The 173518-nt window shown below is 53.7% G+C and carries 145 protein-coding genes, 2 pseudogenes and 1 riboswitch; of the genes and pseudogenes, 79 read left to right on the forward strand and 68 right to left on the reverse strand.

Annotated features, from left to right (window positions below; translation table 11 throughout):
* Positions 1-129 precede the first annotated feature (129 nt).
* The 7 genes from rbsR to kup form a co-directional block, all read right to left on the reverse strand.
* The gene (gene rbsR, locus Dpoa2040_RS09400) at positions 130-1137 is read right to left on the reverse strand and encodes a ribose operon transcriptional repressor RbsR (RefSeq protein WP_201765201.1); all 1008 of its coding nucleotides are present in this window, start codon (positions 1135-1137) and stop codon (positions 130-132) included.
* Between the two features lie 3 nt (positions 1138-1140).
* Positions 1141-2067 (reverse strand): ribokinase, encoded by a 927-nt coding sequence (gene rbsK / locus Dpoa2040_RS09405; protein ID WP_168641082.1) that lies wholly within the window; start codon positions 2065-2067, stop codon positions 1141-1143.
* 81 nt (positions 2068-2148) lie between these two features.
* On the reverse strand, positions 2149-3039 hold the full coding sequence (gene rbsB, locus Dpoa2040_RS09410; protein WP_042867506.1) for a ribose ABC transporter substrate-binding protein RbsB: 891 nt from the start codon (positions 3037-3039) through the stop codon (positions 2149-2151).
* A 26-nt stretch (positions 3040-3065) separates the two neighbouring features.
* Positions 3066-4034 (reverse strand): ribose ABC transporter permease, encoded by a 969-nt coding sequence (gene rbsC / locus Dpoa2040_RS09415; protein WP_168641083.1) that lies wholly within the window; start codon positions 4032-4034, stop codon positions 3066-3068.
* A 7-nt stretch (positions 4035-4041) separates the two neighbouring features.
* Positions 4042-5547, reverse strand: a complete 1506-nt coding sequence (gene rbsA / locus Dpoa2040_RS09420) for a ribose ABC transporter ATP-binding protein RbsA (protein WP_168641084.1) — start codon at positions 5545-5547, stop codon at positions 4042-4044.
* A gap of 7 nt (positions 5548-5554) precedes the next feature.
* Positions 5555-5974 carry a D-ribose pyranase gene (gene rbsD, locus Dpoa2040_RS09425; protein WP_042867503.1) on the reverse strand — a complete coding sequence of 140 codons (420 nt, stop codon included), beginning with the start codon at positions 5972-5974 and terminating at the stop codon, positions 5555-5557.
* 196 nt (positions 5975-6170) lie between these two features.
* A complete protein-coding gene (gene kup / locus Dpoa2040_RS09430; protein ID WP_042867501.1) occupies positions 6171-8039 on the reverse strand; it encodes a low affinity potassium transporter Kup in 1869 nt (622 codons plus the stop codon).
* Between the two features lie 279 nt (positions 8040-8318).
* Between kup and ravA the strand changes: the two genes are divergently transcribed.
* The 15 genes from ravA to Dpoa2040_RS09505 all read left to right on the forward strand — a co-directional run bounded on the left by ravA (position 8319) and on the right by Dpoa2040_RS09505 (position 22912).
* Positions 8319-9815 (forward strand): ATPase RavA, encoded by a 1497-nt coding sequence (gene ravA, locus Dpoa2040_RS09435; RefSeq protein WP_168641085.1) that lies wholly within the window; start codon positions 8319-8321, stop codon positions 9813-9815.
* A gap of 5 nt (positions 9816-9820) precedes the next feature.
* On the forward strand, positions 9821-11296 hold the full coding sequence (gene viaA / locus Dpoa2040_RS09440) for an ATPase RavA stimulator ViaA (protein WP_168641086.1): 1476 nt from the start codon (positions 9821-9823) through the stop codon (positions 11294-11296).
* 117 nt (positions 11297-11413) lie between these two features.
* Complete coding sequence (asnC, locus tag Dpoa2040_RS09445; RefSeq protein WP_042867494.1) at positions 11414-11878, forward strand: transcriptional regulator AsnC; 465 nt, start codon at positions 11414-11416, stop codon at positions 11876-11878.
* A gap of 91 nt (positions 11879-11969) precedes the next feature.
* Entirely contained in the window at positions 11970-12413 is a 444-nt protein-coding gene (gene mioC, locus Dpoa2040_RS09450) for an FMN-binding protein MioC (protein ID WP_042867492.1), read from the forward strand.
* A gap of 378 nt (positions 12414-12791) precedes the next feature.
* Positions 12792-14681, forward strand: coding sequence for a tRNA uridine-5-carboxymethylaminomethyl(34) synthesis enzyme MnmG (mnmG, locus tag Dpoa2040_RS09455; protein ID WP_042873701.1), 1890 nt, complete (start codon positions 12792-12794; stop codon positions 14679-14681).
* A gap of 76 nt (positions 14682-14757) precedes the next feature.
* A complete protein-coding gene (gene rsmG, locus Dpoa2040_RS09460) occupies positions 14758-15378 on the forward strand; it encodes a 16S rRNA (guanine(527)-N(7))-methyltransferase RsmG (RefSeq protein WP_168641087.1) in 621 nt (206 codons plus the stop codon).
* A 620-nt stretch (positions 15379-15998) separates the two neighbouring features.
* Positions 15999-16382: a F0F1 ATP synthase subunit I gene (atpI, locus tag Dpoa2040_RS09465; protein WP_042873698.1), complete on the forward strand. Its 384-nt coding sequence runs from the start codon at positions 15999-16001 to the stop codon at positions 16380-16382.
* A gap of 22 nt (positions 16383-16404) precedes the next feature.
* Complete coding sequence (gene atpB, locus Dpoa2040_RS09470) at positions 16405-17196, forward strand: F0F1 ATP synthase subunit A (protein ID WP_042873697.1); 792 nt, start codon at positions 16405-16407, stop codon at positions 17194-17196.
* A gap of 48 nt (positions 17197-17244) precedes the next feature.
* Entirely contained in the window at positions 17245-17484 is a 240-nt protein-coding gene (atpE, locus tag Dpoa2040_RS09475) for a F0F1 ATP synthase subunit C (protein ID WP_004093904.1), read from the forward strand.
* A 64-nt stretch (positions 17485-17548) separates the two neighbouring features.
* Positions 17549-18019: a F0F1 ATP synthase subunit B gene (gene atpF / locus Dpoa2040_RS09480; RefSeq protein WP_015848477.1), complete on the forward strand. Its 471-nt coding sequence runs from the start codon at positions 17549-17551 to the stop codon at positions 18017-18019.
* Between the two features lie 14 nt (positions 18020-18033).
* Complete coding sequence (atpH, locus tag Dpoa2040_RS09485) at positions 18034-18567, forward strand: F0F1 ATP synthase subunit delta (protein ID WP_042873695.1); 534 nt, start codon at positions 18034-18036, stop codon at positions 18565-18567.
* Positions 18568-18579: 12 nt separating this feature from the next.
* A complete protein-coding gene (gene atpA / locus Dpoa2040_RS09490) occupies positions 18580-20121 on the forward strand; it encodes a F0F1 ATP synthase subunit alpha (protein WP_016941653.1) in 1542 nt (513 codons plus the stop codon).
* A 53-nt stretch (positions 20122-20174) separates the two neighbouring features.
* Entirely contained in the window at positions 20175-21038 is an 864-nt protein-coding gene (atpG, locus tag Dpoa2040_RS09495) for a F0F1 ATP synthase subunit gamma (protein WP_012886751.1), read from the forward strand.
* A 48-nt stretch (positions 21039-21086) separates the two neighbouring features.
* Positions 21087-22469, forward strand: coding sequence for a F0F1 ATP synthase subunit beta (atpD, locus tag Dpoa2040_RS09500; RefSeq protein WP_168641088.1), 1383 nt, complete (start codon positions 21087-21089; stop codon positions 22467-22469).
* A 29-nt stretch (positions 22470-22498) separates the two neighbouring features.
* A complete protein-coding gene (locus tag Dpoa2040_RS09505; protein ID WP_164837122.1) occupies positions 22499-22912 on the forward strand; it encodes a F0F1 ATP synthase subunit epsilon in 414 nt (137 codons plus the stop codon).
* Between the two features lie 86 nt (positions 22913-22998).
* Here Dpoa2040_RS09505 and pelX read toward each other — a convergent pair whose 3' ends face one another.
* The gene (gene pelX, locus Dpoa2040_RS09510) at positions 22999-25203 is read right to left on the reverse strand and encodes a pectate disaccharide-lyase PelX (protein WP_168641089.1); all 2205 of its coding nucleotides are present in this window, start codon (positions 25201-25203) and stop codon (positions 22999-23001) included.
* Between the two features lie 391 nt (positions 25204-25594).
* Here pelX and glmU point away from each other — a divergent pair, with 391 nt between their 5' ends.
* The 3 genes from glmU (at position 25595) to rnz (ending at position 30277) form a co-directional block, all read left to right on the forward strand.
* A complete protein-coding gene (glmU, locus tag Dpoa2040_RS09515; RefSeq protein WP_168641090.1) occupies positions 25595-26980 on the forward strand; it encodes a bifunctional UDP-N-acetylglucosamine diphosphorylase/glucosamine-1-phosphate N-acetyltransferase GlmU in 1386 nt (461 codons plus the stop codon).
* 233 nt (positions 26981-27213) lie between these two features.
* Positions 27214-29049: a glutamine--fructose-6-phosphate transaminase (isomerizing) gene (glmS, locus tag Dpoa2040_RS09520; protein ID WP_168641091.1), complete on the forward strand. Its 1836-nt coding sequence runs from the start codon at positions 27214-27216 to the stop codon at positions 29047-29049.
* Positions 29050-29362: 313 nt separating this feature from the next.
* A complete protein-coding gene (gene rnz / locus Dpoa2040_RS09525; RefSeq protein ID WP_168641092.1) occupies positions 29363-30277 on the forward strand; it encodes a ribonuclease Z in 915 nt (304 codons plus the stop codon).
* Positions 30278-30344: 67 nt separating this feature from the next.
* Here rnz and Dpoa2040_RS09530 read toward each other — a convergent pair whose 3' ends face one another.
* A complete protein-coding gene (locus Dpoa2040_RS09530; protein WP_168641093.1) occupies positions 30345-31187 on the reverse strand; it encodes a 23S rRNA (adenine(2030)-N(6))-methyltransferase RlmJ in 843 nt (280 codons plus the stop codon).
* Positions 31188-31407: 220 nt separating this feature from the next.
* On the opposite strand from Dpoa2040_RS09530, the gene prlC reads away from it, so the two are divergent.
* From prlC to Dpoa2040_RS09545, 3 genes are all read left to right on the forward strand, one after another.
* The gene (prlC, locus tag Dpoa2040_RS09535) at positions 31408-33450 is read left to right on the forward strand and encodes an oligopeptidase A (protein ID WP_168641094.1); all 2043 of its coding nucleotides are present in this window, start codon (positions 31408-31410) and stop codon (positions 33448-33450) included.
* A complete protein-coding gene (gene rsmJ / locus Dpoa2040_RS09540; protein WP_168641095.1) occupies positions 33447-34199 on the forward strand; it encodes a 16S rRNA (guanine(1516)-N(2))-methyltransferase RsmJ in 753 nt (250 codons plus the stop codon). Before prlC ends, rsmJ begins: the two co-directional genes overlap by 4 nt.
* 187 nt (positions 34200-34386) lie before the next feature.
* The gene (locus Dpoa2040_RS09545) at positions 34387-35571 is read left to right on the forward strand and encodes an MFS transporter (RefSeq protein ID WP_168641096.1); all 1185 of its coding nucleotides are present in this window, start codon (positions 34387-34389) and stop codon (positions 35569-35571) included.
* 74 nt (positions 35572-35645) lie between these two features.
* Here Dpoa2040_RS09545 and gyrB read toward each other — a convergent pair whose 3' ends face one another.
* From gyrB to dnaA, 4 genes are all read right to left on the reverse strand, one after another.
* Entirely contained in the window at positions 35646-38057 is a 2412-nt protein-coding gene (gyrB, locus tag Dpoa2040_RS09550) for a DNA topoisomerase (ATP-hydrolyzing) subunit B (protein WP_168641097.1), read from the reverse strand.
* Positions 38058-38074: 17 nt separating this feature from the next.
* Complete coding sequence (gene recF / locus Dpoa2040_RS09555) at positions 38075-39160, reverse strand: DNA replication/repair protein RecF (RefSeq protein WP_016941621.1); 1086 nt, start codon at positions 39158-39160, stop codon at positions 38075-38077.
* 139 nt (positions 39161-39299) lie between these two features.
* Positions 39300-40400, reverse strand: a complete 1101-nt coding sequence (dnaN, locus tag Dpoa2040_RS09560) for a DNA polymerase III subunit beta (RefSeq protein ID WP_033568156.1) — start codon at positions 40398-40400, stop codon at positions 39300-39302.
* Between the two features lie 4 nt (positions 40401-40404).
* Positions 40405-41793: a chromosomal replication initiator protein DnaA gene (gene dnaA, locus Dpoa2040_RS09565; RefSeq protein ID WP_371810617.1), complete on the reverse strand. Its 1389-nt coding sequence runs from the start codon at positions 41791-41793 to the stop codon at positions 40405-40407.
* Positions 41794-42472: 679 nt separating this feature from the next.
* Here dnaA and rpmH point away from each other — a divergent pair.
* The 11 genes from rpmH (at position 42473) to Dpoa2040_RS09620 (ending at position 56371) form a co-directional block, all read left to right on the forward strand.
* Positions 42473-42613, forward strand: a complete 141-nt coding sequence (gene rpmH, locus Dpoa2040_RS09570; protein WP_000831330.1) for a 50S ribosomal protein L34 — start codon at positions 42473-42475, stop codon at positions 42611-42613.
* 18 nt (positions 42614-42631) lie between these two features.
* Positions 42632-42991 (forward strand): ribonuclease P protein component, encoded by a 360-nt coding sequence (gene rnpA, locus Dpoa2040_RS09575; protein WP_012886808.1) that lies wholly within the window; start codon positions 42632-42634, stop codon positions 42989-42991.
* Positions 42955-43212: a membrane protein insertion efficiency factor YidD gene (gene yidD / locus Dpoa2040_RS09580; protein ID WP_012886807.1), complete on the forward strand. Its 258-nt coding sequence runs from the start codon at positions 42955-42957 to the stop codon at positions 43210-43212. Before rnpA ends, yidD begins: the two co-directional genes overlap by 37 nt.
* 2 nt (positions 43213-43214) lie before the next feature.
* Positions 43215-44846, forward strand: coding sequence for a membrane protein insertase YidC (gene yidC / locus Dpoa2040_RS09585; RefSeq protein WP_168641099.1), 1632 nt, complete (start codon positions 43215-43217; stop codon positions 44844-44846).
* Between the two features lie 106 nt (positions 44847-44952).
* Entirely contained in the window at positions 44953-46317 is a 1365-nt protein-coding gene (gene mnmE, locus Dpoa2040_RS09590) for a tRNA uridine-5-carboxymethylaminomethyl(34) synthesis GTPase MnmE (protein ID WP_168641100.1), read from the forward strand.
* 153 nt (positions 46318-46470) lie between these two features.
* Positions 46471-49269 (forward strand): DEAD/DEAH box helicase family protein, encoded by a 2799-nt coding sequence (locus Dpoa2040_RS09595; protein WP_168641101.1) that lies wholly within the window; start codon positions 46471-46473, stop codon positions 49267-49269.
* Positions 49270-49300: 31 nt separating this feature from the next.
* Positions 49301-50170: a DNA damage-inducible protein D gene (gene dinD / locus Dpoa2040_RS09600; protein WP_102802651.1), complete on the forward strand. Its 870-nt coding sequence runs from the start codon at positions 49301-49303 to the stop codon at positions 50168-50170.
* A gap of 17 nt (positions 50171-50187) precedes the next feature.
* Complete coding sequence (locus Dpoa2040_RS09605) at positions 50188-51900, forward strand: type I restriction-modification system subunit M (protein WP_168641102.1); 1713 nt, start codon at positions 50188-50190, stop codon at positions 51898-51900.
* A complete protein-coding gene (locus Dpoa2040_RS09610; protein ID WP_168641103.1) occupies positions 51897-53528 on the forward strand; it encodes a restriction endonuclease subunit S in 1632 nt (543 codons plus the stop codon). Before Dpoa2040_RS09605 ends, Dpoa2040_RS09610 begins: the two co-directional genes overlap by 4 nt.
* Positions 53525-55303 (forward strand): restriction system-associated AAA family ATPase, encoded by a 1779-nt coding sequence (locus tag Dpoa2040_RS09615; RefSeq protein WP_168641104.1) that lies wholly within the window; start codon positions 53525-53527, stop codon positions 55301-55303. Before Dpoa2040_RS09610 ends, Dpoa2040_RS09615 begins: the two co-directional genes overlap by 4 nt.
* 42 nt (positions 55304-55345) lie before the next feature.
* Positions 55346-56371: an HNH endonuclease gene (locus Dpoa2040_RS09620; protein WP_168641105.1), complete on the forward strand. Its 1026-nt coding sequence runs from the start codon at positions 55346-55348 to the stop codon at positions 56369-56371.
* A 47-nt stretch (positions 56372-56418) separates the two neighbouring features.
* On the opposite strand, the pseudogene Dpoa2040_RS09625 reads toward Dpoa2040_RS09620, so the two are convergent.
* A pseudogene (locus Dpoa2040_RS09625) lies at positions 56419-56544 on the reverse strand (IS630 family transposase); the annotation flags it as partial.
* 189 nt (positions 56545-56733) lie between these two features.
* Here Dpoa2040_RS09625 and hppD point away from each other — a divergent pair.
* Entirely contained in the window at positions 56734-57819 is a 1086-nt protein-coding gene (gene hppD, locus Dpoa2040_RS09630; protein ID WP_168641163.1) for a 4-hydroxyphenylpyruvate dioxygenase, read from the forward strand.
* Between the two features lie 224 nt (positions 57820-58043).
* On the opposite strand, the gene Dpoa2040_RS09635 is transcribed toward hppD, so the two are convergent.
* The 8 genes from Dpoa2040_RS09635 to arnB form a co-directional block, all read right to left on the reverse strand.
* Positions 58044-58523 carry a GNAT family N-acetyltransferase gene (locus tag Dpoa2040_RS09635; RefSeq protein ID WP_042873669.1) on the reverse strand — a complete coding sequence of 160 codons (480 nt, stop codon included), beginning with the start codon at positions 58521-58523 and terminating at the stop codon, positions 58044-58046.
* Positions 58524-58618: 95 nt separating this feature from the next.
* Entirely contained in the window at positions 58619-59017 is a 399-nt protein-coding gene (gene arnF / locus Dpoa2040_RS09640; protein ID WP_042873667.1) for a 4-amino-4-deoxy-L-arabinose-phosphoundecaprenol flippase subunit ArnF, read from the reverse strand.
* Positions 59014-59355, reverse strand: coding sequence for a 4-amino-4-deoxy-L-arabinose-phosphoundecaprenol flippase subunit ArnE (arnE, locus tag Dpoa2040_RS09645; protein ID WP_050569523.1), 342 nt, complete (start codon positions 59353-59355; stop codon positions 59014-59016). The genes arnF and arnE overlap by 4 nt, the downstream gene beginning before the upstream one ends.
* Complete coding sequence (gene arnT / locus Dpoa2040_RS09650) at positions 59352-61004, reverse strand: lipid IV(A) 4-amino-4-deoxy-L-arabinosyltransferase (RefSeq protein ID WP_168641106.1); 1653 nt, start codon at positions 61002-61004, stop codon at positions 59352-59354. Before arnT ends, arnE begins: the two co-directional genes overlap by 4 nt.
* The gene (gene arnD / locus Dpoa2040_RS09655; protein ID WP_042873664.1) at positions 61004-61903 is read right to left on the reverse strand and encodes a 4-deoxy-4-formamido-L-arabinose-phosphoundecaprenol deformylase; all 900 of its coding nucleotides are present in this window, start codon (positions 61901-61903) and stop codon (positions 61004-61006) included. Before arnD ends, arnT begins: the two co-directional genes overlap by 1 nt.
* Positions 61900-63891, reverse strand: a complete 1992-nt coding sequence (gene arnA, locus Dpoa2040_RS09660) for a bifunctional UDP-4-amino-4-deoxy-L-arabinose formyltransferase/UDP-glucuronic acid oxidase ArnA (protein ID WP_168641107.1) — start codon at positions 63889-63891, stop codon at positions 61900-61902. Before arnA ends, arnD begins: the two co-directional genes overlap by 4 nt.
* Positions 63888-64871 carry an undecaprenyl-phosphate 4-deoxy-4-formamido-L-arabinose transferase gene (gene arnC / locus Dpoa2040_RS09665; protein WP_042873660.1) on the reverse strand — a complete coding sequence of 328 codons (984 nt, stop codon included), beginning with the start codon at positions 64869-64871 and terminating at the stop codon, positions 63888-63890. Before arnC ends, arnA begins: the two co-directional genes overlap by 4 nt.
* A complete protein-coding gene (gene arnB, locus Dpoa2040_RS09670; protein ID WP_168641108.1) occupies positions 64871-66013 on the reverse strand; it encodes a UDP-4-amino-4-deoxy-L-arabinose aminotransferase in 1143 nt (380 codons plus the stop codon). Before arnB ends, arnC begins: the two co-directional genes overlap by 1 nt.
* 1701 nt (positions 66014-67714) lie before the next feature.
* Here arnB and aegA point away from each other — a divergent pair.
* From aegA to Dpoa2040_RS09685, 3 genes are all read left to right on the forward strand, one after another.
* Entirely contained in the window at positions 67715-69706 is a 1992-nt protein-coding gene (gene aegA, locus Dpoa2040_RS09675; RefSeq protein WP_168641109.1) for a formate-dependent uric acid utilization protein AegA, read from the forward strand.
* 14 nt (positions 69707-69720) lie between these two features.
* Positions 69721-70254: a 4Fe-4S dicluster domain-containing protein gene (locus Dpoa2040_RS09680; RefSeq protein ID WP_168641110.1), complete on the forward strand. Its 534-nt coding sequence runs from the start codon at positions 69721-69723 to the stop codon at positions 70252-70254.
* A 289-nt stretch (positions 70255-70543) separates the two neighbouring features.
* Entirely contained in the window at positions 70544-71284 is a 741-nt protein-coding gene (locus Dpoa2040_RS09685; RefSeq protein WP_146411688.1) for a 4'-phosphopantetheinyl transferase superfamily protein, read from the forward strand.
* 68 nt (positions 71285-71352) lie between these two features.
* Here Dpoa2040_RS09685 and Dpoa2040_RS09690 read toward each other — a convergent pair whose 3' ends face one another.
* A complete protein-coding gene (locus Dpoa2040_RS09690; RefSeq protein WP_168641111.1) occupies positions 71353-72690 on the reverse strand; it encodes an NCS2 family permease in 1338 nt (445 codons plus the stop codon).
* Positions 72691-72962: 272 nt separating this feature from the next.
* Here Dpoa2040_RS09690 and yieH point away from each other — a divergent pair, with 272 nt between their 5' ends.
* Positions 72963-73634: a 6-phosphogluconate phosphatase gene (gene yieH, locus Dpoa2040_RS09695; protein WP_168641112.1), complete on the forward strand. Its 672-nt coding sequence runs from the start codon at positions 72963-72965 to the stop codon at positions 73632-73634.
* A gap of 4 nt (positions 73635-73638) precedes the next feature.
* On the opposite strand, the gene Dpoa2040_RS09700 is transcribed toward yieH, so the two are convergent.
* The 8 genes from Dpoa2040_RS09700 to pstS all read right to left on the reverse strand — a co-directional run bounded on the left by Dpoa2040_RS09700 (position 73639) and on the right by pstS (position 80950).
* Positions 73639-74397, reverse strand: a complete 759-nt coding sequence (locus tag Dpoa2040_RS09700; RefSeq protein ID WP_042873648.1) for an amino acid ABC transporter permease — start codon at positions 74395-74397, stop codon at positions 73639-73641.
* Between the two features lies 1 nt (position 74398).
* Positions 74399-75145 (reverse strand): amino acid ABC transporter permease, encoded by a 747-nt coding sequence (locus tag Dpoa2040_RS09705; protein WP_050569522.1) that lies wholly within the window; start codon positions 75143-75145, stop codon positions 74399-74401.
* Positions 75146-75246: 101 nt separating this feature from the next.
* Positions 75247-76083, reverse strand: a complete 837-nt coding sequence (locus Dpoa2040_RS09710) for an ABC transporter substrate-binding protein (RefSeq protein ID WP_168641113.1) — start codon at positions 76081-76083, stop codon at positions 75247-75249.
* Between the two features lie 237 nt (positions 76084-76320).
* Entirely contained in the window at positions 76321-77052 is a 732-nt protein-coding gene (gene phoU / locus Dpoa2040_RS09715) for a phosphate signaling complex protein PhoU (RefSeq protein WP_042873645.1), read from the reverse strand.
* Positions 77053-77065: 13 nt separating this feature from the next.
* Positions 77066-77842: a phosphate ABC transporter ATP-binding protein PstB gene (gene pstB / locus Dpoa2040_RS09720; protein WP_042873643.1), complete on the reverse strand. Its 777-nt coding sequence runs from the start codon at positions 77840-77842 to the stop codon at positions 77066-77068.
* A 67-nt stretch (positions 77843-77909) separates the two neighbouring features.
* Positions 77910-78797 (reverse strand): phosphate ABC transporter permease PstA, encoded by an 888-nt coding sequence (pstA, locus tag Dpoa2040_RS09725; RefSeq protein WP_042873642.1) that lies wholly within the window; start codon positions 78795-78797, stop codon positions 77910-77912.
* Positions 78797-79777 carry a phosphate ABC transporter permease PstC gene (pstC, locus tag Dpoa2040_RS09730; RefSeq protein ID WP_168641114.1) on the reverse strand — a complete coding sequence of 327 codons (981 nt, stop codon included), beginning with the start codon at positions 79775-79777 and terminating at the stop codon, positions 78797-78799. Before pstC ends, pstA begins: the two co-directional genes overlap by 1 nt.
* Before the next feature lie 132 nt (positions 79778-79909).
* Positions 79910-80950, reverse strand: a complete 1041-nt coding sequence (gene pstS / locus Dpoa2040_RS09735; RefSeq protein WP_168641115.1) for a phosphate ABC transporter substrate-binding protein PstS — start codon at positions 80948-80950, stop codon at positions 79910-79912.
* 629 nt (positions 80951-81579) lie between these two features.
* On the opposite strand from pstS, the gene gorA reads away from it, so the two are divergent.
* Positions 81580-82932, forward strand: a complete 1353-nt coding sequence (gorA, locus tag Dpoa2040_RS09740; RefSeq protein ID WP_168641116.1) for a glutathione-disulfide reductase — start codon at positions 81580-81582, stop codon at positions 82930-82932.
* Between the two features lie 147 nt (positions 82933-83079).
* Here gorA and glyS read toward each other — a convergent pair whose 3' ends face one another.
* From glyS to Dpoa2040_RS09755, 3 genes are all read right to left on the reverse strand, one after another.
* Positions 83080-85149 (reverse strand): glycine--tRNA ligase subunit beta, encoded by a 2070-nt coding sequence (gene glyS, locus Dpoa2040_RS09745; RefSeq protein WP_042873638.1) that lies wholly within the window; start codon positions 85147-85149, stop codon positions 83080-83082.
* A gap of 9 nt (positions 85150-85158) precedes the next feature.
* Positions 85159-86073, reverse strand: coding sequence for a glycine--tRNA ligase subunit alpha (gene glyQ / locus Dpoa2040_RS09750; RefSeq protein WP_012882795.1), 915 nt, complete (start codon positions 86071-86073; stop codon positions 85159-85161).
* A gap of 148 nt (positions 86074-86221) precedes the next feature.
* Complete coding sequence (locus Dpoa2040_RS09755) at positions 86222-87028, reverse strand: sulfite exporter TauE/SafE family protein (RefSeq protein WP_042873636.1); 807 nt, start codon at positions 87026-87028, stop codon at positions 86222-86224.
* 191 nt (positions 87029-87219) lie between these two features.
* Between Dpoa2040_RS09755 and Dpoa2040_RS09760 the strand changes: the two genes are divergently transcribed.
* The 3 genes from Dpoa2040_RS09760 (at position 87220) to ghrB (ending at position 89516) form a co-directional block, all read left to right on the forward strand.
* Positions 87220-87783: a DNA-3-methyladenine glycosylase I gene (locus tag Dpoa2040_RS09760; protein ID WP_168641117.1), complete on the forward strand. Its 564-nt coding sequence runs from the start codon at positions 87220-87222 to the stop codon at positions 87781-87783.
* Complete coding sequence (locus Dpoa2040_RS09765) at positions 87780-88235, forward strand: N-acetyltransferase (protein WP_168641118.1); 456 nt, start codon at positions 87780-87782, stop codon at positions 88233-88235. The genes Dpoa2040_RS09760 and Dpoa2040_RS09765 overlap by 4 nt, the downstream gene beginning before the upstream one ends.
* Before the next feature lie 318 nt (positions 88236-88553).
* Positions 88554-89516, forward strand: coding sequence for a glyoxylate/hydroxypyruvate reductase GhrB (gene ghrB, locus Dpoa2040_RS09770; protein WP_168641119.1), 963 nt, complete (start codon positions 88554-88556; stop codon positions 89514-89516).
* 66 nt (positions 89517-89582) lie between these two features.
* Here ghrB and Dpoa2040_RS09775 read toward each other — a convergent pair whose 3' ends face one another.
* Entirely contained in the window at positions 89583-90791 is a 1209-nt protein-coding gene (locus Dpoa2040_RS09775; RefSeq protein ID WP_168641120.1) for an aldose 1-epimerase family protein, read from the reverse strand.
* A 407-nt stretch (positions 90792-91198) separates the two neighbouring features.
* Between Dpoa2040_RS09775 and Dpoa2040_RS09780 the strand changes: the two genes are divergently transcribed.
* Positions 91199-92455, forward strand: a complete 1257-nt coding sequence (locus Dpoa2040_RS09780; RefSeq protein ID WP_168641121.1) for a valine--pyruvate transaminase — start codon at positions 91199-91201, stop codon at positions 92453-92455.
* Between the two features lie 148 nt (positions 92456-92603).
* Here Dpoa2040_RS09780 and Dpoa2040_RS09785 read toward each other — a convergent pair whose 3' ends face one another.
* Both Dpoa2040_RS09785 and Dpoa2040_RS09790 read right to left on the reverse strand, forming a co-directional pair.
* Positions 92604-92855 carry a DUF1471 domain-containing protein gene (locus tag Dpoa2040_RS09785; RefSeq protein WP_042873625.1) on the reverse strand — a complete coding sequence of 84 codons (252 nt, stop codon included), beginning with the start codon at positions 92853-92855 and terminating at the stop codon, positions 92604-92606.
* Between the two features lie 129 nt (positions 92856-92984).
* Complete coding sequence (locus Dpoa2040_RS09790) at positions 92985-93239, reverse strand: hypothetical protein (RefSeq protein ID WP_168641081.1); 255 nt, start codon at positions 93237-93239, stop codon at positions 92985-92987.
* On the opposite strand from Dpoa2040_RS09790, the gene Dpoa2040_RS09795 reads away from it, so the two are divergent.
* The 7 genes from Dpoa2040_RS09795 to Dpoa2040_RS09825 all read left to right on the forward strand — a co-directional run bounded on the left by Dpoa2040_RS09795 (position 93185) and on the right by Dpoa2040_RS09825 (position 101016).
* Complete coding sequence (locus Dpoa2040_RS09795; RefSeq protein ID WP_168641122.1) at positions 93185-94828, forward strand: TIGR04028 family ABC transporter substrate-binding protein; 1644 nt, start codon at positions 93185-93187, stop codon at positions 94826-94828. The two genes, Dpoa2040_RS09790 and Dpoa2040_RS09795, sit on opposite strands and share 55 nt — an antisense overlap.
* A gap of 27 nt (positions 94829-94855) precedes the next feature.
* A complete protein-coding gene (locus Dpoa2040_RS09800; RefSeq protein ID WP_168641123.1) occupies positions 94856-95797 on the forward strand; it encodes an ABC transporter permease in 942 nt (313 codons plus the stop codon).
* 1 nt (position 95798) lies between these two features.
* Positions 95799-96659 (forward strand): ABC transporter permease, encoded by an 861-nt coding sequence (locus Dpoa2040_RS09805; RefSeq protein WP_168641124.1) that lies wholly within the window; start codon positions 95799-95801, stop codon positions 96657-96659.
* Complete coding sequence (locus Dpoa2040_RS09810; protein ID WP_042873616.1) at positions 96656-98299, forward strand: ABC transporter ATP-binding protein; 1644 nt, start codon at positions 96656-96658, stop codon at positions 98297-98299. Before Dpoa2040_RS09805 ends, Dpoa2040_RS09810 begins: the two co-directional genes overlap by 4 nt.
* A gap of 27 nt (positions 98300-98326) precedes the next feature.
* Complete coding sequence (locus tag Dpoa2040_RS09815; protein ID WP_168641125.1) at positions 98327-99367, forward strand: putative FMN-dependent luciferase-like monooxygenase; 1041 nt, start codon at positions 98327-98329, stop codon at positions 99365-99367.
* Complete coding sequence (locus Dpoa2040_RS09820; RefSeq protein WP_168641126.1) at positions 99364-100488, forward strand: alkylhydroperoxidase domain protein; 1125 nt, start codon at positions 99364-99366, stop codon at positions 100486-100488. The genes Dpoa2040_RS09815 and Dpoa2040_RS09820 overlap by 4 nt, the downstream gene beginning before the upstream one ends.
* A 207-nt stretch (positions 100489-100695) precedes the next feature.
* On the forward strand, positions 100696-101016 hold the full coding sequence (locus Dpoa2040_RS09825) for an NIPSNAP family protein (RefSeq protein WP_016941601.1): 321 nt from the start codon (positions 100696-100698) through the stop codon (positions 101014-101016).
* Between the two features lie 97 nt (positions 101017-101113).
* Here Dpoa2040_RS09825 and glk read toward each other — a convergent pair whose 3' ends face one another.
* From glk to Dpoa2040_RS09845, 4 genes are all read right to left on the reverse strand, one after another.
* Complete coding sequence (gene glk, locus Dpoa2040_RS09830; RefSeq protein WP_168641127.1) at positions 101114-102082, reverse strand: glucokinase; 969 nt, start codon at positions 102080-102082, stop codon at positions 101114-101116.
* Positions 102083-102359: 277 nt separating this feature from the next.
* Positions 102360-102500: a DUF3861 domain-containing protein gene (locus Dpoa2040_RS18370; RefSeq protein WP_227983102.1), complete on the reverse strand. Its 141-nt coding sequence runs from the start codon at positions 102498-102500 to the stop codon at positions 102360-102362.
* A 135-nt stretch (positions 102501-102635) separates the two neighbouring features.
* Positions 102636-103088, reverse strand: a complete 453-nt coding sequence (locus Dpoa2040_RS09840) for a GNAT family N-acetyltransferase (protein ID WP_168641128.1) — start codon at positions 103086-103088, stop codon at positions 102636-102638.
* Between the two features lie 4 nt (positions 103089-103092).
* The gene (locus Dpoa2040_RS09845) at positions 103093-103236 is read right to left on the reverse strand and encodes a hypothetical protein (RefSeq protein ID WP_155683844.1); all 144 of its coding nucleotides are present in this window, start codon (positions 103234-103236) and stop codon (positions 103093-103095) included.
* Positions 103237-103295: 59 nt separating this feature from the next.
* Here Dpoa2040_RS09845 and Dpoa2040_RS09850 point away from each other — a divergent pair, with 59 nt between their 5' ends.
* Positions 103296-104417 carry an aminotransferase class V-fold PLP-dependent enzyme gene (locus Dpoa2040_RS09850; RefSeq protein ID WP_168641129.1) on the forward strand — a complete coding sequence of 374 codons (1122 nt, stop codon included), beginning with the start codon at positions 103296-103298 and terminating at the stop codon, positions 104415-104417.
* A gap of 72 nt (positions 104418-104489) precedes the next feature.
* Here the strand turns inward: Dpoa2040_RS09850 and Dpoa2040_RS09855 are convergent, their stop codons facing one another.
* The gene (locus Dpoa2040_RS09855) at positions 104490-104606 is read right to left on the reverse strand and encodes a hypothetical protein (RefSeq protein ID WP_371810632.1); all 117 of its coding nucleotides are present in this window, start codon (positions 104604-104606) and stop codon (positions 104490-104492) included.
* A gap of 137 nt (positions 104607-104743) precedes the next feature.
* Between Dpoa2040_RS09855 and Dpoa2040_RS09860 the strand changes: the two genes are divergently transcribed.
* Positions 104744-105391, forward strand: coding sequence for a YitT family protein (locus tag Dpoa2040_RS09860; RefSeq protein ID WP_168641130.1), 648 nt, complete (start codon positions 104744-104746; stop codon positions 105389-105391).
* Positions 105392-105441: 50 nt separating this feature from the next.
* Here the strand turns inward: Dpoa2040_RS09860 and Dpoa2040_RS09865 are convergent, their stop codons facing one another.
* The 10 genes from Dpoa2040_RS09865 to Dpoa2040_RS09910 all read right to left on the reverse strand — a co-directional run bounded on the left by Dpoa2040_RS09865 (position 105442) and on the right by Dpoa2040_RS09910 (position 117845).
* Positions 105442-106614, reverse strand: coding sequence for an SGNH/GDSL hydrolase family protein (locus tag Dpoa2040_RS09865; RefSeq protein WP_168641131.1), 1173 nt, complete (start codon positions 106612-106614; stop codon positions 105442-105444).
* 25 nt (positions 106615-106639) lie between these two features.
* On the reverse strand, positions 106640-107539 hold the full coding sequence (locus tag Dpoa2040_RS09870; protein WP_246867278.1) for an SGNH family hydrolase: 900 nt from the start codon (positions 107537-107539) through the stop codon (positions 106640-106642).
* 175 nt (positions 107540-107714) lie between these two features.
* On the reverse strand, positions 107715-109118 hold the full coding sequence (locus tag Dpoa2040_RS09875; protein WP_042874128.1) for an MBOAT family protein: 1404 nt from the start codon (positions 109116-109118) through the stop codon (positions 107715-107717).
* Between the two features lie 524 nt (positions 109119-109642).
* A complete protein-coding gene (locus tag Dpoa2040_RS09880) occupies positions 109643-109966 on the reverse strand; it encodes a hypothetical protein (protein WP_168641133.1) in 324 nt (107 codons plus the stop codon).
* A 119-nt stretch (positions 109967-110085) separates the two neighbouring features.
* Positions 110086-113679: an urea carboxylase gene (uca, locus tag Dpoa2040_RS09885; RefSeq protein WP_168641134.1), complete on the reverse strand. Its 3594-nt coding sequence runs from the start codon at positions 113677-113679 to the stop codon at positions 110086-110088.
* Between the two features lie 100 nt (positions 113680-113779).
* Positions 113780-114415 (reverse strand): urea amidolyase associated protein UAAP2, encoded by a 636-nt coding sequence (locus Dpoa2040_RS09890; protein WP_168641135.1) that lies wholly within the window; start codon positions 114413-114415, stop codon positions 113780-113782.
* Positions 114416-114417: 2 nt separating this feature from the next.
* On the reverse strand, positions 114418-115137 hold the full coding sequence (locus tag Dpoa2040_RS09895) for an urea amidolyase associated protein UAAP1 (RefSeq protein WP_042873594.1): 720 nt from the start codon (positions 115135-115137) through the stop codon (positions 114418-114420).
* 17 nt (positions 115138-115154) lie between these two features.
* Entirely contained in the window at positions 115155-115934 is a 780-nt protein-coding gene (locus Dpoa2040_RS09900) for an ABC transporter ATP-binding protein (protein ID WP_146411664.1), read from the reverse strand.
* A 27-nt stretch (positions 115935-115961) separates the two neighbouring features.
* Positions 115962-116774, reverse strand: coding sequence for an ABC transporter permease (locus Dpoa2040_RS09905; RefSeq protein WP_168641136.1), 813 nt, complete (start codon positions 116772-116774; stop codon positions 115962-115964).
* Between the two features lie 15 nt (positions 116775-116789).
* Positions 116790-117845, reverse strand: coding sequence for a putative urea ABC transporter substrate-binding protein (locus Dpoa2040_RS09910; RefSeq protein ID WP_168641137.1), 1056 nt, complete (start codon positions 117843-117845; stop codon positions 116790-116792).
* 71 nt (positions 117846-117916) lie between these two features.
* A riboswitch (guanidine-I (ykkC/yxkD leader) is annotated at positions 117917-118012 on the reverse strand.
* Between the two features lie 550 nt (positions 118013-118562).
* On the opposite strand from Dpoa2040_RS09910, the gene Dpoa2040_RS09915 reads away from it, so the two are divergent.
* The 4 genes from Dpoa2040_RS09915 to Dpoa2040_RS09930 all read left to right on the forward strand — a co-directional run bounded on the left by Dpoa2040_RS09915 (position 118563) and on the right by Dpoa2040_RS09930 (position 123593).
* The gene (locus tag Dpoa2040_RS09915) at positions 118563-119273 is read left to right on the forward strand and encodes a DUF3053 domain-containing protein (protein WP_042873582.1); all 711 of its coding nucleotides are present in this window, start codon (positions 118563-118565) and stop codon (positions 119271-119273) included.
* Positions 119274-119762: 489 nt separating this feature from the next.
* On the forward strand, positions 119763-121670 hold the full coding sequence (locus tag Dpoa2040_RS09920; RefSeq protein ID WP_168641138.1) for a PTS mannitol transporter subunit IICBA: 1908 nt from the start codon (positions 119763-119765) through the stop codon (positions 121668-121670).
* An 81-nt stretch (positions 121671-121751) separates the two neighbouring features.
* Positions 121752-122900 carry a mannitol-1-phosphate 5-dehydrogenase gene (locus Dpoa2040_RS09925; RefSeq protein ID WP_168641164.1) on the forward strand — a complete coding sequence of 383 codons (1149 nt, stop codon included), beginning with the start codon at positions 121752-121754 and terminating at the stop codon, positions 122898-122900.
* Between the two features lie 78 nt (positions 122901-122978).
* On the forward strand, positions 122979-123593 hold the full coding sequence (locus Dpoa2040_RS09930; protein WP_128569797.1) for an MltR family transcriptional regulator: 615 nt from the start codon (positions 122979-122981) through the stop codon (positions 123591-123593).
* Between the two features lie 111 nt (positions 123594-123704).
* On the opposite strand, the gene Dpoa2040_RS09935 is transcribed toward Dpoa2040_RS09930, so the two are convergent.
* The 3 genes from Dpoa2040_RS09935 to fdhD form a co-directional block, all read right to left on the reverse strand.
* Entirely contained in the window at positions 123705-125585 is a 1881-nt protein-coding gene (locus Dpoa2040_RS09935) for a methyl-accepting chemotaxis protein (RefSeq protein ID WP_168641139.1), read from the reverse strand.
* Positions 125586-126022: 437 nt separating this feature from the next.
* Positions 126023-126649, reverse strand: coding sequence for a superoxide dismutase [Mn] (gene sodA / locus Dpoa2040_RS09940; protein ID WP_168641140.1), 627 nt, complete (start codon positions 126647-126649; stop codon positions 126023-126025).
* A 254-nt stretch (positions 126650-126903) separates the two neighbouring features.
* Positions 126904-127719 carry a formate dehydrogenase accessory sulfurtransferase FdhD gene (gene fdhD / locus Dpoa2040_RS09945; RefSeq protein WP_168641141.1) on the reverse strand — a complete coding sequence of 272 codons (816 nt, stop codon included), beginning with the start codon at positions 127717-127719 and terminating at the stop codon, positions 126904-126906.
* A gap of 363 nt (positions 127720-128082) precedes the next feature.
* On the opposite strand from fdhD, the gene Dpoa2040_RS09950 reads away from it, so the two are divergent.
* Positions 128083-129621, forward strand: a complete 1539-nt coding sequence (locus Dpoa2040_RS09950) for an aldehyde dehydrogenase family protein (protein WP_168641142.1) — start codon at positions 128083-128085, stop codon at positions 129619-129621.
* A 102-nt stretch (positions 129622-129723) separates the two neighbouring features.
* Here Dpoa2040_RS09950 and xylB read toward each other — a convergent pair whose 3' ends face one another.
* Together xylB and xylA are read right to left on the reverse strand one after the other, a co-directional pair.
* Complete coding sequence (gene xylB, locus Dpoa2040_RS09955; RefSeq protein WP_168641143.1) at positions 129724-131184, reverse strand: xylulokinase; 1461 nt, start codon at positions 131182-131184, stop codon at positions 129724-129726.
* A 152-nt stretch (positions 131185-131336) separates the two neighbouring features.
* Entirely contained in the window at positions 131337-132656 is a 1320-nt protein-coding gene (gene xylA, locus Dpoa2040_RS09960; RefSeq protein WP_168641144.1) for a xylose isomerase, read from the reverse strand.
* Positions 132657-133022: 366 nt separating this feature from the next.
* Between xylA and xylF the strand changes: the two genes are divergently transcribed.
* The 4 genes from xylF (at position 133023) to xylR (ending at position 138218) form a co-directional block, all read left to right on the forward strand.
* Complete coding sequence (xylF, locus tag Dpoa2040_RS09965; protein ID WP_146411659.1) at positions 133023-134018, forward strand: D-xylose ABC transporter substrate-binding protein; 996 nt, start codon at positions 133023-133025, stop codon at positions 134016-134018.
* A gap of 75 nt (positions 134019-134093) precedes the next feature.
* Positions 134094-135635, forward strand: a complete 1542-nt coding sequence (locus Dpoa2040_RS09970) for a xylose ABC transporter ATP-binding protein (protein ID WP_168641145.1) — start codon at positions 134094-134096, stop codon at positions 135633-135635.
* A 4-nt stretch (positions 135636-135639) separates the two neighbouring features.
* The gene (gene xylH / locus Dpoa2040_RS09975) at positions 135640-136797 is read left to right on the forward strand and encodes a xylose ABC transporter permease XylH (RefSeq protein WP_246867280.1); all 1158 of its coding nucleotides are present in this window, start codon (positions 135640-135642) and stop codon (positions 136795-136797) included.
* A 191-nt stretch (positions 136798-136988) separates the two neighbouring features.
* Complete coding sequence (xylR, locus tag Dpoa2040_RS09980; RefSeq protein ID WP_168641147.1) at positions 136989-138218, forward strand: D-xylose utilization transcriptional activator XylR; 1230 nt, start codon at positions 136989-136991, stop codon at positions 138216-138218.
* Positions 138219-138314: 96 nt separating this feature from the next.
* Here the strand turns inward: xylR and Dpoa2040_RS09985 are convergent, their stop codons facing one another.
* Entirely contained in the window at positions 138315-138593 is a 279-nt protein-coding gene (locus tag Dpoa2040_RS09985; protein ID WP_042873554.1) for a metal/formaldehyde-sensitive transcriptional repressor, read from the reverse strand.
* Positions 138594-138692: 99 nt separating this feature from the next.
* On the opposite strand from Dpoa2040_RS09985, the gene Dpoa2040_RS09990 reads away from it, so the two are divergent.
* The gene (locus tag Dpoa2040_RS09990; RefSeq protein ID WP_168641148.1) at positions 138693-139523 is read left to right on the forward strand and encodes a nickel/cobalt efflux protein RcnA; all 831 of its coding nucleotides are present in this window, start codon (positions 138693-138695) and stop codon (positions 139521-139523) included.
* Between the two features lie 314 nt (positions 139524-139837).
* Positions 139838-141187, forward strand: coding sequence for an argininosuccinate synthase (gene argG, locus Dpoa2040_RS09995; RefSeq protein WP_042873547.1), 1350 nt, complete (start codon positions 139838-139840; stop codon positions 141185-141187).
* Positions 141188-141284: 97 nt separating this feature from the next.
* On the opposite strand, the gene Dpoa2040_RS10000 is transcribed toward argG, so the two are convergent.
* The gene (locus Dpoa2040_RS10000) at positions 141285-141785 is read right to left on the reverse strand and encodes a MarR family winged helix-turn-helix transcriptional regulator (RefSeq protein WP_042873545.1); all 501 of its coding nucleotides are present in this window, start codon (positions 141783-141785) and stop codon (positions 141285-141287) included.
* Positions 141786-142145: 360 nt separating this feature from the next.
* Here Dpoa2040_RS10000 and Dpoa2040_RS10005 point away from each other — a divergent pair, with 360 nt between their 5' ends.
* From Dpoa2040_RS10005 to Dpoa2040_RS10025, 5 genes are all read left to right on the forward strand, one after another.
* On the forward strand, positions 142146-143003 hold the full coding sequence (locus tag Dpoa2040_RS10005) for a carboxylate/amino acid/amine transporter (protein WP_168641149.1): 858 nt from the start codon (positions 142146-142148) through the stop codon (positions 143001-143003).
* A 568-nt stretch (positions 143004-143571) separates the two neighbouring features.
* Entirely contained in the window at positions 143572-144522 is a 951-nt protein-coding gene (locus tag Dpoa2040_RS10010; RefSeq protein ID WP_168641150.1) for a pseudouridine-5'-phosphate glycosidase, read from the forward strand.
* Positions 144523-144533: 11 nt separating this feature from the next.
* Positions 144534-145226, forward strand: coding sequence for an HAD family hydrolase (locus Dpoa2040_RS10015; protein ID WP_168641151.1), 693 nt, complete (start codon positions 144534-144536; stop codon positions 145224-145226).
* A 153-nt stretch (positions 145227-145379) separates the two neighbouring features.
* Entirely contained in the window at positions 145380-149837 is a 4458-nt protein-coding gene (locus Dpoa2040_RS10020) for an amino acid adenylation domain-containing protein (protein ID WP_168641152.1), read from the forward strand.
* Between the two features lie 334 nt (positions 149838-150171).
* Entirely contained in the window at positions 150172-150783 is a 612-nt protein-coding gene (locus Dpoa2040_RS10025; RefSeq protein ID WP_042873537.1) for a hypothetical protein, read from the forward strand.
* 275 nt (positions 150784-151058) lie between these two features.
* Here the strand turns inward: Dpoa2040_RS10025 and vfmE are convergent, their stop codons facing one another.
* Entirely contained in the window at positions 151059-151622 is a 564-nt protein-coding gene (gene vfmE, locus Dpoa2040_RS10030; protein WP_042873534.1) for an AraC family transcriptional regulator VfmE, read from the reverse strand.
* A gap of 602 nt (positions 151623-152224) precedes the next feature.
* Between vfmE and vfmH the strand changes: the two genes are divergently transcribed.
* The 3 genes from vfmH to Dpoa2040_RS10045 are packed head-to-tail and all read left to right on the forward strand — an operon-like array spanning position 152225 to position 155637.
* Entirely contained in the window at positions 152225-153631 is a 1407-nt protein-coding gene (vfmH, locus tag Dpoa2040_RS10035; RefSeq protein ID WP_042873532.1) for a two-component system response regulator VfmH, read from the forward strand.
* On the forward strand, positions 153624-154943 hold the full coding sequence (locus tag Dpoa2040_RS10040; protein ID WP_168641153.1) for a PAS domain-containing sensor histidine kinase: 1320 nt from the start codon (positions 153624-153626) through the stop codon (positions 154941-154943). The genes vfmH and Dpoa2040_RS10040 overlap by 8 nt, the downstream gene beginning before the upstream one ends.
* The gene (locus Dpoa2040_RS10045) at positions 154912-155637 is read left to right on the forward strand and encodes a 4'-phosphopantetheinyl transferase superfamily protein (RefSeq protein WP_371810630.1); all 726 of its coding nucleotides are present in this window, start codon (positions 154912-154914) and stop codon (positions 155635-155637) included. The genes Dpoa2040_RS10040 and Dpoa2040_RS10045 overlap by 32 nt, the downstream gene beginning before the upstream one ends.
* A 117-nt stretch (positions 155638-155754) precedes the next feature.
* Here the strand turns inward: Dpoa2040_RS10045 and Dpoa2040_RS18470 are convergent, their stop codons facing one another.
* The 4 genes from Dpoa2040_RS18470 to Dpoa2040_RS18375 form a co-directional block, all read right to left on the reverse strand.
* On the reverse strand, positions 155755-155877 hold the full coding sequence (locus Dpoa2040_RS18470) for a hypothetical protein (RefSeq protein ID WP_256376379.1): 123 nt from the start codon (positions 155875-155877) through the stop codon (positions 155755-155757).
* A gap of 394 nt (positions 155878-156271) precedes the next feature.
* Positions 156272-157129: a hypothetical protein gene (locus tag Dpoa2040_RS10050; protein ID WP_371810631.1), complete on the reverse strand. Its 858-nt coding sequence runs from the start codon at positions 157127-157129 to the stop codon at positions 156272-156274.
* Positions 157130-157883: 754 nt separating this feature from the next.
* Positions 157884-159017 (reverse strand): acyl-CoA dehydrogenase, encoded by a 1134-nt coding sequence (locus tag Dpoa2040_RS10055; protein WP_168641155.1) that lies wholly within the window; start codon positions 159015-159017, stop codon positions 157884-157886.
* Positions 159014-159244 (reverse strand): hypothetical protein, encoded by a 231-nt coding sequence (locus tag Dpoa2040_RS18375; protein WP_246867279.1) that lies wholly within the window; start codon positions 159242-159244, stop codon positions 159014-159016. The genes Dpoa2040_RS10055 and Dpoa2040_RS18375 overlap by 4 nt, the downstream gene beginning before the upstream one ends.
* Positions 159245-160183: 939 nt before the next feature.
* On the opposite strand from Dpoa2040_RS18375, the gene Dpoa2040_RS10065 reads away from it, so the two are divergent.
* Positions 160184-160936: a LuxR family transcriptional regulator gene (locus tag Dpoa2040_RS10065; protein ID WP_168641156.1), complete on the forward strand. Its 753-nt coding sequence runs from the start codon at positions 160184-160186 to the stop codon at positions 160934-160936.
* Here Dpoa2040_RS10065 and Dpoa2040_RS10070 read toward each other — a convergent pair.
* Positions 160902-161540, reverse strand: a complete 639-nt coding sequence (locus Dpoa2040_RS10070) for an acyl-homoserine-lactone synthase (protein WP_042874125.1) — start codon at positions 161538-161540, stop codon at positions 160902-160904. The genes Dpoa2040_RS10065 and Dpoa2040_RS10070 overlap by 35 nt on opposite strands.
* A gap of 510 nt (positions 161541-162050) precedes the next feature.
* On the opposite strand from Dpoa2040_RS10070, the gene Dpoa2040_RS10075 reads away from it, so the two are divergent.
* Positions 162051-162296 (forward strand): YdgH/BhsA/McbA-like domain containing protein, encoded by a 246-nt coding sequence (locus tag Dpoa2040_RS10075; RefSeq protein WP_042873519.1) that lies wholly within the window; start codon positions 162051-162053, stop codon positions 162294-162296.
* A gap of 384 nt (positions 162297-162680) precedes the next feature.
* Here the strand turns inward: Dpoa2040_RS10075 and Dpoa2040_RS10080 are convergent, their stop codons facing one another.
* From Dpoa2040_RS10080 to Dpoa2040_RS10090, 3 genes are all read right to left on the reverse strand, one after another.
* The gene (locus Dpoa2040_RS10080; protein WP_168641157.1) at positions 162681-163544 is read right to left on the reverse strand and encodes a YicC/YloC family endoribonuclease; all 864 of its coding nucleotides are present in this window, start codon (positions 163542-163544) and stop codon (positions 162681-162683) included.
* A gap of 139 nt (positions 163545-163683) precedes the next feature.
* Positions 163684-164592, reverse strand: a complete 909-nt coding sequence (locus Dpoa2040_RS10085; protein ID WP_042873518.1) for a LysR family transcriptional regulator — start codon at positions 164590-164592, stop codon at positions 163684-163686.
* 128 nt (positions 164593-164720) lie between these two features.
* Positions 164721-165803, reverse strand: a complete 1083-nt coding sequence (locus tag Dpoa2040_RS10090; protein ID WP_042873516.1) for a dipeptidase — start codon at positions 165801-165803, stop codon at positions 164721-164723.
* A 200-nt stretch (positions 165804-166003) separates the two neighbouring features.
* On the opposite strand from Dpoa2040_RS10090, the gene Dpoa2040_RS10095 reads away from it, so the two are divergent.
* From Dpoa2040_RS10095 to Dpoa2040_RS10125, 7 genes and pseudogenes are all read left to right on the forward strand, one after another.
* Positions 166004-167599 (forward strand): ABC transporter substrate-binding protein, encoded by a 1596-nt coding sequence (locus tag Dpoa2040_RS10095; RefSeq protein WP_168641158.1) that lies wholly within the window; start codon positions 166004-166006, stop codon positions 167597-167599.
* Positions 167599-168609 (forward strand): annotated as a pseudogene (locus Dpoa2040_RS10100) (ABC transporter permease). Before Dpoa2040_RS10095 ends, Dpoa2040_RS10100 begins: the two are co-directional and overlap by 1 nt.
* Complete coding sequence (nikC, locus tag Dpoa2040_RS10105; protein WP_168641159.1) at positions 168606-169508, forward strand: nickel transporter permease; 903 nt, start codon at positions 168606-168608, stop codon at positions 169506-169508. Before Dpoa2040_RS10100 ends, nikC begins: the two are co-directional and overlap by 4 nt.
* Positions 169509-170339, forward strand: a complete 831-nt coding sequence (locus tag Dpoa2040_RS10110) for an ABC transporter ATP-binding protein (protein WP_168641160.1) — start codon at positions 169509-169511, stop codon at positions 170337-170339. It begins immediately after the preceding gene.
* A 28-nt stretch (positions 170340-170367) separates the two neighbouring features.
* A complete protein-coding gene (locus Dpoa2040_RS10115) occupies positions 170368-171108 on the forward strand; it encodes an ABC transporter ATP-binding protein (RefSeq protein ID WP_042873507.1) in 741 nt (246 codons plus the stop codon).
* Positions 171105-172616: a serine hydrolase gene (locus tag Dpoa2040_RS10120; protein WP_168641161.1), complete on the forward strand. Its 1512-nt coding sequence runs from the start codon at positions 171105-171107 to the stop codon at positions 172614-172616. The genes Dpoa2040_RS10115 and Dpoa2040_RS10120 overlap by 4 nt, the downstream gene beginning before the upstream one ends.
* A gap of 267 nt (positions 172617-172883) precedes the next feature.
* A complete protein-coding gene (locus Dpoa2040_RS10125; RefSeq protein ID WP_168641162.1) occupies positions 172884-173354 on the forward strand; it encodes a hypothetical protein in 471 nt (156 codons plus the stop codon).
* The last annotated feature ends 164 nt before the right edge of the window (positions 173355-173518 follow it).

The following is a 173518-nucleotide window of genomic DNA, read 5'->3' on the forward strand; positions in this document are numbered from 1 at the left end:
CTGACCTGACAAGCGATAAATACAAAAAAAACATCAACCGGGTATTTTTCAACCAAAAAGACGGCTAATCAGTCAACCTGACGTTTTTTAGTACCATTAATGCACCGGACAATAAAGAAAAACGTCCAGTCACGCATTTATTTTACCGACTGAATTCCGAACGATCAGCTCCGGAGTCAACACCAGTACATTATGTTCCGCATCTGGGTGTTCCAGCCGGTGAAGCAGGGTATCAATCGCCAGTTCGCCCAATTCACCTTTAGGCTGATGAATTGTCGTTAATGGTGGAGACAGGTAACGCGCCAGTTCGATATCGTCATAACCAACAACGGCCATATCGTCTGGTATGGATAACCCAGCCTCGTACAAAGCACGATAGACCCCTACTGCCATAGCATCATTACTGGTAAACACAGCATCAGGACGCTCCGGCAACGCCAGTAATTGCTGCATGGCGCGAAAACCGGCTTCAAACTCGAAATCGCCAACCACCTCATAGCCTGGAAGAATAGACAACCCTGACCGATGCATCGCTTTACGATAGCCTTCCAGACGATTATGTGCGGTGGTTTTATCCTGTGGACCAGCGATACAAGCGATTTTGCGGTAACCCTGAGAAATCAGGTAGTGAGTAGCCATCTCGCCACCTTGCAGCGAATTATCTTTGATGACATCGCTATTACCTTCAAAAGGCGCCCAATCCATCATTACAACAGGAATAGAAGGGTAGCGGCGAATAATATCGGGTGAAGGCATGTGGCTTTCAGTACACATCAGCAACAACCCATCCACCCGTTTTTGCAGCAATGTTTCCAGACTGCGACTCAAGCGATGGTGATCACCTTCGGTATTACACAGAATCAGGCTGTAGCCTCTTTCGTAACAACAGCGTTCTACACCGCGTACAACTTCAGCATAAAACGGGTTGCTACTTGCCGTCAGCAACATACCGATGGTTCGAGTCTGGTTGATTTTAAGGCTACGCGCCAGAGCAGACGGCGCGTAGTTCAGCTGCTCAACCGCTTTCATTACCCGGTCACGAATCGCATCGCTGACATAGCGGTTATCGTTGATGACATGAGAAACCGTTGATGTGGATACCCCGGCCAGACGGGCCACGTCTTTCATCGTCGACAAGGATCACTCCTGTGTATTCAGGAAGGCATCTATCTCTTCACGCCAGGGAACCGAAGGCTGGGCACCATGCCGAGTCACTGCGATAGCTGCCGCTGCATGAGCGAATTTAACTGCGGCCTCCATGGGACGCGCCTCCAGCAAAGCCGTGACCAGCGCACCATTAAATGTATCGCCGGCAGCGATGGTATCGACCGCTTTTACGCGGAAACCGGGAATACGTTGCCCTTTGCCCTGTTCGCTCAACCAGACGCCACGACTCCCCAGCGTAATCAGTACGGTCGAGATTCCCTTATCATGTAGTACCTGTGCGGCCCGTTGCGCATCATCTTCGGTTTCGACCGTCACACCGGTTAGGGTATGAGCCTCAGTTTCATTCGGCGTGATCATATCCACCAGCGACAATAATTCATCAGGCAGTAAACAGGCTGGTGCCGGATTGAGGATAACTTTAGTACCACTGTCATGCGCCAGACGAGCAGCAGCCATCACCGTTTCCAGCGGTGATTCCAACTGCATCAACAACGCGGATGCGTCAACAATTTTCTGCTGATAACGATGCAGGTAATCAGGCGTCACAGCCGCATTGGCTCCCGCATGAATACCAATCATGTTTTCTGCTTCACCGTTAACGAAAATTAGCGCCACACCGGTAGTCTGGTCGGGAATCGCTTCGACAGCAGAAACATCGATTCGATCTCGGATCAATTGCTGACGAATACGCTCGCCGATATCATCCGCCCCAACACAAGCGATAAACTCGATATCAGCACCACTTCGCCCGGCAGCCACCGCCTGGTTGGCGCCTTTGCCGCCAAATGCCACACCATACTGTTTACCGATCACTGTTTCACCTGGGCGGGGAAACTGAGTCAGATTCAAAATATGGTCCGCATTGATACTTCCCAAGACTACCAGCTTGCCTGATTTCATTACCATGAACCCCGATGTTAATTACGCGCCACCCTGATGGATGGCGCAGTACTGCGCGTGCGGTATTACGCTTTGATGATGTTATTGTTTGGTAACCAGTTTCAGGTCAACAGGGATGACAGGCTGTACTTTTTCGCCTTTCAGAACCTTGTCAGCGGTTTCAACGCCGATAATACCGATCTGTTCAGGACGCTGGGCCACAGTAGCCGCCATTTTGCCGCTTTCTACCGCTTTCACGCCGTCAGCAGTGCCGTCAAATCCAACCACAAGGACATCGTCACGACCGGCTGTCTGCAGGGCACGCAGAGCACCCAGCGCCATTTCGTCGTTTTGAGCGAATACCGCTTTGACGTCAGCATGAGCAGTCAGCAGGTTCTGCATCACATTCAGACCTTTAGTACGGTCAAAATCAGCAGGCTGGCTCGCCAGCATGTTAAATTTATTTTTCTCGGCAGATTTCATGAAACCGGCGCCACGTTCACGGGCGGCAGACGTACCCGCCAGACCTTCCAGTTGGATCACTTTAGCGCCCTCACCCAGCTTTTTAGCGATGAAGTCGCCAGCAACCTTACCGCCGAAGGCGTTGTCGGATGCGACATGGCTAACGACTTCGCCGCTGGCAGCAACACGGTCCAGAGTGATAACCGGAATTTTAGCCTGATTAGCCAGTTTCACCGCATTGCCTACCGCGTTGGAGTCAGCCGGGTTGATCAACAGCAGCTTGGTACCGCGAACCGTCAGATCCTGCACATTAGAAAGTTCTTTAGCCGGGTTATTCTGGGAATCAAGCACGACCAGGTCATAGCCCAGTTTGTTCGCTTCTTTCTGCGCACCATCTTTGAGCGACACAAAGAACGGGTTATTCAGCGTGGAAACAACAAGAGCAATGGTATCCTTCGCCATCGCATTGGCACTGACAGTGGCACTCAACGCGACAGCGGAAACCAGAGTAGCAATCTTCTTCAAATTCATATTTCAATTCCTGTGTGAATGAAAAGTTATTTACTGCCTTTGTTATCTACCAAAACCGCCAACAAAATAACCACTGCCTTGACGATCATCTGGTAGTAAGAAGAAACACCTAATAGGTTAAGCCCATTATTCAGAAACCCCAAAATCAAGGCGCCGATTAATGTTCCCACCACGCGTCCTTTACCACCTGACAAACTTGTGCCACCCAGCACCACCGCCGCAATGGCATCCAGCTCATAACCTGTCCCTGCCGTGGGTTGTGCTGAGGACAGGCGAGCCACTTCGATAATTCCCGCCAATGCCGACAACAAACCACACAATGAATAAACCACCACTTTCACTCGATCAACGTTGATACCGGAAAGACGAGTTGCCGCTTCATTGCCTCCCAGCGCATAGATATAGCGACCAATGCGGGTATGGTGCAGCATGTACCAGGTTGCCAGAAATACCACCGCCATGATCCAGATTGGCGTAGGGATGCCCAGCGGTCGCCCAATGCCAAACCACCCTAATGCATCCGCCGCATCGGAAAAACCGGTATTGATCGGGCTACCGTTGGTATACACCATGGTCACGCCGCGTAGCAGCAGCATCACCACCAGCGTAGCAATAAACGCTTGCACCCGCCCTTTGGCAATCACGATGCCGGTACCGGCACCAATAGCCGCACCCAGTGCCAGCGAGGCGAAGACTGCCACCAGCGCATTGATCTCCAACCCGACGATGGAAGCCGCTATGGCGCCGGTTAGCGCCAGCAATGACCCTACAGACAAATCGATGCCGGACGTGAGGATCACCAGCGTCATTCCCACCGCCATGATGGCGTTCACCGAAGTCTGTTGCAGGATATTGAACAGGTTATTCAGGGTAAAAAAGTTGGGACTCATTGAAGACACCACAGCGATAAGAATCAGCAGGGCGATCAATGATTTTTGCTCCATCAGCCACTCTTTGCTGAACCAGCGCTTTGCTGTGATAGTTTGAGAACTCATGTCTGATTTACTCCTGCTTTACGCCGTATTGCTTACCAACGGCCGCAGCCATCAGTATTTCCTGTGTAGCCTGTTCAATCGGGAACTCGCCGCTTAGGCGTCCTTCGTGCATCACGATGATACGATCGCTCATCCCAAGCACTTCAGGCATTTCCGACGACACCAGAATGATGCTTAATCCTTCCTGCTTGAACTGGTTAATTAACTGATAGATTTCTTTTTTGGCACCCACATCCACACCGCGGGTCGGCTCATCCAGAATCAGCACCTTGGGACGTGTCATCAACCCGCGGGCGATTGCCACTTTCTGCTGATTACCACCAGATAACAACCCTATCGGCTGGGACATGGACGGCGTGCGAACATTGAACATGCGGATGAAATCACTCACCGCCTGTTGTTCATCGCTGTGCCGCAACGACCCCGCAGCATTGCTGAAATAGCGCAGTGCGGTCAGGGACATGTTTTCCTTCACCGACATGCCGAGCACCAGCCCGTCTCGCTTACGGTCTTCGGAGATATAGACAATCCCACTGGCAAGCCCATCTTGCGGACTGCGAGTCACCACATCGTTACCGTCCAGACTCACGCTGCCGTGGGTACGAGGTAATGCGCCATAAAGCACTTTCATCAATTCAGTGCGGCCAGCGCCCATTAACCCAGCGACTCCAAGAATCTCGCCCTTACGCAAGGTGAAACTGACGTTTTCCACCCCCGGCCCAGACAGTTCGCTGACTTGCAAACGTACTTCACCGGGCGCTTGATTAAGACGGGGATACTGATCTTCCAGCTTGCGTCCTACCATCATTTCAATCAGCGAATCTTCCTGTAATTCACTTACCGGGCGTTCGCCGATGAACTGGCCGTCACGGAAAACCGTCACATCATCGCAAATTTCAAAAATTTCTTTCAGTCGGTGGGAAATATAGACAATACCGCAGCCCTGAGACTGCAATTCTTTGATAACGTTAAACAATGATGCAGTTTCGGTATCCGTCAATGCATCAGTGGGTTCATCCATAATGATGACCCTGGATTCAAAACTGAGTACCTTGGCGATCTCAACCATCTGCTGATCGCCAATTGACAATTCCCCCACCAGACGGCGGCTGTCATAACGAAGGTTCAACCGCTTGAGTAGTTTATCCGCCTCGGCATACATCCGTTTCCAGTCGATACGCCCTAAGCGGTTGGTAAATTCGCGGCCAAGAAAAATATTTTCCGCAATAGTCAGTTGAGGAATCAGGTTAAGTTCCTGATGGATGATGCCGATTCCCGCTTCCTGAGAAGCTTTGGGACCGCTGAAATCCACCTCTTTCCCCAAAAAATGGATACTGCCGGCATCTTTGCGATAAATCCCCGTCAGTACCTTCATCATGGTGGATTTGCCGGCGCCGTTTTCTCCCACCAGCGCCATCACCTTGCCCGGATAAACATTTAATACCGCACCAGACAGTGCTTTAACGCCGGGAAAGGTTTTCGTGATGCCTTGCAATTGCAGTAAAGGTTGCATCGCTACCTCAGAAGGTGACGCCAGCACAGAGGATCACATTCGCATAGGGAGAGCATTCTCCAGTACGAATAATGGCCCGGCTCCTGCCACTTTGCTTTTTGAAATCTTCGTGGCTGACGTAATGCAGTGAAATGGTATTTCCCTGGTGTTGTTCAAGTTGTGCTAATTGTTTCAGTAATGCGTCATGGAGTAGCGTATTTTTTTCAATAATTTCCTGAGCCAGGATCGCGGCTTCAACCTGCATTTCCGCCGTCACCACATCCAGCACCTGCAAAAAGCCAGGCACATTATGGGTCAAGGCTAAATCGATACGGGTTGTGGTTTCCGGAATCGGCAAACCGGCATCCGCAATCACAATCTGATCGGTATGTCCCAATTGGGAAATCACCGATGAGATATCGGAATTAAGTAACACGCCTTTTTTCATTTTTATTTACCCTGAGAGCGAAACGTTTCGCTTGTACAATAAGTGTAGAAAAAGAACCAGAGAAGGCAACGACTATCTTATGAAAATGTGATCATTATCGAAACGTTTCGTTGAAATGATAACACTTAGGTGATAAGCAAAAAGCGGGTGAGTTCCTGCACAATCTCACCCGCGTAATCTTCGTTAACATCAGGCGTCAGATTTCTACCTGAATACCCAGTTCGATCAATCGGTTTGGTGGAATTTCGAATTGGTCTGCCGCACGCAGCGCATTGCGGCTCAGCATCATGAACAATTTGCCGCGAATACGCAGATACCAGGCACGATTGCCCATCATCAGCGATTCGTTAGACAGGAAGAACGTGGTTTCCATCATCTGGCAGGTCAGCCCGTCTTGCCAGCACCGGTGAAATACCTCTTCCACATTAGGTGTTTCGCGCCAGCCATAACTGGCGACAACGCGCCAGAAAGTCGGAGAAAGCTGCTCCACTGAAACGCGCCGGGCGTTATGTACATAAGGCGCGTCTTCCGTTCTCATGGTCAGCAGTACTACTCGTTCATGTAATACTTTGTTGTGCTTGAGATTATGTAGCAACGCAAATGGAATCACATGGGTAGCACGCGAAAGATAAACTGCCGTACCTGTCACACGCACCGGAGGATTCTTCTCCAGTGAAGTGATCATCGCATCCAGCGAATTACCATGCTCGTGGATACGCCGCAGCAGCCGGAAACGCTCGCTCTTCCAGGTGGTCATGATGGTGAACATCACCATCCCCAGCGCCAGCGGCAACCAGCCGCCGGAAATAATCTTCACCACGTTGGCCAGGAACATCGGCAAATCGATAGCAAGCAACGCGACCAGCAGCAACCAGACCAGATAGCGATACCAGTGCCAGTTTTTCAATGCCACCGTACAAGACAAAATGCTGGTAAGCACCATAGTCCCGGTTACCGCAATACCGTAAGCGGCGGCCAAATTACTGGAATGCTCAAAGCTGACAATGACGATAACTACCGCCACATACAACAACCAGTTAATCACCGGAATATAAATCTGCCCGGACTCCATATCTGAGGTATGCACGATACGCATTGGCGGCAAGTACCCCAAACGCACCGCCTGACGGGTCAGTGAAAATACGCCGGAAATCACCGCCTGAGACGCGATGATAGTGGCAAGCGTAGCCAACACCAGCAGTGGAATCAGCGCCCAATCCGGCGCCAGCAGGAAGAATGGGTTTTTAATCGCTTCCGGATCTTTGAGCAGCAATGCTCCCTGACCGAAGTAATTGAGCACCAGCGACGGCAACACCGCAGAAAACCAGGCGATACGAATAGGCAGTTTGCCAAAATGCCCCATGTCGGCATACAGCGCTTCCACCCCAGTGATTGCCAGCACCACTGCACCCAGCGCAAAGAAAGACACCGCTTTGTACTGCATGAAGAAGTTAATGGCCCATTTGGGATTCATCGCCTGCAGCACCTCAGGATTGGCAATAATGCTACGAGCGCCCAGCACGCCAAGCGATAAAAACCATAACATCATAATAGGCGCAAACAGGCTACCAACCCGACCGGTACCATGCTTCTGAATCATGAATAGCAGTGTCAATACCACAATTGAGATGGGGACAATGTAGGTATCCAGCGATGGTGCGATAATATCCAGCCCTTCAATCGCCGACATCACTGAAATCGCCGGGGTGATCACCACTTCACCATAGAAGAAGCTGCCGCCGATTAATCCCATTATCACCACCAGGGCAGTAACCCTATCGGTGGTGTTACGTCCGGCCAGTGACATCAACGTCAGGATACCACCTTCACCGGCGTTATCAGCGCGCATGACGTAGCTCAGATACTTAAGAGACACGACCAGCACCAGCAGCCAGAATATCAGGGAGAGAAAGCCAAAGACGGAATCGGGTTCAACCCCAAAGCCAAATTGTCCGGAAAGACACTCCCTGAGTGTATAAAGCGGGCTGGTGCCAATGTCACCATACACCACCCCGATGGCAGCCAGCGTAACCGCTGGAAGTGAACGTTTATGTTCTGAATTCATAAACCTTGTCTTCTGTTATCAATTCATTAACAAATCGGGCCTTATTCTGGTTGGAGTAGCCCTAAAACGCACAGTATGCACAAATAACGTTAAAAGCCCATTTTTTAATACTACCTTCATTCCGATTTAGTGCAGGTGTCTTATGTTGGTTGACACTAATAGTGGTGAAAATAATTAATGTATAGCTAATCAAGAAAACGTAATCTTCCCGGAGTTTTTACACACTTAGCTTTTGCACACTTCCCGACGACGGCGATTTACAGCAACGACGGACTTATTATGATACAACCCACAGCGCTGGCAGACCGTATCTCTCGCCTGAGCCATGCTCTCGAACACGGTCTTTATGAACGGCAACATGCCATCCGACTCTGCCTGCTGGCGGCGCTCAGCGGTGAGAGCGTTTTCTTGCTAGGCCCACCGGGAATCGCCAAGAGTCTGATTGCTCGCCGTCTGAAATACGCGTTCAGACATGCGCGCGCTTTTGAATACCTGATGACCCGCTTTTCAACGCCGGAAGAGGTCTTTGGTCCACTATCTATTCAGGCGCTGAAAGACGAAGGTCGTTACCAGCGCCTGACGACTGGCTACCTACCGGAAGCTGAAATTGTATTTCTCGATGAGATCTGGAAAGCCGGTCCAGCTATCCTCAATACTCTGCTGACAGCCATCAATGAGCGGCGTTTTCGCAACGGCAACAGCGAAGAACCTATCCCGATGCGACTGCTGGTCACCGCTTCCAACGAACTGCCGGAAGCCGATAGCAGTCTGGAAGCGTTGTATGATCGTATGCTGATTCGCTTGTGGCTCGACCGGGTGCAGGATAAGCACAATTTCCGCGCCATGCTCACTGCGTCTCCTGCTGAGCAGGACAACCTGATAAGCCCGGCATTAAGCGTCAGCGACGAAGAATACCAACAGTGGCAGTCTCAAATCGATCACATACCGCTACCGGAAAATTGCTTCGAGCTGATTTATCAGTTGCGCCAGCGCCTGGATACACATGAAGGCTCGTTATACGTTTCTGATCGCCGCTGGAAAAAATCCATCCGCCTGTTACAGGCCAGCGCCTTTTTCAGCGGACGAGAAGCGATTACCCCAGTTGATCTGATCCTACTTAAGGACTGCTTGTGGCATGACCTTGTCTCTCATGACCTGGTTGAGCAGCAATTACAGCAGTTGATGAGCGAACAAGCCTATCAACAACGCACGCTCTTATTCCGGTTGCAGCAATTGAATGTGAAACGCCAGCAATACCAGCAACAACAGAGTGAGCAACAGGCTTTCAAAGTCGAACGTCAGGTTACGTTTTTCGGTCGAAAACCGCATTACACACTGCCTGAAAGTCCAGCCACTGCCGAAATAACGCTAATACTGCAAAAACCATTGCTGCTTAACGATTACACCGTGACACACGTGGTGCTCGAACGCGAAGCACTGGCAGGCTGGCTGCAAAAAGGCGGCGAAATACGCGGCAAACTCAACGGCGTCGGCTTTAGTCAACATCTGGATATGGAAGTGGATGAGCGCCAGAACCTGCTCATCTGCGATATCAGCTTGCAAAGCACGGTATTATCTCTGCCCGGCGTCATAAAAGGCGAATTACCGGAAGAGATACTTAAAGAATATGAAACGCTAAAAATTCAGTTACGTGAACAACGTAGACTGTTTGAGCGCCACCAGCCTTGTTTGTTTGTGCCCAAAGAATGGCTCGCCAGGATTGAAGAAAGCCTACAGCAAGTCGATGAACAAATAGAACAGTCACAACGGGAGTAACGATCATGCTGACGCTGGAATCCCTGGAAATGCTGTTGTCTATCGACGAAAACGAGCTGCTGGATGATGTGGTTGTTACCCTCATGGCGGCGCCTCAGTTGGTGATGTTCTTCGACAAATACCCGCGCCTGAAAAACGCCATTATGCGCGATTTACCAGAGTGGAAAGAAAACCTTCGGCAACGGCTGCGCAATACCCAGGCTCCTCCTGAGCTGGAAAAAGAGTTCACTTGCTATCAGCAAACCCAGTTGGTCAGCGATAACACGTTTCAGTCCAGCCTGCCAGAGATTATGTCCACCCTGCATAATGTGGATTCGCCTTTTCTAAGCCAGGCGGAAAAACTGCTCCATCCATCATCACATTCGTCAAAGCATCGTATCAGCAGCAGCCAATATAGCTTGTTTATGCAGCGCTGGCGCTTCAGCCTGACGTTACAGACTATGAATCTGCATCAGCAAATCATGGAGCAAGAGCGGGAACAGTTGCTGGACGAGATCCAAAAGCGCCTGACAATAAGCGGCGCGCTTGAACCCATTCTGGCCGATAACGATACCGCCGCGGGAAGGCTGTGGGATCTCAGTGCCAGCAAACGGATGAAACAACCGCTCCACGCGTTACTGGAAACGGGCGCTTTTTTACAAAAACAGCCGGAATTGCAGCACCTGGCAGAACGTTTGGGCCGCAGTCGTGAGACCAAATCGGTAATCAGTCATGATGCGCCCAAGGAAGCGTTTCAGATCATGGTACGCGAACCTGCGTTTGCGCCGGAACAGGTCAGCGGCATTCATCAAAGTGACGATATTCTGCGGTTGCTGCCTACAGAGCTTTCTACCATCGGCATCAGTGAGCTGGAGTTTGAGTTTTACCGCCGTTTATCGGAACACCGGTTACTGACTTACCGGCTGCAAGGGGAGAACTGGCGTGAAAAAACACTCGAACGGCCAGTCGCTCATCAGCATAACGAGCAACAACCACGCGGGCCGTTTATCGTTTGTGTGGATACGTCAGGTTCAATGGGGGGATTTAACGAACGCTGTGCTAAAGCCTTCTGTCTGGCACTGATGCGGATTGCGCTGGCAGATAACCGTCGCTGTTATATTATGCTGTTTTCCACGGGTATCGTCAGCTACGACCTTACTTCAGAAAACGGCCTGGAAGACGCTATTCGTTTTCTCAGTCAGACCTTCCGGGGCGGCACCGATCTTGGTAGTTGCTTGTCCGCACTACTTGAAAAAATGGATAGCGCATCCTGGCAAGATGCCGATGCCGTCATTATTTCAGACTTTATCGCCCAGCGTTTGCCAGACGAACTGGTCAGCGAAGTCAAACGCCGCCAGCACCGGTTGCAGCATCGTTTCCATGCAGTCGCTATGTCGGCTCATGGCAAGCCTGGCATTCTGCGTATTTTCGATCATATCTGGCGTTTTGATACCGGGATTAAAAGCCGCCTGCTGCGTCACTTTCAGCATGAAAGAGCGTGAAAATCCAAACCATCAACTCTTCTTATATCGCTTCCCTGAACAACCTGCCGGTTTAGCCGTTGATTCATCCGGCAATAATCAGTAAAACGCTTCAGACAGTCTTTACGGAGCATCACTATGGCAGCAGACACCTACACAATGGATGAACTTGATCGCGGTATCCTCAATGCGCTGATGGAGAATGCCCGCGCTCCTTACGCCGAACTGGCCAAACAGTTTACGGTTAGCCCCGGCACAATCCATGTCCGGGTGGAAAAGATGAAACAGGCAGGAATCATTGTAGGAACGCGGCTGGACGTAAACCCCAAACAGTTGGGCTATGACGTCTGCTGTTTCATCGGCATCATTCTGAAAAGCGCCAAGGACTATCCGTCTGCGTTGGAGAAGCTCAACAATCTGGAGGAAGTGGTAGAAGCCTACTACACCACCGGGCACTACAGCATCTTCATCAAGGTAATGTGTCGTTCTATCGACGCACTGCAACATGTACTTATCAACAAGATTCAGACAATTGATGAAATTCAGTCCACTGAAACTTTGATCTCCCTGCAAAACCCGATTATGCGCACTATTGTGCCCTGAAGCTTTTTTACTATCCCCCTATTATCCACAGGTAGATCCCACCAAGATCACAGCGTACAATGTGCCGTCATTCAATCGGGCGGGATCACGCATGTCAGACATTACCCTCATCAGCGGCAGCACGCTTGGTAGCGCCGAGTACGTTACCGAACATCTGGAATCGTTGCTGCAACAGGATGATTTCACCACCACGCTACTGCATGGCCCGGAACTCGATGAGGTTTCGCCTGAAAATGTGTGGCTGGTAGTCACCTCTACCCATGGTGCGGGCGATCTGCCAGATAACCTGCAACCATTTTATGACGATCTGCAAGCGAAACGGCCTGATTTGTCTGCAATTCGTTATGGTGCGATCGGGATCGGCAGCAGCGAATATGACACCTTCTGTGGTGCGATTGTTAAACTGGATCAGCTATTACAGGAGCTGGGGGCACATCGGATCGGCGATATGCTGAAGATCGACATTACCCAGCATGACATTCCGGAAGATCCGGCTGAGGTCTGGCTGGGATCATGGATAAAATTACTCAAATAATATTATTTTTTTACCAGCGCCTGTGGATAACTAGTTTGAAATGCCGGGTAAAACCCGTAGTTATCCAGATAACAACCGCAGATGCTTTTTTGTGCTGTGCATAATTACCCTTTCAGATCCCAGCTAATACAGACTGGGATCACCGATCATTCACAGCTAATGATCGACAATAACCTATTGATCTTATTTTATGATCCCGGCTTATCCACAACACATCAGGATCCTAATAAGAGATCTAATAAAGAGATCTTTAAATAAAAAAGATCTTTCTTTAACTACCCGACGATCCAACAGACTTGGTCGGCGGCACAAACTTAAGTAGAATCCCCCACCCCAGGGCAAGTAACGATCATTCGCAACCACGCGAGGTGTAGCACCATGTTTTATCCGGATCCTTTTGACGTCATCGTGATCGGTGGCGGCCATGCAGGCACTGAAGCCGCTATGGCAGCTGCTCGCATGGGACGTCAAACCCTTTTACTGACGCACAACATTGATACGCTGGGGCAAATGTCCTGTAACCCAGCAATCGGCGGTATTGGGAAAGGTCATCTGGTAAAAGAGATCGATGCGATGGGTGGTCTGATGGCGCGCGCCATCGACAGCGGCGGCATTCAGTTTAGGATACTAAACTCCAGTAAGGGTCCAGCGGTACGCGCCACGCGAGCACAGGCAGATAGAGTGCTTTACCGTCAGGCAGTGCGCACCGCATTGGAGAATCAACCCAATCTGACACTCTTCCAACAGGCAGTAGAGGATCTGATTGTAGAAAATGATCGTGTGGTCGGTGCCGTTACCCAAATGGGGCTTAAATTCCGTGCTAAAGCGGTGGTGCTAACGGTTGGTACCTTCCTGGATGGTAAGATCCATATTGGGCTGGATAACTACAGTGGTGGGCGAGCTGGTGATCCGCCTTCGATAGCATTGTCACACCGTTTGCGCGAACTGCCGCTCCGCGTCGGGCGTTTGAAAACCGGTACGCCACCGCGCATTGACGCCCGCACCATCGATTTCAGTGTACTGACGCCACAACATGGCGACGACCCTATGCCGGTCTTTTCCTTCCTGGGGAAGGCCAGCGAACATCCGGCACAGATGCCGTGTTACATCACTCACACCAATGAACATACTCACGATGTCATTCGTAGCAATCTGGATCGTAGCCCGATGTACGCCGGTGTTATCGAAGGGATTGGGCCACGTTACTGCCCCTCTATCGAAGACAAAGTGATGCGGTTTGCTGATCGCAATGCGCACCAAATTTTCCTTGAACCGGAAGGGCTGACCAGCAACGAAATCTACCCGAACGGTATCTCCACCAGTCTGCCGTTCGACGTGCAGTGGCAAATCGTTCGTTCAATGGACGGTATGCAAAACGCGCGTATCGTTCGCCCCGGTTATGCCATCGAGTATGACTATTTCGATCCGCGCGACTTGAAACCGACGTTGGAAAGTAAGTTCATCCAGAATCTGTTTTTTGCTGGCCAAATCAACGGTACCACCGGTTACGAAGAAGCTGCTGCACAGGGGATGTTGGCGGGGCTGAATGCCGCTCGTCTGGCGTTTGAGCAGGAAGGTTGGACACCACGCCGTGATCAAGCCTACATCGGCGTGCTGGTGGATGATCTCTGTACGCTGGGGACGAAAGAACCTTACCGTATGTTTACTTCTCGTGCCGAATACCGTCTGATGCTGCGTGAGGATAATGCCGACTTGCGTTTGACCGAAATTGGTCGTGCGTTGGGCATGGTTGATGATGAGCGCTGGGCGCGCTTTAACGAGAAGCTGGAGAATATCGAGAAAGAGCGCCAACGCTTGCGCGATGTGCTGGTTCATCCACACACTGAAGGTGTTGAACAGATTAACAGCCTATTGAAATCGCCGCTATCGCGTGAAGCCAATGGTGAGGATCTGTTAAGACGCCCGGAAATGGATTATGCGCAACTGACCGGATTACCGATGTTCGCGCCAGCCTTGAGTGACGCACAGGCTGCCGAGCAGGTGGAAATCCAGGTTAAATACGAAGGTTATATTGCTCGTCAGCAGGATGAGATCGAAAAGCAACTGCGTAACGAGAACACGCAACTACCGGCGGATCTGGATTACCGGCAGGTCAGCGGCCTGTCGAACGAGGTGATCGCCAAACTCAATGATCACAAACCGGGGTCTATTGGTCAGGCTTCTCGTATTTCCGGCATCACACCGGCGGCCATCTCAATTCTGCTGGTCTGGCTGAAAAAACAAGGTATGCTGCGCCGCAGCGCTTAACAAAGACCACTCGCTTATGTTGACGCATGGCCGCTTTCTGCGGCCATGTTGTCTTTACTGACGACAGGATTCATTCGTGCTCAATACATTCAACAATCTGCTGCAGCGTGCTGGAATGACGCTGACCGATCAGCAGAAAAGCCAGTTGCTTCAGTATGTCGCTTTACTTCACAAATGGAATAAAGCTTATAACCTGACATCAGTGCGTGAGCCAGAACAGATGCTGGTCCGGCATATCATGGACAGTCTGGTGGTTGAGGCGCATCTGGTCGGAAACCGTTTCATCGATGTGGGTACCGGTCCTGGTTTGCCCGGCATACCGTTGGCAATAGTTCGCCCTGATGCGCATTTTGTTCTGCTGGATAGTCTGGGAAAACGGGTGCGTTTCCTGCGTCAGGTTCAGCATGAGCTGCATCTGGGTAATATCGAACCTGTGCAGAGCCGGGTGGAGGATTTTCCTGCTGAGCCGCCATTTGATGGTGTGATTAGTCGAGCCTTTGCATCATTGCAAGATATGGTGAACTGGTGCCATCACTTGCCATCTCGTCCGCAAGGGCGATTCTATGCCTTTAAAGGCATTGTGCCGCATGAAGAAATGGGATTACTGACGCACGGCGTTACGGTCGAGAAAGTCGTTCCTCTGTCGGTTCCAGAACTGGAAGGAGAACGTCATTTGGTGGTGCTTAAACCCAACTAACTTTGTCATTTATCAAAAAAATCATGAATAGTTGTAAACTCCTCCGACTGATAGATCAAAGTGAAATAATGTCATTGGTAACATTTTTCGTTCACCTAACTTTTACAACTTCGCTGTATAACCTTTCAGTTTCGGTGGAAAAAGACGCTCTTCGCAAAATATTTTCATAATTCTACAGGGGTTTTGATAACGATTTTGTGTTAAAAACATGAGAAAAAAATATCCTGCTTGTCAATAGATGGTTTTGAGGTTGTATTGGTGTCTTTTTGTGAATATTGATTTTTAAGTTATTGAAATTAAAAAATATAAATGCATTTTTTGGTTGAAGGTAAAAAAAAAATCAAATCAGGTATAAAAGCATTAGTTCAATTTTATGTGAGAAATATCACATATTGCCTGCACCAGATGCGCCAGAACTCTAAAATGGACTTTAAGGATAGTTGGTAAAAATAAGGCTTCGGAAATAAATTTAAATAATCGTTCACCTTTTTGCTACTTATCGATTGAATTCGCATGGATGACCCGTATAATTTGCTCGTTTTTCGCTGCTTGACTCGGTACTGCAAAGGCAGTTTTATACGGTCATTCAGCATACCTCTGAAAAGGTACGGAGAATCATCATGTCTGTATCCCTTTACAGTGGGAAAATCGCCCGATTATCGCTGTTATTGCAGCTGGTGGTGATTCTTGTTGCCAGCGTGGTGTTTGGCGTCGGTAGTGTTAGCGTTGGCGCTTCTGCACTGGCTGGCGGGTTGGCAGCCTGGCTGCCAAACATGGTGTTCATACTTTTTGCCGTGCGGCATCAGGCAGACAAGCCACCGGAAGGTCAGGTAGCCTGGTCGTTTGCCGTTGGGGAAGCGTTGAAAATGCTCTTCACCATCGTGCTGTTGGTGGTGGCGTTAGGTGTATTCCATGCGGCATTTTTTCCGCTTGGCCTGACGTACTTGGTGGTGCTGATCACGCAGATCGTGGCACCAGCTGTAATTAACCGTTACCGTAGTTAACAACAAAAGGGTAAGAGACATCATGTCTGCATCTACTCCGCAAGAGTATATCGGTCACCACTTGACCCATTTGCAGGTGGGTTCGGGATTCTGGTCGATTAACGTCGACTCGATGTTTTTCTCCGTGGTTCTTGGCGTACTCTTTCTGGCTATCTTCCGCAAGGTCGCCAGGACCGCAACCAGCGGCGTACCGGGTAAACTGCAAACAGCGGTTGAACTGGTGGTGGGATTTGTCGATGGCAGTGTTCGCGACATGTTCCACGGGAAGAGCAAACTTATCGCACCATTGGCGTTGACCGTTTTCGTTTGGGTCTTCCTGATGAACCTGATGGATTTGTTGCCTATCGATTTGTTACCGCAAATCTGGGCGCATATCTATAGTGCTCTCGGTCATGACCCTGCCCATGCTTATCTGCGTGTGGTACCTTCCGCTGACGTAAACGTTACGCTGTCCATGGCGCTTGGCGTATTCATTCTGATTCTGTTCTACAGCATCAAGATGAAAGGTGTAGGTGGGTTCGTTAAAGAACTGACCATGCAGCCGTTCAATCACCCCGTGTTTATTCCCATCAACCTGATTCTTGAAGGGGTGAGCCTGCTGTCCAAACCGGTATCTCTTGGTTTGCGACTGTTTGGAAACATGTATGCGGGTGAGTTGATTTTCATCCTTATTGCAGGCTTGTTGCCGTGGTGGTCACAGTGGATTCTGAATGTGCCTTGGGCCATTTTCCACATTCTGATTATCACGCTGCAGGCTTTTATCTTTATGGTTCTGACGGTTGTTTATCTTTCGATGGCATCTGAAGAGCATTAATTTTTCACAACACTACAACGTTTTAACTGAAACAAACTGGAGACTGTCATGGAAAACCTGAGTATGGATCTGCTGTACATGGCTGCCGCTGTGATGATGGGCCTGGCGGCAATCGGTGCTGCAATCGGTATCGGCATTCTGGGTGGTAAGTTCTTGGAAGGTGCTGCCCGCCAGCCTGACCTGATCCCTCTGCTGCGTACACAGTTCTTTATCGTTATGGGTCTGGTGGATGCTATCCCGATGATCGCGGTAGGTCTGGGTCTGTACGTGATGTTTGCGGTGGCCTAAACAGGCGTAAGCTTGTCAGGTTAAAGACATCGACTCATTTAACTCATGAAAGAGGCATTGTGCTGTGAATCTTAACGCAACAATCCTCGGCCAGGCCATTGCGTTCGTCCTGTTTGTCTGGTTCTGCATGAAGTACGTATGGCCGCCGATTATGGCTGCCATCGAAAAGCGTCAGAAAGAAATCGCTGACGGTCTCGCTTCTGCTGAACGTGCCAAAAAAGATCTGAACTTAGCGCAGGCCAATGCGACCGACCAACTGAAAAAAGCCAAAGCGGAAGCTCAGGTGATCATCGAGCAGGCAAACAAACAGCGTGCTCAGATTCTGGACGAAGCTAAAGCGGAAGCGGAAGCGGAACGCAACAAAATCGTGGCGCAGGCGCAGGCTGAAATTGAAGCCGAACGCAAACGTGCCCGTGAAGAGTTGCGTAAGCAGGTTGCCATTCTGGCGATTGCCGGTGCCGAGAAAATTATTGAACGTTCCGTGGATGAAGCTGCCAACAGCGACATCGTTGATAAACTGGTCGCTGAACTGTAAGGAGGGAGGGGCTGATGTCTGAATTTGTCACGGTAGCTCGCCCCTACGCCAAAGCAGCTTTTGACTTTGCCGTTGAAAACCAGGCACTTGATCGCTGGCAACAGATGCTGGCGTTCGCTGCCGAGGTTGCGCGTAATGAACATATTGCCGGAATGCTGGCCGGGGCTATCGCTCCCCAGACCATGGCGCAGACGTTCATTACCGTGTGTGGTGATCAACTGGATGAAGCGGGCCAGAACCTGATCCGGGTGATGGCTGAAAACGGACGTTTGCCGGTACTGCCTGAAGTACTGGAACAGTTTGTTCAATTGCGTGCGGAGCTGGAATCGACCGTGGATGTCGAGGTGATTTCCGCCGCCACGTTGAGCGAGCAGCAGTTATCCGGGATAACTGTTGCAATGGAACAACGTCTGTCACGTAAAGTGAAGCTGAATTGCAAAATTGATAAGTCTGTTATGGCCGGCGTGGTGATTCGCGCGGGCGATATGGTGATAGACGGCAGTATTCGTGGTCGTCTGGAACGTCTGGCAGACGTCTTGCAGTCTTAAGGGGACTGGAGCATGCAACTGAATTCCACCGAAATCAGTGAACTGATCAAGCAGCGGATTGCTCAGTTCAATGTTGTGAGTGAAGCTCACAACGAAGGTACGATTGTTTCCGTCAGTGACGGGATCATTCGCGTACACGGTCTGGCTGATGTGATGCAGGGTGAGATGATTTCCCTGCCGGGCAACCGTTACGCGATTGCACTGAACCTGGAGCGAGACTCCGTTGGTGCGGTAGTCATGGGTCCGTACGCGGATCTGGCCGAAGGCATGAAAGTAAAATGCACTGGCCGTATTCTGGAAGTGCCGGTTGGCCGTGGCCTGTTGGGCCGCGTGGTGAACACGCTGGGTGCGCCGATTGACGGTAAAGGCCCGCTGGAACACGATGGTTTCTCTGCGGTAGAAACCATTGCGCCTGGCGTTATCGACCGTCAGTCCGTTGATCAGCCGGTTCAGACCGGTTACAAGTCTGTGGACGCCATGATTCCCATCGGTCGTGGTCAGCGTGAGCTTATCATCGGCGACCGTCAGACCGGTAAAACTGCGCTGGCGATTGATGCCATCATCAATCAACGCGATTCCGGCATCAAATGTATTTATGTCGCTATCGGCCAGAAAGCGTCCACCATTGCTAACGTGGTGCGCAAACTGGAAGAGCACGGTGCGTTGGCCAACACTATCGTGGTGGTGGCAACAGCGTCCGAGTCTGCTGCACTGCAATATCTGGCTCCGTATGCCGGTTGTGCGATGGGCGAATACTTCCGTGACCGCGGCGAAGATGCGCTGATTATTTATGATGACCTGTCCAAACAGGCTGTCGCTTATCGTCAGATTTCCCTGCTGCTGCGCCGTCCGCCGGGTCGTGAAGCGTATCCGGGCGACGTATTCTACCTGCACTCCCGTTTGCTGGAGCGTGCTGCGCGTGTTAACGCAGAGTACGTGGAAGCCTTCACTAAAGGTGAAGTGAAAGGACAAACCGGTTCTTTGACTGCTCTGCCGATCATCGAAACGCAGGCTGGCGACGTATCCGCGTTCGTTCCGACCAACGTTATCTCGATTACCGATGGTCAGATCTTCCTGGAATCCAACCTGTTCAACTCTGGTATTCGTCCGGCGGTTAACCCAGGGATTTCCGTATCTCGTGTGGGTGGTGCTGCACAGACCAAGATCATGAAGAAACTGTCCGGTGGTATTCGTACCGCGCTGGCACAGTACCGCGAGCTGGCAGCGTTCTCCCAGTTTGCTTCTGATCTGGACGATGCAACCCGTAAACAGCTGAGCCATGGTCAGAAAGTGACCGAGTTGCTGAAACAGAAACAGTATGCGCCGATGTCTGTTGCGCAGCAGTCTCTGGTGCTGTTCGCGGCAGAACGCGGTTATCTGGAAGACGTTGAACTGGCGAAAGTCGGCAGCTTCGAAGCCGCACTGCTGGCTTACGCCAGCCGTGAGCACGGCGAGCTTCTGCAGCAGATCGACCAGACTGGTGCTTATAACGATGAGATCGAGGGTAAATTCAAAGGCATCCTCGATACCTTTAAGGCAACCCAGTCCTGGTAACGCCCCGTGGCCTGCCTTAACGGCAGGCTGCTAGGCATTGAGGAGAAGCTAAGATGGCCGGCGCAAAAGAGATACGTAGTAAGATCGGAAGCGTCCAGAACACGCAGAAGATCACCAAAGCGATGGAAATGGTCGCCGCTTCCAAAATGCGTAAATCGCAGGATCGTATGGCGGCCAGCCGTCCTTATGCGGAAACCATACGCAAAGTGATTGGTCACCTTGCGTTAGGGAATCTGGAATATAAGCACCCGTACCTGGAAGAGCGTGACGTTAAGCGCGTCGGGTATCTGGTGGTGTCTACTGATCGTGGCCTGTGCGGTGGTTTGAACATCAACCTGTTCAAGAAGCTTCTGGGCGATATGAAAGCCTGGAATGAAAAAGGCGCCGAGATTGATCTGGCGATGATTGGTTCCAAAGGCGTTTCTTTCTTTGGTTCAGTAGGCGCAAACATTGTTGCTCAGGTTACCGGTATGGGGGATAACCCCTCGTTGTCCGAACTGATCGGGCCGGTGAAAGTCATGCTGCAGGCCTACGACGAAGGTCGTTTGGACAAACTGTACGTGGTGAGCAACAAGTTCATCAATACCATGTCTCAGGTTCCACAAGTTGTTCAGCTGCTGCCATTGCCACCGGCAGAAGAAGGCGAGCTGACGAAGAAATCCTGGGATTACCTGTATGAACCCGATCCTAAGTCGCTACTGGATACCCTGTTGCGCCGCTATGTGGAGTCTCAGGTTTATCAGGGCGTCGTAGAAAACCTGGCCAGTGAACAGGCCGCGCGAATGGTAGCGATGAAGGCCGCAACAGATAACGGCGGCAACCTGATCAAAGAGCTGCAGTTGGTTTACAACAAGGCTCGTCAGGCAAGCATCACTCAGGAACTCACCGAAATCGTATCGGGAGCCTCCGCGGTTTAAATCAGGTTTTACGAATTACGTATTGTCGAATTACGTAGAGGATTCAAGATGGCTACTGGAAAGATTATCCAGGTAATCGGCGCCGTGGTGGACGTCGAGTTCCCTCAGGATGCCGTACCGAATGTGTACGATGCGCTTGAGGTAGAGAACGGGGCTGAAAAACTGGTGCTGGAAGTGCAGCAGCAGTTAGGCGGCGGCCTGGTTCGTTGTATTGCAATGGGTTCTTCTGACGGCCTGCGCCGTGGTTTGAAAGTCACCAACCTGGCGCACCCGATCGAAGTACCGGTTGGTAAAGCGACGCTGGGTCGTATCATGAACGTACTGGGTCAGCCGGTCGACATGAAAGGACCGATTGGCGAAGAAGAGCGCTGGGCAATTCACCGTGCGGCTCCGACGTACGAAGAACTGTCCAACTCCCAGGAACTGCTGGAAACCGGTATCAAGGTTATCGACCTGATTTGTCCGTTCGCTAAAGGCGGTAAAGTGGGTCTGTTCGGTGGTGCGGGTGTAGGTAAAACCGTAAACATGATGGAGCTGATTCGTAATATCGCGATTGAGCACTCCGGTTACTCTGTGTTTGCGGGCGTGGGCGAACGTACCCGTGAAGGTAACGACTTCTACCACGAAATGACCGACTCCAACGTTATCGACAAAGTATCGCTGGTGTATGGCCAGATGAACGAGCCGCCGGGTAGCCGTCTGCGTGTGGCGCTGACCGGCCTGACCATGGCGGAAAAATTCCGTGATGAAGGTCGTGACGTTCTGCTGTTCGTGGATAACATCTACCGTTATACCCTGGCGGGGACCGAAGTATCCGCGCTGCTGGGTCGTATGCCATCCGCAGTAGGCTACCAGCCGACGCTGGCAGAAGAAATGGGCGTGTTGCAGGAGCGTATTACCTCCACCAAGACCGGTTCAATCACCTCTATCCAGGCCGTTTACGTGCCTGCGGATGACTTGACTGACCCGTCACCGGCAACCACCTTTGCGCACCTGGACTCAACAGTAACATTGAGCCGCCAGATAGCCTCTCTGGGTATCTACCCGGCTGTTGACCCGCTGGATTCCACCAGCCGTCAGCTGGATCCACTGATCGTGGGTCAGGAGCACTACGATGTGGCGCGTGGCGTGCAGTCTATTCTGCAGCGTTATCAGGAACTGAAGGATATCATCGCGATTCTGGGTATGGACGAGCTGTCTGAAGAAGACAAGCTGGTTGTATCCCGTGCACGTAAGATCCAGCGCTTCCTGTCTCAGCCGTTCTTCGTAGCTGAAGTATTTACCGGTTCTCCGGGTAAATACGTGCCGCTGAAAGACACCATCCGTGGCTTCAAAGGCATTATGGAAGGCGAATACGACCACCTGCCGGAACAGGCGTTCTACATGGTTGGTTCCATTGACGAAGTAGTGGAAAAAGCCAAGAAACTGTAACGCCTTGATAGGAGGGTGATATGGCTGCTATGACTTACCATCTGGATGTCGTTAGTGCGGAACAGGCAATGTTTTCCGGTCTGGTGCAGAAAATCCAGGTGACCGGTAGCGAAGGCGAACTGGGAATCTATCCTGGCCACGCCCCCCTGCTCACGGCCATTAAGCCTGGTATGGTGCGCATTGTTAAACAGCACGGCGAAGAAGAGTATATCTACCTGTCCGGCGGTATCCTTGAGGTACAGCCGAACATGGTGACCGTGCTGTCCGATACCGCCATTCGTGGGCAGGATCTTGATGAAGCGCGTGCGATGGAAGCGAAGCGCAAGGCGGAAGAGCATATTCGCAATTCACACGGTGATGTGGACTATGCTCAGGCGTCTGCCGATTTGGCGAAAGCCATCGCCAAACTGCGCGTCATTGAGCTGACCAAAAAAGCGATGTAACAGATGCAGATGTAAAAAAGCCAGCTGATTTAGCTGGCTTTTTTTATGCCTGACAATGTATCAGACCGGTGTTTGTAGGCACCGGTTTATTTCTTCTTCAAAAAATCACCCAGTTGCAGATTGCCTTTTTCATCTCGGCTGAATACCGCCGGTACCGCGACGGATTTGTAGTTCGCGGTAGTGATCAGGTTTCCTTCGCTGTTAACCGAACGGTTATCTCTGATGAAGTAGTTGCTGGCATCTATCCTGCCGACGACGGCGTCATCGTATTTGCCTGGGTGGGTACGCAGCGAGATATTGTTTTTGAAAATACCTTGTTTTTCCGGGCCATAGTAAGGACTTGGCCGGAAAATAAAGTTAAAGCGAACGTTATCCAACGCGATATTGTTGGTGACCTGCAGTGCGCCGGGGTTGAAGTTGTCAGTGAACCCGTCCATATGGTTGCCGATAGCAATGCTATTTTTCACCTGGTGCGCTACTGGCTGGCCTTCACCTCCCAGTTTGAAGCCATTGCTGGTGTTGTTGAGCGAAATGGAGTTCTCGATCACCACAACCCCGTTAGGGCCGTCTTCAATTTTGTTGAACAGGTCGAAGCCGTCATCAACGTTGTCGTGGGAGAACGCGCCGCGAATCACGTTACCTTCGCCAACGCGCATTTTCACCGCAAAACCATCTGCATCTTTTTTGCTGGGGTCCTGATTGCTGTGTGATTCCGAGTTCAAAATCAGGTTATAGCTGGCCCACAACGGGCGGCCCACGTTATCGCTGGACGAAACCTGAATACCGGTATTATCGCAGTGGTGTGCCAGTATGCGCTCAATCTGGTTGTGGCTGCCTTCAATGCGGAAGCTTTTTCCTGTTATTTCAATCCCTTTGACTTTCCAGTAGCTGGCGTTGAGTTGCAATCCATGGAAGACCGCCTTTTTGCCGACTGGGGTCAGCGTTTTCATGCCTCTGGCATTGCCGCTGGCGCTGACGGGAATAACCGTGGTGCTGTAATCGCCATCCATCAGCCACAAGGTGCCACCGGCTGGTAGCGCATTGAGGGCGGTTTTAATATCCAGCGGTGCGTTTTTGCTGCCATCATTGTTGGCTTTACCTTCCGGGGATACATACAGGTTTTTGACGTCGGCCAGCGTAATTTTTTCTACGCTGAACGAGGTTGTTTTCGCTGTAGTGTCTTCACCTTCGACTGGAGTGTAGACCAGTTTGAAATCTGATGTAGACCGTGTGAGTCTGGTAGTAAGGGAAAAATAATCTCCGGCGCGAAGCTGTTGCGGTTTACCAAGAGATTTGCCGTCTTGGAACACTTCAATCGTGCCGTTGTAATTGACCCGCGCTTGTACCGGGTAACTATCACTGGTGGAAAGCGGGGAAGATGCTACCTGTAGCAGTGGTACATTCGTTTCCGCTTTGAACGGTGCAGACGGTTTCGTGTTGGCTGGGCTGGTGATCAGACTGGCGTTACGGATGGTTATCCTGGCATTACGGGAAGCGAAGAATCCCACATAGTAGTGGTTTTTATCTTGTTGGGTAACGAGATCCGCCCCTTTGACGGTTTTGCTGACCCACTGGTCGCTGCCCTTGGGCGCATAAGAAGTGATGAAACCATCGTTGGTGCGCTCCAGTTTCAGGCGAAATGTTGGCGTCTGTTCCAGATTGATATTTTCCTGATAGCTGGCGCGGGTGATTTCCGCGTTGGTGTTACCCCAGGGTTGTGTTACACCTTCGCGGCTGATGAGCTGCATCTTCACGTCGGTTTTAGATTTTTTATCCTGCGTCATGATAGCGTTCATCACCATGTTCGACGCTTCCGGAAACTCTTCGTACCCTTCTTTCAACGGTTCATGGCGCGGTACGCCAAGAATATCGCGTACCAGCAGGCCCGCACCTTCCTGGGCATTGGGCCTGGCGTCGCTTTCCGGGCCGAACTGTTCGACTGTCACATCGGATTGCAGTGTGAAATTCACATCAGCAGGCAATTGGGTGTAGAAGAAGGTCAACCCATCATGGGTATTAGCGATTTTTCCTCCCCGGCTTTCGAGGGTAATCGGTGCGGAAAGGTCGGCTTTATCATCCACCGTCAGTTTCTTGTTGTTGATAGTGACGTTGTTGACCCCCACTTTTTCCGCTAACACGTTGGTTGCGAAATTCACATCGGTAGATTGACCAAACGCGATGCTACGCCAGACTGGTGCTGTGTCCTGAGTAGCGGCAAACGCAGTGTTGAAACCCAGAAGTAAAAACGAATTAAGGGCGACAGAGAACAACCCTGAAGCAGCGTATTTCATGCTTTCTCCATCATTATTGGTTTTTGAATGCCACATTATGGCAAAAAATGAAACGCTGTTTCTTTTGTTGGGTTCACAAACTGAGCGGTAAAAATCAAGCTGATGAAGTATTGATTTTTTGTTATATAAATCATTTTTTTATTGAAAAATGGATTGTTTTTTTTGCCGGTTTTGTCTGTGCTCATCGCCTAGAAAAACTGGCAGCGAGTGTGTTTCGTATTAAAATTCTGTCGGGTTGGGTAAACTCTGATTAATACGTTTTTACAGGCTTGAATCGGTTCTGAGACGTATTTTTCGCTGAAAAATATGTAGTAATTCGGCGCGATAACAGGTTTACTTTCGTCCGTCCATTTTTCAATGGGACACCATTCAGTTTTTAGTCAGGATGCCTATGTCAAACAGTGCAATGAGTGTGGTTATCCTTGCCGCCGGCAAGGGAACCCGCATGTATTCCGATCTTCCCAAAGTGCTTCACCCTCTGGCGGGTAAACCTATTGTTCAGCATGTGATTGATGCCGCGATGGATGTTGGTGCCCGGCGTATTCATCTGGTTTATGGACACGGCGCAGCTCTGATTAGGGAAACGCTGACGGAAACGTCGCTAAATTGGGTATTGCAAGCCGAGCAACTGGGAACGGGTCATGCCGTACAGCAGGCGGCAGACGGTTTTGACGATAACGAAGATATCCTGATTCTGTACGGCGATGTGCCGTTAATCTCACCTGAAACGTTGCAGCGTCTGGTTGCAGCTAAACCTCAAGGTGGGATTAGTCTGCTGACTGTCAATCTGGCCGACCCGACGGGTTATGGTCGCATTGTGCGCGAGAACGGTGAGGTGGTGGGGATAGTGGAACATAAAGACGCCACTGAGCAGCAGCGCGCCATTACGGAAATCAACACCGGCATTCTGGTGGCGGGTGGCCGTGATTTGAAGCGCTGGTTAAGCCAGCTCAATAATCACAATGCACAGGGCGAATATTATCTTACCGATATCATCGCCATGGCGTCACAGGAAGGTCACCGTGTGGTGGCGGCGCAGCCGTCGCGTTTGAGTGAAGTTGAAGGCATCAATAACCGTCTGCAACTGGCGACGCTGGAGCGGACTTACCAGCGCGAGCAGGCCGAACAATTGCTGCTGGCGGGGGTCATGCTGCTGGACCCAGCCCGTTTTGATCTGCGTGGCAAACTGGTACACGGGCGTGATGTGACTATCGATGCCAATGTCATTCTGGAAGGTCGGGTGACGTTGGGTAATCGGGTGAAAATCGGCGCGGGTTGTGTAATCAAAAATAGCGAGATCGGCGACGACTGTGAACTCAGTCCTTACACCGTGGTGGAAAATGCGGTGTTGCAAGCGCGTTGCACCGTTGGGCCGTTTGCCCGACTACGCCCCGGCGCGGTGCTGGAAGAAGAAGCGCATGTCGGCAATTTCGTTGAATTGAAAAAAGCGCGTCTCGGTAAAGGTTCGAAGGCTGGTCATCTGACTTACCTCGGTGATGCGGAAATCGGCTCTGATGTGAACATCGGTGCAGGTGTGATTACCTGTAACTACGATGGCGCCAACAAGCACCAGACGGTGATCGGTAACGATGTATTTGTCGGTTCGGATAGCCAGTTGATAGCGCCGGTTAAGGTAGCTGATGGCGCCACTATTGGTGCTGGCACCACGGTAACCCGCGATGTGGGTGAAAACGAGCTGGTTATCAGCCGCGTAAAACAAAGCCATATTGCCGACTGGAAACGCCCGGTAAAGAACAATTCAGTTAAGAAAAAATAGTCTTATCTCCTCGGATGCGGCGTTCCACTTCAGCATGTGGAATGCTGCTTATCCGAGGGGGGAATACGTCTTGAAATAAGACGGTTTCGGCCTGTGTTCTACTGGTGAATGCAGGCCAAAACATAATAATCCCCCACTCTCTACAAGGCTCGGGGAACCCGGAATAAACCGGAACAATCAGGTCTAAAGGCATCGTGGTGACACAATATGTCACGTTTACAGGAATAAAACCGATGTGTGGAATTGTAGGCGCTGTTGCGCAACGAGATATTGCTGAGATCCTGCTGGAAGGGCTGCGTCGCCTTGAGTACCGTGGTTATGACTCTGCCGGTCTGGCGGTGGTGAATAGCGAAGGGATGGTGTCCCGTCTGCGTCGTCTGGGTAAAGTGCAGGTTTTGGCTCAGGCGGCGGAAGAACATCCGCTGGTAGGCGGAACCGGTATTGCTCATACCCGCTGGGCGACCCACGGTGAACCGTCCGAGCAGAACGCTCACCCGCATGTGTCCGGTGACATTATCGTGGTACATAACGGTATCATTGAAAACCATGAGCCGCTGCGTGAGCTGATGGTATCCCGTGGCTATCGTTTTGTTTCCGAAACAGATACCGAAGTGGTGGCACATCTGGTGCATTGGGAACAGCAGCAGGACGGTGGTTCGTTGCTGGACATCGTACAGCGTGTGATCCCACAACTGCGCGGTGCGTATGGCATGGTCCTGATGGATAGCCGTGACCCCAACGTGCTGGTTGCTGCGCGTTCCGGCAGCCCACTGGTGATTGGCCGCGGTGTGGGTGAAAACTTTATTGCTTCCGACCAGTTGGCGCTGCTGCCGGTAACTCGTCGTTTCATCTTCCTGGAAGAAGGTGACATCGCCGAAGTCACGCGTCGCACAGTGCGCATCGTCAACCGTCAGGGGCAGGACGTACAGCGCGAAGAAATTGAATCAAAAGTACAGTACGATGCCGGCGACAAGGGCGCATACCGTCACTACATGCAAAAAGAGATCTACGAGCAGCCGATGGCTATCAAAAACACCCTGGAAGGGCGTTTCAGTCACGGCGAGATCAACCTGTCCGAATTAGGCCCGCAAGCTGATGCGCTGCTGGCGCAAGTCCAGCATATTCAGATTATCGCCTGCGGTACGTCTTACAACTCCGGCATGGTGTCGCGTTACTGGTTTGAGTCGCTGGCGGGGATTCCGTGCGATGTGGAAATCGCCTCAGAATTCCGCTATCGCAAACCAGCAGTACACCCCAACAGTCTGATGATTACCCTGTCTCAGTCCGGTGAAACCGCCGATACGCTGGCGGCATTGCGTTTGTCGAAAGAACTGGGGTATCTGGGGTCGCTGGCGATTTGTAACGTAGCGGGTTCGTCGCTGGTGCGCGAATCGGATCTGGCGCTGATGACCCGCGCCGGCACCGAAATCGGTGTGGCGTCCACCAAGGCGTTTACCACGCAATTGACGGTGTTGCTGATGTTGGTGGCGCGCATCGGTCGCCTGCGCGGTATGGAAGCCCGTATCGAACAGGATATCGTACATGGTTTGCAGGCATTGCCGGCGCGTATCGAACAGATGCTGTCGCAAGACAAGCTGATCGAATCACTGGCGGAAGGTTTCTCCGATAAGCATCATGCGTTGTTCCTGGGTCGCGGCGACCAGTACCCTATTGCGATGGAAGGGGCGCTCAAGCTTAAGGAAATCTCTTACATCCATGCGGAAGCTTATGCGGCGGGTGAACTGAAACACGGGCCGCTGGCGCTAATCGATGCTGATATGCCGGTGGTGGTGGTAGCTCCTAATAATGATCTGCTGGAAAAACTGAAATCCAACATCGAAGAAGTGCGTGCTCGCGGTGGTGAACTCTACGTATTTGCCGACGAACAAGCTGGTTTCACTTCCGATAGCGACATGATGAAAATCGTCCAGTTGCCGCACGTGGAAGAGGTGATTGCACCCATTTTCTACACCGTACCGTTGCAACTGCTGTCTTATCATGTGGCGTTGATCAAAGGCACTGACGTAGACCAGCCGCGTAACCTGGCGAAGTCGGTGACGGTGGAGTAAGTTTTTTCCTCATATCAGACTCCTTTCTCCGCACCCGGTTTTATGACGATATCGCTCATTTTTCAGGGTGCGGAAACGACAGAAGGTGGGATAAGGTGGGATGTAATCAGCTCACCTTTTTTTGACTTCTGAAAGCCGATTTTTGAACCATTAATCCGTTCGTTTTCTGTTAAAACTTGGCGGAAATGGCTGTCTCGCCTGATTAGTCATTTCACTGGGTGGCCACAATATATAAGGCACCGACGTAGGTACTTATGAGTTGGGGTTAAATTGGGATGACCTGAAAATACCTCGTTGTTATAAAGGAATTTGCATGGAACTGATTTTTCTCGGCACCAGCGCGGGCGTGCCCACTAAAGAGCGTAACTCCACCAGTATCGCGCTCGATTTGCACGGTATTCGCCCGGCGTTCTGGTTGTTTGATTGTGGTGAAGGCACCCAGCACCAGATTTTGCGCACCTCGATCAAACCCGGCAAGCTGGAGAAAATTTTTATCACCCATCTGCACGGCGATCATCTGTTCGGGTTGCCCGGTTTACTGTGTTCTCGCTCAATGGCGAGTATTGAAACACCGCTGACGCTCTACGGCCCGACGGGACTCAACGCTTTCGTCGAAGCCACGCTTACGCTGAGCGGCTCCTGGCTCACTTATCCACTGGAGGTGGTGGAAATCGTTCCCGGTACAGTGTTTGAAGACCATCAGTTACGGGTGACGGCGCATGAGCTGTCTCATACGCTGTATTGCCTGGGATACCGGATTGAGGAATGCCCCAGGCCGGGTCCACTGGATGTGGAAAAACTGGCGGCGGAGGGCGTCAAACCCGGTGCCTATTTTCAGCAGTTGAAACGCGGTGAAACGGTAACCCTTGATGACGGGCGGGTACTGAACGGCTGGGATTACGTTGGCCCTGGCCTGCCAGGCAAATCGCTGGCTATTTTCGGTGATACCCGTCCGACGCCGGAAGCGCTTAAGCTGGCCGCTGGCGTCGATGTTATGGTGCACGAAGCCACAGTGGAAGGGGCGATGGCGGAGCGCGCCGATGAGCGCGGACACTCCACCACCTTGCAAACTGCCGCTACCGCGCGGGATGCCGGCGCCAAACGGCTAATTATCACCCATTTCAGCGCCCGCTACGGCCAGACAGACCTGGAACGGTTGCGCCAGGAGTGTATGACGCTATTTCCGGCAACCGAAGTCGCCACCGATTTTGCCACTTTTCGGGTATAGCGCCGCGTCCCGGTTATAGCACTGTGTCCCGGTTATAACATCACGTCGTTCTGGCTAAGCCGGGTGCTTACTCCGGCACCACCCATTCAAGGCGTGTGTGGCCGGTGCCGGCAGGCACCAGCGCCTGATGCAGCCACGGCAGCACGCTTTTCATCTGGGATTCCAGTTTCCACGGCGGGTTGATGACAATCATGCCGGAGGCGGTCATACCGTGGCGATCACTATCCGGCAGCACCGCTAGTTCGATTTGCAGGATACGGCGGATACCGGTGTCTTCCAGGTCTTTGAGCAGACGCTTGATATGTTGACGCAGCACTACTGGATACCACAGCGCGTATACACCGGTGGCAAAGCGGCGATAACCTTCCTGAATACCTTTCACTACCTCCTGATAATCGGTTTTCAACTCATAAGGCGGGTCGATCAGAATCAGTCCGCGACGCGAGAGCGGTGGCAACTGGGCTTTCAGTTGCTGGTAGCCGTCTTCACGTACCACCCGCGCCCGGTCATCACGCAAAAATTCCTGGCGCAGCAGCGGAAAATCAGTCGGGTGTAGCTCGGTGAGATGAATTTTGTCCTGATCGCGCAGCAACTGACGGGCAATCAGCGGCGAGCCGGGGTAATAGCGCAGTTTGTCGCCGGAATTATAGGAGCGAACCACTTGCATGTACGGCTCCAGTTCCGCCGGAATATCGTTCCGCTGCCAGATGCGGCTAATGCCGTCGAGGTACTCGCCGGTGCGCTCGGCGTGTTCGCTCTGCAACTGATAGCGACCTGCGCCGGAATGCGTATCCAGGTACAGGAACGGTTTGTCCTTCTCTTTCAGTGCAGTAATGATCAAGCTCTGGACAGTGTGTTTCAGCACGTCGGCATGATTGCCGGCATGAAAACTGTGGCGATAACTCAGCATAAGGTATGGATTTCCGGTCAATGAGGGCGCGTTTGCCGCTAATTGTCATAGTATAAACGGTTAGCGTTGCAAAATAAGCCGTGATCCATCATCGGATGTCAGAATCACCATCGATCATCTCTTTTTCCAGTCTGCCTTGGCCTGTTGTGCCCCCTGCCATTGATTTTCCCCTCATTACCCCTCATGTTAAGTCATCATCAATAGATTTCAGGACAGTGCCATGACCAATCCATTGCTTTCCTCCTTTACCCTGCCGCCGTTCTCCCAGATCCAGATTGAACACATCCTGCCAGCCGTGCAGGCCGCACTGAACGAGTGTCGTCAGACGGTTGAACGCGTAGTGGCGCAGCCGGGTCCGTTCACCTGGGATAACCTGTGTCAGCCACTGGCGGAAAGTGATGACAGACTGGGGCGCATTTTCTCCCCGGTCAGCCACCTGAATTCAGTCAAAAACAGTCCGGAACTGCGCAGCGCTTACGAGCAATGTCTGCCGCTGCTCTCCGAATACGGTACCTGGGTGGGTCAACATGCCGGATTGTACCGTGCCTACCGCGAACTGCGTGACGGCGAACATTACGCCAGCCTGAGTATTGAGCAGAAAAAAGCGGTGGATAACGCTCTGCGTGATTTCGAACTGTCCGGGATTGCGCTGCCACCGGAACAGCAAAAACGCTATGGCGACATCGTTTCCCGCTTGTCCGAACTGGGTTCGCAGTTCAGCAACAACGTGCTGGATGCCACCATGGGCTGGAGCAAACTGATTACCGATGTCAACGAACTGGAAGGTTTGCCGGAAAGCGCGTTGGCCGCCGCCAACGCGCTGGCACAAGCTAAAGAGCAGCAGGGCTGGCTGCTGACGCTGGATATTCCAAGCTACCTGCCGGTGATGACGTACTGTTCCAATCAGGCGCTGCGCGAAGAGATGTACCGCGCCTACGTGACCCGTGCGTCAGAACAAGGTCCGAACGCCGGTAAATGGGACAACAGCGAGGTGATGGCAGAAACGCTGGCACTACGTCATGAATTGGCGCAACTGCTGGGCTTTGCGAGCTTTGCCGATAAATCGTTGGCTACCAAAATGGCGGAAAACCCGCAGCAAGTACTGGATTTTCTGACCGATCTGGCTAAACGCGCCCGCCCACAAGGGGAACAGGAACTGGCGCAACTACGCGCTTTCGCCAAAGCACAGTTTGGCGTTGAAGAGCTGAACCCGTGGGATATCACCTACTATGCCGAGCAGCAAAAACAGCATCTGTATTCCATCAGCGACGAACAGCTACGCCCGTACTTCCCTGAACCGCGCGTACTGGAAGGGTTGTTCGACGTCGTTAAGCGCATTTACGGCATCATCGCCAAAGAGCGTCAGGGCGTTGACGTCTGGCATCCGGAAGTACGTTTCTTTGACCTGTTTGCCGAAGACGGTGAATTGCTGGGGAGCTTCTACCTCGATCTGTACGCCCGCGAACACAAACGTGGCGGTGCCTGGATGGATGACTGTGTTGGTCGTTTGCGCAAAGCTAACGGCGAGCTGCAAAAACCGGTGGCGTATCTGACCTGTAACTTTAACCGCCCGGTCAACGGCAAACCCGCGCTGTTTACCCACGATGAAGTTACCACGCTGTTCCACGAATTCGGCCACGGGTTGCACCATATGCTGACCCGTATCGATACCGCCGGCGTCTCCGGCATCAACGGCGTGCCGTGGGATGCGGTCGAACTGCCGAGCCAGTTTATGGAAAACTGGTGCTGGGAGCCGGATGCGCTGGCGTTTATCTCCGGGCATTACGAGACGGGCGAACCGTTGCCGCAGGACATGCTGGACAAAATGCTGGCAGCGAAAAACTATCAGGCAGCGCTGTTTATCCTGCGTCAGCTGGAGTTTGGCCTGTTCGATTTCCGTCTGCACGCCGGCTATAACCCAGCTACCGGCGCACGCGTACTGGAAACGCTGGCTGAGGTGAAAGCGCAGGTTTCCGTGGTGAAAAGCCCGGAATGGAACCGTTTCCCGCACTCTTTCAGCCATGTTTTCGCTGGTGGGTACGCCGCCGGTTACTACAGCTACCTGTGGGCCGATGTACTGGCGGCGGATGCCTTCTCGCGCTTTGAGGAGGAGGGTATTTTCAACCGTGATACCGGACAGTCTTTTCTGGAAAACATCTTGTCTCGCGGTGGTTCCGAAGCGCCGATGGAACTGTTCAAACGTTTCCGTGGCCGTGAACCGCAACTGGACGCGATGCTGAAACACTACGGCATTCAGGGATGAAGATTGCGTTACTGACTGAAGCCGGTGCCGATTCCGAGGCGCTGGCGATACTGGCGCGGCGTTGGGGGCTGGAAAACGACGCTGATGCTACGTTGGCGTTGGTGCTCACCCCTGAGCGGCTGGAATTGCGCAAATGCGATGAACCAAAGCTTGGCGCCATCTGTGTGGATTTCGTCTCCGGCGCGATGGCGCATCGTCGCCGCTTTGGTGGCGGACGCGGTGAAGCGGTCGCCAAAGCGGTCGGCATCAAAAAGGACTACCTGCCCGATGTGGTGGACGCGACCGCTGGCCTTGGCCGAGATGCCTTTGTGCTGGCAGCGCTCGGTTGCCGGGTGCGGATGGTGGAGCGCCACCCGGTGGTGGCGGCATTGCTTGATGATGGCTTGCAACGCGGTTATCAGGACCCGGAGATCGGCAACTGGCTGCGCGAGCGCCTGACGCTGGTGCACGCCTCCAGCATTGATGCGTTGTCCGCCATTACGCCACCGCCAGACGTGGTCTATCTTGACCCGATGTTTCCCCACCGCCAGAAAAGCGCGTTGGTGAAAAAGGAGATGCGGGTATTTCAGTCGCTGGTGGGTGCTGATGATGACGCCGATGCGTTGCTGGAACCGGCGCGTCGTCTGGCGAAAAAGCGGGTGGTGGTCAAACGGCCGGATTATGCGCCGCCGCTGGCGGGTGTACCGGCCCAGTCGGCGCTGGAAACCAAAAGCCACCGGTTCGATTTTTATCTGCCTGTCACGCAGTAATTCTGTGTTCTGACTGCGTGCATCAGCACAAGCAGTCAGATGCCTTTTTCCGCTATCTTTCATCAACCGCACTGCGTGATTAACATCGTGTCCGCAAAAGATAGACGACTAACGGCTATGGCGATATGTTAACCTTATTGCTCAACCTATCCTTGTGCGCCAGCGCAGCCAATATATTAGAATAACGATGAAAATAAATAAGTTACCATTATTGGCACAAGTCTCCGCCGCTCACTGGGTGAGCCATTTTCATATGATGGTGCTACCGGCGCTGATGCCGCTCATCTTTGCGCAGCGTGGCATCAGTTATGTGGAAATTGGTTTTGCACTCGGTGTATTCAACGTTGTCTCCGCGCTGGTGCAGACACCGATTGGCTTTGCCGTTGACCGTATCGGCCCGCGTCGCACGCTCGTTGCCGGGTTGATGCTGGGTAGCCTGTGCTTTTTGTCGCTTGGTTTCTTTACCAGCTACAGTTGGATGCTCATAGCCATGGCGCTGGCTGGGCTGGCTAACGCGGTATATCACCCCTCGGATTACGCCCTGTTGTCACGCGGCATTGCCGAAAACCGGATGGGGCGCGCCTTCTCAGTACACACATTTTCCGGTTTTCTCGGCACTGCTGTTGCGCCAGCCATTCTGCTGACCGTTGCCGCCCTCACCCGTATCGAGTTCGCGCTGGTCTTATCCGGCCTGCTCGGACTGCTGATCGTACCGATGTTGCTCGGCGAACAAGAGGCATTGCCTGCCGCCAACGCGCACGACAAGAAGACCTCTGCGCCAAAGGTCGCGGTATTTACCCTGCCCATCTTGTCGCTGCTGGTACTGTTTATGCTGCTCAACCTGAGCACCAACTCGATTCAAAACTTCTCGGTGACCGCGCTGGTAAATGGTTACGGAATGCCGCTGACCGAGGCCAACCTGGCGCTGACGGCGTTTTTGTTTACCAGCGCATTCGGTGTGCTGGCGGGTGGTTCACTGGCGGATAAAACCCGACATCACGGGCTGGTCGCCACTGGTTCGCTGGTGGTCACGGCGGTGCTGGTCGCCATCGTCGCTGTGTGTACCCTGCCGTCGCTGGTGACCACGCTGATTCTGGGTGTGGCGGGCTTTCTCTCCGGCATGATCGCACCATCGCGGGATATGCTGGTACGTAATGCTTCGCCGGCAGGTGCCGAAGGCCGGGTATTCGGCGTAGTCACCACTGGTTTTAATATCGGCGGCGCTGGTGGCCCGGTGGTATTTGGCTGGTTACTGGATCAGGGGCATCCGTCCGGCATTTTCTGGTCAGCAGTGATTTTTATGGTGATTACCGCTGTGATGGCGCTGGCGCAGGAACTGTACAGCACCCGACAGCAGATACCCGCAGCATAGAAAAGCTGGGGTAAAAAAGCAGAAACCCGCGTTTGACGCGGGTTTCTGTGAGCATAGCAGTGGAAAAGCGGCGATCAAATATCAATATTCGCCGCTTTCAGTGCGTTTTCTTCGATAAAGGCACGGCGCGGTTCAACGGCGTCACCCATCAGGGTAGTGAACAGCTCGTCGGCGGCGATGGCGTCTTTTACCGTCACGCGCAGCATACGGCGGCTTTCCGGGTCCATGGTGGTTTCCCACAGCTGGTCCGGGTTCATTTCACCCAGACCTTTATAGCGCTGAACGGCTAAACCGCGGCGTGACTCTTTCACCAGCCAGTCCAGTGCCTGCTCGAAGCTGGCGACCGGCTGTTTACGTTCGCCACGCTCTACATAAGCGCCGTCTTCGATCAGATCGCGCAGTTTTTCGCCCAGCTGATTGATTTTACGGTACTCATTGCCCTGCACAAATGCCAGATCCAGCGCGTAATCCGAATCCACCCCGTGGGTACGCACGCGTAACACCGGCTCATGGCGTTCGTTGGCATGACGCAAAATGAAGCTGTACGTACTGCCGTGCTGCTCTTTTTCATTGAGGAACTGAATCAGCGTTTCCATCCACGACTGAGCCAGTGCCTGATCGCTTAACACAGCGTCGGTCAGCGACGGTTGATAAACCAACGCATTGAGCAGTGCACGTGGGTAACGGCGCTCCATGCGGTCAATTAGCTTCTGCACGCTGTAGTGCCCAGCCACCAGTTTTTCCAGCGGCTCACCCGCCATCGCTGGCGCGTGGGCATTGGTATGCAATGCGGCACCGTCCAGCGCCAGCATAATCTGGTACTGGTCCATCGCTTCGTCGTCTTTGATGTACTGTTCCTGCTTGCCTTTTTTGACCTTGTACAGCGGCGGTTGGGCGATAAATACATGACCGCGCTCGATGATTTCCGGCATCTGGCGATAGAAGAAGGTCAGCAGCAGAGTACGAATGTGGGAACCGTCAACGTCCGCATCGGTCATGATGATGATGTTGTGGTAACGCAGTTTGTCCGGGTTGTACTCGTCACGACCAATGCCGCAGCCGAGTGCGGTGATAAGCGTCGCCACTTCCTGCGAGGACAGCATCTTGTCGAAACGCGCTTTTTCCACGTTCAGAATCTTACCTTTCAACGGTAGAATGGCCTGATTCTTACGGTTGCGGCCCTGCTTGGCGGAACCGCCTGCGGAGTCACCCTCCACCAGGTACAGTTCGGACAGCGCCGGGTCGCGCTCCTGACAGTCCGCCAGCTTGCCCGGCAGGCCGGCCAGATCCAGCGCGCCTTTGCGGCGGGTCATCTCACGGGCTTTACGCGCGGCTTCACGGGCGCGGGCGGCATCGATAATCTTGCCGACCACGATTTTGGCGTCGTTGGGGTTTTCCATCAGGTAGTCCACCAGACGGTCGTTCATCAGCGATTCCACCGCTGATTTCACCTCTGAAGAGACCAGCTTATCTTTGGTCTGGGAAGAGAATTTCGGGTCCGGCACCTTCACCGACACTACTGCAATCAGCCCTTCGCGTGCGTCATCGCCGGTGGCGCTGACTTTGGCTTTCTTGCTGTAGCCTTCCTTGTCCATGTAGTTATTCAGCGTACGAGTCATGGCGGCGCGGAAACCCGCCAGGTGAGTACCGCCGTCACGCTGAGGAATGTTGTTGGTAAAGCAGTAAATATTTTCCTGGAAACCGTCGTTCCATTGCATCGCAATTTCCACGCCAATGCCGTCTTTTTCAGCGCTGAAATAGAACACTTGCGGGTGAATCGGCGTCTTGTTGCGATTCAGGTACTCCACAAACGCCTTAATGCCGCCTTCGTAGTGAAAATGGTCGGCTTTGTTGGCTTCGCGCTCATCGCGCAGGCGGATAGATACGCCGGAGTTGAGGAACGACAATTCGCGCAGGCGCTTGGCCAGAATGTCGTATTCAAACTCGACCACGTTGGTGAAGGTTTCCAGGCTCGGCCAGAAACGCACCGTGGTGCCGGTGGTGTCAGCATCACCGGTTACGCTCAGCGGTGCCTGCGGTTCGCCATGCTTGTATTCCTGATGATGAATTTTACCTTCACGGCGGATAACCAGTTCCAGCTTCTCTGACAGGGCATTCACCACCGATACCCCCACCCCGTGCAAACCGCCGGATACTTTATAGGAGTTGTCGTCGAACTTACCGCCCGCGTGCAGCACGGTCATGATGACTTCAGCGGCGGACACGCCCTCTTCTTCGTGGATGCCAGTTGGAATACCACGACCATCATCCTGCACTGATACCGAGTTATCAGCATGAATAGTAACGATAATATCTTTACAATAGCCTGCGAGCGCTTCGTCGATAGCGTTGTCCACCACCTCGAATACCATGTGATGCAGACCGGTTCCGTCATCCGTATCACCGATATACATCCCTGGGCGTTTACGGACCGCATCCAGCCCTTTTAATACCTTGATACTTGAGGAGTCATAAGAATTCGACATCAACGTTTCTCGCTCATTTAGTCCTGTGATTGAACGGTTATTTTACCTTGTTCTACGCGGAACATCTTGCCATTTTCGCCCACCATGTCGCTAATCTGCTCAGCAGTAATAGCGCTGACGAACACCTGCGCCTGCGTTGCTTTCAGCCGCTCGGCCAACAGGCGGCGACGGGTGCTGTCCAGCTCCGAGGCGAAGTCGTCGATCAGATACAGGCACTTAAGCCCGTTTTGCCGGGTCAGGAACTCGCCCTGCGCCAGCCGGAGCGCGCACATCAGTAGCTTGAGTTGGCCGCGGGACAGCATGTCCTCCACCGCCACACCGCCGGCGCGGATACGAAAATCGGCCTTGTGCGGCCCCAGCGCGGTGTAGCCTAACTGCCTGTCGCGCTCGAAATGGCGCTCCAGCAGTTCAGCGTAATCACTCTCTTTATCCCAGCCACGCTGGAAGGAAAAACTTAAGGAAAATTCAGGCAGAAACTGGGCGCAGGTAGACGCGATATCCGCAGCGATAGCGGCGCTGTACTCAGCGCGCCATTGGCTGATGCCCTCGGCTAACGGCACCAGTTCCCGATCCCAGGCACGCAGTTGCCCATAGTGGCTAACCTGGCGCAATGCGGCGTTACGCTGACGCAACAGCCTTTTCAGATTACTCCAGGCGCTGAAAAAGCCGGGTTCGTTGTGAAAACAACCCCAGTCCAGAAAAGCGCGGCGGTATTTAGGGCCGCCGTTAAGCAGGGTGAAACCTTCCGGGGTGATAAGTTGAATTGGCAACAGCTGCGCCAGCTCCGCCACTTTGTGGCCGTCGCTGCCGTCGATACGCACCGTGCTGTCGCCGTCGCGGTTTTTGCTCAGCCCGACAGCGCGCTCACGCTCCTGCCCTTCGATACGGCCATGCAGAATGAATTCGGCCTGCTCATGACGAATGACCCTCGCGGCCTGAATGCTGCGAAATGCCCGACCATGCCCTAGCGTGTAGATGGCTTCCAGCACACTGGTCTTGCCGCTGCCGTTGGCACCCACCAGAAAATTGAAACCGGGAATCAATGCCAGATCAGCCGATTCGATATTGCGGAAATCGCGGATAAGAAGACGGGTCAGCGCCATATCACAACCATTTTGCCAGATTTGTTGCCCATACCAGACCGTGTCGCGCCCTTACCGATAACAGAATCAATACAACACCGATAACAACACGCCGCACCCAATGGCGCGGCGTGTTGCAACGAGCAGGCACACGCGTTGATTACAGACGCATTGGCATAACCACGTAGGCCGCTGCTTGGCTGGCTGCATCTTCAATCTGAACGCTGGATACCGAATCGGTCAGCAACAGACGTACGTCTTCACATTTCAGCGCGTTAAGCACATCCAGCACGTAACTGACGTTAAAACCAATTTCCATCTCCGTGCCGCCGTACTCCACATCCAGAATCTCTTCTGCTTCTTCCTGCTCCGGGTTGTTGGCGGTGATCCGTAACTGGTTCTGGTTGAGGTACAAGCGTACGCCACGGAATTTTTCGTTCGACAGGATCGCCGCACGGGAAAACGCCTGACGCAGCAGATCGCAACTCGCTTCCAGCGTCTTGTCCGGATTTTTCGGCAGTACGCGGCGATAATCTGGAAAGCGGCCATCTACCAGTTTGGAGGTAAAGATAAAGTCGCCGACATGGGCACGGATATTGTTACTGCCGATCTGCAATTGCAGCGGCGTATCGCCGCCATCCAGCAGGCGTACCAGTTCCATCACCCCTTTACGCGGTACGATCACCGAATGCGACGGCAGAGACTGACCAACCGGCATAGCGCACACCGCCAGACGGTGACCGTCAGTCGCGACAGTGCGCAGCTCCTCGCCGCCGGTTTCGAACAGCATACCGTTGAGGTAGTAACGCACATCCTGATGCGCCATCGAAAATTGGGTCGCTTCGATCAGGCGTTTCAGCGTTGCCTGCGGCAGGGTGAATTCCACCTCGCTCTGCCAGTCGTCCAGATTGGGAAAGTCCGCTGCCGGCAACGTGGATAGCGAGAAACGGCTACGCCCGGAGCGCACCAGCATCCGATCCCCTTCCAGCGTGACGGAAATCTCCGCCCCATCCGGCAGACCGCGGCAAATATCGAACAGCTTGCGGGCTGGAACGGTAGTCGCGCCCGGCTCATGGGGCTGTGTTAGCGCCAGATGCGCCACCATCTCCATTTCCAGATCGGTACCGGTCAACGATAACCGTCCTTCACTGACCTGCAACAACAGGTTGCCCAAAATCGGCAACGTCGGTCGCCCACCCAGCGGACTGCTGACCTGTTGCAATGGTTTTAACAGATGCTCACGCTCAACGATAAATTTCATGATGTTATGACGATAAGGTTCGGATTAAATTGGAAAAATCTTCTTTGATGTCGTGACTTTCTTCGCGCAACTGCTCTATTTTGCGGCAGGCGTGCAGCACCGTAGTATGGTCACGGCCACCGAACGCGTCGCCGATCTCCGGCAAGCTGTGGTTGGTCAGCTCCTTGGCCAGCGCCATCGCCATCTGACGCGGACGGGCCACCGAACGTGAACGCCGTTTGGACAACAGGTCGGCCACTTTAATCTTATAGTACTCCGCCACCGTCTTTTGAATATTGTCGATGGTGACCAGTTTTTCCTGCAATGCCAGCAGGTCGCGCAGTGCTTCGCGCACAAAATCAATGGTGATCGACCGGCCTGTGAAGTTGGCGTTGGCGATCACGCGGTTCAGCGCGCCTTCCAGCTCACGCACGTTGGAACGCAGGCGCTTGGCAATAAAAAACGCCACTTCACCGGGCAGACGAATATCGTTTTCATCCGCTTTTTTCATCAGGATCGCCACGCGAGTTTCCAGCTCCGGCGGTTCGATTGCCACAGTCAACCCCCAGCCGAAGCGGGATTTGAGACGATCTTCCACCCCATTGATCTCTTTGGGGTAACGATCCGACGTCAGAATGATCTGTTGATTGCCTTCCAGTAACGCATTAAATGTGTGGAAAAATTCTTCCTGCGAGCGCTCTTTATTGGCAAAAAACTGAATGTCATCAATCAGCAGCGCGTCCACAGAGCGGTAGTAGCGTTTGAATTCTTCGATAGCGTTGTTCTGCAGCGCCTTAACCATATCCTGCACAAAACGCTCGGAATGCATGTACACCACCTTGGCGTTCGGCTTACGCGCCATGATGCCATTACCCACGGCATGTAGCAGGTGGGTTTTACCCAGACCAGTACCGCCGTACAGAAACAAGGGGTTATACGCGCCACCGGGGTTATCCGCCACCTGGCGCGCCGCCGCACGGGCCAACTGGTTGGACTTACCTTCCACGAAGTTGTCGAAGGTGTGCTTGGGGTTCACGTTGGAACGATAGGTGTGTTCGGCAGGTAGTGCCGAGGTTTCCCAGCTTGGGCGCACTGGTGATGCGGCGCGCGCCTGAGGCGCAGGCATGGTGGCGTTGTGGTTGCCGGTTGGAACAGCAACGGGCGTTACCGGTTTGCTACCGACTTCAAAACGTAGCAACGGCGCATCCATGCCGCAGAAATCATTTAACAATCCATTGATATTATTGATGTATTTATCACGCACCCAATCCAGTACAAAACGATTCGGGGCGTAAAGCGCCAGAGTGTTGTCACTCAGTTCCGCCTGTAACGGGCGTATCCACATACTGAATTCTGTGGCAGGTAACTCATCCTGCAAACGGGCAAGACACTGCTGCCAAAGCGAAAGTGACACGGCGGACTCCACTCGAACAAGGTCAATCAAGAAAAGGAACAGATGTTAGTTATGTAACTCATGATTTTTCAGGCACCCGGCTACGCATGGACACGGCAGCGCCGGGGTGCGCCGCGCGGAAGGCGGCTTTACCGTGACGATCCTGATTACAAGGATCGTTAGCGGGACGGCGGATCATAACCTAAACCACGAAAGAGATCTCCCCTTTCTACACAGTTTCGATCCTTTTTATCCACAGGCTCTTCTTATGCTATGCGCAAAAATCGGCTTTTCTGGCGGGGTATCCATGCGGTTACCCACAATAAGCCTATAGATCCCTTATGGATGTTAAGCATAAACGGAATTGGAACGATCAGAGGTGACGCGGATCATGATCCCGTTGACTGGATCGCCGGTAGATCCTTGCGCTTTAGCGCAGAGTCCGTATAATTCCCGGCCTGCGCGTAGCGCCTGTTTTCTGTGCTGAGCAGCCTGTTTTCTGTGCTGATCAAACGAAAAATCCGGGACAACCGGGAAGTTTCAGGCGGGTAAAGTGCGGATGTTAATTGACTCTGGGCTGTACAATTATTACAATCCCGCCTCTTTATTATTATGCGATAGAGGCGTCGGTCATTTTTCACGCCGAGTAGCCAAACGCGTTTACTGTGAAGTCTTAAATCAAGTTTAGGTAGAAATCGCCATGAAACGCACTTTCCAACCGTCCGTATTGAAGCGTAACCGTAGCCACGGTTTCCGTGCTCGTATGGCCACTAAAAATGGTCGTCAGGTTCTGGCCCGCCGTCGTGCGAAAGGCCGTGCTCGTCTGACTGTTTCCAAGTAATAAAAGCTAACCCTTCGAGTGGTTACGCTCGCTTTTCCCAGGGAGTTACGTCTGTTAACTCCCAGCCATTTCTCTTTCGTCTTCCAGCAGCCACAACGGGCCGGTACGCCGCAGATAACCATCCTCGGTCGCCCAAATACGCTGGGACACCCTCGTATTGGTCTTACCGTCGCAAAAAAGCACGTCAGACGAGCTCATGAACGTAATCGTATCAAGCGCCTGACACGTGAAAGTTTTCGTTTGCGTCAACACGAGCTGCCCGCGATGGATTTTGTCGTCATCGCCAAAAAAGGGGTGTCTGAACTGGATAACCGTACGCTAACGGAAGCGTTGGAAAAATTATGGCGCCGTCACTGTCGTTTGGCTCACGCCTGCTGATCGGACTGATACGCGGGTATCAACGCTTTATCAGTCCGCTACTTGGACCGCACTGCCGCTTTCAGCCGTCGTGCTCCCAATATGGCATTGAAGCAATACGCCGGTTCGGCATGATAAAAGGCTGTTGGTTGACGCTCAAACGCGTATTAAAATGCCACCCTTTGAACCCTGGTGGTGATGATCCCGTACCGCCAAAACCCGACAATAACAGAGAACACTAACGATGGATTCGCAACGCAATCTTCTTGTCATCGCTCTGCTATTCGTGACGTTCATGATCTGGCAGCAGTGGGAAACGGACAAAAATCCACCCGCGACCACCCAGACCACGCAACAGGCGAATGGCGCTGTAGGCGATGCAGCCAACCAGGGCGTACCTGCCAGCGGTCAGGGTAAACTGATCACGGTTAAAACCGACGTGCTGTCGCTGAACATCAACACCCGCGGCGGCGACATCGAAGAAGCCGATCTGCTGGCTTACCCGGCAGAACTGGGTTCCAACCAGCCGTTCAAACTGTTGGAAACCACGCCAGCCTTCACTTATCAGGCACAGAGCGGCCTGACCGGTAAAAACGGCCCGGACAATCCGGCTAACGGTTCACGCCCGTTGTACACTGCGCCGGCGGATCGTTTTGAACTGGCCGCCGGCCAGAATGAACTGCGTATTCCGTTGACCTACACCGATGCCAACGGCGTCAGCTTCACCAAAACCTTCGTGCTGAAACGAGGCGAATATGCGCTGAATGTGGAATACGGCGTTAATAACGCCAGTGCTCAGCCGCTGGAGTTGACCTTGTTCGGTCAGTTGAAGCAGTCTATCGATTTGCCGTCACACCGCGATACCGGCAGCAATAACTTTGCTCTGCACACTTACCGAGGTGCTGCGTTCTCTTCCAGCGACGATAAATATCGCAAATACAGCTTTAGCGATATGAAAGAGAACCTGAACATCAATACTCAGGGCGGCTGGGTTGCCATGCTGCAACAGTATTTCGCTACCGCCTGGGTACCAAACGCTGCCGCGAACAATACGTTTTATAGCGCCAACCTTGGCAATGGCTTAGCCGCTATCGGCTTTAAGACCACACCGGTTATCGTACAGCCGGGTAGCCAGCAGAACCTGAATGCCACCCTGTGGGTCGGCCCGGAAATTCAGGACAAAATGGCAACGGTTGCACCGCATCTGGACCTGACGGTTGATTACGGCTGGTTGTGGTTCATCTCTCAGCCGCTGTTCAAGCTGTTGAAGTTCCTGCACGGCTTTATCGGCAACTGGGGCTTTTCCATCATCGCTATTACCTTTATCGTGCGCGGTATCATGTACCCGCTGACCAAAGCGCAGTACACCTCAATGGCGAAAATGCGTATGCTGCAACCGAAACTGCAGGCGATGCGCGAGCGTATTGGCGACGACAAACAGCGGATGAGCCAGGAAATGATGGCGCTGTACAAAGCGGAGAAAGTGAATCCGCTGGGCGGTTGCTTCCCGCTGGTCATCCAGATGCCTATCTTCCTGGCGTTGTACTACATGCTGATGGGCTCGGTGGAACTGCGCCACGCGCCGTTCGCACTGTGGATTCATGACCTGTCGGCACAGGACCCGTACTATGTGCTGCCGATCCTGATGGGTCTGACCATGTTCTTCATTCAGAAGATGTCGCCGACCACGGTTACCGACCCGATGCAGCAGAAGATCATGACCTACATGCCGGTGATCTTCACCGTGTTCTTCCTGTGGTTCCCGTCAGGTCTGGTACTGTACTATATCGTCAGCAACCTGGTGACCATCGCTCAGCAGCAGCTGATTTACCGCGGGCTGGAAAAACGCGGGCTGCACAGCCGCGAGAAGAAATAACCGGTTGATTGCCCAATCAATCTCATTATGAGGCGGTCACTGACCGCCTTATTTTTTTACCCCCGTAACAACGCCTGAAAACAGGCGAGAATGCAGAGAGAACACCATGAGCCATACCGACACCATCGTTGCCCAAGCCACCCCGCCGGGACGCGGCGGCGTAGGTATTTTGCGCATCTCTGGCCGCCGCGCTGCCGATGTGGCGCAGGCTGTGCTGGGTAAGTTGCCTAAACCGCGTTACGCCGATTACCTGCCTTTTCATGACACTGACGGCAGCGTACTCGATCAAGGCATTGCCCTGTGGTTTCCCGGCCCGAACTCCTTTACCGGCGAAGACGTGCTGGAGCTGCAAGGACACGGCGGCCCGGTTATTCTCGACTTGCTGCTCAAACGGGTGGTGGCGCTGCCTGACGTGCGCATCGCTCGCCCCGGCGAGTTTTCTGAACGAGCATTTCTGAACGACAAACTGGATCTGGCGCAGGCTGAAGCGATTGCCGATTTGATCGACGCCAGTTCTGAGCAGGCTGCCCGTTCCGCCGTCAACTCGCTGCAAGGTGTCTTTTCCTCCCGCGTTCATCAACTGGTGGAAGCACTCACTCACCTTCGAATCTATGTGGAAGCAGCGATCGATTTCCCCGATGAGGAAATTGATTTCCTTTCTGATGGCAAAATCGAAGCCATGCTCAATGCTGTGATAGGCGATCTGGAAGGCGTACGTGGCGAAGCGCGGCAGGGCAGCCTGTTACGTGAAGGGATGAAAGTGGTGATTGCTGGCCGACCCAACGCCGGTAAATCCAGCCTGCTGAATGCGCTGGCCGGGCGCGATGCCGCTATCGTCACCGATATCGCCGGCACCACCCGCGATGTGCTGCGTGAGCATATTCACATCGACGGTATGCCGCTGCATATCATTGATACCGCCGGGCTGCGCGAAGCCAGCGACGAAGTAGAACGTATCGGTATTGAGCGGGCGTGGCAGGAAATCGAACAGGCCGACCGGGTGCTGTTTATGGTAGATGGCACCACCACTGATGCGGTAGAACCGGCGGCTATCTGGCCGGAATTCATGGCGAGGCTACCGAGTCGGTTACCGATCACCGTTGTGCGTAATAAAGCGGATGTCACCGGCGAGCCATTGGGCATGGATGATGTGGGTACTTACTCACTTATCCGCCTTTCCGCCCGGACGGGTGACGGTGTAGACCTGTTGCGTGAGCACTTAAAGCAGAGCATGGGATTTACCAGCAACACCGAAGGGGGTTTTCTGGCCCGCCGCCGTCACTTACAGGCGCTGGAGCAGGCAGCGCAGCATCTGCAGCAAGGTTATGAGCAATTGGTTGGCGCTTATGCCGGCGAGTTACTGGCTGAAGAACTGCGGCTGGCACAGCAGGCACTGAGCGAAATCACCGGTGAATTCACCTCCGACGATCTGCTGGGGCGGATTTTTTCCAGTTTTTGTATTGGGAAGTGACAATCTAAAGCAATTTATGAAGTAATAAACATGGATTGGTTAAGATGGTGCGGTAGTGTGCAAAGTTACATCGAACATATGTGCTAATTATCTGAACATGGAAATATAATAAGCATTACTAGGGAATTTTGATCTTTGTAAGGGGTGGCAGGTATGGCGAGATCTGAAGCGCAGACACGCTCTGAGCTTATCAACCAGCAACTCGTCCTGTCAGGATGGGACGTCAAGGACCCAACTCAGGTCATCGAAGAGTTCGACATCCTTACTACTTTGCCTCAGGGCGTGGCTGAAGCGCCAGCTTACTATCAGGGACATCAATTCAGCGATTATGTCTTGCTGGGCAAGGATGGCAAACCTCTGGCGGTGATCGAGGCCAAGAAGAGCAGCCGCGACGCGACATTAGGACGAGAGCAAGCCAAGCAGTATTGCTACAACATCCAGAATCAACTGGGAGATGAACTGCCTTTCTGTTTCTATACGAATGGTCTGGAAATCTATTTCTGGGATCTGGAGAATGCACCACCGCGCAAGGTTGTCGGCTTCCCCACACGTGACGATTTGGAGCGTTTTGCCTATATCCGCCGTAATCGTAAGCCACTCACAGAAGAGTTCATCAACACCTCTATCGCCGGACGAGACTATCAGATCCGTGCTATTCGTTCGGTGCTTGAAGGGATTGAGCAGAAGAAACGTAACTTCCTGCTAGTCATGGCGACCGGCACCGGTAAAACGCGTACCTGCATTGCAATGGTCGATGCCTTGATGCGCGCAGGTCATGCCGAAAAGGTGCTATTTCTGGTTGACCGCATTGCTCTGCGTGAGCAGGCGTTGGTTGCATTTAAAGATCACTTGCCCAGTGAACCGCGTTGGCCCAATGTGGGTGAAAAGCTTATCGCCAAAGATCGCCGCATCTATGTGGCGACTTACCCGACCATGCTCAACATCATTCGTGACGAAGTCCAGCATTTGTCGCCGCATTTTTTCGACTTCATCGTCGTGGATGAAAGTCACCGCTCCATCTACAACACTTATCGAGAAGTTCTCGATTACTTTAAAACAATCACACTGGGTTTAACCGCCACACCAACAGACATCATTGACCACAACACCTTCCAGCTTTTCGATTGTGAGGATGGCCTACCCACCTTTGCCTACACTTTCGAAGAGGCGGTCAACCACCAACCGCCCTACCTCTGTAGTTTTCAGGTCATGAAGATCCAGACTAAATTTCAGATGGAAGGCATCAGCAAACGCACCATTTCGCTGGAAGACCAAAAAAAGCTCATTCTTCAAGGCAAAGAGATCGAAGAGATTAACTTCGAAGGTACCCAACTTGAAAAACAGGTGACCAACAAGGGCACCAATACCCTAATCGTCAGGGAGTTCATGGAAGAATGCATCAAGGATGCCAACGGCGTACTGCCCGGTAAGACGATCTTCTTTTGCACTTCCAGGTCTCATGCTCGCCGCATTGAAGAAATCTTCGATAAACTCTATCCCCAATACCACGGTGAACTGGCTAAAGTACTGGTATCGGATGACCCGCGTGTCTATGGCAAAGGTGGCCTGTTGGATCAATTCACTCACAACGATATGCCACGTATCGCTATCAGCGTGGACATGCTCGATACCGGCATAGACGTACGTGAAATCGTTAATTTGGTGTTTGCCAAGCCCGTATATTCTTATACTAAGTTCTGGCAGATGATCGGTCGTGGCACCCGCCTGTTGGAAAGTAGCAAACCCAAACCCTGGTGCACAGAGAAAGACGTGTTCCTGATCCTCGACTGCTGGGATAACTTCGAATACTTCAAATTACAGCCCAAAGGCAAGGAACTTAACGCTCAGTTACCACTACCCGTGCGTTTGGTGGGTCTGCGTCTGGATAAGGTAGACAAAGCCATTGCCACGAGTCATGACGATATTGCTGGACGTGAAATTATCAAGCTGCGCCAGCAGATTGCCGAACTACCCCAGCACTCTGTGGTAATCAAAGAAGCGGCTGCCGCTCTGGCACGGTTGGAAGAAGAAAATTTCTGGCGCAACCTGACGCCCCAGAAGCTGGAGTTTCTGCGCTCTGAGATCAAACCTCTGTTCCGCACCCTGTCGGAAACCGACTTCAAAGCCATGCGTTTCGAACGAGATGTGCTCGAATACTCGCTGGCAGTTCTTAGTGCAGATAAACAGCAGGCCGACACACTCAAAGACGGTATCGTTGAGCAGATAGGTGAGTTACCGCTATCAGTCAGTTTCGTCCGACAGCAGGAAGACTTGATTCGTACGGTGCAGACCAGCCACTACTGGGCCAGCGCCGACGAAGATGCCTTTGACGAACTGGTCGCCAAACTCGCCCCGCTGATGAAGTTCCGCGAACAGAGTCCAAGCCCCAGTCCTGTACATCTGGATCTCACCGATGTGCTGCACAACAAGGAAATGGTCGAGTTCGGCCCACAGCAAGAGGCCGTTAGCACGGCTCGTTATCGGGAAATGGTTGAGGAGCTTATCGCCGAACTGACCGAGCACAACCCGGTACTACAGAAGATCAAGAACGGCGAAGCCGTAAGCGCAGAAGAGGCCAGCCAACTTGCTGAATTGCTGCATGAAGAACACCCGCACATCACCGAGGATCTGCTGCGCCAAATCTATAAGAACCGCAAGGCGCGCTTCATCCAGTTCATCCGCCATATTCTCGATATTGACGTGCTGCAGAGCTTCCCCGATGAAGTCAGCGCAGCATTTGAGCAGTTCATCCGTGCCCATACGACATTATCCAGCCGACAGTTAGAATTTCTCGACCTGTTAAAAAATTTCATTATTGAACGTGAAAAGGTAGAGAAGAAAGACCTTGTCAACGCACCTTTCACGGTTATCCACCCACAAGGCATTCGTGGTGTGTTCAGCCCGGTGGAAATCAACGAAATTCTGCAACTGACCGAGCATCTGGCAGCATAATGGCAGGCAATACAACAACTGGAGAGGCTGAATGGAATCCCACATTATTCAACAACTGAAAAGTCACTTTGACAACCTGAGCCACACCATCCCCGAAGAAGGGGTAGAGTTCTGGTTTGCTCGCGACCTGATGGAACCGCTCGGCTACGCCCGCTGGGAGAACTTTCAGACGGCTATCGGCAGAGCAGTGGAGTCATGTAAAACAACAGGTTATGATGAATCTGATCATTTTCGTGGCGTCACGAAAATGATCGAAATCGGCAAAGGTGGGCAGCGTCCGGTAGAGGATTTTATGCTCACTCGCTATGCCTGCTACCTCATCGCCCAAAATGGTGACCCACGTAAGGAAGCCATCGCGTTTGCCCAAAGTTACTTTGCTATCCAGACCCGCAAACAGGAGCTGATTGAAGATCGTATGCGCCTGCAGGCCAGGCTGGATGCCCGCGAACGCCTGCGGGAATCAGAAAAAACACTGTCGCAGAATCTCTACGAGCGTGGCGTGGACGATAAAGGCTTTGGCCGCATTCGCTCCAGGGGCGATGCCGCACTGTTCGGCGGCAACACCACCCAGATGATGAAAGACCGCTACGGTATCACTCAGGCTCGCCCACTGGCTGATTTCCTGCCAACACTGACCATTGCCGCTAAAAACCTGGCCACCGAGATGACTAATCACAACGTCATGCAGGGGCAGTTACATGGCGAGCCGTCAATCACCCGCGAGCACGAGCAGAATAACCTCAGTGTGCGCGACATGCTCGGCCAGCGCGGAATCAAGCCTGAGCAACTCCCTGCTGAGGAAGACATCAAAAAACTGGAACGCCGCGTCAAAACGGAAGAGAAAAAGCTCGTCAAACAGGCAGGAAAACTGCCAGCCTCTAAACATCAAGATAAAGACTAGATCGAGAACCCAGCCCCATGCTGCAAAACAACCCCGACCTGCAAAGCGCCATCAAACATCTCTGGGACAAATTCTGGAGCGGCGGCATCAGCAATCCACTCACCGCCATTGAACAGATCACCTACCTACTGTTCATGAAACGGCTGGACGAACTGGATCAGAAACGGCAGGCCGATGCCGAATGGACTGGTGAGAAATACACCTCCAAATTCGCAGGCACCTGGATTCCACCTGAATATCGGGCTCGCCGGGAAGAAAAAGATACCGATGCAGAGTGGGCAAAGAAACTGGAAGATGAAAAACGCTACCAGATAGAAAAACGCACGCTGCGCTGGAGTGAATTCAAACGTATGCAGGCTGAAGAAATGCTGCAGCATGTTCAGGGCAAGGTATTTCCCTTTCTGAAAGACCTGAACGGCGCTGAATCCAACTTCACCCACCATATGAAGAATGCGGTATTCATCATCCCCAAGCCAGCGCTGCTGGTGGAAGCGGTGAAAACCATCGATGACATTTTCGAAATCATGGAGCGGGACTCGCGGGAAAAAGGCCAGGCGTTTCAGGATATCCAGGGGGATGTCTACGAATTCCTGCTGTCAGAAATCGCCACTGCCGGTAAGAACGGCCAGTTCCGCACCCCGCGCCACATCATCAAGCTGATGGCCGATCTGGTGCAGCCGCAACTGGGCCAGCGTATCGCTGACCCAGCCTGCGGTACCGGCGGCTTTCTGCTGGGTGCTTACCAGTACATCGTCACCCAACTGGCCATCAAAGACGGTAAGCAGGATCTCATTCCCGATGAAGACGGTTTTATCCGTACTTCGGTGGCGGCCAAACTGACCCGCAAAACGCAGCTCTCTCTGCAGGAAAGCCTGTACGGCTACGACATCGACGCCACCATGGTGCGCCTGGGCCTGATGAACCTGATGATGCACGGCATTGACGAGCCGCACATCGATTATCAGGACACTCTGAGCAAGGGCTACAACGAAGAAGCCAGCTACGACATCGTGCTGGCTAACCCGCCGTTTACCGGCAGTATCGACAAGGGTGACATTAACGAGAACCTGCAACTCGCGACCACCAAGACCGAGTTATTATTTGTCGAGAACATCTATCGTCTGCTGAAAAAAGGCGGCACCGCCGGGGTGATCGTACCGCAGGGCGTGCTGTTTAGCTCCGCGAAAGCATTCCGGGATCTACGCCAAACCCTGGTGGAGCGCTGCGACCTCAAGGCCGTCATCACCGTGCCCAGCGGCGTATTTAAACCCTATGCCGGGGTCAGCACCGCCATTCTGCTGTTTACCAAAGTCTGGGGACCAAAAGACAAGGTCACCAAACCCGCCACCGGGCACGTCTGGTTTTACGAAATGGTCGCCGACGGCTATTCGCTGGATGATAAGCGCACCAAGCAGGAAGGCTATGGCGACCTGCAAGATATCATCACCAGGTACCACGCCCGCGACGTAGCGGCTATTCCTGATGACAAAAGCGATCGTACCGCCAGATGCTTTATGGTGCCGCGCACTGAAATTGAGGCCGAGAGTTACGATCTGTCGCTGTCGCGCTACAAACAGGAAGTGTTCGAGGAGGTGCAGTACGAGGCACCAGCCGTGATTCTGGAGCGGCTGATTCAGGCGGAAGTGGGCGATGTAAAAGAAGCAGACCTGACTAAGGTGCAAAGCGGCATCGTGCGGGAATTGCTGGAATTGAAGGGGATGGTGGGATGAGAACCGTCAAACTTTCTCATATCTGCGATATTTCAAGCGGCGGCACACCATCAAGAAAAAATCCTGGATATTTCAAAGGGAATATTCCGTGGGTAAAGATCTCTGACATCGAGAATGCTAGCAACGGTATTGTCTACGAAACCGAAGAATACATATCTATCGATGGCTTGAAAAATATTCGTGGTAAGTTGTTTCCAAAGGGTACTCTTTTATTTGCCATGTATGGGTCTATAGGTAAAGTTTGCATTAGTGGAAGAGAACTATCCACCAATCAAGCGATTCTTGGTATAAAACCATGGAAAGATAATGAAATAAATCTGAACTATCTCAAGGTTTGGTTTACAAGCAACAAACAGAGGCTTGTCAATCAAGGTCGTGGTGTTGCACTGAAAAACCTTTCGGCGACGATCATCAGAAATCTTGAAATAGAGCTTCCCCCCTACGAAGACCAAATCCGCATTGCCCACCTTCTTGGCAAAGTGGAAGAACTGGTTACCCAACGCAAACACCATTTGCAACAGCTCGACGACCTGCTCAAAAGCGTATTTCTGGAGATGTTCGGCGATCCGGTGCGGAATGAGAAGGGGTGGGACAAAATTCAATTCTCCGAATTACTCGCCGAAATTGAAAGTGGGAAGAGCCCCAAGTGTGAGGCCAGGAAAGCCGAATCTGATGAATGGGGGGTGCTCAAGCTGGGCGCAGTCACACGCTGCAAATTCGATGAGACGGAAAATAAAGCACTACCAAACGACGTAATCCCATCAACACGTGATGAAGTTAAAGCGGGCGATTTACTGTTTAGCAGGAAAAACACCTACGAATTAGTAGCCGCTTGCGCTTATGTGTTTAGTACCAGGCCAAAGCTTCTGATGCCGGATCTAATCTTCCGCTTTATTTTCAAACAGGACGTAGACATAAATCCAATCTTTATGTGGAAGCTACTTACTTGTGATTCACAGCGCAAGGCAATTCAATCGCTAGCAGCTGGTGCTGCTGGGTCAATGCCAAACATCTCGAAGACAAATTTAAAATCAGTCCGCTTACCGAAACCGCCATTGTCTCTGCAAAACCAATTCGCCACCATCGTCGAAAAGGTCGAAAGCATAAAATCCCGCTACCAGCAAAGCCTCACCGATCTGGAAGCCCTTTACGGCACACTTAGCCAACAGGCCTTTAAGGGCGAGCTGGATTTATCGCGCGTGCCGCTCCCCGACCAGCCTGTCGCTGACGTTTCCATTGAAGAGTACGCCGCTGAACCCGAAATGGTTGTTCAGGCAGAGCCTGCAATTCACCTGCCCACCACAGACAACCTGCCAGCCGCACTGGAAAACGCCGAGGCGCGCAAGGCATTGATGGCGCAATGGCTGGAAGCCTATCGCACACAATTGGACGGCACACCGTTTTCGGTGCAGCAATTCATAACCATCGCGCAAACACGGCTGGCGGAACTGCACCCAGACCACGACATCGCACTGGGCGCAAGCGACTACGAAAACATCAAAGCCTGGGTATTCGAGCAGGTTCGGGCAAGGCGGCTAAAGCAAACCCGTGACATCATCCTGATAAATAACAAGCGACAGTTCGGCAACAGGCTGTTGTTGCGTGCAAGAAGGCAGCCAGACCAATGAAACTGCTACGCCTCAAAATCACTGACCCGGCAGGCTTTCGCAGCCTGCCCTGTGGCTTTGAATACCACTTCCGCACCGAGTGGAGCCTGCAGGACGAGCTGGCCCAACCCGAAGGCTTTGCCCCGTTCGTGTGCGCCGGCCCAAACGGCAGCGGTAAGTCCAATTTGCTCGAAGTGCTGGCGGCCATTTTCTTTCAACTGGAAACCCTGCGGGTACGCCGCAGCTTTCTGCCCGAAGCATTACAAAATACCGGGCAGGATTTCTCGCCGGTTGCGTTTGAGCTGGATTACCTGATCCGCATCCCGGCAGAGTACCGAAACCCCGGTGGCCCGGAATGGGCAAACGTCAGCGTATGGAAGCATCCCGAAGAATCCGTGCGTTTCCTGTGGAGAAACCAGAGCGATTTCAACACTGATGCTAACGAAGCCTTCAGCGGCGGTTACGCTGATATTTTGCTGCCCCACTATGTGCTGGGTTACTCATCTGGCGAGAATGAAATCCTAAGCCTGCCGTTTTTCAAAATGCGTTTTGTACAGTTCGACGAATACTGGAATGCATTGACCCAACAACAGCAATATCCCGGCCACCCGGAAACACGGCTGGTCTGTCTGGACAACGGTTTCAGTCAGGCTATCTTACTGTGCAACCTGCTGTTTCAGGATGAGGCCACACTCCAGCCCTTTCGCGAAGATGTCGGCATTGAGGCATTGCGGGAGTTCCGCATCATCATCCGGCGCAGCATCCCCCTAGTCCCGGAGCAACTGACCGCTTTCGCCAGCGAGGAACAGAACCAGTCACTCGATGATATTGTAAACAATAACCCTGCCTTGCTTGCCGACACGGATGATACAGGTAACACCCGCTACCACCTGAATATGATGCGATGGCTGGAGGGTGACGAAAGATCTTCACTGATGGTCAGTGCGCTCAAGCGCTGCGCCACCCTGTATTACGAGGATGAGTCCACCGATACACTCGTGCTCGACTATTGGGTAAATGATGCCACCCGGCAAGCTTTTCGAGAAAACTTCGATGGTTCAGCTCTGGTGCTGTTCCAGGCGTTTCAGGTGTTGTTATCACTCAACCTGTACACCGTCAGTGATGCGCTGAAGACGGATTTATATCGCTCCACCAGCCACTACGTCAGTGAAACCGTGCCGACGCTGGCCTCTGATCAGCGCATCATGCGCTTTAAAAATGTTTACTTCACCAAGCAAGGTGTCGAAAAACCGATGCTGCTCAAGGAACTGTCGGATGGCGAACATCAGTTATTACACAGTCTCGGACTGTGCCTGTTGTTTCGTGAAACTAACAGCCTGTTTCTGCTGGACGAGCCGGAAACGCACTTCAACCCGCACTGGCGCGCCAGCTTCATTACCCGACTGCGCCAGTGTCTGCCCGATACCGGGAAAGCGGGTCAGGAAATGCTGCTCACCACCCACACACCTTTCCTGATCTCCGACAGCAAGCCAGACAAGGTTCTGGTATTTACCAAGGATAACGGCAAGGTTAGCATCAGTAAGCCGACTTACAACACGTTGGGGGCGTCGATCAATAAGATCACCATGAATACCTTCAATAAACGCGAAACCATCGGTGGTTATGCGCAGACGTTACTGAATGATTTACGCAGAGCCGTTGAAGAAGGCCATAAGGACAAGGAAACCCTGATCACTGAAGTTAACCAGCGACTGGGCGACTCGGTGGAAAAGATACTGTTGATCAAAGCTATTCTCGATAGCGATCAATCAGTCAATGAGGAGTTACAAGACTGATGCTGTTTCCCTACACCTATGTACCGCACCAAGATGGAGAAGATGCAGGCGTTTATCGACTTCATTTTTCACGAGGTTTGGTGTAAAGCACCGGCAAGCGGTCCGTTTGGCCTTCATCTGTTCGACACCAATCGAGAATTACGTGAAGTAATGGAGGCGTTTTATTACTCCGATGCACAAGGCGCTGATTTCTTTTACAGCCATGTGGAGCGAATCTATGGCTTGTTTTCGGTACTGACTGCCGCACAGATAAATCAGTTTCAGCTGTGGTATCAAGGCAATAACGACCTGGAAAAAGTGTGTGCCAATGATCCTGCTGCACCGATCATCCGATATGCAGATATTACCGTGCTATATCAAGACTTGGGTGCACTGCTGGCAACTTTTTTCAAAGGATTGTACTCGCAGTCGTTACTGGATCTCGCTGCGCTGCGTGCCAAAATTGGAGATATCGACGATCACTATCAGGCTTTTGTTGCCGCGAACAAGACGGGGAAATGCCCTTTCTGTGGTATAGGCGACATCAAGGGTGAGCATCACAGCAAACGTGAGGCCTACGATCACTACCTGCCTAAAGCGCTATACCCATTCAACTCCATCAACTTTCGCAATCTTGCTCCTGCGTGCCATGAGTGCAACAGCACCTACAAGCAGAGCAAAGATCCTGTACATAACGCGACAGGGCGACGCAAAGCTTTCAATCCTTATGTTGCAGCGGACCATGCCATTCAAATACAGGTTGCTCTGCAGCAGGCGGACATCGACGCGTTGATGCCTGCTGACATCACACTGCAATTCGGCCCCGCGGCACTGACAGAGGAACTCGAAACCTGGAAAGATGTGTATGGTATTGAAGAACGCTACAAGGCTAAATTTTGTGCGGAAAATGACGGCAAATACTGGTTGGCGCAGGTGCTGGATGAGTGGAAGGAAGATGGTCGGGACCCTGAGGAATTCATGGCGGCATTGGCGCGCCAGACACAGAAAAAGCCGTATGCGGAGTGTAACTTTCTCAAGAAACCTTTTCTCGATGCCTGTCGACAGGTCGGGATTTTTGACGGCTCATAGGTTACCGATAAGCTGGTGATAGGTTTCTAGTTAGCTGCTTCTAAAAATTTTTCCAGTGCGTTATGGATGGCTGCTATTTTCTCTGCCTTATGTGGGTCGCGTATACACAGTGTAGGGGCTGCCCGTCTCCACACCAGCCCCGTCGCAGGCAACCAGCAACGGAGTGTGCCGGACAGCTAAATCCATTATTTTCTATTTTCATCATAAATAAATAGTGATAATAGAAATTACTTTGTATTTATTTATTGTGTTTTTAATAAGAAAAAATTGTTATCCGAAAATGACTGGTGACGCTATATTTATTTTAACCAGTCTGGTTCTGGTTTTTTTATGCGCCCTCCTTTATGGACAAAGGAAATAATATGACTGAATCATTTGCTAATCCGCTCGATTTGAATGGATTTGCTTTTATCGAGTTTGTTACCGATGCTCCGGAAGCGCTCTCTGCGTTATTCGCTTCGCTGGGATTTACCTGTGTCGCACACCATCGCCACCGTGATATTTCACTCTTTCGACAGAACAATATTAATTTCCTTGTTAATAATACCACCAAGGGTTTTCCACGAACGTTTTTGCAAGAGCATGGCGCAGGAGCCTGTGGTGTCGGTTTTTATGTCAAAGATGCGCTTCAGGCTTATGAGCAGGCGCTTGCGTCCGGCGCCAAACCAGCAGAGCAGACGGCAAAACCAGGGGAAATTCTGGTGCCGGCAATTGAGGGAATTGGTGGTTCGAAAATTTATTTTATTGAAAAATATCATGTTGATATGGATATTTTTGATATCGATTTTTCATTTATTCCTGGTGTGGAAAGAAATCCGAAGGGATTTGGTCTGCACACCATCGATCATCTGACTAATAATGTCTATCAGGGAAGAATGGATTATTGGTCTGAATTCTATACCCGAATATTTAATTTTCAGCAGATTCGTTATTTTGATATTGCCGGTGAATATACCGGATTACATTCTAAAGCCATGGTAGCGCCAGATGGTAAAATTCGTATTCCATTAAATGAGGAAGCGGAAGGCAGTAACGGACAAATTCAGGAATTTCTGCGCCGTTTTAATGGGGAAGGCATCCAGCATATTGCGATGCAAACCGACGATATTCTGACGACTCTTGATCAATTGCGTCAGGCTGGGTTACCGTTGATGACTGCACCGTCCGATACCTATTACCATATGGTGGAGGAACGCTTGCCTGAGCATGGACGTAATACCGACGCTTTACGGGAGCGCGGCATTCTTATTGACGGTAATACCCGCGATGGGCAGAAAAAGCTGCTGCTGCAAATTTTCTCAGAAACCTTGATAGGCCCACTGTTCTTTGAGTTTATTGAGCGGGATGGCGATGATGGTTTTGGCGAGGGTAACTTCAAGGCGCTGTTTGAATCTATGGAGCGCGACCAACTAGCACGTGGTGAAATCAAGGCCACCGCCACCGCATAGTACTTTCTGAACTACATAGTACTTTCTTTTCGAACCACATAGTACTTTCTGATTCGGCCTTGTATCAGCAGGACAAGGCCATTTTACCGTTTGAAAACTGACTGCGCACCAGCGACATTATTGATTATTGCGACTGGCGTTCAGTCACTGCCAATGTCAGGTGTTATCCGTAACAAGTTACAGGTATTTCATCGCCTGTTTTTTTGCTCTGCGAATAATGTAGGTTATTCCTGAGCTGCCTGTAGCAGGCTGTCGCCTTCCAGACGGTAACGAATCCACTCGTTTTGCGGCGCGGCGCCCAAACTGTCATAGAAGTCGATGGCGGGCTGGTTCCAGTCCAGTACGCTCCACTCCAGTCGTCCACAACCGCGTTCAACTGCCAGACGCGCAATGTATTTCAGCAATGCCTTGCCGGCGCCCTGGCCGCGACAGTGCGGTGATACATAGAGATCTTCCAGATAAATGCCATTGCGCCCAAGCCAGGTGGAGTAACTGGTAAAGAACACCGCAAATCCGATTGGCTCACCGTTCCATTCGCAAATCAGCGCCTCGGTGGATGCACCTTCACCAAACAACGTTTGCTCAATTTCTTGTTGATTGGTCTTTACCTCGTGGAGCGCTTTTTCATATTCAGCCAGTTCACGAATAAAATTCAGGATGGTGGCAGAATCCCGCTGCACCGCCCAACGAATATGTAAGGTCATAGCAAGATCTCAGTGAGTAAAAGTCAGAAACGATAACCGGGATGTAAGAAATGGAGAAGAGAAACTGGCGCCCGGCATCACATTTCAGGCAATCTTCAAGATTCGTCTTCCAGACGCGAGGCTTGCCGGCTACATACCAGCCATACGCCAGCAATAATTAACGCGATAGCCAGCAGCTTGCCGGTACTAAACGTATCGGGAAAGACAGGCAACGCCACCGCCAGTCCCCAGACCAGCACATAACTGAGGCTCAGCAATGGGTACGCCCGACTTAGCGGTAGAAAACGCAGGGCGTTAAACCAGCTCAGCATAGAAAAAGCATACGCCGCCAGCCCAACCAACACCGCTGATGCTGCAATAGGCAACACCAGCATAGCGAACATAAACGGCAGCGGTTCCGTCAGTGAGGGTAACTGAGACATCCCCCATTTCATCGACAATTGTGCTGCACTGACCAGCACCACACTTAACAACGCCCATCCATAGCCTTTCACGAACTTCCTCCCATCAATATGACACCAACCACAATCAGCACAATGCCGACCGACTGGCGCAGGCTAATGGCTTCCTGCCATAGCCAACGTGCCGCCAGCGCTACCAGAATAAAATTCAGGCTCAGCATCGGATAGGCCACGCTCACCGCCACTCGCTGTAGCACCGCCAGCCATATCACCATCGCCAGACCCAACAGCAGCAGGCTGACCCCCATCCACAATAAAATATGAGTGCGACGTGAGCGATGGCCGCCCTGCCAACTGGCGGCCTGTTTCTGGCTAAGCTGACCAGCGCAGGTCAATAAACTGACCAGTAGAATCAGCAGGTAATTAATCATTGCTGACGGTACCACAGCAAGGCGATACGCCCTTTCCTGTCAGTGTAATCCGCTGGCGGTACTCCGGTGATCGGATCAGTTTCCGAAGAGAAAATCAGCACCAGCGATACATTGCCTTCACGGCGGTGCGCTGCCAGCCAATCGGCAAAGGCTTCGGCAGACACCTTGCGATTAGCGCTGTCTGGATACGATAAACCATATTCCAGTTCACCTGAATTGTCGTACATCAGAATATCGCTGCGTTTTTGTTCCCAGGCGATAGCGGAAGCTATGCCCACGCTGTCTGCCAGAATATAGCGACTCTGAGAGAGCTGTGATGTTACGCTACGCACAAACCACTGTGGATTCTTGGTTTCCATTACCCGTTCAGGGATTGCCATACCCACGAGCAACGCAATGCCCAGTGGGCAAACGGCAGCCCAGTGCCAGCGAGTCGCCGAATGGCGCGATGTCCACCAGCCGATCAGCCCCCAGAAAAGAAACGCCACGACACCCAACACTACCTTGGCGCTTTCCTGTGGCTGATAGAGTGGGCGATGCGACAATCCCCACGGTGCCAGTACCAATCCCACTATTAATGCGCACAGCACACCCACCGCCAGATTGATCCAGCCGTTGATGGTTAGCACACGCGGGCTTAGCAAGGTGGTAGCGCGTCTGGCCATCAGGATCGCCAGCGGCGCGAAGCAAGGCAGAATGTAAGTCGGCAGTTTTCCTTTGGCGATGCTGAAAAACAGGAATGGCATCACTACCCAACCCAGCAGATAGAATGCGCCGCTTTGCTGACGTCGCTCACGCCAGCCTTGCAGCAGTGACGACGGCAGCAACGCCAGCCACGGCAGTACGCCTGCGATTAACACCGGCAGGTAGTACCAGAACGGTGCTTTGTGCTGGGCATTTTTGGAATCGGCGAACCGCTGAATATGTTCAACCCAGAAGAAATAGTGCCAGAAATCCGGTTGCTGACGCGCTACGGCCAGCGCCCACGGCAGTGATATCGCCACCGCGCTGACAATCGCCAGCAGGCCGTAAAGCAGCACCTCTTTCCAGCGCCGCTCCAGCGTGACCCATGGCAGCACGGCAATCACCGGCACTGCCAGCGCCAGAAAGCCCTTGGTCATGAAGCCCATGCCGCATACCGCACCCAATAGCAAATAGCCGCCGACCTTGCTGGTGCGAGTGGTAGCCTGTGCTGCTCCCCAGAAGCTGCACATCGCCGCCGCCAGCCACAGCGTGACGATAGGGTCGAGCACTGCATAGGTACCGATGCCGTAAACCAAAAAACAGCTCAGGTAGATAGCCATCGCCAGCAGTGAGGTACGCCGTTGTTGCCACAATCGCTGAGTCAGCCAGTAAATCAGCGCTGCTGTGAGCAAAATGGAGAACACTGAACCGGCGCGCACGCCAGCGTTATTGTCTCCCAGCAGCCACTGGCCGATGTTATTCACCCAGTAACCGGCTATCGGTTTTTCAAAATAGCGAATTCCCAGAAAATGTGGGGCAATCCAGTTGCCGCCTGCCAGCATTTCCCGGCTGATTTCCGCGTAGCGGGTTTCATCCGGTTGCCATAATAAGCGGCCATTGAGGGGAATGAAGTAGTAGAGCAGTAACAACGCCAGCCATAGCGTTGTTTGACGTGCGTATTTCATCAGGCCGCCTCCACGGTCTGCTGACATCCCAACCAGCCATCGCGTCCGGCGAGGGAACCCCGCACCACGCGTCCGACCGGCAATGTAGTGGTGTCGTCCGGCAGCAATTCACTGAGCGGACAAAAACGAATACCTTCCTGTTCCGCCAGCGCCAACAGTTCGCTGAACTGATCGCTCATCACAATCCCTTCTACTTCGGCATGGATGGTATAGACCGGCGTTCCCTTATCCTGATGAATTTTATCCAGAATATAGCGGTTGAAGTCGGCAGCGCTGGTTTCCCGGCCAACTGCCTCATCCCAGGTGGGAAGTGTGACTGGAATCTGTACCGTACCTGTGCTGCCGTCGTTGAGCAGTGGGCGGAACGGCGCGGTGCCGCGACAATCGCTGTTGTAGCGAAAGCCAAACTGCTGTTTGGCTTCTACCGCGGTTTGGTCCGCGCGCCAGCCGGCCACTGCCGAGCACATCACCGGTTCGCCGGTAATCGACTGTAACGCTTCGTAGGCCAACCGGATCTGCTGTTCCATTTTGGCCTGATCCCACACCCCGGCCCAGGTTTGCCAGGCGAAATGATCCCAGGCGTGCAGTCCCACTTCGTGTCGTCGGGATGCGGCGAGGATAGGGTCTGGTAAGCCGCGGCCAATCACTCTTCCCGGCCAGGCGGTGCCTGCCAACAGGATATCCCAGCCATACAGCGATGCTGCGCGTGAGCGCAGCATCTTCCATAAAAACACTGGGCGGATAAGGCGCCAGAGATGGCGCCCCATGTTGTCAGGTCCGACACTGAAGAAAAAGCTGGCCCGGACGCCATAGACGTCCAGCAACTCCAGCAGGCGGGGCACCCCCACCCGCGTGCCGCGCCAGGTATCAACGTCGATCCGTAACCCTACTTTTCTCATTCGCTGTCCTGACTGAATCGGCCGGTTTCAACGGTCTGGAGGAAGAAGTCCAGGGTTTCCGCCACGGTTTTTTCCATCTCGATGGTCGGCTGCCAGTGCAACAGGCGCTTGGCGTTGCGGATGCTGGGCTTACGATGCTCCACATCCTGATAGCCTTTACCGTAGTAGCTACTGCTTTCTACTTCGCGGAAACCGGCGAACGGCGGGAACTGATTACGCAGCGGATGTTTCTCGAAGCTCTCCAGCAGCATTTCCGCCAGTTGGCGAATGCTCGCTTCGTTGTCCGGGTTACCGATGTTGATGATCTGACCGTCGCACTTGCCATCTTTATTTTCGATGATGCGGAACAGCGCTTCGATACCGTCTTTGATGTCGGTAAAGCAGCGTTTCTGACGACCACCGTCCACCAGTTTGATCGGCGAACCTTCCACCAGGTTCAGGATCAACTGGGTGATAGCGCGGGAACTGCCGATACGCGCGGCGTTCAGGTTGTCCAGACGTGGTCCCATCCAGTTAAACGGGCGGAACAGGGTGAAACGCAGCCCTTCTTTTTCGCCGTAAGCCCAGATAACGCGGTCCAACAGCTGTTTAGATACCGAGTAAATCCAACGCTGTTTGTTGATAGGCCCGACGATCAGGTTAGAGTTGTCTTCGTCGAACACCGGATCGGTACACATGCCGTACACCTCGGAGGTGGACGGGAAAATGATGCGTTTTTTGTACTTCACGCAGTCACGGATGGTTTTCAGGTTTTCTTCGAAATCCAGCTCGAACACACGCAGCGGGTTGCGGGTATATTCGATAGGCGTGGCAATCGCCACCAGCGGCAGCACCACGTCGCATTTCTTGATGTGGTATTCGATCCACTCTGAGTGAATGCTGATGTCCCCTTCCACGAAGTGGAAACGCGGGTTGTCGAGGAAACGTTCGATGGCATCGGAACTGATGTCCAGACCGAATACTTCGTAGTTGTCTTCCTGCAACAGACGCTCAGTCAGGTGGTTGCCGATAAAGCCGTTCACACCGAGAATCAGCACACGGGTACGGCGTTTAACACTCACCACCGGCGAGTTGTTGAGAATCGCGCCGGTCACCAGCCCCAGGCTTTGAGCCAGTTGTGCGCCTTGCAGATAAATACCGTTGTCGCCCTGACCGGTGACAATCTCCAGCGCATCGCTGCCGCAAGCAACCACTAACGGTGAGGTGCTCAGTACGGTGCCTGGCTTGGCGGCGGCAAAGTCAGTACGTACTTTCGCCTGCCAGATAATGAACTTGGTAGTACCGACAAAGCTGAACGCGCCCGGCCACGGCTCGGTGACCGCACGCACCAGGTTGTACAGCGCACGCGCCGGTTTCTGCCATTCAATACGGCCATCTTCCGGAGTACGACGACCCACATAGGTGGCCTGGCTCTCATCTTGCGCAATATCATTCGCTTTACCTGCCGCGATAGCAGGCAGGTTGTCTTTCAGCAACTGCTCAGCAACATCACGCAGCTTGCGATGCAGGCTCAGCGCAGTATCGTTTTCGTCGATGGTCACATGCTGCTGCGCCACAATATTGCCGGCATCAGCGCGAGCCACCATGCGGTGCAGGGTGACGCCGGTTTCGGTTTCGCCATTGACCAGCGCCCAGTTCAGCGGCGCCCGGCCACGATAACGTGGCAGCAGCGAACCGTGCAGGTTGTAAGCGCCATGCGCCGCGCTTTGCAAAATGGCATCGCTCAGCAGGTGACGATAATAGAAGGAAAAAATCACGTCCGGCGACATCGCGGCGATACGTTCCACCCACAGCGGGTGGTTGACGTCTTCAGGCGCGAATACCGGGATACCCAGCTCCGCTGCGGTACGGGCTACCGATCCAAAAAACTGATTTTCCGCGGGATTATCCGCGTGGGTAAACACCGCTTCTACGGTATAACCCGCCGCCACCAACGCGCGGAGTCCCACGCAGCCGAAATCATGATAGGCAAAAACAACAGCTTTCATTCTTCATTGTCCTGTTCAGAAAATCGTGGATCATTGCCAACAATACGTTGAATAAAATAACGGGGACGCGCACGGACATCGTTGTAGATCCGTCCGATGTATTCCCCAAGCAGCCCCATGCCGACGAACTGGGCGCCGATAAAGGAAAACAGCACGGCAAACAGTGTAAACACGCCGTCCGCCGCCCAGGCTGCGCCGAAAAACAGACGCATCAGAATCAACAACAGCGCCAGCGTGAAACCGGAAATCGCAATGACGCTGCCCACCACGCTCAACAACCGCAGCGGCGTGGTGGTCAGGCAGGTCACCAGGTCGTACATCAGGTTGATAAGCTTCATCAGGCTGTATTTGGAATCGCCAAATTCACGCTCGGAATGACGCACCAGAATTTCGGTGGTGCGGCGGGCGAAGGTATTGGCGAGAATCGGGATAAAGGTACTGCGCTCATGGCAGTGCAGCATCGCGTCGATAATATGACGGCGATAGGCGCGCAGCATACAGCCGTAGTCGTTCATGGCTTTACCGGTAGTGCGCTGGATCAGGTGGTTAATCATGCGGGATGCGGTTTTGCGAAACCAGCTGTCCTGACGATTCTCACGGATGGTGCCCACCACGTCGTACCCTTGCTCCGCCGCGCTCACCAGCCGGGGAATCTCTTCCGGCGGGTTTTGCAGGTCGGCATCCAGCGTGATGATAAGATCACCCGACACATGGCTGAACCCGGCCATAATCGCCGAATGCTGCCCATAGTTACGATTGAGGATCACCGCCACCACATGGCTGCCCGGTGCTTGCGCTGCTTCGGTCAGCAACGCAGCCGAATTGTCGCTACTGCCGTCATCCACCAGCAGGATTTCATAATCCTGGCTCAGTTGCTCACAGGCGGTGGTAGTACGACGAATCAGTTCCGGCAGGCTTTCCTGCTCGTTGAAGACCGGGATCACCACCGAGACTTTATTAATTGCTTCCATGTCTGACATCAGCGTTTCCCCGCCAGTTCAGTTAATGCGTCCACTACCCGGTCCACATCCTCATCATGCATATCCGGGAACAGCGGCAGGGAGCAGATTCGCGCCGAGTTCCAGTCAGTATTCGGCAGATGCAGATTGGTGAAACGTTCACGGTAATATTTCTGGGTATGAGCAGCACGGAAATGCAGGCCGGTGCCGATATTACGTTCTTTTAACGCTTGCATCAGCCCGTCACGGTCGATGCCACAACGTGCTTCATCCACCCGGATGATAAACAGGTGCCAGGCGTGCTGATGTGGCCATGACGGCAATGACAGTGGCTGGAACGGCAGTGACGCCAGTTTTTGCAGATAACGTTGGGCCAGCGCTTCACGACGGGCGTTGTTAGCGGCCAGCTTGTTCAGTTGCACCAGAGCAATGGCGGCATTGATGTCCGGCAGGTTGTACTTGAAGCCCGGCGATACCACTTCCGCTTGTGGCGCGCGCCCTTGCACCATACGGTCGAACGCGTCTACGGCCAGTCCATGGAACTTCAGGCTGCGAATGCGGTTGGCGAGCGCGTCGTCGTCCGTTACCACCAGACCGCCTTCAGCGCAGGTCACGTTTTTGATGGCGTGGAAGGAGAAAATCGCCGTACCTTCGCCGCCGACGTGACGGCCACGATAGTAGGTGCCAGCAGCGTGGGCGGCATCTTCAATCACCGGGATGCCGTGACGACGGCCAATATCACGAATAGCGTCAATATCTGCCGGCGCACCAGCGTAGTGAACCGGGATAATCGCTTTGGTTCGGGGCGTAATGGCCGCTTCAATCACCTCTGGCGTCACCATCAGGTTATCTCGGTCCACGTCTACCATCACCGGCTCGGCACCGAGCAGCACAATCATGTTCAGGGTAGAAACCCAGGTCAGCGATGGCGTGATGACCTCATCACCTGCGCTAATCCCCAATGCCATCAGGGTGACATGCATACCGCCGGTCGCAGAACTGACGGCAATCGCATGTTTTGCACCGGTCAGTGCAGCAAATTGTTGTTCCAGTTCCTGATTTTTGGGGCCAGTAGTAATCCATCCGGAACGAAGAACCTGCTCGACCGCGGCAAGTTCTTCCTCACCTAAAGCGGGGCGTGAGAAAGGTAGAAAATCAGCCATGTAAAAATTCACTCTCAGGTTAAATCGATGGTTGTTGGTGTGGCGAGATTAATGCTTTATACCCGTCATATTTCAAGTTGCAGGTGCGCTGGCCGCATTACAACGTTCGTCACTCACCTTGGCCTAAGGGGCTAACGCGTTGCGTTGTTCAACATGCGAACGTCGTATTCTGCCACGCGAATGATGTCGGGCCTTACGCTCAGGTAGCATCGCTGTCCCGCCATCGGAGTCGGATTTGAGAATAAATACGTCAGGGGAAACCACTCCTTTAGTCCTTGCGCATCTATAAGCATCATGTAGAAAAGCAATTATGACAAGCCGTCAATAATATCACCCCTCTGACCGTTAGCAGACGAGCATAACAAAGATTTTTTAATTAAGTATTAAAATGCTTCTTTTCAACCGATGTTCAATCCGCAAGGCTGATATTCAATCTGCAATAAAGAGTAGCAAGCTATGTTTAAACCCATCATCAATAAAAACGGAGTTGAGCTTTGATGCACACAAAACCTAAACGGTATATAAACGCATAAGAAGTAATATTTTTTTGTGATAAAAATCACAATGACATCAAAACAAAACAATAATTACTATTTGTTTCAATATGACTAATGATCATCAAAATAGAAATAACTTTTATAATCTAATTCAATAAACTATTTTACTTGTTATTTCTCACCTCGGCAGAGCACTTACTATTCGCTTCACCTACTACTCGCTTCACCCACTGCTCAATCCGGCTTACTTCAGGGGCGAACCAGGTTTCTTGTGTCAAAACTGGCTGTGCCAATGACGTCTATTTGAATGGTTCTTAATTCATGAGAATGACTTACTCCTGTCAACAAACACGTTGATAGATTCCGAAGCGTTCGAGTGGCGGAGCAAAACATTTGCATATTAAACAACGCAACGCGTTGGTCGCTTCAAGCAGTGTTCAATTCTGCTCCCGGCAGCCTTGTCGTTCACCCAAATTACTCACCTGAGTAAGCTCATCAGGGTGAAATGAGAGACATCCTGTCTTTCACCGGAGGAGACGTTGGCTGGTCAAATTCGTTCCCAACGAATTTGTCACACTCTTGCTGCGTTACAAGGCTTATATGATCTTTGTCCTGAAGGCCAGCTCGTTGGGTTGTTCAAAACGCAAAGTGTTTTATCCTGCAACTCAAATTATTTAGGGTATATATTCTTTAATTATGATTAACAAATCATAGTCAGGTTTTCTGATATGACAACCGAACGTAATGTCTTGAACTATAAATACAGGATAAACGTTATCGGTATCATGTTGATTGATATTTTTATTGAAAAGCCAATGTTTTCCCTTTCAGGTTGCAATTTTATTTTTTGATAACTGCATGAAAAGTTTTGGTTATTTTTAACTCGCTTTATCTGTTCTATATCAAGATTCACATCGGCTTGAGTCGCTAGGATAAACCTCAGTAACTGAGGGGATTGTTATTTTTTTCCTGATGAGACAGGTAGCAGCCCCCTTCCAAAATCACTTTCTGAGTGACCCGCTCAGGCTGCTTTCGTCACTTTTCGCCCGCCCGGCAAGTCATTTCGGCGCAACGCAGCCTGCCATCACAACAGACACTCCTCATTAATTAAGTGAGTACACACCTACTTTGTTCGATGAGGGGGCATCTGAAAATGACTGGCGGGTCATATATACACCCAATGTGGTACATGTCGGGAGAAGATATGAATCAGTTTGTTATCGCAAATGCAAAGGATTGTATTGGCTGTGATGCCTGCGAGATTGCCTGCGTGATTTCCCATAATCACGGGCGTTATCCGGAAAACAGGGACGATTTTCTCCCCCGGATAAGGGTGTTTCATCTGGGAGAACACAATATCGCAGTGACCTGCCGCCACTGTGAAGATTCTCCTTGCGCGAAAGTGTGTCCCACGCAGGCGCTGGTCAGAAAACAGGGCGGCATTCAACTGGTTGCTGAAAAGTGTATCGGCTGTAAAACCTGTGTGCTGGCGTGTCCGTTTGGCGCGATTACCGTCAAAAAGCAGGCTAAAGGTGCCGCCGCCCACAAATGCGATCTTTGCAGTGGTCGTCCGGAAGGGCCGGCTTGCGTGGAGGCGTGTCCAACTCAGGCGCTTCAACTTGTAAGTGAACACTCACTAGAAAAGCAGCGTCAGGAGAAACAACAGCGTATGGCACAAACCGCCATAACGGATACGTCAACGTCGCGCGCGGTCCCTACGTTTGCCGAAATAGCGTGTCACCCGCTGGATAAGCATAAAAACTGGCCGCGCCGGGATGCGGTGAAAAAATCGCTGGAAGAACGCGTGACCACTTTTGGCGAGATCTATCACGGCTTCAGCGCTGAACACACCCACGATCAGGCCAGCCGTTGCCTGCATTGCAGCCAGCACGCCGTCTGTGAATGGACCTGCCCGTTGCATAATAACATTCCCGCCTTGCTGCAACTGGTGCAGCAAGGACGCATTCTCGATGCTGTCGAACTGTCGCACCGTACCAGCAGCTTGCCGGAAGTCTGTGGCCGGGTCTGCCCGCAGGATAGGTTATGCGAAGGTGCCTGCACGCTAGGCAAAGGTTACGGCGCTGTGACTGTGGGCAACATTGAGCGCTATATCACCGATACCGCGATGAGCATGGGCTGGCAGCCGGATCTCAGCCAGGTTAAGCCCACCGGCAAGCGGGCTGCCATCATCGGTGCCGGCCCCGCTGGACTGGCTTGTGCCGATGTGCTGGCACGCCACGGCGTACAAGCGGTGGTATTTGACCGGCACCCTGAAATTGGCGGGTTGCTGACCTTCGGTATTCCGGCCTTCAAGCTGGACAAGTCAGTGCTGAGTCGGCGTCGGGAAATCTTCAGCGCTATGGGGATCGAGTTCCGTCTTAATACCGAAGTGGGAACGGATATTAGTATGGCGCAGTTGCTGGCAGAATTTGACACTCTGTTTGTTGGCGTAGGGACGTATGGTTCCATGAAAGCCGGTCTGGAAAACGAAGACACTCCCGGTGTATACGACGCGCTGCCGTTCCTGATAGCCAACACCAAGCGGGTAATGGGGCTGCCTGAATTGCCCAATGAGCCTTATGTGTCGATGCAGGGTAAGCGTGTGCTGGTGCTGGGCGGCGGTGACACCGCGATGGATTGCCTGCGCACCTCGATTCGTCAGGGGGCGGTGTCGGTCACCTGCGCCTATCGCCGTGATGAAGCCAATATGCCGGGTTCACGTAAAGAAGTAAAAAATGCCCGCGAAGAAGGCGTGGAGTTTCTGTTCAATGTTCAACCGCTCAAGATTTGCCTGAATGATGACGGAGAGGTCTGCGGAGTCAGCCTGATTCGTACCGAAATGGGCGAACCGGACGCCAGCGGTCGCCGTCGGCCAAAACCGGTGGCTGGTTCTGAATTCGTGCAGCCTGCTGAGGCGGTGATCACGGCGTTCGGTTTCCAGACACACAACATGCCATGGTTGCAGGACGCCCATATCGAGCTGGATCGCTGGGGCTGCATTATGACGACTAAACCTGGCGACAAGCACCCCTGCCAGACTAGCCATCCGCAGGTATTCGCGGGTGGGGATGTGGTGCGCGGCGCTGATCTGGTAGTTACCGCCATTGCTGATGGTCGTAAAGCGGCACAAGGTATGCTGCGGGTGATGGGGCTGGAGTGTCAGGATATGTCGCTGCCGGTCAGCGCCGTTGTTTAGCTGGAGAATTGGTCATGAATCAGTTTGTTATTGCAGACGCCGCCAAATGCATTGGTTGTCGCACCTGCGAGATCGCCTGTGCTGTTGCTCATGTGGGCGGCAACCAACAAAAACTGCATAAATCGCATTTTTTTCCGCGCCTAAAAGTAATTAAAAATGCTAACGTGAGTACACCCGTGCTGTGCCATCAGTGCGAAAATGCACCCTGCGCCAGGGCCTGTCCACATGATGCGCTGGTGCAACATCAAGACAGTATTCAGGTGATTGCGTCACGGTGTATTGGCTGTAAAAGTTGCGTAATCGCTTGTCCGTTCGGTGCCATCAATGTGGTGACGCACGCATTCGGTGATGAGACATCTGCCCCATCGCTATCAGGCAGTGAAGTCCATAAATGCGACCTTTGCATCGGCGTTGCGGATAGTCCATCTTGTGTACGCGTGTGTCCGACATCGGCGTTAACACTGGTTACGCCGCAGGCACTGACCGAGCAGGTTCAGGAAAAGCAGCAACGTTCCGCATGGCATCAGGCGGATATCTGTTTACGCTAATGCCTTTTTGCCCGTGATGCCGGGATGCGTTCGCGGGCAAGCTATACACCATCGCTACTAATATGATGTGATATCAGCTAGATTTTGTTTCAAATAAAATTAAATCAATTTTAATAAAAAGTGCTTTTTGACGTATTCTGCTCGAACAGTGATAATTATCGACGATTCATCCGCCAGTTTCTCTTTGGTGCGGATATTTATCTGACCATTTGCGTCGGAAATAAACTTCACAGAACAGCTATTCTGCTAAAAATTATCAAGTTTTTTTCGTTGGTATCATGGAGTGAATATGACCTGTCATTTCGTCAGGTGGGCAAGCACGGAAGCGTTACCCGATCTGCAGCGGTTATCGGATGACCTGATTACATCTACACACAGTTTTTCTGTAAAGCGCCGTGAGCGTTATCTGAAGAGCCGTGCGCTGCTGGCAGAAATGATGTTTTATTTTTTCGGTTATCCGGTACTTCCGCCACTCATGGTTTCGCCAAACGGCAGGCCCTGCTTTGTTGATCCGCATCTGCCCGATTTCAGCCTTGGCTACGCAGGAAATACCATCGCAATCCTGCTTAGTGAAGAGGGCAAAGTGGGGATGGATGTGGAAATTATCCGTGTCTGGAATCGTGAAATGCCGGCGCATTTACAAACGCAGACCCATGCGGAAAAAGCCTGGATAGACGCCCAGCTCGACCCGCTGGAAGCGGCTACCCAGTTGTGTACCATTCGTCAGTCGGTACTGAAAATTCCGGGTTTTAATGTTGGCGGCCCGGAATCCCTAAAACTGCATCCGGCTTCAGGCCGTTTGCGGTCACGGCATATTCCGGATGTGGCGGTAATCAGCGATATTGATGATTACCTGGCCTGGGCGTGCGCCCATACCCCTCGCCTCGACCGACTGGTGATGTGGAATTACACCTCGGCCTACGGTATGCGAAAATCTGGCGAAATCGTCCAACAGCAGCGTCAATCGAGGCGCTATATCAAACTCAGCAGCCACCCGACGGAACAGGCTTCTTCGCAATATGCGATGTAGCGATAGAAAAGCGGAAAGAAAACAGGAAGCCAGTGATAACGAGCCGGGTAGCCCCGGCTCGTTGGTGATTAGTGAGCGTCCACAAACACGATTTTTAACAGGAACAGCACTGCCACCACGATTACGCACGGGCTGATGTCGCGCCAGCGACCCGTCGCTGCTTTCATTACCGCGTAGGAAATGAAGCCCAGTGCGATACCTTCGGTAATCGAGAAGGTGAACGGCATCATCACGGCAGTGACGAACGCCGGCACGGATTCAGTCAGGTCATCCCAGTTAACGCGCGCCAGGCTGGCCGTCATCAGCACACCAACATAAATCAACGCACCCGCGGCTGCATAGGCCGGCACCATCCCTGCCAGCGGCGACAGAAACATCACCAGCAGGAACAGAAGCCCTACGACTACTGCCGTCAGGCCGGTACGACCACCGATGGAAACACCAGAGGAACTTTCGATGTAGGCCGTCACGCATGAAGTACCGATGAATGAACCCGCCACCGAGCTGATGCTATCCACATACAGTGCCTGTTTCATCTGTGGAAATTTACCCTGAGCATCGACCAGACCGGCTTTGTCGGTCACACCAATCAGGGTGCCGGAAGAGTCAAACAGGTTTACCAGCATGAAGGAGAATATTACCCCGGACAGGCCCAGATTCAGCGACCCGGCCAGATCCACCTGACCTACGACATTACTGACGCTCGGCGGCATAGCGAATACGCCAGAGAATTTCACATCTCCCAGCAACGTACCCAGCAAGGTGGTTACCGCGATGGAGATCAGTACCGCCGCATGAATGTTACGCGATGCCAGCACCACGATGATGAAAAAGCCCAGCGCGCCCAGCAGTACACTATGCGAGGTCAGCTTGCCGACTGATACCAGCGTTTCTGGATTCGGTACGATAATACCGGCATTTTTCAGGCCGATCATGGCAATAAACAGACCAATACCGCTGGCAATGCCTAAGCGTAAACTGAGCGGGATATTGGCGATCATCCAGTAACGAACCTGGAATACCGTCAACAGCAGGAATCCTACCGAACCCCAGAAAATAGCGCCCATTGCTACCTGCCACGGCAGGCCCATGGTACCCACCACCACAAAAGCGAAAAAGGCGTTCAGGCCCATCGCAGGTGCCAGCGCCACCGGCAGGTTAGCCAGCAGACCCATGAAAATACTACCAAAAGCGGCAATCAGACAGGTGGTGACAAACACCGCTTTGGTGTCCATTCCGGCTGCGCCCAGAATTTGCGGGTTAACGAAAACGATATACACCATCGTCAGGAAGGTGGTGAACCCGGCAATGGTTTCGGTACGAGCGGTGGTGCCGTGCTGCTTCAGTTTAAACACACGATCCAGCAGCCCCTGCTCAGCAGCGGAACCAGACTGAGATTTATCCATGATAAATGACCCAAAGAAGAAGAAAGGAAAAATAATCGCCCGGTATCCTATACCAAAATGCGCAGTAGTTAACGCGTCAGCGCGCTTTTTTTTCCAGCGATAACAATTTTCTATATCTCCTGCCTGTTCGCTGCGTTTTCGTCTCACTTCCTGATGGGAAAACGTTTGTTTACTACAGAGAGCGTGAGCAGTCGGCCCCTCGTTTCTGCAAATATCGCTTTCTGCTGTCAGTCAGGTAAAGTGGGATTTCGTCCCCTGACAAGAGAACGTCTATGTCCCGGATTGAATGCATATTTTTCGACTGTGACGGCACGCTGGTTGATAGCGAAGTCATCTGCTGCCAGGCTTACGTCAATATTTTTGTGCCTTACGGTGTGCAGTTGCCGCTCAATGAGGTGATCAAAAGCTTTAAAGGCATGAAGCTTTACGACATTATCGAGCGCATCAGCGAGCGTTTTGGCCTGACGGTGTCTATGGAGCAGATGGAGCGCCATTTTCGTCAGGAGGTTGCGCGGCTTTTCGAGCTGTCGCTACAGCCGATTCCTGGCGTAAAAGAGGTGTTGGTTGCGTTGCAGGTGCCTAAAGCTGTGGTGTCTAACGGTCCGGTCAGCAAAATGCAGCATTCATTGGGGTTGACCGGTTTGCTGCCATTTTTTGGCGAGCATCTGTACAGTGGCTACGATATCGGTAAATGGAAGCCGGACCCGGCGTTATTGCATCACGCCGCACAACAGATGGGGGTAACGGTGGAAAACTGCATTCTGGTGGAGGATTCCGTCTCCGGCACACAGGCTGGCATCGCCGCCGGTATACCGGTGTTCTACTACTGTGCCGACGAACATAATGCCCCAATCCACCACCCATTGGTGACGATGTTCCGTGACATGGCGCAGCTACCGGCGTTGTGGCAGGCCCGCGGTTGGCCGTTGACGACCGCCGCCTAATCAATCAGGCGACTTCTCGCAACGGGGATTCTGGTACGCATGTCGCCCGTCGTCGCCCCAATAGCCAACGACGGGTGGGTTGCGGCCCAGCGTGAAAACGCCGACTGACACCCTGCGCCAGCAAATCCAGCGACAGACAAAAAATAAAATAGATCAACGCGATGAACAGAAACACTTCTGTCGGATAGACCATGCTGCGGTTATTAACCTGCGTTGCCAGAAACGTCAGCTCGCCCACACCGACAATGTAAGCCAGCGATGTGTCTTTAATCAGGGAAATCCACTGATTGATGAACGATGGCACCATCATGCGCAGTGCCTGCGGCAGTACGATGTACCACAGTGTTTGCCAGCGCCCTAATCCGAGTGACATCCCCGCCTGCCACTGACCCAGACCTATCGCCATGATGCCCGCTTTTACGCCATGCGCCAGATAAGCCGACGCGATCAGCGCCAGCGCGCACACCACCGTCGTGATTTCGGGAATATCGACGCCAAACACCATAGGCAGAAGAAAGTAAGTCCAGAAAATCAGCATGATCACCGGAATTGCCCGGAAAAAGCCCAGCACCACGGTCAGTAATCCGCCAGCCCAGCCGCGCAACATCGCCAGCGCGACCCCCAGCAATGTTCCCAATATTGCCGAGATAAGCCCGGCCATCAGGCTGAGCGCCAACGTCAACGCTGCGCCCCCCAACGGGCCATCAGGATAGGTGCCCCACATCAGGTAGCTAAAATTGTCGAGAATAATTGAAAAATCCATCTCAATGCCCCCTGACTGGCTGCCGATGCTGGCGCCACTGCCCCCACGCTTCCAGCAGGGCAATCACCGCGATGTAAAGCACCGTTGCAACGCCAAACGCCTGAAAGGTGCGCAGCGTTTCCGTTTCCACCTGCCGGGAGGCGTAAGACAGCTCCGCCACGCCGATGGCCATCGCCAGCGATGAGTTTTTGACAACATTCATATACTGACCCAGTAACGGCGGCAGCGCGATACGCAACGCCTGCGGCAGTACCACATAGCGCATCGCCTGCCAGCCGGTTAGTCCCAACGCAAAGGCAGCATACTTCTGGCCACGCGCCACACCAGCGATACCCGCACGAACCTCTTCAGCGATAAACGCAGCGGAATACAGCGTCAGGCCAAATAATCCGGTCAGGAACTCAAACGACGGCACACTCAGCCCGATAAACGGTATGTCATGCGAGCGATTAAGCCACTGCATCACCCCATCTGGCAGCAATTGTGCCGCGCCGAAATACCAGAAAAACAATTGCACCAGCAGCGGGGTATTACGAAACAACACGCAATACGCGATCACCGGCCAGCGTAACCACCGCGTACGGCTGTCTCGACCAGCGGCCAGTATGAGTCCTGTCAGTGTTGCCAGCACCACGGTAGCAGTAGCAATACCCAGAGTGACCTGAAACCCCTGCCACAGCCATTGCAGATACTGAGGTGCCAGCAGCCAGTCGGTCAGCCATTGTTGGAAAGATTGAGCAGTCATCATCAGCAAGAAAGCCGCCTCCGGGATACGGCCAGAGGCGAATCATCATCAGGTAAGAAATCAGGGATATCATCATCGGACAGCGAATACTGTCGCCACGGGTTTTAAGCCTTGGGCTGTTGTTCCAGCGGCGCAATCCTGAAGTCACCACGCGGCTGGGCGGACGGCGTTTGCGGCCCGAACCAACGGTTATAAATCTTCACGGCATCCCCCTGTTTTTCCAGATTCAGCAGGATATCGTTTACTTTCTGCGTCAGGCGATCTTCCCCTTTCGGAAGGCCGATACCTTGATACTCTTTGGTGATGCTAAACGGAGAAATTTCAAAATCGGCTTTCTGCTCCGCCGCCAGGTTGCCCAACAGCCCGACCAGTTTGGCATCATCCTGCGTGATAGCCTGCACGTTGCCGTTACGCAACGCGGCGAACGCCAGCGGGGTATCGTCGTAGGAAATCACTTTCGCAGTCGGGTAATGTTCACGCAGGGTGATTTCCTGAACGGTGCCTTTATCAGCGCCAATGCGCAGGTTTTTAAGATCATCCGGCGTTTTCAACACGCCTTTGTGGGCGATGAATTTTTGCCCGGTAGCAAAATAGGGCACACTGAAATTGACTTGTTTAGCACGCTCATCGGTGATGGTGAAGTTGGCGGCGATCAGGTCTACTTTTTTCGACGTCAGCAATGGAATACGGTTAGCCGGGTTGGTAGCACGCAGCTCCACCTTGACGCCCAGCGCGTTGCCGATGGCTTGCGCGACATCGACATCGTAGCCCACCAGTTTTTTGCTTTGCGGATCGACATAACCAAACGGCGGATTGCTGTCGAATACCGCGACTTTCACTACGCCGGCTTTCTGGATGTCATCCAGCTTGTCAGCCTGCGCGTTACCCGCCAGAGAAACCAATCCTGCCAGAAGAGAAAATGCCAAAAGAGATTTTTTCATCTTTTTATTCGCCTGTAGCTGCTGTTCATAAAGAATGATGAGTGAGTAACCACTTGTTAATTCAATGAATGCAGGCTAGCAGCAGCTACGGCGCGCCGGAAATAACATAAACACCCATAATATGAACTTATGTTATATCCAGTCAGTGGCCATTCCGGTGACAGCAACGGCGACACCGCGTTACCAATGACAACGCCCCGAAAACGGGGCGTTGAGGGGGGCGGCAACGGACCAACCTTATTCCGGTTTGGCGTCGTCTTTTTGCGCCAGCATTTTTTCCAGCGCGTCGCCGCCCAGATGACGGAAGTCCTGGCCTTTGACGAAGTAGAAAATGAACTCGCAGATGTTCTGGCAACGGTCGCCAATACGCTCGATGGAACGAGCGCAGAACAGTGCGGTCAGTACGCTGGGAATGGTGCGGGAGTCTTCCATCATGTGAGTCATTAACTGACGCACAATGCCTTCGTACTCTTTATCCACCTTCTTGTCTTCCATGTAGATACGTTTGGCTTCATCCAGGTCCATACGCGCAAACGCATCCAGCACATCATGCAGCATCTGTATGGTGTGATTACCCAGTGATTCCAGGCTCACCAGCAGCGGCTGATGCTGATGGGAGAATTTCTCCAGCGCGGTGCGGCAGATTTTGTCCGCCACATCACCAATACGCTCCAGCTCGGAAATGGTCTTGATGATCGCCATGACCAGACGCAGGTCACTGGCGGTAGGCTGGCGCTTGGCAATGATGCGCACGCACGCCTCGTCAATGCTCACTTCCATCATGTTGACTTTGGCGTCGCCTTCGATCACACGCTGCGCCAGTTCCGCGTCCTGATTATGCATGGCAGTGATGGCGTCAGTCAGTTGCTGTTCCACCAGCCCGCCCATGGTCATCACTTGGGTACGGATACTTTCCAGCTCGGCATTAAACTGACCGGAAATATGTTTGTTTAGATTAAGATTTTCCATGATACTCCCGTAATCAACCGTAACGACCGGTGATGTAATCTTCGGTCTGTTTCTGCCGTGGCGCGGTAAACAGGGTGTCGGTATCGCTGAACTCGATCAGCTCGCCGAGATACATAAACGCCGTATGGTCGGAACAACGCGCCGCCTGTTGCATGTTATGCGTCACGATCACCACGGTATAGTCTTTCTTTAGTTCAGAAATCAGCTCTTCAATGCGACCGGTGGAAATCGGGTCCAGCGCCGAACAAGGTTCATCCAGCAGCAACACATCCGGACGAATGGCGATGCCGCGTGCAATACACAGACGTTGCTGTTGGCCGCCGGACAAGCTGTAACCGCTTTGGTGCAGTTTATCTTTGGTTTCCTGCCATAATGCCGCCTTAGTCAGCGCCCACTGTACGCGCTCGTCCATTTCTGCACGCGACAGTTTCTCGAACAACTTCACCCCAAAGGCGATATTGTCGTAGATAGACATCGGGAACGGGGTTGGCTTCTGGAACACCATGCCCACTTTGGCGCGCAGCAGCGCGATATCCTGGTTATCGGTCAGGATGTTGTTGCCATCGAGCAGGATATCGCCTTCGGCGCGTTGCTCTGGATAAAGCTGATACATTTTATTCAGGGTACGCAGCAAGGTGGACTTGCCGCATCCGGACGGCCCGATAAATGCCGTTACCTGATTTTTGGCAATATCCAGCGTGATGTTTTTCAGCGCATGAAATTTTCCGTAATAGAAGTTCAGATTGCGCACCTGAATTTTGCTGGTGGATGTCTCTGTGACCATACTCATCAAGACTTCTCTCTTCTGGCGAACACCGTGTGCACGACGTTCGGATATTCATTTAATGTGGCGATGTTTAATGTTTATTTTTGGCAAACAGCACGCGAGCCAGAATGTTTAGCAACAGCACGCACAGCGTGATCAGCAGTACCCCAGCCCATGCCAGACCTTGCCATTCCTTGAACGGACTCATGGCGAACTTAAAAATGGTAACCGGCAGGTTGGCAATGGGATGCATCATGTCCGTGCTCCAGAACTGATTCGACAGCGAGGTAAACAGCAATGGCGCGGTTTCCCCAGCGATACGCGCCACCGCCAGCAGCACCCCGGTGATGATGCCGGATACTGAAGCCTTCAGGGTAATGGCTGAGATCATCTTCCATTTCGGCGTCCCCAGCGCATAAGCCGCTTCGCGCAGGCTATCCGGCACCAGTTTCAGCATGTTCTCGGTGGTGCGAATCACGATAGGCACCTGCAACAGCGCCAGCGCAATCACTCCCGCCCAGCCGGAAAAGTGCTCCATTTTCGCCACCACCAGCGTGTAGACGAACAACCCCACCACAATCGATGGCGCCGACAACAGAATGTCGTTAATAAAGCGGATCACTTCAGCGATCAGCGATTTACGGCCATATTCCGCCAGATAAACGCCCGCCAGAATCCCCAGCGGCGTGCCAAACAGCGTCGCCCACAGAATCAGCAAGCCGCTGCCGACAATCGCGTTAGCCAGACCCCCCCCCGCCGTATTGGGCGGCGGCGTCATTTCGGTAAACAGCGACATCGACATGCCGTCTAAACCTTTAGTCACGGTGGACATCAGAATCCACACCAGCCAGAACAGGCCAAACGCCATGGTCAGCATCGACAGAAATAACGCGATGCGGTTTTTCTGTCTGCGCCAGGCTTGCATCTTGCGGCGGGTTTCCTGCATGTCGGAACGGTTTTCAATGCTAATGCTTGCCATCAGCGTGCTCCTTCATTTTTTGCCAGACGCATGATCATCAGCTTGGAACAAGCCAGCACGATAAAGGTAATCACAAACAGGATCAGGCCCAGCTCCATCAATGCCGCGGTATGCAGTCCGGAGTCAGCTTCGGCAAATTCGTTGGCCAGCGCAGAGGTGATGCTGTTGCCCGGCATATAGAGTGAGAAACTGTCGAGTTGATAGGTGTTGCCGATGATGAAGGTGACTGCCATGGTTTCGCCCAACGCCCGGCCCAAGCCCAGCATAATCCCGCCGATGACGCCATTTTTAGTAAACGGCAGCACGATATGCCAGATAACTTCCCAGGTGGTACAACCGATGCCGTAAGCCGATTCTTTCATCATGACCGGCGTCTGCTCGAAGACATCACGCATTACCGCCGCAATGTAGGGGATTATCATGATAGCCAGAATAACCCCGGCTGCCAGAATGCCGATGCCGAACGCCGGCCCGGAAAATAGCGTGCCGATCAGCGGAATACTGGAAAGCACATTGCCTACCGGCTGCTGGAAATAGGTGGCAAACAGCGGAGCGAATACGAACAACCCCCACATGCCGTAGACGATACTGGGGATGGCGGCCAGCAGTTCAATCGCTACGCCAAGCGGACGTTTCAGCCAGCCTGGTGCCAGTTCCGTCAGGAACAATGCGATACCAAAGCTGATGGGGATGGCAATAATCAGTGCGATCAGCGAGGTGACGAGGGTGCCGTAAATCGGTACCAGTGCCCCGAATTGCTTTGCGGGCACATCCCATTCTTTGGTCCACAGAAAGGAAAAACCAAACGTCTTAATGCTTGGCCAGGAAGCAAAAATCAGGGAAACGATAATTCCGCCCAGCAGCAGTAACGTCAACAGGGCCGCTAGTCTGACCAGCGCCCCGAAGAGAATGTCACCCTGTTTTCCTGGTGGTGTAATATTTCTTTCCACAAGTGTATTAGTTGGCTTGTGTTCAGCCATACGTCTCTCTTCTTTCAGATAACTGCGTCTTTTCGATAATGAGGACGGCTCTAATCAGTATCAGAGGTGGATACCCCGTTTCCGGTTTATCCACCTCCAGTAACTCATTCAGCCTTTCCTGACTAACCGCAATCAGTACAGTGCCTTATCGCTGCTGTCTTTAACCTGGGTTTTCCAGGCAGCGCGAATCTGGGCAACCACTTCATTCGGCAGCGTTGCGTAATCCAGCGCTTTAGCCTGTGCACCGCCCTTGTTGTAAGCCCAGTCAAAGAATTTCAACACTTCTTTGCCCTGCTCCGGTTTATCCTGCTTTTTGTACATCAGGATGAAGGTGGTGGTGGTAATCGGCCACGCGTCGTCGCCTTTCTGGTTGGTCAGGTCCTGAGCAAACGATTTGCTCCAGTCAGCACCCTTGGCGGCGTTGCTGAAAGAGACTTCTGTCGGGGTAACCGCTTTGCCATCAGCGGAAATCAGTTTGGTGTAGGTCAGGTTGTTCTGCTTAGCGTAAGCATATTCAACGTAACCGATAGAGCCTGGCAGACGTTGTACGAAAGCCGCGATGCCGTCGTTGCCTTTACCACCCAGACCGGTCGGCCAGTTTACGGTGTTGCCTGCGCCAATCTTCTCTTTCCACTCGCTGTTTACTTTCGCCAGATAGCTGGTGAATACGTAAGACGTACCAGAACCATCGGCACGACGTACGACAGCGATGTCCTGATCCGGCAATTTCACGCCTGGGTTCAGTTTGGCGATGGCAGCATCATTCCATTTTTTGATTTTACCCAGATAGATGTCACCCAGGGTTTTACCGTCCAGCGTCAACTCACCGGATTTCACGCCCGGCAGATTCACCGCCAGTACCACACCGCCGATAACGGTCGGGAACTGAATCAACCCTTCCTGAGCCAGTTTGGCATCTTCCAGCGGGGCATCCGACGCACCGAAATCAACGGTTTTAGCCAGGATTTGTTTCACGCCACCGGAAGAACCGATACCCTGATAGTTGACCTTGTTACCGGTTTCTTTTTCGTAAGAGTCAGCCCACTTTGTATAAACAGGAGCGGGGAAAGTGCCACCAGCACCGGTAATATTTGCTGCGGCAAAAGCAGAAACCGCCGTCAGAGAAAAACTTGCTGCAACAATACTGGCAATAGTGGTACGCATGAGTTTCATAATCCCTCCTGTGGGATACTTAAACGTGTAGACCCGGAGCTATTGTTTAATCAGAGTGTATGTTTAAATCAGAGTGTAGTTTGCTGGTGGAAAAAATAGGTCAATTTGATGACAGTAAAATGCAACTAATATGACATTTTTGTGACAGCTGGATCGGGTTAGACCTGTTGTGATTAGCCGTCACTTATCGATTGAGCGCCGCTCGCGGCAAAAAAAGGGGGAGACGAATCTGGAATGCCAATACCATTTTTTGTTACCCAAAGGAAAAACTTGTAGGTTCGCCTGCTTTCCATCGCTATACCATCACAACGGTAAACTCAGCCAGGTACAGGCGTTGCTGATTGATAATTCCCATCAGGAATACCTGTAAAATAAGAGCCTATCCCCTTAAACCGGTTGTAGCTGGATTTGCCTATCGCATCAATTTTCAAAACCGTTGCGAATCGCCACGCATTTCTTCATACAATCCCGCTTTCTGTCTTTGCCGGATCCTGCTCGCTGGCGTTACACTTTTCGCTAGCATGACTCGTTGATTCGTACTCCGCTATCCGCGCCAGCATCGGGTGTGGTGGCAGGAGTGGTCTGTTTACTTGTATCGAACATTTATTGAAAGCAAGCGTGGAGCCCTGATGACCAGACATTATGACTATCTCGCCATTGGTGGCGGCAGCGGCGGCATTGCTTCCGTCAATCGTGCAGCCATGTATGGAAAGAAATGTGCGCTGATTGAAGCCAGGTACCTGGGAGGCACCTGCGTCAATGTCGGGTGCGTACCGAAGAAGGTCATGTGGCACGCCGCCCAGATTGCTGAAGCCATTCACCACTACGGGCCGGATTATGGTTTTGATGTCACCGTTAATCAGTTTAACTGGGATACGTTGCTGAAAAACCGTAGCGCCTACATTGACCGTATTCATCAGTCCTACAATAACGTGCTGGGGAAAAATCAGGTCGAGGTGATTCAGGGCTTTGCCCGTTTCGTGGATGCGAAAACGGTGGAGGTGAACGGCGAGCGCATCACCGCCGACCATATCCTGATTGCCACCGGTGGCCGGCCAACGCGCCCGGACATCCCCGGTGCGGAGCACGGTATTGATTCCGATGGTTTCTTTGCGTTGACGGCGTTGCCGCAGCGGGTTGCCGTTGTTGGGGCCGGTTATATCGCGGTGGAAATCGCCGGTGTGCTGAACGCGCTCGGTGCCGATGTTCACCTGTTTGTGCGTAAACATGCGCCGCTGCGCCAGTTCGACCCGCTGATTGTAGACACGCTGGTTGAAGTGATGAATACCGAAGGCCCGGCGCTGCATACCGAATCTATCCCCAAAGCGGTGGTGAAAAACGCCGACGGTAGCCTGACGCTGCAACTGGAAAGTGGGCACGAACAAACCGTGGATTGCCTGATTTGGGCGATAGGGCGCGAACCGGCAAACGATAAGATCAATCTCGACGTGGCGGGTGTGGCGCGCAACGAAAAAGGCTACATCGTGGTGGATAAGTTTCAAAACACCAGCGTGCCTGGCATCTATGCGGTGGGCGATAACACCGGTGCCGTTGAGTTAACGCCGGTTGCGGTGGCGGCGGGGCGTCGTTTGTCTGAGCGGCTGTTCAACAACAAGCCGGACGAGCATCTGGATTACACCAATATCCCAACGGTGGTGTTCAGCCACCCGCCTATCGGCACCATTGGGTTGACTGAGCCGCAGGCGCGCCAGCAGTACGGCGACGATCAGGTCAAGGTTTACAAATCTGCCTTTACCGCCATGTACACCGCAGTCACGCAGCACCGCCAGCCGTGTCGTATGAAGCTGGTGTGCGTGGGACCAGAAGAGAAAATCGTTGGCGTGCACGGCATCGGCTTCGGCATGGATGAAATCCTGCAGGGTTTTGCGGTGGCAGTAAAAATGGGTGCGACCAAAAAAGACTTCGACAATACGGTGGCGATTCACCCGACGGCGGCAGAAGAGTTTGTGACCATGCGATAACCCCGAAACCGCTATGTAACTACGTCGCGGTAGTCATTAGGGGAAGGGGTGCCTTGCTCTGATTGATAACAGTGGTCAATAGCGCTTAATGACAAAAAGCCTCCGTTAAAAGGAGGCTTTTGCGTGTGAATAAAACTATCTGCACACTTATTGCAACACCGAAATATCCGCGACTTTCAGGAACAGGTTGCGCAGTTCGTTGAGCAGCGTCAGGCGATTGATGCGCACCTGCGGATCGTCGGCGTTTACCATTACTTTATCGAAGAAGTTATCGACTGACTCACGTAACTGTGCCAGTTCCGCCAGTGCTTCCTGATAACGCCCCTCGGCAAACCACGGTGCCAGCTTGCTGGTCAGCGCGGTAACATACGTCGCCAGCTGAATTTCTTCCTTCTCTTTCAGCAACGCCGCCTGCACGCTGTCGTTCAGTGTTTCGGTGGATTTCGCCAGAATGTTGGACACGCGCTTGTTGGCGGCGGCCAGCGCTTCGGCTTGCTCCAGTGTGCGGAAATGACTCACCGCTTTCACACGGGCGTCGAAATCCGCCGGGCGAGTCGGGCGGCGTGCCAGCACCGCCTGAATGGTGTCGACACTGTGACCTTCTTCCTGATACCAGGCGCGGAAGCGGCCCAGCATGAACTCGATCACATCGTCTACCACGTTGGCGTTAGTCAGCTTGTCGCCGTACAGGCGTGCCGCTTCTTCCGTCAGCGTTTGCAAGTCCAGCGGCAGGCGTTTTTCCACGATGATGCGCAGCACGCCCAGCGCAGCACGGCGCAGTGCGAACGGGTCTTTATCGCCTTTTGGATGCTGGCCGATGCCGAAAATCCCCGCCAGCGTATCCATCTTGTCGGCAATCGCCAGTGCGCAAGCGACCAGTGATGACGGCAGTGCATCGCCGGCAAAACGCGGCTGGTACTGCTCGTTCAGTGCTACCGCCACATCTTCTGCTTCGCCGTCGTGACGGGCGTAGTGCATCCCCATCACACCCTGAGTATCGGTGAATTCAAACACCATATTGGTCATCAGGTCGCATTTGGACAGCAGGCCCGCGCGTTTGGCGTGATTGATATCCGCGCCAATCTGCTCTGCCACCCAGCCGGTTAGTGCCGCGATACGATCAGTCTTGTCGCGCAGTGTGCCCAACTGCTGCTGGAACAGCACGGTTTCAAGACGCGGCAGGTGATCTTCAAGGCGTTTTTTACGGTCGGTATTGAAGAAGAACTCGGCGTCGGCCAGACGTGGGCGCACCACTTTCTCGTTACCGGCGATAATCTGCTGCGGGTCTTTCGATTCAATGTTGGCGACAAAGATGAAATTCGGCAGCAGCTTGCCGCTGTTGTCGTAAACCGGGAAGTATTTCTGGTCGCCCTTCATGGTGTACACCAGCGCTTCCGCCGGCACTGCCAGGAACTTCTCTTCAAATTTCGCCGTCAGCACCACCGGCCATTCCACCAGCGAGGTGACTTCTTCCAGCAGGCTGTCGCTCAGGTCGGCATTGCCGCCAATCTTGCGTGCCGCTGCTTCGGCATCGGCCTTGATTTTGGCTTTACGCGCGTCGTAATCGGCGATGACCTTGCCACGTTCCTGCAGAATCTGCGGGTACTGGTCGGCGTTATCAATGGTGAATTCCGGCTCGCCCATAAAGCGGTGACCACGGATGGTACGCGCAGAATCAATGCCCAGCACGGTACCGGGGATCAGTTCATCACCCAGCAGCAGGGTCACGGTGTGTACTGGGCGCACAAACTGGGTGTCGTTATCGCCCCAGCGCATCAGTTTCGGAATCGGCAATTTCGAAAGCGCGGTGCTGACCATGCCCGGCAGCAGCGTTTGTGCCGCTTCGCCTTTTACCTGCGCACGGAACAGCAGCCATTCGCCTTTGTCGGTGGTCAGGCGCTCGGCCTGCTCGACGGTGATGCCGCAACCGCGTGCCCAGCCTTCTGCGGCTTTAGTGGGTTTGCCTTCGGCATCAAACGCCTGCGCGATGGCTGGTCCACGTTTTTCTACCTCCCTGTCCGGCTGGGAGGCGCTTAAACCGGCCACTTTCAACGCCAGACGGCGCGGAGCGGCAAACCAGTTGACCGACTGATAACCCAGCCCGGCAGCATCCAGTTCAGCAGTAAAATTGGCGGCAAACGATTCCGCCAGCGTACGCAAAGCCTTTGGCGGCAGCTCTTCGGTGCCGATTTCCACCAAAAATGTTTTGTCTGTCATCGCTGCCTCTCAGCTCTGTTTACGATTGCACATCGGGAAGCCCAGCGCCTCACGAGAGGCATAGTAGGCTTCCGCCACCGCTTTGGTCAGGGTACGAATTCGCAGGATGTAGCGCTGACGTTCGGTCACGGAAATGGCTTTGCGCGCATCCAGCAGGTTGAAGCTGTGGGCAGCTTTCAGAATGCGCTCGTAAGCAGGCAGCGGCAGCGGTTTTTCCAGTGCCAGCAACTGTTGGGCTTCTTTTTCATACTGCTCGAAGCAGGTAAACAGGAAATCCACGTCGGCGTATTCGAAGTTATAAGTCGATTGCTCCACTTCGTTTTGATGGAACACGTCGCCGTAGGTGGTTTTGCCGAGTGGGCCATCGCTCCACACCAGATCATAGACGCTGTCCACGCCCTGAATGTACATCGCCAGACGTTCCAGACCGTAAGTAATCTCGCCGGTTACCGGTTTGCATTCCAAACCACCCACCTGCTGGAAATAGGTGAACTGAGTGACTTCCATCCCGTTCAGCCACACTTCCCAGCCCAGTCCCCAGGCACCCAGCGTCGGGTTTTCCCAGTTATCTTCCACGAAACGAATATCGTGAATGGTCGGGTCCATTCCCAGCTCTTTCAGCGAACCGAGGTACAGTTCCTGAATGTTGTCTGGCGACGGCTTAATGATCACCTGAAACTGGTAGTAGTGTTGCAGGCGGTTCGGGTTCTCACCGTAGCGTCCGTCGGTTGGGCGGCGTGACGGCTGCACATAGGCGGCGGCAATCGGTTCCGGGCCGAGTGCGCGCAGGCAGGTCATGGGGTGAGAGGTGCCGGCACCGACTTCCATGTCCAGCGGTTGGACAATGGTACAGCCCTGACGCGACCAGTAATCCTGTAATGTCAGGATCAGGCCCTGAAAGGTCTTGGTATCAAACTTTTGCATGTTGGATTCGCACGCGATACAAGTGGTTTTTACAATGAAGGCGCCAGTATACCCTCTGAATGCAAGATATACAGCCAGAATGCGGCAACAACTTGAGCCGCATTACTTTAACTTGAGCCGAAGATAGGTTTGGCGGGGGAACTGGCGATCACCCCGTGAACACGGTTTGCAGCATTTTCAGGCTTAACAGCAACAATAACCCGGCAAACGCCTTTTTCAGCGTAGCGACCGGCAAGCGGTGCGCCAGACGCGCGCCTACCGGCGCGGTGAAAAAGCTGACTGCCGAGATCAGCGCCACTGCCGGCAGCGAAACGTAACCGACGCTGAACGCAGGCAGGCCGGTAGCGGACCAGCCGTTTATCATGTAACCCAGTGCGCCGGAGAGGGCGATCGGCAGCCCAACCGCCGCCGAGGTGCCGATAGCCTGCTGGATGCGCACGTTGCACCAGCTCAGAAACGGCACGGTGAGTGAGCCGCCGCCAATCGCCACCAGCGCGGAAATACCGCCGATGGTCAACCCGGCCAGCGACATACCCGGTAAGCCTGGCAACTGACGGTGAGGTTTGGGCTTAATGTTCAGCACCATCTGCAACGAGACATATGCCATAAAACAGGAAAAGAAAATCGCCAGCGCACGAGTGGGCAACAGCGCCGCCAGCCAGGTAGCGGCAAAGGTTCCGACCAGAATCGCCGGCGTGATGCGCCACACCACCGGCCACAACACCGCCTGATGTTGATGGTGGGTACGCAGGCTGGAGATGGCGGTAATCACAATCGCCGCCATTGAGGTACCCAGCGCCAGATGTACCAAATGCGCCGTTTCTACACCTTGTGCGGCAAACAGCGCCGTTAGCACAGGCACCATGATGCCGCCGCCGCCAATCCCCAGTAATCCGGCCATAAACCCCACCACGGCGCCCAACGCCAGATAGGCCAGCATCCACTCAATCCCCATTTATTGTCCCCTGTCGCTTATACTCTTGGTCATTTGATTTCAGCGGTAGCCGTTGTGGTCCCTGTCTGCGCAGGGTTGCATCGCATCGTGCGTAGGTTGATGATCGCCACACGATGCGGGTGATGTGCTGAAACTGGCCATCATCAATACCAACAATGCCGTGGGATCACAACTGGGGGAGGAGGAAGAGGATGACACGCTGTGGCTGGGTCACGCAGGACAGGTTGTATCAGGATTATCATGACAACGAATGGGGGAAACCCTGCACCGATAGCCGTGCGCTGTTTGAGTTGCTTTGCCTGGAAGGGCAGCAGGCCGGACTGTCGTGGATAACCGTGCTCAAAAAACGCGAGCACTACCGCCATTGTTTCCACGGATTTGATCCGCATCGGGTGACGGCCATGACCGATGACGATGTGGATCGTCTGGTGCTGGACCCCGGCATCATCCGCCATCGTGGCAAAATTGAGGCGATTATTCGCAATGCCCGCGCCTGGCTGGCGATGCAACAGCAAGGGGATGATTTTGCCGCGTTTATCTGGTCTTTCGTCAACCATCAGCCGGTGATCAACCGCCCGGCGTCGCTGGCTGAAGTCCCCGCAAAGACGGCGGTATCGGATGCGATGTCAAAAGCGCTGAAAAAACGTGGGTTTACCTTTATCGGCTCCACCATTTGTTACGCCTTTATGCAGGCCGCCGGGCTGGTAAACGACCATACCACCGATTGTTTCTGTCATGCTTCGGAGGCGTTGTGATCCGACCCTACCAGCCGCAAGACCTGGAGCCGTTGGTGCGGTTATGGCGGGAAAGCACCACGCTGGCGCATCCGTTTATCTCACCGCGCTATTGGCAGGAAAGCGAAGAGCTGGTGCGCGGACATTACATTCCCCATTCGCAAACCTGGGTTTATGAGAGCGAGCAGGGCATCGGCGGCTTTATCAGTGTGATGGATCAGCGTCTTGTCGGGGCGCTGTTTGTCCATCATAGCCTGTACGGTCAGGGTGTAGGCGCGGCGCTGATGCAGCATGTTCAGCACCGTTTTTCGGCGCTCACGCTGGAGGTGTACCAGCAGAACTCGCGCGCCTGCGCGTTTTACCGCAAGCAGGGGTTTGTGGTGGTGCAGGAGAATGACCAGCATGAAACCCAGTCACGCTTACTCATCATGCACTGGCAGGATCAGGCGTTACTGGCCTCAGTAATCCCCTGAGTTACATCAGGTTTTGATAACCGGGAAATGTGTCTGGTACAGTTGCATTATCGTTAATTGGTGATACTTTATAACATACCAATTTACGCCGCTGGCGTAGCTGGCTGCCACTTGTTTCATCTTTATTTGTAACACTGCTGATTTCAGCCAATACCGGGGTTTTTAGCGGGAGCGCGTCTTCTGGTACATCAGAAGACGCGCCACCCGACTACGACCTGACTTGCAGTCTCTTGCCATGTCGATCATCATGCCTCAGACAACCCATTCCTCAGGCGTCGTTTTAATCAGACAATCGCCTCAATCAGCCGGAGTGAACTGATGAAACCTGAAGTCATCCTGTACAAAAAGATCCCTGACGATTTACGCCAAAAACTGGAGCAATACGCTACCGTTTCGGTTTTTGATGGCTTGCCCCCCATCGACCATCCGATACTGGCGCGTGCAGAAGGGTTGATTGGGGCCGGGCATACTGTTAGCCGGGAGTATCTGTCTCACCTGCCGAAATTGCGCGCGGTATCCACGGTGTCGGTCGGTTACGACAATATTGACCTTGCGACGCTGAATGAGAAGAAAGCGGTGCTGATGCATACCCCGACGGTATTGACCGAAACGGTGGCGGATACCGTGCTGACGCTGATGCTGATGACCGCCCGTCGGGCGCAGGAATCCGCCGAGCGGGTGAAGGCCGGCGAATGGACACGCAACATCGGTGAAGATTGGTACGGTATTGATGTTCACCACAAAACCATCGGCATTTTGGGTATGGGGCGTATCGGTCTGGCGGTGGCGCAGCGGGCGCACTTTGGCTTCGGGATGCCGGTGCTCTATAACGCCCGTCGTCGTCATGACGCGGCAGAAACGCGTTTCAATGCCCGCTATTGTGATCTCGACACCCTGCTGGCGGAGTCGGATTTTCTGTGCATTACCCTGCCATTGACGCCGGAAACCCACCATCTGATCGGCAAGGCGCAACTGGCGAAAATGAAATTCAGCGCGATTCTGATCAATATCGGTCGCGGCCCGGTGGTGGATGAGCAGGCGCTAATCGAGGCATTGACCAATGGCACTCTGCACGCCGCCGGTCTGGATGTGTTTGAGAAAGAACCGCTGTCGATGGACTCGCCGCTGTTGACGCTGCCGAATGTGGTCGCACTGCCGCACATCGGTTCCGCCACTCATGAAACCCGCTACAACATGGCGGCCTGCGCAGTAGATAACCTGATAGCCGCGCTCAGTGGTGACGTTAAAGAGAACTGCGTCAATCCGGACGTGCTGAAGTAGTTCAGCACGCAAATTGAGAATCCTCCTTCCCGAAGTCAGGAAGGAGGATTCTCGCGCGAAGAGCGATTACTCCACCGCAATCGGTTTTTCGGTCAGCGTGGTGGTGCGATCACCCTGAATCGCTTTCACTTTCTGCTCGGTTTGTTGCACTGCTGCCGGGCTGCTCAACAAGCTGTAAGTCAGCTCGAAAGTGGTGCTTTGACCGGGTTGTAGCTTCTTCACTCGCCCTTGCTGGCGTTCAATGGTGACCGGATAGGCGTAGCTGGTGCCAGGCTCGATGCCCGTGACGTAGCCCTGTTTCTGAGTGTCGGTGTTTTTCCACAGCGTCAGCAGCGGCAACTGATGGGTATCAAACGCGATGGAAACCCCTTTGTCGCCTGCGCGATTGACCAGCGCGGCCAGCGTCTTGCCTTCTTTATCTGCGTATGGCGTCATGTTAAACACCATCTCGTCGAAGCCTTTAGTCGGGCCTTTATAGGTCTGCCAGCTTTTCAGACCGGCCTTGGCGTAGTCATTAAACGGTGAAATCTCTTTCACCGGTGCCAGGAAACGAGCCCCTTCTTCCAGAATCGGGGTACCGAAATTGCTGTGGTAGATAATCTGGTAATCACGCACGTAATCTGACTTATTGGTCAGCACGTCATGAATGGTAAACGACTCGCTCCCCGGTACGTAGCGCAGTTCAGTCCAGGTTTCGAGGTTGGATTTCTTAAAGCTGTTTTCCTTGAGCAAGCCGCGCACCGTGATGGTGTAAGGCGCTTTGTCGCTGACATCCACAACCACTTTTGACGCCGGCGTATTGCCGGCACGACCATGCAGGGTATAGATCATGCCGTCGCTGGTGACCGGATGCCCGGTCCACTCATAGCCGCAGCGCACCATCATCTCATTGAAACCCTCCAGCCAACCCAGCCCGTTACGGCTTTCCAGTGTAATGGTGTTCGGGTTGACCACTTCATCCACCGGGGAATCCCAGCCCAGCCGGATGTTTTTACCGGTCACATGCAGCAAATCCATACCGCGGGTTGGACTCAGGGTGATTTGCAACCCGTTCGGGCTGGTGATGGTGAGGGTTTTGCTGCCTTCCTGACGTCCGCCGTGCAGCACTTTTTGTTCGATGCTGAAGTGCTGATCCTTGATCTTCAGCATGTCGCTGTTAATTTGCCAGTTTCCTTTTTCGGTGCTGGTTTCAGCATCTGTCAGCACAAAGGTTTGTGCCGATGTCTGCCAGGAAACCAGCGCCAGAGCGATACTTATTGCCAGAACATTTTTCATTCCATACGTCCTTTTAAGCTGAATTGATTAAGCCTGTGGAGCCTGAAAGACTACAAATCCTGCTGACGGGAGAATGTGACTGTAATCACCAGATAACCAACTGCGCTTTTTTTGCGCTAAATTTGTATTATTCATCACGGATTTATTAATCATTACTAATAAGTTTGCATAAAAAATGTGATTTATGACGAATAAAAGCTGAAACTCGTTCAGCTTTTTGGGGGGGAAGGGGGGAGATGAGCCGGTAGTGCTGAAACCGAATGGCCTGCATTTTTAAGTTAATTATCTCGTGATAATAAAAATAATAAGAATAAAAATTCGAAGGGGGGTTTCCATTGCGATTGCACCAGACCAATACGCACGCTATGGTGGTAGTTTACCTGTGCTTCACTTTTTATTGACAAATTATGAACTTTTCCCGTTTTGGCAACAAATTTACCCGCCATGCTGGCATTACCCAACTGATGGACGACCTGAATGACGGGCTGCGCACCCCCGGCGCCATCATGCTGGGCGGCGGCAATCCGGCCCATATCCCGGCCATGGATGACTACTTTCAGCAGTTGTGCCGTGACCTGCTGGAGCAAGGAAAACTGACCGATGCGTTGTGCAACTATGATGGCCCACAAGGCAAAGATGTACTGCTGCATTCCCTCTCCGGCCTGCTGCGTGAACAGTTCGGCTGGGAGATTGGACCACAGAATATTGCACTGACCAACGGCAGCCAGAGTGCGTTTTTCTACCTGTTTAATTTGTTTGCCGGGCGTACCGACGACGGTCAGCGCCGCCGGGTGCTGTTCCCGCTGGCACCGGAATACATCGGCTACGCTGATTCCGGGCTGGATGAGGACATGTTTGTCTCTGTTTGCCCCCAGATTGAGCTGTTAGCGGAAGGGCAATTCAAATATCACGTTGATTTCGAGCAACTGCACATCACCGATGATATCGGCATGATTTGCGTCTCGCGGCCCACCAACCCCACCGGCAACGTGCTGACTGACGAAGAACTGCTGCATCTGGATGCGCTGGCCCGTGAACACCAGATTCCGCTGGTGATCGACAATGCTTATGGCGTGCCGTTCCCCGGCATCATCTTTAGCGATGCCACACCGCTGTGGAATCTGAACATTATTCTGTGTATGAGCCTGTCCAAGCTGGGTTTGCCCGGTTCCCGCTGCGGCATCGTGATCGGTTCTGAGCAGGTGATTGAAGCGCTCGGCAACATGAACGGCATCGTCAGTCTGGCACCCGGCTCCATCGGCCCGGTGCTGGCGCACGAGATGATTCAGCGCGGTGACCTGCTGCGGCTGTCCAACGATGTGGTCAGGCCGTTCTACCGCCAGCGGGTGGAGCAGACCATCGCCATCATTCGTCGTTATCTGTCGCCGGAAGTGTGCCTGATCCACAAACCGGAAGGCGCGATCTTCCTGTGGCTGTGGTTCAAAGACCTGCCTATCACCACCGAGGTGCTGTATCAGCGGCTGAAACAACGCGGCGTACTGATGGTGCCCGGTCATTACTTCTTCCCCGGTCTGGAACAGAAATGGCCGCACGTTCACCAGTGCCTGCGCATGAACTATGTGCCGGAGCCGGATAAAATCGAGCAGGGCGTCGCCATTCTGGCCGAAGAGGTGGAGCGGGCGCGACAAGAAGGCGGCGCCTGATTCCGCGAGCATCGTCAGACGGTTGACGAATCGGCAAGTTCACTGCCGCACCCCGTATATTGTGGGGGGGAGGCAGTGAGTCAGCCACTATTATTACAGACGCAACAAGCCGCCTGAAGGCGGCCTGTATGCTACAGAACCTGATGAATCAGTTATAGATTTCCGCTACGCCACGCAGTTGGTTGTCGTTGCCGGTCGCGGAGATGATGCGAAATGATTTGGCACCGGCGGCATCCGCTTTTTCAGACAGCGTAGCCTGCAGGCCATCCAGCGTATTCGCCGTGGCGCTGACAGAACCGACAGACTGGCTGGCAGACTGCTGTACTTCAGTCGCGGCGAAAGAGCCGAAAGAAACGGTAGCCAGTGCGATAACTACAGCAATATTTTTGATAGCGTTCATGGTTGATATCCTTCACATTATATTCGGTTAGTGTTCTTTACTGGAGGCGTTATCGCCTTCGATAAAAGTGATAATAGACCTGTTATCAGCTCGTTAAAAACGGGTTTATTTGTAGATATCATTCAAATTTTATGAAATAAAAAAGCGTCGCGTTCGCCCTTCGCCTGCCCGCCTTGACTTACCCCAAAAGCAGATATTCATTGCCGGTTTTGTACTTTGTGGTTTTGCCATGCCTGTGGAAGTATCCCTTTCATATGACAGCCTTTTTCCAGCCCTGACGTCACCTGCATAGCGGCTGGTATCACTCTGATAACTAAAAGGAAAAAACCATGTCTTGTTTCTTGAACGCTCAACAGAAGCGGGGAATGGGTCTGCTTGTTTCATTCGCACTACTGGGAAATGGCGCACAGGCGGTGGCCGCCGACGTTGCGCCAAAAACCGGCGGCACCTTGATCTATCTGGAACAACAACCGCACACCAATTTGTATCCGCCCGCAGGCGGTTTTTATCCTAATGGCGGTATCCTCAACCAAATTACCGATAAGCTGACGTATCAGAACCCGGAAACGTTGGACATCGAACCCTGGATTGCAGAATCCTGGACCATTAACGCCGACAGCACCGAATACACATTCCGGTTACGCCCCGGCGTCACCTTCTCTGACGGCACACCGCTCGATGCCAACGCCGTCGCTAAAAATTTCGACACCTATGGGCTGGGCAACAAAGAACTCAACCAGCCGATTTCCGAAGTCATCAACAACTACCAGCGCAGCGAAGTGATCGACCCGCTGACGGTGAAGTTCTACTTCAAAAAACCGTCGCCTGGTTTCCTGCAAGGCACCTCCGCTATCGGCTCTGGCCTGGTGTCGCTGAGTACACTGGCCCGCAATTTTAACCAGTTGGGCGATGCCACCCACATCATCGGCTCCGGCCCGTTTGTGGTCAGCAGCGAAAAACCGGGGCGCGAACTGAAACTGGTGGCACGTAAGGATTACCACTGGGCACCGGTAAGTTTCGCACATCAGGGGCGCCCTTATCTGGATGGCATCACCTATCTGGTGACGCCGGAAGACAGTGTGCGCATTGGTGCACTGGTCTCCGGTCAGGCGGATTTTATCCGTCAAATTCAGGCCTATGACGAACAACGGGTGCAGAGTGAGGGTATTCGGATCTACGCCGCCCCAACCCGCGGGGTGAATAACAGTATCAACTTCCGCCCGGATAACCCGCTGGTAGCGGATATCCGCGTGCGTCAGGCACTGAGTGACGCCACCAACCCGAAAGAAATCATCCAGACGCTGTATTCCAATAACTACCCACAAGCCACGTCGGTACTGGCGAAAACCGCCGCCGGTTACATCAACCTGTCCGATAAGCTGACGTTCGACCCAGCCGCCGCCGCCCGTCTGCTGGACGACGCAGGCTGGAAAATCGGTGCGCAGGGCGTTCGACAGAAAGACGGCCAATCGCTGGTGTTAACCGCCTACGAATCACCGCCGCAGCCGCAGAACAAAGAGATGTTGCAACTGGTGGCGCAGCAGTGGGCCAAAGTGGGCGTGAAACTGAACGTACTGGCAGGTGATGCGGGCACCAAAACCGTTGACAGTCTTGACCCACTGAAAACCGGCGTATCGCCGGGCATGGTGGGCCGAGCGGACCCGGATGTGCTGAAAAGCCAGTATTACCCCACCTTGCGCAATGTGCTGCTGCAAAAGGGCGGAGCCAGCGACAAGGTACAAACCTTTGAAGACAGCCACCTTAATACCCTGTTGGACGGCATCGCCTCCGCGACGGATCGCAGCAAACGGCTGGAACTGGTCGGCGAAGTACAGAACTACCTGATCGATAAGGCATATGTGATTCCGATTTTTGAAGAGCCGCAGGTGTTCGCCGGTCGCGCCAGCACGAAAGGCATAAGCTTTGAGGCGGTGGGCCGACCCAGCTTCTACAACACCTGGCTGGATAAGTAACCGGGCATCGGCGACGGAGGGCAAAACATGCGTATAGCGTATCTGGCGACACGCCTCGGACATGCACTGCTGGTGCTGTGGGCAGCATTTACCTTGTCGTTCATGCTGCTACAGGCACTGCCCGGTGACGCGGTGCTGATCAAATTCATGAACCCGGAGCTGGGGCTCAGCGCCAGCCAAATCGCGCAATTGCGGCTGGCCTACGGTGCCGACGTGCCGTTGCTGACCCAGTATGCAACGTCGCTGTCGCGCCTGCTGCATGGCGACTTCGGGCTGTCACTGCAGGCTGGGCTGCCCGTCAGCGACTTACTGGCAACCAACCTGCCCCCCACCTTGCTGCTGGCGGTGCTGGGGTTCGGCGTGGCGTTGCTGCTGGCGATCACGCTGGCGTTTCTCTCGGCGCTGGCGCCATTCGCCTGGCTGCGCCAGCTATTTCAGTCCGTACCGTCGCTGCTGATATCCATCCCCACGTTTTGGCTCGGCATCGTATTGATTCAGGTGTTTTCCTTTCGGCTGGGCTGGGTTTCGGTGATCAACCCCGGCGAATGGGAAGGACTGGTTTTGCCAGTCCTGACACTCTCCGTACCGATTGCCGCCCCGATTGCTCAAGTATTGATGCGCAGCATCGATCAGATACTGGCACAACCGTTTGTGGCGGTGGCGCGCGCCAAAGGCCTGAGCCGCCAGAGTGTGTTATGGCGTCATGTGGCGCGCAACGCCGTGCTACCTGCACTGACGCTGGCAGGTCTGCTTCTGGGTGAGTTAATCGCTGGTGCACTCATCACTGAAACCGTGTTTGGCCGCAGCGGACTGGGGCAGTTAACGCAGGAAGCCGTCAATACGCAGGACGCCAGCGTGTTGCAGGCCATCGTGCTGATTTCCGCCACCGCCTTTGTGGTCGTCAACCTGCTGGTCGACCTGCTCTACCCGTTGCTTGATCCGCGGCTAAAAACCGCATTGGAGGTGTGATATGGCGAGCATTCAACTGGAAAAAATCACCTTTCCGCTGCTGCGCAAAACACCGCGTCTGCGCCGTTATGCCACACAGCCCGGTCTGGTGCTCGCCTGGCTGGTGCTACTGACCGTGGCACTATGGGCACTGTTCCCCGGCCTGTTTACCCATGCATCACCGATTGAGGGTGTGCCGGGTGCACAACGGCTGGCGCCGGGTGGGGCGTACCTGCTAGGTACCGACCAACTGGGGCGAGACCTCTACACCCGCATCGTTTATGGCTCGGCGCATTCACTCTCCGGCGCGGTAGTGGCCGTATCGCTGGGTTTGATACTCGGTAGTCTGCTGGGGCTGCTGGCAGGCGCGGTAGGTGGAAAGCTGGATACCGTGGTGATGCGCAGCGTCGATGTGCTACTGGCTATTCCCGGTTTGCTGCTGGCGCTGAGCGTCATCATCCTGCTGGGGTTCGGCAATCTGAATGCGGCTATCGCGGTGGGCGTGACGTCGGTGGCGAATTTTACCCGGCTGGTGCGTGCGGAAGTGCTGCGCGTGCGCCGCAGCGATTATGTTGAAGCGGCGTTTGGCAGCGGCGGCACCTTCTTTGGCGTGCTGTGGCGCCACATTCTGCCTAACTCGCTCACCAGCGTACTGGCATTCGCCGCATTGCAATTCGGCAGCGCGATTCTGGCACTCGCTACGCTGAGTTTTCTCGGCTACGGCGCACCACCGCCAACGCCGGAATGGGGATTGCTCATCGCCGAAGGCCGTAATTATCTGGCCACCGCCTGGTGGCTGACCACCTTCCCCGGCCTGCTGGTGGTCGCGGTGGTGCTGGCGACCAATCGCATCAGCCAGTCGATTCGGAGGCCAACGCGATGAGTCTGCCGCTGAGTTTACAACACAGCCCGGCCACACCGGTGCTGGAGCTGGAAGACGTCGCTATCGCCTACCGTGATGACGACGGTGAACGTACGGTCGTGGAAGGGGTGTCCTTCGTCATTCAGCCCGGCGAAGTGGTGGCGCTGGTAGGAGAGTCCGGTTCCGGCAAAACCACCACCGCGCAAGCGGTGATCGGCCTGCTGGCACACAACGGTCGCCTGACGCGCGGAGCCATTCGCCTCAACGGCACCGAGATTAGCCGGTGGTCGCCGTCACGACTGGACAGCATTCGTGGCCGGGTGGTCAGCCTGGTGCCGCAAGACCCCGGCAGTTCGCTCAACCCGGTAAAAACCATCGGCGAGCAGGTGGACGAGATTCTGCGGTTACACCAAAAAAGCGATCGCCGTAGCCTGCGCCGGCAAACGCTGACGCTGTTGACGCGCGTCGGGCTGACCAAACCTGAACTTCGCGCCAGCCAGTACCCGCACGAGCTCTCCGGTGGCATGAAACAGCGGGTGCTGATCGCTATCGCCATCGCCTTGAAACCGGCATTGATCATCGCCGACGAACCCACCAGCGCGCTGGATGTCACGGTGCAAAAACGCATTCTCGACCTGCTGGACGAACTGCGCCGGGAAAATAACACCGCCATTTTGTTCGTTACCCACGATCTCAGGGTGGCGGCCGAGCGTGCCGACCGCCTGCTGGTGTTCCAGAAAGGTTATATTCAGGAGCAGGGGCCAGCCCGACAGGTGCTGAGTGCGCCACAAAGCCAGTACGCCCGCACCCTGCTGGCCAACATCCCTTCGCTGACTCACCGTCCATCACGCGTGGCGGTGAACCGGCCTGCCGCCGGTCAGCCGATGGTACAGGTGGAACAACTGGTACAGGAGTTCCCACTGGTGGGAGACCATAAGCAGCAATTTAGGGCGGTGGATACGGTGTCGTTTAGCGTGGCCCCCGGCACCACCCACGCCATTGTCGGCGAATCCGGCTCCGGCAAGACCACTACCGCGCGCCTGATTCTTGGCTTCCAGCGCCCAACTGCCGGTCGCATTCTGATAGACGGTACCGACATGACGCAACTGCGCGGTGAAGCGCTACGTCAGTTCCGCCAGACCATTCAGTTGGTTTATCAAAACCCGTTTAGCTCACTCGACCCGTCGCAGCGGTTATTCGATATCGTGGAGGAACCGCTGCGCAACTTTAACCGCCACTCGCGCACAGAACGGGCCAGCCGGGTTCATGAGATGTTCGAGCGGGTGGCGCTGCCTGCCTCGCTACTGCAACGTCGTCCGGCAGAACTGTCCGGCGGCCAGCGTCAGCGGGTCGCCATCGCTCGTGCGCTGGTGCTTGAACCGAAAGTGCTGGTGCTGGACGAAGCAGTCTCGGCGCTGGATGTCACCGTACAAGCGCAAATCCTGCGCCTGTTGGACGAGTTACAAGCCTCGCTGGGGCTGACCTACCTGTTTATTTCCCACGATCTCGCGGTGGTGCGGCAGATAGCCGATACCGTTTCCGTGCTGTACCACGGCAAACAGGTGGAGTCCGGGCCGGTCGAGCGCATTTTTGCCCAACCGGCTGAACGTTATACCCAGGAGCTGATCGATGCGATTCCCGGTCAGCACCACGTCTCTTAAGGGACACACTACAACAAGGATTTAATCATGACTCAAAAACGTCTGGGGTTTTTCACCCGCTTGCTGGATGACGTGCCCGCCGGGCAACGTTACCGCTTAGCCGCCGAACAAATCATCAAAGCAGAACAACTGGGCTTCGACAGTGCCTGGGTGGCACAGCATCACTTTCACGCCGACGAAGGCGGCCTGCCGTCACCGCTGGTGTTTCTGGCGCAAGTCGCCGCGCAAACCCAACGCATTCGGCTTGGTACCGGGGTGATTACCCTGCCGATGGAACACCCGTTGCGGGTGGCGGAAGATACCGCCGTACTGGACCTGCTCAGTAATGGTCGGCTGGAGGTCGGCATCGGTTCCGGCGGCACGCCGTCATCGTTCGCCGCGTTCGGCCACAGCAGTGAGCAACGTGGTGAAATTCTGGGGCGCTACCTGGCACAGGTACGCGCCGCCTGGGCGGGCGAGCCGCTGAGCGCTGACGGCAATCAGCTTTACCCAGCTGCCCCACACCTCAATCGCCGCGTATGGCAGGCCACGTTTTCCGTGGAAGGCGCTATCCGCGCTGGTCGGGCAGGCGATGGGCTGATGCTGTCCCGTACCCAGCCGCGCCCAGAGACGTTCCCGGATGCCACGCTGGCCGACCTGCAAAACCCGATGATCGACGCCTATCTGGAGGCGCTGCCGTCCGGCGTCACACCGCGCATCATGGGTTCGCGTAGCGTATTCGTCGCCGATGACCGGGCGCTGGCGCTGCAACTGGCGCAAACCGGGCTGCAACGTTCCGCCGCCCGGCTGGCTCAGTTGGGCCGTCCGGCACGTAACGGCTCGGTAGAGGAGCTGATCGCCTCATTCGACAGCCATGTTGGCACACCGGAAGACGTCATTGCCTCACTACAGGCGGACAGCTCGCTGGCGCGGACCACTGATCTGGCGTTTCAGGTGCATTCTATCGACCCGCCACACGCCCATATTCTGCGCTCGCTGGAGTTGATTGCCACCCGGGTTGCCCCCGCACTGGGCTGGTCGCCCGCTAAAGATAAACAAACCCGCCCGGTCGGGCAGGAGGTCGCATGACACAGTCAACATTCGATATATTGGATACGCTGGCGGAGATCGCCCCGGATTCGCCGCTGGCGCAGGCCAGAGCGACGCGTGATGCCGCCACCCGGCATACGCAAGGCAGCTACGACGCGCTGTTCAGCCAGACGACAAGCAACACGTTACCGCTGGCATTGCGCTTTTTCATCGCCGAAAAGGTCAGCGGCTGGCATCAGAACCCCCGTTTACAGCACTTTTATGCCCAACGGCTGGCGGATTTTCCGGCCCCGACGCCCGGCGCAGCGCTGGGCCTGGCGCTGGAACATGCCGAACGTCTGGCATTACAGCCCGTCGCCGCACAACCGGAATCCTTGCAGGCGCTGCAACAAGCGGGTTGGGAGGTAGACGATATCGTCACCCTGTCGCAACTGGTCGCGTTTGTCAGTTTTCAAAGCCGCTTGCTGTACGGTTATCGACTACTGGCCGGTCACGCCGAAGAACGGGCACCCGTTGCACCCGCCGCCGTCGCCGGTCACTGGCATACCCAGGCGCTGACCAACAGCGGCAAAACCGCCCCGAATGCGTTTACACAGGGCGAACTCGGCTGGGAACCGTGGCTCCCGGCCAAACCGCTGGCGGCATTTACCCCGGATGAGCAAGCCATTCTGGCGCGTTTCGGTCATACCGATTCCGACTACTTCCGCTTGCTGGGCCGCAATCTGCCGGTGCTGGAGCAACGCACCCTCACCGACAGGGGCATCTTCTATACGTCCGGTGGACTACCGCGTCAGGACCGGGAACTGGCTGCCGCCGTCGTCAGCAAGGTAAACGGCTGTATTTATTGCGCCTCGGTACACGCCCGCAAGGCCAGCCAACTGTCGAAGCAGCATGACGCCGTACAACGCCTGCTTGAAATACCACCGGGGGAAGATCTTGCCGCCGGACAGAACACGCGCTGGCAGGCGATCATCACCTTCGCCGCCCGGCTATCCACCACGCCATCGCAGGCCAACGCACAGGATCTGGCACGCTTGCGTGAACAAGGGTTGGACACGCTGGAGATTCTCGACCTGATTCAGTCCACCGCGTTTTTTGCCTGGGCCAACCGGTTGATGCTGACGCTGGGCGAGCCGTTCTGGCCGGGAAGCCGGGGCTGACGACATCAGCAGTACCGTCCACAGCTGCCGTTCACAAGAATACCGTTCACCATGCCTGGCCTTGTTTGCTCCAGATTATCCTTAAGAGCAAACAAGGCACATTGCGTGCGTTTTTCACTTTCAGCTCATCTCGCCCGCACAAATGGCGTCATTCCCCGCACATCAGATCATCAATACTCCGTACTCACCACACACTCAGGAGATGTCATGATGTCTGTTTTCCAGTTAAGAACCTACACATTGAAAACGGCGGCGGCGGCCAGCCAATACGCTGAAATCTGGTATCGTCACATTGAGAGCCTGAAACTGTTCCACATCGCAACACACGGTGTTTTTCGCCCGCAGGAGAATGACCGCCAGGTGGTGGCGCTGGTGAGTTATGCCGATGGCGTGGACATTCAGGCAACGACGCTCGCTTACATGTCCAGCGATGCATTTCATGCCGATATGGCGGGATTTGAGATGGCGATGATCGAAAATGTAGAGGAAACGCAACTCGTTGCTTTACCCGCCTCACCGCTGCAATAACGCTAACCCCATTCAGGGGAATACCTGCCGTCAGGCAACCTGTGGGTTACCTGACGGCGTGACCACCAGACGAAAGGTGGTGGGTGGATAACGCGGGTTACAACGTCTGCCCCAGCGCCTGACGCAGATAAGCGCCAGCGCCCAGCAGTCCCGGCTGCGGGTGCGTTATCATGAACGCCGGAATGTCGGCGAGGTAATCGCGGAAACGGCCTTTGTCTTCAAAAGCGCTGCGAAAACCGGAGTTACGGAAGAATTCCAGAAAACGAGGCACAATGCCGCCAGCGATATAGACGCCGCCGAAGGTGCCGAGCGTCATCGCCAGGTTGCCGCCAAAACGCCCCATCAGCACGCAAAACAGCGACAACGCCCGCAGGCAGTCAACATCGTTGTGCGCCAGCGCGCGTTCAGACACTATCTGCGGTGTCAACGCTTCCGGCACCCGGTTGTCTGCTTTGACGATGGCCCGGTAAATATTCACCAGCCCCGGCCCGGATAGCACACGTTCAGCAGAGACGTGCCCCAGCTCCTGACGCAACACCTGCAACAGGATGTCTTCTTCTTCGCTATTGGGCGCAAAATCGACGTGACCGCCTTCGCTTGGCAGGCTCAGCCATTTTCCGTTCACCGGCAACAGGTATGCCACACCCAGCCCGGTTCCGGCACCGTACACCGCCACCGGCTTATCAGCGACTGGCGCTGTGCCGCCCAGTTGAATCGCATCTTCCGGCTTCAGGACCGGAATCGCCATACTGACGGCAGTAAAATCGTTGATGACCGACAGTTGTTCAAAACCCAGGTTTTGCCGCATGGCGTCGATGGAGAATGCCCAGTGATGATTCGTCATCTCTACCCAGTCGTCGGTTACCGGGCAGGCAATAGCAATACAAGCTTCTTTGATGATGAGATCGGTGTGTTCTGCCAGAAACAGACGAATCGCGTCTTCCAGACTGTCGTGCTCCTGAACCGCGTACTGTTTGCTGTGTGACAGCTGCCCATTCGCCAGTTCACACAAGGCAAGACGTGCGTTGGTGCCACCGACATCACCTACCAGCGCATACAGATGCATAAATTAGTTTCTCCCATTGAAATATCATCATGCGTACTTGAGCACACGGGGAAAACCGCGCACTGCTAACGGCAAGCACGCCCGAATCTTACTCATATTCACTGGCAGTCCCTGCCATCAGGGAGGCGTGACCCGGCAAATCAAGCCCTCTTCCCCCGCTTTTAGTTGCAGCATAACGTCCCAACATGCAAGAGCCTGGCTCTGGAGCAGGTCTTCTTTGCCCAGGTCATATGACCTCGCCGGATAACGTCAGACCGGTGCAGAACGCGGCAACGTACTAGCCCGGCAAGCTCCCTGTTAACCGAACTTTCTCAATGGCTTCCAGAATATCGTCATGATTGGTGACGTCAAACGCCAGTGCGCGATTTTGCGGCGTTTTGTCGCGATTATCGCTAAGAATGTACCGCGTGATGGGCAAGGTTTTATCCGTGCGGTTGAAGGGGGGGTGAATGATGGGCGGCAAGGCGTCGCCATATGGTTGAGATTATCAACCATATAATCCGTTTAATCCGCTGCGCCGACACTGCGCCTGAAGAACGCTGCCGGAATCAGATCAGGGTGTCGTCCTTGTGCTGTAAATGTCCCGGCGGACAAGCGTCCAGGCGTAATCCTGGCGATTGATCGGCTCGTATCCGACTTTTTGGTACAACCACGGTGCGGTAGACGTTAGCAGCAACTGACGGCGCAGGCGCTGCAATCGCGGGTGGCTTAGCGTGCATTCCACCAGAAAACGCCCCAGCCCGGTCCCCTGATGCGCGGGCAGCACAAACACATCACACAGATAGCCGAAGGTGGCGAAATCCGTCACCATGCGGGCGAAACCGATCTGTCGTGCCTGATGATACAACCCGAAACACAGGCTGTTGGCGACAGAGAGTGCAACGGTTTCCCGGTCAATGCCTGCCGCCCAACTGGAGGTGGTGAGGTAATTGTGAATGGTATCCAGGTCGAGCCGCCGCGGATCTGTCGAAACCTGATAGTTTTCCTGCTTCCATTGTACTGACACAGCTTTACTCCTTCTGTTCACGCTGAAGATTTATCATCCCACCAGAGAGCTTGCCTGAACAACGCTGACCATAACGAGAGGCCTTACCTGATACCATCAGCAGGCGGAAATAGTCATACCGCTTTTCTTCCATCCTGCGTATGCTCATAAAAAACACATCGTAAAAACAACATCATGAAAAACAATGCTGAACCTAAGGAGAGACATGTGGCGATAACCCTTCCAGAAGCACTGATTCCATCTGATCCTCGTTTTGGCTGCGGCCCGTCGCTGATTCAACTTGATGATCTGACGCATCTACAAGATCAGGGGCCGCATTTGCTGGGCACCAGCCATCGTAAGGAACCCGTGCGCGCGCTATGCCGCGAGATTCAGCAGGGGCTGCGGGATTATCTGTCAGTTCCCGATGGTTACAGCATCGTGCTGGGCAACGGCGGCGCCACGGTGCTGTTTGATATGGTCGGCCTTGGGCTGGTCAGAAAGCGTATTGTTCACCACACCTGCGGCGAGTTTTCCGACAAATGGTTTAAAGCCTCGCGCCGGATTCCATGGATTCAGGCGGATAGCGTTGCCGTGGAATACGGTCAGGCCAACACCGCCTTTGTGACCGATGGCGTGGATGTGGTGGCCTGCACGCTGAATGAAACCTCCACTGGGGTGATGAACACCCGTTTACCCGTGGTCGGCGAGGATTGCCTGCTGGCAATCGACGCTACCAGCGGTGCGGGGCAAATCGCCTGTGACCTCTCCCGCGTGGATGTGTTTTTCTTCTCGCCGCAAAAAGTGTTCGCCAGTGAAGGCGGATTGTTTGTCGCTATTTTGTCGCCGAAAGCTAAAGCGCGGATCGCGGAGATCGCCGCCGATCCCAGCCGTTATATTCCGGCATTTGCAGACTGGAAGCTGGCGCTGAGCAACAGCGAACAACAGCAGACTTACAATACTCCGGCGGTGGTGACATTGTTCCTGTTCGCTGAACAGGTCAAACGCATGAATGCGCTGGGCTTTGACGAGGTGGAACGCCAGGCTGTCGCTAAAGCGGCGTTGTTGTATCAGTGGGCCAGCGAGCGGGATTATTTATCGGCATATGTGGCTGACCCGGCGTTTCGCTCGACTACCGTCGCCACCATCGACGTGGCGGATACTATTTCCGTAGACAAACTGACCCAGTATCTGGACGAGCAAGGGTTGGTGCATGGCATTGAAGGTTACCGGGCGCTGGGGCGCAATCAGCTACGTATTGCGCTGTTTCACAACATCGCGTTTGACGACCTGAAAACCCTGACTGCGTTGATTGATTTTCTGATTGCCAGCGGCGAATTTGCTGCCTGATGTCATACCGTTGCCTTAACCGGCAGCGCGGTTTTGTAAATCGGTCACCGCAGTGAAAATGAGGATTGCACATCACGCAGTCCTCAGACTTTGAACGGTTTTTTGCAAGAGTGTCTCGATATCCGACAGGCTGGCGGCCACCGTCCGCCACATAACATCGTGACTGCCGGACATCAGGCGACACTCCATCACTTCGTCAACACTGGCGAGCTGCTCATGAACAATGGTAATTTGAACGCCATTAATGAATGTTCAGTCATGAAAACCGCAAATATATGCATTTCTTATGACTAAACCCGATGACATCGAGTTGATGAGATAGCTTCATGCTGAAAGACTCTGTTACGTTGCCCAAGACAGCGGAAACTGGCCAGAAACCGGCGCTGGCTCACACCCTGAAAGATGATGTTTACGGCCTGGTGCTGGGGGTGATGTTTATCGCCTTTGGTCTGAATCTGCTCAAACTCTCAGGTATGATCACCGGCGGGATTGCCGGCATCGCCTTGCTGCTGTCCTACTTTGTTCCGCTATCGATTGGCGTACTGTTTATCCTCGCCAACATCCCGTTCATGATTTTCTGCTACTTCAGCATGGGGCGTGCCTTTACGCTAAAAACACTGATCGTCAATCTCGCCCTGAGCGCTGCCACCCAGGCGGTGCCTGGCTTGTTGACCATCGACTATGTCCACCCGCTGTTTTCTGCGTTGGTGGGCGGTACCTTTCTCGGTATGGGCGTGCTCTCGCTGGCTCGCCACAATGCTTCGGTCGGTGGCACTGGCGTGGTGACGTTGTGGCTCTACAAACGTTTCAATATCAACGCGGGCAAAAGTCAGATGCTGCTCGATGTGCTGGTGTTCGCCGTATCCATGATAGCCATGCCGGTTCACCTGTTGTTGTGGTCAGCACTCAGTGCGCTGGCGATGAACGCGATGCTGATGAACTGGCATAAACCGGGGCGTTATCAGGGGGGATAATAAGGCAATAGAATAGTAATGGCAGGTAGCCATCAGATGAGCGGCTATTTCTACGTGGTATGAAGCAATGTCGCCAACTGCCGCCATAGCGCGTCAGCACTACGCTGATAGCCTTGCTGAGTCAGGTGAATCAGGTCGGGGCGCGCAATGCCCTGTTGTTGCCAGCGTTCAATGGCACAGTCTCCCCCCATGTAATCAAACCAGTCCCAAAACAGCGTGTGATGGATTCGGGCAATATCTCGCTGTGCCTGAATAACCGGTTTTAATGCAACGGATTGCTGTTGCTGACAGGATACGCCAGTTTTATTACTGATGCTGCTGCCGGGGCTAACCAGCAGAATAACTGCATTGGGTAACACACGCCGGATAGCCCGTATATGTTCGCTATAATTTTTTCGATAACGTTGAATATCAAGCTGTTGGTCAAAGGCTTCGTTCGTACCGTACGCCAGTATTACCATATCCGGTTTCAATATTTTTAATGTGGATAACCAGTTATCGCGCCATTTATCCAACATAGAAACCTGAGCGCCATTGATACCCAGCGCACTTAACATGACACCGCCACGGTGATTGGATGAAAGCAGCCATCCGGCCAGTTGGCTTCCTCCTGAAAGCGATAACGAATACCTGACCGGAGACTGGACAGTCACTGGCTGGCTCAATACCCACTGGGACTGGCTGCCGGGGAGCATAACTGCCTGATTCTGGATCTGTATCTTCCCGTTCGCCTGATTACGGTATAACGCTTGCATCGAAAAGGTCGGCTCAGTATCGCGCACCGCCAGCTGCGCATCATTATTGTCCTGACGTGGCGTAGCGATATTACCGCCTAAGGTAAATCCAGCATTGCTGGTTTTGCGGCTGGTTATCATGTTCCAGCCTTTGGCTATGGAGAACAAGACGTTATCAAATCGGGTTCCAGATATGGCTAAAGGGCTAACAAAACCGACGCCGCCGTCGCCATACTGCTGCTTAAAATGACGGCGCAGTTGCCCGGAAAAAAAATCCGATGCGGTATGTGAATCACCTAATTGCAGAATGTGAATTTTTTCTTTATCGCTGTGGCTCAATTTGTGCTTGAGTTGCTGCAACCCTGGATCGCCATAATCGATTAACTGAACCGTATTTTCTCCGGTCGTGAGTGTGGTGGCGACGCCGGAAATATCATGGTCTTCCCGGCTACAAGATGTGAGCTGAATCAGGCAAATGATTATTGCCATCATATACTCAATTTTGTCTGTCACCTTATCGGGCATCGTAATGATTGGCCTCCTGCAAGGCGGGCGTTACGTTTATTTTCGAGAAAATACGTTCAGCAATCATTTTTTGTCCAGTTACCGAGAAGTGAACGCCATCATTAGTGCGAATACGCACTTTTACCTTATCCTGCACCATATCAGGGGAATAAGCATTACCCTGATAGCCAAAAATCTCATTCGCCCGGATGAGTATTTCATGTTCAGCGGTGACTTCGGATTCAAACAACCCATTAAGATAATTAATCCCATGATTGAGCTTCTTATTCTCTACATTCGGGGGCGAAATCCAGATAACGGGAATCTGTTTTTCATGAGCTAAATGCAGTATCAGACGAATACGATCACGATATGCACTTTCCCATGCTGGCGACTCGAACCTCAGGAAGGTATTGCCATTACCGGGTGGCATATCCCAAGGGTCGTTTGCTCCCAGAAACACCACCACCAATCCAATATTCTGCCTTTTTTCCAACTCACGGCCCAATGTTAACGGCCAGTTGAAATAATGGGGATATGTCAGGCCAGAACTACGTTTACTTAAATCAATACCCGCCACATTATAATGGTCGCGTAACATTTTAATGACGTGAGGAGCAACGCCCTCCATCATGGAGTCACCGATAAAAAGAACGGTCTGCCCGGTTTTCAATACCACGTGACCAGCCTCAATCGTGGCGCTGTTAGCTGAATTACCATCCATGTTATTTGCCGGTTCTTTGGCGGCGGCAGCGTTTTTTGCCGCGGCGGACGATAACGGCTTTTCCCGCTGGGCGAGCGGTTTGGTTGCAGCAGGGCGTAGCGGCACAGCGGCGTCATCCTGTGTACTGTCTTCAGGCGTCGCCATGCTCTCTACAAAGGTATCTTTGGCTGCCTGCGAGGCTTTCATCAGGTGCTCGCCGTATACCCATGATGGACTGGTGATGCCGTCCCACGGGCTTTTGGTATGAAAATGCAGCTCCCAATAACTATTGATTGATTGCTGATCCAGCCATATTAATCCAATCATACAACTCACTATCACCAGCAGGCTTTTAACGGCATGAGTCAACGTGGTGTGGTATTCAGAAGTTAGCATAGATAAATCCCGGTACGCCGGAAGGCGAAAAGAAGAAAACCAATGCTAAAAATGAAAAGATCACGAAAGGCACCATATACCATTCAAGTCGTTTCAACATATTAGCGATGTTTTCACGCAGTGTGATTAATGATGGATAGATAAGTAGTAAAACAATAAAGCCAGCAATGCCCCACATATCGCCTACCGTCAATTGTGCTACTTTGGCGCTGGAAATAATCTCCAGCATGTGTAGCGCATCATGTACACTGCCAGCCTTAAAGAAAATCCAGCCCAGACAAACGAAATGAAAGGTTAATAACCGCGCGATGAATCCGGGTATTGGGATTACTTTTTTAGTCTGGCGATAGCTAACCCAGAGATTATAAGTAATCAACCCTATTCCATGTATCACTCCCCAAATAAAAAAAGTCATGCTGGTGCCATGCCAGATACCTGACAACGCCATTGCAATCAAAATGTTGAGTTGCGTATGCCACCATCCCCGGCGACTTCCTCCAAGCGGTATGTAGATATAATCACGAATAAATGAAGACAGGCTGATATGCCACCTATGCCAAAAATCTTTTATATTTTCAGCAAGATAAGGGTGTGAGAAATTTATATCTATCTGGAAGCCAAGCAAAATGGCAATCCCGGTTACCAGATTGGTGTAACCGGAAAAATTGAAATAAATCTGCCAGGCCCATGCGTAAGTTGCCAATATACACTGCCAGCCAGTGTAATTTTCAGGCACCATGAATACGGATGACACATAGTTATCATCCAGCCATTCGTTTAAGCAGAATAACTTAGCGATTGCCAGCGCAATCAGAAACAAGGCCCGTGGCCATTCTGTTAACTGACGTGAATGTTTTGCCTCTATCTGGGGCAGTAATCGGGTTGCCCGGTTAATTGGACCGGAAAGAATGGTGGGAAAAAAATTCAGATAAAGCAACGTATTAAAAATACTACTTTGCTTTATCTCTCCTTTTGCAACTGACACAACCAGGCTGACGGCATTAACTATATAAAATGATAAACCAATAGGCAGCAGCACATTCAGCACAGGAAGCGTGACCGCAATATGATGCTCACTGAGTGTCGCTTGCAAATCGTCACGCAAGCTTGCGTAATACTTAAACATCACGAAGAAAATAACAGTAAAAAACATTAACAAATGAATGGAGAGCTTTTTGAATTCAGTATGTTTCGCCAGCTGTAAAAGAAAACACACACAAACACTAAACAACAACAGTACCGTCAGAGACTGCCAGCTGGAGAGCAGCATAAGGCCATAACTTGTCACCAGCAGAATCAGGTTCTGTATTTTTATCCAGGGGGAAAAAAGCCAGTAAATCAAAAACAAGATGAGGAAAAAAAAGGAGAACTCGAAAGAAAGAAAATTCATTAATGCCACCATGCACTTATTAAAAATGCGATTTCGTAAAGTACCTTTACCTGTTGTCACACATCCCAGAAATGACATTCACTATAAATAATCTGTTAACCATGCAAGGGCAGATTTAAACGTTATTGGGAAATACTGTGGAAGATTAATGTACTCAGACTTCTCTTGATCAGAGAGCGATTCTACTGAAAAGCAGCGGGAATTAAAGGTGGCGACATCCTCAGATATCTCTGAAAAATAATGACAAATATATTTCGTGGTATGTTTTTTAATGCGGTATTGTTTCTTTGTTGCGCTGAGAAATTACAATTTCCACGGCAAGAATTACCACGATATACCCTAAATAATTCGATTAGCAGGAAAGATGTTTTCCGATGAAAGAGGGTAATATTTTTTCTGTCATTCAATGCAATGCGGGAAGCCGCAGGTTTTGCACATAGACTTTTTGACCGGTGTTATTAATGCCGTTGGAGCAATATACCCGACAAAATTTAAGTTGCAGGCGTGTTGCCCTGCAACTTGAATTAGTTAAGTGTATCCACTACGGCTTTCCCCTGATACCACTTTCCACAAAACGTTACTCTGCCATTAGCGATGTTGCATTCGCGGTAAGCGCCCTCTTTCAACACCACAGTGCTGCCCTGATACCAGGTTGCGCAGAATGTCACTCTGCCGTTGGCGATGGTGCATTTCCGGTATTCGCCGTTTTGCAGAATCGGGGCAGAACCCTGAAACCACGGACCGCAGGAGATGACCTGTCCGTTGGCAATGTTGCATTCCCGGTAATCGGCCCAGGTTACCGCGGGGAAGAGAATCAGTATCCACCACACCATTGCTCTGATTTTCATCTTTCTTATGCTGTTTCCTGCCTGAATTCGTTGGCGATATCGTTACTGTAATTCCGTACAAAAACAACCGGCTGGCGCAGGCCAGCCGGATAAGACGGTAAGATGACAGTTATCAGCGATCAGGCGTCAGCCGGTTCGATCACCATCAGCAACTGCCCTGCCTGCACCTGATGCCCCGGTTGACGATGCAGCGTATGAATAACACCGGCGACCGGTGCGGTAATGGGAATTTCCATTTTCATCGACTCCAGAATGCCGACGATTTGTCCGGCGCTGACGCTGTCGCCGGGGGCAACCAGCCATTGCCACACGCTGCCCGCCACCTGGCTTTCCACGCCGTAACCGTTAGCCGGAATCACCTCATCGTCGCTGGCAGTCTCTTGTAGGCTGCTGTCGAAGGTGAACTGGCCGTCGGCGCGCCAGCGTGCCAGTTCCTCATCGAATGCCCGCTGGCGTTGTTGCAAAAACGCCTCGATCATCGGTTGCTGGTCCATCAGGCTCTGCTGATAGTCGGCAAGACGGAACTCCCCTTCTTCAATACGCAACGGGTAATCCCCCCACGGAAAGCGCTCGCGGATGGCCAGCAGTTCCTGTGCGGTGACCGGATAAAAGCGAATCTGATCGAAAAAGCGCAGCAACCAGGGCTGACGAAAAGCGTCGGTTTGTCGATCACGGTTCCACATCTGTAACGTGCGGCCCACGAACTGATAGCCGCCGGGGCCTTCCATGCCGTATACACACAGATAAGCGCCGCCGATGCCGACCGAGTTTTCCGCCGTCCAGGTACGGGCCGGGTTGTACTTGGTGGTGACCAGCCGGTGGCGTGGGTCGAGCGGGGTGGCGACTGGCGCGCCGAGGTAGACATCGCCCAGCCCCATCACCAGATAGCGGGCGCTGAAGACGATGTCTTTGACCTGCTCCACTGAATCCAACCCGTTGATACGGCGAATGAATTCGATGTTGCTGGGGCACCAGGGGGCGCCGGGTCTGACCGATTGGGTATAACGAGTGATGGCTTCGCGGCAGGCATCGTCGTCCCAACTGAGCGGCAGCCATACGGTGCGGGAGGGAACGGCGGCGTGCTGCAGGTCGCCGAGCGCGTCGTCCGCCTGCTGTAGGTGAGCCAGTAGCGCGTTGCGTGGGCATTGCTGGCTATCAAAATGAATTTGCAACGAGCGGATACCCGGCGTCAGCTCCTGCACGCCCGGCAGGGGGTGCTGTTCCAGCCACTGCATCAGCGCGTGCACGCGAAAACGCAGGGCGATATCCAGCCGGTGTTCGCCATACTCCAGCAGCAGGAAGCGGTCGCCTGCGGCGAGGCAGGTGACCGATGGACGAACGCCTTGCGCGGGACGGCGATACAGTACCGGCGACGGGCAACAGGGGACGATAGCCTGTTCCGTGACCGGGCGACCGGTGGAGATAGCGCACTCCGCCTCACGCGCCAGCGCATCGGCCTGATCCAGCGTGACGGGGACAAAGCGAATGCTGTCGCCTGCTTTTAGCTGGCCGAGTTTCCACAAATCGGCATGGATCACCGTGGCCGGGCAGACGAATCCGCCGAGTGACGGACCGTCCGGCCCTAAAATAACCGGCATATCGCCGGTAAAGTCCACCGTGCCGAAGGCATAGGCGTTGTCGTGGATATTCGAGGGATGCATCCCGGCTTCGCCGCCGTCGGTTCGCGCCCATTCGGGTTTGGGTCCAATCAGCCGGATACCGGTACGGCTGGAGTTGTAATGCACCTGCCAGTCAGCGGCGAAAAAGGTGTCGATGTCTTGCGGAGTAAAATAGTCTGGTGCGCCGTGTGGGCCGTAAATGACCCGTAATGACCAGTGAGTGTTCCAGTCGGGGGCAGGCAAAGCGGTCCCTGTGGCTGGCAGCGCCGGGGCGGCCAGATGCAGCACGTCGCCTGCGCGCAAGGCCCGCCCGGCATGGCCGCCGAATTTGCCGAGCGTAAAGGTACTGCGACTGCCCAGATAGGTCGGGCAGGCCAGACCGCCTGCCAGCAGCAGGTAGCTGCGGCACCCCGCGCCCTGAATGTCACCGAGTGTGAGCGTTTGTCCGGCGCGGGCGTGATGAGTCCGCCAGCCGATGAGTGGAACATCATCCAGCCGGGCGTCGATGGCGGCACCGGTGATAACGAACGCACAGTCGTGGTTGAAGCGCAGGGTCGGGCCGCGCAGGGTGATCTCCAGCCCGGCGGCGTCCGGCGCGTTGCCCAGCAACTGGTTGCCGAGTCGGAAGGAGCGGGTGTCGAACGGGCCGGAAGGCGGTACGCCCACGTGCCAGTAACCGGTGCGGCCAGGGGCATCCTGCACGGTGGTGAGTGTGCCGCCGCCAAGGACATCCAGCGTCGCGGGTTGCCAGACGACGCCGCCCAGCGTTGCGGTGATGATTTCCCCGCCTCTGACCTCAGGCAGGGTCAGCAGGTGGCGTAACCAGTCAAGATTGGTTTCGATGCCGTACAGCGATGTGGCGTTCAGCGCCTGTGTCATGCCGTCGAGCGCGGCGTCCCGGCTGTCGCCGTGCACGAGGACTTTTGCCAGCATCGGGTCATAAAATGGCGACACCTCGCTACCGCTGTCCAGCCAATGGTCGATGCGCAAGGTCAGACCGGGCAGCGTGTCTGGAAAACGGACGTGGCTCAGCAATCCGGCACATGGCTGGAACTGTTTGGCCGGGTCTTCGGCGTACAATCGCACCTGAATGGCGTGGCCGCGAGGTGTGGCGATAAGCGTGTGGAGTGGCGGCAGGCAACCCGCGCCCAGCGCCACCATCCATTCCACGATATCGACGCCGTACACCATCTCGGTCACGCCGTGCTCGACTTGCAGGCGGGTGTTGACCTCCAGAAACCAGAACTGCTTGCTGCTGTCGTCGTAGACATACTCGACCGTGCCTGCGCTGCGGTAGTTGACCGCCTGACACAGCCGGATGGCGGTAGCCTGTAGTTCGGCGCGCACGCTGTCACTCAGACGGGGCGCTGGGGTTTCCTCAATTACTTTCTGGTTGCGGCGCTGGGCGGAGCAGTCGCGTTCACCAAGGGCAATCACCTTGCCCTGACCGTCGCCGAATACCTGCACTTCAATGTGGCGGGCGTGGGCGATGAATTTTTCCAGAAAGACGCCGTCGTCGGCGAAGTTGTTGCCCGCCAGTCGTTTTACGCGGGTAAAGGCATCGATCAGTTGGGTTTCGTCATTGCAGCGCTGCATACCGATGCCGCCGCCGCCCGCGGTGCTCTTTAACATCACCGGATAACCAATGCGCTGCGCCTGTTCGCAGGCATTGTCCAGCGAGGTGAGCAGGCCGCTGCCGGGCAGCAGCGGCACGTCGTTGTGCTCTGCCAGCGCCCGTGCCTGATGCTTGAGGCCGAACGCGGTCATCTGCGCGACGGTCGGGCCAAGAAATATCAGTCCCGCCTGTTCGCAGCGGGTAACAAAACCGGCGTTTTCACTCAGAAAGCCGTAGCCGGGGTGAATAGCCTGCGCACCGCATTGAGCGGCGATGTGCAGTAATTTGTCCTGATCCAGGTAGGTATCGCGCACCGGACCATCGCCCAGCGACCAGGCTTCATCCGCCTGACGCACATGCTGCGAATGGCGGTCCGCTTCGGCGTAAACCGCGATGGCTCGCACGCCCATTTTCTTCAGGGTGCGGATAATACGCACCGCAATAGCGCCACGGTTGGCAATCAGTACACGCTCAAACATGACCGAGTCTCTTACGGGCAGGTCGTCCTGCGCTGTTCTGGACGCGTGTTGCGGGTCGTCCCGCGCGTCGCTATTCCCGATGTGTGTCGTCTCGCCGTGTTTACCAGACGGCGATGTCGATCGGCGTGGGGTTGTAACCGTTACAGGGGTTGTTGAGTTGCGGGCAGTTGGAGATCAGCACCAGCACGTTCATTTTCGCTACCATTTCCACGTATTTTCCCGGCGCGGAGATACCATCGGCGAAGGTCAGCCCACCGTCCTGCGTCACCGGCACATTCATAAAAAAGTTGATGTTGTGGGTGATGTCGCGTTTGGTCAGGTGGTATTCCGGGTGTTGCGCCACTGCCAGCATCCAACTGTCGCGGCAGGCGTGCATATGGCGTTTTTCCAGATCGTAACGCACCGTGTTGCTCTCGGTCGCGCAGGCACCGCCGAGGGTGTCGTGACGGCCACAGGTATCCGCCACGATTTCCAGCATCGGGCGGTCCTCATTGGAGCGCAGCACGCTGCCGGTGGTGAGAAAGACATTGCGCTGACCGCGCAGGGTATCGGTCATGCTGTAGCGCTCGGCGGTATCGTCGGCGTTGTAGAACAGAGTATCAGCGGCCTGATTGCCTTCGAGGTCGGTGATACGCAGCGTTTGGCCAGCGTCGATTCGGTGTAGCCAGTAGTCGCCAGCCTGAACGGTGGCACGGTAAACCGCCGTGGCGGGGTCGCGTTGACTGGTCTGGATCATACTCAGACTCCTTGTGGTTGTTCAGCCAGATAGTAAAGCGCGTTATTGCGCAGTCCACGCCGGTTTTCCGGGCGTTCCAGACAGATCTCCGGTAGCGGCGCGCGCTGATGATCCAACGTCAGCAGCACCGGATGACGCGGATAGTCGGCAGCGGTGCTGAGCGGGTGCGGACAGGTGTGCAGAATAACCAGCGTATCCATGGCGAAGCGCAGCGTGACGCTGGCACCGGCTTTACCTTGTTGCTCAAGCCGCAGGTTACCGTTGTCATCGCTGCCGACATGAGCGAAAAAGTTGACGCAGGCGGCCATATCGCGCTTGCCGAGGCCATATTTCGCCAGTTCCACCAGAAAGCTGTCGTAACCGTTTTGATGACGGTCGTTGCGGGCCTGCTGGTAGTTCAGTTCACCGAACTGACGCGCCACCTGCTGGGCATTGGCGGTGCCGCACACGGTGTCGTGCCAGCCAAAGCTATCGGTTTCGATGCCGCAGAAAATGCGCCCCATATCCGAATACAGGCAGTGTCCTGCCGTCAGGCGAAATGTGTGCTGGCATTTGAGCGTATCCGGCGCGTTGTAACGCTCCAGCGGATTTTCCGGGTTGTAGAACAACATGCCTACGTTGGCGCCGCCTTCGACGTCGGTCAGGCGCAGCGCGGTGCCGCGGCGCATCAGCAGCGACCAGTGCGACCCGGCGGGCAGCTCAGTCTGATAATGATCATTCATGGTGTGATTCCTCCTGGTCAGGCGACGTGCTGCCGCCTGTCAATCAGTTCTCCCACTGAGTCCCGCACGCCGGCAGGCGCACGTTCCAGCGGGAGGTCATAGGTGATGCTGGCGCCAAATGCGTCCGGCGCTTGCGGGTCATGACGGAGCTTGTCGAACACCCACAGGCGCGATCCGAGCGAAAAGCCTTCTTTAAGGTCATGGGTGATCATGAAAATAGTCAGGCGGTGCTCCTGCCATAACCGGCTGATCAACTGATGCATTTCGGCACGGATGCCGGGGTCGAGCGCGCCGAACGGTTCATCCAGCAGCAGAATGCGTGGTCGTTTGATCAACGCCTGTGCTAATGCCAGCCGTTGTTGCATACCGCCGGACAACTGATGCGGATATTTCCGGGCGGATTGCTCCAGCCCGACCTGACGCAGCATCGCCATTGCTTCATCATGAATCGCCCGACGGCGTTTGCCCCATACCCGACCCAGCCAGCGAGCCTCGGCGAACTCCGCGCCAATCATCACGTTTTCCAGCACGCGAAGATGAGGGAAAACCGAGTAGCGCTGGAATACCACGCCGCGGTGTTGGTCCGGCTCTTGCGGTATCGGCGCGCCGTCTAGCAGCAACTGGCCGCTGCTGGGGCTTTCGGTGCCGAGCAGCATCTTGAGAAACGTGGTTTTGCCACAGCCGGACGCACCGACAATGGAAACGAATTCGCCCTCCTCAACGGAGATGTTGAGCCGTTCCAGCACCACCTGACCGTCGTACTCTTTTTTGAGATTTTTTAGTGTTAATAACGACATAGGTTCTCCTGCGTTCTGGTCAACGGCTTATTTCGAGTAATACCAGGGCCAGCTGCGACGGCTGATGACCCGCAGCAGCACATCGAGCAGGAACGCCAGCATGGTTATCCAGGCGACGTAGGGCAAAATGACGTCCATCGCCAGATAGCGGCGCATCAGGAAGATGCGGTAACCCAGCCCTTCGGTGGCGGCAATCGCTTCGGCGGCGATCAGAAACAGCCAGGCGGAGCAGAGCGACAGGCGCACCGCGTCCAGCAAACGCGGCATCAGTTGCGGCAGGATCACCCGCCACAGGATTTGGCCGCTGTGGCCGCCAAGGGTTTGCGCTTTCACCAGTTGCTCCTGCGGCAGGCTCTGGATGTAGAGTTGCAGGTCCCGCACGATAAACGGCGTGATACCCACCATGATCAGCACCACTTTCGATGCTTCACCCAGCCCGAAAACGATGAACAGGATCGGCAGCACCGCCAGCGGCGGGATCAGCGCAAACAAGGTGATTAGTGGCGACAAGGTGGCCCGTACCGCTGGCAGTGCGCCGCACAGCAGGCCGAATACCAGCGCCAGCACGGCGCTTAAGCCTACGCCGGTCAACAACCGCAGCAGGCTGGCGGCGGTATCGACCCACAACAGGTATTCGCCAGTGCGCTCGTTGGGTTCAAACGCCATGCGGTGCATGGCTTGCGCCATCGCGCTCAGCCCCGGCAACAGCTTGTCGGCGGCATTCACCGCCAGCCGGGCGTCGGATGCCATCAGGTAGACCAGCAACAGCGCCAGTAGCGGCAGAAACCCCATCATTCCGCGTGTCAGCGGCAACGGCTGGTAGTTGATCAATTTGCGCATCCGGCGTTCTCCTGATTACAGCTTGTTGTCGGCGGCCAGTTTCAGGAACTCGTCGCTGAAACGCAGTTTGACATTGCCGGTGTTGCCCCACAGGCCCGCTGGGGTGGCGACACCCACCACGTCAGCGCCCGGCGCACCTTCGCCCAGCAAGCCATGACGGAAGGAGAACTCCGCCACGGACTGCATGGTGGTTTTCAACTGCGCGTTCTGGACGAATTCCAGCGCCTGTTTCGGGGTAGCAAACAGGTGGGTGGCGGCCAGTTGCGCGTCAAACCCGGCCAGATCGGTACCGGCGGCTTGCCCCATGAAGGTGCGTGCCTGACGTGCGGCAGCGCTATCGCCAGACATGGTTTGCAGGGTTTCATACCATGCGCCGGTCAGCGCTTTACCCAGTTCGGGGTGTTGTTTCAGTGTGGCGGTGTTGACCACCAGCAAATCGAGGATTTCGCCGGGGATTTGCGCGGAAGAAAACGCCAGTTGGCTGCCCGGCTGTTTTTTGGCTTCTGCCAGCAGCGGGTTCCAGGTGACGATAGCCTGCACGTCAGGCGTACCGAACGCGGCGACTAAATCGGCATCGGCGGTATTCACTACCTTGATGTCTTTTTCGCTCATGCCGCTTTTTTCCAGCGCCCGCGCCAGCAGGTAGTGAGAAACCGACAGCTGCACCAGATTAATCGGTTTGCCCTTGAGTGCAGCCAGGCTGTTGGTGCCTTTGATCAGAATGCCGTCATTGCCGTTTGAGTAGTCGCCAACGATAAGCGCGGTGCTGTCCACACCGCCGGCGGCTGGAATGGTCAGGGCATCCATGTTGGTCATGGCGCAGCCGTCAAAGCCGCCGGAGGTGTACTGGTTAACGGATTCGATGTAGTCGTTGACCTGTACAAACTGGATGTCGATGCCGTACTTGTCGGCCCATTTTTTAATGATGCCGTGCTGCTGGGCGTAGTCCCAGGGCATCCAGCCGGCGTAAATAGACCAGCAGAGTTTGAAGGCAGATTTATCGGCGGCCTGCACGCCGACGCTGCACAGCGCCAGGGCGCAAACAAGCAGTAATCGTTGAATCGTTTTCATGGTGAATGTCCTCTGACGTTGGGCGCAATGATTAAACCAGCAGGAGGGCGGCGAGCATCTATCTCGCTGTATCCTCCCGGGCTTTTTTCCCGCCGTGTAACCGCCAGAGGGCGGTCGGTGACTCTCGGACCTGCGCAGTCAAAGCCGGAACCCTAGTCACCCATTTCCAAATTGTCTGGCGACACCGGTTGCCCGCTATCGCTCCTGCTGCCCGTGCTACAAAGCAAAATGCTTGCCAGCTTGTGTGGCAACATGGGAATTCCGGGGGTAATGGTTTTATTTTTATTTATCTTTCAATTGACTAAAAATTTCCGCTTTGAATCCAGAAAGCAGACCAAAGGGGGAATGTGGGATGTTGTATGTCCGGTATGCATTGCCGGATTGCACTATTTTTGTGCAAGATGATGGTTGTGTGCGGGATGGTGTGCAACCTGGTGCGCATTGCGATAACAAAATCGAGATTCTGTGGGAGCGTAGTCGCTTACGGCATAAGTACGATACGGCATAGAGAACCATACGGCATACAGCACCAATCCGGCGTAGAATAGTGATTCTTGATTGATGAACCGGCGGCGGGATGAAAAAAACAGGCGCAGCCTGTGCCACGCGGCGGCAGGTTCGGTTACGCTTAGGGCGATATGACTCGTCGGGTGATGGCTCGTTGGTGGTTTAAAGAAGGCCGCCGGGTCACGGTAGTGAAAATAAACAGGAGTAGTAATGATGTTGGCGGATTACCGTTCGCGCTGGCTGCTGCCAGTGGTTATGTTGGTTGTGGCATTGCAACTGTCGGCCTGTGGCGACAAGGATAAGGATGCACGTCAGGCGTTCATCACTTTCCTGCAGGGAATTTCACAGCAGGAAGGGCGCCAGTTGCCGACGTTGTCCGAACAGCAGAAGCAGAGTTTCGGGCGTTTTACCCAGGACTACGCGGTGATGACCAGTTTCAACCAGCAGTTGGATCAGGCACTGGCAGGCAGCCTGACACCGGTACTGGATGTGGTGTCCCATATTCGCGTACCGCAGGATTACATGACTCAGCGCGATAACCTGCGTCAGGCGCTTGGTGGTCTTACCATGTTGAGTCCGCAGGTGCAGAATGCCAAAACGCAGGCGGATAATGCTCGCCGGGCGCTTAAGCAGCCGGAAGAATTGCAGACGGTGTATGACAAGGTTTACAACCGCGCCGTTTCTCTGCCGGCTAATGCGATGGTGACGGTGGTGCCGGCCAGCACCTCGTTTGCGCAGAGTGTCATTCAGGTGGGGGACTATCTGCAGGCTCAGGGCAATCAGGTGGTATTTGGTAACAACGGCGTGCAGTTTCACACCCAGCAGCAGGTGGATCAGTACAACAGCCTGATGACCGATATTGCCAGCCAGCAGCAAAAACTGTTCACCACCCTCAAATCCCAGAATTTCCTGCCGCATTAACATGGCTTACGGTGTGGACCGGTTTTCGTATGAAGACGGGTCCACGCTGAAATATATTGTGATTTTGATCACGTATTTCGCATAAACCTAACCACTAAAATAGTGTTCACTATCACTATTTTTCCTGTATCGTATGGTGTTTTTTTGACCATTTTTCCATTTTTATTATTTTTTTTGTGAATCATGTCACCTAATTGTGGCTGATTTGTAGGCGTGATATGTGATTTTAATCACATTTTTGTCGCAAGTTGCGGTCTGAAAACCACGTGCTAGAGTCCGCTGTGATAAAGGATTTTTTTGGGGCCGTGCTATTGAGATTTTTCACCGTCACGCCGTGTTGTGATGGTGAAACGCCGTAAGCGGCAATAGCGGTATGTACACAGTGCGGTACACGACCCCATGATGCCGACGGAAATCATCACGCTGTCTAACAATCAATAATTACCGCGCGAACGCTTTCTGCCGCGCGTTTCAAAGGGGTGTATCTCTATGCTCTCACCAGATACCAAGGTCAAGGTGCAGAATTTTGGCCGCTTCCTGAGCAATATGGTGATGCCGAATATCGGCGCCTTTATTGCCTGGGGGATTATCACCGCACTGTTTATTCCTACCGGATGGATTCCTAACGCGACGCTGGCCAAGCTGGTCGGCCCGATGATCACCTATCTGTTGCCGTTGCTGATTGGCTTTACTGGCGGGCGTCTGGTTGGGGGCGAACGTGGCGGCGTGGTCGGCGCGATTACTACCATGGGGGTGGTAGTCGGTTCCGATATCCCGATGTTCCTCGGCGCGATGATTGCCGGTCCGTTGGGGGGCTGGGCTATCAAACGCTTTGATGCTGCGGTTGACGGCAAAATCAAAAGCGGCTTTGAAATGCTGGTCAACAACTTCTCTGCCGGGATCATCGGCATGTTGCTGGCGATTCTGTCTTTCCTGGCGATTGGTCCGTTGGTTGAATCGCTCTCGCGCCTTCTGGCTGCCGGCGTACACCTGATGGTGCAAAACAATCTGCTGCCGCTGGCGTCGATTTTCGTTGAACCGGCGAAGATCCTGTTCCTGAATAACGCGATTAACCACGGCATCTTCTCGCCGCTGGGCATCCAGCAGGCGACGGAAGCCGGGAAATCGATCTTCTTCCTGATCGAAGCCAACCCAGGGCCGGGCATGGGCGTGCTGATGGCGTATATGCTGTTTGGTCGTGGCAATGCCAAACAGTCTGCACCGGGCGCAGCTATCATTCACTTCCTGGGCGGGATTCATGAAATCTACTTCCCGTATGTGCTGATGAATCCGCGTTTGATCATCGCCGTGATTCTTGGCGGGATGACCGGCGTGTTCACGCTGGGCCTGTTGAACGGCGGTCTGGTGTCTCCGGCTTCGCCGGGTTCCATTCTGGCGGTGTTGGCGATGACGCCAAAAGGCGCGTATTTCGCCAATATCACCGCTATCGCCGCTGCGTTTGCCGTCTCTTTTGTGGTGTCGTCCATCCTGCTGAAAAGCAGCAAAGTGAAAGATGATGATGAACTGGAACAGGCGACCCGTCGTATGCAGGAGATGAAATCTGCGTCCAAGGGTCAGGCTGTCGGCGGTGTGAGTGGCGATCTTGGTACCGTGCGTAAGATCATCGTCGCCTGTGATGCCGGCATGGGTTCCAGCGCCATGGGGGCTGGGGTGCTGCGCAAGAAGGTGCAGGATGCCGGTTTGCAGAACGTTTCGGTGACCAACTGCGCCATCAACAACCTGCCGGAAGACGTTGATCTGGTGATCACTCACCGTGATTTGACCGAGCGCGCCATGCGTCATGCACCGCAGGCTCAGCACATTTCGCTGACCAACTTCCTCGATAGCCATCTGTACAGCGATTTAGTCGCTCGTTTGCAGGCGGCCCAATCTGGCAGCGCTAAACCAGCCCAGGCAACGTCCGCTGCCGAGCCGGCTGCTGCACCGCAGACGCTGTTCCAACTGACGGAGAAAAACATCTTCCTGAACTTGCAGGCGGCTGATAAAGAACAGGCTATCCGCTTTGCTGGTGAACAACTGGTAAAAGGTGGATATGTTGAGCCGGCGTATGTCGATGCGATGCTGGAACGTGAGAAACTGACTTCCACCTATTTGGGTGAGTCGATTGCCGTGCCGCACGGGACGATTGAAGCCAAGGACCGGGTGCTGAAAACCGGTGTGGTGTTCTGCCAGTATCCGCAAGGGGTGCGCTTTGGCGACGATGAGGATGACGTGGCTCGTCTGGTAATCGGTATCGCGGCGCGTAATAACGAGCATGTGCAGGTTATCACCAATCTCACCAGTGCGCTGGATGACGAGTCGATAATAGAACGGCTGGCTCAAACGGAAAATGTGCAGGAGGTTCTCAACCTGCTCTCCGGCAAGTCTCCTGCCTGACAGATAAATAAAAAAGTGCCGCCTTCGGGCGGCGCTTTGTTTCACTGATTGTTAAATCTCAGTAGTTTAAGGTTACGTATGATGAAAGCATTACATTTTGGGGCCGGCAATATTGGCCGTGGTTTTATCGGCAAGCTGCTGGCGGACGCGGGTATTGCCCTGACGTTTGCCGATGTGAATCAGCCGTTGCTGGATGCCATCAATCAACGTGGCGGCTACCCGGTGCGGATCGTCGGCGAACAGCAACTCGTCGAGACGGTTAACCAGGTTAGCGCTGTGCACAGCGGTAGCGCACAGGCGGTTGAGTTGATTGCCGAGGCCGATCTGGTCACGACGGCGGTAGGTCCGCAGATTCTGGCGAAGATCGCCGGTACGATTGCGCAGGGGCTGGTGAAGCGCCATGAAAATGGCAATACCTCGTCGCTGAATATCATTGCCTGCGAGAACATGGTGCGTGGCACCAGCCAACTCAAACAGCATGTGCTGGCGCAACTGCCGGAAAATACGCAGGCGTGGGTCGCGCAGCATGTCGGTTTCGTGGACTCAGCGGTAGACCGTATTGTGCCGCCCGCTGAAGCAGGTGAGTCCGACCCGCTGGCGGTGACGGTGGAAACCTTTAGTGAATGGATTGTCGATAAAACCCAGTTCAACGGTGAACCACCGGCGATTGCCGGTATGGAACTGACCGATAACCTGATGGCTTTTGTGGAGCGCAAGCTGTTCACCCTGAATACCGGCCACGCTATTACGGCTTATCTTGGCCAGCGCGCGGGCCACAGTACTATCCGCGACGCGATTTTGGACCCGGCTATCCGCTGTGTGGTGCAAGGCGCGATGGAAGAGAGTGGTGCGGTGCTGATTCGTCGCTATGGCTTTGATGCCGACAAGCATCAGGCTTACATTCGCAAGATCCTTACCCGGTTTGAAAACCCGTGGCTGCATGATGAGGTAGAGCGCGTTGGTCGCCAGCCGCTGCGTAAACTCAGCGCGGGTGATCGCCTGATCAAACCATTGCTGGGCACGCTGGAGTATGGGCTGCCGCACGACAACCTGATTCAGGGTATCGCCGCCGCGATGCACTATCGCAGCGATCAGGACCCGCAGGCGCAGGAACTGGCGGCGTTGATAGCCACACAAGGGCCGCAGGTTGCGCTGGCGCAGATTTCCGGTCTGGACGTTGACAGCGAGGTTGTCGGAAAAGCGGTGAGTGTGTATAACGCCATGCAGTAGTCGGCGCGTCTCGGCACAGGTCAGGCTGTGTCCCTGCTTTTCAATCGAGTGCGTTGGGATAGGACGGGGGAGTTGATGATGCAAAGCGATTCCCTCGTGGAGTCAGCCGCTCCACCGCGCAGGGGCAATACTGTGCGCAGAATTAACGTACGAGAAGCGACAATGGATGATACGCAGGCATTTGAAAACCGGGTACTGGAATCCCTGAATGCATCGAAAACGGTCAGAAGTTTTATGCTGATGGCCGTCGAGTTATTGGCGGAAGCCGTCAGTCTGTTGATGTTGCAGGTGTTTCGTAAAGACGACTATGCCGTGAAATATGCCGTTGAACCGCTGTTGTCTGGCAGCGGGCCTTTGGGCGAATTGTCGGTGCGGTTGAAGCTGATTTACGGGCTGGGCATGATTAGCCGTAAAGAGTATGAAGATACTGAGCTGCTGATGGCGTTGGGTGAGGAACTGACCCACGATGAGCACGAGTACCGGTTTACGGATGATGAAATCCTTGGGCCGATCAGTGAGCTGCATTGTGTGAACAGCTTGCCGTCATCGCCGATGCCGCCGCCAGGCGCTGATGCCGACGATGCGCTGCTGGCAGCGATGCAACAGCAGCGTTACCAGCAGATGGTGCGATCCACGCTGGTACTGTCGTTGACGGAACTTATCGCCAGCATCAGCCTGAAAAAGGCGTTCTGATTTCAGCAAAAACAAAAGGGCAGCCCGTATCGGTTGCCCTTTTGCTGTTGTGTGCTCCCCTTTGGTGAAGAAGAAGGGGAGCACGGTTGTTGTCTGCGGATTAGCGCTTAATTAGTGCTTATAAGACAACTGATGACCGGCGAACGGTAAGCCGTGGCTGGCGGAACCCAGTTCCTGCGTGGAAGAGAGGCGGAAAACCGATACGGTGTTGGAGAGCATGACCGCCTGTTCTTCCAGTGAGCTGGCGGCGGCGGAAGATTGCTGCACCAGCGCGGCGTTCTGCTGGGTGGTGCTGTCCATCTCGACAATCGCCTGATTCACCTGAGCGATACCGCGGCTTTGTTCATCGGATGCGACAGTAATTTCCCCCATGATGTCGTGTACATGCGTTACCGCTGTCACAATCTCCTGCATGGTTTTACCGGCGTTGTGTACCAGATCCGCCCCTTTCGCTACCTGATCGACCGAGGTGGAAATCAGCCCTTCAATCTCTTTAGCAGCCTGCGAACTACGTTGCGCCAGACTACGCACTTCGTTGGCGACCACGGCGAAACCACGGCCCTGCTCACCGGCACGCGCCGCTTCCACCGCTGCGTTGAGCGCCAGAATGTTAGTCTGGAATGCGATACCGTTGATAACCGAAGTGATTTCTGCAATGCGTTTGGAACTGCCTTCAATGTCCGACATGGTTTGCACCACATCAGCGACCAGCTTGCCGCCTTCCTGTGCCGTCTGCGTTGCATCCAACACCAGTTTGTTGGCCTGATGCGCGTTAGCGGCGTTCTGTTTCACGGTGGCTGTCAGTTGTTCCATGCTGGCGGCGGTTTCTTCTACTGAAGCCGCCTGAGATTCGGTGCGAGCGGCCAGATCGTTATTACCGGTGACGATTTCGCTAGCGGCGGTGGTGATCTGGGTGACCCCCATACGAATATCGTCAATCATGTGATGCAGATTGGCTTTCATTTTTGCCATGGCGCCGAACAGCATTCCTAATTCGTCGTGGCGTGTTGTCTCAATAGCGATAGTCAGATCGCCGGTGGCGATGCTTTCGGCGATAGCGACGGTATTGTTCAACGGGTGAGTAATCTGGCGGGAGATATACCAGGCAATCAGTGCGCCCAGTATCAGAGTAATCAGAGAGGTAATCGCTATCTGCCATTCGGCGCTGGTGATATCGCTCTGGGTGGCGGCGGTTTCCTCGGTGACCATCTTATTGACGTTGTCGATAAGCATATTCGCAGTGTCACCCAGTAACTTACTCTGAGCCAACTCTTCCTGATAAGCCGGCAGATAAGCCAGTACCTGCGTTTTGTAGGTCGAGACGGTAGAGACGACAGGCGCCATGATGGCTTGCTGTTCCGGCGTCAGCGCCTGAACGAACTGGCTCAGCGTCTTTTGGGCATCGTCCAGCGCAGTAACCAGCGGTTTTTGCGCCTCGCTGTTCAGCGACAACAACAGACCGCGTACCATATAGCGAACATTGACCAGTTTTTGGTGCAACGAAGTGAGTTGTAATTGCAGCGGCAGATTGCCGGCCACCTGCTGCTCTATCTGTTTGAGCGGTTTTTCAGAATCTGACAGGTTCCAGCTTTTTCTGACGTCATCTTTTTTGGCAACGGCGTCGGCGTAATTTTTCCGTCTTTCTTTATACTGATTAATCAATTTATCGATATTATTCAGCCGGTCATTGTAATCGCTTCGCCAGGATTTATCCTGAATGGATGATATTAACCCAATAATGTTATCAATATGTTTACTATTTTCTTTAAGATTGTCCGGTTCATAATTAGCGCCATATAGCGCACGATAATAACGGGCTTCACTGACTTCATTATTAATTTGGTTGCTGAAAATAACTTTTTCAAAACGCCCTTTCAATGTTTCTATGTAGTGAACACTCACGGCAGCAATGATAACGGTCAATATCAGAATCAAGGAGAACCCTAATCCTAACTTCTTGCCGACTTTGATATTCTCGAATTTTATCGCCATTTGCTTTCTTCCATCGTAGATAGGCTGAGTGACTAAGTGAGATACCAGGCTCTTAATTAGCATCCATACAGACTTAGCACCGTGTCATGCACGGGTACGCTAACTGTTGCCGGCCTTCCTGGCCGCGCTTGGGTGCTCAAATCGGCTTCCGATGGATTTGTTTTTTCCAGTCGCTTGCCTGAGTCAGTGACTGGCGTATTATCTGGTTACTGTGTCTCCATACCTTTAAAACCCTGCATATATGAAATAACAGATAAGCAGTGGCGCATAGCTTGTGAAAAGAACACGCAGACTCTATCGGCTTACCATACTAAAACTTTATACTGTTTTTCCCGGTAGTGATTCGGGAAATAAAATAGAAAAAACCCGGTATAACGAATGTTATTCCGGGTTTGTCGATTAATTTCCAGTAAGAAAGTTAACTGTTACTTCAAGTATTATTTTTTCGCTTCAGCAAAACGTTTAGCCGCTTCGTCCCAGTTTACGACGTGCCAGAATGCTTTGATGTAGTCCGGGCGACGGTTCTGGTATTTCAGGTAGTAAGCGTGCTCCCACACGTCCAGGGCGATGATCGGATAGCCGGATGCGCCGGAGATCGCTTCACCCATCAGCGGGCTGTCCTGGTTGGCGGTGGAAACCACAGCCAGCTTGCCGTCATCTTTCAGCACCAGCCAGGCCCAGCCAGAACCGAAACGGGTTGCTGCGGCCTGCTCGAATTTTTCCTTGAACGCGTCAACGCTGCCGAAATCACGCTCAATAGCCGCTTTCAGTTCGCCTTCCAGCGTGGTGCCCAGCTTCAGCCCTTTCCAGAACATGCTGTGGTTGGCGTGGCCGCCAGCGTTATTACGCAGTGGGCCTTTTTTATCCGCTGGCAGTTGATCCAGTTTAGTAATCAGCTCTTCGGCAGACAGGCTGGCGAATTCAGGCAGAGATTCCAGCGCTGCGTTAGCGTTCTTGACGTAAGCCTGATGGTGTTTTAAGTGATGAATTTCCATCGTCTGTTTGTCGAAGTGCGGCTCCAGTGCGTCATAATCATAATGCAGGGATGGCAGTGAATAACTCATGTTTAGCATCTCCATTGTTGTCGTGCGCAAATTATTGTCATACACAATGCGTGGTGTGACCAGTTTGTGCGGCACCATGGTTTGTTAGCACCGCGTAAGCATTACGTTCATTATAGTTAATTAAATGATCTTGAAAACGATTATTCGTGGCGCAAGGCGGTTTGATTTTTGTTTTTCCCCTATTATTACAATAGGTTGTTCCGTAATATGTTTGGCTAACAACAAATTGATCTAAGCTATGCCCGGCGCATCCATCATGGCTGTAACCGTTGCGGGTGGGTATAGATGGTGGCGCGTCCAGGGCGGCAGAAGCCGACCAGTGTCAGATTGCAGCGCTCGGCTACCTCCACTGCCAGCGAGGTGGCGGCTGAAACCGCGAACAGGATCTCTACGCCACACATGGCGGACTTCTGCACCATTTCATAGCTGGCGCGACTGGAAACCAGTGCTGCGCCCTGTTGCCAGGGCTGGCGCGCACGCGTTCCCAGCAGTTTGTCCAGCGCTACATGGCGGCCCACATCTTCGCAGCCTCCCAACAACTCGCCTTGCGGTGACAGCCAGGCGGCGGCATGTGTCGCGCCGGTTAGCGCGCCTGCCTGTTGCACGCTCTTCAACGCCTGTAATGCGCCTTCCAGACAGGATAAGGAGAAGTGCTGCGTGAACGGCAGCGGTGCTACCGGCTTGCCGATTTCCGCCAGTTGTTCCACCCCGCAGACGCCGCAACCCGTGCGCCCGTCCATCGCTCGTCGGCGTGCTTTCAGCCCGGCAAAACGGCGGCTGGAAAGCTCGATTTGTACTTCGATGCCGTTACACACCGGCACAACATCCATGCCGTAAATGTCCTGTGCTGACTGGATGATACCTTCCGACAGAGAGAAGCCGAGTGCAAACGACTCCAGGTCTTTTGGCGATGCCATCATCACGACGTGTGAAATGCCGTTATAAACCAGCGCTACCGGTACTTCTTGCGCCAGCCAATCCTGCTGTGGCAAATCCAGCTCATCCTGGCGCCAGACGTTACGCTGGCAGGCGCCGCTGCTTGGGACGCCCTGAAAATCATCACTGTTCACTGTGTTGTGCCCGTTGTTGGTGAATCTATTTTGACATTATTTCACCGCCATGGCGGTGATGCGAATTTTTATCCCGCCAATATGCTGCTATCCCATTGAGTATAAAAGCGATGGTGCGGATACAGAGATAACAAACTGTGCGCTGTGTCGAAGAGTGATATTTTTCTCTGTCACAGGGCTTTTACAACTCAGCAACACTGTATACGATTTAACCATCACTATCTGTGAGGATTTATCCAGCCAGAAGGATTCTCATCCCTGCCTGGTTTTGTACTGGCAGGCTGGCTATATCTGCGCAGGGGTACCGGCATGATGCTGTGTATCTGCCTGCGATGACACGTCGTGTTACCAAAGGAGAAAGAAATGGACATCAATAATGCAGAAAATTGGGTAAAACCCGGTGAATATGGCCCAGCCCTGACACTGAAAAAGCGCTACGACAACTTTATTGGTGGTGCATGGGTTCCCCCCGTTGGTGGCGAGTATTACGTCAACCTGACGCCGGTGACCGGACAACCGTTGTGTGAAGTTGCCAGTTCCAGCAGCCGCGATGTCGATCAAGCGCTGGATGCCGCTCACAAGGCCAGTGCCGAATGGGGCGCGTTGTCTACCCGCGAACGAGCGCAGATCCTCAACCGGATAGCTGATCGTATGGAAGCTAATCTGGAGTTATTGGCCAGTGCGGAAACCTGGGACAACGGGAAACCTATCCGGGAAACCATGAATGCCGACGTGCCGCTGGGCATCGATCATTTCCGCTACTTTGCTGCCTGTATTCGCGCGCAGGAAGGGGCGATAAGCGAAATCGACCATGACACCGTCGCCTATCACTTCCACGAGCCGTTAGGCGTTGTCGGGCAAATTATTCCCTGGAACTTCCCGCTGCTGATGGCGTGCTGGAAGCTGGCCCCGGCGCTGGCGGCGGGTAACTGCATCGTGCTCAAACCCGCCAAACTGACCCCGCTGTCGGTACTGCTGTTGATGGAGTTGATTCAGGATATTCTGCCGCCGGGCGTGCTGAATGTGGTGAACGGTGCAGGTGGGCAGATCGGCGAATATCTGGCGACGTCGCCGCGCATCGCCAAAGTCGCCTTTACCGGCTCGACCGAAGTCGGCCAACAAATCATGGGGTATGCGGCGCAGAACGTTATCCCGGTGACGCTGGAGCTGGGCGGCAAATCACCGAATATTTTCTTTGCCGACGTCATGGATCAGGAAGACAGCTTCTTTGACAAGGTGCTGGAAGGGTTCGCGCTGTTTGCCTTTAATCAGGGTGAGGTCTGTACCTGTCCGAGCCGGGCATTGATTCAGGAATCGATTTACGAACGGTTTATGGAACGCGCCATCAAACGGGTAGAGTCTATCCGGGTGGGGAATCCGCTTGATAGTCAGACCATGATGGGGGCACAGGTATCGGCGGGGCAGTTGGATACCATCCTCAATTACATCGATATCGGCAAGAAAGAAGGGGCGGAGGTACTGACCGGCGGGCATCGTAAAGTGCTGCCGGGAGATTTGGCGCAGGGTTACTATCTGGAGCCGACTATTCTGTTCGGCCAGAACAAAATGCGGGTGTTTCAGGAGGAGATCTTCGGGCCGGTGCTGGCAGTGACCACCTTCAAAACACCGGAAGAAGCGCTGGCAATTGCCAACGACACGCCTTATGGCCTGGGCGCCGGGGTATGGAGCCGCAACACCAACATTGCCTACCGTATGGGGCGCGGTATTCAGGCGGGCCGTGTCTGGACCAACTGTTACCATGCTTACCCGGCACATGCGGCGTTCGGCGGCTATAAACAGTCCGGTATCGGGCGCGAAACCCACAAGATGATGCTGGAACACTACCAACAGACCAAATGCCTGCTGGTGAGTTATTCCGAGAAACCGCTCGGTCTGTTCTGAGCCGACAACCTGTCAGGAAAGGGCCACTTTGGTGGCCCTTTCTTTTGGCTAATACGGTAAGTTGCTAATAAGGTAAGTTTTGTCATTGTCAGGAGAACCGCATCAGGTCATCAGCGGGCTGAGTTGCTGGTAAAGCTCACGGAACGTTTTGCGCTGTTGTGCATACAGTGCATGACGCGTTGCGTCAGGCTGGTGGGTGTGTTCCAGTGGCAAGGCTGGCAGCAACTGTGTCAGCGGTATGGCCGGATTCAGCGCAATTTGCGCCAGTCGCGCTGCGCCCAATGCCGGGCCGACATCACCGCCGGTGCGGTATTCCAGCGTTTTGCCGCTGATATCCGCCAGCATCTGCCGCCAGTAAGCGCTGCGAGCGCCGCCGCCGATCAGGGTGATTTGCTGGGGTTCCAAACCGGTTGCGTGCAGTGCATCCATGCCGTCCGCCAACGCAAATCCCACCCCTTCCAGCACGGCGCGTGCCAGCGCTGCGCGACCATGCGAGTGGGTCAGCCCCCAGAATGCGCCTTTAGCCTGCGGGTTGTTGTGCGGTGTCCGTTCGCCGCACAGGTAGGGCAGGAACCACACTGGCGTAGCCGTTTCTTCCGCGCTTGCCTGCTCGGCTTCGGTGATCAGTGTTGCCACGCTGTCGGCGTGGGTCAGCCGGGCGGCCCAGTCGAGACAGGACGCCGCGCTCAGCATCACGGACATCAGATGCCAACTGTTGGGCAACGCATGGCAAAAGCTGTGAACGGCACGCTGAGGGTTGCTGAGAAAGCCGTCGCTGACGGCAAAATAAACGCCGGACGTGCCGAGCGATAGCATGGCCTGACCGGCCTGATACAGCCCAACGCCGATGGCGCCAGCGGCATTGTCGCCGCCGCCAGCTACCACCGGCACTGGCGGCATACCCCAGCGAGCGGCGATGTCGGCGCGCACGTGTCCGGTAATCTGGTTGCCCTCGAATAGCGCAGGCATCTGGTCGCGGTTGAGTCCGCAGGCGGCGAGCAGGGAGTCGTTCCAGTCGCGGCGGGCGACGTCCATCCACAGTGTACCGGCTGCATCGGACATGTCGCTGGCGAAGTCGCCGGTCAGACGCCAGCGTAGATAGTCTTTTGGCAACAGCACCTTGTCGATGAGCCGAAAAATGTCCGGTTCATGCTGTTGTATCCACTTGAGCTTCGGCGCAGTAAAACCAGGCATCATCAGATTACCGGTGATGCGGCGGGCATCTGGCACCTGCTGCTCCAGTTGCTGACATTGCGCCGCACTGCGCCCGTCATTCCACAAGATGGCTGGCCGTAATATCTGTTGCTTTGCATCCAGCAGCGTTGCACCGTGCATCTGGCCAGTCAGCCCGATGGCGCGAACCGCTTTTAGCGTCTGCTGTGCCGCCAGTGCGTTCAACGCGTCGTCGGTTGCCTGCCACCACATTTCCGGATTCTGTTCCGACCAGAGCGGATGTGGGCGAGAGATACTCAACGGTGCGCTGTGGCTGGCTGCTACCTCGCCGTTTTCCCGTAATAAGATGGCTTTCACGCCCGATGTGCCAAGATCGATGCCGATATACATAACGCCTCGCTGTGACTTTGTGTGCGGTTATCAGGCTATCCTTACTATTTGTGCCGCTGGAATATTCGTGCCGCTGGAATATTTGTGTCGCTGGCGCAGACTCAACACCCGCTTTTCTGCGTTGCCGGGTTTGCGCCAGCCTATACACCTATTCAACCGAACAGATAGCGATTAACCAAATTTTCCAGTCGTTCCTGCTGCCCGCTGTGGTGCTGCGGGTCAAGCTGATGACGTGCGGCGTAACCCGCCAGCATCTCCAGCGAGGCGTTGCCTTGCAGGATCTGCTGACCCAACTCGCTATTCCAACCGGCGTAACGGTTGGCGACATGTTGATTCAGTTCGCCGTCTTCCACCATGCGCGCCGCCACCTTGAGCGACAATGCCATTGTATCCATCGCACCGATATGGGCGTGGAACAGGTCGTAGCGATCAGTGCTCTGGCGGCGAACTTTGGCATCGAAATTGAGGCCGCCGGTAGTGAACCCGCCTGCTTTGAGGATTTCATAGAGCACCAGCGCGTTTTCTTCCACGCTGTTGGGGAACTGGTCGGTATCCCAGCCGAGTTGCGCGTCGCCGCGATTGGTGTCTACCGAGCCGAAAATGCCGAGTGCAATCGCCGTGGCGATCTCGTGATGGAAGGTATGTCCCGCCAGCGTGGCGTGGTTCGCTTCGATATTGACCTTAATTTCCTTCTCCAGCCCGAACTGTTTGAGGAAGCCGTAGACGGTGGCGACATCGTAATCGTACTGGTGTTTGGTCGGCTCCTGCGGTTTGGGTTCTATCAGCAACGTACCGTTGAAACCGATCTTGTGTTTGTGCTCCACCACCATTTGCATGAAACGGCCAATCTGCTCGCGCTCCTGACGCAGGTCGGTATTGAGCAGGGTTTCATAGCCTTCGCGGCCACCCCACAGCACATAGTTCTCGCCGCCTAGCGCTTTAGTGGCGTTCATCGCGGTAAATACCTGTGTGGCGGCCCAGGCAAAGACTTCCGGGTCGGGACTGGTGGCGGCGCCGGCAGCGTAACGCGGGTTGGTGAAGCAGTTGGCGGTGCCCCACAGCAACTTCACGCCGGCTTGTTGCTGTTTGGCTGCCAGAATCTCGGCCATGGCGGCAAAATTGTTCAGGTATTCCTGCAGCGAGTTGCCTTCCGGCGCGACATCGACATCGTGGAAACAGTAATAGGGTACGCCCAGTTTGTGCAGAAACTCGAAGGCGATATCGGCTTTGCGCTTCGCCAGCGCCAGTGCGTCGCCGGATTGCTGCCAGGGCCGTGCGAAGGCGCCAGCACCGAACATGTCGGCACCGTTCCAGCAGAAGGTATGCCAGTAGCAGACGGCAAAACGTAAATGGTCGGCCATGCGCTTGCCGAGGACAATCTCGTCAGGGTTGTAATGGCGGAAGGCAAACGGATTGCGGCTGCCCTGACCTTCAAAGCGAACTTTTTCTATCTGATCAAAATAAGCGTGCATTGTTATCTCCTTGCAAACCACCGGAATGGCTATTTTCAGCCTGGTCTTAATATTCCGTTTGCCTGCCGGTTTCCTCAATTACGTTATTTCACACTGAAATTCAGATAATTATTAAATGTGCGTTTGATCGCAAAAAATAACCGGAATAATCTGAAAAGCCGCGCGCAACTGCTTGTGTTATGGAATGAATTAACAGGATAAAAATATGACCGCTATCAAAAAATAACAATTAAACCAAAAAACGTAATTCAGAGATAAAAATCAGCAATTGCTGACCCTGACTTTTCTTGTCAACAATTTCATGCAACGTAGCCGTAAGTGAAGAGACGTTTTTGTCCTGCCTTCCTATAACAAAGGTACTCTACGATGAAAATGAAACACGTATTACTGTCAGTCTGCGCCGCACTTGCCATGCTGAGTCAGCCAGGGGTCGCTAAAGAAGTAAAAATTGGTATGGCTATCGATGACTTGCGCCTTGAACGCTGGCAGAAGGATCGGGATATTTTTGTAAAAAAAGCCGAAGAAAAAGGGGCGAAAGTGTTTGTGCAATCCGCCAACGGCAATGAAGAAACACAACTATCCCAGATAGAAAATATGATTAACCGCGGCGTCGATGTGTTGGTGATTATCCCTTATAACGGTCAGGTGTTAAGTAATGTGATTGCCGAAGCCAAGCGTGAAGGAATTAAAGTGCTGGCTTATGACCGTATGATTAATAATGCGGATATCGATTTTTACATTTCGTTCGATAATGAAAAAGTCGGAGAGCTTCAGGCACAATATCTGCTCAACAAAGTGCCGCAAGGGAATTATTTTCTGATGGGAGGTTCACCGGTTGATAATAACGCTAAACTGTTCCGTCAGGGGCAAATGAAAGTATTAAAGCCATTGATTGACAGCGGTAAGATCAAAATTGTCGGCGACCAGTGGGTGGATGGCTGGCTGCCGGAAAATGCGCTGAAGATCATGGAAAACGCGCTGACCGCTAACAACAACAAGATTGATGCGGTAGTGGCCTCGAACGATGCGACCGCAGGCGGTGCGATTCAGGCGCTCTCCGCGCAGGGGCTGGCCGGCAAAGTGGCGATATCCGGTCAGGATGCCGATCTGGCGGCGATCAAGCGGATTGTTGCCGGCACTCAGACCATGACCGTGTACAAACCGATTAGCAAGCTGGCGCAGGATGCGGCGGCTATCGCGGTGTCGCTGGGGCAAGGTAAGAAACCTGAGTCTAACGCCACGCTCAATAACGGCAAGAAAGAGGTCCCCGCCTTCCTGTTGACGCCTATCCCGGTTGATAAGGCGAATATCGATAGCACCGTCATTGCCGATGGGTTCCATAAAAAAGCAGATATCTATTAACCAGTTCTCCTGTCGTCCGGCGGCCCGCAACCGCGGTATTGCCGGGCGACAGGCATTCGGTGAGGCGGAGGGGATATGCCGTATCTGTTGGACATGAAAAACATCACCAAGGTTTTTGGTGCAGTGAAAGCGGTAGACAACGTCAGCCTGCAACTGGAGGCCGGACAGGTGTTGTCGCTGTGCGGCGAGAACGGTTCCGGCAAGTCAACGTTGATGAAAGTGCTGTGTGGGGTCTATCCGTACGGCAGTTATGAAGGCCGCATCCGGTTTGCTGGCGATGAGCTACGTGCCGGGCATATTCGTGACACCGAGCAGAAAGGGATCGCCATCATTCATCAGGAACTGGCGCTGGTCAAAGAAATGACGGTGCTGGAGAACATTTTCCTCGGTAATGAATGGACGCGTGCCGGCGTGATGGATTACGACGCGATGTACCTGCGTTGCCAGACCATGCTGGCGCAGGTGCGTCTGGACATTGACCCGAATACTCGCGTTGGCGAACTGGGGTTAGGTCAACAGCAACTGGTGGAAATCGCCAAGGCGTTGAACAAACAGGTGCGCTTGCTGATTCTCGATGAACCGACCGCATCGCTGACGGAACGGGAAACCGGCGTCTTGCTGGATATCGTGCGCGACCTGCGTCACCACGGTATCGCCTGCATCTACATCTCTCACAAGCTTAACGAGGTTAAAGCGATTTCCGATGTGATCTGTGTTATCCGCGACGGCAGGCACATTGGCACCTGCCCGGCGGATTCACTCAGTGAGGATCAGGTAATCGCCATGATGGTAGGGCGTGAGCTGACGGAGCTGTATCCAAATGAGCCGCACGATATCGGCGAAGAGGTGCTGCGAGTGGAGCACCTGACCGCCTGGCACCCGGTGAACCGCCATATCCGCCGGGTGGATGATGTGTCGTTCCGCCTGCATCGCGGTGAAGTGTTGGGGATTGCCGGTTTGGTTGGCGCCGGGCGCACCGAAACGGTTCAATGCCTGTTCGGTGCCTATCCGGGGCGATGGCAAGGCGATATTTGGGTGGAAGGCAAACCGGTCGCTATCCAGAATTGCCGGCAGGCGATGACGTTAGGGATTGCCATGGTGCCGGAAGATCGTAAAAAAGACGGCATTATTCCGGTAATGAGCGTCGCGCAGAATATTACGCTGGCGGCGCTCGATCAGTTCACCGGTGCGTTGTCGGTGCTGCGGGAAGCCGACGAGCAGCACCGCCTACAGCATTCGATAACCCACCTGAAAGTGAAAACCGCATCGCCGGAATTGGCGATTGCGCGCCTCAGCGGCGGTAACCAGCAAAAAGCTATTCTGGCGAAATGCCTGCTGTTGTGCCCGAAAATCCTGATTCTGGATGAGCCGACCCGCGGGATCGACATCGGCGCAAAATATGAAATCTACAAATTGATCAACCAGTTGGTTAAGCAACAGATCGCCGTCATCGTGATTTCCTCTGAACTGCCTGAGGTGTTGGGCCTGAGCGACCGGGTGCTGGTGATGCATCAGGGGCGGCTCAAGGCAGATTTGCCCAACCGTGGCCTGACACAGGAGCAGGTGATGGAAGCTGCATTAAGGAGTGAGCATCATGCTGAAAACCTGGCTGTCTGACCGTATGACTGCACCGGCGGCATCTCCAGACGAAATGCCCCGCCGCCGTTCTTTCAATTTACAGGTGTTGGTGATGATCGCAGCGATTGTCGCAATCATGCTGTTCTTCACCTTCATGACCGATGGCGCGTACCTCAGCGCCCGCAACATTTCCAACCTGCTGCGCCAGACCGCCATTACCGGTATTTTGGCGGTAGGCATGGTGTTTGTGATTATTTCCGCTGAGATTGACCTGTCGGTCGGCTCCATGATGGGGCTGCTGGGCGGTGTGGCGGCGATTCTGGATGTCTGGTATGGCTGGCCGTTGCCCCTGACGGTGGCGGTAACCCTGCTATTGGGGTTGTTGCTTGGTGCCTGGAATGGCTGGTGGGTGGCGTACCGGCGCGTGCCGTCGTTCATTGTGACGCTGGCGGGTATGCTGGCGTTTCGCGGCATACTGATCGGTATCACCAACGGCACCACGGTGTCGCCCACCAGTCCGGCAATGTCGCAGATTGGTCAGAGTTATCTGCCTGACGGGGTGGGGTTTTTATTTGGCGTCGTTGGGTTGATGTTGTTTGTGGTGTGGCGCTGGCGTCAGCGGTGGCGTCGCCTGCATCTGGATTTGCCGGTGGCGAACGCTTCCGGTGATATCACCCGTCAGGCGCTGATGGCGGTGCTGGTGCTGGGTGCCATCTATTTGCTCAATGACTATCGTGGTGTGCCGACGCCGGTATTGCTGCTGGCGCTCATTATGCTGGGCGGCATGTTCATGGCGGCGCGTACCGCTTTCGGGCGGCGTATTTACGCAGTAGGCGGCAATATCGATGCGGCCCGTCTGTCTGGGGTGAATGTCGAGCGTACCAAACTGGTGGTATTTGCCATCAACGGCCTGATGGTGGCGGTGGCCGGTCTGGTACTCAGTTCCCGGTTGGGGGCTGGGTCGCCGTCTGCCGGGAATATCGCGGAGCTGGACGCCATTGCCGCCTGCGTCATCGGTGGCACCAGTCTGGCCGGTGGAGTAGGCAGCGTGGCGGGCGCGGTGATGGGGGCGTTTATCATGGCATCTCTGGATAACGGCATGAGTATGCTCGATGTACCCACCTTCTGGCAGTACATCGTCAAGGGCGGCATTTTGCTGCTGGCGGTGTGGATGGATACTGCCACCAAACATAAATCCTGAAAAACATAAGTCCGGATCACTGTCGATAGCCGGGGGGGACGGTGTGTCAGCGGCACAATGAGCGAGACAGTTCGCAAAGTAAGGAAATTGTTTTTGGGCTGCAGGCCGGTCGTGCTATTTAGGCGAGTATCGGCTGTCGGCACCGGATTTTACTCAGGGAGCATCACACTGTCCGAAGAGAACATATCGCCATGTTTGAGAAACGCTACCGTATTACGTTGCTGTTTAATGCCAACAAAGTATACGACCGGCAGGTGGTTGAAGGCGTAGGGGAATACCTGCAGGCGTCTCAGTGCGACTGGGATATCTTCATTGAGGAGGATTTCCGTTGCCGCATCGATAATATCCGCGACTGGCTGGGGGATGGGGTGATCGCCGACTTCGATGACCCGGCGATTATCGCATTGCTTGCCGGGGTGCGGGTGCCGCTGGTGGGGGTCGGCGGTTCTTATCACAACCCACAGGATTACCCGCCGGTGCACTATATCGCCACTGATAACTATGCATTGGTAGAAAGTGCATTTTTGCATCTGAAGAATAAAGGGTTGAACCGGTTCGCGTTTTACGGCTTGCCGGCGTCAGTGGGGAAAGGGTGGGCGCAGGAGCGTGAACACGCTTTTCGACAACTGGTGGCGGCTGAGCAGTATCAGGGCGTGGTGTATCAGGGTATGGAGACGTCGCCGGACAACTGGCAGTATGCTCAGAACCGGCTGGCGGACTGGGTTCAGACCCTGCCGCCTCAAACCGGCATCATCGCCGTGACGGATGCCCGCGCCCGCCATCTGCTGCAGGTATGCGAGCACCTGAATATCGCCGTGCCGGAAAAGCTGTGCGTTATTGGTATCGACAATGAAGAACTAACCCGCTACCTGTCACGCGTCGCCCTGTCCTCAGTGGCGCAGGGGACGCGGCAGATGGGGTATCGGGCCGCCAAGCTGCTGCACCAACTGTTACTGACGCCGTATGCGCTGCCGTTACAGCGTATTCTGGTGCCGCCGTTGCGGGTGGTGGAGCGCAGCTCGACCGATTACCGCTCAGTGCGCGACCCCGCCGTGATTCAGGCGATGCATTTTATCCGTCACCATGCCTGTAAAGGCATCAAGGTGGAGCAGGTGCTGGACGCGGTTGGGCTGTCGCGCTCCAACCTTGAGAAGCGCTTCAAGGATGAAACCGGGCAGACCATTCACGGTATGATCCATGCCGAAAAGCTGGAGCGGGCGAGAAATCTGCTGGTATCGACGTCGTTGTCGATAAACGAGGTTTCGTCTATGTGCGGGTATCCCTCGTTACCGTATTTTTATTCCGTTTTTCGCAAGGACTACGACCTGACGCCGCGCGAGTACCGTGAGCGTTATGGTGAAAGCGGCTACGGTGATGGCCGCTACGACAATGATCAGGCGGCGTTCCGGTGTTGCAGATGACTGATAGCGGTGGTCATCGTAAAACGGGTGGTTGCAGTCAGGCGACCTCCGCTTTCTATTAACTATTTCCTACTTTTACGAACTATTTCCTACGAACTATTTCATATAAGAACGAATTACCGTGACGATGGCTTCCAAATCGGTGGCGCGTTCCGCGGGGTCTGCTTCTTCATTCATCAGATGATCACGGATGTGGCCTTCCAGCACCTCACCCATCAACCCGTTCACCGCGCCCCGTATGGCGGCAATTTGCTGCAAAATTTCCAGGCATGAGCGCCCCCCGCCGTCCAGCGCTTTTTCCAGTGCTTCCGCCTGACCTTTGATGCGCCTGACACGCGTGAGCAGTTTCTTTTTGTCGTGAATGGTATGCGGCATGGCGGCTCCCGTCTTGTCTGTTTATATACTGGGGTATAGTATATTTCATCACTTCATTATCCAGGCTGGCCCACCGACCACCTGATTCGGATGCTAACTATGACGGATTTTTCCTTACTTTTGCAGCAGGGTATGGCGAACGCCTGGTTGTTTATCCCCAGTGTTGTGCTGTTGGGCGCACTGCATGGTCTGGAGCCCGGACATTCCAAGACCATGATGGCGGCGTTTATCGTGGCGATCCGCGGGACGGTGAAGCAAGCAGTGATGCTGGGGGTTGCTGCTACGTTGTCTCATACTGCGGTGGTCTGGTTAATTGCATTGGGCGGCATGTATCTGAGTCAGCAATTTACTGCTGAATCTGCCGAACCCTGGATGCAGTTTATTTCCGGCATCATCATTCTGGGGACGGCGACCTGGATGTTCTGGCGTATCTGGCGCGATGAGCGCGCGTGGCGGCTACATCAGCATAGCCATGGACACCAGCATGATCATCACCACCACGAGCATCATCACGGCGATCATCATGACCATGCGCAGGCTGATGGTGAATATCAGGATGTGCATGAACGAGCGCACGCTAATGAGATACGTCAGCGCTTCGCTAACCGGGAAGCGACCAACGGGCAGATTTTGCTGTTTGGTTTGACCGGCGGGTTGATTCCCTGTCCGGCCGCCATCACGGTGCTGCTGTTATGTATTCAGGTGAAGGCTTTTACGCTGGGGGCAGCGCTGGTGGTGTGTTTCAGTGTTGGGCTGGCACTGACGCTGGTGGCCGTTGGGGTCGGTGCCGCACTCAGCGTGCAGCAAGCCAGCCGCCGTTGGCCGGGATTCGCCACACTGGCACGCCGGGCACCCTATTTCTCCAGCCTGCTGATAGCGGTGGTGGGGGGGTATATGTTGCTGCATGGCTGGGCGCGCTTGCCGTTATAACCGCGTCGATACATCAAGGACGTGTATCGACAGCATGAAAAGCGGCAACGTTTTGGCCTTGTCTTCAGGCCAGATGTTGCCGTAGTGAATTTTTTTCCTGAAAATCCTCCTCTTCTCTTCCGGTCCGCTGGAAAAGATGTTTAAATTATCAATCATAAATTTTGCATAAATATGCATTGATGCGCGATTGTTCATCGCTATCGATTCTGATGACACCATGTTGGGCGCGTCTCAATGCATGACCAGACATTGCGTAACCCGGCGGCAGGGCTGCTAAGCTTAACGCCATCGAAATCAAGCAGGGACTAATAGTTATGACGACGATTTTGAAACATCTTCCGGTGGGCCAGCGGATTGGGATTGCTTTTTCCGGTGGTCTGGATACCAGTGCCGCTTTGTTATGGATGCGTCAGAAAGGTGCGGTGCCGTATGCCTATACCGCTAACCTGGGTCAGCCGGATGAAGACGACTACGATGCCATTCCGCGCCGCGCCAAAGAGTACGGTGCTGAAAATGCCCGTCTGATCGACTGCCGCAAGCAGTTGGTGGCGGAAGGCATTGCCGCGATTCAGTGCGGTGCGTTCCACAACACTACCGGCGGTATGACCTATTTCAATACCACCCCGCTGGGCCGTGCAGTAACCGGTACTATGCTGGTGGCGGCAATGAAAGAAGACGGCGTTAACATTTGGGGTGACGGTAGTACCTACAAAGGCAACGATATTGAGCGTTTCTATCGTTACGGCCTGCTGACCAACGCGGAACTGAAGATTTACAAACCCTGGCTGGACACCGATTTCATCGACGAACTGGGTGGTCGTCAGGAGATGTCCGAGTTTATGACGAAGTCGGGTTTTGACTACAAAATGTCGGCGGAAAAAGCCTACTCGACCGACTCCAACATGTTGGGCGCGACCCACGAAGCGAAGGATCTGGAATTCCTGAACTCCAGTGTGAAGATCGTCAATCCGATCATGGGCGTTAAGTTCTGGGACGACAACGTGCGTATTGCGGCGGAAGAAGTGACTGTGCGTTTCGAGCGCGGTCATCCGGTGGCGTTAAACGGGCAGACATTCTCCGATGACGTGGAGTTGATGCTGGAAGCCAATCGCATCGGTGGCCGCCACGGCCTTGGCATGAGCGACCAGATCGAAAACCGTATCATCGAAGCGAAAAGCCGCGGCATCTATGAAGCACCGGGAATGGCGTTGCTGCATATCGCCTACGAACGTCTGGTTACGGGCATTCATAACGAAGATACTATCGAGCAATACCACGCTCATGGTCGTCAACTGGGCCGTCTGCTGTATCAGGGCCGTTGGTTTGACCCGCAGGCGCTGATGTTGCGTGATGCGTTGCAGCGTTGGGTAGCCAGTGAAATCACCGGCGAGGTGACGCTTGAGCTGCGTCGTGGTAACGATTACTCGATTCTGAACACCGTATCGGACAACCTGACCTATAAACCGGAACGTCTGACAATGGAGAAAGGCGAATCCGTGTTCTCGCCGGATGATCGTATCGGCCAGTTGACGATGCGTAATCTGGATATCACCGATACCCGCGAAAAGCTGTTCAACTACGTGGAAAGCGGCTTGATTGCTTCAGGCAATACGGGGCTGCCGCAGGTCGCCACTCCATCTTTGCAGGACAAATCCACGAAATAATATCGACCTGAATATAACGACAGCAAGGGCATCCCATCGGGATGCCTTTTTCGTACTCGTCGCCTTCCGCCATCAGATCGTGATGTGCGTTAGAGCATCAGCGGTTGTTCACCAGATGTTTTTCAACACGCCCTAACAAGGCGCGCAACTGGTTTTTCTCTTCTTCACTGAACGGGGCGAGGATTTCACGTTCATTCTCCACATGTTCTTCCACCACCCGATTGATTAGAGCAAAACCCTCATCGGTCAACTGGATATTGACCGAGCGGCGATCACCTTCAATCGGCATCCGGCGTAACCAACCCGCCTGTTCCAATCTGTCCAGACGGCTGGTCAGGGTGCTGTTGTTGATCATCAGTGCACTGACAATCTGAGACGGGCTGATGGCATAAGGCTCACCGCGCCTGCGCAGGGTTGCCAGAATGTCAAATTCGCGTGCGCTCAGTTTGTACTTGCTGAACACCTTGTCCAAAGCACGATCAATCAACAGACTGACGCGAGACAGGGTGCCAATCACCAACATAGGTTCAACATCCAGATCGGGACGCTCATTGCGCCATTGTTGAACGATGTCTGATACTTCCAGGTAGCGTGCCATTAGTTGATATCCTTGATTAATATAAAAAACCATCCCTTTTTATTGAGGCGTACGGCAATACCGTTACGCCATCAGTTCTACTGTAATATTCTGGCAGGAAATATTCAACTTCGCTCTTTATTGACAAATAAAATATGTTTTCATATATTACAATCTCGTAATGTGTGGCGTTATTAATGAATTACACGGGATGTGGTGCGTCAGGATAAGGGAAGATCACCAGTGAGTAAGTCAGGAGAACTGCACAAGGATGTGCGCCTTCTGTACAGCCAGGGAGGTTGTGCATGACGCCTCAGGCTGATCAGGGCTGGCAAAGCCGGCTCTTGTTTTTGACAGGAACAGTTTGAGGAAGGTCTATTCGTGAAATTAAAGGATTTCGCTTTTTACGCTCCTTGTGTATGGGGCACTACCTACTTTGTTACCACTCAGTTTCTTCCCGCTGATAAACCACTGCTGGCGGCGCTGATTCGCGCGTTACCGGCGGGTATTATTCTTATTCTCGGCAAAACTCTGCCGCCAGCCAATTGGTTATGGCGTTTGTTTGTATTGGGCGCGCTCAACATCGGCGTGTTCTTTGTGCTGCTGTTTTTTGCTGCCTATCGCCTGCCGGGTGGTGTCGTGGCGTTGGTGGGGTCGCTTCAGCCGTTGCTTGTCATTCTGCTGTCTTTCCTGTTGCTGACGCAGCCGGTGCTGAAAAAACACATGGTGGCGGCTGTCACTGGCGGTATTGGCATCACGTTGCTGATTTCGCTGCCGGAAGCGCCGTTGAATCCGGCTGGATTGGTGGCTTCGGTGCTGGCGACGGTGAGTATGGCGTCCGGTCTGGTGCTGACCAAGAAATGGGGCCGCCCGGTTGGTATGACCATGTTGACGTTTACTGGCTGGCAGCTGTTTTGTGGTGGGCTGGTTATTCTGCCGATACAGATATGCGCAGAGCCGTTGCCGGATGCGATGACCTTGACCAATCTCGCGGGTTATTGCTACCTGGCCGTTCCTGGCTCTCTGCTGGCCTATTTCATGTGGTTTTCCGGTATTGAAGCAAACTCTCCGGTAATGATGTCAATGCTGGGGTTTCTCAGCCCACTGGTTGCCCTGCTGCTGGGGTTTCTATTTCTTCATCAGGTCATGTCCGATGCGCAGTTAGTCGGTGTGGTATTAATTTTTTCTGGAATTGTGATGGTGCAGGATATTTCTCTTTTTAGCAGAAAGAAAAAATAGAAACGCTTAGCACAATCCGATTTCTTTGCTAAATAAAAAAATATTTTTGTTTAATTCATCATAAAATAATATTGGGTATGCAATATTAAAGCAATCTATGTAACTTTAATACTTTGTTTTCGGAAAAAAGCTGGCTTTTGGAATAACACAGTCTGTGTCGTTTTTTCAGAACAAGGTTCGTAATGATCCTTGTAATACCGTGCGTGACGGTGCATCGAGCGATGCTCATTTTATAAATTCAATAATAAAACCTACCTTTCTAAAAATCGATGCATGACGGAATATTGGCTAATAAATTTAGGTGATTAGACTAATAGCCGATATCTTGCAGACAGAAAAAACATTTTTTTATTTAATAATGAGACTATACATCATTCAGTAGAGTAAGCTACTTGTGCTTAATATGAGTCGATGATAATTCAGGATGTATTATTTTCGATAATATCATGAGCTTAATGATTGCTATGTCATTAATACCAGACGTGACGTGAGTCATCACCACCCCTGCGTCTGTGGGTACGGCATCGTCAGGATATAACCTGACATAACCCTTGGATGAGAGAATATTATGTCTAAAACGGATTTTTTGCATGAATTGCTACGGGTTAGCGATGAAGTAAAGGACGCGCTAGATACTGGTAAGCCGGTAGTCGCGTTGGAGTCAACCGTGATTGCCCATGGTCTGCCTTATCCCGGCAATGTGGACACGGCCCAAAAAATTGAAGCAGCTGTTCGTGCCGAAGGCGCCATTCCGGCGACGATCGGTATCGAAAATGGTCGGTTTCTTATTGGCATGTCGGATGCCGATATCGAACGGTTTGGGGCGACCAACGGTGTTCCCAAAGCCAGCAGCCGTGATATTCCGTTAATTCTGGCGCAAGGCGGCATGGGCGCAACCACTGTCGCGTCGTCGCTGGTGGCAGCGGATCTGGCCGGTATTGCTTTCTTTGCATCGGCGGGTATTGGCGGCGTACATCGAGGGGCGGAAAAATCGATGGATATTTCTGCCGATCTGATCCAGTTCACCCGCTCTCAGGTCGCAGTAGTATGTGCGGGTGCCAAGAGCATTCTTGACCTTGGTCTGACGTTGGAATATCTGGAAACCCAATGTGTACCCCTCATTTCCTATCAATCCGACGATTTTCCCGCTTTTTATTGTCGTTCCAGCGGGTTGCGCAGTCCGCATCGTCTGGATGATGCGGCTATGGTGGCTCGCTCCGTTGAGATGTACTGGAAGCTGGGTAACCGGAGTTCGGTGCTGATTACCCACCCCATTCACGATGAGGATGCTATTGATAAGGATGAAGTCGAGTCGATTATCTGTGAAGCGGCGATTCAGGCGGAACATGAGGGTATTCGCGGACCTGGCACCACGCCGTATCTGATGCGTGCCGTTGCCAAAGCCACGCAAGGACGCACAGTTAAAGCCAATATGTCGGTGCTGATCAGCACGGCGGCGCTGGCCGGTAAGCTGGCCTGCGCCCATGCCGACTATCTGCGGCAGCAAAATCAGGCATAAGGATATGTCTCATGAAACCACTTATCATTTTTGATTTGGACGGCACGTTGGTCGATACGCCGAGCGGGATTGTCAGTGCATTTATCACGGCATTGCGTGATCTGGGAATGCCATGTGAGGATAGCCGTGCTATCCGCGCCACCATTGGTTTGCCGCTGGAGAACGCATTTGGTCAGATTTTGTCGCTACCGGTTGAGGATAAACGGGTAACCGAAGCTGTCAGGCAGTATCAGGCTGTTTTTCGTGAGCAGGTGCTGCCGCAGGCGCCCGGTCTGGTTTTTCCCGGCGTTGTGGACGGGCTGACCTTGCTTAAAAGGCAAGGGTATACGCTGGCGGTCGCCACCAGCAAGGTATTCGTCAGTGCCAGGGCGTTGCTGGAAGCGGCAGGGTTATGGCCGTTCTTTGATCTGGTGTTGGGCGCAGACATGGTGACGCATCCTAAACCACACCCTGAAATGGGGTTGCTGGCGATGTCTCGCCTGGGGGCCGAGGCGGCCACCACTGCGATGGTGGGAGACACCACACATGATTTGCTGATGGCTAAACAGGCTGGAATGGTTGCCATTGCGGTTACCTGGGGCGTTCACAATAGTGATCAGCTCAAAGCGGCAGAGCCGCAGGTAATGGTTGATACATTTAGCGAGGTAGTCGGGGCTGCCCACGCTTTATTAAGAAAGTCTTCTTCCCCGATGTCTTATTACTGAGTCTACCCGATTTTTCTTAATCGCTAGAGTTGTCCAGAAAATACATTTGGCCTTAAGACTGACATCTGAGGCCAAATCTTATGTACGGCATGTAGTTGCCCGGAAATAAAATCTTTCAATCGTGTTTTTATTAATTCGTAAATAAGGATTGTAATGGATAACATCTCAAATGACGTATTCAATAGTCCGGTATGGGTATTGAGTAAAGGATTATTTCCTGAACATGACGATGTCTCTCTGGCTCGTTATCTCTTTTCCACTCTGAGTCTGGCGGTGGCGCGTATTAGCCAGAATGAGGAAATGGTTGTCGGTTTTCATTTGCATCCGCAAGAAATAAATTTTTGGAAATATGATAGCTGCATTCATGAAAATATCATTCCATTAAATATTAATATTAATAGTGCTACGTCAATTGTCAGTTTTATTCAGAATATGATGAACTGGATGACGCCGGACGCTATTCAACAGGAAAATAATATAGGAGCCAGGGTACTGACACTGGAAAAGCAACAGACACTTCATGATCTTTTTGACCTGGAGCTGACATGGCAACCACCAGTAGATAATCAGCCGGTTCAGGCGCTGGTATGTCATGTTGCCAGCAACGAAGAGGCATTTATGCTGACGCTGCGGTTTAACCCGGCGCGTTTTAACGCGGTGCAGGTAGAGAAACTGCCTGTGGTATGGCGCCAGATAATTGCATTCGCCGCGAAAAACGGCGCAGAAACAGTGGCTGATATCCGTTTGATTGATGATGCCGAGTGTCAACGCGTGTTGCATTCTTTTAACCAGACTGACCGTGTGTGGCGTGGTGAGACGAACATCGTCACCCAGTTGAAACACCGGGCGCAACATCAGCCGGAGCAGACCGCGGTAATATTTCGTGATCAACAGCTGAGTTACCAGCAGCTCTACCGGCAGGCAGGCGCGCTGGCGCACTATCTGAATGCGCAGAATGTCAATAGCGAGTGCTGTGTGGGACTGTTTGTCGAGCCGTCGCTGACATTGATGACCGGCGTGTGGGGGATTCTGCTGTCCGGCAACGCTTATCTGCCATTGTCGCCGGAGTACCCGGAAGACCGGCTGGCTTATATGCTGGAGAACAGCCAGACTCGTATCGTTGTTACTCAGCCTCATTTGCGTGAACAACTGTTGGCGCTGTCGCCGCAAGGCATACAGGTTGTGACGCCGGATGATGTCGATGCGTTTATGCGCCAGCACGCCCATGCGTTGCCCGACGCGCCAGCGATAGATATCTCACCGTATCATTTGGCCTATGTGATTTACACCTCTGGCAGCACCGGCAAACCGAAAGGTGTCATGATCGAACACCATAGCGTGCTGAATCAGATGAACTGGCTGGCACAGACTTTTGCGTTGGATAAAGAGACGGTGATTTTGCAGAAAACACCGATGAGCTTTGATGCGGCGCAGTGGGAAATCCTGTCGCCAGCCTGCGGCTGCCAGGTGGTGATGGGTGAGCCGGGCGTATACCGAAATCCGGAGCACCTGGTGGATATGCTGGCGGAGTATCAGGTGACTACATTGCAGTGTGTGCCGACGTTGTTACAGGCATTGCTGGATACTGAACGTCTGGCTGACTGTCCGGCACTGCGGCAGATTTTCAGCGGCGGCGAGGCATTGCAAAAGCATCTGGCGCTGGAGTGTCTGGAAACACTGCCTGATTGCGAACTCGTCAATTTGTACGGCCCGACCGAATGTACCATCAACAGTTCCGCGTTCCGTGTGGAGCCAACCGCAGTCAGGCAGGGACCGGATACGTTGCCCATCGGCACACCAATAGCGAATACTCGTTATTACATTCTGGATAACTGCTGCACGCCAGTGGCGGTTGGGCAAACCGGGGAACTGTACATCGGCGGTGATGGGGTGGCACGGGGTTACCTGAACCGCGAGGATCTGACCGCCGAATGTTTTATTGCCGATCCGTTTGCGCCGACCGGCTCCGGGGGGCGTTTGTACAAAACCGGCGATCTCGCCAGTTGGAATGACGATGGTACGGTCCAGTATGCTGGTCGAGCTGACAATCAGATCAAACTGCGCGGTTATCGTGTCGAACTGGATGAGATTCGTTCGGCAATCGAAACCCATGATTGGGTGAAAGCGGCGGCGGTGATCGTCAGAAACGATCCTTTTACCGGCTATCAGAACCTGATTGCGTTTATTGAACTAAACGCCCGCGAAGCGGTGCTGATGGATCAGGGGCGTCATGGCGTACATCATCAGTCCAAAGCCAATAAAGCGCAGGTGATGCTGCAACTGGCGAACCAGGGGTGTCGGGAATTTCCGATAGATAGTCAGCCCTATACCCTTGATCTGCCCGGCAAACAACCCGACGAAAAACAGCGCCGCACGGCGTTCTCCCGTAAAACCTATCGGTTTTACGACGGTGGCGTCGTTCGACGTGACGATATTTTATCGCTGTTGCAAGAACCGCTGCCGGCGGCGGTCCCTCGCCGACGGGGTGCTTTGACGCTGGACGAACTGGGGCACTGTCTGCGTTATCTTGGGCAGTTCACCAGTGCGGAGCGGTTGTTGCCCAAATATGCCTATGCGTCACCGGGTGCGTTGTACGCCACCCAGGTATTTCTGGAATTGAACGGCGTGGCCGGGGTGTCCGCCGGGTATTACTACTATCAGCCGGTTCAGCACCAGTTGATTCGGGTTAGCGAACAGGCATCGGTGCCGCCAGGTAGCCTGCGGTTGCACTTTGTCGGCAAGAAAAGCGCTATTGAGCCTATCTACAAAAACAATATCCGGGAAGTGCTGCAAATCGAAATGGGGCACATCATTGGTCTGTTGGACAAGATACTGCCGGATTACGGTTTGGGCGTCGTGCTGTGCGATATGGCTGCGCTGAACCCGGCGCCGTTGGCTATTAACCCGGACGATGATTATCTGGGGGCGTGCGATGTGCAGTGCGGAACGTGTTTGCTGGCAAAAGACGATCTGGATATTTATGTGCAGACCACCGGCACAGAGATCGCCGATTTGCCGGTGGGGACCTACCGCTATGTTCGTGGCGACTTGCAGCGTATCGCCGATGACATCATTAAGAAAAAGCATGTTATCGCCATCAATCAGGCAGTATATGAGCGCTCGTCGTTTGGCATCAGTCTCGTCAGCCGGAGCGAAGGTTGGCCGGGATACGTGCATGTGGGGCGAACACTCCAGCGTTTGCAGATGAACGATATGAACATCGGATTGATGTCTTCCGGTTATAGCTCGGAAACCGGTAACGATCTGCCTGCTGCTCGCCGTTTCTGGCAAATACTCGGTCATCGCACCGGACCGTATTACTTCTTCATCGGCGGACGCATCAGTGATGAGCAGAAATACAGTGAAGGCATGAAGGAAGACATGGTGCACATGAAAGGGCCGGCGGAGATGGTTCGTGATGATCTGGCAGCCTTTATGCCGGATTACATGATGCCGAACAAGTTGCTGATTCTGGATGAAATGCCGCTGACGGTGAACGGCAAAATCGACATGAAAGCGCTGGCGAATATCAATGTTGAACTGAGACACAAAACGATAATTGCCCCCCGTAACCCGCTGGAACACCAAATCATGGCTGTCTGGCAGGCGAAATTAAAGCGCGAGACTATATCGGTGGATGACAATTTCTTCGAGTCAGGAGGAAACTCGCTGATCGCTGTCAGCCTTATCCATGAGCTGAATGCCACACTGAACGCCAGCCTGCCGTTGCAGGTGCTGTTTCAGGCGCCTACCGTTGAAAAACTGGCGACATGGCTGAGTCGCACGCGTCAGGAGCCGGTATCCCGGTTGGTTCGGTTACAGCCTAAAGGACGCCAGATGCCTGTCTATTGCTGGCCGGGGCTGGGGGGATACTGCATGAACCTGCGGTTACTGGCGCGTCGGATGGGTTCGGTTCGACCATTTTTTGGCATTCAGGCTCATGGCATCAACCCCGGTGAGGTGCCGTATGCCACCATCAGTGAGATGGCTGCCAGGGATATTGAGCTGATTCGCCAGCATCAGCCTCACGGGCCTTATACGTTGTGGGGTTACTCCTTTGGCGCGCGCGTCGCGTTTGAAGCTGCCTGGCAACTGGAACAGGTGGGCGAGGTGGTGGATAATCTGTTTCTGCTGGCTCCCGGTTCGCCGAAATTGCGTGATGAACGGGTGGCTGGCATGAGCCGTACGGCAGGGTTTGATAACCCAGGCTATCTGACCATTCTGTTCTCGGTATTCATCGGCAGTATCACCGACCCGGCATTGGAACGCTGTCTGGAAACGGTGCGTGATGAGGAAAGTTTTGTGGCGTTTATCACTGGACTTAATCCGGCATTAGATGATGGCGTAGTCAGGCGGATCATCCGGATTGTGGCGCAAACTTTCGAGTTCACCTACACCTTCAGAGAGCTAGAGCAGCGGCAACTGAATGCACCCGTCACTATCATCCAGGCGCAGGGCGATGATTACTCATTCATTGAGAATCACAGAGGGTTTTCCGCACTGCCGCCGACGGTGCTGGCGCTGAAGGCAGATCACTACAGTATGTTGAAGGAGCCGGGGATTGCTGAGCTTATCAGTGTTATCCATGCCAACGGTGATATGACCGCCTAAGAACAGGGAGACTCGGCATAAAACGCACGGAAAACATCCCGTGCGTTTTATGCCTTGTGCTCCCGTTTTGAGTCAATGTTTTGGCTATTTCCCCGGTGACATCCCCTTTTCGAGATGAGAAACGTGCTGCAAACCTGGTGTCGGCAACTGCGGACAAAAACAAAATTTGTTTGTTGGCAAAGTAGTTACAGACCGATTGAGCTTGATTGCAAGCCATAAAACGGTGCTGCTGGGGCAAAGCTTCACGCTATGTGTCTGTCTATGATGCTTTGGGATTATAAGCGGTGTAGCCACATGAGCTGGCTGAATGCCAATGGATTGCAGGAGGTTCGGCATGTCAGTTGAACTTATCAAGCGAGTTTGGGAAGTCTTTCGTGATCAACCACTGTCCGATGCGCTGATGGTTTTATTGCAGCCAGCGTCGGGAGAGAAATCATACGCTCACCCGATTGGGTATCAGATTCAGGACATCAGCAGTCTGCTGGAGGCCAGTCAGTCTCTGCGCCTGTTTGACCGGGTGCTGAATCACCTTGGTCTGGATGTGGTGCGCTGTACGGATGTTCCGACGCTGCCGGCCAGTTTTCCGATACTGGTGTGCGTCGCTCGTCTGGGGTTGCTGGCACGTATGCAAACCATGAGCTGGCAGCATCTGTCTGGCCGCTACAGTTTTGGCACCAAAACCACCCGTCATCAATTGATCAAAGCCAGCTTTGCTGATGTAGCCGGTAAGGCGTCGCTACTGCTGGAGCAACAGTATCAACGTTTGCGAGAAGGCGACGTTGCCGGACTGGAAGATGATCACTACCAGATAACCCAGCTTAACAACGAAGCGGAAAAGATGATGGGTGGGCATGGTTTTTTGCTGGGCAATACCCACAGCTTGTCCTACTTCTCCATGATGCTCTATAGCATCTATGGCAAGGCGAGCAGTTTGACGGTGGTCTGAATACAGAACAAGGATGGGAACGATGGCCAGCTCTCGCGTGTAACAGCGTATTGTGTCGTTTTTAGCTGACGCGGACAGGGATAGGCGGGAACTGAAAATCAGGGAGCGCCATTCATCCATGTCATCCATGCTGCGACAGGTTTAATGCATCGTATTTGTCGCGGTTTAGTCCGATGCCGATGGCGGCAACGCGAATATGATAGCAAATAAGCAGTATAGTAATTGAGCAGCAGTAGGGCGGTGGGCGCTGATAAATCAGGCCCACCATAAGCATTTTAGTTGCAGAGATTCTGGATATTGTCCAGCAGCACATGACGAGAGAACAGGTGGCGTTGTTTGCCGAAAATAATATCGAAGCTCATGTTTTGTATAGTACGGGGCAGTTCGTTTTCCCGTGCCAGTGAAACCGCTTTGCGGTATTTCAGCGGTGGAATGTTGTAGGTCTTGGTGAAACAACGAGAAAAATGCGGCAGGGAGGAAAAACCGCAGGCGTAGCAAATATCGGTGAGCGACCAGTTGGGCGAAATATGAATAATTTCTTTTGCCAGCGTCAGGCGTACACGCCAAATCCAGCGCATTGGCGTAATGTTATAAACCTGATTGAAAAGACGGCAGATATCGAATTTTGATTTACCGCTGACGGCTTCAAGATCTTCCAGCGTAATGTTGTTGCCGATATTGTCGATAATGTAATCAATGATTTCCGCCAGACTGGTTGCTTTATTATTGGCTGCGAGCGTTTTTCGCAAGTTAGGGTGACGGCGGTACATATCCTGAATCAGATTATTGTTGAACATATCATTATCCAACGTATGGGCGAAGGCGTTCTGTAAGCTCATGGTGTCGTCCCCAAAAAATTGATTCCCCGAGTCTGGTCCGGCTTAATCCAGAAATGTTTCTTTAACAGCGGTGAAGTCAGTGGTTAATTATTGTCCCGCAGTCCAGTGTACGAGTTGCTTAACGCAAATTGTGTGCCATGTTGTGACTGGTTGTTTTTAAAGGAAATGCTTACACCCACCCGTAATCCGTCCCATTAATGAGGCGAGGTAATGCCAAATATGGGATTTCTCGTCTCGTAAATGGCAAGTCTGATGCGTTACCCTACATAAAGAGCGGGAAGGCGCGATGTGGGCTATGCTGAAAGGCCTGCGTGGATCGGTGATGGATGACTGCCGTCAACGCCGTGTTTGGGGTATGAACAGCGTTCAGGATGTACATTGGTATGATTTGTGCTGTTGTCGGAATAGTGCCAGCGTGTGTGCTCGTGGCAGGATACCGGGCAGCGCTCCGGTTTCCCGCAACAGAACCGTTAGCAGTTAACAGAACCGTTAATCGTTACGATGGAGCGATGATGCTGTCAGGGACGAATGCGGCGGGAATCTTCCTGCGGCGTAGCCCGTCAGTGTGAATTTCAGTATGAACCCGCGTGATAAGGATCTATATGGCGGATAAGCAACATATTCTCATTGTTGATGATGACGCACATATTCTAGCCAGCTTGCAGATGCTACTTTCCATGGAAGGTTATCAGGTCACACTCTGTTCCACAGTTGAGCAAGTGCCCGTTCAGTTATCTCAGCATGATTTTGATTTGATTCTGATGGATATGAACTATCAGCGTGATACCACGTCTGGCCAGGAGGGCCTGTTATTGCTCGAAGAGATTAAGCGATACGACGAGTACCTGCCGGTCGTGGCGATGACTGGCTGGGGAAGCGTTGATATTGCGGTAAGCACCATGCGTGCGGGTGCGGTGGATTTTATCCAGAAGCCCTGGGACAACGAGCGGTTGCTGAATGTGATTCGCCAGCAAATCTCCTTTAGCCTGAGCCAACGTTCCGGCAAGCGGTTGAAAGAAGAAAACAAGCTGTTAAAGCTGGAGCTGGAAGACAATTTTAACGGCGAGTGGGTCGTGGAATCCGTGCCGATGAAACAGTTGATGCGGGTGGTGGAACAGGTGGCCGCTACCGAAACCAACATCCTGATTTTGGGTGAGAATGGTACCGGTAAAAGTCTGCTTGCCAGGGTTATTCATCAGCTTTCTTCACGCCGTGACGAGAACATGGTGTCGGTGAACATGGGATGCATCAACGAAAACCTGTTTGAAAGCGAGATGTTCGGTCATGTGAAAGGCGCGTTTACCGATGCCCGCGAAAGCCGGGTTGGACGTTTCGAACTGGCAGACAAAGGGACGCTGTTTCTGGACGAGATCGGCAACTTGCCGCTGAGTCAGCAAAGTAAGTTGTTGCGTATTCTGGAGGAACGGTGCTTTGAGCGGGTGGGGTCGTCTCGCACCTTGAAAACCAACTGCCGCATTATTGCCGCCACCAATGCCGAATTAGCCGTCAGAGTAGCCGAAGGAACATTTCGTCAGGATCTCTATTATCGTCTTAACACCATTGAATTACGCGTGCCGTCACTGGCCGAGCGGCAGCAGGATATCATGCCGCTGGCGCTAAATTTCATTGATCGGTATGCCAGAAAATACAACAAGTCGGCACCGGGACTCAGTCCATCCGGGCAGGCCGCGCTATATGGCTACCATTGGCCGGGAAATATCCGCGAACTGAGCCATTTACTGGAACGAGCGGTACTGCTTTGCCGATCCTCACGGTTGGACAGTGACGATATTTTTCCGTCATTGCCAGGCGCAACTGCGCCGCAAAAAACGGTGAAAACCGAGCCGGAACTGGATTGTGATGCGACGCTGGCCGATATTGAAGAACGTCTGCTGTGTCAGCGTATGGTGAAATTTGAGGGGAATGCCATCAAGGCGGCCCATTCGCTGGGTCTGAGCCGTAGTGCGTTTTACCGACGACTGGAAAAATACAAAATTAACCATGAGTAAACTCGACTTCTCCTTTGAACCTCCTCACCTGTTGTCATTCAATGTTGCAGCGGTTGCGGGGTTGCTGGGGTATTTCCTGCTATGGCTGTTTCCCGATCAGTCGGTATATCTGAAAATACTGACGGTATTCATTATTTTCCTGTGTCTGATCTACAGCAGTTTTACGTTTTCCGAGCGCCTTAATGCCAAGAGCCACGTTGTGTCGAACTTACTGGAAGCACTGGAGCAGGAAAATTTCAGCCTGCGCGGTGTAACCAAGGGTAAAAGCGCGTTTGATAACCTTATCCGACAGATTAACCAGCTTTCCAGCGCGATGGCGCGTAGCCGTCAGCAACAAAAAGAAACCTACTATGTGCTGCACAAGGTGATCTCCAATATCAGCATCAGCGTGTTTGCGCTGGACGCTGAGCGTCGTGTCATTTGGTGCAACGAAGCGGCGGCAGCCCTGGTCAACAAACCGTTGTCGTTGGTGGTGGGGCAGCCGGCGGCAGAGTTTGGACTGGAGGGGCTACTGCAGCAATCGTCTGGTGCTGAGCCGATTGACTGGCGTTTCCCCAGTACGCGAGGCATGTTCCAGATTCGTCACGATTCTTTTATTGAGGATGGTCGGCAAAATCATCTGCTCTTTATCAGTGACGTGAGCAAACTGCTGCGTAATGAAGAGCAGAAAACCTGGCAGAACCTGCTGCGGGTGATCAGCCATGAAATCAACAATTCGTTGACGCCGATTGCGTCCATCAGTCAGACGTTGTTGCAGGTGTTCCGTAAGGATAATCAACACCCGTCCGCGCCAGACCTGGCCAACGGCATGGAGATCATCAACAATCGTGCCCGTGAACTGATCACCTTTGTGGGCAGTTACCGCCAATTGAATCGTTTGCCGCCAGCCAATAAACAGCCATGCGATATTGCTGGGCTGATGATGCAAATGGCGATGCTGTTTCCTCAGCGTAAACTGGTCTTTTTGGGTGAGTCACCACAACTGGTGATGGTCGATGCGAATCAAATGCAGCAGATGTTTATCAACCTGCTGAAAAACGCCGATGAAGCGATGGGGACAGAACCCGGTGAGATCGTACTGCGCTGGAAAGTGATCGCCCAACAACTACATATTGAGATTATTGATCAGGGTAAAGGGGTGGCGAATATCGAAAACCTGTTCGTGCCGTTTTATACCACTAAAACCCATGGTAGCGGCATTGGCCTGATCCTGTGTCGGCAAATCGTCGAAGGGCATGATGGACACCTGACGCTGGAGAATCGTAAGGATGCAGAAGGCTGTGTCGTTAATATCTTCCTGCCGTTGGGATGACCTGACCGCGAGAACATGGCGGTACCCCCACTGCATTGTGGTGCCGCGTGCGCAACGGGCACACCCGATGATAGTCGCGCAGGCTCATCAAGCCTGTGGTCTCGCGTTGGATGCACCATTGACGCCGCGTCAGTTGGCGCAAGGTATGTTGCGTATCCTGCTGGCACCACTGTGCCAGCAGGATGCCAGTACACTGAGTTTTTCCCGTAACCCACATGGCAAACCGTTTTTGCCACAACATCCGGCAATTCAGTTCAATCTTTCTCACACTCATGGTGCCTTCGCGTTTGTTTTTGCGCGTCATAACCCGGTGGGCGTGGATGTGGAAAGTTGCCAGGGACAGGTAGACCGTAAGCGGTCGGTGGCCAGACGTTTCTTTCACCATGAAGAAATTCGCTGGCTGGACTCGCTTGATGATGCACTATTTCTGCCGGCATTCATCCGTTTGTGGAGCCGCAAAGAAGCGTATATCAAAGCGTTGGGATTAGGGTTACACAAATCACTGTCGTCATTTAGCTGCCTGACAGACAGCCAGGGCGCAATCCAGGTGGCGGATTCCGGAGAGGTTATCGATTGTTGCCTCGGTGAGGAGTGGATGCCAGGGGAGCCATCCGTCGCGCTGAGTTATTGCCTGCTTCCTGTTGAATCGGCCATGCCAGATACCTGGCGCCTGCTGGTGCTGGATGATATGTAGAGATAGGAACGACAGGCGGCAAGCGTTGTCCCTGAGGGAGGATGACCAGCTTATCCAGAACATCCTGTCTGGCGCTGGTCTCCACGCGATATCCATTACTGCAAACCAAAGTTACACTCAGGCCACGGCTGACATCCAGTTGTCGTAAAGGAGGGCACATCCACACTGTGCCGACTTGCTGGCAAACAGGCCACCATCAATGGTAGCTGTACCGGCACGGAACAAATGCAACGCTTTCATTCCTCTCTCCTTTTTCCGTTGCTATCCTTGCTATGCAAGCCTGACATCCCATGTCAGGAGGGAAAACCCGCGGCCAGCCAATCCTTGTCTGGCCGATACCCACCCGAATATTCGTCCATGGCTTCGGGCGGTGCGGGGGAGTTACATCCTTGTCTCTTACGTCGGCAAGCCGACGAAAGCTTTCCCTGATTGCTATTATGCATAGCGGAATTATCGATTGTTGTCTGAAATTGAGAATAGCTCTGATAAATACGGCTAAATAATGTGGTCAGACCGATGCGCCTGCATAGCTGGTGGCAACTGCCACATCCAGGCATCCAGCCTGGAGGACAACATAACGTGAGATTTGCCGGATTACGTGGCAGGTCGCGCCGCTGGCACCAACAGCAACGGACTATTCCAGCCCCTGCAGTGCGACAGCGCTGAGCATGTCCTGATAATGAACCAACAGCAGATAATCGCAGCCTGACTGATAATTCTCTGCCAGCGCCACAAAGGGTGCAGCGCATACCAGATGTGGATTGGTGGTGATACCGGCGATTGATGACGGCAGCGATGTTAGCAACAGCGGTTCTGCCACTATGTGTAAGCGGTCTTGTCGCAGGGCAAAGCGCTGGCATAATTCGGTTACAGATTGCATTAACATATTGGCGGCAGTGTGAGGGCGACGGCAGAACCCCTGATAGCGTAGCGGTCGCTCATGACAGCAGACGGAAAACAGACAGGCGTTGTTTTCGGGGGCGATGGACTCAAGCAGCGAGGATGGATACGGCAGGCTGCTTTGGTCGGCAATCAACAATAACGAATCGTGGTTGTCTTCCTGCTGGCAATTAGCAATGCTGGAGAGTGCGAACAAGGCGGCGTCCGGTCCGCGATCACGAATAGTCAACGCCAGGCAGGCCGGTAGCCTGAGCGTCTCAATCACGTAGTTGATCACCGAACTGCCAAGGTGCAGGTCCGGCGTCCAGTGCGCCATCAGTACGCTATCAATATGCGACAGATCATTTCCGGCCTGATAAACGGGCAGCAACTGGCCGATCATGTTGATGAACGATGTCAGGTCACTCGTCTGACTACTGCATTGCAGGTTGACCAGCCTTTCATGCCAGTCAAGCCCGTTTCTGGCAAAGAAGCGAGAGGCGTAGCTGTGCCAGTAGTATTCCTGCGCAGGGCTTATCGCTTGCCGCGGCATACTGGCGGACGACGTAAAGCTGCGATGCAGTATCGACCTTGGGTCAAGATACGTGGGCACAAACGCCTCCCTTGGCGGTGTAGCATCGCAAACGGTTCATCAGGTGAATATGTGTGGTGCCGTCCATGCATTCAAACGCCAGAGCATCCAATTTTTTTAATACATTACTCAACGTAAGAGTCTTCATTGATCTGTCCTGTTAGTTGAATCGCAAAGCATACCATTAGCGCGATAACTACGTACCTTATCGGGAATCACCGTTGTGTATTGCCCGATATTGCAACTGTGTATTGCACTTTGTTCGAATTTCAATCAGTAGCGATGAGTATTGCCTCTGCGCGACACTGACCAGCAATGCGGTATCGCCTTTGGGCAACTGTTGTTGCTGCTGTAACGGGTGAAAACTGATGAATGGAGCGATGCTAACGCCGTGACCGGGCACGGGATATTTTCCAAAGAAATTTTTCCCGTAGAAAATTCATTAACCGCGCCAAACGATACGATGAAGAGTGGTTAACGTTATGCGGGGCGATCAAGTCAATCTGAACAATGGGGGGTGCCGGTTTTGTTCAATGCCGACTGTAGGTGATGTAAGGCACCTGAGCGCTCTGGCAAGGTACAGGGCAGATCACTCTCAGTCAGTATCAGCCCTTGCGCCTTGAACCCCAAAATGGTGATGGATAAACCTGGTGCGGCATACAACAAGCTTTGCTGTAACAGAGTGCGGAACGCGAGTAGTACGCGTTGCTACCGTCAGGCTACCCGTTTCCTGCGCTAGCGGGCGGTTGGCAGGGCTAAAACCGGGTCAGCCTGGTTACTCACACCGATAACCATGGTTAATCAGATGGATAAAGGTGGTGCCTTCGGTGTATTCAAAGGCTTTCACGTCGCGCCAGGCTTTCGCCAGGCGAGGATATTCGCCCAGTGCGGCGGGGGGCGCATGATGAATGACAGTCATTACGGCCTGCTCAGCCACCCTGGTGGCGGTGATTTTGACCAGCCCGGCTTCGCGTCCGCTGGTTTCCCCTTGTTCAAAACGCTCACAGATCGTGCGAACTTGCGCCATGGCTGCCTGCAACTGCCGTCTGGCTTTTAGTAGCCAGGCGGCGCGTGGCGTGCTCCAACGTTGCTGCAAGGCGAGATTGAGCGCGGAACGAGCGATGCCAAGTGCAATCGCACCGACACAAGGGCGCAGTGAATCGAAGGTCACCATGGCGGAACGGGCAAAGCGCTCGGTTGGTTTCAGATGTTGCCCAAGTAGCGCACTGTCCGGCACGAACAGATCCCGAAAGGTTAAATGCGATACGTTACAGCCCGGTACGCCGCTGATTGGGATTCGCTCGGCGAATACGCCATCCTGATGACGTGGTGAAAAGATGAAGACATTGATGCCGAGCGGGCCGGCGGCGGTGCGGGCAAACACGACCCCTGTGTCGGCAATGACGCCATTGCCTATCAGATATTTCTCGCCGTTGATCAACCAGCCGCCATCCACTTTGGTGGCGCTGGTCTTTATTTTCTGTGCATCGCTGCCCACTTCCGGCTCGGTCATGGCAAAAGCACTCCAGGTCAGCTCGCGGCTAAACTGCGAGAAGAACGCATCGCGCTGTTCCTGGTTGCCCATGTTATCCACCACCAGCGCCGCCATACCGGGGCCGGGGGCGGCGAACAGCAGATTAGGATCGATGTAGCCTAATGATTCATAGACTTCGCACCGCAGAGTCAAGGGCAATGTCCGTAGGGCAATGCCTTGATGCTCCAGCCAGCAGGTTGGCTGGTAATCGGCTGGCACACCCAGTGTATTCAGCATTGGCGATAGTGAATAGTGCGCGGTGAGGCGCGCTTTCTCCGGGGCGATATCGATTTGTCCGCCAATATGGCGCCCCTCAGGTAAGGTGTCTTCAATCAGACGTTTTAGGGGTGCGATGAAAAGGGCGTAATCATTCACGTAGTTGCTCCTTGTGCGATCAGACTGATGCTGCCGGACACGCTCTCCATAATGCCCGCCTCCGGTTTGTACAGATGACTGGCCTGCGGCCCGTGCGGATAGGCATAAAACGGGCGCATAAGCGCCAGCCAGCCTTCAGCGCGTAACAGTTGGTATTTCTTTTGGAAATAACCTGCTTCAAAGCAGATAGGGTACGGCAGGCAATCCTTGCGTTCTTTGTCCCGCATCCCGCTTCCGGCATTGGCTCCACCCGTTCTATCTGCATATCGTGATAGGTGGTGCTCCTGAAGGTGACGTAAATCGGCTGAGCGGTGACGGTCTTGCAATGTACCGTGATATGAGGGAAAAAGGTCGCCATCGCGGCGATAGTGGTGCCACTATCCTTGGCGATGTATCCGATATGGCTGAATTTCATGGCTTTTATCCCGTCAATGCCGTTTATATCAGACTACCGACAGCAGATGTTTTTTTTTATGTCTGGTTGCAGGTCGTACAGCTATTTTGGTGAAGTGTTACGCTTCCCCCTTATGTGTATTTTTTACAGGAGTATGAACAGCGTTTTATTCGGGCGTTTTGTTTGACATTGCGGCCCGTTGATGCGGCAGGACAAGTGCTGTTAGAGCAGCGGCAAAGAACGCATAATTTATTCTAATAGCTGTATTATCGAGGTTTTTGCCTGGAGGTTGCTGTGGGTGGCATTGATGGGCGCAGACGTGGAACAATCACGGGAAGGAAAAAATGACCTCCCTCTCACCTGCGATCCGAAGAGAGCAGGAGGGAGGAAGAGCCAACAATACAAGCTTATAAAATACAATGTTATAAGTCCGCCATACTCCAGATTGCAGATAAGTTGTTCGCCTGCACTTACCCCCGGTACTGGCTCAACGCCAGCTGTTGGAGATTCACTCGGTTGCCGACTGACTGCAATTTGAATTATTTTGGATATATATTAATAAACTAACTGATATTTCCCTGGTGTTCGCCAATTTGGCTTTCTGATCTTTAAAATGGATCAGAGGTTTTTATTTTTGTGCTTAATGTTATTTACTGCAAATGTTAAGGAGTTTGCATCGGGAAAGATAGTTAGACTAAGGTATAGGTTGATACTATACTTTCATGCCGTTACGGTCAGCCTGGGCTGTCACACGCGACTTTGGGAGAGTTGGATGTCTATATCATTCTCTAACGTTGACTTCATCAATAGCACAATACAGAGTTATCTTAACCGAAAGTTAAAACACTATGGCGACTTCAAGTATGCTTATTTGATCATGAACAAGAAGAAGCCGACAGATGTCGTAATTATTTCCAATTATCCACCAGAATGGGTTGAAATTTACAGAAGTAATAATTATCAACATATCGATCCAGTTATCCTGACAGCGATTAATAAGATTTCCCCTTTTTCCTGGGATGATGATCTGGTTATCAGTTCTAAATTGAAATTTTCCAGAATATTCAATTTATCCAAAGAATACGACATTGTTAATGGTTATACATTCGTGCTGCATGATCCGGGTAACAATTTGGCGACGCTGTCTTTCATGGTTGAGGAGTATCGTAGTAGCGAGTTGGAAGAGATTGTTCAAAATAATAAAGATAAGCTGCAAATGTTGCTGATCTCGGCCCATGAAAAGCTCACCTCCCTTTATCGGGAGATGAGCCGAAACAGAAATAATAATAAGTCGCAAGAAGCCGATCTTTTCTCACTGCGAGAAAATGAGATTCTCTACTGGGCGAGCATGGGAAAAACGTATCAGGAAATTGCATTGATTCTTGGCATTACCACCAGTACAGTAAAATTTCATATCGGCAATGTTGTAAAAAAACTGGGCGTGCTGAATGCCAAACATGCTATCCGACTTGGTGTCGAAATGAACCTGATCAAGCCAGTGGAATCAGCAAAGGCAAAGTCTTGAGCTGGTCAGATTCGGCCTTTGTCATTTGTGTTATGCGTTCAATCAGTGCGTGCCTGCTTTCATCATCAGTTGGCAGGTGCAGCAGATAAATTCTCTCCTGTTTTTCCGATAGCCCTTGTTGGATTATGGAGATACGCCAGCCTGATCGTTTTAACAACGTCAACATAGGGTGGCTGACAATGGTAAGAATTCCGTCGTAACGATATTTTCTGGCGTAATTGATCATGGAAAGGAACAATGCCAGACACGCTGGGTTACGGGTGCCAATCAAATTTCTTACCCGGTCACGATCAACAAAGAAACGACTAGATTCAATATAATTTCCTTCGGGGATTTTGAGATTGTCGAAATAAGAAAAAAATGTACCCGTAATCATATTCGGATATTTTATTTCTATAAATCTGACACTACAAATAATTTTCCCTTCTTTAACACCTAAAAGATAAGTGGTGTGTTCATTATCGTACTCGTCAAATTCCATTCCGTTAATACAGTTGACGTTCCAGTCAAGACGATCCTTAAATGTTTCTTTGCGTAGTGTAAATACCTCATCCAGCTTGTTATTTGACATTACGCTAAAATCTACATCGAATATTTCTAACATTTTTCCCCCTGTCATCAACGTCATGAACGTCATGTTTTTTGCGCAGAAACTTACCTGATGGGGATATATGTTAACGTTTTTGCTGCTTACTTTTCCAGCGTGATTACTTGCGTTTATTTAAGGGAAATTGATGTTCATTAGTTGACATATTATTTCCTTTTATACCCTGAATAATTCAGGGGCCACAGCCCCGGCGTGTTCTGGATTTTTCGGGATAGTTAATCAGTAGTAAAAGTAATGCTTATTAGAAATTATTAACACTGTTACCATTTCGGCGAGGCCGTATGCTGTGAGTCCTGGTTTCCATCATGCTTATTCAGCTAATTATTTCGCAGGGCTTAAACTATACCTGGTGGAAGTAATTTACTGAATAAGTTGTGTTTTTATATTCATGTCATAGAAATGTGATATGTATCGCACTTTTTGTTAAGTTGGAGATAGTTACCATAGTGATAATTGACTTGTCACTTACAAATGCCCAACGAAGAACATGCAAAAAAGGAAACTATCATGAACATGAAAACTGTATTTACTGCCATCGCACTGAGCACTCTGTCTGTCGGCGCTTTTGCTGCAACGGAAATCCAGTACCCGCAGGGTCAGGAAATCGGCAGTGTCTCTGCCAGCGCCAACACGCTCGACAGCCTGCAAGCGAAACTGGCCGCTAAAGCCGATGCTGCTGGTGCCAAATCCTTCCAGATCACGTCTGTTCAGGGTGACGATACTCTGCACGGCAACGCGGTTCTGTATAAATAATGTGAGCTGAGGTTGGGACCCGTACCCCTCTATCCCATCCTCAATTATCACGAGTCACTCCCTCCCTGTGTTTATTCTTATGTTGTTGTTAACCGGGCTTCGGCCTGGTTTTTTATTAGTGTGCTGCGCACCATGCCTGGCGTGCCAATAAAAACGCCCTGAAAGCAGGGCGTTGTTGCTCACGTCGAGTCTGTTTATTGAGTTGGTGGCTCTATGCCGCGTGGGTACTGGATTCTTGTTAATGCGTTTTTTCTACAGGCACACCCAAGTGTACACTCTAATCATGCGCTTTGTTGCTTCCTGATGATAGCCCGTGATAACCAAAAAACCCGCTATGCGGCGGGCTTATTGGTTTTTTGATGGTGGGTGATGCGTTGTGAGGTGTTACTCAATATTCTGAATCTGCTCGCGCATCTGCTCAATCAGTACTTTCAGTTCGATGGCGGAGGTGGTGACGTCGGCGTTGATGGATTTGGAACCCAGCGTGTTCGATTCGCGGTTGAATTCCTGCATCATAAAGTCCAGGCGTCGGCCAACGGCTTCCTGCTTATTGAGGATTTTGTAGGTTTCCCGCACGTGGGCTTCCAGCCGGTCAAGTTCTTCGGCCACGTCGATGCGTTGCGCCATTAGCACCAGTTCCTGTTCCAGCCGGTTGCCGTCGAGTTGTACCTGTGCTTCTTCCAGCTTGCTTTGCAGTTTTTCTCGCTGCCATTGCAGAATGTTCGGCATGTGGGCGCGGACTTTGGCGACTTCGGCGCTGACGCCTACCAGACGCTGTTCAATCAGCGCTTTGAGCGCGTTGCCTTCGCTTTCGCGCGCGAGGATGAAGTCGTCTAGTGCGGCTTCCAGCGCCTTCATCAGCTCTGCGCTGATGGCATCCAGATCCTGCTCCTGTGCCGACATCACCCCCGGCCAGCGCAGGATGTCGAGCGGGTTTACCTCGCCTTCGTCGCTTTGCAGTTTCACCCAGTTCGCCGCCGCCACCAGCTGTTTGGCCAGTGGCTCGTTGAGGATCAGTTGCCCCTGTGCGCGCGGGTCCAGCTCAAAACGCAGGCCGCATTCGATTTTGCCGCGGGTCAGGCGGTTACGGATGCGTTCGCGGATTACCGGCTCCAGGCTGCGAAACTGTTCGGGTAAACGGATGTAGGTTTCCAGATAACGCTGGTTTACGGAGCGCAGCTCCCAGGCGGCGCTGCCCCAGTCACCCTTGATTTCTCGCCGGGCGTAAGCGGTCATGCTACGAATCATCGGTGCATACCTGTTTAAGAAGTGATGGAGTAATTATAAGGGGGCGTTACCAAAAGCGACAGCGCTAACGGGCTGACAACTCAAGGCGTGCGGCCAGACTACGCCAGACTACGCCGTGGCCGCACGCCCGACGCGGCGGTTAGGCGGCGTCCAGCAGCGGCTGGCACTGGCTGGCAAGTTCACGGCACTTGCTTTTCAGCACCTGCTTGAGTTGCAGAATTTCGCGGGATTGCGGGATATCGCGGCGGCTTATCAGCATCACCTCGAACGGCAACGGCTGGCTGATGGGCACGATTTTGAGCTGGTCGGCATAACGGCGAGCGGTGAACAGGTCAACAATGCCGGTGCCTCCGCCTGCCAGCACCATATCGGCGATCACCGAATAGGTTTTGATGTACAGCGACGCCGCCGGTTTAAGGCGGCGATCATGCAGCGCGCGGTGTACCACCTGGCCCAGCGGGTCCTGCTGCTGCATCATCAGCAGGTTGTTGTGGCACAACCATTCCAGCGATACCGGCCCTTGCTGCGGGCTGTCTTTCGGCAGAATCGCCACCATGCGTGACTGGCACAGCGGCTCGGCCAGTAAATCCGGCGGCACCTGCTGGCCAAACACCAGCGCCAGGTCGAGCTGGTGCTGCTGAATGTTCTGGCACAGGGTGCTGAAGTGTTCGGTTACCAGCTCGATGTTCATGAGAGGCACCTGCTGCTGAAACTCCACCATCGCCGGAGCAACAATCATCTGGCCGAAGGCGTGCGCCGCACCCAGCCGCATGGTTTCACACTGGCCTTTGCGAATGTTCTCGGTCAGGCGGGAAATTGCCTGCAACTGGCTGTAAAGCTGTGCTATCTCCGGCATCAGCCGCTGGCCTTCCACCGTGGGGACTAATCCCTGTGAACGGCGTTCGAACAGGGCAAACCCCAGTTGCTGCTCGGCATGATTCAACACCCGGCTGACATTGGGCTGTGAAACGTTGAGTAGCCGTGCTGCGCCGCTGATGGTGCCGGCCTGAACAATCGCCTGAAAGACTTCGATGTGGCGTAAGCGCATAACCTGAGTCCCATTGTGTGATGTGTTCCGGACCGGCCCGATGGGGCGCGATCCAACGTATAACCAAGCAAGAACTACGCCATTTTTCTGAAAAACGTGGTCGGATAGCGTCAGGTTGTGTCTGCTGACTATTCGCCCCAGGTGGTTTCCAAAACCCGCAACCAGTTGCCGTAACAGATTTTCTCCAACAGAGTGCGTGAATAGCCCCGATCAGCCAGCGCCTGCACCAAAATGGGGAATCCGGCCACATCCTTCAGGTCGCTGGGGATGGTGGTGCCATCCAGATCGGAACCGAAGCCGACGCCATCTTCGCCCAGTTTTTCCAGCAGATACTCCACGTGACGGACGATCTCCTGCACCGTGGCGGACGGGTCTTTGCGGCCATCAGCGCGCAGGAAGGCGGTGCCAAAATTGACGCCGACAAAGCCGCTGCGTTCGCGGATCGCCGCCAGTTGGTTGTCGGTCAGATTGCGCGACTGGGCGCACAATGCATGAGCGTTGGAATGACTGGCTACCAGCGGCGCGTCGGAAACCGCCGCCGTTTGCCAGAAGCCTTTTTCATCCATGTGGGAGAGGTCCACCAGAATGCGTTTGGCGTTGCAGGCGCGTACCAGCCGCAGCCCGGCGTCGGTCAGGCCGTCGCCGGTGTCCGGCGAAGACGGAAAACGGAACGGCACGCCCTGACCGAAGATATTCGGTCGGCTCCACAGCGGCCCCAGGCTGCGCAGCCCGGCGGCGTAAAGAATATCCAGCAGGTCCAGTTCGGCATCCAGCATCTCGGCGCCTTCGATGTGCATCACCGCGGCTACCACGCCCTGTGCCATGCAGTGGCGGATCTCCGCCACACTGCGGCAGATGCGCAGTTGCCCGGCGGACTGCGCTTCGAGGCGCAGCAATGTGGTGAGCATCCAGAAACTGATGTCACGCGCCTGCGCCATCGACGGAGTCGTTAATGAATCGTTACCGTTTGGTATGGATGTTGCATCACCGTTGGCAGAGGGAACATAGGTGGCGAACAGGCCACCAGCGAATCCGCCCTGCCGGAGCCGGGGCAGGTCAATGTGACCTTGCGACGGCCCGTTCAGAAAGGCATCGGTCGGATTATCGCGATGAAGCCGCCACAGGCGTGACAGCACGTCGTTGTGACCATCAAAGACAGGGAGTGCGGCGTGTTGCTCAAGCGGCTTGTCTGACACAGGCGAATCTGACATGGATGAAGTACCAATACTGGATTGAAAGAAAATGATTTTCTGAGATGGAACCTGATGTGCGCCCTGTTGGTGCAGATCATTCCGGCGGAGAAATTTTGTTCACCGCGTCATCATTTAAGCCAGCGCCCGCGATGTCTGTCAAGCCGCAGAAAGAAAAAACATCTTTTATTATATTTTAAAATCAAACACTTGGGGGGTTAATGGTCACCAGAAGACGTTTTCTTGCCGGTTGTGCCAGCGTGCCTTTGCTGTCCTGGCTTAATTTGAACACCGCGTTTGCCGATACGCCGCCGTCCATGCTGGTGATGGCGATGCAGCTTGATAACATGACCAGTCTTGACCCGCAGGAAGGGTTCGAGGCGGTGGGTACTGAGATTATCGGTAATCTGTACCAGCGTCTGGTGATGCCGAATCCGGCCAACCCGCAAGAGGTGATTGGCGATCTGGCCGTCAGTTGGGAGGTTGGCAACGACAGCAAGACCTTCACTTTCCATCTTAATTCGAAAGCCAAATTTGCCGACGGCTCGCCGGTGACCGCTGCCGATGCCGCCTTTTCGTTGCAACGCGCGGTGAAGCTGGATAAAAGCCCGGCGTTCATCATCAACCAGTTCGGCTTTACCAAAGACAATGTCGAGCAGCACATTACCGCACCAGATGACAGCACGCTGGTGATAAACCTCGACAAACCGGCGGCGGAAACCTTCCTGCTGTATTGCCTGTCGGCCCCGGTGGGCAGCATTGTGCAGAAAAAGACCGCGCTGGCTAATCAGCAAAACGACGATTTGGGTAACCAATGGCTGAAGCAGAACAGCGCCGGTTCCGGCCCGTTCTCACTGGTGAGCTGGAAGGCCAGCGAAAGCATCATTTTGCAGAAAAACGATCACTTCCCGGCGAACAATGCCTTCAAACGTGTGCTGATTAAACACATTGTTGACCCGTCCGCCCAGTTGCTGATGCTGCAAAAAGGGGACGTGGATATCGCTCGTAACCTGACCACCGAACAGATTCGCCCGCTGGTGAACGACAGCAATTACCATCTGGTGCGCCAGAGCATCGCCAGCGTGATGCTGTTGTCCTGCAATACCGCCAACGAATTCCTGAAAAAGCCGCAGGTGTGGCAGGCCATCAAATGGGCGCTGGACTACGACAGCATCCAGAAAAACATTCTGCCGCTGACGCACAAAGTCCATCAGAGCTTCCTGCCGGGCGGCTTCCCGGCGGCGCTGGACGATACCCCGTTCCATCTGGATGTCGCCAAAGCTAAAGCGTTGCTTAAGGATGCCGGTTATCCGGATGGTTTCGACATCACGCTGGATCACTACTCTGCCCAGCCGTACCCGGATATCGCACAGGCGATCCAGACCCAGTTGGGTGCTATCGGCATTCGGGTGAAGCTGATCGCAGCGGAAAACCGTCAGGTGCTGACCAAAATGCGCGCCCGCCAGCAGCAACTGGCGCTGACGGCGTGGGGTGCCGATTATTTTGACCCGAACTCCAACGCCGAAGCGTTTTGCATCAACACCGACAACAGTGAGGGTGCCCGTAACCGTACGCTGGCGTGGCGTTGCAACTGGTCGGATGAAAAATTCAACCAGTTGACCGAACAGGCGCTGCATGAGCAGGACCCGGCCAAACGCATCGCGCTGTACGAAACCCTGCAACGCAACCACCGCGAGCAGAGTCCGTTCACACTGATGATGCAGGATGAAAAAACGCTGGCCTGCCGCAAGAACCTCAGCGGCGTCACCATGACGGTCTTGAGCAAGGTGCCCTACCAGCAGGTGAAGAAAGCCTGATGCAGATACTGACTCGTTTTTGCAGTACGCTCGGCAGCCTGCTGTTGACTCTGTTGGGGTTATCGGTACTGACCTTCTTTATTGGCCGGATTATGCCGACCGACCCGGTGCTGGCCGCCGTTGGGGACAATGCCCCGCAGGCGGTGGTGGAGCGGGTGCGTCAGGAAATGGGGCTGGATCAGCCCCTGTGGGTACAATACGGTCACTACCTGAACCAACTGCTACACGGCGATTTAGGTCGATCGGTCCTGACCGCTAACCCGGTGACCACCGATATTGCTCGCTATTTCCCTGCCACGCTGGAGCTGGCGACGGCGGCGATCATTGTCGCGGCGCTGGTCGGCATTCCGCTTGGGGTGTGGGCGGCGGTGCGGCAGGGGCGCTGGGTCGATCAGGTGATTCGCGTCATCTGTCTGGCGGGTCATTCGTTGCCGGTGTTTGTGCTGGCGTTACTCAGCCTGCTGATTTTCTATGCGGTGCTGGGTATCGCGCCGGGGCCGGGGCGGCAGGACATCATTTTTCAGGACATAGTGCCGCACGTCACCGGGCTGCTGACGGTGGATTCACTGCTGGCAGGCGACTATGACGCGCTGCGTGATGCGCTGGCGCACATGGTGTAGCCGGTGCTGATTCTGGCGTATTTCAGCATGGCCTACATTACCCGCATGACCCGTACTTTCATGCTGAATGCGCTTAGCGGCGAGTTCGTGATCACCGCCCGTGCTAAAGGGTTATCGTCTCGCCGGGTGGTCTGGCGGCACGCGTTCCCTACGGTGGCGGTACAGCTGGTTACCGTACTGGCGTTGACCTACGCCGGGCTGCTGGAAGGCGCGGTGGTGACAGAAAACGTCTTCTCCTGGCCGGGGTTGGGCCAGTACCTCACCACCGCATTGCTCAACGCAGATATGAACCCGGTGATCGGCGCCACCTTGCTGGTGGGGGCGGTCTATGTACTGCTGAACCTGCTGGCTGACATTCTCTATCGACTTTTGGATCCCCGCGTAACATGAGTTTTTTTGTCTCACGAGCCTGGTTGCTCGACGAAACGCCCGCCACACGCCGTCAGGCAGTGTGGGGGCAGCGTTACCGCCTGTGGCTGGGGTTTCGCACCAATCCGCTGGCGATGTTCGGGTTGATTATTATCGCCACCGTCATGCTGTTGTCGCTGGCGGCGCCCTGGCTGACGCCGTACGACCCCGGTTTTCAGAATCTGTCTAACCGGCTGGCCACGCCGTCTGCGGCGCACTGGCTGGGCACCGATGAACTGGGGCGTGATGTGTTCAGCCGTATTGTCTACGGTGGGCGCACCACGCTGGGCATGGTGATCGCAGTGGTGGCGCTGACCGCGCCCATTGGCCTGCTGGTGGGCTGTATCGCCGGTTATGCCGGTGGGTGGCTGGATAAAATCCTGATGCGACTGACCGATATCTTTCTGGCGTTTCCGCGGCTGGTGCTGGCGCTGGCGTTTGTGGCGGCGCTGAAACCGGGGGTGGAAAGTGCCATTCTGGCGATTGCGCTCACCGCCTGGCCGCCGTATGCACGGCTGGCGCGAGCGGAAACGCTGCAATTGCGTCATACCGATTTTATCGCTGCCTGCCGCCTGACGGGTGCTGCGCCGCTGCGCATCATTTTGCGCCACATCATGCCGCTGTGCGTGCCGAGCCTGATTGTGCGGGTGACGCTGGACATGAGTTCGATCATCATCACCGCCGCCAGCCTGGGTTTTCTCGGTATGGGGGCACAGCCGCCGTCACCGGAGTGGGGCACGATGATCGCCACCGCGCGTCGTTTCCTGTTTAACGCCTGGTGGGTGCCGCTGGTGCCCTGCATCGCCATATTCCTTACTTCGCTGGCCTTCAACTTTCTCGGTGATGGCCTGCGTGATGTGCTGGACCCGAAGGAGCGCTAAATGCTGGTGGAAATAGAGAACCTTCGTATTGCATTCGCCAACCGGACGGAAACGGTTGAGGCGGTGCGCGGCGTCAGCTTCAGCGTCGGCAAAGAGAAGTTTGCCATCGTCGGCGAAAGCGGTTCCGGCAAATCGCTGACGGCCCGTAGCCTGATGCAACTGCTGCCGGGAAACGCCCATATGCAGGCCGACAAGCTGAGTTTTGACGGCATCGATCTGCGCGGTGCCAGCGAGAAAACGCTGCGCCAGATCCGTGGCAAGCGGGTCGGTTTTATCCTGCAAGACCCGAAGTATTCGCTGAACCCGGTGATGACCATCGGCCAGCAGGTGGCGGAAGCCTGGCGCGAGCACAAAGGCGGCAGCCGCCGTGCGGCGATGGACGCCGCCATCGACCTGCTCAATCAGGTGCGTATTCGTGACCCGCAGCGGGTAGCGAAATCTTATCCGCATGAGGTATCGGGCGGTATGGGGCAACGGGTGATGATCGCCATGATGCTGGCGCCGGACCCGGAACTGCTGATTGCCGATGAACCCACCTCGGCGTTGGACGCCACCGTGCAGGCGGAGATCCTGTGTTTGATCGACTATCTGGTGTCGCAACGCGGTATGGGGCTTATTCTGATCAGTCACGATCTGCCGCTGGTGTCGCACTTTTGTGATCGGGTCGCGGTAATGTACGCCGGGCGGATCGTCGAAGTACTCAGAGCTAGCGAACTGTTACAGGCACAGCATCCGTATACACAGGGGTTGCTGGCGTGCCTGCCGTCGTTGAAACATCCGCGAGCCAGGTTGCCGGTGTTGCAGCGCGATCCCGCCTGGCGGAACGCATAATGGGTGGCACAAATGATAGGTGGCGCTAATGATTAACGTAGAAAACCTGTGCATCGCTTTCGGTAGCCTTAAGGTGGTGAAAGGGGTGTCTTTCGCGCTGGAGAACGGCGACAGCTTCGGCATGGTGGGCGAAAGCGGTTCCGGCAAGTCCACTATTTTGCGGGCGCTGGCCGGGTTGAATACCCAGTGGCAGGGCCGCATCGAATTTGGCGGCATGGCACAGTCAGCGCGGCGGGATCGCCGCTTTTTCCGTCAGGTACAGATGGTGTTTCAGGACCCGTACGGATCGCTGCATCCGCGCCAGACCATTGACCGTATTTTGCATGAGCCGCTGCTGGTGCACCGCTTCGATCACGCCGAACGACGTATTACTCAGGCGCTGGACGAAGTGGGCTTGCCCGCTGCGGCACGTTTCCGCTTTCCCCACCAGCTCTCCGGCGGCCAGCGCCAGCGGGTGGCGATTGCCCGTGCGCTGATCGCCGAACCGGAAGTACTGCTGCTGGATGAACCGACCTCGGCGCTGGATGTGTCGGTGCAGGCGGAAATCCTCAACCTGCTGACAGACCTGCGTCTGGCGCGCAGGCTGACTTATATCATGGTCAGCCACAATCTGGCGGTGGTGGCCCATTTGTGCCAGCGCGTCGGTGTGATGCAGCAGGGTGAGATGGTGGAACAGCTCAGCGTGGAAGACTTGCGGGCGCGCAACCTGCATCATCCCCACACCGCAGAACTGTACGATTTAAGCATGACGCTGGAGGAACCGGCATGACGTTACACTGGCAGCGTGCCATTGATGAAGCGCGAGCGATTACGCAATCCTGGCATCAACCCGGCGAGCCGGGCGGCGCGATAACGCTGTTTGACGGCGAGCAGATTCGTGCCGCCAGCTGCGGTGGGCTGGCGGATCTGGCGCAGAACACCCCGTTTACCACCCAGAGCGTGGTACGTTTCGCCTCGGTCACCAAGCACCTGTTTGCCTCACTGGTGACGGGGGCGGCCAGTCAGGCGCTGGCGCTGACTGACCGTCTCGACCAACATCTGCCGCAACTGACTGGTGAAAACGGTCAGGTGACGGTCGGGCAGGCGCTGGACATGACCTCCGGCCTGCCGGATGTGCGCGAAAGCCTGTCGCTGCTGGGGTTATCGGTGTACAACGCCACCTCGGCTGACAGCCTGCTGGCGTTTCTGGCGGAGAACGGTGCGCTGAACTACCCGGCAGGCCGCGAGATCTCCTACACCAACACCGGCTACCGGCTGGTGGAAGAGGCGCTGAAAGCCAGGGGAATTTATTTTGCCGACCTGCTGCGCCGGCACATCAACCAGCCGTTGGGGATTGCCCTCAGTGCGCCGGAAACCTGGTTTGATATCGTGCCCGGACTGGTGCCGGGCTACTGGCGAGCGCCGCAGGGCTGGCAGTTATCCTGCGCCGGGCTGCATCTGTCCACCTCCGGTTGTGTCACCGGCAGCGTGCACGATCTGACCGTCTGGCTGCAAGCGCTGCTGATGAATCAGGGTCCGGGCGAAGGGGTGCTGGCGCGATTGTCCCAGCCGCGTTGCCTGAGCGATGGTCGCGTCACCGGTTACGGGTTGGGCGTGGCGCACAGCCGCATCGGCTCGGCACAACTGGTAGGGCACGGCGGCTCTCACGCCGGTTACAAGAGTTATTTCCTGCTCGACCCGGTATCACAGGCGGGGGTAGCGCTGGTCGCTAACCGCGAAGATGTCGCCACCTACGACAGCGTGCTGCGGGTGATGTCGGCGCTGCTGGGCCAGCCGTTGCCCACGCGCGGCCACAGCCTGACGCCGGGGCTGTACGTGGCGGAGCAGGGCGGGCACTGGCTGGAGGTGAAAGGGCCGGGTGCCTGTTGGCTGGGGGCGACCGAAACCCTGTATCATGGCGAGGAACCGGGCGTGGCGGTGTCGCTGTCCAGCCATCTGCCGATGACGCTGCGCCAGCATGGTATAGCGATAGCCGGAGAAATCGGCCACGCGCCGTGCCGCTTTCTGCCGGTGGAAGCCGATAACAGCGTGGCACAACTGCAAGGCCGCTGGCACTGGCCGGATACCCGCAGCGAACTGGTGATTGACGGCAATCGCATCGTGATGGGTCCTGGTCCGGCAGCGATCACCGGCTTGTTGCAACCGCTCGGTAATGGCCGCGCGCTTGCCACGGTGCAGGATGGCCCGTGGGAAAAACGTGTCTCGTTGTTGATACAAGACGGCTACCTGACGCTGTTACTGAATCGCAGCCGGGTGGTGCGGTATCAGCGCGGGTGAAGGTGCTGCCGTGCTCACCGTGGTGATTAATGAAACCGCTAATACATAAAAAACACTAAAGTTTCCGGTGTTCTGGTCGTTAACATTGTCAGTGATTTACTGTTGCTGATTTAAAGGGACTTTGCGTAATACGGGGTCTGTTTCATGGAGGACGTCGGTTGCAAAGTGGCCGGGAAAGGATTTACAGCCTGTGCTGTAGACCGGGCAGAGCGCCGCGTTAACGCCGCTCTGCGACAAAGACAATGTCAACACATGGAAACTATTAATATGTTAAGCAAAACAAAAATTCTGGGAACGGTGATTGCCGCAGCAATGATGTTTACGGCGCAAGCCGCCTATGCTGGGCCAGTCGTCAATATTACGTTTAAGAATTTAAGTAATGAAATCGCGACCTATAAACCGCTCACCAACAATGAGATCAGCACGGATGCGATTGCCAGTCCGAAACCTTTGGTTCAAGTAAAAGCTCAAGATTCCAATAGCTATCGAGTACAGAATACACTTAGCCCGGATGTTAATGCGGCAGTGGTGCGCTACACCATCGGCAGAAAAACCTGCGTTTTCAGCACCACCTTTGTCAACACCGTCATCCCCGGTGGGTTGTTCACCGGCACCATCGCCAAGGTTCCGAAGTGGACCAAAAATGCCGAAGCCAGCGATGGCGCGGTATGTAACGCCACCATTACGTCACAGAACCTCTCCACCTATGCGTGGAGCGTTGAGTTCACAATGAAGTAACCCTTGCGGTGGTTGCCTTGCTCCTGAGCACGAGTATGACGGAGTGGGGCAACCCCTGTTCTCTGGCGAACAGGGGGCGTTATGCCAAACCTTGCAACCGATATATGGTATTAACAGGAGCAGATTATGGCCACTATCAATACCCTGAATTCCGTTTCTGCGGC

Origin of the sequence: Dickeya sp. CFBP 2040 (genome assembly GCF_012273755.1) — a bacterium.
Lineage (GTDB): Bacteria > Pseudomonadota > Gammaproteobacteria > Enterobacterales > Enterobacteriaceae > Dickeya > Dickeya poaceiphila.

What these genes read in the sequence shown, in the direction of transcription:
- rbsK (WP_168641082.1), bottom strand. Translation starts at nt 2,067, where the DNA reads ATGAAATCAGGCAAGCTGGTAGTCTTGGGAAGTATCAATGCGGACCAT.
- rbsB (WP_042867506.1), bottom strand. Translation starts at nt 3,039, where the DNA reads ATGAATTTGAAGAAGATTGCTACTCTGGTTTCCGCTGTCGCGTTGAGT.
- rbsC (WP_168641083.1), bottom strand. Translation starts at nt 4,034, where the DNA reads ATGAGTTCTCAAACTATCACAGCAAAGCGCTGGTTCAGCAAAGAGTGG.
- rbsA (WP_168641084.1), bottom strand. Translation starts at nt 5,547, where the DNA reads ATGCAACCTTTACTGCAATTGCAAGGCATCACGAAAACCTTTCCCGGC.
- rbsD (WP_042867503.1), bottom strand. Translation starts at nt 5,974, where the DNA reads ATGAAAAAAGGCGTGTTACTTAATTCCGATATCTCATCGGTGATTTCC.
- kup (WP_042867501.1), bottom strand. Translation starts at nt 8,039, where the DNA reads ATGAATTCAGAACATAAACGTTCACTTCCAGCGGTTACGCTGGCTGCC.
- ravA (WP_168641085.1), top strand. Translation starts at nt 8,319, where the DNA reads ATGATACAACCCACAGCGCTGGCAGACCGTATCTCTCGCCTGAGCCAT.
- viaA (WP_168641086.1), top strand. Translation starts at nt 9,821, where the DNA reads ATGCTGACGCTGGAATCCCTGGAAATGCTGTTGTCTATCGACGAAAAC.
- asnC (WP_042867494.1), top strand. Translation starts at nt 11,414, where the DNA reads ATGGCAGCAGACACCTACACAATGGATGAACTTGATCGCGGTATCCTC.
- mioC (WP_042867492.1), top strand. Translation starts at nt 11,970, where the DNA reads ATGTCAGACATTACCCTCATCAGCGGCAGCACGCTTGGTAGCGCCGAG.
- mnmG (WP_042873701.1), top strand. Translation starts at nt 12,792, where the DNA reads ATGTTTTATCCGGATCCTTTTGACGTCATCGTGATCGGTGGCGGCCAT.
- atpI (WP_042873698.1), top strand. Translation starts at nt 15,999, where the DNA reads ATGTCTGTATCCCTTTACAGTGGGAAAATCGCCCGATTATCGCTGTTA.
- atpB (WP_042873697.1), top strand. Translation starts at nt 16,405, where the DNA reads ATGTCTGCATCTACTCCGCAAGAGTATATCGGTCACCACTTGACCCAT.
- atpE (WP_004093904.1), top strand. Translation starts at nt 17,245, where the DNA reads ATGGAAAACCTGAGTATGGATCTGCTGTACATGGCTGCCGCTGTGATG.
- atpH (WP_042873695.1), top strand. Translation starts at nt 18,034, where the DNA reads ATGTCTGAATTTGTCACGGTAGCTCGCCCCTACGCCAAAGCAGCTTTT.
- atpA (WP_016941653.1), top strand. Translation starts at nt 18,580, where the DNA reads ATGCAACTGAATTCCACCGAAATCAGTGAACTGATCAAGCAGCGGATT.
- atpG (WP_012886751.1), top strand. Translation starts at nt 20,175, where the DNA reads ATGGCCGGCGCAAAAGAGATACGTAGTAAGATCGGAAGCGTCCAGAAC.
- atpD (WP_168641088.1), top strand. Translation starts at nt 21,087, where the DNA reads ATGGCTACTGGAAAGATTATCCAGGTAATCGGCGCCGTGGTGGACGTC.
- Dpoa2040_RS09505 (WP_164837122.1), top strand. Translation starts at nt 22,499, where the DNA reads ATGACTTACCATCTGGATGTCGTTAGTGCGGAACAGGCAATGTTTTCC.
- pelX (WP_168641089.1), bottom strand. Translation starts at nt 25,203, where the DNA reads ATGAAATACGCTGCTTCAGGGTTGTTCTCTGTCGCCCTTAATTCGTTT.
- glmU (WP_168641090.1), top strand. Translation starts at nt 25,595, where the DNA reads ATGTCAAACAGTGCAATGAGTGTGGTTATCCTTGCCGCCGGCAAGGGA.
- glmS (WP_168641091.1), top strand. Translation starts at nt 27,214, where the DNA reads ATGTGTGGAATTGTAGGCGCTGTTGCGCAACGAGATATTGCTGAGATC.
- rnz (WP_168641092.1), top strand. Translation starts at nt 29,363, where the DNA reads ATGGAACTGATTTTTCTCGGCACCAGCGCGGGCGTGCCCACTAAAGAG.
- Dpoa2040_RS09530 (WP_168641093.1), bottom strand. Translation starts at nt 31,187, where the DNA reads ATGCTGAGTTATCGCCACAGTTTTCATGCCGGCAATCATGCCGACGTG.
- prlC (WP_168641094.1), top strand. Translation starts at nt 31,408, where the DNA reads ATGACCAATCCATTGCTTTCCTCCTTTACCCTGCCGCCGTTCTCCCAG.
- rsmJ (WP_168641095.1), top strand. Translation starts at nt 33,447, where the DNA reads ATGAAGATTGCGTTACTGACTGAAGCCGGTGCCGATTCCGAGGCGCTG.
- Dpoa2040_RS09545 (WP_168641096.1), top strand. Translation starts at nt 34,387, where the DNA reads ATGAAAATAAATAAGTTACCATTATTGGCACAAGTCTCCGCCGCTCAC.
- gyrB (WP_168641097.1), bottom strand. Translation starts at nt 38,057, where the DNA reads ATGTCGAATTCTTATGACTCCTCAAGTATCAAGGTATTAAAAGGGCTG.
- recF (WP_016941621.1), bottom strand. Translation starts at nt 39,160, where the DNA reads ATGGCGCTGACCCGTCTTCTTATCCGCGATTTCCGCAATATCGAATCG.
- dnaN (WP_033568156.1), bottom strand. Translation starts at nt 40,400, where the DNA reads ATGAAATTTATCGTTGAGCGTGAGCATCTGTTAAAACCATTGCAACAG.
- rpmH (WP_000831330.1), top strand. Translation starts at nt 42,473, where the DNA reads ATGAAACGCACTTTCCAACCGTCCGTATTGAAGCGTAACCGTAGCCAC.
- yidD (WP_012886807.1), top strand. Translation starts at nt 42,955, where the DNA reads ATGGCGCCGTCACTGTCGTTTGGCTCACGCCTGCTGATCGGACTGATA.
- yidC (WP_168641099.1), top strand. Translation starts at nt 43,215, where the DNA reads ATGGATTCGCAACGCAATCTTCTTGTCATCGCTCTGCTATTCGTGACG.
- mnmE (WP_168641100.1), top strand. Translation starts at nt 44,953, where the DNA reads ATGAGCCATACCGACACCATCGTTGCCCAAGCCACCCCGCCGGGACGC.
- Dpoa2040_RS09595 (WP_168641101.1), top strand. Translation starts at nt 46,471, where the DNA reads ATGGCGAGATCTGAAGCGCAGACACGCTCTGAGCTTATCAACCAGCAA.
- dinD (WP_102802651.1), top strand. Translation starts at nt 49,301, where the DNA reads ATGGAATCCCACATTATTCAACAACTGAAAAGTCACTTTGACAACCTG.
- Dpoa2040_RS09605 (WP_168641102.1), top strand. Translation starts at nt 50,188, where the DNA reads ATGCTGCAAAACAACCCCGACCTGCAAAGCGCCATCAAACATCTCTGG.
- Dpoa2040_RS09610 (WP_168641103.1), top strand. Translation starts at nt 51,897, where the DNA reads ATGAGAACCGTCAAACTTTCTCATATCTGCGATATTTCAAGCGGCGGC.
- Dpoa2040_RS09615 (WP_168641104.1), top strand. Translation starts at nt 53,525, where the DNA reads ATGAAACTGCTACGCCTCAAAATCACTGACCCGGCAGGCTTTCGCAGC.
- Dpoa2040_RS09620 (WP_168641105.1), top strand. Translation starts at nt 55,346, where the DNA reads ATGCAGGCGTTTATCGACTTCATTTTTCACGAGGTTTGGTGTAAAGCA.
- hppD (WP_168641163.1), top strand. Translation starts at nt 56,734, where the DNA reads ATGACTGAATCATTTGCTAATCCGCTCGATTTGAATGGATTTGCTTTT.
- Dpoa2040_RS09635 (WP_042873669.1), bottom strand. Translation starts at nt 58,523, where the DNA reads ATGACCTTACATATTCGTTGGGCGGTGCAGCGGGATTCTGCCACCATC.
- arnE (WP_050569523.1), bottom strand. Translation starts at nt 59,355, where the DNA reads ATGATTAATTACCTGCTGATTCTACTGGTCAGTTTATTGACCTGCGCT.
- arnT (WP_168641106.1), bottom strand. Translation starts at nt 61,004, where the DNA reads ATGAAATACGCACGTCAAACAACGCTATGGCTGGCGTTGTTACTGCTC.
- arnD (WP_042873664.1), bottom strand. Translation starts at nt 61,903, where the DNA reads ATGAGAAAAGTAGGGTTACGGATCGACGTTGATACCTGGCGCGGCACG.
- arnA (WP_168641107.1), bottom strand. Translation starts at nt 63,891, where the DNA reads ATGAAAGCTGTTGTTTTTGCCTATCATGATTTCGGCTGCGTGGGACTC.
- arnC (WP_042873660.1), bottom strand. Translation starts at nt 64,871, where the DNA reads ATGTCAGACATGGAAGCAATTAATAAAGTCTCGGTGGTGATCCCGGTC.
- arnB (WP_168641108.1), bottom strand. Translation starts at nt 66,013, where the DNA reads ATGGCTGATTTTCTACCTTTCTCACGCCCCGCTTTAGGTGAGGAAGAA.
- aegA (WP_168641109.1), top strand. Translation starts at nt 67,715, where the DNA reads ATGAATCAGTTTGTTATCGCAAATGCAAAGGATTGTATTGGCTGTGAT.
- Dpoa2040_RS09680 (WP_168641110.1), top strand. Translation starts at nt 69,721, where the DNA reads ATGAATCAGTTTGTTATTGCAGACGCCGCCAAATGCATTGGTTGTCGC.
- Dpoa2040_RS09685 (WP_146411688.1), top strand. Translation starts at nt 70,544, where the DNA reads ATGACCTGTCATTTCGTCAGGTGGGCAAGCACGGAAGCGTTACCCGAT.
- Dpoa2040_RS09690 (WP_168641111.1), bottom strand. Translation starts at nt 72,690, where the DNA reads ATGGATAAATCTCAGTCTGGTTCCGCTGCTGAGCAGGGGCTGCTGGAT.
- yieH (WP_168641112.1), top strand. Translation starts at nt 72,963, where the DNA reads ATGTCCCGGATTGAATGCATATTTTTCGACTGTGACGGCACGCTGGTT.
- Dpoa2040_RS09700 (WP_042873648.1), bottom strand. Translation starts at nt 74,397, where the DNA reads ATGGATTTTTCAATTATTCTCGACAATTTTAGCTACCTGATGTGGGGC.
- Dpoa2040_RS09705 (WP_050569522.1), bottom strand. Translation starts at nt 75,145, where the DNA reads ATGATGACTGCTCAATCTTTCCAACAATGGCTGACCGACTGGCTGCTG.
- Dpoa2040_RS09710 (WP_168641113.1), bottom strand. Translation starts at nt 76,083, where the DNA reads ATGAAAAAATCTCTTTTGGCATTTTCTCTTCTGGCAGGATTGGTTTCT.
- phoU (WP_042873645.1), bottom strand. Translation starts at nt 77,052, where the DNA reads ATGGAAAATCTTAATCTAAACAAACATATTTCCGGTCAGTTTAATGCC.
- pstB (WP_042873643.1), bottom strand. Translation starts at nt 77,842, where the DNA reads ATGAGTATGGTCACAGAGACATCCACCAGCAAAATTCAGGTGCGCAAT.
- pstA (WP_042873642.1), bottom strand. Translation starts at nt 78,797, where the DNA reads ATGGCAAGCATTAGCATTGAAAACCGTTCCGACATGCAGGAAACCCGC.
- pstC (WP_168641114.1), bottom strand. Translation starts at nt 79,777, where the DNA reads ATGGCTGAACACAAGCCAACTAATACACTTGTGGAAAGAAATATTACA.
- pstS (WP_168641115.1), bottom strand. Translation starts at nt 80,950, where the DNA reads ATGAAACTCATGCGTACCACTATTGCCAGTATTGTTGCAGCAAGTTTT.
- gorA (WP_168641116.1), top strand. Translation starts at nt 81,580, where the DNA reads ATGACCAGACATTATGACTATCTCGCCATTGGTGGCGGCAGCGGCGGC.
- glyS (WP_042873638.1), bottom strand. Translation starts at nt 85,149, where the DNA reads ATGACAGACAAAACATTTTTGGTGGAAATCGGCACCGAAGAGCTGCCG.
- glyQ (WP_012882795.1), bottom strand. Translation starts at nt 86,073, where the DNA reads ATGCAAAAGTTTGATACCAAGACCTTTCAGGGCCTGATCCTGACATTA.
- Dpoa2040_RS09755 (WP_042873636.1), bottom strand. Translation starts at nt 87,028, where the DNA reads ATGGGGATTGAGTGGATGCTGGCCTATCTGGCGTTGGGCGCCGTGGTG.
- Dpoa2040_RS09760 (WP_168641117.1), top strand. Translation starts at nt 87,220, where the DNA reads ATGACACGCTGTGGCTGGGTCACGCAGGACAGGTTGTATCAGGATTAT.
- ghrB (WP_168641119.1), top strand. Translation starts at nt 88,554, where the DNA reads ATGAAACCTGAAGTCATCCTGTACAAAAAGATCCCTGACGATTTACGC.
- Dpoa2040_RS09775 (WP_168641120.1), bottom strand. Translation starts at nt 90,791, where the DNA reads ATGAAAAATGTTCTGGCAATAAGTATCGCTCTGGCGCTGGTTTCCTGG.
- Dpoa2040_RS09780 (WP_168641121.1), top strand. Translation starts at nt 91,199, where the DNA reads ATGAACTTTTCCCGTTTTGGCAACAAATTTACCCGCCATGCTGGCATT.
- Dpoa2040_RS09785 (WP_042873625.1), bottom strand. Translation starts at nt 92,855, where the DNA reads ATGAACGCTATCAAAAATATTGCTGTAGTTATCGCACTGGCTACCGTT.
- Dpoa2040_RS09795 (WP_168641122.1), top strand. Translation starts at nt 93,185, where the DNA reads ATGTCTTGTTTCTTGAACGCTCAACAGAAGCGGGGAATGGGTCTGCTT.
- Dpoa2040_RS09790 (WP_168641081.1), bottom strand. Translation starts at nt 93,239, where the DNA reads ATGAAACAAGCAGACCCATTCCCCGCTTCTGTTGAGCGTTCAAGAAAC.
- Dpoa2040_RS09800 (WP_168641123.1), top strand. Translation starts at nt 94,856, where the DNA reads ATGCGTATAGCGTATCTGGCGACACGCCTCGGACATGCACTGCTGGTG.
- Dpoa2040_RS09805 (WP_168641124.1), top strand. Translation starts at nt 95,799, where the DNA reads ATGGCGAGCATTCAACTGGAAAAAATCACCTTTCCGCTGCTGCGCAAA.
- Dpoa2040_RS09810 (WP_042873616.1), top strand. Translation starts at nt 96,656, where the DNA reads ATGAGTCTGCCGCTGAGTTTACAACACAGCCCGGCCACACCGGTGCTG.
- Dpoa2040_RS09815 (WP_168641125.1), top strand. Translation starts at nt 98,327, where the DNA reads ATGACTCAAAAACGTCTGGGGTTTTTCACCCGCTTGCTGGATGACGTG.
- Dpoa2040_RS09820 (WP_168641126.1), top strand. Translation starts at nt 99,364, where the DNA reads ATGACACAGTCAACATTCGATATATTGGATACGCTGGCGGAGATCGCC.
- Dpoa2040_RS09825 (WP_016941601.1), top strand. Translation starts at nt 100,696, where the DNA reads ATGATGTCTGTTTTCCAGTTAAGAACCTACACATTGAAAACGGCGGCG.
- glk (WP_168641127.1), bottom strand. Translation starts at nt 102,082, where the DNA reads ATGCATCTGTATGCGCTGGTAGGTGATGTCGGTGGCACCAACGCACGT.
- Dpoa2040_RS09845 (WP_155683844.1), bottom strand. Translation starts at nt 103,236, where the DNA reads ATGAGCATACGCAGGATGGAAGAAAAGCGGTATGACTATTTCCGCCTG.
- Dpoa2040_RS09855 (WP_371810632.1), bottom strand. Translation starts at nt 104,606, where the DNA reads ATGGAGTGTCGCCTGATGTCCGGCAGTCACGATGTTATGTGGCGGACG.
- Dpoa2040_RS09860 (WP_168641130.1), top strand. Translation starts at nt 104,744, where the DNA reads ATGCTGAAAGACTCTGTTACGTTGCCCAAGACAGCGGAAACTGGCCAG.
- Dpoa2040_RS09865 (WP_168641131.1), bottom strand. Translation starts at nt 106,614, where the DNA reads ATGGCAATAATCATTTGCCTGATTCAGCTCACATCTTGTAGCCGGGAA.
- Dpoa2040_RS09870 (WP_246867278.1), bottom strand. Translation starts at nt 107,539, where the DNA reads ATGAAAGCCTCGCAGGCAGCCAAAGATACCTTTGTAGAGAGCATGGCG.
- Dpoa2040_RS09875 (WP_042874128.1), bottom strand. Translation starts at nt 109,118, where the DNA reads ATGAATTTTCTTTCTTTCGAGTTCTCCTTTTTTTTCCTCATCTTGTTT.
- Dpoa2040_RS09880 (WP_168641133.1), bottom strand. Translation starts at nt 109,966, where the DNA reads ATGAAAATCAGAGCAATGGTGTGGTGGATACTGATTCTCTTCCCCGCG.
- uca (WP_168641134.1), bottom strand. Translation starts at nt 113,679, where the DNA reads ATGTTTGAGCGTGTACTGATTGCCAACCGTGGCGCTATTGCGGTGCGT.
- Dpoa2040_RS09890 (WP_168641135.1), bottom strand. Translation starts at nt 114,415, where the DNA reads ATGATCCAGACCAGTCAACGCGACCCCGCCACGGCGGTTTACCGTGCC.
- Dpoa2040_RS09895 (WP_042873594.1), bottom strand. Translation starts at nt 115,137, where the DNA reads ATGAATGATCATTATCAGACTGAGCTGCCCGCCGGGTCGCACTGGTCG.
- Dpoa2040_RS09900 (WP_146411664.1), bottom strand. Translation starts at nt 115,934, where the DNA reads ATGTCGTTATTAACACTAAAAAATCTCAAAAAAGAGTACGACGGTCAG.
- Dpoa2040_RS09905 (WP_168641136.1), bottom strand. Translation starts at nt 116,774, where the DNA reads ATGCGCAAATTGATCAACTACCAGCCGTTGCCGCTGACACGCGGAATG.
- Dpoa2040_RS09910 (WP_168641137.1), bottom strand. Translation starts at nt 117,845, where the DNA reads ATGAAAACGATTCAACGATTACTGCTTGTTTGCGCCCTGGCGCTGTGC.
- Dpoa2040_RS09915 (WP_042873582.1), top strand. Translation starts at nt 118,563, where the DNA reads ATGATGTTGGCGGATTACCGTTCGCGCTGGCTGCTGCCAGTGGTTATG.
- Dpoa2040_RS09920 (WP_168641138.1), top strand. Translation starts at nt 119,763, where the DNA reads ATGCTCTCACCAGATACCAAGGTCAAGGTGCAGAATTTTGGCCGCTTC.
- Dpoa2040_RS09925 (WP_168641164.1), top strand. Translation starts at nt 121,752, where the DNA reads ATGAAAGCATTACATTTTGGGGCCGGCAATATTGGCCGTGGTTTTATC.
- Dpoa2040_RS09930 (WP_128569797.1), top strand. Translation starts at nt 122,979, where the DNA reads ATGCAAAGCGATTCCCTCGTGGAGTCAGCCGCTCCACCGCGCAGGGGC.
- Dpoa2040_RS09935 (WP_168641139.1), bottom strand. Translation starts at nt 125,585, where the DNA reads ATGGCGATAAAATTCGAGAATATCAAAGTCGGCAAGAAGTTAGGATTA.
- sodA (WP_168641140.1), bottom strand. Translation starts at nt 126,649, where the DNA reads ATGAGTTATTCACTGCCATCCCTGCATTATGATTATGACGCACTGGAG.
- Dpoa2040_RS09950 (WP_168641142.1), top strand. Translation starts at nt 128,083, where the DNA reads ATGGACATCAATAATGCAGAAAATTGGGTAAAACCCGGTGAATATGGC.
- xylB (WP_168641143.1), bottom strand. Translation starts at nt 131,184, where the DNA reads ATGTATATCGGCATCGATCTTGGCACATCGGGCGTGAAAGCCATCTTA.
- xylA (WP_168641144.1), bottom strand. Translation starts at nt 132,656, where the DNA reads ATGCACGCTTATTTTGATCAGATAGAAAAAGTTCGCTTTGAAGGTCAG.
- xylF (WP_146411659.1), top strand. Translation starts at nt 133,023, where the DNA reads ATGAAAATGAAACACGTATTACTGTCAGTCTGCGCCGCACTTGCCATG.
- Dpoa2040_RS09970 (WP_168641145.1), top strand. Translation starts at nt 134,094, where the DNA reads ATGCCGTATCTGTTGGACATGAAAAACATCACCAAGGTTTTTGGTGCA.
- xylH (WP_246867280.1), top strand. Translation starts at nt 135,640, where the DNA reads ATGACTGCACCGGCGGCATCTCCAGACGAAATGCCCCGCCGCCGTTCT.
- xylR (WP_168641147.1), top strand. Translation starts at nt 136,989, where the DNA reads ATGTTTGAGAAACGCTACCGTATTACGTTGCTGTTTAATGCCAACAAA.
- Dpoa2040_RS09985 (WP_042873554.1), bottom strand. Translation starts at nt 138,593, where the DNA reads ATGCCGCATACCATTCACGACAAAAAGAAACTGCTCACGCGTGTCAGG.
- Dpoa2040_RS09990 (WP_168641148.1), top strand. Translation starts at nt 138,693, where the DNA reads ATGACGGATTTTTCCTTACTTTTGCAGCAGGGTATGGCGAACGCCTGG.
- argG (WP_042873547.1), top strand. Translation starts at nt 139,838, where the DNA reads ATGACGACGATTTTGAAACATCTTCCGGTGGGCCAGCGGATTGGGATT.
- Dpoa2040_RS10000 (WP_042873545.1), bottom strand. Translation starts at nt 141,785, where the DNA reads ATGGCACGCTACCTGGAAGTATCAGACATCGTTCAACAATGGCGCAAT.
- Dpoa2040_RS10010 (WP_168641150.1), top strand. Translation starts at nt 143,572, where the DNA reads ATGTCTAAAACGGATTTTTTGCATGAATTGCTACGGGTTAGCGATGAA.
- Dpoa2040_RS10015 (WP_168641151.1), top strand. Translation starts at nt 144,534, where the DNA reads ATGAAACCACTTATCATTTTTGATTTGGACGGCACGTTGGTCGATACG.
- Dpoa2040_RS10020 (WP_168641152.1), top strand. Translation starts at nt 145,380, where the DNA reads ATGGATAACATCTCAAATGACGTATTCAATAGTCCGGTATGGGTATTG.
- Dpoa2040_RS10025 (WP_042873537.1), top strand. Translation starts at nt 150,172, where the DNA reads ATGTCAGTTGAACTTATCAAGCGAGTTTGGGAAGTCTTTCGTGATCAA.
- vfmE (WP_042873534.1), bottom strand. Translation starts at nt 151,622, where the DNA reads ATGAGCTTACAGAACGCCTTCGCCCATACGTTGGATAATGATATGTTC.
- vfmH (WP_042873532.1), top strand. Translation starts at nt 152,225, where the DNA reads ATGGCGGATAAGCAACATATTCTCATTGTTGATGATGACGCACATATT.
- Dpoa2040_RS10040 (WP_168641153.1), top strand. Translation starts at nt 153,624, where the DNA reads ATGAGTAAACTCGACTTCTCCTTTGAACCTCCTCACCTGTTGTCATTC.
- Dpoa2040_RS18470 (WP_256376379.1), bottom strand. Translation starts at nt 155,877, where the DNA reads ATGAAAGCGTTGCATTTGTTCCGTGCCGGTACAGCTACCATTGATGGT.
- Dpoa2040_RS18375 (WP_246867279.1), bottom strand. Translation starts at nt 159,244, where the DNA reads ATGCGGGACAAAGAACGCAAGGATTGCCTGCCGTACCCTATCTGCTTT.
- Dpoa2040_RS10065 (WP_168641156.1), top strand. Translation starts at nt 160,184, where the DNA reads ATGTCTATATCATTCTCTAACGTTGACTTCATCAATAGCACAATACAG.
- Dpoa2040_RS10070 (WP_042874125.1), bottom strand. Translation starts at nt 161,540, where the DNA reads ATGTTAGAAATATTCGATGTAGATTTTAGCGTAATGTCAAATAACAAG.
- Dpoa2040_RS10075 (WP_042873519.1), top strand. Translation starts at nt 162,051, where the DNA reads ATGAACATGAAAACTGTATTTACTGCCATCGCACTGAGCACTCTGTCT.
- Dpoa2040_RS10080 (WP_168641157.1), bottom strand. Translation starts at nt 163,544, where the DNA reads ATGATTCGTAGCATGACCGCTTACGCCCGGCGAGAAATCAAGGGTGAC.
- Dpoa2040_RS10085 (WP_042873518.1), bottom strand. Translation starts at nt 164,592, where the DNA reads ATGCGCTTACGCCACATCGAAGTCTTTCAGGCGATTGTTCAGGCCGGC.
- Dpoa2040_RS10090 (WP_042873516.1), bottom strand. Translation starts at nt 165,803, where the DNA reads ATGTCAGATTCGCCTGTGTCAGACAAGCCGCTTGAGCAACACGCCGCA.
- Dpoa2040_RS10095 (WP_168641158.1), top strand. Translation starts at nt 166,004, where the DNA reads ATGGTCACCAGAAGACGTTTTCTTGCCGGTTGTGCCAGCGTGCCTTTG.
- nikC (WP_168641159.1), top strand. Translation starts at nt 168,606, where the DNA reads ATGAGTTTTTTTGTCTCACGAGCCTGGTTGCTCGACGAAACGCCCGCC.
- Dpoa2040_RS10110 (WP_168641160.1), top strand. Translation starts at nt 169,509, where the DNA reads ATGCTGGTGGAAATAGAGAACCTTCGTATTGCATTCGCCAACCGGACG.
- Dpoa2040_RS10115 (WP_042873507.1), top strand. Translation starts at nt 170,368, where the DNA reads ATGATTAACGTAGAAAACCTGTGCATCGCTTTCGGTAGCCTTAAGGTG.
- Dpoa2040_RS10120 (WP_168641161.1), top strand. Translation starts at nt 171,105, where the DNA reads ATGACGTTACACTGGCAGCGTGCCATTGATGAAGCGCGAGCGATTACG.
- Dpoa2040_RS10125 (WP_168641162.1), top strand. Translation starts at nt 172,884, where the DNA reads ATGTTAAGCAAAACAAAAATTCTGGGAACGGTGATTGCCGCAGCAATG.